This is a genomic window from Pseudomonas sp. Leaf129, from assembly GCF_001423465.1.
GTDB lineage: Bacteria > Pseudomonadota > Gammaproteobacteria > Pseudomonadales > Pseudomonadaceae > Aquipseudomonas > Aquipseudomonas coleopterorum.
In genome coordinates, this window is sequence record NZ_LMOC01000001.1 from 740,929 (window position 1) to 970,010 (window position 229,082).

The following is a 229,082-nucleotide window of genomic DNA, read 5'->3' on the forward strand; positions in this document are numbered from 1 at the left end:
TGATAAAGTCTCGACGCGATTCCCGGGTGAAGGTTACGACGCTTAGGCTGTCGAGTTCGAATCCCAGGTAGTGGTGCAGGACCAGTACTCTGAGCACCAGCGACGTGGACTTGCCAGCACCGGCGCCGGCGACTACGCAGGTGGCGGGCGTGGTGCTGAAGATCATCTTCCACTGGGCGGCGCTTGGTTGAGCGTGTTCGGGAAGCCGTGCAGCGACGTCGGCCTTGATGGTCTTTTTCAGGGCTGGGGTGAGTTCCAGTTGCCAGGGGGCGAACAGCAAAGGCTGTGGCGCCGGTAGCGTGGCGGGCTTCTTTGGCACACGGGCGGGCCGCTTCGACTCTGATGCGGGAGAGGGTTCGCGGGAGGGTTCGGGCGCAGGTGATTCGATCAGTGGCGTATGGAACCAGGCATCACGTTGCTGCGAGCGCAGCCAACGCCAGCCCCGGGCAATCAGGCCCTGAGCCTGACGGTCTTTGTCGGTGGGTTGCGATGACACGAAAACTCCTGGGCATGTCGCGAGAGCCGCAATATACCAAAGATCCTTATCGCTGACGCTGAGCGGGTCAGGCGGTTTGCCTGGTGCTCCGTGGTGCCTGCCGACGCGGCTTGCGCCGCTGCTACAGGGGCCGTGTTTCCCATCGGTCCGCGCGTCGGCGGCGCACGCGATGCACCTGGAAGACCACGTCAAGGCCGGACACGGTGCTTCTGTAGCAGCGGCGCGAGCCGCGTCGGCGGCGCATGCGGTGCATCTGGAGGACCGCGTTGAGGCCGGACGCGGCTTGCGCCGCTGCTACAGGGATCGCGGTGATTCTGTAGCAGCGGCGCACGCGGTTTATCCAGGAGGACGCACGAAATCAACCGATGGCGGAATCCACCAACACCTGCGCTTCGGCCACCAGACGCTGCAGGTGCGCTTCGTCGATGAAGCTTTCGGCGTAGATCTTGTAGATGTCCTCGGTGCCCGATGGGCGCGCGGCGAACCAGCCGTTGGCGGTGATGACCTTCAGGCCGCCGATGGCCTGGCCGTTACCAGGCGCATGGCTGAGGATCTGTTCGATCGGCTCGCCGGCCAGCTCGGTCGACTTGACCTGCTCGGGCGACAATTTGCTCAAGGCCGCCTTCTGCTGCGGATTGGCCTTGGCTTCCACACGGGTGGAGAACGGCTCGCCCAGGGTTTGCGTCAGTGCGTCATAGGCCTGGCTTGGATCGCGACCGGTACGAGCGGTCATTTCAGCCGCCAGCAACGCAGGGATGAGACCGTCCTTGTCGGTGGTCCAGACACTGCCATCCATGCGCAGGAACGACGCGCCGGCGCTCTCCTCTCCACCGAAACCCAGCGAACCATCGAACAGCCCATCGGCGAAATACTTGAAGCCCACCGGGACTTCATGCAAACGGCGACCCAGGCGTGCAGTGACACGGTCGATCAGGCCACTGCTGACCACGGTCTTGCCCACGGCCGCGTCGTTGCGCCATTGCGGACGGTTCTGGAACAGGTAGTCGATGGCCACGGCCAGGTAGTTGTTCGGCGCCAGCAAGCCACCGGTTGGCGTCACGATACCGTGGCGGTCGTGGTCTGGGTCGCAGGCGAAGGCCACATCGAAGCGATCCTTGAGGCCGATCAGCCCCTGCATGGCATGGCTGGAGGACGGATCCATCCGAATCTGTCCATCCCAATCCACGCACATGAAACGGAACGTGGAATCGACTTCGGTGTTCACCACCTCCAGATCCAGCTGATAGTGCTCGGCAATCGCCGACCAATAGTGCACGCCTGCCCCGCCCAGCGGGTCCACGCCCAAGCGCAGACCGGCTTTGCGGATCACATCGAAGTCGATCACGTTGACCAGGTCGGCCACGTAGTGATGGATGTAATCGTGACGATGGGTGGTCGCCGCTTTCAGCGCTTGCTCGTGGGGCATGCGCTTGACGTCGCGCAGGCCGTCGGCGAGCAATTCATTGGCTTTTGCTTCGATCCACTTGGTCACGTCGCCGTCGGCAGGTCCGCCATTGGGCGGGTTGTACTTGAATCCACCACTTTGCGGCGGATTGTGGGACGGCGTGATCACCACGCCATCCGCCAGGCCGCTGCTGCGCCCGCGGTTGTAGCAGATGATCGCGTGGGAGACGGCTGGAGTCGGCGTGTACTCGTCGTCCTTGGACAGCATGACCTGCACGCCATTGGCCGCGAACACTTCCAGCGCGCTGGCGCCGGCAGGTGTCGACAGCGCGTGGGTGTCGATGCCGACGAACAGCGGGCCGTCGATGCCTTTGCTGGTGCGGTAGAGGCAGATCGCCTGGCTGATGGCCAGAACGTGGTTTTCGTTGAAGCTCAAGTCGAATGAGCTGCCACGGTGGCCCGAAGTGCCGAACGCCACACGTTGGGTAGGCTCGCTCGCGTCCGGTTGGCCGGTGTAATAAGCCGTGACCAGACGCGGGATGTCGATCAGCAGCTGGGCTGGGGCAGGTTTGCCCGCAAACGGACTGAGCTTCATGCAAAAACCTCTAATGTAGGTACCGAAACGAAGAATGACAGTTTAGTGGCACTTCGACACTGGAGGTAGGGATTTGATTCCCTTTTTTGACGCTTATTTATCTAGCCGACCGGCAGCGGATTGCCCGCTGCCCGTCGCAGCGCCTGATCAGGTGATCGGCGCAGGGTTGAACAAGGTGATGTCGTTGTGCAGGCGATAGCGCTCGGCCCACGTCTGCTTTTCCCCGCTGGCCACGGCCAGGTAGTAGTGGAACAACTCCCAGCCCAACTCCTCGATAGTGGCGCGCCCGGTCGCAATGCGCCCGGCATCGATGTCGATCAGATCAGGCCAGCGCTCCGCCAGCTCGGTACGGGTGGAGACCTTGACCACAGGTGTCATCGCCAAGCCGTAAGGCGTGCCACGGCCGGTGGTGAATACATGCAGGTTCATGCCCGCGGCCAGTTGCAAAGTGCCGCATACGAAATCGCTGGCGGGCGTTGCGCAGTAGATCAGCCCCTTGCGATTGACCCGTTCCCCCGGGCCGAGCACGCCATTGATCGCGCTGCTGCCGGATTTGACGATCGAGCCCAGAGATTTCTCGACGATGTTGGACAACCCGCCTTTCTTGTTGCCCGGCGTGGTATTGGCACTGCGGTCCGCGGCGCCGCGCTCCAGGTAGTTGTCGTACCAGTCCATCTCGCGGACCAGCTCGGTCGCCACTTCGTGGGTTTCGGCCCGCGAGGTCAGCATGTAGATGGCATCACGCACTTCGGTGACCTCGGAGAACATCACCGTGGCACCGGCCCGAATCAACAGGTCCGAGGCGAATCCCAACGCCGGATTGGCGGTGATGCCGGAGAAGGCGTCGCTGCCGCCACACTGCATGCCCAGAATCAGCTCGCTGGCGGGCACGGTTTCGCGGCGACGCAGATCGAGCTTGGCCAGGCGGGTCTCGGCCAGGGCCATGATCTGCTCGACCATTTCCCCGAAGCCATGACCCGAATCCTGCAGGCGGTACAGCCACGGCTCGCTCAGGTCCACCGAGGGATCGTCCTCGTGCATCACCTGCCCGGCCTGCAATTTCTCGCAACCCAGACCGATCACCAGCGCCTCGCCACCCAGGTTGGGGTTGCGTGCCAGATTGCGTACGGTGCGAATCGGAATGTAGGCGTCGCGCGCATTGATCGCCACGCCACAGCCATAACTGTGGGTCAGGGCTACCACGTCATCGACGTGGGGATACTTGGGCAACAGCTCTTCACGGATACGTTTCACGGCATGGTCCAGCACACCGGTCACGCACTGCACCGTGGTGGTGATCCCGAGAATGTTGCGGGTACCGACGGTACCGTCGGCGTTGCGATAACCCTGGAAGGTGAAACCTTCGAGCGGTGGCAGCGCAGCCGGCACCGCGTCGGACATCGGCAGGCTGTCCAGCGGCGGTGCCGACGGCATCGCCAGTTGGCTTTCCTTGACCCAACTGCCTTGGCGAATGGGTTCCAGCGCGTAGCCGATGATCTGCCCGTAGCGCACCACCGTGCCGCCTTCGGCGATGTCGACGGTTGCGACCTTGTGGCTTTGCGGCACGCCTTCGACGACGGTCAGGCCATCGGGAAAGCGACTGCCTTCGGCCACGCCCTGATCGTTGACCACGACCACGACGTTGTCGTCTGCGTGCAGGCGCACGTAGCGGGGAGAATCGGAATGTTCGATCAATTGCATGGCTTGGCCCTTCCAATCAACTCAGGCTGAATCGAGAGCCGCGTGCCGGCACTGCCGGCCGCGGTCTTGTCGTTGGCTACAGACGCTTCAGGGACGCGCGCCGGTCAGCTGCGGTGCATCGTCGACGATCGGATCGCCGTTCTCTTCGCGCAAGACCACACGCTTGATCGGGCCGACGATCACCAGGTAGCTGAACACCGCGACCAGGGCGTTGGCGCCGACATATACCAGCGCGTACTTGAACGAGCCGGTGGCGCTGATGATGTAGCCGATCACGATCGGCGTGGTGATGGAGGCCACGTTGCCGAACATGTTGAACAGCCCGCCGCTGATCCCGGCGATCTGCTTGGGCGAGGTGTCGGACACCACGGCCCAGCCCAGCGCGCCCACGCCCTTGCCGAAGAACGCCAGGGCCATGAACCCCACCACCATCCATTCGGCCTGCACATAGTTGCAGATGACCATGGTGGTCGACAGCATCAAGCCGCACACGATTGGCGTCTTGCGAGCGAAAGTCAGCGAATGACCGCGACGCAGCAGGCTGTCCGAGATCACCCCGCCCAACACGCCGCCAATGAAGCCGCAGATGGCTGGCAGCGAGGCGATGAAGCCTGCCTTGAGAATGGTCATGCCGCGTTCCTGAACCAGGTACACCGGGAACCAGGTCAGGAAGAAGTAGGTGATGCCGTTGATGCAGAACTGACCCAGGTACACGCCCAGCATCATGCGGGTGGTCAGCAGTTGGCGAATGTAGTTCCACTTGGGCTTGGACTTGCCGCCCTTGGCCTGGTCCATGTCGACCAGCCCGCCGTTCTTCTCGATGAAGTCCAGCTCTTCGGCGCTGATGCTCGGGTGTTCCTTGGGGTTGTGGATGTACTTGAGCCACACCGCCGAGAACAGGATGCCCAGGCCGCCCATGACCACGAAGACGTGCTCCCAGCCCCAGGAATGGACGATCCAGCCCATCAGCGGAGCGAACAGCACGGTCGCGAAGTACTGCGCCGAGTTGAAGATCGCCGACGCCGTGCCGCGCTCGGCGGTCGGGAACCAGGCGGCAACGATGCGCGCGTTGCCGGGGAAGGACGGCGCCTCGGCCGCACCCACCAGAAAGCGCAGCATGAACAGCGCGATCACCGCGTTGGCCATCGGCAGGTAGCCGACGAAACCCTGCAGCACGGTGAACAGCGACCAGGTGAAGATGCTCCAGGCATAGACCTTCTTCGAGCCGAAGCGGTCGAGCAGCCAACCACCGGGGATCTGCAACAGGACGTAAGCCCAACCGAACGCGGAAAAGATGTAGCCAAGGGTCACGGCGTCGATGCCCAGGTCTTTCTGCAGACTGGCACCGGCGATGGAAATGGTGGCGCGATCCGCGTAGTTCAGGGTGGTCACCACGAACAACAGAAACAGGATCATGTAGCGCACGTGCGTCTTCTTCGTCGCTGGCATGCGAAGGTACTCCCACGAGTTATTTTTATGAGGGTAGAAGGTAGGTAGCCGGGTGGTTCAGATCTTGCGCAGTCAGCTGAAGACTGTACTGGGCGTCTGAAAAACGGAAGAAGTCGGACAACAGCGGAAGGACATCGCGCGGATAATCATGGTTGCAGCACCCTGGACGTTGGAATTATTAGGGGACACCGGTCTGTGCCGGTACTGCAGTTACGTTATCGTACAACGCTGCGGATATCTATACCTCGAAGATGAATTATTTCCAAAGATGTAGCGATATCGCTGGGAAGTCATCGTACTACTGTGAGAGAACTGTCAGATCGACAGCTCTTCGTGAGCCTTGACCACCCGCGCGCGGCTGTTGGCCAGGTGAATGCGCATGGCTGCACGGGCCGCGTCATAGTCGCCACGAGCGACTGCATCGAAGATATGCGCGTGCTCGCGCACGAGTCGCTCGTGCTTCTGCTGCCGATCCAGCCGGGCGATGGCCACCGTATCCAGGCGCGCCCGGGGGAACATGCTGGTGCCGAAGTGGGTGATGATGTCGACGAAGTAACGATTGTTGGACGCTTGCGCGATCTGCAAGTGGAACTGGAAGTCGGCGACGATGGAACCGCTGGTGTCGCAGGCCCGCTCGAAACGCTTGACTGCTTCTTCGATGCTCGCCAGCTGTGCATCAGTGCGACGCAACGCCGCCAGCCCCGCCGCTTCGATCTCGAAGCTGATGCGCACATCGAGAATGGCGATGACGTCCTGCAAGGTGACGATGGTGGCAGGGTCCAGCCGCGACACGGTCGAACCGGGCACGTTGAGCACGAAGGTGCCGATCCCGCGCCGGGTTTCGACGATGCCCGACACCTGCAGCCGCGACAGCGCCTCACGCACCGTGGCCCGGCTGACCCCACCCACCGCCATCAATTCCAGCTCGGTGGGCAGCTTGTCACCGGGCTTGACCACGCCCTGGCTGATCATCCTGCAGACATCGTCCACCAGGCTCTGGGCCAGGTTGCCTGGCCTGCGGCGAGTGATGTCGGCGGTGACGGTGTCGTTGCTCATGGAGGGGCAATCGTGGCGGCAAATGGAAAACCGATCATATATCAGGGTGTTGTGTGATGACAGCGCGAACACGTCGTCCCTTTGGTGCATTCCCAGGCTCCGCAGCGCCCGTGAAATATACCTCGCAGACCCCCTTCACAAAGGCCGCGGCAGCACTAGAATGGCGGCGTGGTCGCGGTCCCCAATAACGCTGTCGCCTCCCCTCCCGAGCCAACATGTCCAGAGTCAATCCCTGCCTTGAGTGCGGCGCCTGCTGCGCGCATTTCCGTGTGTCCTTCTATTGGGGCGAATGCCAGTCCGCGGGCGGCCCGGTGCCCGACGAGCGCGTCATTCAGGTCACCCACAACCGAGTAGCGATGCTCGGCACGGACATCAAGCCTTCGCGTTGCACCGCTCTCGTCGGTGAAGTGGGCAAACCCGGCGTCAGCTGTTCGATGTACGCCCAGCGCTCCAGCACCTGCCGCGAGTTCGAGGCTTCGTGGGAGCACGGCGAACACAACCCGGCCTGCGATACGGCGCGCGCGGCCTATGGTCTGCCGCCACTCCCCGCGCCCGTGATCATCTCGCTGGCCAGCTAGGCGCCCCTCTTTCGTTGCGGGCCAGAGCGACACGCTTCGGTGCGTGGCGATGGTCATCGACGGGGTCTGGCGTTTAGCCGATAATCCGCCATCATTACGCTATCTTGCCCCATCTCTGTACAGGAGTTCCTGCATGGCCGCGCTGAACACGCAAACCGTTGACGCTTTCAAATCCCAACAAAACGCCATCGTCGAGCAATGGCTCGCAGGCCTCGAAGCCAGCGGTGCGACGCGCAACATAAAGGAAGCCGACCTTCAACAACAGAGCAGCGAACTGCTGAGCCAGTTGATCATTGCCCTGGAAACCAGCCAGACCCACAACATTGCTGGCAGCCAATGGGCCGACGTGCGTCAGGTGCTGGAAAAGCTGTCCCACAGCCGGGCCTTGCTGGGCCACGATTCGCACCAGACCGCGCATTTCATCTTTGCTCTCAAGCGTCCGCTGTTCGCCGTGCTGCAAACGACGTACGCCAACCAGCCGACAGAACTGGCCGAGCAGGTGCTGCTGGTTTCCGACCTGCTGGACGGCCTGGGCATGCACACCATCCGCACCTTCCAGAAGTCGCGCGAGATGGTCATCAAGCGTCAGCAGGAAGAACTGCTCGAGCTTTCCACCCCGGTGGTGAAGCTGTGGGAAGGTGTACTGGCGCTGCCGATGATCGGCACGCTCGATTCGCAACGTACCCAGGTGGTGATGGAGTCGCTGCTGCAGCGCATCGTCGACACCGGTTCGGAAATCGCCATCATCGACATCACCGGTGTGCCGACCGTGGACACCCTGGTGGCCCAGCATCTGCTCAAGACAGTCACTGCCATTCGCCTGATGGGCGCCGATTGCATCATCAGCGGCGTGCGTCCGCAGATCGCACAGACCATCGTTCATCTGGGCCTGGACCTGCAAGGTGTGGTCACCAAGGCCAATCTCGCCGATGCGCTGGCCTTGGCTTTGCGCCGTCTGAACCTGACCGTCAGCAAGGCAGACTGACCCCATGGAACGCATCCCTATATTGCAGATGGGCCCTTACCTGCTGGTGACCATCCAGGTCGACATGCACGATCAACTGGCGATGACCTTGCAGGATGACCTTGCGCAGAAGATCAGCAAGACCTCAGCCCGTGGCGTGTTGATCGATATCTCGGCGCTGGACATGGTCGACTCGTTCATCGGCCGCATGATCGGCACCATCTCCGGTCTGTCGCGAATCATGGACGCCGAGACTGTCCTGGTCGGCATGCAGCCCGCCGTGGCCATCACCCTGGTCGAGCTGGGTATGAACCTGCCCGGCGTCAGCACTGCGCTCAACGTGGAGCGCGGCATGCGCCTGCTGCAGGCCCGAGTGAACGGCTCATGAACGTCGAAAGCAGCGGCAGCCAACCGGTTCGCCTGGAACAGGACGTGGTGCTGGCTCGCCAGACCGCGCGCAAGCTGGCCCAGGACTGCGGCATGCGTCTGATCGACCTGACCAAGCTGGTGACCGCGGTCAGCGAGCTGGCACGCAACACCGTGGTCTATGGCGGTGGTGGCGACATGGAGTGGCAGATTCTCGACGACGGCGTACGCAAAGGCCTGCGCCTGACCTTCCGTGACGAAGGCCCGGGCATTCCCGACCTCAAGCTGGCCCTGACCGACGGCTGGACCTCCGGCAATGGCCTGGGTCTGGGTCTGACCGGCGCACGGCGGCTGGTGGAAGAATTCGAACTGGACACCGCGCCCGGCCAAGGCACTCGCGTGACGATTACCCGATGGACCTGACCTTGCGCAGCGCCATCACTCAGGTGATCGCGCTGCAGGACTCCAGCCAGGTCGGCGAAGCCCGCCGCGCCGCGCAGCAGATGGCGCAGGCCCAGGGCTTGGATGAAACCGACTGCGGCCGCGTGGCGCTGGTCGCGACCGAGCTGGCCAGCAATGTCCTCAAGCATGCAGGCCATGGCGAGTTGCACCTGCGTGCCCTGCCCCATCCCACCTCGCCGGGCGTGGAACTGCTGGCGCTGGATCGCGGTACAGGCTTCGAGCTGCAGGAATGCCTGGCCGACGGCTACTCCACACGCGGTACCCAAGGCATCGGCCTCGGTGCTCTGGCGCGGCAATCGGAAATCTTCGACGTCTACAGCGACGCGCGCGGTTCGGTGGTGCTGGCACGACTGTACCGCAAGCGCGACACCCAAGCCGACCTGCGTCTGGGCGTGACCCAACGCTCGCTGCACGATGATCCGGCCTGCGGCGACGCCTGGCAGGTGGCCTTCGCCGGCGAAGGCATCAGCGCACTGGTGGTGGATGGCCTGGGGCATGGCGAGGAAGCCGAAAAGGCCGCCCGTGCAGGGTGCCAGGCATTCGCGCAGGCGCCGTTCGCGCGGCCCGAACAGGTGCTCGATGAGTTGCATCAGGCCATGAACGGCACCCGTGGTGGGGCGGCGGCCGTGGCCCAGTTCGACTACGACTCGGCTCAGTTGCGTTTCGCCGGCATCGGCAACATCGGCGCTACGCTGGTCGCGCCCGGCAAGAGCCGAGGGCTGGCTTCCCATCCAGGGATCGTCGGCGCGCAGTTCCGGCGCGCGCAGACCTTCACCTTCGATGACGCCAGCCAGCAGGTGCTGATCCTGTACAGCGACGGCCTGCAGTCACGCTGGAACATGGCTGACTACCCCGGCCTGATCCACCTGCATCCCGCCATCATCGCGTCAGTGCTGTACCGCGACTTCTGTCGCGGTCGTGACGACATCACCGTATTGGTTATCGCTCTGGAGCCCGCCCATGTCTGAACCCCTCGAGCTGGACGCCCAGGCCAGCGCGGCCCTGATCGCCCAGTTGCGTGCCGAAGCACAAGCCCTGCGTGAAGAACTGGATGAGACCAACCAGGGCGTGCTGGCGCTGTACGGCGAACTCGACGGCCAAGCCGAAGAACTGCGCCAGGCTTCGGACCTCAAGAGCCGCTTCCTGTCGTACATGAGCCACGAGTTCCGCACGCCGCTGGGTTCGATCCTGAGCATCACCGGTCTGCTCGCCGATGAGCTGGACGGCCCCCTGGCGCCGGAACAGCAGAAACAGGTGAGTTTCATCACCAACGCTGCGCAGGAACTCAGCGACATGGTCGATGACCTGCTCGATCTGGCCAAGATCGAGGCCGGGCGGATCACCATCTCGCCCGCCTGGTTCGACATGTTCGATCTGTTCTCGGCGTTGCGCGGCATGTTCCGGCCGATCGTCAATGCCAGCGCCGTGGACCTGATTTTCGAAGAGCCCGCCGGGCTGCCAAGGCTGTACACCGATGACAAGAAGCTGGCGCAGATCCTGCGCAACTTCATTTCCAACTCGCTGAAGTTCACCCTCGCGGGCGAAGTGCGGGTGTCGGCCAAGCTGGAATCGCCATCGCAGATCCGCTTCGCCGTGACCGATACCGGTATCGGCATTCCCGCAGAACTGCATGGCACCCTGTTCGAGGACTTCGCCCAGATCGATTCGCCGGTGCAGAAGCGCCTGCGCGGTACGGGCCTGGGCCTTTCGCTGTGCAAGCGCTTTGCCGAGCTGTTGGGTGGCACGGTGGGCGTGGAGAGCAGTCCCGGCGTGGGTTCGACATTCTTTGTGATCATTCCGTTGGCCATCGCGCCGGAGCCTGGCCATGACACCTGAAGTGCGCGTCCTCATCGTCGACGACAACAGCGCCACGCGCTACGCCTTGCGGCGCCGATTGGAGCAGCACGACATCACCATCCTGGAAGCCGGCACCGGTGGCGATGGCCTGGCACTCATCGCCAGCAAGCCGCTGGATGCGCTGATCCTGGACGTCAACCTGCCGGACATGAGCGGTTTCGACATCGTCCGCCTGCTGCGCGCCAAGCCGGCCACGGCCTTGCTGCCGATCATCCATGTCTCGGCGGCGTCGATCCAGACCGGCGACATCATCACCGGGCTGGAAGCCGGCGCCGACGCGTACCTGATACATCCGGTCGATGCCGATGTGCTGCTGGCGACGTTGCGCACGCTGTTGCGCGTGCGCGATACGGAAAACGCGCTGCGCGAGAGCGAGGCACGTTTTCGCGAAATTTTCGCCAACATCGCCGCGCCCATCGCGGTGATCGACGAGCAATTGCAGGTGATCGAGTGCAACCATGCGTTCTCCCAGCTCCTGCCTACGCCGGTCTCCCTGACCAGCCTGCAGGCGCAATTGGCTGCGGGCCAGGAATCGGTGCTGGACGATCTGCAGGTGCGCTTGAGCAAGGGCGAACGCTGGCGCGGTAACCTGACCCTCAAGGTCGACGAACAGCTGCGTGAAACCGAATGGCAGGTTTCGCCCTACCGTGCCCCTGGCCATAGCCTGGTGTTCATCGAGGACGTGACCGAGCATCGCCAGCGCGAGCGCCAACAACAGATCCAGTTGGCCGACGCCCAGACCTTGCTGGCCCAAGAAGTGGCAGAGCGGGCACGCACCGAAACGCAGCTGCTGCAGGTGCAGAAGATGGACGCCCTGGGCAAGCTCACCGGGGGCATCGCCCACGATTTCAACAACCTGCTGACCGGTATCATCACGGCGCTGGAACTGATCAAGAAGCGTGTGGAGCCAGCCGGTGCCGCAGCCAGCGTCGACAAGACCGTGTCCCGCTACGCCGACGCGGCGCTGCAGTCGGCCACCAACGCCGCCGCCCTCACCCACCGCATGCTTGCCTTCGCCCGACAGCAGCCGCTGGACACCCGGCCGATCGCGATCAATCAGCACGTGCATTCATTGGAAGACCTGCTGCGCCGCACCATCGGCGAGCGGATCACCTTGAGCCTGGACCTGACCGACAGCGCGGCGATTGCCATGGTGGATCCGATCCAGTTCGAAAACGCCGTGCTGAACCTGGTGATCAACGCCCGCGATGCGCTGCCGGAAGGTGGCAACATCCGCCTGTCGACCTTCGCTGCCTATTCGCGAGGCGACACGCGCCTGGCCGACGGCGACTACGTGGTGTTGTCGGTGCGTGACGACGGTACGGGGATCGATCACAGCATCATCGACAAGGTCTTCGATCCGTTTTTCACCACCAAGGCGGTCGGCAAGGGCACGGGGTTGGGTCTGTCGACGATCTACGGCTTTGCCCGGCAGTCTGGCGGTGATGTGAGGATTCGCAGTCTGCTCGGTCATGGCACCGAGGTCACTTTGATGCTCCCGGCCGGCCTTGCGCTGCTGCCGCTGCCCAGCGAACCGGTGCAGTTGGAGAATCGCGGCAAGGGTGAGCACCTGTTGATCGTGGAAGACATGGCGTCGGTACGGATGTTCGTGGTCGAGGCGCTGACCGATGCGGGCTACCGCTGCACCGAGGTGGACAGCGCGCTGGATGCATTGGGAGCCCTGCGCACCGACCCGTCGATCCAGCTGCTGCTGACCGATGTGGGCTTGCCGCAAATGAACGGCCGCGTCCTCGCCGACGCCGCCCGCGACATGCGCCCCGAGCTGCCGGTGCTGTTCATGACCGGCTACGCCGAAAACGCCCTGGACCTGCAGACTTTCCTCGCCGAGGGCATGGACCTGGTCATCAAGCCGTTCCGCATGGGCGACCTGGTCGGCCGCATCGCCTACCTCCTCGAACGCGATCCCCTGTAGCGGTATACGCATTTCACCTAATCCACCACACCACCCCCGGACGCGGCTCGCGCCGCTGCTACACACCGCGATCCCCTGTAGCAGCGGCGCAAGCCGCGTCGGCGGTACCTGCATTCCTCCTGACCCAACACGCCGCCCCCGGACGCGGCTCGCGCCGCTGCTACAGGGGGGGTACACCTGTCGGCGGTACATGCGATATCTCTGACACAACGCATCGGCGGTAAATAGGCTTGCCGATCAAAGCCAGATCGCATCCCACAGCGGATAATCACCGACCTTCTCGACCAGGCCAGCGCGAACGGGGTTCATGATGATGTAGCGGGCTGCCGCTCGCAGGTCGTCTTCGCGGCGCATCGCTCTGTCGTAGTAGCCTTTCTGCCAAAGCCGGCCGCAAGTCGCGTTGCGGCGATTGATGGCCAGGCTGCTGCGCGCTTTCATGCGGCAGATGACCGTGGCAAGGTCGCCCTTGCGCAGTTGGAACAACCAATGCACATGATCCGGCATCACCACCCATGCCAGGGATTCGACATCCCCCGACTCATGCATGGTCCGCAACTGAGCTACCAACAACCGAGCACTTCGCCAACAGGCAAACACCGATTCCCGGTCTGCCGTCATACAGGTGATCGAATACACCTGACCCACTTCGCTCGCGCGCCCCTTGCGCAACCCACAGGCTCTCCTGCACGCCGACATTTCCTGGTCTCCGGAAAAGCCGTCAAGGTAGGAAACCGGTGAAACGTGAGCAAGCCGGCAATCGTTGCCGAATCGGACGAAGGCTTCAGAACCCCGAGCCCGCACGATCCAGGCAGGCATCGACTTCCGCATGGGTCGGATGGCGCAGAATCTGCAACGATTGCGCAGACCAGCTCACCAGACCCAGCTCGACGAACTCGCCAAGCCAGCCCTCCATGGGCCACTCCTGCCAGCGTTGATGGAAGCGCTGCGCATTGGCCACGATCGCGGAGAAATGGTTGAGTGGCGGACGCCAGGTGGGATGGTATTGGTGGAAAGCCTGTGCCGCCGCCGTTCTCAACTCCACACCCTGCCGACGCGCACTGAAAGCGAAATCGGTGTCTTCAGCACCATAGCCCAGATACCCCTCGTCAAAGCCACCGACGCGCTCGAACACCTCGCGCGTACAGGCAAAATTCAGCGACCAGAACAGATGATGGGGCAGCAGCGATCCTGGTTCGCCCCGGTATTGGCTCAACGGGTGGGCCACCCCATCGCGGGCCAGCGTGGCATGGGTCCAGCCCTCCATCTGCGCGGTGCTGGGCAGATAGCGCACCTCGCCCAGATGCAAGGATTCAGGCATCTCGCGCAACGCAACCGCGTAATCGGAAAGCAGGCTTTCGCCAGGAATGCAGTCCACGTCGAGAAACACCCACCGCTCGCCTTCGCACTGGCGCACTGCATTGCGCGCTTTGGCCAGCGGCAGACCGTGGGAAGCATCGTCGACCACCAAGCAGTGAATCGGAAAACACTCACTGTGCAGATCGCGCGCAGGCTGGTTCATGAACACCACCCAGAACGCCTCCGGCATCAGGCTACCCCGCTCCAGTCCGCGGATGACGTTGTCCAGCTGCCGCTCGCGGCCATGCACCAGCGTGATCACATTCAACATTTCAGAACCCACTGACTTTGCTCAATGCCGGAAGCCGCGCCGGCTCGCCATAACCACTGCCAACCGGTGTACCGCGCCTCACACGCACCGAACCACTCCAGGCGATACGCCGACCACTGGATTCTATCTGGCGAACCAGCTGCACCTCATCCTGCCCCGCCTTGAGCCCACCGGCCTCCGTATACGCCGCAGAACTGATGCCCAGGTTTGCACCATGAACACTGGGCCGCGGCTCGTCAAAGGCAATGGACCGTCGGCGACGCTGGCCGGCAACTGCCTTCAGCATGCCCGGTTCGAGGTCCACGCGACCACAGACCGCATCCACCCGGTACGCCAACTGAGCCGCCAGCCAGTCATCGGGAACGCGAGCGTCGGCCTCGGTCCAGGCCAGCCAACGCGCTCCAGCCTGAACCAGATGAGCAGCGCCCGCCGCCCGGGCAGTGACTTTGCTGCCAGCGCCGATATCGATCAACCGCACCGGGTAGCGCTGGGCAATGTCCCGCGACCGATCGCTGCAGTTATCCAGCACCACAACGATACGGACCAGCTCGGTGCACAAGGTGCCATGCTCGGCGGCCAGCATGACCGATTGCAGGCATCGGTCGAGGCTGGCCTGCTCGTTGTGCACGGGTATGATGACGCCGATCATGCTGAACCTCTTGAGACCATGGAATCGCCAGGACCCTGCAAGTCGTTGACCAGCAATCGACTCGAAGATGGCCCAGAGGTTTCACGGCGTCGATCAAATGGGCCGATTCATTCCAGGCCGATCTTGAGCAATTCACCGTCGTCGTCATCGGTCAGCACGTAGAGATAGCCGTCGGGGCCCTGACGCACGTCGCGGATACGCTCGCCGCGCTCGCCCAGCAGACGCTCTTCGTGCACCACCTTGTCGTCTTCGAACTGCAGGCGGATCAGGTCTTCGGACGCCAGCCCACCGATGAACAGGTTGTGATTCCAGCGCTTGAACTTGTCGTTGTCATAAAACGCCATACCGCTGATGGCCGGCGATTTTTCCCAGACATGGTAGGGATCGGTGATGCCCGGACCGGTTTTCCCTTTCGCTTCGGGAATCGGCTCGCCGGAATAGTTGATGCCGTGGGTGTAGAGTGGCCAGCCATAATTGGCCCCCTTCTCGATGATGTTCAGCTCATCGCCACCTTTGGCGCCGTGCTCATGGGTCCACAGGGTGCCTGTCCACGGGTTCAAGGCCGCACCCTGCTGATTGCGGTGGCCGAACGACCAGATTTCCGGGCGCACGTTTTTCTGTCCTACGAATGGGTTGTCCTTGGGCACCTTGCCGTCGGGGAAGATACGCACAACCTTGCCCTGCAGCTTGTCCAGATCCTGAGAAGTCGAGCGCTGATTGTTTTCGCCCAAGGCGATGAACAGGTAGCCGTCGCGGTCGAACACCAGCCGCGAACCGAAATGGTTGCCAACCGACAGCTTGGGCTCCTGACGGAAGATCGTGGTGAAGTTTTCCAGGTGAGTCAGGTCCTCGGACAACCGGCCGCGCCCCACCGCCGTACCTCCCTTGCCGTCCTCACCCTGCTCGGCATACGACAGATAAACCATGCGGTCAGCCTTGAAGTCGGGCGACAGCACCACGTCGAGCAGCCCGCCCTGGTTCTTCGCCCAGACCTGCGGCACGCCGCTGATGGGCGACGAAATCTTGCCTTCGGCGCTGACCACGCGCAGATCACCTGGTTTTTCGGTCACCAGCATGCCCTTGTTGTCCGGCAAGAACGCCAGAGCCCATGGGTATTTGAGGCCTTCGGCAACGGTAGTGACCGTCACCTGGCCCAGTTCGCTCTGATAGGTTTTCACCGTGGCGGCCGAAGCGGCCATTCCATACAGGGCAAGGCCGGCGAAGGCTGAGGCGAAAAGGGTTTTCTGCAACATAGGGCTTATCCTTCAGCGGAAAAAAAGAGGAATCACCGCGTGCCAGGGGCAGTGCGGGGTTGCTGGGTGCCGTTGGCCGGCCGGCGCAGGTTATCGCCGTTGCCAATGCCGCGATTTTCCAGCGTCGGCGGCCGCGGGTTATCGGTGCGCTGTGTTGGCTGGCGCAGCTGCGGATTGGGCGCGGTGGTGCCCTGCCGACTGTTGGGGTTAATCCGTCGAATCGGGCTGTTGTAGGGGTTGGAGGTGTCGTTTGCAGCCAGGCTGATGGGCTGGCGTGTCGGCTCGGGTGCAGCGGCCACGTCGGCCAAGGCCGAATGGGACAGCATCGCGCCAAGAAGCACGGTCGCCAATAGGGACAACTTCATGAAGGGCGTGTCCTCGATCACGGTGGGTTCAGGCCTTTGAGGCTGAATCGTCCTCGGCGTTCGCCGCGCCATGGTCTGACGATACCCCCGAGATGATTCACCATGTTTCCGAACGGCCAGCAGGCTCAGTCCTGAGTCAAGCCGAGCCGCTCGTGCCATTGAGCCAACGATTCGTCAGGGTACTGCTGGAATTGCCGGTCATTCTTGCCGGCTTCCACCTCAACCCACCCTGCCTTGGAGTCCAGCAGCAGGTGAGTGTGCTCCGGCGGCACGGGCAGCTCGCTGTCGATGGCGCTGGCAAAGGGATGCACCAGCTCCGGCCAGGCCGGATCGAACAGCCACAGGGCACTGCCGCACAGATGACAGAAATGCCGTTCGGCGGTGCTGGCGTGGGTGCCAGTGCCGTCTTCGTCGGGCATCCGGGCGTGGTAGACGGTGATGTGGCTGCGGCCCTGCACATTGAGGCTCGCGGCCTCGCCCCCCAGGTTGATCGCGTAGCCACCGCCGCCCTGGGTCTTGCGGCAGATCGAACAGTAGCAACGCTGATAAGGATAAGGGTGGGCGCTGTGCAGGCTGAAGGTGACGGCACCGCAGTGACAGGATCCGTACAATTGCATGGCTGAACTCCGTATCGAATGACCATGAAGGGTCGGCTGGACCCCGTTCAGCGTAGACCCTGCACGGTCGCTTCAGTTTCGCAGGTAGCGCCCGCTGGCGGCGACGAACAGCAGCAGCACGATCAGCACGCCCAGCGCGATCGACAGGCTGCTGCCGTGGGCGACGAAGCCGATGAACGCCGGCCCTACCAGAATCCCCGCATACCCCAGCGAGGTCATAGCCGGGATGGCCGCGCTCTGCGGCATGGTGGTCTGCCGGCCGACAGCGGTGAACAGCACCGGGACGATGTTGGAGCAACCGGCGCCGATCAGCGCATAACCCAGCAACGCGGCAGGCCAGGCCGGGATGGCAAGCGACAGGGCCAGTCCAGCAGCGGCGCACAGCCCACCGAACAAGGTGACCCGCGCTCCACCGAAGCGAGCGACGATCCTGTCGCCGGTCAGACGGCCGATGGTCATGGCAGTGGCGAACGCCGCATAGCCAAGTCCGGCATAGGCCGGTTGCATGTCCCGCTCGGAGACCAGGAATACTGCGCTCCAGTCGAGCATCGCGCCCTCGGTGAGAAAGACGATGAAGCACAGCGCGCCGAGAAACAGCACGATGCCGCGCGGCATGGCGAACAACGGGCCGTCGCTTTCGTTGCCATAGGGCAGCAGGTGGGGTGCGGCCTTGAATACCGCCAGCAGGGTCACTGCCACCACACAGGCCACTGCCAGCAGCGGCGTCAGGCCCAGCGCGAGCAGTGCGGTCATGCCGCCGGCCCCGAGTATGCCGCCAACGCTGAACAGGCCATGGAAGCCCGACATCATCGGTCGACCACTGGCCTTCTCGACCAGCACTGCCTGGATATTCATGGCGCAGTCGATGGCCCCCATCCCAGCACCGAACAGCAACACCGCACCGATCAGCAGCGGCAGGGTCCCGGCCGTGGCCAGCAGCGGCAACATCAGGCAGATCAGCACGCCGGCACCGACGATGACACGTCGGCAACCCCAGCGGGCGCACAGATAACCGGACAACGGCATGGCCAGAATCGAACCGGCCCCCAGGCCCAGCAACAGCAATCCCAGGCTGCCATCGCTGAGTTCGGCCCGCGCCTTGGCCAAGGGCACCAGCGGGGCCCAGGCGGCCATGGCGAAGCCGGCGATGAAGAAAGCGATACGGGTGGAAAACTGCTCTCGCCGCCCGGGTGCGGCGGTGGCGTAGGTGCTGCTCGACGACATGATCAAAGCCTTGGATGAGAAACGTATGAACGGTAGCAGACCCGCCCTGAACAGAGGGCAGATGCCCCAAACGCAAGATGAACAATCCCGACAAATGCCGCCAATCGGCGAACTTGCCCGGCAAAATTCAATCAGTGACTGGTGTACCGACCAATAGAGCGACCCGCATTGTGTTCAGTTCCCGCGCCAGATTCACCCTCTTCCTGCTGTCTGTGCTGCTGAGTTTCAGTCTGCAGGCCGCCGAGGCACCCGCAGCCGATGCACCCACCGAAGACCCCGCGCCGCTGGTGCAGGGAGGTCTGCTGGGCGCCCTGAGCAACGGCATCGACGATGTGCAGAAAAAGCTCGACTTGGACGAGCACGTGCTAGACACCTGGCGCTTGCGCACCGATCGCGCCGCCAGCGAGGTCGACACGCTGATCAATCGGCATTCACGCTCCGCGCTGGACCTGACGACCGATTTCATCCTGCTGTCGGTGTGCTGGATGGCCACGTTTCTGGCCGTGCATTTCCTTGGGCGCTTCATCGTCGCGCGCAGCGCACGCCGCCGATTCGTCCGGGAACGCCCCCGGCTGCACAACCTGCTGGGCTATATCCTGCCCTTTACCCTTGCGGCCCTCGTCGCGCTGCCGGTGACGCTGTACGCCAGTCATTTACTGGACATGTCCATCGCCCGCGCCATCGGCATGTCGCTGGCCTACGCTACCAGCAGCGGCATTTTCTCAACGTCGGTAATCATGTGCGTGATCACCCTGTTCGACAGCGGGCACAAGCGCGCTGCCGTCGGCGCCTTGCGACGCTATGCGCCACGGCCGCTGTTCATGATCGGCTTTCTTGCCGCGCTCAGCGATGCGCTGACCAGCCCGCAGATCGCCCGGCAACTGGGGACCAATTTCACTGCCAGCCTGGCGGTGGTCGCGGGTCTGTTCGCCACTCTCTCGTTCGCCGTATTGGTGGTACGCATGCGCAGGCCGGTGGCCCACCTGATCCGCAACCGGCCACTGCCGCAGCGTCTGCAGCATCGTGCGGTGCAGGAATCGCTGCGGCTGTTCTCATCCCTGTGGTACCTGCCTATCCTGCTGATGATCCTGGTGTCGGCGGTGCATCTGATCGGTGCGGGCGAGGAAAGCCAGAAAGCCTTGCAGAATGCGTTGCTGACCACGGTCCTGCTGATCGCCACGGTGTTTCTCAGCACGGTCATGCAGCACCTATTCAAGCCTCCTGCCACGGCCACGCCGCGTCTGCGTCCCTATAAAGAGCTGCTGCGCAGCCTGGGGCATGCGGTGGCACGCATCGCCATGGCCATCGCCTTCATCGAGCTGCTGGGGCGCATCTGGGGCGTGTCGATGCTGGAATTCGCCGCGCGCAACAGCATGGGCCGCGCCATTAGTGATTCGCTGAGCAGCATCGGCTTGATCCTGTTGGTCACCTGGCTGCTCTGGGTGGTGCTGGACACCGCCATCCAGGAGGCACTGAAGCCCTCGGTGGGCAAGCGCGCCACGCGTCAGCCGAGCACGCGGGTGTTGACCATCCTGCCGATGCTGCGCAACGCGATCAAAATCATCCTGCTGGTGATCTGCACCATCACCACCATGGCCAACCTGGGCATCAACGTCGCGCCGCTGCTGGCCGGTGCCGGGGTGGTCGGCCTGGCCATCGGCTTCGGCTCGCAACAGCTGGTGCAGGATGTCATCACCGGGCTGTTCATTCTCATCGAAGACACCATCGCCATCGGCGACTGGGTGGTGCTCGATTCCGGGCATGCGGGCACCGTGGAGAGCCTGACCATCCGCACCCTGCGCCTGCGCGACGGCAAGGGCTTCGTGCATTCGGTGCCGTTCGGCCAGATCAAGGCAGTGACCAACCAGTCCCGGCAGTTCGCCTATGCGTTCTTTTCGGTGCAGTTCACCTACGACAGCGACATCGATACAGCCCTGGATCTGATCAAGCAGGCGGGCCAATCGATCGTCGACGACGTGATGCTCAAGCACAACCTGCAGGGGCCGCTGCAGGTGTTCGGGGTGGACAAGATGGACCTCAACGGCATCGTGCTCACTGCACAGTTCCGCACGGTGTCCGGCGGGCAGTACGGTGTCGGGCGGGCGTTTAACGAGCGGCTGAAGAAGCTCGTCGACCAGCACGACAACGTGCGTTTCGCCCAGTACTACCCTGCCCTGGGCCTGCCCGCACCCGCCGCCGTCTGAAACGCAAGACGCCGACGCTCACAGGGCATGTGAGCGTCGGCGTCGATGCTTTCAAAGCAATGATCAGCTGCCGTCGCCGCCGTGCGCTTCTTCGAAGAAGTAGTCCTTCCAGCTCTGCGCCTTGTTCTTCAGCACGCCCAGCTCATGCAGGCGTTCGGCGTAGATGAAGGTGCGTTGCGGGACCACGGTGAAGTCGATCTCCGGGTCCTTCACGATCTTCTCGACGAACGCCTCGCTCAGGGTGGATTTCTCGACACGGATGTAGGTCTTGGCGGCGGCTACCTTGTCCGCTTTGACGATCTGCGCCGCTTCCACCAGCGCGTCATAGAACGCCTTGTAGGTCTTGGGGTTTTCGTCGTGGAATTTCTGCGTGGTGTACAACACGTTGAAGGTCGCCGGGCCACCGAGGATGTCGTAGCTGCTGAGCACCTTGTGCACCTTGGGGTTTTCCAGGGCCTGGTACTGGAACGGCGGGCTGGAGAAATGCGCGCTGATTTCCGAACCGCCAGCGATCAGTGCCGAGGTCGCATCCGGATGGGGAATGCTCACCGAAATGTTGTCGAACTTCTTGAATTCCTTGTCGCCGTACAGCTTGGCCGTTTCCAGCTGCAGGGTCCGCGACTGGAAGCCCACGCCAGCGGCGGGCACCGCGATGCGATCCTTGTCGGTGAAGTCTTTCAAGGTCTTCACGTCTGGATTGTTGCTGAGCAGGTAGTTGGGCATGGAGCCCAGCGACGCAATGGCCTTGACGTTCTGCCGGCCCTTGGTCCGATCCCACACGGTGAGCATCGGCGGCACTCCGGCCGAGACCACGTCCAACGCACCGGCGAGCAACGCCTCGTTCATTGCGGTGGCGCCGGAAATGCTGTTCCAGTCCACCTCGATGTCGATGCCCTGCTGCTTGCCGTGCTTCTCGATCAGGTGCTGGTCACGCACCACATCGAGAATGAGGTAGCCGATGCCGAACTGCTGGGCGATGCTGATCTTGCCTTCGGCGCTGGCCCCACCGGCCAGCAGTGCAGCGGCGAGGCCGCAGGCCAGGGAAAGCTTGTTTGCAAATACCATGTTGAATGCTCTGGACAGGGATTGAGGGATCAGCGCTGCATGCCCCAGCGCTTGATGGTCAGACGTTCGAAGGTGTTGAACAGCAGGTTTTCCACCAGCAGGCCGATCAGGATCACCGCGGCCAGGCCGGCGAACACCTTGTCGGTGTACAGCTCGTTGCGGTTCTGGAAGATGTACCAGCCCAGACCGCCCTTGCCGGACGACGCACCGAACACCAGTTCGGCGGCGATCAAGGTGCGCCAGGCGAACGCCCAGCCGATCTTGAGGCCCGCCAGGATCGACGGCAGCGCCGCCGGTATCAGGATGTACCAGACGAAGCGCAAGCCACGCAGCCCATAGTTGCGCCCGGCCATGCGCTGGGTTTCAGAAACGCCGAGGAAACCGGCGTAGGTGTTCAGGGCAAGCGCCCACAACACCGAATGCACCAGCACGAAGATCAGGCTGTTCTCGCCCAGGCCGAACCACAACAACGACAGCGGCAACAAGGCAATGGCCGGCAGCGGGTTGAACATGGCGGTCAGCGTGCTGAGCAGGTCGCGCCCAAGCTGGGTCGAGACCGCCAGGGTAGTCAAACCGAACGCCAGGACGATACCGATCAGGTAGCCCTTGATCAGCACGGTCAGCGAAATCCATACCTTGCTCAGCAGCTCACCACTGGCAATGCCATCGATGAAGGCGTTGGCGGTCTGCAGGAAACTGGGCAGCAGCAGATCATTGTTCTGCCAGCGGGCCGCCAGTTCCCAGATCACGGCCAGGGCGAGCAGGATCACACCCTTGCGCACCCACGCCTGTTGCCAGATACGCCGAGGCAGGGAGATATCCCGAACGAGTTCGGATTGAGTGAACGGCTCAAGAGTAACTTCGTACTCTTGACGCACGGGTGGGGAAAGGCTCATGGATGTGCTCCGAATGCGGCGAGGTCAGTGCAGCGATATCAATAGGCGATGCGCAAATGCTGGAAATCCACCGGACGGTCCATCACCGGCTCCTCACCTTCATCGAACAGCAGCCGGTGAATGCGCTGGGCACTGGCCTGGAAGTCCACGCCGCCCAGGCTGCCCAGGTCGAACTGGTGGCTGTTGATCTCGGCCCGCACCCGGCCCGGATGAGGCGACAGCAGCAGAATGCGATTGCCCACCACCAAGGCTTCCTCGATGGAGTGGGTGACGAACAGCAAGGTGAAGCGCACTTCCTGCCACAGCTCCAGCAGCTCTTCCTGCATCTTGCGTCGCGTCAGCGCATCGAGTGCGGCGAACGGCTCGTCCATGAGCAGGATCTTCGGCTGCATGGCCAACGCCCGGGCGATCGCCACCCGCGCCTTCATGCCGCCGGAAAGGGTGTGCGGGTAGGCATCGGCAAAGGCACTCAGGCCGACCTTTTCCAGGTAGTAGCGGGCCCGCTCGTTGGCCTCGGCACGCTTGAGCGTCCGCGACGCCAATAGCGGAAACATCACGTTCTCGATCACGGTTTTCCAGGCCGGCAGCTGGTCGAACTCCTGAAACACCACGATCCGGTCGGGGCCCGGCTCTTCGATCCGCTCACCCGCGAGGCGGATCTGACCTTCACTGGGCTTGATGAAACCGGCCACGGCCTTGAGCAAGGTGGATTTGCCGCACCCGGACGGGCCCAGCAAGACGAAGCGATCGGCCCGATCGACTTCGAAGCTGACCTGGTGAGTCGCACGCACCACCCGCTCGGAGGTGCGGTACTCGAGGCTAACGTTTTCAACCTGCAACAGGGTTTCGGGAGTCGCCCGTTGTCCGGTTGCCGAATCGGTTCCAGCGCTGGCCGTGTGGCCTGGCAGTGCAGCGTTCATGCAAGACTCCCTATCAAAACGGCGCATCGCCCTGGATGGTGGTGCGGTACAGCTTGCGCCGCAGGTGGTCCGGGCAGCCGGCCGCGAGGTGAATCAACGAGCGGTTGTCCCAGAAGACCATGTCGTGGGCTTGCCATTGATGCCGATAGACGTTGTCTTCGCGCACGCTGTGGGCATAGAGCTGCTGCAGCAGATCACGGCTTTCGTCTTCCGGAAGGCCGACGATGTGGGTGGTGAACCCTTCACTGACGAACAGGGCCTTGCGGCCGTTTTCCGGATGGGTACGGACCACCGGATGGGTCACGGTCACCACTTGGGCCAGCTGCTCTGCCGTCAAGGTCGGCCGCCAGTTGGCCGCATTCTTGCCCTCGCTGTAGCGCGCGGTGTACGAGTGCACGGCCTGCTTGCCTTCGACCGCCTTGCGCAAGGCTGACGGAAGAGTGTCCCAGGCTCGATGCATGTCGGCGAACAAGGTGTCGCCGCCCTCGCTGGGCAACTCCTGCGCATGCAGCATCGAGCCCAGGCTCGGCAGCTCTTTGTACGACAGGTCCGAGTGCCAATACTTGCCCGCGTCACCCAGCCCTACCGGCTGGCCGTTCTCGACGATGTTGGAAACGATGAGAATCTCTGGATGCCCGGCCAGCAGAAACTGCTTGAGCACATGGATCTGCAGCACACCGAAACGGCGGCTGAAGTCGATTTGCTGCTGGGGCGTGATGCGCTGGTCGCAAAAGACCACGACGTGATGATCGAGGTGGGCACGGTGGATGCTGGCGAAATCCTGGTCGTTGAGCGGCAGGCGCAAATCCAGACCGATGATTTCGGCCCCGACATGGCCGGCCAACGGACGGATCTCGAATAACTGACGAGGAATTTCTGAAAGGGCGACGGCCATGTTGTGCTCCGACTCTGGCTATTGAGTACGAGTGAATGGCCGAACTGTAGAGGTATAAGAACGGAATTTTAAATATCGTTATCGCATAACCATATCTCCGTCGGGACTTTCAATTCGACGCGTCGTGTCGGATGTCTCTGATCGGACTGAGTTTTTTTCGTCGACGCGGAAGAAAAATCGCGAATCCGCTGTCAGAAACCCGCTATTTACCCCGGGCTATTGCGAAACGTCTTACAGTCAAATACTGTACGCACGTACAGCCCATCAAGGAAACGCGTCGTGACCACTGCCACCCCCGCCGCGCCGAGCGCCTATGAACGTCTAGGCGTGCGCATCCAGAAGATCATCAACTCACCCACCGCGCAGAAATCCCGTGCGGCTCTCATCTTTCGGCTCGAACACGAGAGCGAAGATGACTGGGCGCAAATGCTCGAGGAAATCGCCGAGAACGACAACGTCACCCTTGCCCACCGCGACGACGGTGGCGTGCAGATTTTCTGGGTTGTACCGAAGGAAGATTGATTCAATGATGGTTCGCAGTCTGTTCGTCAGTTTGATGCTGTTCAGTTTCACCGCCCACGCCGATGCCCCGCGTACCTTCAGCGAAGCCAAGAAGATCGCCTGGAAGCTGTACGCACCACAATCCACGGAGTTCTATTGCGGCTGCAAGTACAGTGGCAACCGCGTGGACCTTGCCGCCTGCGGTTATGTCCCGCGCAAGAATGCCAACCGCGCCGCGCGTATCGAATGGGAACACATCGTGCCCGCCTGGCAGATCGGCCATCAGCGCCAATGCTGGCAGAACGGTGGGCGCAAGAACTGCACCCGCAACGACAAGGTCTACCAGACCGCCGAGGCCGATTTGCACAACCTGGTGCCGAGCATTGGCGAAGTGAACGGCGACCGGAACAATTTCAGCTTCGGCTGGCTGCCCGAACAGCGCGGGCAATACGGTTCGTGCCTGACCCAGGTCGACTTCAAGGCGAAAAAGGTCATGCCTCGACCGTCGATCCGCGGCATGATCGCGCGCACCTATCTGTACATGAGCAAGCAGTACGGGCTGCGTCTTTCACGCCAGGACACCCAGCTGTACCAGGCGTGGGACAAGACCTATCCGGTGCAGGTCTGGGAGCGTCAGCGCAACCAGCAGGTGGCCTGTGTGATGGGGCATGGCAATGCGTTCGTCGGACCGGTGGACCTCAAGGCCTGCGGCTGACACCGGGGCCCTGAAGTGCACCCTCGCTTCAGGGCGTGTCCGCCTTGCTGAACGGCATCACCACGGACTCGATTCCGCGCGAACCCATCAGACGTGCCCGCTCCTTTTCAGCTTCGGCTTTGCTGTCGAATGGCCCCAGATAGACGATGGTTTCGCCGTCATGCTGGACGAAGCTGGCGACGAAGCCATTTTCCACCAGCCGGGCGGCCATGTCGGTCACCGAGCCCATGTTGCGGCCTGAAACGATACGCACTTCCCATTGCTGCCCCTGCTGCTCGGCGACATCCACTGGCGGCAACAGCTCCTCGGCACTGCCGCACACCTCGCGCACGCGCGGATCGTTGCCGTCATTGTCGATGACGACCTCGAACTGGTCGCCATGGGGAATCGCCGCGTAGCTGCGGTAAGGTCCGTAGACGCCTTGGGCGTCCTTGCCCTTCACCTGGCCACAGTAGTTGCCCTGGTCGGTGGTGCGCACATTGGTGAAACGCGCCGTCTTGGGGTTCTCCAGCAACTGCGAGACCGCCTCGTGGGCTTTTTCGAACGCCGTGCCGCATCCGGCCAACGTCAGCACTGCCATCACCATCATCAACTTGCGCACGCGTCTACCTCCAGAATTCGAGGCGCGGATTTTATCACCATCCGCCCTCCCCGCGCCCGCCCACCCGTTGACCGTCGCTGACGGGCCGGCGGCGCCATGGCATCATGTCTCTTTATTTCCAACAATCAGCAGGGCCTAGACATGATTGCCAAAGAAGACCGCAACCAAGCCGCATTGGCGATATTTCTCGATGCACATCCCCAATTGCGTGAAGAGATTCAGGTGCTGAACGCCCGCGAGCAGGCAGAACAGGTGCAGTGGGCGTTCGAGGACGAAGCTCAGGCGCAGGGGCTGGAACCCTGGGAGCTGGCGCTGCAGTTGATTGCTGAAAGTCCGGAAGAACTCAAGGCCATGCGTCTGGAGGTGCATCAGGAAGTGGCCGATGCACTCGGCCTGAGCTGGGAGGATTACTGCGAATTCAACGAAGTCGAACCCTGACATGACCGACGGTCACGGATCGAACAGAACCTGCCGTGTCGCGCACGCCTCGAATGCATGAACCCACCGTCAACGTGCGAGGCATGCCATGAATACCGATATCGACCCAATCCCGCTGATCGGCCAGGCCGAGGCCGATCCGCTGGCAGATGACCTGACCAGCGATGGCGCCGCGCTCAACGATGCCGATGACGGCGAGCCCGAAGTGCTTCCGGACGATCCGGACATCGATGGCGCCGATGCCTCCACCCAGCCCAGCTGAACGCTTACCGACGATCCGGTAATTCGCCATGGCGGCTGTAGGTCAACCCTTCCAGGTCGATCACCATGGCGAACCAGCCGGCAGTGGCCAACAGCACTACCAGCGCCATGCATGCGATCCATCTGTTCATCATTCTCAAGCATCCTTGCCCAGCTCGAACCGCACTGCGTTCGACGTCCTGTCCATCGTCTCCATCGCCTTCCCGATAACCCGGTCTGATCGATAGTAGTTTTTTGCCATCATGACGGAACTGGCCAATGGCCTGCATGTCTGATGCCCGGTAAAGCGGGAGCATTATATGACAAGCCGGTTCACGGATTACGAGATTCGCTATGTACTCAACGGTGAGTCCCGGCGCTTTCAACAGCGAGACACGCACATGAGCGACGCCGATGCCTGGTATTACGCGGCCTTGCACTCGGGAATCGGGCTGGTCTATGGCGGCACCAATGCGGGGGAACACGCCGAGCAGCTGCGCCGCCACGTCGAACGTCGAGGACTGCGCGATGTGCAATGGCGGCCGTTGAATTGAATCCGCGACATGCAGGGCCGCGCATTGGTAGGCTGCCGTAACACTGCAAGAAGGTGGCCGCGATGTTCCAGCATGATCTATTGGCGTTGCACCTGATGCGCCTTCACCAGCATCAGCAGGCGTACACCGGCGCCCTGGCCGATGTCCGGCGCTGCCTGGATCGACCAGAAACAAACGCGGAGCTTGACGACTTGCTCGCCGAGATTGAAATGCGCGGCGCTCAACTCGAAGCCTTGGTGGAACGCCTCCGGCAACTTTCCAATCGTTGAGCACAAAAAAGGGCGACCCTTTCGGATCGCCCTTTCATACCGCCCAGCAGAGCGGATTTTGTTTGGTAGGCGCGATTGGACTCGAACCAACGACCCCCACCATGTCAAGGTGGTGCTCTAACCAACTGAGCTACGTGCCTGCTGTGAGGCGGCATTCTACGGAATCGACGCTGCCTGTCAACTCCTTTCTCACGCTAAGCCTATGAAATGCGGAATTATTTTCAGCTCCGGCGGATCCAGTGCGCTGGTGAGCGGCTGGCAACTGCGCTAGCATCCAGACACAGGCGAATTCCACCGAGCCGAGGTTGCCGGATGTCCAGCATGCAGTATCCACCGTCCTTCTATGCCGCTTCCGCCAACGCGGCGCCGCCCCGCCCTGCCCTTCAAGGTGAAGTCGAAGCGGATGTGTGCATCATCGGCGCGGGCTACACCGGATTGTCCAGTGCGCTGTTTCTGCTCGAGCGGGGTTTCAGCGTTTGCGTGCTGGAAGCGGCCAAGGTCGGTTTCGGCGCTTCGGGACGCAACGGCGGCCAGATCGTCAACAGTTACAGCCGGGATCTGGATGTGATCGAGCGCAGCGTCGGCGCGGACCAGGCGCGGTTGCTGGGCGACATGGCCTTCGAGGGTGCTCGGATCATCCGTGAACGGGTGACCCGCTACGGTATCAACTGCGATCTGAAGAATGGCGGTGTGTTCGCGGCGCTTACCGCCAAGCAGCTCAAGCACCTGGAGGCGCAGCAGCGTTTGTGGGAGCGCTACGGCCACACCCAGCTGGAACTGCTGGGCGAGAAGCGCATCCGCCAAGTCGTGGATTGCGAACAGTACGTAGGCGGTCTGCTCGATGTCAGTGGCGGTCATATCCATCCGCTGAACCTGGCCTTGGGCGAAGCGGCGGCAGTCGAGTCGCTGGGCGGCCGCATTCATGAGCAATCGCCCGCCATACGCATCGAGCGCGGCCCCAGCCCGGTGGTCCATACTGCTCGAGGCAAGGTGCGGGCCAAGTTCGTTATCGTCGCCGGCAACGCCTATCTGGGCGACCTGGTGCCGGAGCTGGCGGCCAAGTCCATGCCTTGCGGTACCCAGGTCATTGCAACCGAGCCCCTGGGCGAGGAGCTGGCGCGCAGTCTGCTGCCGCAGGACTACTGCGTGGAGGACTGCAACTACCTGCTCGACTACTATCGCCTGACAGCCGACAAGCGTCTGATCTTCGGCGGTGGCGTGGTGTATGGCGCGCGAGATCCGGCCAACATCGAGGCGATCATTCGGCCGAAGATGCTCAAGGCGTTCCCGCAGCTGGCGCAGGTGAAGATCGACTACGCCTGGACAGGCAACTTTCTGCTGACCTTGTCGCGCCTGCCGCAGATGGGTCGCCTGGGCGACAATATCTATTACTCCCAAGGCTGTAGCGGGCATGGTGTGACATACACCCATCTGGCGGGCAAGGTGCTCGCCGAGGCCCTGAGCGGCCAGGCCGAGCGCTTCGACGCGTTTGCCGACCTGCCCCATTACCCCTTCCCCGGCGGCCGCGCCCTGGGCGCACCCTTGACCCAGCTGGGCGCCTGGTATTACAGCCTGCGCGACCGCCTGGGGTTCTGACCCGGACGCGTTCATCCAGGCGCACCGCGAGTGCCGCCGACGCAGCTTGCGCAGCTGCTACAGGATTGCAGTTGATTCCCCTGTAGCAGCGGCGCGAGCCGCGTCGGGGTTCGACGCGTTCATCCAGGTACACCGCGAGTGCCGCCGACGCAGCGTCCGAACTCACCGGATTCCCTGTAGCAGCGGTGCGAGCCGCGTCCGGGTGCATGCGATCTTTCGGTATGACTGCCCAGACCTCCAACGCGGTATGTGGTTATGAGCCAATGGCCTTGCGAGCGCGGGCGGCGGCGGGTTCCTGGCCGGCTGCGGCGGTTTCGCGGGCGGCGTCGAGCCAGCGCTGGCGGTCGACCTGTGCCGGCAACTGGTTGGGCTGCTGAATCAGGATGGCCCAAGATCCTGCACTCTTCCACGCGGACGCAAAGCTGTCGAAATCCATCGGCAGACGCCGGCTCATCCCCGAGCGCAGCAGCACGTGCCGCTTGAACCGGTCGTAGCCCACCAGCAAGGCGTAGCGAGGTTGGGACCACAGGAACGAGCCTTCGCTGTAGCGCAGCAACACGGGATTGCCTGCGGCCACTTGAGCCAGCAGTGCGTTCAGCTGTGGATCGAGCGGATAGACCAACAAGCCATATTCACGGGCCACCTGGGTAATGTTCTGTTGCAGGCGATCCGTTTCGCCGGGCAGTTTCAACGCCGGGTCGAGCAGCCCGGGTGTAATGGTAATGCCTTGTTGCGAGAGCATGCTGGCCAGCACCATCGAACCGCTCTGGTTGGCGTTACCGCGATAGAACGGTACGCCGTTGAGCTCCACCCGGTCCGCCAGACCCGGCAATGCCGGTCCATTGTTGGTGGCACAGCCAGCCATGCCTGCCATCAGGCTGCTGGCCAACAGCAGCCTGAGCAGGACGTTCGATTTGCGCAACATCGTGTTCCTCGGGACGGGGCGGCGCACAACGTGCCGCGCGAACGGCCATCATAGGTTTCCCGCGGCCCGCGGTATAGCAGCCCGCTGATCCATTGCTTGGGAGCAAGATCGATTCACGCAAATGACCTTTCGTCAATAGGTTGAAACGCTCGCAAACCCTCAGGGTCATCTATTACGTGACCGAGAAGACGCGAAAGCAATGGAGGTAGTGATGAGCCTTGCAATGATAATCTTCAGCCTGATCGCCGGCTGGATGGCCGTGGCGGCTGCCATGCTCTGGGGCGTACTGCGCATCGCGCGTCGCCATCAGCACCACGAGCCCCAGGCCCGGCAACCAGTCAAGCCAAAAGCCGCTGTAACGCTGCGCCGCACCAGCACCCCGCAACACATCTGAATCAACCCGCACAAAGTACCAGGCGAAAAAAAAGGGGGCATCCATGCCCCCTCGCTTTGTCCACCTCGCTTACACCTCTCGATTGGCCGCCAGCTTGCGCTGCTTGGCCCTGCGCGACAGCATGTTCAAGCCTTCGATGGTGGCCGAGAACGCCATGGCTGCGTAGATGTAGCCCTTGGGTACGTGGGCACCGAAGCCTTCTGCAATCAGCGTCATGCCGATCATGATCAGGAAGCCCAGGGCCAGCATGACGACCGTAGGGTTGTCATTGATGAACTTGGCCAAAGGTTCGGCAGCCAGCAACATAACCACGACGGCGCTGACCACGGCGATGATCATGATCGGCAAGTGCTCGGTCATGCCCACAGCGGTGATGATGCTGTCGATGGAGAACACCAGGTCCAGCACCAGGATCTGACCGATCGCCGAAGCGAAGCTCAGGCTGACCTTGTCGCCGATCTTGGCTTCTTCCTGCTCGACAGGATCCACGGTGTGGTGGATTTCCTTGGTCGCTTTCCACAACAGGAACAGACCACCGGCGATCAGGATCACATCTTTCCACGAGAACCAGTGATCGAACACGGAAAACACCGGCTCGGTCAGTTGGACGATATAGGCCACGGTGCTCAACAGACCCAGGCGCAGGATCAACGCCATGCTGATACCGATACGACGGGCCTTGGCCTGTATTTCCTTGGGCAGCTTGTTGGTCAGGATGGAGATGAAGATCAGGTTGTCGATACCGAGCACGACTTCCATGATCACCAGGGTTATCAACGCCACCCAGGCGGTGGGGCTTGAAGCCAGTTCCAGTAGGTATTCCATGTATCGTTCCTGCCCTTATCACGGTTTGCTGAATGTCTGGAGAGGCTCGGCCGGTGCCGCGCACAGTAGCGAGCCCCAAATACTGGCTCTTTGCTAGCGAGGCATTCTAGAGAGATGGACAGTTCTGGAAAATTCGTATTTTTACCAGCTACACTTCGGTTTTTACGAAGTGGAGGTGCCCGTGCTCAACTATCGTCAGCTTCACTATTTCTGGGTTGTCGCGCGCACCGGAAGCATCGTGCGCGCCAGTGAGCAACTCAACCTCACCGCACAAACCATTAGCGGTCAGATCAGCCTGCTCGAAGAAACGTTCTGCGTGAAATTGTTTCGGCGTGTTGGCAGACATCTTGAGCTGACCGAGGCCGGTCGTCAGGCCCTGCCCTATGCCGAACGCATGTTCCAGATGGCCGGAGAACTGGAAGCGGTACTGCGCACTCAGCCCGATGAAGAGCAGATCCCCTTCCGTGTGGGCGTGGCCGACGTGGTGCCCAAGTCGATCGTCTACCGGCTGATCGCACCGACCATGGAACTGAGCGAACCCCTGCGCATCACCTGCCGCGAAGACAAACTGGAACGTTTGTTGGCCGACTTGGCCATCCAGCGCCTGGACATGGTCATCTCCGACAGCCCCATGCCATCGCACCTGGACATCAAGGGCTACAGCCAGAAGCTGGGCGAGTGCGGCATCAGTTTCTTCGCCACCGAGCAGTTGGCTGCTCGCCATGGTGAGGATTTCCCGCAATGCCTGCATGGGGCGCCACTGCTCATTCCCGGTCAGGAAAGCGTGTTGCGCAGCCGCCTGATGCGCTGGTTCGGCGACCAGGGCCTGCTGCCGCGAGTGGTCGGGGAATTCGACGACAGCGCCTTGATGCAGGCCTTCGGCCAATCCGGCAGCGGGATCTTCATTGCGCCCAGCGTCATTGCCGATGAAATCATGACGCAGTATCGCGTCCGCTTGATCGGGCAGACCGAAGCAGTCACCGAGTCGTTCTACGTGATTTCGGTGGAGCGCAAGGTCAAGCATCCTGGCATCGTGGCGATCACCGAGGGCGCGCGCCGGGAGTTGTTCACCCCGCCCGCCTGAAGGTTTTCCAAGCGCCGCAGACAAATATGGCAACATGGCCCCTTGGCACCCAGAGAGAAGGATTCCCCATGAAGATCATCAACGCCCGGTTGCGCAAGACCGATGGATTGCACACTGTCACCTGCGAGGGCGCCGTCATTGCCTCGATCCAGGCGCAAGGGGACACGGTGACAGCCCAAGGGGATGACATCGATGCGCAGGGAAATCTGCTGATCGCTCCATTGGTCGAGCCGCACATTCATCTGGACGCCACCCTCACCGCCGGTGATCCGCAGTGGAACATGAGCGGCACGCTGTTCGAAGGCATCGAGCGCTGGGGCCAGCGCAAAGCCAGCATCACCCACGAAGACACCAAGCAGCGCGCCTTGACTACCATCGGCATGCTCGCCGAGCACGGCATCCAGCATGTGCGCACGCACATCGACGTCACCGACCCTACCCTGGGCGCGCTCAAGGCCATGCTCGAAGTACGCGAGGAAGCGCGCCACCTGATCGATCTGCAGATCGTGGCCTTTCCTCAGGAAGGCATCGAATCCTACCCCGACGGCCGCGAACTGATGGAGCGCGCGGTGGCCATGGGCGCCGATGTGGTCGGCGGCATTCCGCACTTCGAAAACACCCAAGAGCAAGGCGTGAGCTCCATCGGTTTTCTCATGGATCTGGCCGAGCGCACCGGCTGCCTGGTGGACGTGCATTGCGACGAGACCGATGATCCGCATTCGCGGTTTCTCGAAGTGCTCGCCGAGCAGGCCCGGGTGCGCGGCATGGGTAGCCGCGTCACTGCCAGCCACACCACCGCGATGGGCTCCTATGACAACGCCTATTGCTCGAAACTGTTCCGCCTCCTCAAGCAGTCGGGCATCAGCTTCGTGTCGTGCCCGACCGAGAGCATTCACTTGCAGGGTCGCTTCGATACGTTTCCCAAGCGCCGCGGCGTGACCCGCGTGGCCGAGCTGGACCGGGCCGGCATGAACGTGTGCTTCGGTCAGGACTCCATCAAGGATCCCTGGTACCCGCTGGGCAACGGCAACATCCTGCGGGTGCTGGATGCCGGTCTGCACATTTGTCACATGATGGGTTTCGAGGACCTGCAACGTTCACTCGACCTGGTCACCGACAACAGCGCCCGCGCGCTGAACCTGGGCGAGCGCTACGGCATTGCCGTCGGACGTCCGGCGAATCTGGTGATTCTGGGTGCGGAGAATGACTACGAAGCGGTACGCCAGCAGGCCAAGGCGCGGGTATCGATTCGCGCTGGTCGGGTATTGATGAAGCGCATACCCGAGCGGGTCGAGTTCAGCCTCAGTTGACTGAGGACGCCATACCGTCTTGACCGCTATTGTTGCCTTGAAGACAGGTAAGACAGCCCTCTGAGATCGCGCCTGACAGATACGTCCTACACTACAAGAATCGTTCCTACACTCATTGCCATGCCTCACACCTCTCTAGAGTGGTCTGCGGCGGATTTGTCCATCCGCCCTGCCAACTCATAGCCCCCAGAGAGGAGCATCATCGTGCAACAAGCAGCTTTTTCTACCCAATCCTTCACTCGACACGGACTCGGGCTCGCCGTCTCGGCGGTCCTGCTGACTACCCTCGGCTCGGCCTCGGCCAGCGAGCTGATTGCAGCTGATGGCCCAATGGGCATGGCCATTCTCGGCAGCCAGGCCGGCGTACCGGTCGTCGATATCGTCGCGCCCAACACGCAAGGTCTTTCCCACAACCGCTGGCAGGACTACAACGTCGGCACAGCCGGTCTGGTACTGAACAACAGCCTGGCGGCTGGGCAAGTACAGCTCGACGGTGTCGCCCTGGATATTGGCGCCAATCGGCAGTTCGCTGACGTCGCCGCCAGCACCATCCTCAATGAGGTGGTGGGCACCCGCGGCTCCACCATTGCCGGCTCGCAGGTCATCTTCGGTCAGGCGGCGGACTACGTCTTGAGCAACCCCAACGGCATCGAGTTCAATGGCGCACGCATGACGCTGGACTCGGCCCACACGGCAACCTATGTGGTCGGAACGCCCGCGTTCAGCGATGGCGTGATCAGCCAGTACGATACACGTTCGCAGTCCCCCGCCGAACACCGCCTGGTGGTTGGCCAGAACGGCATGGATGTCGGGACCGGATCGGTGCGTCTGATCGCTCCTACCGTGCAGAAAACCGGAGCCATCACTGCGGGCGGCGACTTGACCTTGCTGCTGGGTAATCACCTGGTCGACGCACGTTCTCTGTCCACCGAAGCCGTTGCTCGGTCATCCGCGGCGGTGGATGCCAGCCTGCTGGGCGCCATGCACGCCAGGCGCATCAAGATCGTCAGCACCGACCAGGGTGTCGGCTTGAACATGGGCATCACGCGACTGCGCGGTGACAAAGGTATCGAGATCAGTTCGGCCGGGGCATTGTCCATCGGTTCCAGTGTGGTCAACCAAGGACAGTATGGGCAGGCGGCGATCGACGCCGGCGAACAGGACCTCGTGCTCTCATCTGGTGGTGACATGACACTCACGTCCTTGGCGATCGATGCACAGAACATTGACGCACGGTCCCGCGGGCTGCTGAAGCTGGATGCATTGAGCAACCAGACCGAAACGCAGCGCCAGGCCAGCGCCGATGAACATTGGTTCACCCTCGCAGCGGGTGAATCGGACGCACAGATCACCGAACGCAGCTTGACCCATATCGGTAACCGGTTGACCGCAACGCGCAACGTACGCCTGGACGGCCGCAGCGGTATCGAGATGGCAGCTACCCGCATCGACGGGCCGGAAAATGTCGGACTCTACACCGTTCGGGGCGGCGTGCAGCTCGGGGCCAAGATGGACCAGTCGTGGCGCACGGTGCGGGTGCCTTCCCTCGATGGCTCCGATGACAGCGCCTCCACCTACACTGAAACCGCTCAGGCTACGCACATTGAGGGTGGTACGGTCAGCTTGCCTACGGCCAGATTGCTGGGCGCCACGATCAAGGCGACCCACTCGATCGATATAGGCGGCGCGGGGGCTACCCACATCGGCAGTCTGGATTTCAAACGTACGCTCACCCAGGGAACCGGCGCCCGCCGGGTCAGCCCGAAGGACACGCTCGCCCACGAGGCGCTGCAGGAGCGCCGGTATCAGCGACCATCGCAGCTGCAGGCCCCCAACGCCAGCCTGTCGCTGCAGGGCACGGAAATCCGCATCGTCGGCAGTCAGCTTTCGGCGAAAGACGTTCGTTTGCAATTCGACGGCACCGTGGCCATCGAAGGTGGCAGCGAAGACGCTCGCATCGAAGGGGCAAGACCGGCAGCACAGCAGTTTCAGCGCAGTTTTGATCGTAGCGCGCAAAGCAACGTCGCCAGTTTCGTTCAGGCTACGGACACGCTGGTAATACGGGCACGCCGCTCGACCTTCCGCGAGGGTAGCGTATCGGTCAGCGGCTCACATCTGCTGGGCGACAAGGCTGTCATCGTCGATGCCGAGGACAATGTGTGGATCAGCAGCGCCGACGAAAAGCAGAGTTTCAACCTGAGCGGACCGCAGTGGGGACCGGTACCGGGTGAACTGCCGCAAACGGGTGCCTGGAGCCGCAAGGGCTTCCGGGAGTCTCAGGCACGCAGCACGCTCGGTGGCGCGGGTTCCCTGCACGTTTCTGCCGGTGGCATGCTCGACGTGGCCGGTTCGTACCTGGATGCCGGAGGGGATATCAAGTTGGCGGCCGCCGACATCCAGTTGACCGGTAGCCTGCCGCCGACCGGCCCGCGCAATGAAACCATATGGTTGGACAACGACCTGCCTGGGTACTATTTCGCGCCAGTTGCCGGTGGAACCGATGCGCGGGTGACCGACCGAATCAATAATGGCTTCGCGATGAAGGCCGGAGGCAGTATCGATATCACGGCGAAGCGCCTGGCTACCCATGCCGCTTCGGTGAATGCGGCAGGTCAATTGACCCTGTCGAGCGGTCTGGCGCTGTTCAAGGACACCCCAGTGGAAAACGCCGATGCGATTCGCAGCAACTACCATGGCTACGTGGCGCCGCGGCCGTCGAACTGGCAGAGCCTGGCAGGCCTGCCCTTGGCAGCGTTGGATGTAGCCGTGCCATCCAGCAATGGCACGACCCGCGAGTCGACATTCGTGGCCGGGGAAGTCAGCGCCGATACCGCTCAGCGCATCCAGGCGTTGAACATTCCCCTGACCCTGCGTTGACCGGTGTATCCGCCATCCGAGACCGCGTGGACCGCCGACGCGGCTCGCGCCGCTGCTACAGGAGCGCGGAGTGGCGGATATCGGGTGTGAATCACCGGGCGAGGAAGCCGAACCCAGGAGCGTATCGCGGATACCGGGCGTGGGCCCCCGGGCGAGGAAGCCGAACCCAAGAGCGTATCGCGGATATCGGGCGTGGGCCCCCGGGCCAAGACGCCGCATCTGCGCGTGGATCACGGCTCCTGTAGCAGCGGCGCGAGCCGCGTCCGGTGACACTGCGGTGGTTCTGGATCAAGAGCAGTCGCTGTTCTGTACCAGCAACATGATCGCGTCCCGCTTCTCCAGCAGGTGCTGGCGCAGGATGGCGCTCAGGCGCTTGCCATCGCGGGCCTGCAGGGCCTCGATCATCTGTTCGTGGTCATGCAAGGCGCGGTCCCACTTGGGCGCCTGCTGATTGGACAGGAATCGCAACGCCTGCAGGCGGCGGTTCACCGTGAGGTACATCTGACGCAGTGCGGAATTGCGCGAAGCCAAGCTGATCAGGTCATGGATCGCGCGATTGCGCTGGTAGTACCCGACCATATCCTGCTGGCTCTTGCTCACCACCATGGCGTTGTGCAGCGCCTTGATCTCGTCGAGCTCCGCGTCGGTCATGCGCTCGCACGCCAGCTCGCCGGCAAACGCCTCCAGGCCGCTCATCAACTCGAACGCTTCGCGAATTTCCAGCTCGCTCATGCGCGCCACACTCGCCCCTCGGTTTGGATTGATTTCGATCAAGCCCTCACCGGCCAGCACTTTCAGCGCCTCGCGCAGCGGCGTGCGGGAAATGCCCAGGGTTTCACACAACTCACGCTCGTTCAGCTTGGTCCCGGGCGGCAGCACGCCTTCCGTGATAAAGCCACGCAAGTGCTCTACCACGGTGTCGTGCAGGCGTTGACGTTCTACCCGTGGCAACTGCAACGCAGGCGCGGGCGCTGAAGCCATTGAAGAAGACTGCATGCAAACTCCTTGTATCGACAGGTCAACCAGCGCTCTTCTTATTCTTAAAAGCACGAATTCGACTCGATATTAGCGCAAACGAGCCGTTTGACACAGGGTGACCAACTGCTAATGTAATTTTGCATTCAAAATACAACAACAAAAGGATTACCCCATGCTCAAGCTCGATTTCCATCCTGCCGGCCGTCACTTCCTGCAGATCCCCGGGCCCAGCCCGGTGCCCGATCGCATCCTTCGTGCCATGAGCTACCCGACCATCGATCACCGCGGGCCCGAGTTCGGCCAGCTCGGCCTCAAGGTGCTCGCGGGCATCCAGCAGATCTTCAAGACCCGTCACCCAGTGATCATCTACCCCGCCTCCGGCACCGGCGCCTGGGAGGCCGCACTGTGCAATACGCTGAGCGCGGGTGATCAGGTGTTGATGTTCGAGACCGGTCATTTCGCCAGCCTCTGGCAGAAGATGGCCGTCAGCTTGGGGCTCGAGCCAGAGTTCATCGGCCTGCCAGGCATCGAAGGCTGGCGTGGTGGCGTACGCGCCGACATGATCCAGGCCCGCCTGGAACAGGACAGCGAGCACCAGATCAAGGCGGTGTGCGTGGTCCACAATGAAACCAGCACCGGCGTGACTTCCGATATTCCCGCCGTGCGCCAGGCCATCGATGCCGCCGGCCATCCGGCGCTGCTGCTCGTGGACACCATCTCCGGTCTGGCTTCGGCCGACTATCGCCACGACGAATGGGGCGTCGACGTGACCATTTCCGGCTCGCAGAAAGGTCTCATGCTGCCACCGGGCATCAGTTTCAACGCCCTATCGCCTAAAGCCATCGAAGCCAGCCAGCGCGGTGGATTGCCCCGCAGCTTCTGGGCCTGGGACGAAATCATCGAGATGAACAAGACCGGTTACTGGCCCTACACCCCTAACACCAACCTGCTCTATGGATTGTCCGAAGCGCTGGACATGATCCTCGGCGAGGGCCTGGACAATGTCTTCGCCCGGCACCAACGCCTCGCCCACGCCTGCCGCACCGCCGTGCAGGCCTGGGGCCTGCCCATTCAGTGCGCCGACACCAGCGTCTACAGTCCGGTGCTCACCGGGGTCATGACGCCTGAAGGCGTCGACGCAGACCAGGTGCGCAAGACCATCTATGAGCGCTTCGACATGTCCCTGGGTACCGGCCTGGGCAAACTCAAGGGGCGCATGTTCCGCATCGGCCACTTGGGCGACTGCAACGACCTGACCCTGATGGCAACCCTGAGCGGGTGCGAGATGGGCCTGCAGATGGCCGGGGTGAAGCTTGAGGCCAGCGGCGTACTGGCGGCAATGGATTATCTGGCCGGGCAACACGTGCCGCTGCGCCGCGAATGACATCAACGGCGCCGCCGCTCAGGCTGGCGCTCATGCGACTGACTATCCCGACTCAACGCCTGCGGGCGTAAACAATAAGAAACTGGAGATAGAACATGAAGCGGTTATATCTGCGCCCTACTACTGTGGTGCTCGTCATGCTGTGCGCCATGTATTTCATCACCTACCTGGACCGGGTCAACGTCAGCACCGCGGCGGTCGGTTTCGGCAAGGAATTCAACCTCAGCAAGACCGAAATCGGCATCGTCTTCTCGGCCTTCGCCTACCCGTATCTGGTGTTCCAGATCATCGGCGGCTGGGTCAGCGACCGTTTCGGCGCCAAGCGCACCCTGGTGGTGTGCGGGCTGATCTGGGCCAGCGCGACGGTGCTCACCGGCATGGCAGGCGGCTTCGTCTCGCTGCTGGTGGCGCGGGTCCTGCTGGGGTTGGGCGAAGGCGCGACCTTCCCTGCCGCCACTGCAGCGATGTCACGCTGGGTCGGCAAGGAGAACCGCGGTTTCGCCCAGGGCATCACCCACGCCTTCGCCCGCCTGGGCAATGCGTTGGCACCTGCAGCGATGGTCGCCGTGATGGCGGCGTATGGCTGGCGCGAATCGTTCTACGTCTGCGCCGGCATCAGTTTTGTCTGGGTGGTGCTGTGGGCACTGGTGTTCACCGAACAACCCAAGGATCACCCGCGCATGACCCAGGTGGAACTCGCCGCCCTGCCCCCGCCCAAGCCCAAGAACACCCGCAAGTTGCCCTGGGGACGGCTGTTCCGGCGCATGGCGCCGGTCACCATCGTCTACTTCTGCTACGGCTGGACCCTGTGGCTGCTGCTGAGCTGGGTGCCGATGTACTTCATGAACATGGGCCTGGACCTGAAGAACACCGCCATCTTCGCCTCCACCGTGTTCTTCGGCGGCGTGGTGGGCGATACCCTGGGCGGCATCGTCAGCGACCGCATCTACAAGCGCACCGGCAACCTCAACCGGGCCCGCAGCCTGATGGTCGCCATCTGCCTGTCCCTGACCCTGGTGGCACTGCTGCCGCTGATGTTCACCCATGACATGTACGTGTCCCTGGCCTGCCTTGCCATTGCGTTCTTCTTTTCCGAGATGACCATCGGCCCGATGTGGGCCATCCCCATGGACATCGCGCCGGACCACTGCGGCACCGCCAGCGGCATGATGAACACCGGCTCGGCCATGGCCGCGATCATCAGCCCGGTGGCCGCCGGACTGCTGATCGACAAGTTCGGCAATTGGCAGCTGCCGTTCATGGTCAGCATCGTGCTGTTGGCCATCGGTGTGGTGCTGTCGTTCCGCATGCGCCCGCAGAACCGGTTCGTCTACGACCTGCCGGCCAATCCCGTCACCACCGCCGTGGCGATGCCCAAATGACCCGCTGACGCCCTGGTAGGCGTAGGATGGCACGGATGTGCGCGGTGACACGCCAGGACGGTCACTGCGCTCCCTGACAGAAGGAGCCTGCCATGCCGCGCCTGTGTGCCAACCTTTCCATGCTGTTCACCGAACATGCCTTTCTCGACCGTTTCGCCCTCGCTGCACGGGCGGGCTTTCGCGGGGTGGAGTTCCTGTTTCCGTACGCATTCGACAGTACTGAGATCAAAGCGCGGTTGCAGCACCATGGCCTGACCCAGGTGCTGTTCAACCTGCCACCTGGCGACTGGGACAATGGCGAGCGCGGCATTGCCTGTTTGCCCGATCGCCGCGAGGAGTTTCGCGCTGGCGTGGCCACGGCCATCGAGTACGCCAAGGTGCTGGGCAATACCCGAATCAATTGTCTGGCCGGTATCGCGCCGTCAGGCAGCGATCCGCAACAGGTGCAGCAGACCCTGGTCGACAATCTGCGCTATGCCAGCGAGGCACTGGCGGCTCACGGTATTCGCTTGGTCATGGAAATGATCAACACCCGCGACATGCCAGGTTTCTATCTGAGTGGCACCCAGCAAGCGCTGGCGATTCGGGAACAGGTGGGCCACGAGAATCTGTTTCTGCAATACGACATCTATCACATGCAGGTGATGGAGGGAGATCTGGCGCGCACGCTGCAGGCGCACCTGCCTGCCATCGGCCACGTACAACTGGCGGACAACCCCGGCCGGCACGAACCGGGCACCGGGGAAATCAACTTTCGATTCCTGTTCCAGCACCTGGACCGGATCGGCTACCAGGGCTGGGTCGGTTGCGAGTACAAACCGTTGAGCGGCACCGAGGCCGGGTTGGGCTGGATGAAGAGCCACAACCTGGCCTGAGTCTGGCGGTTACAACGGCTGGCGTTCGTAGGCGCGGTATTCCGGCTTCCAGAAATGCACCTCGATCGCTTCGCGCAGTGCGGCTTCATCCATCGGCGCTGCCACACCATCCTTCTGTGCGGCCAGGCCTACGGCCAGGGCGATGCGCTTGCTGACCGACTGCACGTCGCGCAGCGGTGGCAGCATCTGCCCTGGCGCTGCGCTGTCGGCCAGCGCCTGGGCCGAAGCCATGAGCATGCCGTCGGTGATGCGCGTGGCCCGACTGGCAATGGCGCCCAACCCGACACCGGGGAAGATGTAGGAGTTGTTGCACTGGGCGATGGGAAATGTACGACCCAGCACCTCGATCGGCAGGAACGGACTGCCAGTGGCCACCAGTGCATTGCCCTCGGTCCACTGCAGGATGTCCTTGGGGTGGGCTTCGATCTGCGAGGTCGGGTTGGACAACGGCATGACGATCGGCTTGGAGCAATGCTGGTAAAGTGTCTTCACCACTTCTTCGGTGAACAGCCCGGCCTTGCCGGAGACGCCGATCAGCACGCTCGGCTTGGCGTTGCTGACCACTTCCAGCAGGGTTGGCCACTGTCCGGCGAACGACCAGGACGTCAGGCTCTCGCTGCCGTGGGCCAGGCGCTGCTGAAAGTCGTAGAGGTCGGGCTGGCGATCGGTCAGCAGCCCCTTGCTGTTGAGCAGATAGACCCGGCTGCGGGCCTCGCTGTCGCTCAAGCCTTCCAGCTGCATGGCGGTGATGATCTGCTCGGCGATGCCACAGCCAGCAGAGCCGGCGCCGACGAAGGCCACGGTCTGCTCGGAGAGTTTCTGGCCTTTGACCTTGCACGCGGCCAGCAAGGTGCCCACGGTGACCGCGGCGGTGCCTTGGATGTCATCGTTGAAGCAGCACAGCTGATCGCGAAAACGCTCCAGCAGGGGCATGGCATTGCTCAGGGCGAAATCCTCGAATTGCAGGATCGCCTCCGGCCAGCGGCGCTGCACGCCCTCGACAAAGGCCTGCACGAACGCTTCGTAGCGCTCGCCGCGCACACGTTCCTCGCGACGTCCGAAATACAGCGGATCGGCCAGCCGCTCGGGGTTGTTGGTGCCCACGTCCAGCACCACCGGCAAGGTATAGGCCGGGCTGATACCACCGCACGCGGTGTACAGCGACAGCTTGCCGATGGGGATGCCCATCCCGCCCACGCCCTGGTCGCCCAGACCAAGGATGCGCTCGCAGTCGCTGACGACGATGACCTTGACATTGTCCTTGGTCACGTTGTTGAGAATCTCGTCCATGCGTTCGACGTCGTCGATGCTGATGAACAAACCGCGATGGCTGCGGTAGATGCGTGAAAATTCCTGGCAGGCCTTGCCGACGGTCGGGGTATAGATAATCGGCAGCATCTCGTCGATGTGGTCATCGACCAGGCGGTAGAACAGGGTTTCGTTGGAATCCTGGATCGAGCGCAGCAGCACGTGGCGTTCCAGATCGGTCGAGCAGGCCTGGAACTGGTGATAGGCGCGCTCGCATTGCTGGTCGATGGTTTCGATCTGTTGCGGCAGCAGGCCTTGCAGATGCAGGACATCGCGTTCCTGAGCGGTGAAGGCAGTGCCCTTGTTGAGCAACGGCGTGGCAAGCAGTGCCGGGCCGGTGAACGGGACCTTTATAGGGCGTTTGGCGGAGCTGGTCATGCTGTTTCTCCCTTGCTTATTGTATTTTGCATTCAAAATAGACGCCTTTGCCAAAGGGTGCCATCGGTTTTAGCGCAATCGCCGCCCTGACGCCAGCCATACGCGCGCTTCCCTATCTTTTGCGCTAGCCGCGGGAAGGCCGGCACACCGCCGGGAATAAAGCGCTTCGAACCTTTGCCAATCCTGCACCGTCGTAAATGCAGGCCCCTCGTCACGGGGCTTCCATAGCCAAGGACCACGACCATGCAGATCATTCATCCCAAAGCCCGCTACCAACCCTATAGCTCGTCCTCTGGAGGCTGGGGATCGGCGTTTTCGGTGATGAACATCCTCTGGCGTCAACAGGCGCTGGGCAAGGGTCCCTTGGCATTGCTCAAGCAGAACAAGCCCGACGGCTTCGCCTGTGTCAGTTGCGCCTGGGCCAAGCCGGGCAATCCCCACGCCCTGGAATTCTGCGAGAACGGCGCGAAGGCGACCGCCTGGGAGCTGACTGCATTGCGCACCGGTCCCGAACTGTTTGCCAAGCACAGCCTGACCGAGCTGCGGACCTGGAGCGATTACGAACTCGAACGCCACGGCCGTCTGACCCACCCGATGCGCTATGACGCAACCAGCGACCGCTACGTGACCACCACCTGGGAAGAGGCGTACCGCGGGATCGGTGAGCAACTGCGTGGGCTGGAACCCGACAGCGTGATCTTCTACGCCTCGGGGCGTGCCTCGCTGGAAACCTCGTTCATGTACCAGCTGCTGGCGCGCGCCTACGGCACCAACAACCTGCCCGACAGTTCGAACATGTGCCACGAAAGCACCTCGGTCGGCTTGCAAGAAAGCATCGGCGTGCCGGTCGGCACGGTGTCCCTGAATGATTTCGAGCGCACCGACTGTATCTTTTTCTTCGGTCAGAACGTGGGCAGTAACAGCCCGCGCATGCTTCACCCGTTGCAGGAAGCACGCAAGCGTCAGGTGCCGATCATCAGTTTCAACCCGCTGCGCGAGCGTGGCCTGGAGCGTTTCGTCAATCCGCAATCGCCCGTGGAAATGCTCGGTCCCGATTCCACGGTGATCAGCACGCAATATCACCAAGTGGCAATCGGCGGCGACACCGCGGCGGTGATGGGCATTGCCAAGGCGCTGCTGGCCATGGATCGGGCGGCACAGGCCGAGGGTCGGCCAGCGGTGATCGATCACGCTTTCATCGCCGAACATACCGAAGGCGTGGACGCGTTCCTGGCTCAGGTAGACCAGCATGAGTGGATCACCCTGGAGGAACGCAGCGGCCTCAAACGCGCGGCATTGGAAGCCGCCGCCACCGTCTATGCCCGCAGCGAGCGGGTGATGATCATCTACGGCATGGGCCTGACCCAGCACCGGCATGGCGTGCAGAACGTGCAGATGCTGGTCAACCTGCTGCTGTTGCGCGGCAACATCGGCAAGCCCGGCGCTGGCATCTGCCCTGTGCGCGGGCATTCCAATGTGCAGGGCCAACGGACCGTAGGCATCACCGAGGACCCGGCGAAAGTCCCCGCAGACAAGATCGAATCGCTGTTCGGCATCCAGGTGCCGAAGAAGAAAGGCATGGCCACGGTGGACGCCTGCGAGGGCATCGTCGCTGGGACGGTGAAGGGCTTCATCGGCCTGGGCGGCAACTTCCTGCGCGCCGTACCCGACACCGATCGCATCGAGCCGGCGTGGGCCGACCTTACGCTGAACGTGCAGATCGCCACCAAACTCAACCGCACCCACCTGTTCCCGGGCCAGCATGGCTGGCTGCTGCCTTGCCTGGGTCGGATCGAAAGCGACGTGCAGGACGGTCGCCGTCAGGTCTACACCACCGAGGACAGCACCGGTTGCATCCGCGCCTGGGAAGGTCGTGCGGAACCGGCCAGCGAGCACTTGCGCGCGGAGCTGGCGATCATCGCCGGCCTGGCTCAGGCGACCCTCAGTGGTCGCGAGCAGATTCCGTGGGAGCTGTGGCGTCAGGACTATGCCCGCGTGCGCGAGGCCATCGCTCAGACCTACCCGGAGATTTTCCATGACATGGAGAAACGAATGTGGGAACCAGGTGGCTTCCACCGCCCCTTGGGTGCCTGCGAGCGCAAGTGGACCACGCCCTCGGGCAAGGCTCAGTTCGTCACGGCCAAGACCCTGGACGAAGACGATGACATCTCGCAGAACAGTGATCAGCGCGATGTATTGCAGCTGATGACCCTGCGCAGCAACGATCAATTCAACACCACGGTGTATGGCTACGAAGACCGCTTCCGCGGGGTCAAGGGCACGCGCAGCGTGATCTTCCTGAATCGCAATGACGTCGTTCGGTTGGGCTTCCATCCCGGTGACTGGGTCTCCATCCGCACCGCCATCGAGCCTGGAGTGCGGCGCGAGGTGGGGCCGATGCAGATCATCGCTTACGACATTCCGATCAATTGTGCGGGCGCCTACTACCCCGAATGCAACGCGTTGATTCCCTTGTGGCATTACGCGAGCAAGAGCAAGGTACCGGCCGCCAAATCGATCCCGGTTACCTTGCACAAGGCCCAGGCCCGGGCCGAAGACATGGCCCACGCCGTTCCGTTGTCCGACCAGGTGATGTAACGCCCCTTCTTCCTGTAGCAGCGGCGCAAGCCGCGTCGGCGTCACATGCGGTGTGTCTGAAAAAACGCAGGGCCCGGACGCGGCTCGCGCCGCTGCTACAGGGGGTCGGTCCATGCCGATGCGGCGGCGCGTTAGAAGGATTTCGTCAATTGGCGAAAATACGCCTTCAAGGTGTCGATGAAATCCTCGGCCAGCAGGGTACGGTTCTCCGTGTGCGGCCATATTACGTAGGTGGGCAGAAGAATGTCCGGGCGAAATGGCCGAACCACGATCTCCCTGTGCAGGTAATCCCTGGCCACCAACGGGTGTACCAAGGTGATGCCCATGCCATGGGCGACCATTTCGCAGTTGATTGCGCCGTACTGAGCTTCCACCGCCATCACTCGCTCGACGCCGGCCTGCTCGAACAACCTGTCGACCAAGGCCCGAGTGCCATCACCGTGGCACAACGACACGAACGGCTGCTGGTGCAGATCGCCGAAGGTGATGCTCTCGCGCTGGGCCAGTGGATGGGCCGCTGGTAATACGCAGACCGCGGGAACCTCGGCCAACAACTCGACCTGATGGTTCACCACATCGCCCGGATGCACCACGATGCCGATCTCGCAGAATTGCGATTTCACCCATTGCTCGACGGTCTGCGACGAGTTGACGTGCAGCGACACCGTCAATTCCGGACGGGTCGAGGTGAAGGTCTTGAGTACCTCCGGAATCACGCTCATGCCCATGGAAGGCACCGCCGCGACGCGCAGCCGTCCAGTGCCCAGGTTGCGAATGTTCTTGGCCGAGTGCTTGAGGCTGTCGAGCCCGACGAACGCCCGCTCCACCTCCTGAAAGAACGCCCTTCCCTCCTGGGTAGGGATCAGTCGCACCCCGGCACGCTTGAACAGGGTCAGTCCGGTACTCAACTCCAATTGCGCGATCAGTCGGCTGACATTGGGTTGCGAGGTGTACAGCACATCGGCTGCCGCTGTCATCGAGCCCATGCGCATCACGCTGCGAAACGCTTCGATCTGCCTCAGGTTCACTGACGCCTCCATATCAAATATGCATGACTAGGCCAGATATCCGTATTTGACCATATACCGCCGCCCTCGCAATACTCAAGCCCAGCAGCACCTAGCGCACACCAAGATGCGTTACCCCGGCGAGGCTTACGGCCGGGAGCATGCACAGCGCATGCGTGGCCCCGGTTCGCCGGAGCGACCGACGCATTGTTCGATCTGCCCCCTGCACTTCGGAGATAGTCTGTGAATAGCCAACAACCGTCCTTTCGCGTCACCGTCCTGCGCGTCGCCCTCGCTGTCGCGGCGCTGACCAGCACCGGCGCCCACGCCGCCCCTACCCTCTATGTCGCCGGTGTCGGCGGCTCGACCGAACAGATGTACAAGAGCAAGATCATTCCGGCGTTCGAAAAGCTGCACGACGTCAAGGTGGTCTACGTGGCCGGAAACTCCACGGAAACCCTGGCCAAGTTGCAAGCGCAGAAAGGCCGCCAGCAGATCAACGTCGCCATGATGGACGACGGCCCCATGTACCAGGCGCTGCAGCAGGGCCTGTGTGGCGAACTCAGCGAGGCGCCCGTGTACCAGGAGCTATACCCGCTGGCCCGCCTCAGTTCGCAAGCCACCGGCATCGGCATGGTCGCCACCGGGATCGGCTACAACGAGGAAGCCTTCAAGAAGCGCGGCTGGGAGGCACCCGATTCCTGGGAAGACCTCGCTGACCCTCGCTACAAGCAATTGCTCGGCATGCCGCCGGTGACCAATACCTACGGCCTGCACACCCTGGTGGAAATGGCCCGCCTGCGCGGTGGCGGCGAGAACAACATCGACCCCGGGTTCAAGGCCCTCAAGGACGAGATCGGCCCAAACGTTCTGGCTTGGGTGTCGGCACCCGGGGAAATGGACGGCATGATGCAGAACGGCGACGTGGTCATGGCCGTCTATGGCAGCGGCCGCGCCGTGGCCCTGCAGGGCACCGGCTTCCCACTCAAGTTCATCTATCCCAAGGAAGGCGGCGTGGCCTTGCTGCTCGCCGCCTGCGGCGTGACACCCAATGCCGAGCCGGCGTTGTCGCAGGCCTTCATCCAGTACGTGCTGTCGCCCGAGGTTCAGGCCATTCAGGCCCGCGAGAACGGTTTCGCGCCGGTCAACAAGACCGTTCAGTTGAGCCCCGAACTTGCCGCGCGCATGCCCTACGGTCCGGACAAGGTCAGCGCCTTGATCAAGGTCGATTGGGAGACGATCAACCAGCAGCGCAGCGAATGGACCACGCGCTGGAACCGTACCGTCGAACGCTGATACACCCGCGCCGTTCGATTTCTCCCGATCCTCTCTTGGAGCCGCAGGCGCACGCCTGCGTGGCAACGCCATGGCATTTTTGACACTGGAAGGCCTCGTCAAGAACTACGGTACGTTCAAGGCCATCGACGGTTTGAGCCTGGAAGTGCAGCACGGCGAGTTCGTCGCCCTGCTCGGCCCTTCCGGGTGTGGCAAGACCACGACCCTGCAATCGATCGCTGGATTCGTGCAGCCCACTCAAGGCCGCATTGTCCTCGACGGCCGCGACATCACCCACGTCCGCCCGGAAGATCGCGGCCTGGGCATCGTTTTCCAGAGCTACGCGCTGTTCCCGCACATGACGGTGGCGCAGAACATCAGCTTCGGCCTGGAAATGCGTGGCATGGCCAGGGCCGAGCGCGCCAGGCGCGTGGCCGAGGCACTGGAACTGGTGCGGCTCGGCGGGCTGGGTGAGCGCTACCCCAAGGCCCTGTCCGGTGGCCAGCGTCAGCGGGTGGCGATTGCCCGTGCTCTGGCGATCCGCCCCAACCTGCTGTTGCTCGACGAACCGATGTCCAACCTGGATGCCAAGCTGCGCGAAGAAATGCACATCGAGCTGCGGGCGATCCAGCGCGAGCTGGGTATCACCACCATTCTGGTGACCCATGATCAGGTCGAGGCGATGACCATGAGCGACCGCATCGCTGTCATGCAGCGCGGCCGCATCGTGCAGATCGATACGCCCTTCGAGGCCTATGAACGACCTCATTCGCCGTTCGCGTCGGCCTTCCTCGGCAAGACCAACGCCTTCGCCGGTGCCGTGCAGCTGCGCAACGAGCGCTGCTGCCACGTGCAGGTGCGCGACACCTTGCTGCATGTGCCCCACGAGGACCGCTCCCTGAGTCAGGACGTCAACGTGTACATCCGCCCCGAGAAAATCCGCCTGACCGAACCTGGCCTGGGCCGCATCAACGGTCGGATCGCCCTGCGGGTGTTCCTCGGCAACCTGTGGTTGATTGCCGTGGACAGTCATTTCGGATTAGTCCACATGACCCAGCCGAACCTGGGCCACGTGCCGCCGGCCGAAGGCAGCGAAGTCGGCCTGGACTGGTCGGACGATGACCTGCGGCTGCTCGATCGGGAGGCTGCCCATGGCCAGGTATGACGCCGAACACGTTGGCGCAGCGCCCTGGCTGCTCAGCGGCCCTGCCCTGCTGGTGTTCATCGCCCTGTTGCTGGCGCCGTTGCTGCTGACCGCACTGCTTTCGTTGAACCTGTTCAGCGACACCGAGGGCGTGCTTCCGGTGTACAGCCTGGCCAACTACATCGAGGTGTTCAAGGACGACTATTTCCTCGAGATTTTCCTGCGCACCGGGGCCATGGCCTTGGCGGTCACACTGCTGTGCGTCGTGCTTGGCGTCCCGGAAACCATCATCATCGCGCGCATGGCGCCGCGCTGGCGTTCGACCTTCCTGCTGGTGGTGCTGGGTCCGTTGCTGATTTCAGTGGTGGTACGGACCTTGGGCTGGGCGATTCTGCTGGGCAACAACGGTTTGATCAACGATGCCTTGCAGGCCCTGGGCATCACCGACCAACCGGTGAAGATCCTGTTCACCCAGGTGGGCGTGATCATCGCCCTGACCCACGTGCTGGTGCCGTTCATGGTGATCGCGGTATGGGCCACCTTGCAGCGTCTGGACCTGCAAGTCGAATGGGCCGGTCTGTCCCTGGGCGCATCGCGCCTGACCGTGTTCCGGCGCATCATCGTGCCGCAGATCATGCCGGGCATTCTCTCCGGCTCGATCATTGTCTTCGCCCTGGCCGCCTCGGCCTTCGCCACCCCGGCGATCATCGGCGGACGGCGCCTCAAAGTCGTCGCCACCGCCGCCTACGACGAGTTCCTCGGCACCCTCAACTGGCCCCTGGGCGCGGCGATCGCCGTGCTGCTGCTGGTGGCCAATCTGATCATCATCCTGGGTTGCAGCAAGCTGGCCGAGCGCCGCTTCAAGCAAGTCTTCGAGTAGGCCGCCATGCACAAGAACGGTTTTTTCTCGCTGCTGTTCCATATCCTGTTCATCGCCTTCATCGTCGCCCCGTTGCTGGTCGTGATGGCCATGGCGTTCACCGACAAGGGGTACCTGTCCCTGCCCACCGATGGCCTGTCGCTGCGCTGGTTCAGAGCCTTGCTGGACAACCAGGAAATGCTCGACGCGTTCGTGCTGTCGATCAAGCTGGGTCTGGCCTCGGCCACCATCGCCACGTTGCTGGCCATCCCGGCAGCCTTGGCCATCAGCCGCTACGACTTTCCCGGCCGGGGCACGCTCACGGGCTTTCTGCTGTCGCCCCTGATGATTCCCTCGGTGGTGTTGGGGATCGCCTTCCTGCGCTTCTTCTCCCTCGCCCAGATCGGCGGTTCGTTCTGGGCGCTGTGCCTGACCCACGTCATCGTCGTGCTGCCCTATGCCCTGCGCCTGACTCTGGCGTCCACCATCGGCCTGGAGAAAGACATCGAGCAGGCCGCGCTGTCGCTGGGGGCCAAACGCTGGACTGCATTTCGCCGAGTCATTTTGCCGCGCATCCGCACCGGTGTGGTGGGCGGCTGGATGCTGGCGTTCATCCAGAGCTTCGATGAACTGACCATGACCGTCTTCGTCGCCACCCCCGGCACCACCACCTTGCCGGTAGCGATGTACAACCAGATTTCCCAAACCATCGATCCCTTGATCACGGCGGTATCGACCGTGCTCATCGTCGGCACGTTGATCCTGATGCTGGTGCTCGATCGCCTGGTGGGTCTGGACCGCGTGCTCATAGGAGAAGGCAAATGAAGCGCTCGACGGCAGCGATCAATGCCGACGTCATCGTCGTCGGTGGCGGGCTGGTAGGCACCGCCGTGGCCTACGGCCTGGCGCGCGAAGGGGCCGACACAGTGGTGCTCGATCAGGGTGACGATGCGTTTCGTGCCTCGCGCGGCAATTTCGGCCTGGTCTGGGTACAGGGCAAGGGCTACAACCTGCCCGACTATGCGCGCTGGACCCGGTCTTCAGCGCAGCGCTGGGCCGGCCTGCGCGATGCACTGCTGGCCGACAGCGGCGTGGACGTCAGCCTCAAGCAGCCAGGCGGTTTTCACATGTGTTTCAGCGATGAAGACTTGCTGGAGCGCGAGGCCCGGCTGCGGCAGTTGCAGGTCGCAGTTGGTGACTATCCCTTCGAGATGCTCGACGCCACCGAGCTCAAGGCGCGCCTGCCGCTGATCGGCAAGGCCGTGGTCGGCGCCAGCTACACGCCCCAGGACGGCCACGTGAACCCGCTGAAACTTCTGCGCGCCCTACATGCTTCGGCGCAGCGCCATGGCGCGCGTTTCGTCAGTGGCCAGCACATCGGGCGCATCGAAGGCAGCGCCGGCGACTTCCGCGTCTGGGCGGGCGAACAGGCCTATTGTGCGCCCCGCGTAGTCTTGGCCGCCGGGCTGGGCAACCCAGGGCTCGCCGCGCAGGTCGGGCTGCATGCGCCAGTTGCGCCCAACCGTGGGCAGGTCCTGGTCAGCGAGCGGGTCCAGCCGTTTCTCGACTACCCCACCATCAATGTTCGCCAGACCGACGAAGGCACGGTGCAACTGGGCGATTCCATGGAGGAAGTCGGCTTCGACGACAGCACTTCCACCGGCGTGCTCTCGGCGATTGCCCAGCGCGGCGTGGCGACCTTTCCGCTGCTGCGCGATGTGCGCCTGATCCGCGCCTGGGGAGCATTGCGGGTGATGAGCCCGGACGGTTTCCCGATCTATCAGCAGTCGACAACTCATCCCGGCGCTTACGTGATCACCTGCCACAGCGGCGTGACCCTGGCCGCCGCCCATGCCCTGCGCATCGCGCCGTGGGTGATGGGCGGTGCGCAACCCGACGAATTGGCCGTGTTCAACGGCGACCGCTTCCTCAGCGACAAGGTGCTTGCCCATGCCCACTGAAGCCCCCCGCCGCGCCCCGCTGTTCCAGGCGCTGGCCAGCGAAACCCGCAGTAGCCGCCGCGTGACTTTGAGCTTCAATGGCGAGCCCCTCAGTGTCCCGGCCGGCATCAGTGTCGCTGCGGCCCTCTTGCTGTCCGGCATCGAGCGCTTTCGCGCCACGCCGGTGAGCGAATCGCCGCGCGCGCCCTACTGCATGATGGGCGTGTGTTTCGAGTGTCTGGTCACCATCGATGGTGTGCCCAACCGGCAGAGCTGCCTGATCGATGTGGCCGAGGGCATGCAGGTGCGCTCCCAAGAGGGCGCTCGCGATCTGCCCTTCGACATGCCAGTGGTCCCCGGTCTGGAGGTGCAGCCATGACAGTGGAATCGGTCGACGTCGTCGTCGTGGGTGCGGGCCCGGCGGGCATGGCCGGAGCCAGCGAACTGGCCGGACTGGGCCTGAGCGTGGTGCTGCTGGACGAGCAAGGCAGCCCTGGCGGGCAGATCTACCGCGGCATCACGCTGGCCCCGCTGAGCCGCCGCGACCTGCTAGGACCGGACTACACCCATGGCAACGTGCTGGCCAAGGCGCTGGCGGACACGTCGGTGCGGTACGTCAAGGAAGCCGCGGTATGGCAGGTGAGTCGCGATCATCAGGTGAGTTATCTGCACGGCGGGCGCATGCACACCCTGCAAGCCCGGGCGGTGCTGTTGGCCACCGGCGCCATGGAGCGGCCCTTCCCCATCCCCGGCTGGACATTGCCAGGCGTGATGACTGCGGGCGCTGCACAGATCCTGCTCAAGAGCGCGGGCGCCGCGCCAACCGAACCGGTGGTGCTGGCCGGCTGCGGGCCGTTGCTGTACCTGCTGGGCTGGCAGTACCTGCGCGCAGGCGTGCCGATCAAGGCGTTGGTCGACACCACCCACCGCGACGACTATTGGCGCGCGCGGCGGCACCTGGTCTCGGCACTGCGCGCGTGGCCCTACCTGCGCAAGGGTCTGCAACTGATGCGCAGCCTGCGCCAGGCGCGCATCCCCCATTTCACAGGTGCCACGGCCCTTGCGGTCGAAGGCAATGATTCAGCCCAGGCGCTGAGTTTCAGCGTTCAGGGCAAGACCGAGCGCATCGCTACCCGGTGCGTCCTGCTGCATCAAGGTGTGGTGCCCAACATTCAGTTCAGCCAGTCGTTGCGGGCCACCCATGCCTGGGATCCGCAACAGTTGTGCTTCAGCCCGCTGCAGGACAGTTGGGGTGAACTGGACGTGCCGGGGGTCTTCGTCGCCGGTGATGGCGGCGGCATCGGCGGGGCCCAGGCGGCGGCCCTCCAGGGTCGGCTGGCAGCCTTGGGCATTGCAGCGCGACTGGGCACCCTCGGGGCGCCGCAACGCGACCGGAGCGGGGCGGGTCTGCGCCAGGAATTGAACGACAACCTGCGCATCAGGCCGTTTCTCGACGTGCTTTACCGCCCCCGCGACGAGCATCGCATCCCGGCGGACGAGGTCATCGTCTGCCGCTGCGAGGAAGTCACTGCCGGCCAACTGCGCGAATTCGTCGCCCTGGGCTGCGCCGGGCCGAACCAGGCCAAGTCGTTCGGACGTTGCGGCATGGGGCCGTGCCAGGGACGGCTGTGTGGCCTGACGGTGACCGAAGTGATCGCCGATGCCCGCGCGGTACCGGCCGGCGAGGTGGGCTACTACCGGATTCGGCCGCCGATCAAGCCCATCACGTTGGGAGAGCTGGCCGGTGACTGAGTCTCTGCGCAAAGGCGCTGACGTGCTGGTCATAGGCGGTGGTGTTCACGGCCTGAGCACCGCCCTGCACCTGGCTCGCGCCGGCGTTCGGGTGACCGTACTTGAGGCCGAATACTGCGGGCGGCATGCCTCCGGGGTCAACGCCGGTGGCGTGCGCACCCTGGGTCGCCACGTGGAGGAAATTCCCTTGGCACTGGCTTCGCGAACGCTTTGGCACGGCCTGCAGGACGTGCTCGGCGAAGACGGCGGCTTCGTCGCCAGCGGCCAGCTGAAACTCGCCGAGAACGAAGCGGAGTTGCAGGAGTGCCAACGGCGCGTGGAGCAGTTACGGGCCTTGGGTTTTACCCATGAGGTGTTGATCGATCGGCAACAGGTACTGGAGCTGGTACCTACGGTGGCGCCCCATGTGGTGGGCGGTATCTGGGTCAGCGGCGACGGCTACGCGGTGCCCTACCGCACTGTTACCGCCTTCCGTTTGGCAGCGCAAAGGCTGGGTGTGCAGATCTTGGAGCAGACGCCGGCGCAGCGCATCGAGCGTTCCGCCAACCACTGGCGCGTGGACACGCCTACGGGTGGATATCAATCCGAGCATCTGGTGGTCACGGCTGGTGCCTGGGCCGGGCAACTGGCGGCGCAGGTCGGCGAGCCGGTGCCGGTGCACCCCGAGGGCCTGATGCTCATGGTCACCCACCGCGTGGCACCGTTCTGCGCACCTGTGCTGGGAGCCACGGGCCGAGCGCTGTCGTTCAAACAGTTCGCCAATGGCACGGTGGTGATCGGCGGCAAGCTGGTGGGGTCGGTGGAATTTGCCGCCCGTCATGGCGAGGTGCAGATGGACCGCCTGAGCACCAGCGCACGCACCGTAACCGACCTGTTTCCGCACTTGCGTCATCTGGGTGTCAACCGCGTCTGGGCCGGCGTGGAGGCGTTCACCACCGATGATATTCCGGTGATCGGCGCCAGCGGCAAGGCCGACCGGTTGAGCTATTCCTTCGGCTTCTGCGGCAGTGGTTTCCAGATGGGCCCCGGTACCGGCCATCGCCTGGCCCAGCAGATTCTTGGCGAGCACTCGCCGATCAGCCTCGAACCCTTTTCCATCGGACGCTTCGCCCGGCAGGCGATGACGCTCGAACAACCTGCAACAGCCCTTATCCACTCGTGAGGAAATACACCATGCTGGACATCAAACGCATCGAGACCAATCAGCGCATGAGCCGTGTCGTGCAGTGCAACGGCTTCACCTTTTTGGGCGGTCAGACCGCCACCGACCGCAGCCTGGACATCAAGGGGCAAACCGCGCAGGTGCTGGCCAAGATCGATAGCTTTCTGGAACAGGCAGGTCTGGACAAGACGCGTATCGTCACCGCGCAGGTGTGGCTGTCGGATATTCAGGCCAATTTCGCCGGCATGAACGAGGTGTGGGACGCCTGGGCCCCCGAGGGCCACGCCCCAGCCCGCGCCACTGTGGAATCGCGCCTGGCCGCCCCGGACCTGCTGGTAGAAATCACCGTGGTCGCAGCCGGCTGAACCGCGCTGCCTGATTCGCGGGCAGAGGGCTCGCCGCCCGCCCCGCTCCCACATGAGTATGCAGATCCCCTGTGGGAGCGGGCTCTGCCCGCGAAGGGTGCGCTGCGGTCCCAGACTTGAAACGCACACCCCGCACGGCCTCATCGCCTATGCAAATATCCCTCGTCCACAGTTGACGACCTCGTCGATTTGGTGTTTCCTGAAACCGGTTTCAAACTATCGATCGCCTGCCCATAACATCCATAAAAGGACCCAGGCCCGTGACACGTCTCTCCCTCACTGCGCGCCCTCGCGTGACCATGCTCGACGTTGCCGAGCGCGCCGGTGTGTCCAAAGCCAGCGTCTCGCGCTTCATCGGCGAAGACCGTGGCCTGCTGTCCGATGCCATCGCCGGGCGCATCGCTCACGCCATCGATGAGCTGGGCTACCGTCCCAACCAGATGGCCCGCGGCCTCAAGCGTGGACGCACGCGTCTGATCGGCATGCTCATGGCCGACATCCGCAATCCCTACTCGGTGGCGGTGATGCACGGTGTGCAAACCGCCTGCCGCCGCCACGGCTACAGCCTGGTGGTGTGCAACACCGATCGCGATCCGGAACAGGAACATCAGCAGCTGCAGGCGCTGCGAGCCTACAACATCGAAGGCTTGATCGTGAACACCCTGGGCCACCATCAGGAGGAGTTGCGCGAACTGCAACAGGAACTGCCGATGGTGCTGGTCGACCGCAAGGTCGCGCACCTGCCCAGCGATCTGGTAGGTCTGGACAACCAGCTGGCCGTCGACATGGCCCTGGACCACCTCCTTGAGCGCGGTTATCGCCACATCGCGCTGGTCAGCGAACCAGCGGACGGCACCAGTTCACGGGTCGAGCGCATCGATGCGTTCAAGCGGCGCGCCGGTGGTCCGGTTTTCTTCACCGAGGCCGACCTCGGCGAGCGCCTGCGGGACTTTCTCGCCGACGCCCATTCTGGACCCAAAGCGCTGTTCTGCGCCAACGGTGTCGCGGCCCTGGCCTGCACCTTGGCGCTGCGCGCGCTGGACTCATACCGCTGCGAAGACGTCGGGCTGATCGCCCTCGACGACCTCGACTGGTACCCCCTGGTCGGTGATGGCATCACCGCCCTCGCCCAACCCACTCACGCCATCGGCGTGCAAGCCCTGGAGTGTCTGCTGGAGCGACTGGACGGCTCGCAGGCCCCGGCCCAGACGTTTCATTTCACCCCAGAGCTGATCATCCGAGGTTCGACACCGCCGCGCTGAGCCGATTCGGCTGCGTACTGCTTACGTATACCTAAAATTGAAACCGGTTTCAGAGGACAATAACAATGCATCTCTATCCCGTCTCCATCAGCCTTTCCAGCTTCGGCGCGGACTATGTCCGTGCGCAGAGTCAGGCCAGTCTGGCGCCGTTGGTTGCCCAGAGCGGCGCCAGCCACCTGGAACTGCGCGAAGAATTGTTCGACCACTTCGATGCACCTGCCCTGCGCAGCGCAATCGCCGACCAGGGGCTGACCTGCGTCTATTCCTCGCCGCTCGAGCTGTGGCAGCCCGGCCAGGCCGCACCCAATCCACAGCTGCAAGAGGCGCTCGCCCGAGCCGTTGCCTGCGATGCAGTGTGGCTCAAGGTGTCGCTGGGCTTCTATTCAGCCATCAGCGACCTGAATCTGCTGCACCAGCAACTGCGCGGCCAGCCCGTGCGCCTGCTGATCGAAAACGACCAGACCGCCCAAGGCGGGCGCATCGATCCCTTGGTCAAGTTCTTCACCGCGATCGCCGAACAGGGGCTGCCCGTGGGCATGACCTTCGACATCGGCAACTGGCAGTGGCAGCAGCAATCGGTGTCGAGTGCGGCACTGCAACTGGGCCGTTTCGTCGAGTACATCCACTGCAAGGCGGTACAACGCACGGCGACCGGCAAACTGGTCGCCACACCGCCCGAGCTGACCGACCTGCACCAGTGGTCGCGCCTGCTGCGCCACATGGCGCCGGGCCTGGTACGGGCCATAGAATACCCACTGCAGGGCGCCGATCTGCTGGCTGTCAGCCAGGTACAAGTGGCAACCCTGGCAGCGCTCGGCCAGGCCGCCCAGGAGGTGGCCCATGGCTGAGTTCGACGTACTGAGCTTCGGCGAAACCATGGCCATGTTCGTCGCCGAGCAGACCGGCGACCTGGCCGATGTCACCCGCTTTCACAAACGCATCGCCGGGGCCGACAATAACGTCGCCATCGGCCTGTCGCGCCTGGGTTTCAACGTCGCGTGGCTCAGCCGCGTGGGCGATGACTCTCTGGGCCGTTTCATCGTTGCGGCCCTGCAGCGCGAGGGTCTGGATTGCAGCCACGTCGCCGTGGATCCGCAACACCCTACCGGCTTCCAGTTCAAGTCGTTGCAGGACGATGGCCGCGACCCCTGCGTGGAATATTTCCGCCGCGGCTCGGCCGCCAGCCACATGGGCATTGCCGACGTGCCCCCGCGCTTGCTCGATGCCAGGCACCTGCATGCCACTGGCATCCCCCCGGCACTGTCGCCGAGCATGAACGCCTTGACCCGAGGCTTGATGACCGCGATGCGTTCCGCAGGCCGCAGCGTCTCGTTCGACCCCAACCTGCGCCCGTCACTGTGGCCCAGCCAGGCCAAAATGATCGAGCAGATCAACAGCCTCGCTGCCCTTGCCGACTGGGTGCTGCCGGGGCTGGCCGAAGGGCAGCTGCTGACCGGGCAAGAGCGCTGCGAAGACATCGCCCGCTTCTACCTGGACCTGGGCGTGCAAGCCGTGGTGATCAAGCTGGGCGCGGACGGTGCCTTTTATTGCAGCGCCCAGCAGCAAGGCTATGTGGCCGGGCGCCCAGTGAACAAGGTCGTCGACACGGTCGGTGCCGGTGACGGTTTCGCCGTCGGTGTCATCAGTGCCTTGCTCGAAGGCCGCGACTTGCCTCGGGCCGCCGCCCGCGGCAACTGGATCGGCAGCCTGGCGGTGCAGAGCCCCGGCGACATGGAAGGCCTGCCGACCCGCGCCGCGCTGACGGCGGACGAGCACCGATGACCTGAACACACACCACGCCAGACCGTTGATTCAGCACCCTCTACCTGTTGCGACAATTACAAAATGCTCAGGAGTCAGACCATGCAGAGCCAGACCGCGAAACTCGCCAGCCGTCGCTGGTGGTACATCATGCCGATCGTTTTCATCACCTACAGCCTGGCCTATCTGGACCGGGCCAACTATGGTTTCGCCGCCGCCTCGGGCATGGCCGCCGACCTGAACATCACGCCGGGGCTGTCCTCACTGCTCGGTGCCCTGTTCTTCCTGGGTTACTTCTTCTTCCAGGTACCCGGCGCCATCTACGCGCAACGACACAGCGTCAAGCAACTGATCTTCGTCAGCCTGATCCTCTGGGGCAGCCTGGCGACCCTGACCGGCGTGGTGTCCAGCGCCTACTGGCTGATCGTGATCCGTTTCATGCTCGGGGTGGTCGAAGCCGTGGTCATGCCAGCGATGCTGGTCTACCTGTGCCACTGGTTCACCCGTGCGGAACGCTCGCGGGCCAACACCTTCCTGATCCTCGGCAACCCGGTGACGATGCTATGGATGTCGGTGGTGTCCGGCTATCTGATCCAGCATTACAGCTGGCGCTGGATGTTCATCATCGAAGGGCTGCCAGCGGTGATCTGGGCGTTCATCTGGTGGCGCCTGGCCGACGACCGCCCGGCGCAGGCCAAATGGCTCAGCCAACAGGAAAAAGATGACCTGCAAGCCGCCCTGGCCGCCGAACAGGTGGGCCTCAAGCCGGTGAAGAACTATGCCGAAGCCTTCCGCTCGGGCAAGGTGATCACGCTGTCGCTGCAGTTTTTTCTGTGGAGCGTGGGCGTCTACGGCTTCGTGCTGTGGCTGCCCTCGATTCTCAAGCAGGGCGCGCAGATGGACATGATCGAAGCTGGCTGGCTGTCGTCCCTGCCCTACCTGGCAGCGGTGATCGGCATGTTGGTGGTGAGCTGGTTTTCCGACCGCCTGCAGAAACGCAAACGCTTCGTCTGGCCACCACTGCTGCTGGCCGCGCTGGCCTTCTACGGTTCTTACGCGCTGGGCAGCGAACACTTCTGGTGGTCCTATGCGCTGCTGGTGATCGCCGGGGCCTGCATGTATGCGCCCTACGGGCCCTTCTTCGCCATCGTGCCGGAAATCCTCCCGGCCAACGTGGCTGGCGGTGCCATGGCGCTGATCAACAGCATGGGCGCTTTGGGCTCGTTCGCCGGTTCCTACCTGGTCGGCTATCTGAATGCCAGCACGGGCAACCCCGGCGCGTCGTACCTGTTGATGAGCGGCGCCTTGCTGCTTTCGGCCCTGTTGACCCTGCTGCTCAAGCCCAGTGGCTGTGATCTGGAGGTAAAACAATCGACGACGGCAAGCCTGAAACCCTGCAAACACTGACCCAGATCATGAAACTCGATGAAATCATTCTGGAATCGCGGCAAACCACACAGCTGTCATCCAAGGGATGCTACGTTTAATACTTCAAACGCAGCACTCGACAGGCCATCGGTCCGGATGGCCTGTCCCACGGCAGGCGACATGCGACAGGTGGGCGCGATGAACAAGATGACATTCCCCAATGCGTGCCAAGTGATGCGCTGGCACTTTCACCCCATGGGTTTCGAGGGCAGCATGGATGCGCCCAGCAGCATGGTCGCCCGGCTGTTCGATCGCAGCAGCGGCGAAACGCTGCTGACCATCGCCGGTCTGCCCTGCGCGGCCGTCATGAACGCCGCCGACGTCGAGCGCATCATCGAGGCGGTGGAAGCTGAACTCGAGGCCTTCATTCCGCCCCAGGCGCTCAAGGCGGGCTAAGGGCTGCGCCGAAATGACCGCGCACAGTGGCCTGAATGATCCCGGCGGCGTCCTGCGCGGCCTGGTCATTGAGCAGCGCCTGCCAGGCGCTGGGCCCGGGCAGATGCCGGGCTCGCTCCAGCAGGGCCGGCCACTCCTGCACAGGCGGCACGCCGTCCACTCCCAAAGCCACTCCCAACCGCTGCAGTTGCATGGCCTGCAGACGTTGCTCGTCGAACGGACGCTGCTCGGCAATCGCGATCAGGCGCCCACCCAGGTGGGCCACTTCGGCAACGACGTTATCGCCCGCACTGCCCACCACGATCTCGGCACGCAGCAACTCGGGCAATGGATCGGCCAGCTGCCCCAACAGCGTCAGGTTGACGGGTAATGACAGGTCACTGCTGGGGAGCGGCCCGGCCACGCGGAATCGATACTGTGGACAGCAATCAGCAATGGCTACCAGCGAATCCACGGTAAACGCAGTGCCGCCCTGCCCCGTGATCACCAGGACGCTGCCCTGCTCGGCCTCCACGTGTCCGCGGCCCTGCCCACTGTATCGGGACACCCAGCCGCAGTGATCGGTCTTGCTCGACACCCAGTCGGGCATCTGGCTGCACTCCATGGCCGCCGGATAAGGCGCCAACAGACGCGATGCCGAAGCGTAGGCCTGGAAGTGGGCGGTGTCGGTGCGTTCGCCGTGCTGACGCATGTACACGCACGGCACGCCGAACAGACGCGCCAGCATCGCCACTTCGACCGATACGTCCACCACCAGCAGGCATGGCCACGCGTTGCGCATCCAATCGGCCAGAATCCCCATGCGCTCACGCAGCCCGTCCACGGCCAGAGGTGCGTAATGCAGCGCGGGAAAGCTTTCGACGTGCATGCCCGGCGCCGTGTCGCCGGGCAAGAGCAGGCCTTTGACGTTGGCCGGATACGGACCCTCAGGCAAACGCGAACCGATCAACGTAACATCGCAGTTCAGGTGGCGGGCGATGGCCAACGCGCGCATGCCATGGCCCGAACCGTGGTGGTGAACGTAGTAGCCGACCTGCGGACGTTCAGGCACCGGCTTGGGCCACCTGCCGCAGCAGCGCATCGTAGCGATCGAGCATGACCTCGTGGCTCCACTGGGTTTCGGCATGCAGGCGACAAGCCAGGCGCGACTTGCGCCGAGCCAGGCGCAGCGCCTGGGCCAGGCCCTCGACATCGCCGCCCGCAGCCAGCGCACCGGTGGCATCGGTCAGCAGATCGCCCACAGCACCACGGGCAAAGGCGGCCACCGGCGTGCCGCAGGCCAGGGCTTCTGCCACTACCAGACCGAAGGGTTCTTCCCAGCAAGGTGTGACCAGCGCCGCGGAGGCACTGGCCAATTCGATGGCCAGCTCTTCGCGCCCCAGATGGCCAAGGTACTGGCACTGGTCACTCAAGCGCGGCTGGATCTGTTCCTTGAAGTAGCGAGGATCGACCGCCTGACCGGCCAGGCGCAAAGGCACACCCGCCAGCTTCGCGGCGTCCATGGCCAAGTGGGCGCCCTTGTCGGGTACCAGTCTTCCGAACCAGATGGCGTGTTCCAGCGGTGCAGCGCGCGGTGACCAGGTCTGCAGGTCGATACCGTTGGGGATGATGTGGCACTCGGGAATGACGTCCTTCCACTGCCGTGCATTAGCCTCGGAAATGGTCGCGAAATGCCCCGCACGGCGTTCGCCACTGTAGGCATTGATCAGCTCGAAGAACGGTGGTGTGTGCAATACCGTCAGCATCGGCGTGCGAATCATCGATGCCATGGTCGCGGGCACGTAGTGCAGGCTGTTGTTGAAGATGACGTCGAAGCGACGGTCGTCGATGTTCTGCATGGCCTTGAGGTAGGCGTGGTGCTCCTCGATGTACTCGGAACTCAGGCACGCACGGCGACCATCTTTATAGGTGGCGTCGTCCCACACCGGCGCGATATTGAGGGCTGGGTCACTGGATGAGCTGGCGAACAGGGTGACGTCGTGACCACGTTGCATCAGCCCGGACGTCACATCGTGGGTGAACGCTTCCAGACCGCCGGCGAACGGCTGGCGAATGGGATGTTTGATGTGCGTCAGCACACCGATGCGCAACGGGCGAGCGGAAGATGAAGACATCGAGGACGTTCCTGGCACGGATTGCAGCTTTGAGGCTGCGGCACAGGAATGGTTGCATCTAAAGCGCCCCTCGGCCCCTGTAGCAGCGGCGCAAGCCGCGTCCCGGTCAATGCGGTCACCTAGACACACCGCATTGGCCGTCGACGCGGCTCGCGCCGCTGCTACAGGGCAAGGTCGACCAGACCGTGTCAGGCCTTGAGGCTGGCCATGTCGATCACGAAGCGGTACTTCACATCACCGGCGTGCATGCGCTCGAAGGCTTCGTTGATGTTCTTGATGTCCAGCATTTCGATATCACAGGTGATGTTGTGTTCGGCGCAGAAATCCAGTACTTCCTGGGTTTCCTTGATGCCACCGATCAACGAGCCGGCCAGCACACGGCGCTTGAGCACCAGGTTGGCTGCGTGCAGCGCAGGGTCCACCGGCTGGATCAGCCCGACGAGAATGTGCACGCCGTCGAAACGCAGGGTTTCCAGGTAGGGGTTCAGGTCGTGAGGCACCGGAATGGTGTCGAGCAGGAAGTCGAAGGTTTCGGCAGCGGCTTTCATCTGCTCGGCATCGGTCGACACGATGACATGGTCGGCGCCCTGGCGGCGGCCTTCGGCAGCCTTGCTCGCCGAACGGGTGAACAGCGTGACTTCGGCGCCCAGCGCCTTGGCGAACTTGATACCCATGTGGCCCAGACCCCCCATGCCCAGAATGCCGACCTTGTCACCCGGCTTGACGCCGTAGTGCTTGAGCGGCGAATAGGTGGTGATACCTGCACAGAGGATCGGCGCAGCGTTGGCCGCATCGAGGCCGTCGGGAATACGCACCACGAAGTTCTCGCTGACCACGATGCTGTCCGAGTAGCCGCCCATGGTGTTGGTGCCATCGATACGGTCGGGCGTGGCGTAGGTCATGGTCGGACCTTCCAGGCAGTATTGCTCGAGGTCGGCGTGACAGGCATCGCAGTGCTGGCACGAGTCGACCATGCAGCCCACGCCCACGCGGTCACCGACGGCGTACTTCTGCACCTGGTCTCCGACGGCGACCACGCGGCCAACGATCTCGTGGCCCGGTACCAGCGGATACACGGCGATGCCCCAGTCGTTGCGAGCCTGGTGCAGGTCGGAGTGGCAGACGCCGCAGAATTCAATGGCGATGCTGACGTCGTCGGGGCGCAGGGCACGACGTTCGAAGCTCAGGGGAGCCAGTGGCGTGGTGGGCGAAAGCGCGGCGTAGCCGAGTGCCTTGGACATGTTGAAACCTCTCGAAACGAAGATGATCAGGCGCCGATTGTGGCCCTCACGCGCGCTCGCGGCCATGTCCGATCCTGCGCGATGCATGCCCATTCCTCCGAGCACCCCGCAAACGGGGCCCGAACGTGCGATCATGGACGACTGATTTCATGCCTGATCCGTGGTATCCCATGAGCCTGACCAAACACCTAGACGCCAACGCCCGCCTGGTAGAACTGATCCGTCCGCTAGCCGTTGCCGATGACTGGATCCCTACCTCCATCGACGGCTTGCGGGTGGTTTCGTGCCGCAGCCATATCGCGCGCACCGCGCAGATCTACGAACCCAGCCTGATGGTGATCGCCCAGGGCAGCAAGCTGGCGTACCTGGGCGAGCGCACCCTGGAATATGGCGCCGGGCATTACCTGATCCAGGCCCTGCCGGTGCCGTTCGAGTGCGAGACCTTCGCCAGTGAACAGCTGCCTCTGCTCGGCGTGTCGATACCGATCGATCGAACGTTGCTGGGTGAATTGGTCCTGGCCATGGAGCCCGGGCCGAGCCAGGCGCAGACCACGGAGTCGATGACCGCCGTGCCGCTGGACGACCCCATGCGCGGCGCCGTAGAGCGGCTGCTGCAGTGTCTGCACGATCCCCAGGACCGCTTGGCCATGGGCCAGGCTCGCCTGCGCGAAGTCCTCTATACCGCTTTGCGCGGGCCCAACGGCCATGTCCTGCGCGCCTTGGTGGAGCAACAGGGCCAATTCGCCCGCATCGCTGGCGCGTTGTCCTGGCTGCATGCGCATTACGAAGAGCCTTTGCAGGTCGATGACCTTGCCCGTCGCGCGAACATGAGTGCCTCGACCTTCCACGAGCATTTCAAGCGCAACACCTTGGCCTCGCCAGTGCAGTACATCAAACGCCTACGCCTGCTCAAGGCCCGCGCGCTGCTGGTGGCCGACGGCATGAACGTCAGCCAGGTCGCGTTGAGGGTGGGCTACCAGAGCAGTTCGCAGTTCAGCCGCGAGTACAAGCGCCTCTTCAACCACAGCCCCGGCCAGGAACGCGACCTGCGCTGAATTCCAGCGTAACGTCAGGTACAGCACCGCCCCTGTAGCAGCGGTGCAAGCCGCGTCCGGTCTCACCGCGTGGCATCAGACACACCGCACCCACCGCCGACGCGGCTCGCGCCGCTGCTACAGAAGCACCGCGATCCCCTGTGGGAACGGGGCGGGCGGCGAGCCCTCTGCCCGCGAAGGGCGCACTGCGGTACAACAGGCACACCGCACCCACCGCCGACGCGGCTCGCGCCGCTGCTACACAAGCGCCGCGATCCCCTGTAGCAGCGGTGCAAGCCGCGTCCGGCCTCACCGCGTGGCATCAGACACACCGCACCCACCGCCGACGCGGCTCGCGCCGCTGCTACCCAAGCGCCGCGATCCCCTGTAGCAGCGGCGCAAGCCGCGTCCGGCTTCACCACGTGGCATCAGGCGTTCCGCCGTCAGGTTTCGCGCACGACCAATTCGAAGCCCAGATCGATCGCCTGGGCGCAATGACGCTTGCCATCCATGCTGTCGAGCAGCATCTGCGCCGCCTTGCGGCCGATCTGCGCGCGCGGGGTGCGGATCGAGGTCAAGCGCGGTACCAGGTGGGCCGACCCCGGCAGATCATTGAACCCCACCATGCCGACCCGATCCGGAACGGCAATGCCCTGGCGCTGCGCTTCGTAGATCGCGCCCTGGGCCAGGTCGTCGTTGCAGAAGAACACGCCGTCCACGTCCGGATGCCGACGCATCAGGTCGGCGAACAACTCGCCACCCAGGCCGATCGACGAAGGCTGCGGGCACAGCACTTCAAGTTGCGGATCGTGCACCCCTGCCGTCTCGAGCGCCGCCCTGAACCCCTCGGCCCGCTGCATCACGCGTGGATCGAGCTGCGCTGCCACGTACCCCAGGCGCCGGCGCCCGGCATCCAGCAGATGCCGCGCCGCCACACTTCCGGCCTGCTCCTGGGAAAAGCCAACGCAGGCGCCTTGGCCCTCAGCACCCAACTCCATCATGTGCACGCATGGCACACCGCTGTTGTGCAACATGACCTGGGAGCGTTCGCTGCGGCTCATGCCGGTCAGCAGCATCCCACCCGGCTTGTAGGCCAGGTAGTTGCGAATGAGGTTTTCCTCTTCGTCGACATCGTAGTGGTAGTTGCCGATCAGCACTTCCAGCCCACGCGGACGCATCACTTCATGGATGGCTTCCAGTGTGTCGATGAACAATTGGTTGGAGAGAGAAGGAATGAGCACCACCACCGACTGACTCTGCGCCGACGCCAGCGCCCGTGCCGCCGGATTGACCACGTAACCCAGTGCCTGCGCGGCTTCCAGCACTTTGCTGGCCAGTTGTGGAGCAACCGTGGACACCCCGCGCAATGCGCGCGAAGCGGTAATGGGAGAAACACCTGAAAGTTTGGCAACTTCGGCCAGGGTCGGCAGGCCGGTTGCGCGTGAGCCGATTCGCGCCATGATTCTTGTTGTTATCTACTTGCAATGAAAAAGAGTTGAGGTAAGGTAGCGCTGTCTCGAATCCAGAGCAATAATGATTTGTGCCTTGCTATTACTGCAGGCTGCACCAGACTGCTTTGACAAGATCAATAAGATGAGGGCGCCGTATCCGTACCCGGTGCGCCCCAGCAGGAGTGACTTGATGAATGCCCCTCTGAACGCTTTGGTGGTGATGGGAGTATCCGGCTGCGGCAAGAGCAGCGTCGGTGCCGCCATCGTCGGTCGCAGCGGCGGCCGCCTGATCGAAGGCGACAGCTTTCATCCCGAAGCCAACATCGCCAAGATGAGCGCTGGCACTCCCCTCGACGACCAGGACCGTGCCGGCTGGCTGCTGCGTCTGGGCGAAGAAATGCGCGCCTGTATCGAATCCGGGCAGCGCCCGGTACTGACCTGCTCCGCCCTCAAGCTCAAGTATCGCGAAACCCTGCGCAATGCCGTGCCCGGCCTGGGCTTCGTGTTTCTCGAACTGACCCGCGAAGAAGCCGCCAATCGCGTTGCCCACCGGCCCGGTCATTTCATGCCGGCCAGCCTCATCGACAGCCAGTTCGCTACCCTGGAACCGCCTATCGGTGAAGCACTGACCCTGCCCCTGGATGCCACAGTCCCCATCGTGGAGCTGGCGCAGCAGGTGGAAAACTGGCTGGTCGAGCATGGCGCTTCCACGCTGGCTTGAACGGCTTTTGAAGACAGCGCTGTCTGAGCTTTCCGCCCGGCAGCGCCCGATGTTCCCAACCACAACCGTTGCGCCCACAACAACGACAACACGAGGCAGACCTTTATGTTTGGCTTAGCTCACGACACCTACTTGCTGCTTGATGCACTGGTCACCATCATTGGTCTGATCGTGCTCATCACCCAGTTCAAGGTTCACCCCTTCGTCGCCTTGACCATCGCGGCAATCTTCCTGGGCCTGACATCCGGTCTGCCGGTGGTCAAGGTCATGAAGTCGTTCCAGGATGGCTTCGGTGGGGTCCTTGGCTTCGTCGGCATCATCCTCGCGCTGGGCACCATGCTCGGCAAACTGATGGCCGACTCGGGCGGCGCCGACCAGATCGCGCAGACCCTGATCCGCAAGTTCGGGGTCAAGCGCATCCACTGGGCGATGATGTTCTCCGCTTTCCTGGTAGGCATTCCGCTGTTCTTCGAAATCGGCTTCGTACTGCTGATCCCGCTGGTGTTCATCGTCGCCCGCCGTTCCGGCGTGTCGCTGGTGAAGATCGGCATCCCGCTGCTTGCCGGCCTGTCGGTGGTGCACGGCCTGGTGCCGCCGCATCCGGGCCCGCTGTTGGCCATCGGCATCTTCAACGCTGACATCGGCAAGACCATTCTTTACGGGCTGATCGTCGGCCTGCCCACCGCGATGATCGCCGGCCCGATCTTCGGTTCGTTCATTTCCAAATACATTCCGGGCAATCCTTCCAAGGAACTGATGGATCAGATCGCCAAGGAGTCGGACAACCAGAACCTGCCCAGCTTCGCGGTGACCCTGATCACCATCCTGCTGCCCGTGTTCCTGATGATGCTCAAGACCTTCGCCGACGTGGCGCTGCCGGCGGAAAACCTGTTCCGCCAGTGGATGGACTTCATCGGTCACCCGATCACTGCCCTGCTCGCCGCCCTGCTGCTGGCCTTCTACACCTTCGGCGTGGCGCGCGGTTTCGACCGGGCGAAGATCATGAAGCTGCTGGACCAGAGCCTGGCGCCCACTGCGGCCATCGTGCTGATCGTCGGTGCCGGCGGTGGCTTCAAGCAGATGCTGGTCGACACCGGCGTGGGCAACATCATCGGGCAGATGGCCGTGCAGGCCGAGGTCAACCCGATCCTGCTGGCCTGGCTGGTGGCTGCGGTGATTCGCGTCGCGACCGGTTCGGCGACGGTGGCGACCATCACCGGCGCGGGCATCGTTGCCCCGGTCATCGGCATGATGCCAGGCGTCAACCGTGAGCTGCTGGTGCTGGCCACCGGCGCCGGCTCGGTGATCCTGTCTCACGTGAACGACGCCGGTTTCTGGCTGGTCAAGCAGTACTTCAACATGACCGTCACCGAAACCCTGAAGACCTGGACCGTGATGGAAACCATCCTGTCGGTGGTAGGCCTGATCTTCATCCTGCTGCTGTCGCTGGTGGTCTGATCCCCAGCCCGCTCCCACACGAGACAGTTCATTTCACTCTGTGGGAGCGGGTCTCTGCCCGCGAAAGCCGCTCCGCAAATCAACGCCGCTTCAAACGATCGATGATCACCGCGATCAACAGGATCGTCCCGCGAATCACGTACTGATAAAACGTGTCGATGTTCTTCAGGTTCATCGCGTTCTCGATGATCGCCAGAATCAGCACCCCGGCGATCACATGGCGGATCATGCCGATCCCCCCTGCCAGCGACACCCCGCCCAGCACACACGCCGAAATCACCGTCAATTCGAAGCCCTGGCCGATCATCGGCTGGCCCGAGGTCATGCGCGACGCCAGCACCACACCGGCCAGCGCACCGATCACGCCATGTACGGCGAAGATGATGATTTTGGTGCGGTCCACATGCACGCCGGCCAGCAAGGCAGCTTCCTGGTTGCCGCCGATGGCCATGGTGTTGCGGCCATAGGTGGTGTAGTTGAGCAGCCAACCGAAGAAGATGAAGCAGACGATGGTGATCAGAATCGGCACCGGCACGCCCAGCAACTGGCCGTTGCCGAAGACGAAGAAATCCTCCTGCATCACGCCGACCGCTTTGCCGTTGGAAAAGATATAGGCCAGCCCGCGCACGATCTGCATGGTGGCCAGGGTCGCGATCAGCGCATTGATGCGCAGCTTGGCGATGACAATGCCGTTGATCAGACCGACTATCAGCCCCATCAACAGAGCCGCGCCAACGCCCAGCAGCACGCTGTCGGTGTCGCGCATGACCACCGCCGCAATGACCCCTGCGCAGGCGATCACCGAACCCACGGACAGGTCGAAGTGCCCCGACGCCAGGCAATAGAGCATGGTGCAGGCGGCGATGCCGGTGGTGGAAATGGCCAGCCCGAGCCCGCGCATGTTCAGCGGCGAGAGAAAATTGTCGATGAACATCGTGCACAGCACGAAAATCGCCAGCGCCGCGAGCAGCATGACCCACTCGTCCAGAAAGCGGCGCAGGTTGAGCCCTTGGCGGGGCGCCGGCAGCGTGTTTTGCGTAGACATATGCACCTCTATTGTTATTGTTCAGCCGCGAGTGCGCGGCAGTGCCAATTGCAGCAACCTGGATTCCTGCGCTTCTTCGCGCAGGACTTCACCGGTCAGCGCACCTTCGCTCATCACCAGGATGCGATCGCTGATGCCGATCACTTCCATCAGGTCGCTGGACACCACGATCACCGCGATGCCGTCGGCGGCCAGCCCATGAATGATCTGGTAGATCTCGGCCTTGGCGCCAATGTCGATGCCGCGCGTGGGCTCGTCGAGCAGCAACACTTTCATCGGCATCGACAGCCATCGGCCGAGAATGGCCTTCTGCTGATTGCCGCCTGAGAGGTACATGATCGGCTGCTCGGCAGACGGGGTCTTGATGTTCAGCGCCTTGATCTGGCGCGCGGCGTTTTCCTTCTCCCACGGTCCCTGCACCAGGCAGCCAAGTGTGAGATGGCGGTCGCGGGCACCGATATTGATGTTTTCCGCAACGCTGGCCAGCGGCACGATGCCTTCCTTCTTGCGGTCTTCGGGACACAGCAGAATGCCCGCGGCGATGGCGTCCCGTGGGTTGGCCAGGGTCAGCGCGCGGCCGTCAAGGGTCAGGCTGCCGGCCTTGCTCGTCGCCAATCCGGACAGCAGCCGCAGAAGCTCGGTGCGGCCCGCCCCCACCAGACCGAAGAAACCCAGCACCTCGCCTTTGGCGACACCGAAGCTGATCGGCTCCTGCAACCCTGGGCCCAGCAAGCCCTCGACACGCAGTGCCTCGCCCTGGTGAGGACGGGCACGGTAGTTATAGATGTCCTGGATATCGCGGCCGACCATGCAGGTCACCAACTGGTCATGGGTCAGCTGGGCCATGTCGTCGAAGGTGCGCACGTAGCGCCCGTCCTTGAATACCGTCACCGCGTCGCAGATGCGGAATATCTCTTCCATGCGATGGGACACGTACAGCACCACCCTGCCCTCGTCGCGCAGCTTGGCGATGATCGCCATCAGCCGATCGATCTCTCGCGCCGAAAGGCTACTGGTCGGTTCGTCGAAGGCAATCACATGGGCATTGCGCGACATGGCCTTGGCGATTTCCACCAACTGCCGTTGCCCCAGCGACAGACTGCCGAGCCGCTGACGCGGATCGATTTCGTCGGCCAGGCCCGCCAGCAGCTCACTTGCGCGGCGGACCATGGCACCGCGATCGATCAAACCAAATCGCGAGGGCATATGCCCCAGCAACAGGTTCTCGGCCACGCTCATTTCGGGCACCAGGTGCAGCTCCTGGTGAATCACCGCCACGCCGCTGCCGATGCTCTCGGCGGCCGACTTGAAGGCCATGGTCTGGCTGCCGATCTGCAGGCTACCAACACTGGGCTGATAGGCGCCGCCAAGAATCTTCAGCAAAGTGGACTTGCCGGCACCGTTCTCGCCCATCAGGGCATGCACACTGCCGGGGCGAACTTCGAAGCTGATGTCCGACAGGGCGCGCACGCCTGGAAAATTCTTGCCGATACCGTTGAAACGCAATGACTCTACACGCATGGATACCACTCCAGAGCAGGCATCACGGCAGGCCGTGAGGAAGCGGCCTCTGCCGGGGCAGAGGCCATGGGTCAGATCAGTTCCACAAACCGATCTTTTCCAGTTCCTGCTTGAAGTTCTCCCGCGTGATCAGGGTCACGTCATCCATGGCGGTGTATTTGGGCGGTTCTTTGCCGGTGGTGACCCACTCGAACATCATGCTCGCCGTGTTGTAGCCCTCGGTATGGGGGCTGGGCAGCATCGAGCCGAAGAAGCCGCTGTTGGCCTTCTTCAGTTCACCGATGGCATCGGTGCCATTGATGCCGATACCGATCACGTTGGCAGCGGCGAACCCGGCGCTTTCGGTGGCGCGCACGCCGCCCAGCACGGTGTTGTCGTTCATGCCGCCGATGATCAGGTTCTTGGCGCCAGCCGGCAGCTTGACCAGGGTCGAATTGGTGGCGTCCATGCTGCCCGGCACGTCGAGGGTCTTCTGCGGGGCGAAAAGAATATGGTCGGTCGGCAGACCAGCAGCCTGCAAGGCCTTCACCGAACCGTCGGTGCGCTTCTTGCCGGTGTCCAATTCGTTGTAGGTGTTGATGATCGCGTAGGTGTCTTTCCAGTCCCAGCCGCGCTTCTTGGCTTCGCCGGCCATGGCCATGCCTTGTTTCTCGCCCACCTCGAAGGCCGCCATGCCCAAGTAAGGCACATCTTCCATGAACTGACCCTTGGCATCGACGAAGCGATCGTCGACGGCCATTACCTTCATGTCGTTGAGCTTGGCCTTGGCGACGATGGCAGGGCCCAGCGCCACATCCGGCGGGCAGATGACGAAGCCCTTGACGCCGTTGGCGGCCAGGCTGTCGATAGCGGAAAGGGTTTTCTCGCCGTCGGGCACGGCGATCTTGATGACCTTGAAGCCTTTGTCCTTGCCGGCTTTTTCGGCGAAGGCCCACTCGGTCTGGAACCAGGGCTCTTCAGCCTGCTTGACCAGGAAACCGATCTTGACCTCTTCGGCCCAGGAAGCCGCTGAGCCTGCGAACATCGCGGCGGTCAGGGCGGCACAGCACAGGGAACGGATCCCGTGACGACTCAACATAGCTAACTCCTTATTTTTATTGAATAGCTACAGCGTCCAGCAACATCAACGAATAGTCATACCATATATCAGGATGTGCATTTGTAACGTAACGTCACGTTTATGCCGTCGACGGCGGTGTGTCGTCGATCCTGTCAGAAATGACACCACGATCGATCTGCCAAATAGTATTACCATTTATTTTTACGGCCGTCGAATTTCAGCTATACCTGCCAGTGCAGCCATCGCCGGAACCCGGTTGTCCAACTCCGGGATCCAGCCATTTCCTATAAAAAACTACGGAACGCCTTACATGCCTATTCATCAAAAACTGCTCAGCGCCATTGGATTGACCCTCATGACTGCTTCCATTTCTGCCCACGCGGCAGGCTTGACTTCGACCCGCGAAAGCTTCGGCGCGCTGCCCGACGGCACGCCGCTGGAAAAGATCACCCTGAGCAACAGCCATGGTATGAAGGCCAGCATCATCACCTATGGCGCGACCCTGCAGGCGCTGCAAGTGCCGGACAAGAAAGGCGCGGTTGCGGATGTGGTACTGGGCTTCGATGACATTCAGGGCTACCAGGCCAACCCCACCGTGTACTTCGGCGCCACCATCGGCCGCTTCGGCAACCGGCTGGCCGAAGGCAAGTTCAGCCTGGATGGGCAGACCTATTCAGTGCAGCTCAATGACAAGAGCAATGCACTGCACGGCGGCACACGCGGATTCGACAAGCACGTCTGGGCCGTCGAAGCCAAACAGGATGCCGACCGTGTCGCTGCGACCTTCACCTACCGCTCGCCCGACGGCGACATGGGCTTCCCCGGCACGCTGGCGACCGAAGTCACCTACAGCCTGAACGAGCGCAACGAGCTACGCGTGGAGTACAAGGCCACGACCGACAAGCCGACCGTGCTCAACCTGACCAACCACAGCTATTTCAACCTGGCCGGCGCCGGCAGCGGCGATGTGCTCAAGCAGGTTGCAACCCTGCATGCGAGCCGCTACACACCGGTCACGGCGAAGTTGATCCCCACCGGCGAGCTGGCGCCGGTGAAAGGCACGCCGATGGATTTCCTGGCACCCACTGCCATTGGCAAGAACATCCAGGCCAAGCATGAGCAATTGACCTTCGCCGAGCCCAAACAGGGTGGCTTCGATTTCAACTGGGTACTGGACACCGAAGGCGACCTGAAGCGCGAAGCGGCGAAGGTGACCGACCCGGCATCGGGCCGTACCCTGACCCTGTACACCACTGAACCGGGTGTGCAGTTCTACACCAGCAACTTCCTCGACGGCACGGTTCGCGGCAAAGGCGGCAAGCTGTACCCGCACTGGGGCGCTTTCACCCTGGAAACGCAACACTTCCCCGATGCGCCCAACCAGCCCAACTTTGCCAGCACCCGCCTGAATCCCGGCCAGACCTACACCCAGACCACGGTGTTTGCGTTTTCAGCGGAATGAGTGCCCGTTCGCGGCCGCGGATCGTGGCCGCGTTTTCGCTGGGCAAAAAAAAACCACCGCACTGACGTGAGGTGGCTGAAAATTAACCAAAGAGAGTCGAAGCAGAGCACTTGGCCAGTCGCCATGCGGGGGGAAGAATCAGCGCCTGGCCCTGTATTCATCTTCGACAGCAAAGATACCAGCGCAAACAACCCGCCACTATTGCGTTCGTCAATAGTCATTATCGACATATCGAGCGCACCTTTTGTAATCACCATCGCGACTGCACCTGCACACCCCCGACATCATCACGTACACTCAATCACGTTAACATCTTGAAACGTATGCGCTCATTGCGTGACCCATTGACTGGCACAAGAACGTCGACTTTGAAACGCACCTCTACCGCTATCTTTTCCCAGCCCGGTTTCCGCGCTTTCCTCATGGTGCGCCTTGCGGCCATGTTCGCCATGCAGATCCAGGCGATCGTCGTCGCCTGGCACATGTACGACATGACCCGCCACCCGTTGACCCTGGCCTATGTCGGCCTGGCTCAGTTCATCCCCATGGTGCTGTTGCTGCTGCCAGCGGGCGATCTGCTGGACCGCTTCGATCGACGCCGGATTCTGCAGATAAGTTGGGGGGTGTCCGTACTCTCCTCGGCCGCCTTGCTGTGGTTGGCCCTGACTGAAACCGTCGACACCTGGCCGTACTACGTCGCGCTGTTCGTGTTCGGCTGCACCCGTGCCTTCACCGGGCCGGCGGTGCAGAGCCTGTTGCCGCAGATCGTTGCCCGCGAACACCTGGCTCAGGCCATCGCCACCAACAGCATGATCATGAAAGTGGCGGTGATCGCCGGCCCACTGCTGGGCGGGCTGTTGTACGCCGCCATCGGCGGCTGGACGTTCGGCGTCTGCCTGCTGGGCTTCGCGATCGGTGTGTTCCTGCTGCAGTGGGTACCCAGCGTGCGCATCGTTCGCCCGGTCGACGATCAGACCACTGCAGTAAGCCGCTTCACCGCCGGTATCCGCTTCATCACCTCACGCCCCATCATTCTGGGCGCGATCTCTCTGGACCTGTTCGCAGTGCTGCTGGGTGGCGTCGTCGCCCTGCTGCCAATCTATGCCGCCGAGATCCTGCATGTGGGCCCCGCCGGGCTTGGCCTGCTGCGCAGCGCCATCGCACTGGGCGAGTTGGGCATGGGCTTCTATTTGAGCATCCGGCCGCTCAACGCGCGCATGGGCCAGCGCATGTTCCTGGCGGTGGCGGTGTTTGGCGTGGCCAACCTGGTGTTCGCCTTGTCGACCTGGTTCTGGGTGTCCTGCGCGGCACTGTTCGTCGCAGGTGCGGCGGACATGATCAGTGTGTACATCCGCTCTTCGTTGATCCAGTTCGCCACGCCCGATGACATGCGCGGACGGGTCAGCGCGGTCAATATGCTGTTCATCGGTTCTTCGAACGAGTTGGGCGAGTTTCGCGCCGGCGTCAGTGCTACCGCGCTGGGCACCGTACCGGCGGCGCTGTTCGGCGCCATCAGTACCTTGGTGATCGTGGGGCTGTGGACGCGCTTGTTCAGGCCGCTCTGGACCATCGAGAACAACGAGCAGGCCCTGCCGGAACGTCAGAAGCAGCCAGGCTGATCAAGGCCTGGCGGCACCGCGCGGGGCGTTGCTGCGGAACCACTCTTGATTGGCTTTGAGCTCGGCACGCAGTTGGGCGACGAGTTCCGCGATGGCGCGGCTGTTGGACAGCGGCTGGGTATTCACGCCTACCATCAGCAGGTCGACCTGCCCACTGGCCGGGTCCGATACCTCGACTGTCATGGTGCCGCCGGGATTCAACGTGCAATGACAGCACAGCGGGGCAAAGCTGGCTTCGACAATGCGGCGCATTTCGTTGGTGGGAATCATGTCGCGGTTCTCCTGGCAATGTCATGACTGGAGACTTGTCGCAGCGGGTGTGCGCCGTCACGGGACTTGGAAGGCGCAGACACGCTTTACGCGTGGTCACGGCAGGCACACGGCGAGCGCTGCCTGCACAGGCTAACAGAGTCAGTCCTTGGTGCCATAGGGCGGATACGCGTCTGTGTCACCCGTCTCGTCGGATTGCTCGCTTTCAGGCTTCTTAGCAGGCTTGGGCGGATCGATCTGCGGATCGGCCAGATCGGGTGAGTCCGGGTCGAAACCCAGGTCGTCGTCGGGCTTGGTGTCGTTGCTCATAAATGCTCCTGTCGTTGGTGTACCACTCGGTGGGATGCCTCGGTGCAGCATCAGGCCACCCCTGGTGGAATCCCGTCCTTGTTGAAGTCCTTGAGCCGCTCCTTTTCTTCCGGTGTGGAATGGGCAGGCGTCTGGTCCTCGGTGTCCTCGGCGGGCGGTTGCTTGTCATCGGCCATGATCGGTTCCTGTCGGTGAGGGCTTCAAGACTGTGAGCCTGCCGACCGAGGCAGGGTTCCGTCCAATGTCACAACGGTCCCTGTAGGAGCGGTCAGTGGCCGCGAAAAGGGCACAGCGGTACGTCAGGCAGACCGCACAAACCCTTCGCGGCCGATGACCGCTCCTGCAGACGGCCATACACGTTGTGACGACGTCATCGTGAAACTTTCATCGAGGTCCGGGACTCAATGTGCAGCCGCGCTGATGCTGGGGCCGGTACCGTCCGACTTGCACTCCCGAGGAATACACGATGATCGCTCGCTGGCGCTGGGCCCTGGGTCAGATGACCAAACGCTTGTGGTTTCGCGCAAGTCTGTTTTCTCTGGCGGGCATCGCCACGGCGCTGATCGCCATCGTCTTCAAGGATTTCGTTCCCGCCGACCTGCCGACGCGGATCGGCGCCGATTCGGTCGACAAGATCCTGGCAATCATCGCCTCCAGCATGCTCGCAGTGACCACCTTTTCGCTCAGTACCATGGTCAGTGCCTACAGTGCCGCCAGCAGCGGCGTGACGCCTCGGGCGACCTCACTGGTCATGGAGGACACCACCACCCAGAACGCCCTGGCGACCTTCATCGGTTCCTTCCTGTTCAGCCTGGTCGGCATCATCGCCTTGAGCACCGGCGCCTATGGCGCGCAAGGGCGGGTGGTGCTGTTCGCCGTCACCATCGTCATGATCATCCTGATCGTCTACACCCTGCTGCGCTGGATCGATCACCTGTCGAAGCTCGGTCGCGTCGGCGAGACCATCGACCGTGTCGAAGCTGCGGCGCTGCAATCACTGAAGAACCGTGCGCAGTGGCCGTACATGGGCGCTGCGCCCTACCCTGTCGACCGGGCCCTGACGACGGCCGGTCACAGCGTGCACAGTGATCAGACCGGCTACGTCCAGCACATCGACGTCGCCGCGCTCGGTGTCCTGGCCGAGAAGCACGGGCTGCGCATCTATATGGAAGTGCTGCCCGGCGCATTCCTGCATCTGGGGGCGCCAATCGCCCGTCTCGTCAACGACGAGGAGGCCCAAACCGGGACCTCCGAAGCGCTCGCACCGGCCATCCGCGACGCCGTGACCGTCGGCCTGCGCCGCAGTTTCGAGCAAGACCCGCGCTTCGGCATTTCGGTACTGGCAGAGATCGCTTCACGCGCCCTGTCGCCGGCCACCAACGACTCGGGCACGGTGATCGACGTGATCGGCCGCGGAGTCAGGTGCCTGACCGCCTGGCACGTTCACGGCACAGTTGAGCACCAACCATCCGAGATCGACGCCAGTTGCCAACGCGTCTATGTACACGGCCTGCTGATGGCCGACCTGTTCGATGACTTTTTCACATTGGTGGCGCGCGACGGCGCAGGGCTTCTGGAAGTCGATATTCGCATGATCAAGGCGCTGATCAGCCTGAACGACATCAGCCCCGACGTGTTCGGCGCGCAATGCCGCCTGCACGCTCAGTGGCTGCTGAAGCGAGCAGAACTCGCCCTCACGCTGGATGAAGAAAAACAGCGATTGCATACCCTGGCCAAGCCGTTGCTTGACTGAACATGCCGCCGTCATCCCCCGTGCAATCCGCTGGACCCATGCCCCTGAACTTGTCCCCCACATCAGGGGCCTTAGTTGACACTGCACCTGCAGACAACGGCTGTTCAAACAGGAATCGATGATGAAGATAGCTTGCCTGGCGTGGGGATCACTCGTCTGGAAGCCCGGGGTATTACCGGTCTGCAGTCCGTGGCATGAAGATGGTCCGTCTTTTCCCATCGAGCTTTGCAGAGTGGGAGATGGCGGTGAGCTGGCCACGGCAATCTGCCTGAATTCACCCACCCGCCCTGCGCTCTGGGCCCTGCTGGACAGCGGCAGCCTCGAGCACGCGTGCGAGGCGCTGCGTGAACGTGAGCAGATCCCGCGCAGCCGCGACGACGGAATCGGCACTTTCATCCGCAGCGAAACGGATATAGGTGTGATTGCCAGATGGGCTCAAGTAAAAGAAGTGGACGCAGTGATCTGGACCGCCCTTCCTCCCCGCTTCGCTGGAATCGAGGCACGGGTGCCCAGCGTCGATAACGTGATCGATTATCTAACGGGATTGACAGGGGAAGTCAGGGAACACGCGAGAGAATACATAGAGCGACTGCCGCAACAAATCAATACGCCTTATCGAGAGGCAATCGAGAACTCGCTGGGCTGGAAAAGACAGATATAAGAGGAATAACATAGCCGCATTATTGCGGCACTTCCCGACCGTTCGACCGGCACCGAGCCTGGCGTCGAACGATCTGGAAGGAGCAGTGCTACACGACAGATCAGCGACGCAGGAAGCGGCTAACCAGTACGAACACCGCAGCGCCGATCGCCAACGAAGCGCCTGGCTTCTCCTTGACGAAAGCGGACACATTGTTCAAAGCGTCGCCATAGGTCTTGGTCAGTTGGCCAGCCGCTTCGCGACCTGCGCCTTCGGCTTGCAGGGAATGGTCACCGACCAGTTTGCCAACGACGCCTTGAGCCTTGCCAGCAATCTTCTCTGCTACGCCTTCGATCTGTTCGCTTTTCATGTGAGTCCCACCTTGATCAATATTGAGTGACAGTATTTAAAGTATGTAAGCGGAAAAGCTACGTACTTATTGCATCATCTTAGGGCGTTGCGTCCTGCAAATAGTTCCAACGTTATTTTCAACTTTCATCCTTGAAAGATTCCTGCGGACACTCCTCGGGTCAGGGACTCACGGCTTCGAGTGGCGCGCTGATCGACAGCGATCGCAGGTAATCGCCGAATCCTTCGCGGCAGCGGCAATCCAGACGTGCGCTGGTGGTTACGCAGTTCATGGAAGTCCACGTGATCGAAGCACCCGCCTCGTTCAGGTCCGCTACCAGATGGACGTCTTCGTGGGCTTTCAAAGGTTTGAAACCGCCCACCTGACGGTACGCCCGAGCGCTGACACCCATGTTGGCGCCGTGCACGTGCTTGTGGCCTTCGACAGGGGTATAGAGCGCGTCGTAGCGGGTGCGAACTTCTTCGGCGTGCAGCGACCAGTCATCGATCCGGACCGTGCCGCACACCGCGTCGGTCCGAAAGCGCAGCTGATCCACCAACCAGGTGGCGGGCACCACGGTATCCGCGTCGGTGAACGCGAGCCAGCGCGCGCCCTGCCCCAGCATCAGCTCGGCGCCCGCAGCGCGGGTACGACCGACATTGCAGTGGGATACGTCCAGGCTTTGCACCGGATAGCGGCTGACCACCCGTTGAGTCCCGTCGGTGCATTGATCCAACACGATGACTACGCAGACCTCTTCACCTGCCAAAGCCGGATGCTCACCCGCAATCAGCAACGACTCGATGCATTGGGCAACCACTGCTTCTTCATTATGGGCTGGGACAATGATTCCGATCATGGACAGTACCTGTCGTGGGGAGGCCGGCATCCGGCGGCTGTAAGTCTCTTGACCTATCTATCGCGCGTTCGTTGCAGATAGATACGACGGGTGGTAGTACGCTAAATGTTCATTCTTTTTTATCACTCGAACGCTTCCAGCCTATTCCCGTTGGTTGCCGGTCACAGGCAGTCACAAGACCGAGCGAATTAATGGCAGGCCACGGGATCAACCGAATCAGTAACCTTGATGAGGCAGGCAGCGATGAACACTCGAACGACCGGCGTGGGCTACCTGCACTGCATTGTGCTGCTGGCCCTGATCGTCTCGGGCTGGCAGCCAGTGGACCGGCAGACCTGGTTGATCGAAAACATCCTGGTACTGGTGGGGGCCGTGGCGGTATGGACCACTCGCAAGCAGTTTTACTGGAGCCGTCGATCGTGGATCATGGTGATCGGCTTCTTGTGCCTGCATGAGGTGGGTACGCACTTCACCTATCCCGAGGTGCCCTACAACTCAGCGATCTATCTGATCAGCGGTATGGACGTGAATGCGGCATTCGGCTGGGAGCGCAATCAATATGATCGCTTCGTCCACCTGGCCTATGGGCTGCTGCTGAGCTTGCCGTTACGGGAAATCGTCATCGAAAAATGTCATTTGAAGGGTGCGTGGGCGTCGCTGATCGCCTGGTCGCTGGTGCTCTCGACCTCGATGCTCTACGAACTGATGGAGTGGGCTGGGGCTGCGTACGCAGGCGGTGGAGACTCGGCCTTCGTCGGTGCTCAAGGCGACTTCTGGGATGCTCAGAAAGACATGGCCGTGGCCGCCGCGGGCTCGCTGGTGATATTGATCTGCCGCGGCCACGCCCTGCGCGACAAGGTTTCGGCACTGCGCGGCCGCCTGACGCCGAACTGATCCGGCGCGACGGTCAGTGCATCAGCACGTAACCCAGCATCTGCTTGGCCAGACGCCACGGCTGCCAGGCCGAGAAGTGGTCGAAGATCCTGCCGGAGTTGCCCATCACCCCCATGACGGTCACGTAGACGACGCCCTTCCTGATCAATCTCGATAGCTTCTTCTTGCTGTAGCGCAACAATCAGGACACCTGCACAAGTGGGGTTCACAACGTGGCATTTCTGCAGGAGCAGAAACGAAAAAGCCCCGCCAATGCGGGGCTTCACGATGTTTGGCGGGAAACCAGGGATTCGAACCCTGGAGACGCTATTAACGTCCGCCGGTTTTCAAGACCGGTGCATTCAACCACTCTGCCAATTTCCCGATGTCTTGCTGGTTGCTTTGCGGGCGCCATAATACCGTAATGAAACACGCTGTCAAACTCTGGATAGAGCGGCTGCACAGGGGTCTGATATGATCTTTGCATCTGAACGTTTCAGACGTGTTCAATCAAAGGAGTCTCGCCATGCGCGAACAGGATTATGCAGTTAATCAAGGCTCGCAGGTGCAGCAGCTAGAAGTTAGCCGCGTCCTGCGCAACACCTACGGCTTGCTGGCCCTCACCCTGGCTTTCAGTGGTGTGATGGCCTACGTCGCGCAGCAGATGCGCGTCGGCTACCCGAACATCTTCGTCGTGCTGATCGGCTTCTACGGGCTGTTCTTCCTGACCAACAAGCTGCGTGATTCGGCCTGGGGCCTGGTGTCCACCTTCGCCCTTACCGGCTTCATGGGCTTCCTGCTCGGCCCGATCCTCAATCGTTACCTGGGCATGCAGGGCGGCGCCGAAGTGGTCAGCTCGGCGTTCGCGATGACGGCGCTGGTGTTCGGCGGCCTGTCGGCCTACGTGCTGATCACCCGCAAGGACATGAGCTTCCTGGGCGGCTTCATCACCGCAGGCTTCTTCGTGCTGCTGGGTGCGGTGCTGGCGAGCTTCTTCTTCCAGATCGCCGGCCTGCAACTGGCGATCAGCGCCGGCTTCGTGCTGTTCTCGTCGGTGTGCATCCTGTTCCAGACCAGCGCGATCATCCACGGTGGCGAGCGCAACTACATCATGGCTACCATCAGCCTGTACGTGTCGATCTACAACCTCTTCGTGAGCCTGCTGCAGCTGTTCGGCATCATGGGTCGCGACGACTGATCCACGGCTTTGAAGTCGAAGCCCGCCTCGTGCGGGCTTTTTCTTGTCTGCAGCTCACAGAGTCTGCGCAAAAAACCGTTTTGCCGCGTCGACGACGCGCCGTAGAATCGCGCTCTTTTTCCAAGAGCCATCGCGCGCTCGTTTTTCGGAGCCCTTGCCATGACCGCCCCATTGCCGCCCAGCGACGAATTGATCCTGGGCCTGGAAGACCGTCCCCGGCCATTGCTGGGCCTGCTTGCCGCCCTGCAGCATCTGCTGGCGATCATCGTGCCGATCGTCACGCCGGGTCTGTTGATCTGCCAGGCGCTCGGCGTCAGTGCCCGTGACACCAACATGATCGTCTCGATGTCGCTGGTCATCTCGGGTATCGCCACGTTCGTGCAGTGCCGTCGCATCGGCCCATTCGGCGCGGGCCTGCTGATCGTGCAAGGCACCAGCTTCAACTTCGTCGGGCCGCTGATTGCCGGTGGTGCATTGATGGTTCAACAGGGCACACCGGTAGAGGCGGTGATGGCGGCCATCTTCGGCGTGGTCATTGCCGGCTCGTTCGTGGAAATCGGCATTTCGCGGATTCTGCCCTTCGTCAAACGACTGATCACTCCCTTGGTCACCGGCATCGTGGTGTTGATGATCGGCCTGACCTTGATCAAGGTCGGCCTGATCAGCATGGGCGGCGGTTTCGGCGCCATGGCCAACGGCACCTTCGCCAACGGCGAAAACCTGATGCTGTCTGGCCTGGTACTGGCGATCATCGTAGTGCTCAATCGGATTCCGGTGACGTGGATGCGCAGTGCGGCCATCGTCATCGCATTGGCCATGGGATACGCGCTCGCCGGTTACCTGGGTCGATTGGACTTCACCGGCATGCATCAGGCCGCGCTGTTCCAGGTGCCGACGCCTCTGCATTTCGGGCTGGGCTTCTCATGGGCATTGTTCATTCCGATGCTGGTGATCTACCTGGTGACGTCTTTGGAAGCCATCGGTGACGTAACGGCTACCAGCAAGGTGTCGCGCCAACCTGTCGAAGGTCCACTGTGGATGCAGCGCATCAAGGGCGGCGTCCTGGTCAACGGTGTCAACTCGATGCTGGCCGGGTTGTTCAATACCTTCCCCAGCTCCATCTTCGCCCAGAACAACGGCGTGATTCAGCTCACCGGCATCGCCAGCCGACACATCGGCGTGTGGATCGCGGCGATGCTGATTCTGCTTGGCCTGTTCCCCACCGTCGCCGGAGTGATCCAGGCGGTGCCCGAGCCGGTGCTCGGTGGTGCGGCCATGGTGATGTTCGGCGCGGTGGCTGCGTCGGGTATCAATATCCTCGCCAGCGTCGACCTCGATCGCCGGGCACTGTTGATCATCGCGGTGTCGCTGGCGCTGGGCCTGGGTGTGGCCCAGGTGCCGGAATTCCTGGCGCACATGCCGGGCGCGCTGCGCAACGTGCTGGAATCGGGCGTGGCCACCGGGGGTATCTGCGCGCTGGTGTTGAACTGGTTCCTGCCGGCCGCGCCTGCGGCTCGCCAGTAAACCGCGCTCGCTTAGAGGTCGAAGCGGTCCACGGCACGCCGACGTTCGTTGTCGTCGCGCATGTCGTAGGCCGCCGTGGTCTGGATATTGGTGTGGTGCGCCAGTTTCTGGGCGATCGACAGGTCGTGCTCCTCGATCACCCGGGTGATGAACGAGCGGCGGAAATCGTGGGGCATGATCTTCACGCCGACCTGAGCACCGCGCTGCCGGGCGATGTAATAGATGGCGTGTTTGGTGATGCGCTCGCGCGTGATGTGCGCGCCGCGGCGGATTCGGTTGAAGAGGAAGTCGTCGTCCGCCTGACCGGCCGGCAGTTGGCTGCGGCGGAACGCCAGCCAGGTCTGCAAGTGGGTAAAGGCCCAGCTGGGCGCGTACTTGATCAGCTCCTTGTTGCCCTTGCCCACGACCCGCAGGCTGCGCTCGGCGAAGTCGACCTGGGTCAGGTCCAGGTTGACCGACTCCGACTTGCGCATGCCCGAGCCGTACAGAATGGCGATCACAGCCGCATCGCGCAGGCCCTGGGGCCGCGGATCGCTGGCGCAGACTTCCATCAGGTCGCGGATCAGACTGCGCTTGAGGTTGCGACCATTGCCCAGGCGCGTGCCCTGCATGGGCTTGACCGAGCGGATCTTGAGCAGGTGATCCTGGTCGATTAGGCTCAGCCGCCAGGCTTCGTTCATGACACCGCGCACGGCATTGACGTAGAGCGAGGTGGTGTTGGGCGCATAACCGTCTTCGCGCAGCGCGGCCACCAGCGAGGTGACATGCCCCGGCTCGAGCAGATGCCAAGGGACCTCGCGGATATCGGCGTCCTCGAAGCCGAGGCGGTCGGCGGCGTCCTGCAATACGTATTGCATGGTCGTACGGCTGGACGGCATCAGCCGGGCGAGGTATTGCAACAGAGGGTTTTGCAGATCAGACAAACCGTGGGGATCCTTTAGAGCGTCGAGGTGAACGCCGAACATTCTAACACCCGCATCCCTGCCTGACCTGCCCGCCGTCACCCGGTCGGGTGTGATCAGAAGTTGTCGCGCAGTGCCTGCAGGCCGCCTTGATAGACGCCGTCGAAGATTTCCACGGCCTCGGCGTCGGAGATACCTGCCGGGGTGAATCGACCGCCCCACTCCACGCGACTGTTGCCGGCGTCCACTTCGATCACCTTGAGGGTGGCGAGGTAGTCGGTCACCGGGAACGGACCTTCGATGATCGAATAACTGTAGGTACGCGCGGCATTGTCGTAGCTTTCCAGGCACTCGACGATGACCGTGCCATCCACTGTGGTCAGGTGACGCAACCGGCCGTGTTCCTGGGCCTCGCTGTGCTGGATCATCGGCAGCCACTGGGCCAGGGAATTGAATCCGGCCACCAGGTTCCAGACCTGATCGGCCGATGCCGGAATGTCGATGCTCGCTTGCGTGCTTGCCATGTCATGGCTCCTGTCGATGAGGTGGGGTACAACGGTAGCGAGGGTTCGAGTGCGCAGCAAGCCGATAGTGCATTCGTTCTTGCCTTCGATGGTGCCGCCAGCGCGGCCGGGGCAGCGCACCGGGCTGGGGCGCGAGCAACGGAAACATGGCGTCGAAGCGTTGTCCCATACAAGCCAACCCGGCCGGAACCCGTTCGTCGAAGGGGCGTTTGCAGCGTCATGAGAATCATCGAAAAGACCGGCGCCCAAGTGCGCACCCTCTCCCCTGCGGAGCAGCAGTTGGTGACCGAGTTCGCCGAAGGCCGCAGCGAAGGTCCGAAGCTGCTGCAGGCCAACCAGTGGCTGATGAAGGTCCGCACCCAGGGCCAGTGGCTGGCGTGCGATTGCCGGCCCGGCACGCTGCCGGTGATGAACGTGACCCTCAACAGCAGTACCGGCACCCTGTTCCTGAAGAACAACCCTGGTACGGCCGAGCACGCACCAGGCTGCCCGTTCATCCATGACGAGCGCGAAAACCCGTCGGTGCGTGGGGACGACGCGCCACTGCCTGCCGCCTGGCTGCCGCCTGACGTACCGCTCAAGCTGATAGGTGATTTTCGCGCACCTGCTGCGCCGGGCGCTCCGGCGAACGCGCTGGCAGCGAGCCAGCGTCGGGAACAGCATCGGTTGCTGTCGTTGCTGCTGACCTTCATCGAAGCCTCCGGGCTCAACGTGTATGCCACGCACTTGAAGAAGGATCTGAGCCGCCAGTTCTCCGATCTGCGCGCCGTGGCCACGCGTTACCCGCTGATCGATCGGGTACCGGCGAGCAATTATCTGGAAACCCGCATCGACATGAAGCACATGATGATGCTCAAGTCGCGCCTGAAGGATTCCACCGCGTTCATCGGGCAGCGTCGCTACGGGCTGTTGCTCGATTGCGTGGCAGATGTGGTGGGTCGTAAGGTGATCACCGACCGCAGCAGCGCCGGGTTCGACTTTCAGGGTCATCATCTTTTGTGGGGCGGGGCTCGCAGCAGCGGGCCGTTGTTGGCACTGGCGCTGTACTCGCCGGCCACCGCTGGCAGCCAGTTCTACGAGATGGTCCATGTGGCCACGGTGCCGGTACTGACCCGCGGGCATCTGTTCCCGGTGTTCCGCGACGAGGAGCGGGAGCCATTGAAGATGCTGGTGTCGCTGATCGACTGGATGGCCAGCAAGGGCGTCAAGGTGGTGATGCGCCGACCGGTGATCGGCGCCATGGTGATGGATGAGCTGGTGCTCAGTTCGGACCTGGACCGCGTGCTGTCGGTCTCGCTGATGAAGGAGCCGCTGGGCCCGGAGCCCAGCTCCGAGACCTTCAAGCGTCTGGCCGACTTCAAGAGTCTGGACACCTTCCGCAAGTACGTGGCCGGTTTCTTCATGCGCGAGCGGGATTGACCGTCGGTAGCGGATTCGCTGCTAGCGGCGCAGTTGCCAGAGCAAGGCGATATCTCGGGCGCGAGCGCTGAGCAGCTCACCTGCATCGCTGCAGGCCTGCTCCAGGGTCATCGGCCCGGAGGCCAGGGAAAAGGCGGCGCCGATCCCGTGGTTGTAAAGCTCTTGATAGCCCTCGCCCAGCGTGCCGGCCAACACCACCACCGGGACGCCTGCGTCGCGCGCGAGGCGCGCGACACCGAAGGGCGTTTTTCCGCGCAGGGTCTGCGCATCGAAGCGCCCTTCCCCCGTGATCACCAGATCGGCACCTTCCACAGCCTGGGCGAGGCCTACCAATTGCGCCACGACTTCGACGCCTGGGCGGAACGAGGCGTCGAGAAACGCCTTGGCCGCGAAGCCCATGCCGCCGGCCGCTCCGCATCCCGGCAGGTTGCGGTGATCGTGGCCCAGAAGTGGTGCGCAGTGATCGGCAAAGTGGTCCAAGGCCTTGTCCAGGGCCACTACCTGTTCCGGCGTGGCGCCCTTCTGTGGGCCGAAAATATGGGAGGCGCCGTGTGGGCCGCACAAGGGGTTGTCGACATCGGCTGCGACTTCGAACTGCACCTCGGCCAGGCGCGGATCGAGACCGCTGATATCGAGCGCGCTCAGGTTCGCCAATGCCAGCCCACCACGGGGCAAGTCGGCGCCTTGGGCGTCGGTCATACGCAAACCCAGCGCGCAGAGCATGCCGGTACCCGCGTCATTGGTGGCGCTGCCGCCAATGGCGAGAATGACGCGCCGCGCGCCGGCTTCCAGCGCGGCAGCAATCAGCTGCCCGGTGCCATAGGTGCTGCTGGTGCAGGCATCGCGCTGCTGCCGTTCGAGCAACTGCAATCCGCTGGATTCGGCCATCTCGATGATTGCGGTACGTTCGGCCGACAGCCAGCCCCAATGCGCTTCGGTGGGCTGTCCCAGGGGGCCTTCCACGGTGAGGCTGCGCAGCTCGCCCTGACAGGCGGCCATGATGGCCTGCATGGTGCCTTCGCCGCCATCGGCCATGGGCCGTTCGACGAGTTGCGCATCGGGGAGCGCCTGGCGCAGTCCGCGGGCAATGGCCGAAGCCACATCGGCGGCGCTGAGGCTGTCCTTGAATGAGTCAGGTGCGATAACGATCTTCATGGCCGTTCTCCAGTTCTTGTACGTCCATGCTGCCAGTTTCACCGCGCCGGCGCGACTCCCGCAGGAGCGGTCATCGGCCGCGAAAGGCGTGATGCGGTGTGGCTGGTACACGGCGGTGCCCTTTTCGCGGCCGCTGACCGCTCCTACGCAGAGTGGTGTCGGGCTTGACCTTCCCATGATGGGAAGGGTCAAAGTCGAGGCTTGGAATGGAAGAAGGAAGTGGGCATGGCGGCGAATGAAGGAGCGATCGAGCTGGGCATTCAGGGGATGACCTGTGCGTCCTGCGTGGGTCGGGTCGAGCGGACACTGAGCAAGGTGGCCGGGGTGACGGCGGTGGCGGTCAACCTGGCCACCGAGCGCGGCCGGGTGGAAGGCGATAGCGCGCTGGACGTGCAGGCACTCATCGCCGCCATCGACAAGGCTGGCTACAGCGCCAGACTGATCGAACACACCGGCGAGGAGCTTGATCGAGCCAGCCAGGAACACCTGGACGACGCCACCCGCCTGCGGCGCGACCTGCGCGGGTCGGTAGCGCTGTCGCTGCCGGTAGTGATACTGGAAATGGGCACGCACCTGATACCCGGTTTTCACGCCTGGCTCGACCAGCACCTCGCTCAGCAGAGTAACTGGCTGCTGCAGTTCGCCCTGACCACCTTGGTGCTGCTCATCTGTGCCAAACGCTTCTACGTCAAAGGCGTCCAGACGTTGCTGCGCGGTGCGCCGGACATGAACTCGCTGGTCGCGGTGGGCACCCTCGCCGCCTACGGCTTTTCCCTGGTATCGACGTTCGCGGCCCACGTGCTGCCCCCTGGCACGGCAACGGTCTACTATGAAGCGGTGTGCGTGATCATCTGCCTGATCCTGCTGGGTCGCACCTTGGAAGCCCGCGCCCGTGGCCGTACTTCCCAGGCGATCAAGCGCCTGCTGAACCTCCAGCCACAGACCGCCTGGGTGCAACGCCAAACCGGGCTGATGGAAGTCCCGCTGGCGCAGTTGGTGCAGGGTGACGTGGTGCAAGTGCGCCCCGGCGAGCGGATCGCGGTGGACGGCACCGTCGTAGCAGGCGACAGCTTCGTCGACGAATCGATGCTCACGGGCGAACCCATGCCGGTCCGCAAGGTGCGCAACGACAACGTCGTCGGTGGCACGCTGAACCAGAACGGCACGCTGCAGATACAGGCGACCGCGTTGGGCAGCGCCAGCCTGCTCGCCCGTATCGTCGCCATGGTCGAACAGGCTCAGGGTAGCAAGTTGCCGATCCAGGCGCTGGTTGACCGGGTGACGCTGTGGTTCGTGCCGGTGGTCATGGCTCTGGCGCTGGCCACTTTCGTTGGTTGGTACTGGCTGGGCCCTCAGCCCGCGCTGGGCATGGCGCTGGTGCATGCCGTGGCAGTGCTGATCATCGCCTGTCCCTGTGCGATGGGCCTGGCAACGCCCACCTCGATCATGGTCGGCACCGGTCGCGGTGCCGAACTGGGCATTCTGTTTCGCAAGGGCGAGGCGCTACAGCGGCTCAAGGAGGCCCGCGTGGTCGCACTGGACAAGACCGGCACGCTAACCGAAGGCCAGCCGCGCCTGACCGACCTGCAGCTTGCACCTGGCTTCACCCGCGATCGGTTGCTGCCCCTGCTGGCAGCGGTCGAGGTTTTTTCCGAGCATCCGCTGGCCCTGGCCATCGTGGCGGCGGCACAGGAGGAACAGCTGACCTGGCCTCAAGCGCGGGACTTCCAGGCGCACACCGGCTACGGCGTAAGCGCCACGGTGGATGAGCAAAACGTGGCAATCGGTGCCGAGCGCTACATGGCGCAACTGGGTGTGGATACCGCGCCGTTCGCCAGCGCCGCACACGCGCTGGCCGAACACGGCAAGACCCCACTGTATGCCGCAGTGGATGGCCACCTGGCTGCAGTCATCGCCGTGGCAGACACCCTTAAGCCCTCTACCCAGGCTGCGATTCAGACGCTGCATGCCCTGGGCCTGAAAGTCGCGATGATCTCAGGGGATGACCGCCGCACCGCCCAGGCCATCGCCGCCCAATTGGGCATCGATCAGGTGGTGGCCGAGGTGCTGCCCAAGGGCAAGGTGGACGCCGTTCAGGCCCTGCAGCGCGAGTATGGCCTGACGGTCTACGTAGGCGACGGCATCAACGATGCGCCGGCGCTGGCCCAGGCCGATGTCGGCATTGCCGTGGGCAGTGGCACGGACATCGCCATCGAGGCGGCGGATGTGGTGCTGATGTCGGATAATCTGGGCTCGGTGGCCACCGCCATCGCGCTGTCGACGGCGACGCTGAACAACATTCGTCAGAACCTGTTCTGGGCCTTCGTCTACAACGCTGCCCTGATCCCCGTGGCTGCGGGGCTGCTCTACCCGATCAACGGGCTGACCCTGTCGCCGCAATTCGCGGCGGGGGCCATGGCCTTGTCGTCGGTTTTCGTGCTGGTCAATGCGCTGCGTCTCAAAGGCTTTCAGCCGCCCGCCGCGCGGTCATAGGTGCTGCCGGTCGATGCCATTGGCCGCACGCAGGATATCCGCCATGACCGCAAGGGCGATTTCGGCGGGTGTCTTGCTGCCCAGGTTCAGACCGATGGGTGCATGGATACGCTGCTGTGCATCGGCGTCCAGACCGCCGATGCGCTGAAGGCGCTCGAAACGCTTTTCACTGGTGCGCATCGAGCCCATGGCACCGATGTAGAAGGCTGGTGTGCGTACCGCTTCGAGCAGGGTCAGGTCGTCGAGTCGAGGGTCGTGGGTCAACGCCACCACGGCTGTCGCCGAATGGCAGCCGCCTTCGGCGATGAACACCGCGGGCAAGACTTCATGGACCTGCACGCCTGGCAGGTCGAGACGGGCCAGGACTTCGGGGCGTGGTTCGCAGAGGATCACTTCGTAGCCCAGGCTCAAGGCGAACCCGGCACAGAACTCGGCCACCGGCGACAGGCCGGCCAGGATCAGGCGCTGTACGGCGCCGATGCGGATGCGGATTTCTTCATCGCTCACCAGCACCCGCGCATCGCCCATGCTCCCGGGGCTAATGCTGCGTTGATCGCTTCCGGGTACGACCTGGCGAGCCACCAGCTGGCCGCCGGCGAAGGCGTGTTCCACCTGCTGCAGGTGCTCCCGCGTCGCGTCGCCGGGCGAGAGGTATTCCACCAGCACATCCAGAACGCCGCCGCAGGGCAGCGCCATGGTCGGCGCCAGGCCGCCGTCGCCGTAGCGCACCACCTGATTGACCGGCGTGAAAAATCCGGCGGCGACGCGCTCGAGAAAATCGTCTTCCACACAGCCACCCGACAACGAGCCGCAATGTTCGCCATTATCCAGAGCGACCAGCATCGCCCCCGGCCCGCGTGGCGCCGAACCGAAGGTCGACAATACCGTGCACAGCCATACGCCCCGGCCCTGGCCAAGCCAGGCCTGGGCCTGTTGTATGACTTGCAGATCAAGCTGCTTCATCGATGGACACCCGTCATGATCCTGCGCAATTCCCCGGCGCCCTGCCCTGCGGCGCTGCTCTGGTGCAACAGACCGCAGGCAGGGGGCAATAGTTTTCCGGGTATGGCGAAAGCACGGCGGCCATCCTTGCAGGCGCCTGACCGCAGCCGGGCACTTGCATCACTGCCCGTACGACTAGGAACCGCGATAGGTGCTGAAGCCGTAGGGGCTGAGCAGCAACGGGATGTGGTAGTGCTGCTCGGTGTTCTTGACCTCGAAGATCACCGGAATTTCCGGGAAGAACGTGTCATGGCCAACCTTGCGGTAATAGTCGCCGGTCTTGAACACCACGCGGTATTCGCCCGCAGCGAACGGGCGCTGCTCTGGGAACAGCTCGGCGATGCGCCCTTGCTCGTTGGTAACGCCCTTGCCCAGTGCTTGCCACTGGTTGCCCTGATGCTGCTCCAGGGTCACTTCGATACCGGCCGAGGGTACGCCGGTTTCCAGGTTCAGTACGTGGACGCTCAGGGGATTGGCAGCCATCGCCAGGCCGGACAGCGAGGCCAGGCTGATGGCCAGAAGAGTCTTTTTCAACATGGTGCAGCGCTCCTTCAAGGGTGAGTGGCCAGACCGACGGATTCGGTGGCCTTGATTGCACAGGCTTCGTCCTGCTCGGCGCCGCCGGCGCCGGCAATGCCAACGGCGCCAACCAACTGCGTGCCCTCGTAGACCGGCACGCCGCCGCCAAGCAACAGCAACTGCCCCAGGGAAGTCAGGTTGGCGGCTTCGGGGTTGTTGCGGGCGCGCTCGGCAAAGGCCCGGGTCGAGGTCTTGGTCGAGAGTGCGGTGTAGGCTTTCAACCGCGCCGCTTCGGTGTTGTGCGGGCCCACCGCGTCGCCGCGCTGCTGGACGATGACGTTGCCGCCACGGTCCAGGACCGCCACCGCGGCCACGCAGCCACTGCCGTTGGCCAGTCGCTGGGCGGTTGCCAGGTCCAGGTCCGGATGCTGGGCCAGCGCAGCATGGGCTTGCGTGGCCAGCAGGCAGCTCAGGGTGAATGTCATGCAAAGGGCTTTCATCGGGCTTCTCCGTGATCAGTGGCAACCACGTTAACAAGCCCGCCCCGACAGAACCCCGTCGCAGGGATTACAACTTTGTAATAGGCAATCGGGCGGCGGAGGCCTAGCCTATGCGCGGGTACAGGAGCTGAACGATGCGTGTGTTGCTGGTTGAAGATGAAGCGAAAACGGCGAACTTTCTCGCCAAGGGGCTGGGTGAATCCGGCTTTTCGGTAGACGTGGCGCTCAATGGGCTGGATGGACGCTATCTGATCGAACAACAGGCTTATGACCTGGTGATTCTCGATGTGATGCTGCCCGGCCTGAACGGCTGGCAACTGCTCAAGCTAATCCGTCAGCGAGGCGCGACACCGGTGCTGTTCCTGACCGCCAAGGACGCCATCGAAGACCGCGTGCGCGGGCTGGAGCTGGGCGCCGACGACTACCTGGTGAAGCCGTTCGCCTTCGCCGAGCTGCTGGCGCGGGTGCGCACGCTGTTGCGTCGGGGCGCGGTACGCGAGGTCGAGCACTACCAGGTGGCCGATCTGGAAGTGGACGTGCTGCGCCGTCGAGTCAGCCGCGGTGGACAGCGCATCAGCCTAACCAACAAGGAGTTCGCCTTGCTGCACATGCTGATCAGCCGGCCCGGCGAGGCGCTCTCGCGCACATTGATCGCGTCCCAGGTGTGGAACCTGAATTTCGACAGCGACACCAACATGGTCGAGGTAGCGATACGCCGCCTGCGCGCCAAGGTCGACGACCCATTCATCCCCAAGCTGATCCATACCGTGCGCGGCGTCGGGTATCGGCTGGAGCACCAGGATGAGTGAACGCCGCCATTCCCTGGCCTGGCGGCTGGCGCTGGCCGTGGCGGTGGTCTGCACGCTGGCGATGAGTGCGGTCGCGGTGTTTCTGTACCGTTCGCTGGCGGCTGAAATTGCCTACCGCGACGACCTCGCCCTGCTGGGTCGGCTCGAGCAGGTCCGCACTCTGCTCCACGACAGCGACAGCCTGGGCGCCCTGCAGCAGCGCCCTCAGTTGTATCAGAACATGCTTGGCAATCAGGAGAGCGTGCTGCGCGTGCGCCGCGCCGATGGCAGCCTTGTGTTCGAAATCAACCCCCATGGCGAAACACTGCGCGATCCGCCGCGCATCGCTGTGGGTCAGCAACCAAGCCGGGCCGACATTCGTCAGGACCGTAACGCCTTGTTGCTGGCCGGTGACGCGGTCGGTCCGGCAGGCGAAGCGCTGACGGTGATGGTCGGCAAACGCCTGCACGAGCGCGAAGCGATCCTGGCCAGTTATCGGCTGCGTCTGTACCTGGCCGTGGCGGCGGGGGCATTGCTGGCCTGGATCATCGGTCTGCTGCTGGTACGGCGGGCCCTGACGCCCCTGCGCGATATGGCCGACGCGCTGGCCCTCATCGACCTGCGCAATCTGCATCGACGGCTCGCCGATACCGCCGCGCCCCTGGAATTGCAGGCGCCCATCCAGGCGCTCAACGGCATGCTGGCGCGGCTCGAACAGGGTTTCGAACGGCTCTCACAATTCTCGGCCGATCTGGCCCACGAAATTCGTACCCCGCTGCACACGCTGCTGGCCAGCACGGGTCAGGCCCTCAACCAGCCTCGTAGTCCGGATGAATACCGTGAATTGCTGGGTTCCAACATCGAGGAGTACGAGCGTCTGAACCGCATGGTGGAAAACCTGCTGTTCCTGGCCCGTGCCGACCACGGGCAGCGCCCGGTGCACCTGCAGGCCATCGACCTTGCTCATCTGGGCGAAGAACTGTGCGACTACTTCCAGCTGCTGGCCGATGAGCGCGGAGCATGCCTGGAGCATTCGCTGCACGGGACGTTGAACACCGACCTGCAACTGCTGCAACGGGCCTTGGGCAATCTGCTCGCCAACGCGGTGCGCCACGCCCGCACCGGCACGACTGTGCGGTTGAGCCGACACGATGACGGGGCGTTCGTGCGCCTGTGCGTACGCAACGAAGGTGACACCATCGCGCCTGAGCATTTGCCGAGGTTGTTCGATCGCTTTTTCCGCATCGACCCAGCGCGCACCGAGCCCGGCGACTCAGGTGGCCTGGGGTTGGCCATCGTGCAATCGATCATGACGTTGGTGAATGGCAAGGTGAGTGCGTCCAGTAGTGACGGCGTGACGACTTTTACTTTGAGCTTCCTGAATGCAGGCGCTGTACGGCTTGATTCCAACCCTGATAGCGACCCTTCATCGGTGTGATTGAAAAAATCTCTGAGCAATCCGGTTCGCAGCGCGGTCGATTGAATTAGTGGTTACAAACCCTATCCCGCAACCTGTACCAGGAGATTTCAAATGGCCGTTGCCAATGTGAAACAGGAACTCAAGACCGTATCGTCCGTCAAGGCCAAGGCCGAAAAAGGCGAAGGCGCTCGCTTGCAGAACCAAGCCGAGGTTGGTCAGGAACTGGCAGTGCTGCTGTCTGACGTCTTTGCGCTGTACTTCAAAACCAAAAACTACCACTGGCACATGAAAGGCTCGCATTTCCGCGATTACCACCTGCTGCTGGAAGAGCAAGCCACTCAGATCTACGCCATCACTGACCTGATCGCCGAGCGCGCCCGCAAGATCGGCGAGCCGACTGTCCGCTCGATGGAGCAGATGGTGCAACTCAAGCGTCTGGCCAGCAGCGAAGCTGCCGACCTGTCGCCGGAAGACATGCTGACCGAGCTGCATCACGACAACCAGTCCCTGGCTGCCTACATGCGCACTACCCACGGCGTCACTGACGAAGCCAACGACCTGTCCACCACCAGCCTGCTGGAAGAGTGGATCGACCAGGCGGAAGAGCGCGCCTGGTTCCTGGGTCAAACCGTCGGCAAGTGATTGCGACGATGCAACTGTGAGGCCGGCAGCGCCCTGTTGCCGGTCATTCAGTGAGCGTGAGCGTGGTCGGGTGCATTCAGTGCCCTGGCCACGGCGTTTACCTCCAGCGTTTCTTCCTCTCCCTGTGCATTCTTGATCTTCAGGGTCAATGGCACCGTATCACCCTCTTTCACCTGCTTGACCAAGCCCATCAACATCACGTGATAGCCGTTGGCATCGAACACGACCGGTTCGCCGGCGGGCAGACTGACTTCGTCCACCGGCAACATGCTCATCACGTCGCCTTTCATGGTCGACTGGTGGATCTGCGTGTCCTTGGCAGCCGGTGACTGCACGCTGAGCAAGGTGCTGTCCGAATCCGCCGTCAGCGTCATGAATGCGCCGGTAGCCGGCTGGCCTGGAACCGTGGCACGCGCCCAGGCATCTTCCACGGTGGTTTGGGCCATGGCATAGCCGGAGAGGCTCAGGGCGACTGCCAGGAAGGTGGATTGGCGCAGGGCTTTCAATGTGGCAGCAGGTTTCATCAGCAGACTTCCATTACGGTGAGCAGATCCTCGGCGCACTCTTGTGCGGTGAGGGAATGGGACAGACCCAGGCGCAGCACGCCTCGGGAGTCGTAGACGTAACTGGTCGAGGTATGGGAGATGGTGTAGGTATCCCCTACCGGGACCTTTTCGTAGAACACCTTGAACTCCTTCGCCACCTCGGCGGTTTGTTCAAGCGTACCGCGCAGGGCCACGAAGGTGGGGTCGAAGAGTTTGACGTAGGCGTCGAGCACTTCCGGCGTGTCGCGTTCGGGGTCCAGGGTGATGAAGATCACCTGCAGGCGGTCACCGTCGCGGCCCATGAGTTTCTTGGCCTGGACCGCACGCGCCAAGGTGGTCGGGCAGACGGCCGGGCACTGGGTGAAACCGAAGAACACCATGGGCATCATGCCGCGGAAGCTGGACAGGGTCTTTTCGTTGCCCTGCGGGTCCTTGAGCCGGAAGGTGCGGCCAAGGATCTCGTTGCTCAGGTCCTTGCCGTACTTGAACGACAGCGTATTGCTGTCGCCACATCCGGCCAGCACACCGAGACCGAGAATGCCCATGCCGGCGAGTACTCGGCGGCGGGTCGGGAAATCGTTCATGCCATATCGCCCTCTGAAGAGGGCCGCAGTTTAAGGTCCACAGCGGCGCTTGGGCACTGCAACCTGTCACATTTTGTTTAATCGCGGACGGTCAGGCCTACCGTGCCATGCCCTTCACGGCCGATGACCGCTCCTACGGATGCACGCTGATCGTGTAGGAGCGGTCCGTGGCCGCGAAAAGCCCCCTCGGTCGCTCTGGCCTCTACCTAGAAAACCGACCAGCCGATCCGCTCGCTGAGCAGCTCCAATGCAGCCATGCCGGCCAGCGAGTTGCCGGCAGGGTTGAGTTCCGGGGACCAGACGCACACCGTGAACTGCCCCGGCACCACCGCGACGATGCCGCCGCCTACCCCGCTCTTGCCGGGCAACCCGACGCGGTAGGCGAAGTTGCCCGCCTCGTCGTACAGCCCACTGGTGGCCATGATCGAGTTGACCTGCTGGGTCTGGCGCCGGGTCAGTACCTGCTCGCCACTGTGTTTGCAGTAGCCGTCGTTGGCCAGGAAACAGAAAGCCCGGGCCAGATCGACGCAGTCCATGCGCAACGCGCAGTGGCTGAAATAGCTGCGCAGCACCGCCTCGACGTCGTTGTGGAAGTTGTCGAACGACTTCATCAGGTAAGCCATGGCCGCATTGCGCGCCCGGTGCTGGTATTCCGATTCCGCCACCCGGCCATCGACGATCACCTGAGGGTTGCCCGACAACCGCCGCGCCAGGTCGCGCATCGACAGCGCAGGAGCGGCGAAGCGCGACTGGTTGATGTCGCAGATCACCAGCGCACCGGCGTTGATGAACGGGTTGCGCGGCCGACCCCGTTCGAACTCCAGCTGCACCAGGGAATTGAACGGCTGCCCGGACGGCTCGTGACCCAGTCGCTGCCAGATGTCTTCACCCGAGTGGCCGATCGCCTGGACCAGGCTGAACACCTTGGAAATACTCTGAATGGAAAACGGCGTGTGGGCATCGCCGGCGCTGAACACTTCACCATCGTTGCCGTACACGGCAATACCCAGTTGCGCGGCGGGTACATCGGCCAACGCCGGAATGTAATCGGCCACCTTGCCTTGTCCGATCAGAGGGCGGACGGCATCCAGTATTTCAACCAAAAGCGCTTGCATCGGGCTACTCGCATCAAGGGATCAAGCCGTAGACGGCGGCACTTGCAAACGCATCACAGATCCGCTGTGCATGAGAGTGGCGGTATATCCGCCGGACCGCAGTGCACCCTTCGCGGGCAGAGGGCTCGCCGCCCGCCCCGCTCCCACAAGGTGCGGTGGCGATCCTGTGGGAGCGGGCTCTGCCCGCGAAGAAGTCAACGCGGTGCATCTGCTGATCCGCGGTGCGCCCTTCGCGGGTAGAACCCGCTCCCACAGGGTCCACATTGCACTCACGTTCACCACCACACCTTGTGGGAGCTGGGCGGGCGGCGAGCCCTCTGCCCGCGAAGAAGTCAATGCGGTGCATCTGCTGGACCTCTCAGCGATAACCCCGCGCCTGCAGGTCGAACAGTTCGGCATAACGCCCCGCCTGGGCCATCAGTTGTTCATGGTTGCCGCGCTCCAGCACCCGGCCCTGTTCCAGGACCACAATATGGTCGGCATTGCGCACACTCGAGAAGCGGTGCGAAATCAACAGGGTCATGCGGCCCTTGGCGTACTCGCGGAAATGCTCGAACACCGCCGCTTCGGCGCTGGCGTCCAGTGCTGCGGTGGGCTCATCGAGAATCAGAATGTCGGCATCGCGCCGCATGTACGCCCGGGACAGCGCCAGCTTCTGCCATTGCCCACCGGACAGCTCCTGCCCACCCGCAAACCAGCGCCCCAACTGAGTGGCATAGCCGTGCTCCAGACGCTCGATAAACGGCTCGGCCGTACCCTGCACCGCCGCCTCGCGCCAGCGCTGGGGGTTATCGAACGCACGGGTGTCACCCACCCCGAGGTTTTCCCCGACGCTGAACTGATAGCGGATGAAATCCTGGAAGATCACGCCGATACGCTGACGCAGCGCCTCTTCCTGCCAGTCCTGCAGATCGCTGCCATCGAGCAGGATGCGTCCCTCGTCCGGCCGGTACAAACGCGTCAGCAGCTTGATCAAGGTGGTCTTGCCTGAACCGTTCTCGCCCACCAGCGCCAGGCTCTTGCCCGGCATCAGGTGCAGGTCGATACCCTGCAAGGTGGCGCGGTTGGCGCCTGGATAGCGAAAGCCCAGCCCTTCACAGCGCAGACCGTCGCCCGGCTTCACGCCCTGAGTGAGATCGCCCCGAGTGGCCTGCACCGGGTAGGCCAGATAGTCATAGAGGTCCGCCAGGTACAAGCCGTCTTCGTACAAGCCGCCGATCGCCGTAAGGCTGCTGCTGACCGCGCTCTGCCCCTGCTTGAACAACACCAGGTACATGGTCATCTGCCCCAGGGTGATGTGTCCGTTCACCGTGTCGATGACGATCCAGCCATACGCCAGATAGAACGCCGTCGTCCCCAGCAGACCCAGCACGAAACCCCAGCCGTCCCGGCGCAAGGTCAGACGGCGGTCCTCGGCATACAGCTTGGTGAAGGTGTCGCGATAGCGCTGCAGCAAGAGCGGCGCGAAGCCGAACAGCTTCACCTCCTTGATGTAGCCCTCGTGGGAAAGCAGCGTTTCGATGTAGTTCTGTCGACGGGTTTCCGGTGCGCGGCGGCTGAACAGGCGGAAGGCATCGCCGGAAAAATGCGCTTCGGCAAAGAACACCGGCAATGCGCCAATCACCAGGATCACCAATGCCCACGGCGAGAAATGCACCAGCAACACACCGAAGCTGACCAGGGAAATCAGGTTCTGCACCAACCCCAGCGACTTGCTCACCAGCGCCAGCGGTCGCGTGGACGCTTCACGGCGCACGCGCACCAGCTTGTCGTAGAACTCCGAGTCCTCGAACTGCATCAACGAAAGCGTCTGGGCTTTCTCCAGAATCAGTGTATTGACCTTCTGTCCCAGCTGGACACGCAGCAGCGCCTGTTGCACCGAGAGGCCGCGCTGCGCTGCGGCCAGCAGTGCCAGCACACCGGCTTCCATCAGGACATAGCGCAGCACCGGCCACAGTGGCGCAGCGCCGGTCTGCTGATGCAGCTGCATGGCAGCCACCACTGCATCGACGATGCGCTGGCCCAGCCAGGCTGCCAATGCTGGCAGGATCCCTGCGGCCAGCGTGGCCAGTACCAGTCCCAGCAGCAGGCCGGGTGAAGTTGCCCAAACCAGTTGCAAGGCACGTCGGGCCTGGCCCATAAAATTCTTCAAGCGAGAGAAGTCGAGCATCGACAAAAGCGTTCCTTGAACAAGATATATGGCCGCAGCCATGACACAATTTACCTTCCAGCCCAGAGTCGACAGCTGTGTGGCGGACTTATTCCAGGTACCCATGGTCATTTAACGGATGAATGCATTCAAATCCATTGCTCTACCCTTCTGGTTGCGCCGCGTGCTGCGGCCGTTGCTTGATCCCTACCGTCGTTACCGGCACGCGCGCCTGATCCACGCCGCACGCATCGTCGCCGCCTTGCTGGTGTCCATCCTGCTGACCAGTGGCTTCAACCTGCCTCACGGCGAGTGGGCATCGGTCACCCTGCTGATCGTCATCGGCGGCCTCCAGCACCATGGCAATATCGGCAAGAAATCGGTGGAACGTGCCTACGGCACCCTCATCGGCGCCGCGCTCGGGCTGGCCGTGGTGGCCCAACAGAACTACTTTGAACTGCCCATCGTCACTTACCTGCTGATGTCGGTGGCCTGTGGGTTCTTCGCCTACCATGCGATCGGCAAGGGTGGCTACACGGCGCTGTTGTCGGCCATCACGTTGTTCATCGTCGCCGGTCATGGCGACAATCCGATCACCGACGGCCTGTGGCGCACCGTCGACATCCTCATCGGCATCGCCCTGGCCTTGGCGTTCTCGTTCGCCCTCCCGCTTTACGCCGTGTATTCCTGGCGCTACAACCTCGCCACCGGATTGCGCGGTTGCGCGACCATCCACAGTCGGATCGTCAGTGGCCAACCGGTGTCGGCCGATGAACACCTCAAGTTGATGGCCAAGCTCAACGCGAACATGGTCCAGCTACGCTCGCTGCTGCCGTCGGTGTCCAAGGAAGTGAAGATCTCCATGACCGAGCTGGACGCGATCCAGGGTCATTTCCGCATGTGCCTGAGCACTCTTGAAATCCTCGCCAACCTGCGCCCCAGCGGGACCGACCGCAACGCCATGGCGCAATTGCAGCAGTGCCTGAGCGGTGAGCACCGGCACATTCGTCGGCAACTGGTGGGCATGGCCCGCGCCTTGCGCGATGGTTCCACCGAACGGCTGGAGCGCAACTACGCCAGCGCCGATGCGGACGCGCCCAACGTGGTGCCCGGTGAGCTGATCGGGTATCGCCTGCTGACGCTGCAATTGGTCAATAACCTCGACGGGCTGCAGCAACGATTGGCCAAGACCGCGAGCCGCTGGAAGATCTGATGCGGCGCGCGCGAGGTGCCGCGCGATGGAACTCCCTCAGCGTGGCCAGCCTCAAACCTTGCATGGGGCAAGAGCGATGGCCACTCCGGTCCATCCCGCCATTTCGAGGTCGCGCATGAACATCGATAAATTGAGTAGCCACGTCAATAATGGCGAAATCCACGAAGTGAACCTGGTCTCCATGGAAGGCGGCTCCTACGTGCTGCACGCCATCCTAGAGGGTGTTTCCCAGCCGGTGGCCAGTGACAATGGCGCGACCATTCACGTCGCCTCGGTCGAGGAAGCACGCAAGGTGCTGGCCGGTGTCGCCGACATCAAGTTGTTCCTTGTGCAGGGCAACGCTCATGACGAGATGATCGGCAACCCCGAGGAAGGCAACCACATCATGCGCGAAGAAATTCCCCTGCGTTCCAGCCTGTAATCATCACCTTTGTAGCAGCGGCGCCAGCCGCGTCAGGCCACACCGCGTTCACACTGACCTGTCGCGGAGGCGGCCGACGCGGCTTGCGCCGCCGCTACACACGGTAGGGTCCTTTACTTCGTTGCAGTGCACTCATAGGATGACTGATCACAACAACAAAACCGAGGATCATTCATGCGTAAACATTTGCTTCTTGCCGCTGCCATTGGTTGCGCGGGCGGTATGGCTCAGGCCAACACCTTTGCCTATATCTCTAGCCCCGACGACGGCATGATCTCTCAATACCGCCTGGACGAAACCACCGGCTCCCTGACTCTGCTGCACCAGACCCCTGCTGGCGACAAGGTCAACCCCATGGCAATCAGCCCGGATAACTCGACTTTGTATGCCGCGCTGCGGGTCGAGCCCTTTCGAGTGATCGCCTACCGTATCGACCCAGTCACTGGCCAACTGACCGCCGCCGCCGAAGCACCGCTGGCTGCCAGCCTGGCCTACCTGAGCACTGATCGCAGCGGCCGCTATTTGATGGGCGCCTCTTACGGGGGCAACGTGCTCACCGTACAAGCCATCGATTCAGAGCATCGTCCGGCCAAGGAAAGCAAGGTCTACCCTACCGGCCCTTATGCCCACTCGGTGCGCAGCGACCCCAGCAACCATTTCGTCTACGCCACCTCGCTTGGGGATGAGAAGGTGATGCAGTTCTCCTTCGACCAGGAGAGCGGCGCACTGGAGCCCATCGGCCCTGCCCATGCGACGGTGACAGCCGGTAGCGGCCCGCGGCACATCGCATTCGCGCCAGGAGGCAAGTTTCTCTACGTAGTGGGTGAGCTGAGCGGTACGGTCGACAGTTTTTCCATCGACTCACAGACAGGCGCTCTGACCAAAGTGGCCCATGCCGAAGGCGTGCCCAAATCTCTGAATCTGGTACAGGGCGAAATCCGCAACGCGGCCAACAACGACCTCAAGGACGACCCTACGCCGAGGATCTGGGCTGCGGACATTCGCGTTTCGCCGGATGGTCAGTTGATCTACATCACCGAGCGCACCACCAGCTCCGTCTCGGCATTCAAGGCCGATCCTAACAGCGGTACCTTGAGCTTCCAGGGCAATTACCCCTTGCAGGAAAAACAACCGCGCAATATCGCCTTCTCACCCAGTGGACGCTGGTTGCTGGTGACCGGCGAGAAAGCCGACAAGGTGGGAAGTTATGCGGTGGGTGCGCAGGGTGCATTGACCCGCACCGCGGAGGCGCCTTCAGGCAAAGGCGCCCTGTGGATCGAGATGCTCAACCTGCCCGGCGCTTGAATCCAGGCATCAAGCGCGCAGGCGGCCGAGCCATTCGACCACTGTGCGCCAGACGCAGATGCCCAGGAAATAAGCCGACATCAGGCTCCACAGCCCCATCGCCACCGGGTTGCTGGCCGGATGATTGAGGATCAGCACGAAGGTGCACAGCAGCCAGATCGAGGTCACGGCGATGTTGATCGCCATGAAGCGACGAACCCGGAACGGGTGCAGGAACTTCATCTTGGTGACGGTCAGCAGAGCCAGACCGATCACGCTGAGCAGCGCCACCCACGGCGACGGCGAAATGATGTACATGCACAGCGCGACCACGTTCCACGCCGCCGGGAATCCAACGAAGTAGTTGTCTTTGCTCTTCATGTTGACGTTGCAGAAACAGAACAGCGACGACACCAGGATGATGCTGACGGTGATCAGCATGGTGAATTCGGGCAAGGGGATGTAGCGGTAGATGAACAGCGCCGGAATGAACACGTAGGTCAGGTAGTCGATCACCAGGTCCAGCGTCGAGCCATCGAAATGCGGCAGTACCGACTGGGTGTTGAGCTTGCGCGCCAGCGAGCCGTCGACGCCGTCGACCACCAGCGCCAGGCCCAGCCACAGCAGGCAGATCTTCGGCTGTCCATCGAAAAGCGCCAGTGTGGCAAGAAAGGCCAGCACCACGCCGGTGGCGGTGAAGCCGTGGGCGCCCCATGCTTTGAGCGTGGCCGAGGGTCTGATCAATATCACGGGTGTTCTCCAGGAAGTAGACGGGCCAAGACAATCGCTGGCAGGTATCCACAGCATTGACCCGAAAGCGGCCTCTGTAAAAGGGTGGGCCGCAGCTATCGACCGGGCGTGTGGGGGTAAGGTTCACGACTCGGTCCCCGTAAGTGTCACAGGTAACGCAGTGTGCTGCCAAGCGATTCACTGCATTGAAGTTTTTATGGCGACGGACGTTGACCGACGCGCAGCGGCCCGGAGTAAGATGAGACCAGTGTCGATCAGCCCCATGCCCAGGAGGAAACGGTTTTTCATCACCAGGACAAGCAGACCCAGCGCCCGGGCCAGACAGCCTGGGGCCGGTGAAGTCGCTCATTATCCAGATGGGGCGGCCCGTGTGGCCGCGCTACAGTGCGTTAAGGGAATATAGAATGGCCCCAAGAAATGTGATCAATGCCTCGGTCAGCCCCAAGGGCAGCCTTGAAACCCTCTCCCAGCGTGAAGTCCAGCAACTCAGCGCCGCCGGTTCCGGCAGTACCTACACCCTCTTTCGCCAGTGCGCCCTGGCCATCCTCAACACCGGCGCCCATGTCGACAACGCCAAGACCATCCTCGATGCCTATCAGGATTTCGAGGTACGCATCCACCAGCAGGACCGCGGTGTTCGCCTGGAACTGCTGAACGCTCCGGCCGACGCCTTCGTCGACGGCGAAATGATCGCCAGCACTCGCGAAATGTTGTTTAGCGCGCTGCGCGATATCGTCTACACCGAAAGCGAGCTGCACAGCCAGCGCATCGACCTGAGCGACTCCCAGGGCATCACCGACTACGTCTTTCATCTATTGCGCAACGCCCGCACCCTGCGAGCCGGCCTAGAGCCCAAGATGGTAGTGTGCTGGGGCGGCCACTCGATCAATTCGGACGAATACAAGTACACCAAGAAAGTCGGCCACGAACTGGGCCTGCGCAAATTGGACATCTGCACCGGCTGCGGCCCCGGCGTGATGAAAGGCCCGATGAAAGGCGCCACCATCGCCCATGCCAAGCAGCGCATGAGCGGCGGACGCTACCTGGGGCTGACCGAACCGGGCATCATCGCGGCGGAAGCGCCGAACCCGATCGTTAACGAGCTGGTCATTCTCCCGGACATCGAGAAGCGTCTGGAAGCGTTCGTGCGCGTCGGTCACGGGATCATCATCTTCCCCGGCGGCGCGGGCACGGCCGAGGAATTCCTGTACCTGCTGGGCATCCTGATGCACCCGGACAATCAAGGGCTGCCGTTCCCGGTGATCCTGACCGGGCCCAAGAGCGCCGAAGCGTATCTGCAGCAACTGGATCATTTCGTCGTGGCGACGTTGGGCGAAGCGGCGCGAGAGCACTACCAGATCATCATCGACAACCCGGCCGACGTGGCGCGGGAGATGACCGAGTCGTTGAAGAAGGTCAAATCGTTCCGCCGCGAGCGTAACGACGCGTTCCACTTCAACTGGCTGCTGAAGATCGAGGAAAGTTTCCAGCGTCCCTTCGACCCGACCCACGCCAACATGGCCAACCTGGAACTGAGCCGCGCCCTGCCCCCGCATCAGCTGGCGGCCAACCTGCGCCGGGCGTTTTCCGGCATCGTGGCGGGCAACGTCAAGGACAAGGGCATTCGCCTGATCGAAGAACACGGGCCGTACCAGATCCGCGGTGATGCCGCAGTGATGGAGCCGCTGGACAAATTGCTGCAGGCGTTCGTCGAGCAGCACCGCATGAAACTGCCGGGTGGCGCAGCCTATGTGCCCTGCTACCGCGTTGTGACCTGATCCCTCCCTCTCCATGATCCGCTCCCACACCCCTGCGTGGGAGCGGCCATCGGCCGCGAAAATCTCACCGCATAACACCTGACACACCGCACCGCCCTTTTCGCGGCCACTGACCGCTGCCACCGTGTGCGCGTCGATCTGAGTGCGGTGGCCTCCTCTGTCGTGCGCGCTTTGCCAATAATCCACACAAACCTGTTGCGCATCCAGCGGGATAATTCTATCGTTATTCCACATCAACTATCGCATTGAGATAAATATGTCAGACATCGCGCTAGAAATCAAAGGCCCAGTCGCTGTCATCACCCTCAATCGTCCGGCAGTACTCAATGCCTGGACCACGCCGATGCGTAACGAAATCATCGAAGCCCTGAACGGATACAACACCGACCCCGCCATCAAGGCCGTGATCATGACCGGCGCTGGCGACCGGGCGTTTTCCGCAGGTCAGGACCTTTCCGAAGCCCATGATTTCGACGGCGATCGCGCAGTGGAATGGGTGGGTGAATGGGAGCGCTACTACGCCACGCTGCGCGGACTCTCCAAGCCTTTGATCATCGCGCTCAACGGCACGGCCGCAGGTTCGGCGTTCCAGGTCGCGCTGCTGGGCGACATCCGCATCGGCCACCCCGGCGTGCGCATGGGCCAGCCAGAGATCAACTCGGGCATTCCCAGCACTACAGGTCCCTGGATCATGAACAGCATGCTGGGCATGTCGCGCACCATCGAGCTGACACTGACCGGCCGCTTGATGAATGCCGATGAATGCAAGCAGATCGGCTTGATTCACCATCTGGTGCCGGCCGATCAGGTGATGAGCAAGGCGCTTGAAATCGCCGAAGAACTGGCCGCCAAGCCACCTATCGCCATGCGCCTGGACAAGCAGCGATTCCGCGAAATGAGTGAGCCGGGCTTCAAGGACTGCATCGAAGCAGGCCGACGCCTGCAGAAGGAAGCGTACGACTCGGGCGAGCCGGCACGCATGATGGAAGCCTTCTTCAAGGCGCGGGCCAAGTAAAACCTGGCCTACCTTCTGAAAGCAGATTAACAGTGGGAGCGCGCCAATTGTGGGAGCGGGCTCTACCCGCGAAGGCGGCGATGCGGAGGCACTGATACACCGTGGAGTCCCGTTCGCGGGCAGAGACCCGCACTCACAGGGTTCACCCCCACACTGTGGGAGCGGGCTCTGCCCGCAAAGGCGGCGATGCGGAGGCACTGATACACCGTGGAGTCCCGTTCGCGGGCAGAGACCCGCTCCCACAGGGTTCGCTCTCACACTGTGGGAGCGGGCTCTGCCCGCGAAGGCGGCGATGCGGAGGCACTGATACACCGTGGAGGCCCGTTCGCGGGCAGAGACCCGCTCCCAAAGGGCTCGCTCCCACACTGTGGGAGCGGGCGCTGCCGGCGAAGGCGGCGATGAGGAGGCACTGATACACCGCGGAGGCCCGTTCGCGGGCAGAGACCCGCTCCCACAGGGTTCGCTCCCACACTGTGGGAGCGGGCGCTGCCGGCGAAGGCGGCGATGAGGAGGCACTGATACACCGTGGAGGCCCGTTCGCGGGCAAAGACCCGCTCTCACAGGGTTCGCCCCCACATTGTGGGAGCGGGCTCTGCCCGCGAAGGCRGCGATGCGGAGGCACTGATACACCGTGGAGKCCCGTTCGCGGGCARAGACCCGCTCCCACAGGGTCCTCTCCCACAGATCGCACTACGCACGGCGGCCATGTACCTACCCCGGCTTTATGCAACACCTTTACTGCCGACGTCCTGACTACCCAACGATCCATTCGTTTTTTGTAGGAGACTGTCATGCACACACCTTCCAACCCCGGACGCCGTCAGTTGCTCAAGGCCGGTGCCACCGTCGCTCTGGTCTGCGGTCTGCCCAGCGTAGTCCGCGCCGCCGACAAGCAGATCATCGTTTCCGATCCCGGTGGCCCCTACACCGAGGCCTACCGCAAGGCCTTCTACGACCCTTTCGAAAAAGCCACCGGCATCAAGGTCATCAGCGTCGCCCGCGAATCACAACCCGTGGCGCAGTTTTCGGCCATGGTGAAAACCCGCAACTATGTTTGGGACGTCACCACCCTGACCATCTCCGCCGACATCCCCTACCTCGAGGCCCAAGGTTTTCTCGAACCCATCGGTCTGTCGGCCAGTGAATACCCCGACCTGTTGCCCGAAGCGATCACTCCCAACTTCCTGGGCGTCGATGTGTACTCCACCGTGCTGGCCTACCGCACGGACACCTTCAAGAATGGCAAGGGCCCGCAGAGCTGGGCTGACTTCTGGAACGTCGAGCAGTTTCCCGGCCGTCGATGCCTGCGCCGCAGCCCCTTGGACACGTTGGAACAGGCACTGCTAGCCGACGGCGTCGGCCTCGACGAGCTGTACCCGATGGACGTTGACCGCGCTTTCAAGAGCCTGGACAAGATCAAACCGCACATCGACCTGTGGTGGACCTCCGGTGCGCAGGCGATGCAGGCCATCCAGAGCGGCGAAGTCGACATGATCTCGGCCTGGAACGGCCGCGCCCAGGCGGCCATCGATAATGGCGCTCCGGTGCAGATCGTCTGGAATCAGGGGCTGTACTCCATCGAAGGCTGGGCGATTCCCAAGGGCACGCCACACGCCGACATGGCCAAGCAGTTCGTACGCTTCTGCGCCGATGCCAAGCGCCAGTCCGATTTCACCGACACGCTGGCCTACGGCCCCACCAACCGCAAGTCGTTCGAGTTCATCGCCCCCGAGCGCGCAGCGTTGTTGCCCACTGCGCCGCAGAACCTGGAACACATGCGCCTGCCCAGCCCGGCCTGGTGGGCGGAGCACCGCACCGCCGTGACCGAGCGGTTCAACGCCTGGATCTTGTCGTAAGGGAGTCGATGCATGAGCGTGAAACTTGAAACCCGTGGCTTGGGCAAGACCTATGGTCAGTTCGTCGCCCTGCAGCCCACCGATGTGCAGGTGCGCGAGGGCGAGTTCCTGACCCTGCTCGGGCCTTCGGGCTCGGGCAAGACCACCTTGCTGCAGATGATTTCCGGATTGGTCCCGCCCGACAGCGGTCAGTTGCTGATCGATGGCCAGGACGCCACCCACATCGCCCCCGGCAAGCGTGGCATCGGCCTGGTGTTCCAGAGCTACGCGCTGTTCCCGCACATGAGCGTGCGCGACAACGTGGCCTACGGCTTGCGCATGCGCAAGTACCCCAAGGCCGAGGTCAGCCAGGCAGTCGACGATGCCCTGTCCATGGTGCGCATGGAGGACTTCGCGCATCGCTATCCGAACGAACTGTCCGGTGGCCAGCAGCAGCGCATCGCCCTGGCGCGCTGCTTCGCCTATCGACCCTCGATCATTCTGCTCGATGAACCGCTCGGCGCGCTGGACAAGAACCTGCGTGAGCACATGCAGCTGGAAATCCGCCGCATGCACAAGGAGCTGGGAGCCACGTTCATTTATGTCACCCACGATCAGGAAGAGGCGCTGACTCTGTCCGACCGCATCTGCCTGATGAACAGGGCGCGGATCGAGCAGTTGGCAACGCCAGAAGAACTGTACGATCGCCCGGCCACACGCTTTGCAGCCGAATTCATCGGCCATTCGAACCTGTTGCAGGGCCAGCGCGACGGTGCTGGCCACCTGCAGGTCGAAGGGCGACGGCTGGACTTGACCGGATGCGCCGGACACCAGGCACCCAGCGCAGGGACCGAGGCGTTTCTGCTGATTCGACCCGAAGCCGCGCGCCTCACCGACTCCGCCGCTGGCCTGCTGCAAGGGACCGTGGATGAATGCGTGTTCCTGGGCAGTGACACCCGCGCCTTAGTCCGACTGCCCTCGGGCAACCGCTTCAGCGTGCGCTGTTCGCGCGACCTCAGCCCCCGCATCGGCGACCCGGTGGGCATCGTCTGGGACCCGACCCGGGCTACCCTGCTGCCTGCGCAGGCCGTGTCATGAGCTGGCGCAAGGGCCTGATTCCAGCCATCCCCGCCCTGCTGTTCCTAGCGCTGTTCTTTCTGTTGCCGGTTGCGGAAATGCTCATGGGCAGTTTTCAGAACGCCAGTGGCGAGCTGAGCCTGGGCAACTTCGAACGAATCGCATCGACCCCAGTGTATGCACGCGTTTTGGGTATCACCTTCTGGATCTCGGCGCTGACGGCATTGTTGTCGGTACTGCTGGCCTACCCGGTGGCGTACCTGCTGACCCGCCTCTCGCCCATGGGCCGCGAGCGCTGGTTGCTGTGGATCATGCTGCCGTTCTGGACCAGCTACCTGGTCAAGACCTACGCGTGGATGTTGCTGCTGTCGCGCAAAGGGTTGCTGACCACTCTGGCCGCCGATGTGCTGGACAATCCATCCGGATTGGTACCAGCACTTTCCGGGGTGCTGATCGGCATGGTTCATTCGATGCTGCCGCTGGCGGTGATCACCCTGCTGCCGATCATGCGCAGCATCGACCAACGCCTAGCGCCCGCCGCGCAGACCCTCGGCGCCAGCGGATCGATGAGTTTCTTCAGCATTTTCCTGCCGCTGTCGGCGCCGGGCATTGCCGCCGCTGGGCTGTTGGTGTTCATCACCAGCCTGGGCTTCTTCATCGTGCCTGCGCTGCTGGGTTCGCCACGGGAAATGATGGTGGCGCAACTGGTGATTTCCTCGGTGCTCGACCTGTTCGACATGAACTTTGCCGGCGCCCTCTCGGTGGTGCTCCTGGCCTGCTCGCTGGTGGTGTTCGTCATCTACGATCGCATCGCCGGGCTGTCGTCGCTGGGCGGCGAGGCGCCCAGGGAGCGCCAGTCCGGACGCGGCCTGCAGATGCTGATCTGGCTCGGGCATCTGTTTTCGGGCAAGGGCAGCGCCCCCCGGCGCAGTGGGGACGGTGTGCTGCTCACGGGCTACAGCGTGTTGTTGGTCATGCTGTTGATCCTGCCAGTGCTGGTTGTCATCCCGCTGGCCTTCACCAGCAGCCCGTTCATTGCCTTTCCACCCAAGCTGTTCAGCTTGAAGTGGTTCGAAGAATTCTTCACTTCCGCGGTATGGCAGGCCGCGCTGTTGCGTTCGCTGGGCGTCGGTGTGGCCACGGCTTTGTTGGCCCTGGTGCTGGGCTTCGGCGCGACCCTGGCACTGACACGGGTCAGCGCAGGTTGGCGCAAAGGCCTGTTCGCCCTGTTCATCGCACCGCTGATCGTACCGCGCATCGTCATCGCCCTCGGCCTGCTCTACCTGTTCTCCCGGCTGGGGCTGGCCGGCAAGGACATCGGCCTGGTATTGGGCCATACCGTACTGGCACTGCCCTATGTGGTGGTGACCCTGTCCGCGGCCTTCAAGCAATACGACTGGCGTCTGGATGATGCCGCGCGAATCCTGGGTGCCGGCGCATTCACTCGCCTGCGCACGGTCACCCTGCCGCTGATGTCGGCGAGCCTTGTCTCGGCCTTCCTGCTGGCCTTCATCACCTCGTTCGACGACCTGACCATCGCCATCTTCGTCAGTGGCGGCATCAATACCACCTTGCCCAAGCAGATGTGGGACAGCATCCAACTGGCGCTGACGCCGACCCTGGCTGCGGTTTCCACCACCTTGCTGGTGTTCATCGTGCTGTTTGCCGTGGTCGCCCAATGGGTCTCACGGCGCTCCAATTCCAAACGTCAAGGGCTCTGAACGATGCATCCATACACTCAATTCTTCCCGCATCGCATCAGTCAGGATCAACTGACCACCGCACCGCTTATCCATGCTGGCCTGATGATCGATGACGACGCTGTACGCGTCACTTTCGAAGGTCGTTCCCTGACTACACGGGAATTGCGCCAGCGGGTCGCCGCGCTGCAACAGGTACTGGCCGATCGTGGTCTGCATGCCGGGCACCGGGTTGCGGTCATGCTGGGCAACAGCGACGACCAGATCGTGTTGATCTATGCGTTGATCCTCAGCGGCCTGGTGTGGATCCCCATCAACACCAAGCTGCGCGGGCCGGGGCTGGACTACCCGTTCGAACATGCGCGTCCGGACCTTGTGGTTGGCGACGTCGAGTTTGCCGAGCGCCTGGCGGGCAGTGCCGCAGCCCACCTTCACTGTGTCCACATCAACACGCTGCACGAGCAGGCGCTGGCCTGCCCGGCCGCAACACTGCGCCTGGAAGACAGCGCGGCCGATGCCACGCTCTGCGTGATCTACACCTCCGGCACCACCGGGGCGCCTAAGGGCGTGGTGTTTACCCACCGCATGTTGCGCATCGCCAGTGAGGCGGTATTGCAGGTCGCCGACGTCAAGGCCGGCGATCGTCTGCTGTTATGGGAACCGCTGTGCCATATCGGCGGTGCGCAGATGCTGCTGATGCCCTTTCTGGCCGAGGTCAGCCTGAACGTGGTGCAGCGGTTTTCCGCAAGCAAGTTCTGGGCGCAGTGCGTGCAAGTTCAGGCCACGCAATTGCACTACCTTGGCGGGATCATCGATATCCTCATGCAGCAACCCGAACAGCAGTGGCCTGCCCACCACGCTCTGCGCACCTTGTGGGGCGCGGGTGTCAGCCTGGCCAACTGGGCGGCGATCGAGCAGCGTTTCGGCTGCAAGCTGCGCGAATGCTATGGCATGACCGAATGTTCCAGCTTCGCTACCTTGAACCGCACCGGCAAGCCCGGCTCGATCGGCCGCGCCTTGCCATGGCTGAGCCTGGAACTGCTGGACCCCTACGGCAAGCCCGTCGAAGTCGGGCAATTGGGGGAAATCGTACTCGCCAGCGAAGTCGACGGCGTCTTTCTGCCCGGCTATCTGGACAACCCGGAAGCGACGGCCAGCGCCTTGCGCGACGGCCGCCTGTTCACCGGAGACATGGCTCGCATGGATGCCGACGGCGACCTGTTCTTCGTCGGCCGTCGCACCGACAGCATGCGCGTGCGTGGCGAGAACGTGTCTGCCTGGGAGGTAGAGCGGGTGTTCAGTGGGCATCCAGCGGTGCAGGCCTGCGCCGCGATCGGGGTCGAGTCGACGGTCGGCGAGCAGGAAATCCTGCTGTACGTGCAACTGCAGACCGATACCCCCCCGGACTGGCCAGCCATGCTCGAATGGGCCGCTCGCCGGTGCGCCTCCTATCAATTGCCACGCTACTACCGGCAAGTGGAGGGGTTCGAGTTGACCCCCAGCGAACGCATCAAGAAACACCTGCTGCCCAAGGACGCCAGCCTGGCCTGGGACAGCCGCAGTTGAATGCAGGACCAGGCCCGACCTGCGCAGTAACGTTCTAGTGAATAGCGATAGAAAGTGCCGGGCATCTGCCGGATAATCGGTTTTTTCACCACTGTGTTGCGTTCATGGCCCGTACCCCGAAGACCCCACCTGCCGACCCCACGGCTTCCTCGCTCTACGTGCAGTCCGTCGACAAGGCCATGAAAGTGCTCATGGCCTTCGACGGCAGCCAGCGCCAGTTGTCGTTGTCCGATATCGCCGCACTGACCGGCATGGACCTCAGCGCTGCCCAGCGCTTCACCCACACCCTGGCGACCTTGGGTTACCTGAACAAGGACAGCAGCAAGAAGTACGAGCTGTCGCCGCGGCTGCTGGATTTCACCTATCACTACCTGACGTCCAGCGAACTGGTGACCCGCGCCGCACCCTATCTGCAACAATTGAGCGCGGACACCGAAGAGGCGACCAACCTGACGGTGCTCGACGGCACCGACATCGTCTACGTGCAACGCATCGTCAGCCGGCACGTGTTCAACGCCAGCGTCATCATCGGCACCCGTCTGCCGGCCTGGTGCACCGCGCCCGGTCAGGCGTTGCTGGCGACCTACAGTGACGATGAAGTGAACGATATCTTCGACCGCAGCCAGTTCGTCCAGCACACACCCGCCACCATCACCGATCGCGGGCAGATCTGGGCCAGCATCGAGCAGATCCGCCAGCGTCGCTATGCGCACACCGAAGACCAGTTCTTCTACGGCGATGTTTCCACCGCGGCGGCCATCGTCGATGGCAACGGCCGCGGGATCGGCGCGGTGAACCTGGCGGTCTCTCGCTCGCGCTGGGTCCCGGAGCGCGATACCAAGCGCTATGCCGATCTGGTGATCAGCGCGGCATCGTCGATTTCGGTCAAGCGCAAGGTGTGAGTCAGATGCTTCTGTAGGAGCGGTCATCGGCCGCGAACCACGCGCACAGCAATAGCAGCCGTCATCGCTCTGCAACATGACTGACTTAATCTGCGAGGCTTCCCGACCCGGTAGTCCGCCATGCGCCGTCTGTTTTTCATGCTGTGCATCCTGAGCCTGTGCAGCGGCGCCCTCGCCGGCCCGGATACGCTGCGCATCCAGGGCTCCAATACCCTCGGTGCGGCGCTGCTCCCGGCCTTGGTGCGCGGCCTGCTCGAAGACCGCGGCCTGCAGGATATCCAGACGTTCACCCTTGCTTCGGGCGAGCAACTCATCACCGCGCGCGAGCCGAATGGCTCACCGCTGCGCTTTGCCATCGCCGCCCACGGTTCCAGCACCGGCTTCGACGGCCTGCTGGGCGGCCAGGCAGATCTGGCCGCTTCATCCAGACCGATCAGTGACCTGGAACGTGCCCGACTGGCGCCTCTCGGTGATCTGACCAGTTTCGCCGCCGAACACGTGATCGCCATCGATGGCGTGGTGGTCATCGTTCATCCGGACAATCCCCTTCGACAACTGACAACGCAGCAGCTTGCCCAGGTGTTCAGTGGTGAGATCGACGACTGGCGCGTGCTCGGTGGCCGTGGACCGATCCATGTACTGGCACGGGACGACCGCTCGGGCACGTGGGAAACTTTCCGCGACCAAGTGTTGAGCCCTTATGGCAGCCGACTGAGCAGCCACGCGCTGAGGCTGGAATCCAGCGAGCAGCTGTCGGATCGGGTCAGTGCCGATCGCCAAGCCATCGGTTTCATCGGCCTGGCCTCGGTGCGCAAGGCCCGAGCGCTGGCGATCGTCGACGGCGCCAGCCAGCCCATGGCGCCTACGGTCAGCTTGATCGCAACCCAGGACTATCCGCTGAGTCGACGGCTCTACCTGTACAGCGTGCCCACACGCCCTTCGCCCTGGGCCAACGCGCTGATCGCCTTCGCCCAGAGCGAAGCGGGCCAAGCCATCGTCGCCAGCCAGGGCTTCGTGGCGCAAACGGTAAAGGCCATGAGCGTCCCGACTTCGCCCGACATGCCCCTGCTCTACCGGCAACTGGCCCGTGACGGCCTGCGCCTGTCAGTCAGCTTTCGCTTCGCCGAGGGCAGCGCCACGCTGGATAACAAAGCATTGGCCGATGTGGTTCGGGTGCAGGACTACCTTGGCCGTCATGGTTTGCTGCAGAAAAAAACCACGCTGGTGGGTTTTGGCGATGCGAAGGACGATCCCGCCCGCGCCGTGTTGCTGTCTCGGCTCAGAGCCATGGCGGTGCGCCGGGAGCTGGTCAAGGCCGGCGTGGTGTTGCGCGACATCCAGGGCCTGGGTGCGCAACTGCCGGTGGCGACCAATGAGGTCGATGAGGGGCGAATCAAGAATCGTCGGGTGGAAGTGTGGATCTACCCATAGCCGTCAGGGTGTCACCTGTGCGCGATCCAGACACAAAGTGTTACCGGTCCTGCCGATGGGGAACGCGAAGCGGGTAACATGGGAACAAATCTGCGTCACTCTGTCGCACCACGCTTGCGCAGAAATCCTAAGCCTCTGATTATAAAGGAATTTAAAAAGTTGGCACGCACCCTGCTATAACTTACGTACAACAATAACAACAACGCGACAAACCAATAACAACAAGACGAAACGACTCTGACATAACAAGAACAAACGCGACAGAGACGTAGCTAACAGATTTTTTTGAAGAAGATGGGCTTTTCAGGGGCTTGCCCCGCAGCCAGGTAGAGAACAATAAAACTACGTTCAGTAGCTACCCACTGGTTGGATCGATGATGAAAGCAGATCAGCGCTCAAAAAAATACGTTTGCTCTTGATCCCGCATGGGAATCGCACAACACGCGGTACGGGTCACGACCGACAACTACAACAACAGGTCGCCCCTCAATAATAAAAACAGAGCATGCAGAAAAAACCTTGAGGGGAGCCTAGGCTCCCCTCAGTGCTTTCCGAGATTTGCTTTCCGGACGCCGATGCGGTGTACGCATCGGCGCCTGCAAACCATCAGATTGGCGAGGCACTCACCACACGCAGGGCCAGGCCCTCATACGGGTCCAGAGTGATGGTGAATTCACCGTCTTCGGTCAGATCGCCCTCGACCCGCTCGTTGATGATGTCCACCACCGGACCTGCCGCGATGCCTGGCAGATGCAAGGTCTCAATGATCGGCTCGTTGCTGAAGTTCAGCGCAGTGATCTGCGTGCCCTTGCCCGCTGGCAGTTCATGCACCATCAGCAACAGCCCGGGATGCTGCACGTCCGGGATCAGAATCTGCTTGCTGGCTGCAATGTCGTAGGCACGTCGCACCGCCAGAATCTTCTTCAACTGCGAGGCAAAGCTGTCTGGACGCTGCAACTGGTCGACCAGATTGCCGTACAAGGTCTTCGGACGCGGCATGTTTCCGGCGGAGAACTCTGCGGTTGGATCAAGGCCTACCAGGTCGTACGCGCCACGATGGATCCAGCGCGTGTCACCGTCTTCCATCAGATGCGCCACTTCTTCGGCCGGCAGAGTCAGTGCGCCGACCAGGTCCCAGCCCGACAGGGCGAACACGCCAGGCTGCATGGCGTTGTACATCACCAGCAGCAAGTGAATGTGCTGGATCTGCTTGATGTCCTGCTCGGTGATCGCTTCCAGGTCACGAATGCCCAGCGCCGCCGTGATGATGCTGGCAGTGGTGCAGGAAACCCCGTTGGTCACGAACTTGAGGTTGTAAGGCGCGTGCTCACCGGCCAGGCGCTCGTACATCTCTTCGCGAATGTGCTCGCGCAGGATGTTGCCGGGGAAGGTCTGGCCTTGGTACAGGTAGGTATCATGAGCGTGCAGGGTCCAGAAATGCACCAGCTCCAGGGTCAACTCGTCGTGATTCTGCAAGGCGTGAATCAGCGAAGCCGGGTCGATGCCGAACGCGTGCACTTGCCGCAGCATCAGCCGCAGGAACTCGGTGTTGCCCAGCAGCAGCGCGTGTTGATAGGCCGGACGAGTGATGAAATCGTAGGACAGGTCTGCGCCGCCGTGGGACATGGAGGCGATATCGTCGATGGTCAGGTTCAGCTCCTGAAAGCTGAAACCCCCGGCCTTGCGAATGGCACCGCCGAGCAATTGGTTGCCATTGACCGACAGCGGATGACTTTCGGACCAGGCCGGGCCTTCGGCACGCCGCTCGACGCCCAGGAAACCGTTGGCGTCCAGGCGCAGGATGCGCGCGCCCATCACGTCGATGGAATGCAGGGCATCGCCAATGATCATCTGCTGCGCGGCGAAAGTCGGGTCCAGCCAGTTGAGTGAGGGCTGACCTTCCTTGAAGTAGTGCAGGTACACCCAACGCCGCGGCTTGCCGTCCACGCCGACCACCACTGGGGTGGCGCTCCAGTCGGTTTCCTTGACACCCGGCTCGAAGAAGATCACCCGCTGCAACTGGCCAACGATGTAGTGCTTGTCCTTGAGGATGTCGCAGACTTCCGGGGTCAGGTTGACCGCATCGCGACCGGCCGGCACTTCAGGCAACAGCCCCCAGTCCTCCTCCTTGATCTCGACCATGTGATAGAGACCCGGATAGTCCGCATGGGCCATTTCGGCCAGACGAAAATCCGCGCCTTTACCCGTGTGCGACGGGATCGCATCGTCGATGACCACGGCATTGTGCGCGGCGGCCATGCGGCTGAGCTGGATCATGTCGGCTTCGGTGCCCAGTTCAGGGTCGATGTCGAAGCTCATGCGGTCGAAATTGCCGTCCACGCTGGGCGTGCGTTCACGTCCGCGCAGGCCACCGGACAGCTTCAACGGGCCGTTGTGAATGCCCTGAATACCGATCTCGGACAGCGCATGCCACAAGGTTTCGTCACCCAGGGCCTGCAACACCGAGCCCTCTTCGCGCGTCACGATGGAAGCTGGGTAGGCAGTGAACCACACCGAAGCAATGGCAGAGGCGTCCCGAGGTCTGGCCTGGGCGTAGGGTCGCTGCCACAGCCGTGCCTGTCCGGCGTACAGCTTGGCGCGCTGTTTGGCCGTGTGCAGCATGGACTGGTCGACCAGCCATTGGATGTAGTCCTTGTCCGGCGTCGTCATCGTTACTTGCCCTCGAAAAGTGTCCTACATTGAGAGTACGACGGAAGGTTATCGTTGCATCCGTCGCGGATTTCCCTGAAGGCGCCCGCTGACCTGATCCGACATTCGGTATAAAGCATTGTGCCATCAGGCCGATATAGGATTGGCAGGGGATTCTCCCTGCGCGGGCGATCAACAGGAGAGACCCATGATTACCTTTCTGCTGGGCTGGTGCGCACTGTCCGTTCTCGCGGCTATCGTCTTTGTCGGACTGATACGGGCAGACAAGCGACGCGAAGTACAGGCCATGGAAAAAGCGCGTACAGAGTACGAGCGCGTTCCGTTCCAAACACGTCTGTTGGGATGAATCCAGGATTGTGACCGCATCGATGCGGGTGGATAGAGAAGCCGTTGCCGCTCGAGCGAGCGGCGGCGGGATCAAGGGCAAGCCGGCCACCCACTGCCGGCTTGCCCTGAAGGTTCAGACCTTGACGATCCAACCCTCGGGTGCTTCCACGTCGCCGGCCTGAATGCCGGTCAATTCCTTGTACAGGCGCTGGGTGAACGGCCCCACTTCTTCCTGGCTGTAGAACACGTGCAGCTTGTCCTTGTATTCGATACCCCCGATCGGGGTGATCACCGCCGCGGTGCCGCAAGCACCGGCTTCCTTGAACTGGTCGAGCTGATCGATCAGGACATCACCTTCGATGACTTTCAGGCCCAGGCGCGATTGCGCCAGTTCGATCAGCGACAGACGGGTGATGCCGGGCAGTACCGACGGCGATTTCGGGGTCACGAACTCGTCGTTCTGGGTGATCGCGAAGAAGTTTGCCGAGCCCACCTCCTCGATCTTGGTATGGGTCTGTGGATCCAGGTAGATGCAGTCGGCGAAGTTGGCTTTCTTTGCGTTGGAGCCCGGCATCAGGCTGGCAGCGTAGTTGCCACCGACCTTGGCGGCACCAGTGCCATTGGGCGCAGCGCGGTCGTAGCCGGAGATGACGAAATTATGCGGCTTCATGCCACCCTTGAAGTAAGGGCCGACCGGAATACAGAAGATCGAGAAGATGAACTCGGGTGCGGTGCGCACGCCGATGTTGTCACCCACGCCGATCACGAAAGGACGCAGGTACAGGGCGCCGCCGGAACCATAGGGCGGAATGAAGCGCTCGTTGGCCGCGACCACTTTGCGGCAGGCTTCGATGAACACCTCGGTGGGGACTTGCGGCATCAACAGGCGACCACAGCTGCGCTGCATGCGCAGAGCGTTCTGGTCGGGGCGGAACAGGTTGATCGAACCATCCTTGCAACGGTAGGCCTTGAGGCCCTCGAAGCACTGCTGCCCATAGTGAAGTGCGGTGGAGCCTTCGCTGATGTGCAACACATTGTCTTCGGTCAGGTTACCCTGATCCCATTCACCGTCGCGCCAGTGCGACAGGTAGCGCAGATCGGTCTTGATGTAGTCGAAACCCAGTTTGTCCCAGTTGATGCTTTCGTGACCCATGACACCCTCTACCCTTTGGCGATCGCCTGAACAGCACAGGCTTTTACGAATGGACACAACAATACTGCATTTGCCTGCCCCGCGCAGCCTGGCTAGCGGAAATCTCGGCTGCGGATATCCAGCCCGTGGAGCATGGCACTGACATCGGCCATGTGGCCGGCAATGACATGGCGCACGCCGTCCTTGTGCTCGAAGCGACCCTTGACCTGCATCATCTGCGACCCCACCAGCACGCGCCGCTGACGCTCGGCCAGGTCACGCCAGACCACCACGTTGATCATGCCGAACTCGTCTTCCAGGGTAACGAAGGTCACCCCGGTAGCGGTCGACGGTCGCTGGCGGCCCGTGACCAACCCCGCCACGGTGACCGGACGACCGTGGGCCAGGCTCTGCAGATCCTGGGAGCTGCGGCAACGCAACCCCTGCAGGCGCTCGCGGAGCATGGCCAGCGGGTGTGGGCCCAGGGTGGTGCCGAGGCTGGCGTAGTCGGCATACAGATCTTCGCCGACACTGGGCACTGGCAAGGCCACGCTGGCCTCGCGAGCAGTCGGTACATCGGCAAACAGGGGCAACTGCTGCTCGACACTGGCCACGTCCCAGCGCGCCTGGTGGCGGTGACCCACCAGGCCAAGCAAGGCGTTGGCGTCGGCCAGCTGTTCCAGGGCGCGGTTGTCCAGCCCACAGCGACGGGCCAGATCGGTCACGTCCAGAAACGGCCCGGCCAGGCGAGCCTGCTGCACCGCACGCCCGGCCTCTTCGCGCAGACCCTTGACCATGCGCAACCCCAGGCGCACAGCGGGTTGTCCGGCGGCGCGGGGTTGCAGGCTGCAGTCCCAGTCGCTGTGGCAGACGTCCACGGCCAGGATCTGCAGATGATGGCGACGTGCATCCTGCAGGATCTGGTCGGGACTGTAGAAGCCCATTGGCCAGCTGTTGATCAAGGCGCAGGCAAAGGCCGCAGGTTCATGGCATTTGAGCCAGCAACTGGCATAGGTCAACAGGGCGAAGCTGGCCGCATGGGATTCGGGAAAGCCGTAGCTGCCAAAGCCCTTGATCTGCTCGAAGATGCGTTCGGCGAACTCACGGGTGTAACCGTTTTTCAGCATGCCTTCGGTGAGCCGGATCTGGTGGGGTTCCAACCCGCCATGGCGTTTCCAGGCGGCCATGGAGCGCCGCAGTTGGTCGGCCTCGCCGGGGGTGTAGCCCGCCGCGACGATGGCCAGTTCCATTACCTGTTCCTGGAACAGGGGCACGCCCAATGTCCGCTCGAAAACCTTTTTGAGGGCTTCAGAGGGGTAACTGACCTTCTCCTGACCATTGCGCCGACGCAGGTACGGGTGAACCATGTCGCCGACGATGGGCCCCGGTCGGACGATGGCCACCTCGATGACCAGATCGTAGAACGTGCGCGGTTGCAGGCGCGGGAGCATCGCCATCTGGGCGCGTGATTCGATCTGGAAGACGCCGATGGTGTCGGCCCGGCTGATCATGGCGTAGGTCTGCGGGCACTCCTTGGGCAAGGTCGAAAGGGTCAGATCGCGGCCCCGGTAGCCGCGCACCAGATCGAAACAGCGGCGAATCGCGCTGAGCATGCCCAGCGCCAGGATGTCGACCTTCAACAGGCCCACGGCATCCAGGTCATCCTTGTCCCACTGGATCACCGTACGCTCGGCCATGGCGGCGTTCTCGACCGGCACCAGGGTGTGCAAAGGGTGCTCGGAAATCACGAAGCCGCCGGGATGCTGGGACAGGTGACGAGGGAAACCGATCAGTTGTTCGGTCAGTGCCATGACCCGCTTGAGCACCGGGCTGTCGATGTCGAATCCGGCCTCGACCAACCGCTCGACCGGGGGCAGGTGGTCGCTCCAGCGGCCGAAGCAATCGGCCAGTGCGGTGATCTGGTCCGGTGGCAGGCCCAGCGCCCGGGCAACGTCGCGTACCGCGCCGGGGCCACGGTAACTGCTGGCGACGGCGGTCAGCGCGGCGCGGTCGCGACCGTAGCGACGAAAAACGTACTGCAGGACTTCCTCGCGCCGCTCGTGCTCGAAATCGACGTCGATGTCCGGCGGCTCGTTGCGTTCCTCGGAGATGAAGCGCTCGAAGAGCATGTGCGTGTCGCGCGGGTCCAGCTCGGTGATGCCCAGGGCGAAACAGACCACCGAGTTGGCCGCCGAGCCGCGCCCCTGGCAAAGGATGTGCCGCTCGCGAGCAAACCGCACGATGTCATGCACAGTCAGGAAGTAGCTTTCATAGCCCAGTTCGATGATCAGTTGCAGTTCCTTGTCGAGCAGGGCCTGAACCTCGGCGGTCACCCCCGATGGCCAACGCCAGCGCGCACCCTCGGCGCTCAGATGGCGCAGCCAGGAGCCTGCGTCATGGCCCTGGGGCACCAATTCATGGGGATACTGATACCGCAACTGGCCCAGATCGAAATGGCAGCGCCGGGCTATGTGCAGGGTTTCCTCGAGGAGCGCTGCCGGATAGAGATCGATCAGTTGCGGCAACCCGCGCAGATGCCGCTCGCCGTTGGCGAACAACACATGCCCGGCCTCGGCCACGGGTACGTGATGGCGGATCGCGGTCATCGTGTCCTGCAAGGCGCGCCGCCCACGGGCGTGCATGTGCACGTCGCCGCAGGCCACCGCTGGCAGGCCCAGCGTCGCTGCCAGATGGAGCAAGCCGCGCAGGCGTCGCTGATCATCCGCGCCGCAGTGCAATTGCACGGCCAGCCACAGGCGGCCGGCAAAACGTCCCTTGAGCCAATGACCGTGAGCCAGTTCATGAGGCTCATCGGCTATCCACAACGCCAGCAGTCCTTCGCGTTCGACCTCGTCGAGGTCCTCGCGCAGCAGACGATACCGGCCTTTGTCGGCACGTCGGCGGGCCAGGGTAATCAAGCGACACAGGGCTTGATAACCGCCCAGATCCTGCGCCAGCAACACCAGCTTGGGCCCGTTTTCGATGCGCATCTCACTGCCCACGATCAGCGTCATCCCGTGAGCCTGGGCTGCTTGCCAGGCACGCACGATACCGGCCAGGGTGCACTCGTCAGTGATCGCCAACGCTTCATAACCCAAGGCCGCCGCCTTGGCGAACAGCTCCTGGGCACTGGAAGCGCCGCGCTGGAAGCTGAAGTTGGAGAGGCAGTGCAACTCGGCGTAGCCCTGGCTCATGCGAACCAGCCTTGCAACAGCAGCGCCGTGTCATCGCCCACCGAGCGGTAGGCCCAACCGCGCCGGCCTGTCGAGGTTTCGACCAGATAGTAATCACGGCGCACATCGCCACCGTCCCACCAACCCGATTCGATGCGCTCAGGCCCGGCCAGCACGCGCAAGCCATGGGCAGGCAAGGGTTCGGCCTGTTCCAGCAACCATCCGGGTCGCTGTGCACTGAGGTCCAGTGAGGCCGGCAGCCAAGGACCATCGTTGCGCCAGGCCCGCTCGGGACGATGGTCGGCATGAGCGCGCAGATCCTGCAGGGCATCGTCGCCCAGGCGTGCGCGCAAGCGTTCGCGCAACTGCTCCCAGGGCTGCGTCTGTTGCGGCCGCTGATCGAACAGCTCCTTGCAGGCGGGCACGAAGCGCGGCAGGTCGAGCGCGCTCAACCGTACGACCTGCACGGGCCGTGGCACCTGCAGATGCTCGAAGCGACCGCGGGCCAGCTCGAACAGGAGGGCCGCGTCCCGCTCGGCGGCGAGCAGGCCCACCTCGACCCGGGTGTCTTCGCCGTCCGCATGCTTGAGGTGCAGGGTAAAGCGCTGCACCCCCACGTCCCGCCCCGCCAGGTACACCGCCAGGTCGTTGATCAGCCGTCGCAGGGGAAACAGCAGGGCCTGGTTCGACTCCACATCGAAATTGAGCTCGATGCGTTGGTCGAATACGTCCGCAGGAATGAAGAATTCCAGCGCCAGGGGGCGATGCCCCAGGAGTGTGTCGAGATGGCTGAGCACCTGGGCTGGGAATCGCCTGGCCAGTTGTGCCCTGGGCAAGGACAAGACCTCACCCAGGTGACGCATGCCCATGCGCTTGAGCGCCGTGGCGTCGTCGGCAGCCAGCCCCACCCGTTCCACCGGCAGGCGCTGAAGGGCATCGACCAAGGCATCCGGGTCTTCGACGCCGAAACCGTCATAAGCATTGGCCAGCATCCGTGCCGCGGCCGGATTGGGCGCCAGGGTGATGCGATGGCGGAAACCCAGGGCGTTCAGTTCATCGCGCAAGCGCGCTTGGAATTGCGGCCATGGCCCGAACAGGCCCATGGTCGATTGCACTTCCAGTAGCAACACACGTGGATAGTGCACGCTGACCTGGGAGCTGAACCGATAGGCCCACGCCGCCAGAAAACCTTGCCAGTGCTCGATCTGTGCCGGGTCGTAGGGCGCGGTGGCAAAATCGCGGCTGAGCATGTAGGCGGCGGTCAGCGACTGCCCCGGTTTGAGACCCAGGGCCCGCGCCGCCGGGTTCACCGCCTGCAGCACTCGCCGCTGCACCGGGCCGGTGACCAGGACTAGCGGCTGCTGCGGATCGTCGCGCTGGCGCAGCACGGCATCGAGGGCCAGTTGCGGCAGCAGAATGCAGGCCCACAGCATGGCAATCTCAAGCGTAACTGACGAAGGTGACGGGCATCGCAGGGGGTATCCCGCCGCGACATTTGAGAATCTGCACTTGCCCGGCAGCCCCCTGCAGCGACAGCCGCAGGGCAGCAGGCGACGGGTTGTGCGCCGCCTGCTGCCCGCGCAAGGCAAAGGCCAGGGTTTCGCCGGTTTCGGCGGCTACCTGCAGGCGTCGCAAGGCCTTGTCGTCGGGGTTCTGCGGCCAGCAGAGCACGGCTGCGCAACTGCCGGAACGCAAACACTGCTCGGCAGCCCACAAGGCATCCCGACCTTGGGCTTGCAGCACGCTCAGGTGTTGCAGGCGCACACCGGCCGCCATCCAGGCATGTGGGTAGGGAATGAACGGGGGCGCTATCAACACGATTCGTTCACCGGCCTGGCTCAAACGCGCCAAGGTCGGCCAGAGCAACTGCAATTCGCCACAGCCGTTGGCGGCCAGCAGGATTTCACTGAGCGCTGCCGGTGGCCAACCCCCGCTGGGCAGCACGGCGTCGAGGCCGGCATGCCCGGTCGGCTGCACGCCGCTGGGGCTGGACTCCTGGCGACCGCGCCAGATGCGGCGTTGGTCGATCAGCCCTTCCAGGCTGACCACGGCGCCCATCACTGCCCTGCCCTCATGGTCAGGCAGCGTGGGGAAAAAACTTCGGTGAGTGGGAGTGATCTGTTCATGGGTGCATTTTTACTACTGTATGCATGAACAGTAAAGCGTCTATTTTCACTTCATGCCATCGAGGGTGCGAACGGTCTCGATCACTCCGGCGTGGGCACCAGCAATTTGCGCAATGGAAATCGCGAAGCGCCGCTCCAGCCCAGGAATTCCTGTTCGACCATGGGCCGGGCGAAATAGAAGCCCTGGGCTTCATCGCAGCCCAAGGCACGGATCACCTGCATGCACTTGAAGGTTTCGACCCCCTCGGCAACCGTTCGGTAGCCCAGTTTGCGGGCCAGTTCCAGCACTGCCTGGACGATCAGTTGATGCCGAGGGCTGTGTTCCAGGCCGGTGATCATCGACTTGTCCAGCTTCACCACGTTGGCCGGGATTTCGTGCAAGTAGGAAAAATTGCTGTAGCCGGTACCGAAATCATCGATCGCCACATCCACCCCCAGGTCACGGATGGCCGACAGCTGGCTGAGTACCTGTGGATTGGTACGCAACCACTCACCTTCAGTGATCTCGACCTCCAGACGTTCCGGGTCGATGCCGTGGGTACGACAGGCATTGCTGATGACCTGGGTGATGTCGTGGCCGTCGAAATCCAGCGCCGACAGGTTCACCGAAAGCCGGGTCAGAAGGGTAACCGGCCACTGGGCGAGCTTGGCCAATGCTGCGTCGATCACCCAGCGCGTCACGCTGTGAATCAGGGCGTTCCTTTCCAGCACGGGAATGAATTCGTCGGGCAAGACCAGGCCCAGCCTTGGATGCTCCCACCGCAGCAGAGCTTCGGCGCTGACCTGCTCACCCTCGTGCAGCGCGAAGCGTGGCTGGAACACCAGGCGCAACTGACCTTCACGCATCGCCTGGGTAACGTCGGAAGCCAATTTGAAAGACCGGCGATAAGCGTTGTCCCGCACCGGGTCGTACCAAGCCCACGGCTGACCTGCGAGCAGGGCCAGTTCAGCGGCGTACATGGCCTTGCGCAGGGCATCGCGGACTGCTTCGAAGTTGATCAAGAAGGGCGCGACGCCCGCGCGGACGCTGGGGCGAACCGGCATGCCTTCGATCTGGGTGGTGCAACGCAAGGCGTGCACGAGAATGTCGAGGTAGCCACTAACGTCACTTTGCTGCGCGTCCAGCACAAAGGCAAAGCGCTTGCGACCGATGTGATACACCCTCCCCTGACCTGCCCGCAGGCGCACAAGACGGCGTGCAATGCAGCACAGCAGGTTCTCGAATGGGACCATGCCCAAGGCCAAGGTCATGTCGTGGGCCCAGGCGGTGTCCATGGCATCGATCAGCACCAGGTAGCGCGACTCATCCGGGTGCTGGAGCAACAGGTGCCCCAGGTCAGTGAGGAACTGCCGGCGATCAGGCAACAAGGTAAGCCGATCGCTCGAGACGAACGCCTGAGCAGCGGCATGGACACTATCCGACATCACACTTTCCCGCGAATGACAGGCTCGAGCTTCCTGCGAGAGACTGGCCAGTTGTTCAGAGGGTATTTACTGAGGGAGTAGCCATCAAAAAGCGGCTCTTTAGGTGGTGGCAAAATAACATCGCACTAAATAATTGCCAAGCCCCATTCGCCCAGTAACACGCGGTTAGCATCGGAATGCCGGACGACGCTGCTACACTGCGGTAAACCCTGGGATGGAATGGACGATTCATGCTTGAAGCCCTGCTGTTCGACCTCGATGGCACTCTGACCGAAACCGACGCCCTGCACCTGCTTGCCGTCCAGCAATTGCTGGCCGAGGAAGGCCGCGACTTCACCCATGAAGAGTTCCAGTTGCACGCCAGTGGCCGGGCCAACGCCGACATGTGCCAGTACCTGTTCCCGGATCGCTCGGTGGCCGAGCATGAAGCCTTTGCCGATCGCAAGGAAGCACGCTTTCGCGACCTCGCCCCGCAACTGACGCCCATCGCCGGGCTGCTGCGCCTGCTCGACCACGCCGAGCGCGAAGGCCTGGGCATGGTCGTGGTGACCAACGCTCCGCGCGCCAATGCCGAGCACATGCTCGACGCCCTGGGCCTGGCCGAGCGCCTGCCGCAGGTGGTGGTCGCCGAAGAGCTGGAGCGCGCCAAACCCGATCCACTGCCCTACCTGACCGGTTTGCAACGTTTGGGTGCCCGGGCCGAGGCTGGCATCGCTTTCGAGGACTCGGTGCCAGGGGTGACGGCCGCAGTGGCCGCCGGTCTGTTCACCGTCGCGTTGTCGACCAGCCAATCGCCGCAGACTTTGAGATCCGCCGGCGCCAACTTGGTGATCGAATCCTACGAGGATGAAAACCTCTGGATTCATATCGACAAAATGCGCCAGGGCCAATAACCAGCTGCGCCCCCCCCCGTAGCAGCGGCGCAAGCCGCGTCGGCGGTCTATGCGGTATTTCTGATACAACCCGGTCTTGTCCATCTACCGCGCCGAACCATTCGCGGGTAGAACCCGCTCCCACAGGCATCACGAGTGCGTTCTGCGGTATTTCTGATACAACCCACTCCCACAGGGGGTGCTGCTACGCGGGATCGTGGAGCAGGAAATTGCCGGGGCGCTGGGGGGTGTCGTTGTCGATTTCAGGTACCAGCGCTTCATCCTTCAGATGTACACCCGACAGCTGGCGCTTGTGTGCTTCGCGCATCAGGTAGTGCAACTTGTGCGCGGCCGTGGCGTAGCTCAGGCCTTCGAGACGCACATTGGAAATGCAATTGCGCGCAGCATCGTTCAACCCCACCCGCGGTGCATAGGTGAAATACAGCCCCAGGCTGTCGGGCGAGCTCAGGCCCGGGCGCTCACCAATCAGCAACACCACCATGCGCGCGCGCAACGCCTGAGCCACTTCATCGGCCACCGCCACCCGGCCTTGCTGCACCAGGCAGATCGGCGCCAGGCTCCAGCCCTCGTCAGCGGCAATCCGCTCGATGCGCTCGAGCATGGGTAGCGCATGCCGATGCACCGCCAACGCGGAGAGACCATCGGCGATCACCATTGCCAGGTCGAAACCGGTCGCATGCTCGTCGGCATAAGTACGCAAGGTGTGCAGCGACGCCTCGTCCAGGCGCCGCCCCAGGTCCGGCCGCTGCAGATAGACATGTCGATCACCCGCCGCGCTGTGCAGGCTCAGGCTCTCGGGACGGGCCTGTACCAGCGCGGCCTGGTCGAACGGCAGGTGAACCGCATCGCGGGCTTGTGCGTGGGCGTACTGAAAGTCCAATTGGGCACTGCTGGGCAGGCTGGTGCCAGCTCGCCCCAGGGCGATGCGCGCCGGTGTCAGTGCACGCAACGCATGCCAGGGATCACCTTGTGTCAGCGTCTTATCGTTCATGAGCTACTTTTCACCTCATCACTATGGCCAGAGAAAACGGGCGCTTCAACCCAGCCGCCCCAGTGCTTTGCCGAACAACGGCGGCACGCCGCTGCCCAGACGCAGCTGGCCATCCTTCTGTTGCAGAATGTCCATGCGTGCCAGCCATTCCTCGAATTCGGGTGCTGGGCGCAGGCCCAGGGTCTTGCGCGCGTACAAGGCGTCGTGAAAGGACGTGGTCTGGTAGTTGAGCATGACGTCATCGGAGCCCGGAATGCCCATGATGAAATTGATCCCCGCAACACCCAGCAGGGTCAGCAACATGTCCATGTCATCCTGATCGGCCTCGGCATGATTGGTGTAGCAGATGTCGCAGCCCATCGGCACACCCATCAGCTTGCCGCAGAAATGATCCTCGAGACCGGCGCGGATGATCTGTTTGCCGTTGTACAGATATTCCGGCCCGATGAACCCCACTACCGTATTGACCAGAAAAGGGTCGAACCGGCGCGCCACGGCATAGGCCCGCGCTTCACAGGTCTGCTGGTCGACGCCATGGTGGGCATTGGCCGACAACGCGCTGCCCTGGCCTGTCTCGAAGTACATCAGGTTGTTGCCGACTGTCCCGCGACGCAAGCTGAGACCCGCTTCGTAGCCTTCCTGCAATACCGCCAGGCTGACGCCGAAACTGCTGTTCGCCGCCTGCGTACCGGCTATGGACTGGAACACCAGGTCCAGAGGCACGCCACGTTCGATCGCCGCGATCGAGGACGTGACATGGGTCAGCACGCACGACTGGGTCGGGATTCCGTAGTGCTCGATAACGCCATCGAGCATCTTCAACAGCTCGCTGATGGCGCTCAAGCTGTCGCTGGCCGGATTGATGCCGATCATGGCATCGCCGTTGCCGTACAGCAGGCCATCCAGCACGCTGGCGGCAATGCCGGCCGGATCGTCGGTGGGGTGGTTGGGCTGCAACCGTGTAGACATGCGCCCGCGCAGCCCGACCGTGTTGCGAAAGCGCGTGACCACGCGGATCTTCTGCGCCACCAGGACCAGGTCCTGCACGCGCATGATCTTCGAGACGGCTGCGGCCATCTCCGGCGTGATGCCTGGCGCCAAGGCGCGCAGGCTGGTTTCGCTGGCTGCGTCGCCAAGCAGCCAATCGCGGAAGCCGCCCACGGTCAAATGGCTGACCGCAGCGAAAGCCTGGGCATCATGGGTGTCGACGATCAGCCGAGTGACTTCGTCCTCTTCATAGGGGATCAACGCCTCGTCCAGAAAGCGCTTGAGCGGCACCTCGGCCAGCGCCATCTGCGCGGCCGCCCGCTCGGCATCACTGCTGGCGGCGATCTCGGCCAGGTAATCGCCGGAGCGTGCCGGACTGGCCTTGGCCATCAACTGCCGGAGGCTGTCGAAACGCCAGGTTTGCCCGCCGATGCTGTGCACGAAACTCATGCTGCCCTCCTCACTCGCTGGCCAGTACGGGTTGGCGGTCGCCACGGCTGCGCACGAAGACGCAGAACAGCGAGCCGAGGGCCATCAGGCCGATGAAGATCCCGCAGATCATGGCATTGAACCACACCATCGCCACCAGACACACCAGCGCCAGCAGCAAGGCAATGGCCGGCACCAGCGGATAGCCGGGGGCGCGGAAGGACCGCTCCAGTTGGGGCTCGCTGCGACGCAGTTTGAACAGGCTGAGCATGCTCATGATGTACATGACGATGGCGCCGAACACGGCCATGGTGATCATCGCTGCGGTCAGCGTCAGGCCTTGGAGATTGACCAGGCCATCGCTGAAGATCGCTGCGATGCCCACCACGCCACCGGCGAGGATGGCGCGATGCGGCGTCTGGAAACGCGACAGCTTGGCCAGGCTTGCGGGCAAAAAGCCGGCCCGTGCCAGCGCGAAGAACTGCCGCGAATAGCCCAGGATGATGCCGTGGAAACTGGCGACCAGCCCGAACAGGCCGATCCACACCAGCATGTGCATCCAGTTGGAGTTCTCGCCTACTACCCCTTTCATGGCCTGCGGCAGCGGGTCGTTGATGTTGGCCAAGGCGCGCCAGTCACCCACGCCACCGGCGAAGATCATCACGCTGATGGCCAAGGTCACCAGGGTCAGGATACCGGCGATGTAGGCCCGTGGAATGGTGCGCTTGGGATCCTTGGCTTCCTCGGCGGCCATGGCCGCGCCTTCGATGGCCAAGAAGAACCAGATGGCGAAGGGAATCGCCGCGAACATGCCGCTCAAGGCACCCAGGCTGAACGTGTCCGATCCGGCCCACCCGCCCAGGGCGAAATTGCTGAAACTGAATGCTGGCGCCACCACCCCCATGAACACCAACAGTTCCAACACGGCGAGGATGGTCACCACCAGTTCGAACGTGGCGGCAATGCTCACGCCCACGATGTTCAGGCTCATGAACACACAATAGGCCCCCACTGCCGCCCACTTGGGGTCGAGCCCTGGAAACTGCACATTGAGGTAGGCGCCGATGGCCATGGCGATGGCAGGCGGGGCAAACACGAATTCGATCAGCGTGGCCAGCCCGGCGATCATTCCACCGGTAGGGCCGAACGCACGCAGGCTATAGGCAAAGGGTCCGCCCGCGTTGGGGATGGCGGTGGTCAGTTCGGTAAAGCTGAAAATGAAGCAGGTGTACATCACGGCGACCATCAGCGTCGTGCAGAGGAAACCCAAGGTGCCAGCACTGCCCCAGCCATAGCTCCAGCCAAAATACTCACCGGAGATCACCAGGCCAACGGCGATGCCCCACAGGTGCAGTGTGCCCAGCGTGGGTTTGAGTTGCGAAACGGTCATGGGTGTGCCCTCGAAGGTGGAGATGAGCAAAGAAGCGTTCCTGAAAGTAACCATAGGCGCCCACTGGCGATCTGGCGCCGTGAATATGAAAGCTGCCTTGCCATCGACTTCGCCGATGGCGCGCCAGGTTGAAGCACGCCTTTTCGTACGATGCCCCAATCACGGGCACTCGATGGCAGCACTTTTTCACGGTGTATGGCTGACTACACAGGAACGCCGTTTCCTTGAACCCTGTGCTTGAACGATTCTCGGAAACAGGTCTTTGAAACATCTGCACACATCAAGCCAGCTCATGGCAGAGCGTGTTCAACTCTGCCCCGCATTGCGCGTGAGCGGCGAACCGATAGCCACGATGATGGTCGCAGACAGGGAGCGACGTGCTCGGCCGGTGGGTTGCAGAACCATGTTTCGCTTATTGCGCAGTTGTCTGACCGTAGCGTTCCTGGCCAGCGTGGTGGGCTGTTCGCTGTTGCCCCAGCGTGATCCGGTGTCGATCAGCGTGGTGGGTATCGAGCCTTTGCCGGCGCAGGAACTGGAACTGCGCTTCGCCATCAAGCTGCGACTGCAGAACCCCAACGAAACGCCGATCGAGTACGACGGCGTGGCAGTGAATCTGGACGTCAACGGCCGTCCGCTGGCCAGCGGCGTCAGCAGTCAGCACGGCCGTATAGAGCGGTATTCGGAGGACGTGCTGGTAGTGCCGGTCAGCGTCTCTGCACTGACCGCATTGCGCCAGGCGGTGGGCCTGAACCCGGCGCAGAGCTTGAACGGCTTGCCCTACCGCCTGCACGGCAAGCTTGCCGGGGGGCTGTTCGGGACGGTGCGCTTCAGCGACAGCGGTACCTTGAGTCTGCCGTCCGCAACAGGCTACTGAGTGCGTATGGGGTCGCGGACCGATCAACCCTGGGGCTGTAACGCACTGGGTGAGTCAACGTGCCGCCGCCATCAGCTTGTTCACTTCAGCGCGGACCATGTTGGCGTATTCGGGCGGTGACATGCCATCCAGCTCGCCCCGTACCCATTCTGCCCAGCGTCCCTTGCGCTTGGCCTTTTCGCCGATGAGACGCGCGGCTTCGGCTTTGGCCTTGCCCAGGTTGGCTTGCCACAGCTCGTAGAGACGGGCTTTTTCATCCTCGATCATGGCGCGCTCGGCCAGCGAGCGATTGGCGAGATTGAAGCTCATTGCAGGTACCTGTCAGCAGAAAAAACAGGCGACATCTTACACGCCTATACATGAAAATCTGTAGGAACAGACGCCGCGCCCAAGCCCTTCATGCAACTTTCCAGGGCGCTGGGACTCCATCTTGCACTGCCTTAATAAACACCAGGAGTTAGTGAAATGGCCCGTAAATCAGGTGCTCAATCGGCCGAGGATCAAATCAAGGATCAAGTCTTCAGCGAGCTGTTGGCGCTGATCGAAGAGTCGGAAAAAATGCTCAGGGACAGCGCCTCTCTGGGAAGCAACGAGGCCGACACCGTGCGCGCGCAGGTCAACTCCAAACTCGAACATGTGTCCTATTCCCTCGCCGGACTGCGTGAACGCGCCAAACCGGTGGTCGAAGCCACGCAGACCTACATCGGTGGCCATCCGTGGCAGACCGTGGCCGCATCGGCGACCTGTGGCTTGCTGCTCGGCCTGCTGCTGGGCCGTCGTAACTGATTCACCTCCGCTCCGGGCCGCCGATCACTGCGGCCCTCTTGTGTCCTGCCTTCACTCCCCCGCCAATGCCCGCAGTTTTTCCAGCTCTTGCACCGGCATCGAAATACCCTGAGTGTGCGATAACGCCCGCTGACGATAGCGCCTGTCACCCGACAACCGTGTCTGCCCTGCCTCGTGCATGCGCTCGACCAACTCGCGGCTACGCACGGCAAAATCATGACCGGCGCTCTTGCTGGGGTCGATGACGATGATCAATTGCCCGGTCCAGGGCGTTTGCGCACCGGGGTGTCGCTTCCAGTCGAACTCGAAGGAAAAATTCCCGCCAGTGAGCGCTGCCGCGAGCAGCTCGACCATCATCGACAAGGCCGAGCCCTTGTGTCCGCCAAAAGGCAGCAGCGCACCACCCTCAAGAATCTCCGCCGGATCGGTCGTGGCCTGCCCATGCTTGTCGACACCGGTACCCACGGGCACCGAATGGCCCGCCCGCGCGGCGATCTGCACGTCACCGTGGGCCAGCGCACTGGTGGCCATGTCGAAGACCAAGGGATCCTTGCCCGCGCAAGGCGCCGCGAACGCTATGGGATTGGTGCCGAACAACGGCTTGTTACCCCCATGGGGGACGACGCAGGTCATGCTGTTGACCACGCTCAGAGCGACCAGGCCTTCGGCGGCGAAGGGTTCGACATCCGGCCAGAGCGCGGCGAAATGGTGGGAGTTGCGGATAGCGAGGACAGCGATGCCCGCTTCGCGCGCCTTGGTCACCAAGAGCCCTCGCGCAACGGCCAACGCCGGCTGGGCAAAGCCTCCAGCGGCATCCACCGCGACGTAACCGCTCGCCACATCCTCGACAGCGGGGCGCGCCTTGCCGTCCACCCAGCCGCTGGCCAAGGTAGAGAGGTAACCGGGTATGCGAAATGTGCCATGACTGTGAGCGCCGTCGCGTTGGGCGGTGGCACAGTTGTGGGCGAGAATGTCGGCGACCTCGACCGAGGTGCCATGACGCAGAAAGATCTGACGCAGCAGCTGCGTCAGATCGGAGAAGGACAACGATTGGGAGGCGTCGCTGGCAGGCATCATGGGCTTCCTCGCGGGAACGGAACAGAGCCCTAGTACGCCATACCCACCTGCCTCAAGACAAGCCTGCTCGGATCAGTCCTTCTGGTCGCGCAGCACGTTGCCCGATACGCCGTCGATGCGGAACTCGTAAGTCACACCATCAGCCTTCAGACCTTCGCCTTCCCAGTAGCCATCGTTGTCGGCTTCGATCTTGGTGACCTGGGTATAGCCTTTGGACTTGGCGGTTTCGATGGCTTTCTCGACGGTGATCCAACCCGCACCGGGCTTGTCGGCCAAGGCCAGGCCGGCAGTCATCAAGGCGGAAGTTGCAACTACGGCAGTCAAAGTCTTCTTGAACATGGGGCACTCCATAACAGTGATTGGTGTGTGCTGCACTGTCTTGGAGCGTCACACTGAAAAATTAGTTCACGGACGCTTGACCTTGCGCCGCATCACGCCGTTGATCACAACCACGAGCACAGCAATGCCCATGGCGATGTATTGAAAGAGTTTCTCAGTGATCACGCCTTGGGTCTGCAGGTAGGACAGGCCGAGCATTGCCAGTAGTACCAGCAAGGCGATCAGCAAGGAATATTTGATGCGTTGAGCTTGAGTCATCTAAAGGTCCTGACAGGGGTGTGGCCGGTTTGGTTATCCGGGTTATGACTTTTTGCTTGGAGTGCGCATGAGCCGAAGTCAAATCAGCGCGAGGAAAAATCGCATTTTACAATGTTAAGGTCCAACAAGGGGAGGTGAACCGCCCCGAGTATTGCAAAGACTCAACTTTTTGAGAAAGTAGAACCACTATATCAAAGCCATCAGAATTTCTCCTGGAGTCTGCGAGCGAGCTGTGGCTATGGTCCGCGAGTCCCGATTCTCAGCGGTAGACATTGGGGCCGCGTCCAGCATGGTCGGTTGCACTGCTCGGTACGAGCGATCAGTGACGAAACTTGCTCTGCAGATTCGCCGTGTCTGGCAGAAAAAATACGATGACTATGAGGCCAGTAAAGTCTGGCGACAGACACATCGCCAACGCCAGAAGGTGGCGCGCTGCACTGAGGAGCGATTGGGGATAAGATGGGGCTATGGGTGCTGCAATTGGCAATTCGGTAAAGACCCGCAAGCAGATCTAGGTAATGCCAACTCCAGAGAATCAATGAAGCGCCAGTCAACGGCTGAGTACCCCAATCTGTTGTACATAGCTGGCTTACGGGCTTACGTTCATTTCAACTTGGGAGGATTTGCCTAAGTTGCGCTCATCGCGGGCATCTATTTGCGGTTCATAGTTGGATGACGTGTCGGTTGGCACATGCGCACCCAGTGCTTTCTGGATGGGCTTGAGCGGGTTTTCACGGTCGTCACGTCAGCCAGCCCCCCACCGGCTGATCCATCTCAGTGGCCGGGGCTCGCAATATCCTTCGATCCGCTAAAGCGAACGGCTGAGTGGGGCCGGCATCGAGCCACCGCTTGGCAACGCTGGTGACCGCTTCGACAACGCGCTGGCAGAGACCATCAACGGCCTCTTTAAGACAGAACTAAACCACAAGCGGGGGCAATGGAAAAGCTTCGAAAGCGTGGAATACAAAGCGCTGAAATAGCTGACCTGGTTCAACCATCAGCACCTGCTGGAGCCGATAAAGAATAGGCAGCGAGGGGGGTTAGGCACTATGCGAAAAAGCTCAAGCAGCAACCCCAATGACCGCCTTACCGAAATACTGTGTAAGCTCTCCATAAACCCCACCAGCCTCATGATGGTTGGTGCGCTTAGCTAGGTGATACCGGCGAGCAGTTCCACGGGAGCAGCGCTTCGTAGTCTTCAACTGATGAGGCTGCCGGCAGGCGTTCCAGTGCGTGGCGCAGCCACGCATAAGGCTCTTGGCCGTTGGCTTTGGCAGTCTCGACCAAGCTGTAAAGTTGAGCACTGGCCGTTGCGCCCTTGGGCGTGTCGCTAAACAGCCAGTTCTTTCTTCCGATCACGAAGGGGCGGATCGCGCGTTCAGCGGCGTTGTTGTCGAGCGGCAGGTAGCCTTCCTCGACGTATCGCTCCAGCTTGCTCCAGTTACTTGCGAGGTAACTGATGGCTTTCCCCAGAGCATTCTGAGCGGTGACCTGTGGCCGCGTCTTTTCGATCCAACTTTTCAACTGAGCCAGTATCGGTAGGCTTTTTTCGTAACGACCGGTCTTGCGTTCATCGTCGCAGCAAGCCTTTAGGTCGCGTTCGATGCCGTAAAGCTTGTTGATCAGATTCAGTGCGATATCCGCGCGCCCCGTTTTACCTTTGGGCTGCACTTTCTGTGCTTCAACGAACTTGCGACGCGCATGGGCCCAGCACCCTAAACGCTCAACGCAAGCTTGGGCGCCCAGTGCGTTGTAACCGGCATAATCATCGGTCATGACGTAGCCACGATAGCCATCGAGCAGGCGCGTAGGCACCTCCTGCGCTCGGCTGGTGGAGTAGTCAAAAAGGATCACCGGCTTATCCGGGGGGCCGCCGGTTTGCACCCACATCCATGACTGGCTGCCTGGCTCGCGGTCAGGCTCTTTCAACACCTGCACCCGCGTTTCATCGCAATGGATGACCCGGCTGGCCAATAGGCTGTCGCGCATTAAATTCAGCAGCGGCTGGAAGTGCTTGCCGCACTGGATAACCCAGCGTGCCAAGGTCTGGCGAGGGATATCGATACCGTGGCGACTCAGTACTTTTTCAAAGCGGTGAAGCGGCAAGCCGTCTACATATTTAGTGGTCAGCAGCATCGCCAGAACGCTCGGGCTGGCCATGCTTTTTTCAATCACCTGAGCCGGCTCGGCCGCAGTCACCGGTGCAGTCTCGCAGTCGCGGCAACCGTAGATTTTACGAACGTGTTTGATCACCCGTATCTGCATTGGGACGATCTCAAGTTGCTCGCTGATTTCCTAGCCAATGGCGTGTTTGCGGCAACCGCAGGTGCAAGTCAGCTCATGTTCGGGCAGTTCGTGGATGACCTCGATGCGCGGAAGGTCAGCAGGCAGCGGCTTGCGCTTGCGACGACGCTTGGCGGGTGGGACGACCTCTTCTTCAGTGGTCTCGCACGCCAACTCGACCTCGTGCTCCGCTTCATTGAACAACGCCATTTGAGGCGTTGCCGGATCGACGGCCTGCTCTGATTTTCGGCCAAACAGGCGCTGCCTCAGCAGTGCAACTTGTTCTTCGAGCACACCCATCCTGGACTGCATCTTCGCAAGCATCTGCTTGAGCAATTCAGGATCATCAGGAAGGTTGTCGGGCACGAAATTCATGCCCTGGATTATACCGAATCAGGCCACGAATCGCGGCGTCAAAACTTGATGGGGACGGTTACGCCAGAGGTCAAAACCGTCAAGCAACCAGTTGAGTTCCTGAACGGTCAGGACAATTGCTTCGTCGGTCACATCGGGCGATGTTTTGAAACGCTCAGACTCCAGGCGCTTGAGCCAAAGGCAGAAGCCGTTGCGCTCCCAGTACAAGATCTTCACGCGGTTGCGCGGCTTGTTGAGGAAGACGAAAAGCACGGGGTCGAACACGGCGACCTTGATGTCCAACTCGACCAGGGCAGCGAGGCCGTCGATGGACTTTCGGAAGTCGACGGGCCTGGGGTACAGATATACTTTTTCGATTTTTGCGTCGGGACGCAGCATGGCGGCGGGCTCCAGAATGAAATCGGGAGCACAGCATCCGGTATCAAGCGGCAACTTTGAATGTGGGGTTCATGGAGCGCTTACAATACTGTGGCCTCCACGATACCTGGAGCGGTACAGCGTAAAGACATCCAGAATTTTAAGCAAACGTCGAACACCCTTATGCTTATGAGATCTTGATTAAGCAATTGCCGTATTATTTTTTTTACCCAGGCTTTGCAGTGCTGGTTTTATCCCTCGACCATACTAGGAGGAAAGAGATGCTAAAAAGGAAGATTAGCGCAACAGCAGATAGGACCAATGAGACAGCAGGCAGCCTGTAAAAGTCGGTAGCAAAAGCTATTAACAACCCCGCAATAGTTAGCCCTCCAAAAGAAAATCCATAGAATAGCCCCATTACTGACGCGACCCGATGCGTGGGACAGGCGGCTAGTACGCCGTTCATAGAAACCATCAAGCTAATCTCAAACAAAACCATATAGAAAAAATAAAAAAATAGGGATATAACGGAATTACTGCTCACAAAAGGCGCACTTAAAAATGAGGACGTGAGAAGTATTGAAAAAAAAGCCAGGCTTTTATTATTTTTATTTGATGGCACGAAGGAATTTACAATCAGCAATCCGATAACAATTCCCACACAACCTACCATCTCTCCAATTATGCCCTTCCCTAATCCCAAATCGAGCCATGCCAGGGGAATCCAGGTCCGCGCAATCTGATTGTAAGACTGAAAAACAATCACACTAAGAGATAAATATATAAAGTTAAGCTTAAGACTTTCGTTTTTTTTAATTTCCACAAGCCCTGCCAAACTAGAGTTGAGACCCGATGGCATGGTTTCTCTGACGACGTCAGCAGAAGCCATTCTGGCACAGCATAGAGCAGAGATTAAATAAGTGAATCCGTTTATAATGGCTATCTGCAGAAGAGTGACTTCAGATACTAAAATAAATCCAGCAAGAGCGCCTAAAGCCTGTCCAACGAAGCTGCCACCCATTACAATGTTATTAGCCCTTCCAAGACTTGAAGGGCCTGTGAACTTTTTAACACCTACACTCCTAAAGGTTTTAGTTACGAGCTCTAAAAACCCGCGAACAAATAAAATAAAATAAAGCAAGATCAGCCAATCTGCGTCAACACAGAGGCCCATACACACCGCACAAATAGCCGACAGAATCTCAATTAGAACAAGACCTCCACGCACTGTATAGCTATCACATATCTTCACTGCCAAAGGCAAGAGAAAAATCACAGGCAAAAACTGTGCTATATAAACGCCTGAAGCCTTGACCGCAGACGAATCCAAACTAAACAAGCTTAAAGCCAAAGCCGAAACAAAAAGCGTAGCGCCAGTAGAACTAATTAATGCAGATAAAGATAAATAAAATACTGAGACGTTCATAGCGAAGAGCTCCGCTGCTCTCTCCCTTATTGGGAAAGAGCACAAAGTTTAATTAATATATGATAACAACTCGCCTCGCCTGCGTACATCGCATGTCACACAATGGAAAGCTCCTCCGAATCTCATAACATTGCGAAATGGCACCGTTACTACTTCAAAACCCCACTCGGCCAACATGTCAATAAGCGAAGTCTCCTGCTCTTCAACAACGACAGTTTTTGGGTCGAGCATTAGTACATTCATATTCGTCCAGGTACTAGACATGTACATAGTATGACTACTAGGAATGGTCGATTTAGGGGCATACCTAACATCCCAGCCTTTAAGAACTCGAGGTAAGATAGGCATGCGTTCTGGATTGAGAAGAATTTTTCCCGGAGCCAGGGGCATGAATGTAGCGTCTATATGCATTGGTGCGCAGTCTGTCGACTCGAGCAAATGGATATTGTACTTTTTGTCAATATGGCGCCTTACCCACTCAATACCCATGGAATTTGTAACATGGCTAAGCTGAGCGAAAATATCATAGCCACATTTAATAAAGTCGGCCGCGTCAAATACAGGCTCGAAATTATTAATAACAAACTTATCACTTCTTAGCGGATCTACTTTATCATAGTCTGACTGATATAACTCATCCAAAAGCTGAGGCTTTGGAGCGCTAATCCACTTTGCACCACTTCTAAAATACTCTTTAAGCAAGGGACGATAAGCATCAATCTCAAAGTATCTTGATCGCCAAGACATAGGAGACTCAATTATAGTATCCCCCAGGATTAGCAAAATATCTCTAGGCATAGCGGCGTATAGCCCGCTTGGGGCGCTCCAGCTGGGCGTGCTAAAGGATTTCGCCTGCTCAAGTTTATCTGGACGTGTAACTATAATCCCGCGACTTGCGATTACTTCTGCTAACTGGTCGAGTTCTTTACAGGCAGCCTCATACTGGGACTGCGGCAATCTATTGCCAACTTCTCTGATAAAGAAGTCCTTGCTATCCTCTGGCATAGTAGCCTCCAGCATGATGTCCCACTCGGGAACTGCGGCACCTTGCATAACGCCAACGATTACTTCCTCAAGAGGATCCCACTCGTTATGAGAGCTTACCCGAATTTCGCTACTTCCGTTCATAACTAGCTCCTTGGCCGGTTGCCTTGAAGGTTTACTGGATCGTTTTCCTTGGAGAAATCACCACTTACTAGGTAGTTAAAAAATCGCTCTCCGGTGGATTGCGGTGTAAAGAAAAACTCTTTTCTATACTGGCGTCCCATTAGCGAATAGACGAACATATCTCTCAAGGTTCGAGCTATATACTTCGGCCCTAATCGCACAAGCATTTTGCAGTAAGTACCCCCAGGAACTGGGTAGCCAAACCAATGATTCACTGATATAGAGGGAGTGCTAGATTTAAGATAATGCCACCATCCTTTGGGAATAAACATCATATCCCCTGGAGACACCATTCCTTTATACACTCTTGCTTTCTTGAACTTAGGAAACAATTCAGGCGAATAGCTCTCGCAATCTATACGGCTATTTACGATATTATCAATATAGGGATATACATACGGAGTGTCTTCAAATGGCACCAGGTAGACTGTTTTAAATCCATACACCTGAAGAAAAATATTATCTTTTAAGTCCGAATGAAGCCCTGAGCAGGTACCCTTCGATCCTATCCAAAGTCTTGTATCGCAATCACCTGGATAACTATTGGTTATGCTTTCAAATAAGAAATCCTTATCAAAATCATCGAGAAATTCATTTGATCGTATGTACCCTAAATAACATGGCCTAGCCGCTTCGTCATGAGCCAAATCAATGAAGTTTTGAAAGCGCATAATTTTCTCATAGCGCTCGTGACCACCATCTAATTCCCCGCCAGTGGTTGGTAAATCTATTAATGCCTTGACTTCTTTGTGGCCTATTTTTTTTCTAAGAACATCAAAATTCCACCTGGCTCCTGGCCAGCATGATGCAAGACCATTAACAATTATTGGAACGCCTTGCTCTATGGACTTGGTCAAGTCGGATTTGTGCGAGGTATGCAGCACCTCCAAGTCTATTATATTCATGCGCTGGCTAGCCCCCCAACTGTTTCTCCACCATCAATCACAAAGTTATGCCCAGTAGCAAATTTTGCATTCGAGGATGAAAGAAATAACGCTAGATCAGCAACCTCTTGCGGGTCACCCAGCCGCTTTAGCGGAATTTTGTCAGCGCATTCAATAACCTCATCTTCTGTATATTCTGACAACTGCATTGGCGTTAAAATGTATCCTGGGCTTATTGAATTAACCCTGATTAGCGGAGCCAACTCTAGAGCAAGGCACTTAGTCATCTCTATAACACCTGCCTTGCTTATATTATAACTTATGTAGTTGGGCATAGCAATCATTCCGCTAACTGACGCTATATTAACTATCACAGAATCAGAGCCCTGTCGCTGCATAATTAATGCTGCTTCTTGAGCCATAAAAAAGGCAGCTTTGATATTAACATCCATCACCATATCCCAGCTATCAGGGGTAACGTCCAATACGGGCTCGCGGAGGCTGACCCCTGCGTTGTTCAACAGCACATCTATGCCATGGAAAACTTTGACAATCTCCGCTATCGCCGACTTACGCGCAGCATCTATGGTAATGTCCGCAGATATAAAAATCTCAATAGCTGCAAAATCGGTTTGTCTCAAGACTTCAGGCATCGGAACTTTATCAATAATCGCTACCCTATATCCTGCCTCGGCGAATGTTTTGGACATCGCCAGTCCGATACCCGAAGCCCCTCCGGTTACCACAACTCTTTTGGTGCACTCTATTTTTTTCACGCTAGTACCTTCAATTTAGTCATTCTCATGGTTCATGAAAGATCGCCATGTTTTTTGAAAGTGCTTGACTCCTAATTCGTGCTCACCGGCCATAGCATTAATTGAAAAATGACTTGATTGAGTGTTTAGCTGTAAACCCCTACAAACTACAAAGTCTTCTTCCATGTCGGTGCAGATGTCATTTTTTAAAACTGCTGGATCGATTGGAAAATCTCTCTGTTGCTGCTCCGTCTGGAAAACAGGAATCTCGATAACTGTACGAGCAGCATTAATCGGCTTGAAGATGAACAGTGACATATGGTTTACGGACGGCTGAACTGTAAGAAGTGGAAAAATATAGCCTTGACGTGAAATACCACCGGATTCCCATAAATATTTAGAATGCTCGCTAGGAGGAGTATCTCGGTATGGCATAGGGATCTGGATGTGGGGTCCACACGGAATCGTTCTAACACCACCAAAATCGAATGCCCCTAGGGTTTTGGGATGAACATACGCAAAGTGATAGTCTTCTACGTAATTTTCCACAAGTATTTTCCAGTTCACATTTTCATCAAATACAAATCGGGCAACTTCTTTCATCTCTTCGTAAGGAAATTCATAATCATCCAGGTAGTCAATATAGCCCTTGAGCCATTGCTTGAGGGGTTGTGCATTTTCGACCGGATTCGCAAACACGAGTCCCCGCCATACATCTACAGAAGCGGGTTTCAAATGGAGCCCTTCAATGTCTAGGCTCTCGAACCAATGTTTCTTAGGGATATGATTAATTGCACCGTTTTCCGTAAAACTCCAAAAGTGATAAGGACAAATTATTCCCTTACAAATACCATTTCCGCTTAGCATTCGAGCGCCACGATGTGGGCAGACATTATGAAAAGAGCGCAATGCTCCATCGGAAGCTTTTAAAACAAGAATTGGCTCAGCACCTATTACCCTAGTGATATAGCTTCCAGATACCGGCAACTCACTTTCATGGCAAACATACTGCCAGGTTTTATTAAAGATATTTTTGGTCTCATTATCAAAAGTACTTTGGTCGCTGTAGTCTGAGCCAGAAATTTGCCTCTCGAAAAAATCCATTTTATCACCCATTAGTCAAGAACGATTAGTTCGCCCGAAGCTTCCCACTCACGAATCTTTCGATAATCAATATCAAGCTGGGATAGGCTGTCATGCATCAGATATATGTGCCCAACTTTAGAGGGCAAGTCCACGGTTTTTCTGACCAGTTCGCCTATACTAGGTGTTCGTGCGATCATATAGAATGATGGCAGGGTAGCCAGGAGCTTTGCGCAGTTGTTCTCTTTCACGACACCTCCTTCCGTCATAATAAGATTTACAACTCTCGATATTTTCGTCATTACATATGGCGTACTTATATTTTCTAAAAAGCTTACTGGATCTAAGTATCTCCTCAAGGTCATAGTCATATGACTATCACCAATCGCTTTAATAATCGGGTCCGAAATAATTCCACCCTGCATTCGTGCGCCGGTTTCCACCAACACGGGGCCTCGATCCGTAAAAATTATTTCCGTATGACTAGCCCCCTCTTCAACCCCCAAAGCCGTCAACACTTTTTTCGTATAACTAATGAGCTTCTGTTGAACATTTCCTTCATAAGGGATCATTGTCTCATAATCGTATATATTTCCCACCCCTCGGATATTTAGTCTTTTCTCGTGCCAAACTTCACTAACCTTATGATTCCCGTGAATACTAACTGCGTTTACCACATACTGTTCACCCTTTAAAAACTCTTGAATAAGAACTGTGTCGTTTAGCAGCCCGACAACATTTTTTTTCCTGATAATTGTTTTGAACGCATCTAAAGCTTCATATTCATCGAAACAAATTCTAACATCCTCGCTTCCCATGGCATCAACTGGCTTGAGCACAATAGGTCGCGAGCCTATATCTTTGATTCGATCCAGCAACTCCTGCCTCGTAGATACTAGATATTGCTTTGCGCAATCCAATCCTTGTTCGGAAATTGCCTGCGCCATCAGATATTTATTTCGACGCCTTGAACTGGTTTTTGGATCATTTCCCTTCAGTCCCAATGACGCTGATAGCAGGTCTGCTAGCTCCACGCCTGGCTCACTTCCTGCCAGCACGAATTCGGGATGGTATTTCCGCAGCGCCTCCACTAAACCTGAATGATTCTGTTCAGATAATTTAAGCAATACATCGAATATTGCAGGATTAAAGCCTTTTTTGTAGCTACTTGGTATTTCCTCTCTTGATTGCACGTGCACTAAAAACCAACCCAGTTCCTTCAGCGCTTTTGCCAGCTCAGCACCAGTACTGTGGCCGTCTACAATACAGACTACGCGTTTGTTGAGCATCTTTTAACACCTAGAATTTAAACTAATATTCCGAATAAGATAAATTATGATATTCGACCGCATATTTGATGTCGACCAAATACAATTCAACTTCGGGGTAGTACTTCGCTTTTTCGATGTCATCGCCGACATAGATTTTTTTCTCACCGAATGAGCTCCAGAATGTCATCACGGTAAAAAAGGCATATTCCTCCTCTTCACTGCGTAAAAGCTCTACGCCTTTATTTCCTTGTAGTGTTTCATATCCTGTAATGCCAGTATCCATTAAATGTTGCTTATAGACTTCTGCGTTACGCAATCATACTTGTCCACTCCAGATTCGTACGATCATTTTGACTCCAAAATATTCCATATGATTGGTAGCTGAGACGATGTCTACCGCGAATAAATACCCGAGCTCGATCAAGTCCTCGAGAACATACAACTATCGAAGGTAAAGCATTTGCTTCTTGAATTATCAAATGCGTAGTCGAAATTCTATCATGAGACAAACGTGCACTTCCTTAGTGCGGGGTTTGGCACCGTGCCAATCACTTGTCACTTAGATAGAATCACACGATTTTTTTGTCGTCAATGAAAACCCTTTAACTAAGACGTTTCTTTTTATGTCGTGTCTTATTCTCAGCATAAATGAGGTGAATTATCAATTCATGCTAAATGACTTTGTACTTTTCATAACCTCCTGCAGAAGAGGCCAAATTAAATGTGTAACCACCTCGTTACAAAATTAGGTCCGAAAAACCTATGTGAATCAACAGTATAAACAGCACTTCGTTCACCGCGCTCGGTAAATATCTCGGCGACTGGGGTTGGGAGCGTAACATTCGCAAAGCTATTATCAGTCAATCAGAGGTGACTACTGACCGGTTAGCGGTGTTGATTTTTTCGAACGCGGTATGCTTGGAAAGCTACACTGAACTAACCTCAAAAATACTATTAGGGAAACTCGGAAGGAGCTCTTCCCGATCGAGCTGGATAGGTCGTGCCCTGGAAGGGATTGATCAATCTGATCGAGCCTCATGACCCTAAGGGCGAAGGTGGCCATCCCGCATCCTTTAACGGCGGTGCTGCGCTTTCATTTGATGCAAAACTAGGCTCTGTACGAAATCCCCAGAAACCCAATCGGCCTCCCTCGGAAGCTGAAATCTTGTAGAGTTTCCAGCCATCTACGGAAAGGAATCCTGTGATGGCAAAGCGTTACGAACGCTCGGAAGAGGCCTGGGCTTTGGTTGCTGATCTTTTCACCGAAACCCATGGGCGCGGGCGGCCCCATCTGAGCGACCGTCTGATGCTCGGTGGCGTGCTCTGGGTGCTCTGCTCAGGTGCTGCGTGGCGAGATATACCGGAACGCTTCGGCCCGTGGTCAACGGTGTATCAACGGTTTCGAGGCTGGCGAAACAAGTGCACATTCGATCAGATGCTCAAACGCTTGCACCTGAGATTGAATGAGCAAGGATTGAGCGATTTGCAAACCTGGATGATCGACTCAACCGCAGTACGCGCAACCCGAGCCTCTTCTGGCGCCGGGAAAAAAGGGGGCCCAACGAGCCTGCCGATCATGCTCTAGGCCGCAGCCGCGGTGGCCTGACGACCAAAATCCACATGCTATGCGACGCTAACGGGACACCGTTGCGCTTCCTCCTCTCTGGCGGTCATGCCAGTGACATCAGCTACGCTCAACCCCTTCTGGACGAGGTCAGTATTCCATCGAGCCAACGTGGCCGTCCGCGTAAACGCTGTAGATGGTCACTTGCCGACAAGGGCTACGACGCCGAAGCGCTAAGCCGCTATTACGACCAATATCGAATGCAGCCGGTCATCCCGCTGCGTTCAATGAAGCGCAAACCCAAGCCTGGCTTACCATGACTATTTGATCGGCCTAAGTACCAACAGCGCAATATCATCGAGCGCATGTTTAGCTGGCTGAAAGAGAATCGCCGGATCGTGACACGCTTCGACAAGCTCGCGAAAAGCTATGCCGCTATGGTCTCGCTGGCTTGTTCCATGCGGTGTTTGCGACATCTCTTTTCGTACAAAACCTAGGTCGGCTGCAGCGATCCGGCGATGGAGGAAACGCTGTACGAAACAATGATCCTTCGTCAGTTTGCCGGGTTGAGTCTGGATCGGATTCCCGATGAAACCACCCTCCTCAACTTCCGGTGCATGTTGGAAAAACACGCGTCGGCAGGCGGTACTTTGTAGGTCATCAATGGGTATCTGGGTGATCGTGGTTTGATGCTGCGCCAAGGTCGGTGGTTGATGCGACGATTGTTCATGCGCCCAGCTCGACCAAGAGCAAGGACGACATACGAGATCCTGAAAAGCACCAAACGAAGAAAGGAAACCAGTGTTTTTCCGGTATGACAGCGCATCTCGGTGTCTATACCGAGTCGGGCTTAGTTCATAGCATGGTGGGTACCGCGGCGAATGTGGCGGGCGTAACTAATGTCGATCGATTGCTGCACGTTGAGGAAACCTATGTCAATAGTGATGCGGGCTACACTGGCGTGGAAAAGCGTGCTGAGCATCAGGATCGCCAAATGATCCGGTCAATTGCGGCACGCCCCAGCCGTTGCAAAAAACATGGCAAGACCAGTTTGATCACAAGGGTATACCGCAAGATCGAGCTCGCGAAAACCCGGGTACGAACGAGGGTTGAACATCCATTTCGCCTAGTCAAGCGCCAGGTTGGCTATACGAAAGTCCGGTTTCGCGGGCTGGCTAAAAATTCAGCGCAACAGCCCCCTCTATTCGTCTTGTCGAAGGTTTGGATGGTGCGAAAACAGCTGCTGGAGATAGGAGAGGTGCGCCGTAATCCGGGAAAACGCCTTAAAAAGGTGCTGTTCGAAGGGTCGCCATCAGTTAAAAGCGGGAAAATTCTACATATCTGATCGGGCGTGGGTCTTTTGGACATCAAGCCGAGAGGACATCAAAAATTGATGCCTTTCTTAGATCTTCCCTAGGAGATTGATCTAATAGGCTATCTCTATTGAGAAGGTCTAAGCGGTGCACTATTAGCCCGCTGGTATTCTTTGGATATCAAAGTTATTCTCAAGCCAAGCATGAGCCCGCCCTTCGGGTAGATAGTGAGTCAAGTGCCTGAATCTGGATCAGTGATAGAGCCTCTCTACTCGGCGCTTGCCCCCAAGATTAGCCACTATACGAAAAGATTCAGACTGCGAGCTCATTTGCCGTTTGAATCAAACACAATATCCTCTGTGAAATCCGGGGCGGTTTAATGGTGTTTAATGAGTGGATGTTTGGCGATAACTACGTGGACTCCTGATAGATATTTCCGACGTACCTGTCGGAACCTGCCCACACCCAGAGACCCCTTGACTCCTAGAGCCTCAAAGGCGCCTGGACAAGAATGACTGCCGGCCGGATGGGCCATTTGCTGCCACAAGGAAGTCACCATGAACACCCAACAGCTTCAGCAGATCGACGTCGAGCAACTCCCCCACTCATTGCAGGTACTGATCGACTGCATTGGCGTCGAGCAAGCCTATCGCCTGACGCAACTGTATGGCGGGCGCCCACGCTACATCCCCAAGCACCCGCAACGCACCAGCCTTAGCGAACAGCTCGAAGCCGAAGCGGTGGCCGCGTTGATCCAGCGCTTCGCCGGCATGGCGTTGGAAATCCCCAAGGCCGATCATTTTCTGCGGCAGTGGCGCAACCAGCAGATTCACCACGAAACGCTCAACGGCACCTCACGCAGTGCCTTGGCGCACAAGTACGGCTTGAGCCAGCGCCAGATCGGCAATATCCGCCGTACGCTTGGCTAGGGTCTGCGTGAAAAGTCTTGAGACGAAGGTCAGGCAAGGCGAAAACAGCCGAGGAAGCGGAGTTTACGGCTTGTAAATGAGCATTCCGAGGCTGTTTTCAACGCAGCATCACCGAGTATCAAGGCTTTTCACACAGAGCCTGGTGAACCGTTCCCCCAGGCCCATTCACGGGCCTGGGTTCACTCCTCAGAAATCGCGCTTGTAGAACAGATCCAGTGAGCTGGCCACGCCACTGGCCACTTCCAGATACAGACGCTTGCTGAGCAGATAGCGCAAGGCAATGGTATTGGCCGGCTCGAATACCCCCACGCCATAACGCAAACTGAGTTTCTCCGACAGGTTTCCGCTGGCCACTACGCTCGTAGCATCGCCACTGCCCTGGGTGTCGAGCTGAAAATCCTCGATACCCAGGTCGGTCGCCAATTTGCTGGTCACCCCCGAACTGCCCATGAGGCCCAAGCCGAGCGCCGCCTGGGCCAGCATGTTGTTGTCCTCGCCGCTGTTGCCTAGCGGGCGACCCAGCACCAGATACGACAGCGCCTGCTCCTGGCTCATGGTCGGTTCCGAAAACACCTCACTGGTAGGCTGCTCGGCGTTGCCGGTCAGGCGGATGCCAGCAATCACATCGCCGGTGGTACGGATCGCTTCGATGTCCAGGTATGGCTGGCTGATGGGCCCGGCAAACAACAGCCGCGCGCGACGTATGGTCAGGCGTTGGCCATAGGCGTTGTAGCGCCCGTCGTTGAGCGCCAGTTCACCCCGAGTGTCGAGGTTGTCGCCGATGTGCACGTGACCGGCCAGGTTGGCACTCAGGCCAAAGCCGTTGAAGGTGAGTTTTTCCTGGCCCACTTCCACATCGATATCGATCGCCATGGGCAAGGGTGTCTTGCCCTGCTCGGTCTGATTGCCGACGATCACCACGTCATCGGAGAGTTTGACGGTGGACGGTGGCAACTGGCGGACGACGATGGCCCCTTTGGGAATGAACACCTTGCCGGCCACGGCGAGCCTTTCGCCATTCATCTGGATGCTCAGATCCGGTGCCGCTTCGAGCGTCGCATAGGGTTCGACGTTGATCGGCAGGCGCGTGCCCTTGAGCTGCACGTCCACGTCCAGAGCGTTGGCCCAGGCGACCATGCCACCCAACGTTCCCTGGCCCGTCTTGCCGCTTTTCCAGCTGCCCTGCAGGCGCACGCTTTCACCTGCGATCAATGCCTGCAGTTGCAAGTCCTCAAGCGTGGTGGGCAGTTCCGGGCCGGCGATCTGACCGCCGCTGAGGGTGACATTGCCGTTCACTTGAGGCGCCACCAGGGAACCGGCGATCTGCCCGCTGCCATCGAGTTGGCCCTTGAGGGTTTCCACCATGGGCATGAATGGCCGGGCGATGGAAAGATCGAGGCCGGACAGGCGGAAGCTGCCGCTGATCGGCTTGTTCTGCGCAACGGGATCGATCTGGGTGATGACCTGCAATTGTCCGAGGCGATCGCCGCGAAAGTTGAGTTCGGTATCGATCCGTTTGGGGTTCAAGCGACTGGTCAGACGCAGTGTCTGATACGGGAAATCGACCCATTGCTCTTTATTGCGCACACGCAGGGTGCCGTTGCCGGCGTCCACTGTGACCTCACCGGCCGGTCCGCTGGCAGGGACGTCGATTGCAACATCGGCGTTGAGCATGCCCTTCCAGGCGAAATCTTTCGGCAGCCATTGGGCCAGGCTGTCCAACGGAAACTGCTTGAGGTGGTAACGCAGTCGCGGCTGCGGCGCCAGGCGCTGGTCCTCGCCGCACAGGCTGGCAGATCCCGAGCGCCAGCAGTGGGCGCCGAAATTGACCTGGCCACCGGTCAGATATTCAAGACGTGCCGGTGCCTGCAGACGCCAATCCTGGCCACCGGCCTGGACCGAACCGCTGGACAGCCGTCCGCGCCAACTGCTTTGCGCGGTGAAGCCCTTGTCCAGCGTGCCGTCCAGAGCGGTGGCCAAAGCCAGTTGCGGCCCCTTGAGCGCCAATTGCAGCTGCTGCCGCTTGATATCGCCCGAGGCCTTACCGGTCAGGGTGCCCAGGTCGGTGTCACCGGCGCGAATACCGGCGGCGGTCAAATCAAGATTGCCACGCTGGGCCTTGTCGAGGGCGGCGTCCAGCGTCAGGTTCTGCAGACGGTTGCTGTCCAGTGCCAACTGACGCCCCTGCAGCGAGAGCTTGCCTTGGGGCGCCTGCAAGGTACCGGCTGCGTCGAGCTGGCCCTTGAGTTGCCCTTGCAGCCCGGGCCACAACTGGCCCAGACGGGCCAGATCGATGTTGAGTCGCGCCTGAATCCGCTGCTGCAGACTGCCTTGACCCTGGATACGATTGTCGCCCAGGCGTACGTCGAGGTTGCCCAGCGTCCAGCGCTCGCCGGCGCCCTGTGCCTTGGCCTGGAGCAGCGCAGGCTGCCCGCGCAGGCGTCCCTTGAGGTCCAGGTCGGCATCCAGCTTGAGCTGTTCGTTCTTGAATTCACCGGTGCTGCGCAGCGGACCGGCGAGGCTGCCGGGCATCTGCGCAACCCAGTAGGCAGGATCGATGGCGCTCAGGTCCAGAGCCGTGTCCCAGGCAACGCCATCGGCGAACTTGACGTTCAGGTGCCCTGCTGCCTTGCCCTGCCCCGCGACCAGTTCCAGTTGCGGCAGGAACACCTGCTGCAGATCGCCGCTAAATGGCGTCACCAGGGTAAACGCACCGGCTGGGCCATCGAAGGCACCGTTCAGGTTGCCCAGGTACTTGCCGTCGCGATAGTCGACCTCGCCTTTGAAACGCCGAACTTTCACGTCCGGCTCGGCAATGACGGGGTACAGGCGGTGCCACGGAAAGTCCTGCCAATCGATAGTGGCCTTCGCCGCCAGACCTTGTTGCCAATCCACGCTGCCAGCCAGCCGCACCTGCTCCCGCGCCGCTGAAGAAATGTCCAGGGTCTGCACCACTGCGGCCTTGGCGTCGACCCGCGCGCTCAGCACCAACGTCATCGGCGATTGTTCGGCTGGCAGACTGGCGTGGCCATCGATGGCATAGCCAGCCTGCAGGTCGCCTTTGGCGAGCAGTTCCAGTTGATTGAATGCCAAGGTGTCGGGCAGCCCGGCGCTGGGTTTGAACGCCTCGCTGACAATGCGCAGCTGGGCCGGCAAGTGTTCGGCCAGCGGCTTCAGGGTGCCCGTTATGGCGGCCGGCAGGTAGCCGGAGCTTTGCCCGTTCAGGGTCAGCGTGTCGAGCAGATCACCTGTGGCGTTCAGGGTGACTTGCCAAGGCTTGTCGTCAACCTTGGGCAACTGTACCTGGGCATTGAGGTTCAGCGGCCATTGGCCGCCGGGGCGCAGCGTGCCGTCCAGATCCAGCACCAGGTCATCGCGCTGCAGGTGCCCGCGATCGATCTTCAGGCCATTAGCGGTCCAGTGTGCCGCCAGCTCCAGACCACTGAGCTGCTGTACGCCAGCGAGTTGCAGGCTGCCGATACGCACGTCGCCCAGTTCTATGGCGACGGGCAACTGCAGGTCAGGCAGTGTGATCGGCCCGTCGCTGGCCGGGTCCTGGCTGGCGGGCAGTTGCACAAGAATGGCGTCGGTGTGCAGGGTGTCGATGCACAGCGTCATACGCCACAGGCAACTGGGTGACCAGGCCAGCTCGGGCGCCCGCACTTCGACGCGGGTCGCGCCTTGCTGCCAGATCAGCGAGTCTGCCTGCCAGTGGCTACCCAACGTGCCCTTGAAGTTTTCCAGGGTCAGTCCGGGCACACGGGCCAGCGCCCAACGACTGCCGGCCTGGGTTCCCAGCACCAGCGAAAGGGTCACCAGAACGATCAGCAACAGGCCAACGACCGCAGCCAGGGTGATCAGCGCACCGCGCTTCACCGCCGGCCTCACAGTTCCGGCCCCATGGAAAAGTGCAGCCGCACGCCGCCATCGTCATCCATCGCGTGAGCCAGGTCGAGCCGAATAGGGCCCACCGGCGACACCCAGCGCACGCCGACGCCGATGCCCGTCTTGAGGTCGGCGAATTTGAGATCGTTGAACGAATTGCCCTTGTCGATGAAGGTTGCCACGCGCCACTTTTCGGCAATCGAATATTGGTATTCGACACTGCCGGCGACCATGTAGCGTCCGCCGATGCGATCGCCATCGGAGTTCTCCGGCGAGAGGGTCTGGTAGTCGTAGCCACGCACGCTCTGGTCGCCACCGGCGAAGAAACGCAACGAAGGCGGAACGGATTTGTAACCGTTGGTGGCATTGCCGCCCAACTGCACCCGGCCAAGCAAGCGGTGATTCTGTGCCACAGTGGTCAAGCCCTTGAGCATTACGTTGCCATGCAACAGGTTGGTGTCCGACAGCACCCCTTCCTTAGCCACCTGAGCATCGAACTGCACGCGGTAGCCGTTATGGGGGTCGACCTTGTTGTCGCTCTTGAGGTAGGTGTAGCTGATGCCGGGCATCAGCAAGGTACTCAGGCCGGTGTCGTCGCCGAGCCGGTATTCTTCGCGTTGCCACTTCAAAGAGATAACCCGCTGCCAACCGCCGGGGAGTTTGCTGTGCCATTCCGGGCCGAACGTGAGCAGTTTGCTCAGGCTGTCGGTGTCGGCCAGCTCTTCGTATTGGTACCCACCGGCCCATCGCAGCTTGTCGGTCAGAGGAGGATCGAGGGGAATGTCGTACCAAAGCCCGACATTCTGCCGAGGTGCCGAAAGTTCCAGTTCCGCACCATAACTGTGGCCTTGGGGATTGACCCAATGGCGGGTCCAGTTGGCTTTGCCGCGCGGGCCGACGTCGGTCGAATACCCCAGACCCAAGCCCATGGTCCGCGGCTTGCGGGTCGTCAGCTGGACATCGACGGGAATGACTCGCTCGCTGGCGGCAGTGGGCGCAGCATCGACCCGCACGCCTTCGAAGTAGCCGCTCGATTGCAACGCCTGGTTGAGTTCGGCGATCAGTTCGGAATCGTAGGCCGTGTCTTCCTTGAACGGCACCATGCGTTGCAGGAGTTCTTCGTCGAACGGCGTGTCGCCCTGGAAGCTGACTTTACCCAGCTTGAAACGCGGGCCGCTGTTGTAGACCAGCTCGACATCCGCGACGCCGGCCCGTGGGTCGACCGCCAGACGCTGCTTGCTGAAGGTGCCGCTGAAGAACCCATAGCGCGAGGCCTGGTTCTGGATCAGCTGCTTGGCATTTTCGTACTGACCGTGGTTGAGCACGGCACCGGGCGCCAGCTCGCTGCTGCGCGGGACGCGAAAGGCCTTCAAGTCGGCCGCCGGGCCTTCGACGCGCACCATGACGTTGCGCAGATGTACAGGCTCACCCGGTTCGATACGCAGCAGCAAACGCGGGGTTTCGCCCGGCTGCACTTCGCTGGTCACGCGTGCCTGATAATAGCCCAATGCCTGGGCTGCCTTTTGCGCCTGCTCCTCGGCTCCACGACTGAAGCGCAGCAGCGCCTCACCGTCACGGTCACCCAAGCTGCCGATGTAGCCTTCGACGTTGCTCTTGAGTGCCGGGTTGGCAGGATTGACGCGTACGTCGAGTACGCTTTGGGCCTGGGCCGCCATGCTTGCGACCAGCAGCGCCAGGCTGCCGGCCAATCGTCCTGAATAATTCATAGGCGAATGCTATCACGACCCGTACGTCGATTTGGACCCTGCCAGGCGTTGCCAAGGGCTCTGGATCAGCCCTGTGCGTAACCGACTGTTTCAGGACTGGGGTGGAAGAACACATGCTCGACCACAGGCCCCAGGTTCACTTCCCCAATCTGGGTATAGCCCTGGCGCTCGAAGAACGCCAGGTAGCGCGGGTTGCCGGTGTCCAACACCACGCCTTCTGAGGTTGGATCCTGAGCACACCAGTTGTGCACCGCCGTCAGCAGTTGCTCCCCGAGTTCAGGGCCCTGAAACTCTAAATGCAGCCCCATCAACGGCAACACATGGACGGCATCCGAGGGGATGCATTCCTGGACGGCATGATGGTATTCGAGATAGCGGCGCGTGCCTTCCACACCCGTACCGAGCATCATTCGCCACTGCCAGGCCCAGCTTTCGGTGATGCCCAGGCGACGCTGCGGTGGCGCTACCAGCGCAACACCCGCCAGGCGGTCGTCGAAGAACAAGCCCAAGGCCGGCAGGTCCTGGAGAAAATGCTGATTGACCAATTGCCGCACGGTGGAACGCACACGCCGTTCGAAGCCTGGGCGATCGGCTTCGAACAGGTAGGCGAAGGTCGGGTCGACGAGATAGGTCTGGTACAGCAGCGCACGGGTTTCACGGGCGTAACCACCATCGAGCTGACGTACTTCTGCAGCGGTGGTCGAAGTCTGGGGCATCGGGTGTGTCCTTGAGGAGTGCAACGAGTAGTCAATGGACGGTCCGCGACCCTAGGGGTTCCGTACCCTGGCCAGGCAAATCGTGCGCCGGTGCCGGACGCCACGCTGGTGGGCTGCGCCGCAGTCCGTTAGCATCGCCGATTTGCCAGGATCCGCGACCATGAAAATCGTCTCGTTCAACATCAACGGCTTGCGTGCCCGCCCCCATCAGTTGGCCGCCTTGATCGACAAGCACCAGCCGGATGTGATCGGTCTGCAGGAAACCAAGGTGTCGGATGAACAGTTCCCCCAGGCCGAGATTGAGGCGCTGGGGTATCACGTGCACTTTCACGGGCAGAAAGGCCATTACGGAGTGGCATTGCTGTCGCGCGGCGCGCCGCTGAGTATCGATAAAGGGTTTGCCAGCGACGAGGAGGACGCACAGCGCCGCTTCATCCGCGGTACCTTTGCCGATGCCCAAGGCCAGGTCGTGACGATCATGAATGGTTATTTTCCACAGGGTGAAAGTCGCGACCACCCCACCAAATTCCCTGCCAAGCGCCGTTTCTACAGCGACCTGCAAACCCTGCTGGATACAGGGTTCAGCAACGATCAAGCGCTGGTGGTGATGGGTGACGTGAACATCTCTCCACAGGATTGCGATATCGGGATCGGTGCGGACAACGCCAAGCGCTGGCTGAAGACCGGCAAGTGCAGTTTCCTGCCCGAAGAGCGCGAGTGGATGCAGCGATTGCAACAGTGGGGGCTGGTGGACAGTTTCCGTCATTTGCATCCGGAAGTGGCGGACCGGTTCAGCTGGTTCGACTACCGCAGCCGCGGCTTCGAGGATGAGCCCAAGCGGGGGTTGCGAATCGACGTGATTCTGGCCTCCCACGGATTGCTGCCCAGCGTTCGGGCAGCGGGTATCGATTACGATTTGCGGGCGATGGAAAAACCTTCGGACCATGCGCCGATCTGGGTGGAGCTGGGGCCTTTGTGACCCTCCTGTAGGGATTAGCGGTGTGGCTGGACGCGGCTTGCGCCGCTGCTACAGGGATTGTGGGGCGTTTGTGGGATTGGCGGTGTGGGCGGACGCGGCTTGCGCCGCTGCTACAGGGATTGTGGGCGTTTGGTGGGTTGCGATGGTGCAACCTGGGCCGGGGCGCGGAGATGCTCTGTAGCAGCGGCGCGAGCCACGTCGGCGGTGCATGGGGTTGGCCTGCAGCATCGCCGTACGGCTTTTAAGGTGGACTTATTGCGCCTGGGCTTGCTGATCAAGCTGGGCGCGCAATTCCGGCGCCAGGTTGAGGGCAGCGGCCAATTGGTCAAGCCAAGCGCGCTCGCCGGCATCCTGCTGACCCATCAACATCACACTGGCAAGGTACATCTCCGCCGCCATCGCCGGGCCATCGGCCGCGCTGGCCAACTCCTGCGCGTCCAGCGGCCGTGCCAGTTCCGCGTCCAGCCACTGTTGCAACTGCGCATCCTCGGCATGCTCGGTCAACTCGGCGCGGATCGCCGCTTCCTCCTGCGCATCCACCCGGCCATCAGCCTTGGCAGCGGCAATCAGAGCGCGCAGGATTGCATGACTGTGCCCTTCCGCTTCCGGCTCGGACAACTGATCAACGGTGCGTAACGCCTGCTGTGGGGCGTTGGCCTGCTGTTGCTGCCAGGCCTGATAGGCCTTGTAAGCCATCATCCCCAACGATGCCAGCGCGGCGTACTTGCCGGAACCGGATCGATTACCGCCACGCCCACCCAACAGGCCGCCCAGCAAACCACCCAGACCGCCCAAACCACCGACCCCGCCGCCTGATGCACCCCGGCTGCCGCCGAGCAGGCTGCCGAGTACATCCCCCAGACCACCCTGCCCGCTCGTGGCACCAGGTTGATTGGCTGAGGATTGGCCGCCGCGCCCGCGCAGCAGTTGTTCAAGTAGGTCAGTGGTGTTCATGGCAAAGCTCTCTGTGTAGTGATGAGGAGTGCAAGACCATAGATCACCCAGCGACTCGGCGGGTTCAGCACAAACTGTAGGCGTAACCCTCAGAACCAGCGGTCGTTACGCTTGCGGCCACGGGTCATCATCGGCAGGATCAGGCCTGCGAGCAGACCGGCACCGGCGATGCTGCCGCCGTAGACCATGTAGCTCATCATCACGTGCTTGTTTTCGTCACCCAACTTCGCCTGGGTGCTGCGCAACTCGGACTGCGCATCGCTGAGCTCGGCATTCAGTGCCTTGCTGCGCGCTTCCAGCTCGTCGATCAGCGCCTTGCGCGCGTCCAGGGTTTCCTGCATGCCCTGTACGCGGTTCTTCCAACTGTCGTCGATGGTTTGCAGCTTGCCGCTCAGATCGGCGACCTGTTGGGTCAACAGGGGAACGTGCTCGGCGGGACCTGGCGTCTGTTGCAGGTCACTGCTGGGGATCCAGACACTGGAACCACCTTCACCGCGCACTTGGCTGTAGTCACCCTGGGTAGACAGCAACTCGACCTTCTGGCCGGACTTCAAACTGCCGACGATGCGATAGCCGTCGGTAGGACCACTGCGAACGAAGGTGCTCAGGTTGTCACTGACCCAGCGGCTGTTGCCAGGAGCCTCTTCGCCATGCGCCGGGCCGACAGTGAAGAGCAGGCCAGTGAATACGCCGGTGGCCACCAGGCGGGTGCGGCTGAATACGGTAGAGAAACGTTGGAATGAGGGCATGGCGATCTTCACATGAATAAGAAAAAAGGCCCCGATGAACGGACCATTCGAGAGCGGGACAGCAATGTCCCAAGAGGCTGGGCCTGCACCGGAGGGCCTGTCGCTACTACCGCTACGGGTGGCTACTACTTGCGAAGGGAGGCGATGAAAAGCTCCCAAAGGGCCTATTGCCCGGCATGCCGTCGGTTCAAGCCGCCAGCTGAAAGACCACAAAATCGTGTCAAGGTTCACAAAAAAAGAGTGACTGGCCGCACGCTATGGGTGAGTGGAAGCTAGGCGTCGCCCAGCTTCACACTGAAAAGGCAGCCGTGGGGTTCACGGCTGCTCAGGCTGACGTTCCAGCCCTGGTTGACGCAGATGCGCTGCACCAGTGACAAGCCAAGACCCAGGCCTTCGCCCCGCTGCTCGTCACCCCGCACAAAGGGCTGAAACATCGCGTTGCGTTTTTCCTCGGGAATGCCGATGCCGCTGTCTTCGACGTGGAAGCCGGTTTCCGTCAGGGTCAGGCGGACGAAACCGGTGTCGGTGTAGTGCCAGGCATTGCGCAGCAGGTTGCCCATCACCGAGTGAAGGAAGGCCTGGTTATAGACTTCGCTCGAATGGTTATCCACGACATAGATGAATTCCAGGCCCTTGGCTTCGATCTGCCGCCCCCAGATCTCCACCAGTTCATCGGCCGTACGCCTGAGCGTCGCGGTGGGGTTGCCGTGGCTGGCCGCCTCGCGATCCCGAGCGAGCAGCAGGAAGGTCTCGACCAACTGACTCATGCCGTCCGTGGCCCGGGCAATGCGGGTCACCTGTCGTTGCGAGCGTTCATCCAGCTCGCTGCCGAGCAGCAGATCGCAGGAGCTCGCCAGGATCATCAACGGCGTACGCAGCTCGTGACTGACGTCGCTGGTGAACATCTGCTCGCGGTTGAGTGCGGCGCGCAATTTGCTCAGGGTTTCATCGAACGAGCGCGCCAGTTCGCCGACCTCGTCGTCGGTGTAGTCCGGCGACAACGGCGGCGCCAGGCCGAGCATCTTGTCTCGATGACGCACCTGCCTCGCCAGACGCACCACCGGCGCCATCACCCGGCGTGCCAGCAGCCCGCCCAGCAGGATCGCCATGGCGATGCTCAACAGAAAGCCGGCGCCCACCACGATGAACAGCACATGGGCGCGTTGCTCCATGCCCTCCTGGTCGCGCAAGAGCACGTATTGACGCCCGTCGACCTGAGCAACCATGGCGTAGTAGGTGCGCGGGCCGAGGGTGAGCTCCTGGAACCCGACCGGCAGGGTCTTGAGTTCATCAGGCATGCTCAGGTCGCCGTCGCCGCCATCAATGTAGAACAGCTCGTCTTTCTCGGGGCGATGGCGCCAGTCGTCCGCATTGTCCACCAGCAACAGGCGGTGCATGTTGCCGCTCAGGCTCATTGTCGTCAGCTTGCGCTCCACCAGATGCACGGTGGCCACGATGCCTACCGCGAATACCCCGGCGACGAACGCGCTCATCAAGGCAAACACGATGACGATGCGGCGACTCAGACTCTGTTTGAACTCCATACTGCTCCAGTGGGTGCTTGCACGGGACGACCCGACCGTGCCCGGGCCGAGCATGATTATAGGAGCGATCGGAACAATCAACCCTTGCCGTGACTTTCTCGGGATTGCGGGTCGCTATCAAGGATTTCCCTTGCCAACGCACCGTGACCAAGGGGTCATAATTAAAATATGTAGTGCCGATATAAAAGCACTACATATCCATTGACGCGCCCCTTCAAGCCTTGCATGATGAGGCCGTCTCCCTGATCGGGAACAGAGCAGAGCCCGAACAAGCCCTGCTCGATGAGCCATCGAGCCACTCCGATGACCTCCGCGTACCAGGCGGGCCGCTGGAACCTTAACGACATGAGTTTCATGTAGTCAGGGTCACCGGCACTACACATCGAGCTCGAGCCAGTACTGACCTAGACGGACAACACCTGATGCGTACCGGCGGATGCGTGTTGAAGACGACAACCTGACAGATCACACAGAGCTCAAGGAGCGTAATCATGAACTTGAATCACCAACCTACCGTCGACCAACTTGCTCGTATTCTGGCCGCCGGACGTGACACGCTGGACGATCATATCCTTTGGGTCTGCAAGCGTGGCGACGTGCATATAGATGCCCTGGCCAACGACGCCGACGGCGAAGCATTCGAGCGCAATCACCCCGAACTGCGTGCGCGCATGCCTATCTACCGGCGTGGCAAAGGCTACGTTGGCAAGAAAGCTGCGGCTGACCGACAATTCGTCAACGATGTATTCCAGACACTCAACCGGGAATGGAGCCTGAGCCAGGGCCAAGGCCAGGTTCGACGGATCGCGAGCTATTGCTGAACTCGATCGCGGTGAACCTGGACCACTGCGTCAACCCGAACGCGGCTCGCGCCGCTGCTACAGGGAGTGGTGCCATCCTGTAGCAGCGGCGCGAGCCGCGTCGGCGGACACAATCAGGACGCGGATTGCAACCTTCTGTAGCAGCGGCGCGAGCCGCGTCGGCAGACACCGCGGTGTGTCTGGATCACCGCACAGATTTGACGTCGAGTGTGGGTTTATCCAAAGTAGCCGCCTCTCCCCGCTATCAGGATGCGTTGCGTGACCCATTTCCGTTTTCCCTGGCGGCGCCTGCTCATCGGCGTCGTGCCAGCGCTGGCGTTGTTGTCCGCCTGCGACAACGACAACAAGCCTGTCGCCCCCCCCCACCCCGTCGCCACCTACGCACCCGCCTCCTGGAGTGACCTGCCAAAGGTCAGCGACGGCGATCTGCAAGCCGGTTTTGCGGCGTGGCGTTCTGCCTGTCAGCGCCTGGCCAAGGACGCTATCTGGGGAGCCACTTGCGCCGCCGCGCAGACAGTCGACACGTCGCCTGCCGCGATTCGTACCTTTCTTGAGGCCCAGTTGCAGGTCTATGGCCTGCGCTCAGCCGAAAAAGGCGAACACGGCCTGATCACCGGCTACTACGAACCCGTCTATTCGGGCAGCCTCAAGGCCGACGCGCAGCATCCGGTCCCCGTCTACGGCGTGCCGACCGACATGATCAGCGTGCAATTGGACAGCCTCTACCCCGAACTCAAAGGCAAACGTCTTCGCGGTCGGCTCGATGGTCAGGTACTGCGCCCTTATGACGACGCCGCCACGATCCAGCGCCAAGGCATCAATGCCCCCGTGGTCGCCTGGATGCGCGACCCCATGGACCTGCAGTTCCTGCAGATTCAGGGCTCGGGCCGCCTGCAGCTGGACAGCGGCCGCCAACTGCGGGTGGGCTACGCCGACCAGAACGGCCACCCGTACCGTCCGGTCGGCCGTTGGCTGGTCGAGCAAGGCCTGCTCAAGAAAGAAGAAGTCAGCATGGGCCGCATCCGCGAGTGGGCTGTGGCCAATCCGCAGCGGGTGCCGGAACTGCTCGCCAGCAATCCCAGCTACGTGTTCTTCAGCCTGCGCCCAGACAGCAACGAAGGCCCCCGCGGCTCACTCAACGTGCCGCTGACCGCTGGCTACAGTGTTGCAATCGATCGCAAAGTGATACCGCTGGGCAGTCTTTTGTGGCTGTCCACCACACGCCCTGACGGCAGCCCAGTGGTGCGCCCGGTCGCGGCCCAGGACACCGGTGGCGCCATTGCCGGCGAAGTGCGTGCGGATCTGTTCTGGGGTACGGGAGACGAAGCCGGGGAACTGGCCGGCAACATGAAGCAGGAAGGTCAAGTGTGGCTGCTCTGGCCCAAAGGTGCCGCGCTGCCCACGCCCTGAAGCCGATAGCGCCTGGATAAACAGGGTGCCTGACCGTCAGGCACCCTGCTCTCTTACGCCAGTAATTTCTCGATCTGTTGGTGCAGCGTGTCCAGATCGAATGGCTTGGCCAGGATCGGTGCCTTGCGCGCGATTGGGCTGTTGGTCTCTTCAATTTCTGCCGGATAGCCGCTGATGAAGATAACTTTGAGATCCGGGCGCAACAGCACTGCGGGTTCAGCGATCTTCACGCCGGAGATGCCGCCGGGCAAACGAAAGTCTGTCACCATAAGATCCAGGTGCGGCTTTGTCGCAAGAATCTCCAACGCCTGCTCGCCGTTCTCGGCCTGCAAAACGCGATAGCCCTGACCAGACAAATAGTCCGCCAGCACCATCAATATCAACGGCTCGTCCTCGACGATGAGAACGACATCTTGTGCATCTTCACTCATGGGGAAGCCTATGTACGTGTGTGTTTCGCTGCCATTACGACCATGACCTGCGACAGAGGTTGCGTGTGATTGCGCTTATTCCTACAGCGGGAGGCTGACCCGGAACGTCGCACCGTCGCCCAGCGCACTCTCGACTTCGATACGTCCTCCATGAGCGGCCACGATCTGCTCGGAAATGAACAACCCCAAGCCCAGCCCGGCCACCACATTGCTACCGGAAACGCGCTCGAACTGCTGAAAGATCCGTAGCTGGTTTTCCTTGCTGATGCCGATGCCATGGTCGCGCACTTCCACGCGCGCCCAGCCGTTGTGTCCATAAACCGTGACTTCGACCGGACCTTTGCCACCGTAGCGCAGTGCATTGGAAATCAGGTTGCTGACCACCTGTTCGATGCGGAACTCGTCCCAGATGCCCAGCACGGGCTCGTCGGCGCGCAAACTGATGGTGCAATCGGCCGCGTCCACTTGGGGCGCGAAACTGTCGACCAGGTTGCGTACCAATTGCGCGAGGTCGAACTGGGCAGGTCGGATGGACAACTTGCCGGTACGGATCCGCGACACATCGAGCATGTCTTCGATCAGACGAATCAGGCTCTGGATCTGGCGCTCGTCGCGCTCGACCATGGCGCGCATCTTGTCGAGGGTGAAGGCGTCGGCGTTATCGCGTGCCAGGTGCAACTTGCGCAGTTGGGTTTCCAGGATCAGGCCGTTGAGCGGCGTGCGCACCTCGTGGGAGACGATCGACATGAAGTCGTCACGCATGCGCACCGCATGTTCCAGCTCGCTTTGGGTCACCTGCAGACGCTTGAGCAGGACCTCCTGCTCCTGGCGCGAGCGCTCCAGCGCATCGAGCTGCTCTTTGAGGGTCTTGCGCTGACGGTACAGGTCGACGAACACGCTGACCTTGCTCTTCACCGCCTGCATGTCGAGCGGCTTGTGCAGAAAGTCGACCGCGCCGCTCTCGTAGCCCTTGAAGGCATAGTTGAGCTCGCGCCCGGCGGCGCTGACGAAGACGATCGGGATGTTCTTGGTCTTCTCGGTGCTGCGCATCAGTTCTGCCAGCTCGAAACCGTTCATGCCTGGCATCTGCACGTCGAGAATGGCCATGGCGAATTCGTGCTGCAGCAACAATGAAAGGGCTTCATCGGCCGACAACGCCTTGTGCACCTCACGGCCGGGGCTAGCGATCAATGCCTCCAGGGCCAGCAGGTTTTCCGGCAGGTCATCGACGATCAACAGTTTTGCTTGGACGTTGCTTAGCATGTGCTTCGTTCCAGCTCGGCAAGCAGACAGCCAATGCCGTGGAGTGAAAGAATATGGTCAGGCGTCTGCAGGCGGATGGCCGCCTGCGGCATGACCGCAACCCGCGCCTCGGCGGGGTCTTGGACGATGGTCAAGCCACCTTTGCGTTTAATGCTGGCCAGGCCACGCGCACCGTCCTCGTTGGCCCCGGTCAGCAGCACGCCGATCAGGCTGGCGCCATAGGCATCGGCTGCCGAATCGAAGAGAAAGTCGATCGCTGGCCGTGAATAATGAACCCGCTCCTCCTGACTCAATGACAGACTGAAGTCGCGCTCTACCGACAAGTGATAGCTGGGCCCGGCGAAGTAGAACATGCCTGCCTCGATCGGCTCCTTGTCGCGGGCCTGGCGCACCGGCCGATTCAAGCGCCGCTCAAACACTTCCGCCAGCTGGCTGTGACGCTCGTCGGGCAGGTGCAGTACCGTCAGCACCGGTAGCTTGAAGTTCGTCGGTAGCTGGCCGTAGATGCCCAGCAACGCTTCCACGCCGCCGGCCGAAGCCCCCACCACCACCGCTTGAAAACGACTCATGACTTGCGATAGATCCGTTCCGGGCGCGTCAGGGTTTCGAAGCGCGAACTGTAGGCCGAGAAATCCAGGGTTTCCTTGCTGCCCAGCATGAGAAAGCCACGCCGGCTCAACGACTCGTGGAACAGTCCGAAAGCACGGTCCTGCAACCCCTTGTTGAAATAGATGAGCACATTGCGACACGACACCAACTGCGTCTCGGAAAACACGCTGTCGGTGGCCAGGCTATGGTCGGCGAAAGTCACGTTGGCGCGCAGGCTGCTGTCGAAGATCGCGTTGCCGTAGGCCGCCGTATAATAGTCGGAGAACGAGCGAGTGCCACCGGCGCGCTGGTAGTTCTGCGTATAGGCGCGCACGCTTTCCATGGAATAGATGCCTTGCTTGGCCTTCTCCAGGGAGACTGGGTTGATGTCGGTCGCGTAGATGATGGTACGTTCGAGCAGACCTTCTTCGCGCAACAGGATGGCCATCGAATAGACCTCCTCCCCGGTGCTGCAGCCGGCGATCCAGACTTTCACCGACGGGTAGGTCTTGAGCAACGGCACCACTTCGCGGCGCAAGGCCAGAAAGTGCTCAGGATCACGAAACATCTCGCTGACCGGGATCGTCAGGTACTGCAGCAGCTCCATGAACGCCGTGGGCTCGTGCAGCACCCGCGCCTGCAGCGACGAGACGCTGCCGCACTCCATCTGCCGCAGCGCGTGCAGAATGCGGCGCTTCACCGAAGCGCCGGAATAGTCACGGAAATCGTAGCTGTAGGTGAGGTAGATCGCCTCGATCAACAGCCGGATCTCGATATCGATATGGCGTTCGGCAGCCGGTTGCGGCGACTGATCAGCCAGGGAATCACTCACTACATGCGCTCCAGTTGCGGCAACCAGACGCGGATCAAGGAGAACAGGCGGTCCAGGTCGATGGGCTTGGCCAGGTAGTCGTTGGAACCGGCCTGCAGGCAGCGCTCCTGATCGTCCTTCATGGCCTTTGCGGTCACCGCGATGATCGGTAGCTTGCGCCAGCGTGGATCCTTGCGAATTTCACGGGTCGCTTCGTAGCCGTCCATCTCGGGCATCATCACATCCATCAACACCAGATCGATGTCCTCGACCTGATTCAGCTTGTCGATCGCCTCACGGCCGTTACGGCCCACTTCAACGATGGCGCCCTTGTGTTCCAGGGCGCTGGTCAAGGCAAAGATATTGCGCACGTCGTCGTCGACCACGAGGATCTTGCGGCCCTCGAAGACCTTGTCGCGACTGCGGGCGGTTTTCAGCATCTTCTGCCGCTCATGGGACAACTGCGATTCGACTTTGTGCAGAAACAGGGTCACTTCGTCGAGCAGACGCTCGGGCGAGCGCGCACCCTTGATGATGATCGAGCGCGAGTACTTGAGCAGCTCGGTTTCTTCATCGCGGGTCAGGTTGCGACCGGTGTAGACGATCACCGGCGGGAACGAACGGATCTCCTCGTTGGACATGCGCTTGAGCAGGTCGCCGCCGAGCATGTCGGGCAACTTGAGGTCGATGATCATGCAGTCGTAGATGTTGTCACGCAGCAGGTCGAGCGCTTCCTGGGCAAAGCCCACGGCGGTGATCTCGACATCGTCGTCGCCGATCAGCAGGGAAATGCTTTCGCGCTGCAGGTCGTCGTCTTCCACCAGCAGAATGCGCTTGAGCTTCTGGGTGAGCTTGGCTTCCAGGCGGCCGAAGACCTCCTTGAGTTCGTCGCGCGTGGTCGGCTTGACCGCATAGCCGATCGCACCCATGTGCATGGCCGCCTCGACCCGATCCTCGACCGAAATCACGTGCACCGGAATGTGCCGGGTGGTGGCCAGCTCCTTGAGGCGTTGCAGTACGGTCAGACCGGAATGGTCGGGCAAACGCATGTCGAGCAGCACCGCATCGGGCACGAAGGTCGCTGCCAGATCGAAGCCCTCGTCGGCACCGTGTGCTACCAGACAGTGGTAGTCCAGCTCGTGGGCCAGGTCGTAGAGAATGCGGGCGAAATTGGGTTCGTCTTCGACGACCAGAATGCAGCGCTTGGTGAACGGCCCCTTGTCACGGTCGTCGGCGAAGCGAGCCACGGTCAGCGGTGCTTCGATCACCGCCGGGGTGTTGGATACCGGCTGCGGCGCGATGACCATGGGCTGCGGTGCGTGTCGCGGTGCCTCGATGATCTCTTCGTAACGCTGCGGCAGGACCAGGGTGAAGATGCTGCCCTTGCCCAGCTCGCTGGTGACGGTGATGTAGCCACCGAGCATGTTGGCCAGATCGCGGGAAATCGACAGACCCAGGCCGGTGCCGCCGTAACGACGGTTGGTGGTGCCGTCGGCCTGGCGGAACGCTTCGAAAATGGCCTGTTGCTGGTCGACGGCGATGCCGATGCCGGTGTCGCGAATCTGGAAGGCAATGCCGTCATTGGCGTGGCCGGAAACCAGCAGCTCGACCATGCCGTGTTCGGTGAACTTGAGCGCATTGGCCAACAGGTTCTTGAGAATCTGCTCCACGCGCTGGCGATCGGTATAGAGCATCGCCGGGGCATCGGGAAGAATCTGTACCGACAGCTCGAGATGCTTCTGCCCGGCCAGCGGCTCGAAGGTCATGCGCAGACTGTCCACCAGCCGCGGCACGCTGCTGTTTTCCGGGCGCAGGTCGAGCTTGCCGGCCTCGACCTTGGAGATGTCCAGAATGTCGTTGATCAGGTTGAGCAGGTCGTTGCCCGCCGAATAGATCGACTCGGCGAACTTGACCTGATCGGCCGTGAGGTTTTCCTGGGGGTTTTCCGCCAGCAATTTGGCCAGGATCAACGAGCTGTTGAGCGGCGTGCGCAGCTCGTGGGACATGTTGGCGAGGAACTCGGACTTGTAGCGGCTCGAACGCTGCAGCTCGTCGGCGCGCTCTTCGAGCTGCACCTGGGCCTGGTTCAACTCAAGGTTCTTGCGATCCAGCGCGTCGCGCTGCTCGCCCAGCGCTTCGGTACGTTCGGCCAGTTGCTCGTTGGTCTGCTCGAGCTCGGCCTGCTGGGTTTCAAGGTACGCCTGAGACTCCTTGAGCACCCGCGACTGCTCTTCAAGCTCTTCGTTGGCGGTCTTGAGCTCTTCCTGCTGCACTTGCAGTTCTTCATTGAGCTGCTGGGTTTCGGCGAGCACCTCCTGCAGACGCTGACGATAGCGCGCCGCTTCGATGGCGGTGCCGATGTTGTCGGCCAGCAACTCCACGATTTCCAGGTCACGGTCGGTCAAGGGCCGCAGGAAGCCCAACTCGACCACGGCATTGATGTGGTCGTTGTCGTTGGTCGGTATCACCAGCACGCTGCGCGCCGCGCCCTCGCCCAGGCCGGAGCTCAGGCGCAGGTAATTGGCCGGCACGTCGTCCAGACGAATGACCCGGTTGCGCTGCACGGCCTGGCCCGCGATGCCCTCGCCGTTGAGCAGCACCTGATCCATGACTTCACGCTCGCGGGAAAACCCGTACGACGCGATGCGGCGCAGGTTGCCGTGCTCTTCGCGGATGTACACCGCGGCCACAACCGTACCCAGATACTGGGCAAAGAACTGCAGCATGTTGCGGCCCAGCATCTGCAATGTTTGCTGGCCCAGCAACTGCTCGGCCAGTTGCGTCTGACCAGTGCGCAGCCAGGCCTGGTCCTGCAGGCGCTTGGCACCCTTCTGCAGGGCGGCCAGGTTGCCACCGTAGGAGGTCGACAGTTCGGTCATGTCGCGTCGGCCGAAGTACGCCAGCAATGCACTGACCACGAAAACGAACAGCACATAGAGGCTGACCGAGGTCCAGATGGTGCGCGAGACGTTCTCGCTGCGTTCCACCCGCAACTGCTGCTCCATGGCGATGAAGCCTTCATATTCCTTGCGGATCGCGTCGGTCAGACGCTTGCCGCGACCGGTCTGGACAACGCTGGAATAGTCGCCGGTGGTGCGTTTGAGCGCGATCAACTGCTCGCCGTAGTCGAGCCAGTCCTTTTGCAGCGCCATGATCCGCGTCAGCCGATCGACCTGGCGCGGGTTGTCGCTGACCAGCGCCTGCAACGCCGGCAGTTCGGCGGCCAGACGCGGTTTGGCCAGCTCATAGGGATCCAGGTAGCCTTCGGCGCCCGACAACAGGTAACCGCGCATGCCGGTTTCCATGTCGATGGACAGCTTGGTCGCTTCGTTGGCGTTGTTGATCACGCGGTCGGTGTGCTCGACCCAGTCGATCACGGACAGCAGGTAGACGATGATGCCGATGAACACGGCGGCGCTGAGCACGCCGACGCCCAGCGGCAAGCCGACGTTGCGACTGAGCAGCCGACGGAAGCTTTGTTCGTCGATCGAAGAGGGTTTGTTCATGTCCTTGGACCCGGATCCTGTAATCGAGGCGGGGGATTTTGCCGCAATTCGATCAAAGAGTTAGGTTTTTTCCGTACGTCTTGTAAGAATTTTCATATCTAAACGTGGGAACCGTCTCGTTTAATGGCTCCGCAGGCATGGTCTGGCTCCGACCCATGCTTTATGATGGCGCCCTGCCTCCCAGGTGCTTTTCGCCTCGAGGCGCATCGATATCAGCGAAATGACGGCTCGGCGCCGTCTGCGCCCTTTGCCGACCAGGATCCGAACGATGTCCGATACCGCCAAAACCATTCTTGTCGTCGAAGACGACGCGATCGTCCGCATGTTGATCGTGGACGTGCTGGAGGAATTCGAGTTCGAGGTACTGGAAGCCGAGGACGGACCGGGCGCCCTGAAATTTCTCGAAGATGCTGCCAAGACCATCGACCTGATGATGACGGACATGGGCTTGCCCGGCATGGATGGCAAGGAATTGGCCCAAAAGGCGCGCGTTTTGCGCCCGGTACTGCCAGTGCTGTTTGCCAGCGGCTACGCCGAAGCCCTCGACGTGCCTGCGGGCATGAGCAGTATCGGCAAACCGTTTTCCATCGACCAGCTGCGCGACAAGGTCAAGAGCATGCTGGTGGCGTAAAGCCCTGCCTGTGGCTACAACCCCGCGCGTAATCATGGCCTAATACGCGCCCGGTTTTTTCCCAGAGTCTTTTCATGTCTCCTCAGCGCGTCCTGGTCATCGGCTATGTATGGCCCGAGCCCACCTCATCGGCAGCCGGTGGACACATGATGCAGCTGCTGCACTGCTTCGTGGCCCGGGGATGGCAAGTCACCTTCGCCAGCCCCGCCAGGGTCGGCGAGCACAAGGCCGATCTGGCAGCGCTGGGCATCGGCGAACAGGCCATCGAGCTCAACAACGAAAGCTTTGACCATTTCATCGGCGACTTGCAGCCAGATGTGGTGCTGTTCGACCGCTTCATGATGGAGGAGCAATTCGGTTGGCGCGTGGAGCTGCACTGTCCGCAGGCACTGCGGGTGCTCGAAACCTGTGACCTGCAAAGTCTGCGCGACGCCCGCCAGGCGCTGTTGAAGGAACGTTTGCGCGGCAGTGACGATGAAAACGATTTCACCGCATTGTTCGACGTATCGCCTGACCGTCTCTACCGGCACATGAGCGAGGCCGACATTACCCAGCGCGAAGTCGCCGCGATCTTCCGCTGCGACCTGAGCCTGATGATTTCGCCATTCGAATCGCAGTTGCTGATCGAGCGCTTCGGTGTCCCACCCAGTCTGCTTCATGACTGCCCTTTGATGGTGGAGCCGCTGGCCACACCTCCCCTTGATTTCCAGCAACGCGCGAACTTCGTCTGCATTGGCAACTTTCGTCACGCACCCAATTGGGACGCCGTGCTGTGGCTGAAAAATCAAGTGTGGCCGCGCATTCGCAAGCGACTGCCCAAAGCCGAGCTGCACCTGTACGGCGCCTACACCCCTCCCAAGGCCACAGCCCTGCACAACCCCGCACACGGGTTTCTGATCAAGGGCTGGGCGCCCGACGCGCTGGAGGTAGTGGGTCAGGCGCGGGTCGCACTGGCGCCTTTGCGCTTTGGCGCCGGTATCAAGGGCAAGTTGCTCGATGCCATGCTCTGCGGGACGCCGAGTGTGACCACGCCTTGCGGGGTCGAGGGCATGCGCACGGGTGACCACTGGCCAGGCGGCGTCGCTGGCAGTGCAGAAGCGCTCGCGGAAGCCGCCGTGCTGTTGTACGACGACGAATCACAGTGGAACACAGCTCAGAAAAGGTCCAAGGAGCTCTTGCTCGCAGAGTATGCAATGGAGCACCACTCCCGAACATTGATGCTGAGACTGGAGCAAGTTAAAGGAAACCTTGCGCAGCATCGCCAAGACAATTTCATCGGCGCAATGCTCCGTCATCATCTGCACAAAAGCACGAAGTATTTCTCGCAATGGATCCAATCCAAGAACCAATCGATCTAAGCAGCCTCTGGACGTACGTAGTCGGACAACTAAACTCAAGAGCTCTACGCAGCATCCAATGTTCCTTCAGGACGAACGACAATGGCGCCGACCACTAACTCCAAGGTGTACGACTCCGATCTGATGCTCAAGCTGCGCACCCGACACGAAAAGCTAGGGCCGGCGCTGCAAAAAGTCTCCGGGTTTCTGTTGGCCAACCCCTACCGAAGCGCGACGCTCAATATAGAAGAACTGGCTGTCGTGACCGGCACTTCCACAGCCGCCGTCAACCGCATGGCCAATGCGATAGGATTGAACGGTTTCACGGGATTGCGCTTCGCCCTGATGGAAAATCTGCTGGCCGTCGTGTCTGCGGCCGACATCATCCACGAGAGACTCCAACACTCATCCGACAAAAGTTTCTATCTGAATCATCAGATCAGTCTGAGCAAGCACCACCTGGACAACGTCGCCCGGATGAACGACAACCAGACCTTCGAGGACATGGCTCGGCAGTTGGTGCGCTCACAGAATGTATTCGTGGTCGGTTTGGGCAACAGTTTTCACATCGCCCAGATGGCGGCAGCAGGGCTTAACCCTTTCTGCGTCGGCGCGCACTGCGTGACGCTGGATGGTGGCATGGAAGGTTCAGCCTACAGGCTGAGCAACATCACCAGCAACGATGCACTCCTCGCCATTGCCCTACCCGCCTACACCGGAGAAACCATCGAAATGGCCAAGTTTGCTCAATCCCGCGGTGCCTGCGTGATGAGCATCACCGATTGCCCAGCGTCGCCCTTGGTAGCGCTGTCCAGCAGGAGTCTGTTCATCCCTACCGCTCATCCGCTGCTGCCTCATTCCAAAGTAGGGCTGATGGCCGCCGTCGAGGCTTTGTTGGCGCAGGTCCAGCTCTTGAAGCCAATGAGCCGTGAAAACCAACCTCAACCTGCTGGCTGGAAACCGGATCGCCCCAGCGTGCGACCTTCGTGGCCCAGCCTGTTGCGTCCCGGTACGCCACGCAAGCACGACGATCCGCAGTGATTTCGGTCATCTCAGCCTTGGACGTGTAGCCCCGAACGCCGCTATGCTTGAGTGCGCATTCCCGATCGGCACAATCACAATAGCAGCCACGGCATGACCCGACCTATACGAATAACAGACCCTTCCTATGAGTTGATGGACGACCACGAAGGTCGCTCCATCATCTATCGCCAGCACGGCTTCCCGTGTCCGCTGGTGCGCTGGCATTTTCACAAGGAATACGAACTGCACCTGCTGGTCGCGACGTCGGGCAAGGTGTTCGTGGGTGATTACATCGGCAATTTCAATCCAGGCAGCCTGTTTCTGACCGGGCCCAATCTGCCGCACAACTGGATCAGCCAGATGCAGAGTGGTCAATCGGTGAACAAGCGCGACATGCTGGTCAATTTCACCGACGAGCTGTTCGACCAAGGCCATCAGGTCTTCAGCGAACTGCGCAGCCTCGCCCCGCTGCTCGACCGTGCGCGCTATGGCATCGAATTTCGCTGCGCGAAGACCATCGCCCAAGCCAGCGTGTCGATGCAGCGTATTGCCGACAGCCAGGGCATCAGTCGCCTCGGCCATTTCCTGATTCTCATGGAGTCGCTGGCCGCCTGCGAGGATTACCACCTGCTCTCGGGGACCGCCGCAGCCCAGGACGCCGACGAACATGCCGTAGAACGGACCAACCGCGCCGTCGACTACATCTTCGCTCACTACGCCCGTGAGCTGTCCCTGGAAGAGGTCGCAGCCTATCTGGGCATGAAGCCCACCTACTTCTCCAGGGTGTTCAAGCAAGCCACCGGCCGTTGTTTCGTCGAATTCGTCAACCGGCTGCGCATCAGCAAGTCCTGCGAGCTGCTGGCCGATGGCGATCGCCCGGTGACAGACGTCTGCTTCGAATCGGGCTTCAACAATATCTCCAATTTCAACCGTCGCTTTCAACAGCTCAAAGGCATGACGCCGTCGCACTATCGTCGTCTGGCCATGCAACGGCTGAGTTCCTGAAACCTGTACGAAACCTCACAGCGCCTGCCGGGATCCCTCTGGCACGCAGCGCGTATGGCGCGTCCAGTGCAAATTAGTATCAGTGCAGGTGCACCCAGGGATTTGTCAGATCGGCTGCGGGGGTCTGTAATCACAGCCAGTGCTTCACCTCTACGAAGACACAAGAATAATAACCAAGGCCGCCTCCCGGCGTGCCGAAGAGGAATGCGAGATGACGATCGACCGCAAACATCTGCTCGTTGCCGGCGCCCTGTGCGGTGCACTGTCCCTCAGCGGCTACAGCTACGCTGACACCACCCTGACCATCGCCACCGTCAACAACAGCGACATGATTCGCATGCAGCGCCTGGCCAAGACCTTCGAGACCGAGCATCCCGACATCAAGCTCAATTGGGTGGTGTTGGAAGAAAACGTGCTGCGCCAACGCCTGACCACCGATATCGCGACCCAGGGCGGCCAGTTCGACGTGCTGACCATCGGCATGTACGAAGCCTCGCTGTGGGGCGCCAAGGGCTGGCTGTCACCGATGAAGGATCTGCCAGCCAGCTACGACATCGACGATGTCTTTCCTTCGGTACGCGACGGCCTGTCGGTAAAGGGTCAGCTCTATGCCCTGCCGTTCTACGCCGAAAGCTCGATGACCTACTACCGCACCGACCTGTTCAAGGCGGCCGGGCTGGAAATGCCGGAGAAACCCACCTGGACACAGATCGCCGACTTCGCCGGCAAACTCACTGACAAGAGCAAGGACCAATACGGCCTGTGCCTGCGCGGCAAGGCCGGCTGGGGCGAGAACATGGCCTTGATCACCACCGTGGCCAACAGCTTCGGCGGCAGCTGGTTCAACAACGAGTGGAAGCCGCAGTTCGACACCGAGGCGTGGAAGAAAGCCCTCAACTTCTACGTCGACAACATGAAGAAATCCGGCCCGCCGGGCGCATCGAGCAACGGCTTCAACGAGAACCTGGCCTTGTTCAACAGCGGCAAGTGCGCCATCTGGGTCGACGCCAGCGTGGCCGGCTCCTTCACCATGGACAAGACCCAAAGCAAGGTCGCCGACAGCGTCGGCTTCACTTTCGCCCCCCACGAGACCACCGACAAGGGCTCCGCCTGGCTGTACTCCTGGGCCCTGGCCATTCCGACCAGCTCGAAGAACCAGCAGGCCGCACAGCAATTCTCGGCCTGGGCGACCTCCAAGGAGTACGCCGCGCTGGTGGCCAAGACCGACGGCGTGGCCAACGTGCCGCCGGGTACGCGCAAATCCACCTACACCGATGAGTACCTGAAGGCAGCACCGTTCGCCCATATCACCCTCGAATCGCTGAAGGTCGCCGATCCCAAGCAGACCGATACCAAACCGTATGTGGGTATCCAACTGGTGACGATCCCCGAGTTCCAGGCCATCGGCACCGAGGTCGGCAAGGCATTTTCCGCCGCGCTGACCGGCCAGAGCACGGCCGACCAGGCCTTGGTCGTCGCGCAGACAGCCACCGAGCGGGCCATGAAGCGCGCCGGCTACCCCAAGCAGTAACACGTCTGCCCTGCTGCCCGCCAATTGCAGCGGGCAGCGCTGCTCACCAGGTGCGCACTCATGAATACTACGACTGCCAAGCCCCAGCCCGACACGGCTGAGGTGACGGGCAAGCGCCGCTTGTCCAACCCCGGCTGGTTTCTGGTCACCCCTTCGGTCGCCTTGCTGCTGCTGTGGATGATCGTGCCGCTGGGCATGACCGTGTACTTCTCGCTGATCCGCTACAACCTGCTGTACCCCGGCGAAAACGAATTCGTGGGGCTCGAGAATTTCAGCTTCTTTCTCACCGACGCAGGCTTCATGCCGGGCGCCACCAACACCTTGCTGCTGGTGGGCAGCGTGCTGCTGATCAGCGTGGTGTTCGGCGTATTGATCGCCGCGCTGCTGGAAGCCAGTGAGTTTCTCGGCCGCGGGATCGTGCGGGTGATGCTGATCTCGCCGTTCTTCATCATGCCCACGGTGGGCGCACTGATCTTCAAGAACCTGATCTTCCACCCGGTCTCGGGCATTCTCGCGGCCGTGTGGAAGTTCTTCGGCGCCGAACCGGTCGACTGGCTCGCCCACTACCCGCTGTTCTCGATCATCGTCATCGTCAGCTGGCAATGGCTGCCATTCGCGATCCTGTTGTTGATGACCGCCATGCAGTCTCTGGACCAGGAGCAGAAGGAAGCCGCGCGGCTGGACGGCGCCGGTGCCTTGGCGATCTTCTGGCACCTGACCCTACCGCACCTGGCGCGGCCCATCGCAGTGGTGGTGATGATCGAAACGATCTTCCTGCTCTCGGTGTTCGCTGAAATCTTCACCACGACCAACGGCGGACCGGGCTTTGCGTCCACCAACCTCGCCTACCTGATCTACAACCAGGCGCTGGTGCAGTTCGACGTGGGCATGGCCTCGGCCGGTGGCTTAATCGCCGTGGTCATCGCCAACATCGCCGCGATCATCCTGGTGCGGATGATCGGCAAAAACCTCACCGACAAGAACTGAAGGCCTGCGCCATGACACTTCAACAATCGCGTCGCCTGCAAAGTCTGGTCCTGGGCTGCCTGGCCTGGGCTATAGCCATCGTGGTGTTCTTTCCGATCTTCTGGATGGTGCTGACCAGCTTCAAGACCGAGATCGACGCTTTCGCCACACCGCCGCAGTTCATTTTCACGCCCACGCTGGAAAACTATCTGCACATCCAGGAACGCAGCGACTACCTGCATTTCGCCTGGAACTCGGTGCTGATTTCGTTCAGCGCCACTGCCTTGTGCATGTTGATCGCCGTCCCGGCTGCCTACTCGATGGCGTTCTACGAGACCAAACGGACCAAGCAGACCCTGCTGTGGATGCTCTCCACCAAGATGCTGCCACCGGTGGGCGTGCTGATGCCCATCTACCTGCTGGCCAAGGGCGCCGGCCTGCTCGATTCGCGCATCGCCTTGATCGTCATCTACACCCTGATCAACCTGCCGATCGTGGTCTGGATGGTGTACACCTACTTCAAGGACATTCCGCGGGAAATCCTCGAAGCGGCGCGACTGGACGGTGCCACTTTGGGTCAGGAAATGCTCCGGGTGCTGTTGCCGATCAGCAAAGGCGGCCTGGCGTCGACCGTGCTGCTGTCACTGATTCTGTGCTGGAACGAAGCGTTCTGGTCGCTGAATCTGACGAGTTCCGGAGCCGCTCCCCTGACCGCACTGATTGCCTCGTATTCCAGCCCTGAAGGGTTGTTCTGGGCCAAATTGTCGGCCGTCTCGACCCTCGCCTGCGCGCCGATTCTCATATTCGGCTGGATCAGCCAGAAGCAGCTGGTGCGCGGCCTCTCCTTCGGGGCAGTCAAGTGAGCCAGTCACGTTTGCTTCACGCAACCCTGTGGGAGCGGGTTCTACCCGCGAAGACGCCCGCCCGAACACCACCTCCTTCCAAAGGACCCAACCCATGGCCACTCTGAAAATAAAAAACCTGAAAAAGGGCTTCGAAGGTCTGCAAATCATCAAGGGCATCGACCTGGAAGTGCACGACCGCGAATTCGTGGTGTTCGTCGGCCCGTCGGGCTGCGGCAAGTCGACCCTGCTGCGCCTGATCGCCGGGCTCGAAGAAGTGAGCAGCGGCACCATCGAGCTGGACGGCCGCGACATCACCGAAGTGACGCCGGCCAAACGCGACCTGGCCATGGTGTTCCAAACCTACGCCTTGTATCCGCACATGACCGTGCGCAAGAACCTGTCGTTCGCCCTGGACCTGGCCGGCAAACCCAAGGCCGAGGTCGAAAGCAAGGTGGCGGAAGCGGCGCGCATCCTCGAACTCGGCGCCCTGCTCGATCGCAAGCCCAAGCAGCTGTCCGGTGGCCAGCGCCAGCGGGTGGCGATCGGCCGGGCCATCGTGCGCCATCCGAAGATCTTCCTGTTCGACGAGCCGCTGTCTAACCTCGACGCCGCCCTGCGCGTGCAGACCCGCCTGGAACTGTCGCGCCTGCACAAGGAGCTGCAGGCCACCATGATCTACGTGACCCATGACCAGGTCGAGGCGATGACCCTGGCCGACAAGGTGGTGGTACTCAACGGCGGCCGTGTCGAACAGGTCGGTTCGCCACTGGAGCTTTATCACCATCCGGCCAACTTGTTCGTCGCCGGTTTCCTGGGGACGCCGAAGATGGGCTTCCTCAAGGGCAAGCTCAGCCGCGTCGACGGTCAGGGCTGCGAAGTCGCCCTGGACGCCGGCACCCATATCTACCTGCCCCGCGTCAGCCAAACGTTGAACGTGGGCGATTCGGTCACCCTGGGCATCCGCCCCGAGCATCTCGACCTTGCCCAACCCGGGCAATGCCAACTGGCGGTGACCGCCGACGTCAGCGAGCGCCTGGGCAGCGATACCTTCTGCCATGTCGTCACCGACTCGCAAGAACCGCTGACCCTACGCATTCGCGGTGACCTGCGCAGCCAGTACGGCGAACGCCTGAGCCTGCTGCTGGATCCCCAGTATTGCCACCTTTTCGACGCCCAGGGCATTGCCGTGGCCAAACCGCTCCAGGCCGCTGCCTGATACAGGACCGATGATGAAACTCAATCGACAGAATTTGCACCAGCTCGCCGAACACATCCAGTTGCCGACCTACGATCCTGCGACCCGTGCACATGGCATCGTCCACATCGGTGTGGGCGGTTTTCATCGCGCACACCAGGCCTTCTATACCGATGCGTTGATGAACACAGGAGAGGCCGAACAGTGGGCGATCTGTGGCGCCGGACTGCGCAGCGAAGACCGCAAGGTCCGCGACGCCCTGGCCGAGCAGGACTTCTATTACACCCTGGTCGAGCTGGGCGATACCCCGGACACCGAAGTGCGCGTGATCGGCGCGATCACCGACATGCTCCTGGCCGAAGATGGCGCTCAGGCGTTGATCGATAAACTGGCCGAGCCTTCCGTGCGCATCGTCTCGCTGACCATTACCGAAGGCGGCTATTGCATCGATGACAGCAACGGCGAGTTCATGGCCCACCTGCCACAGATCCAGCACGACCTGGCTCAGCCGCAGTCACCCGGCACGGTATTCGGCTTTCTCTGCGCAGCGTTGAGGCAACGTCGCGATGCCGGTAGCGAAGCATTCACCGTGATGTCTTGTGACAACCTCCCGCACAACGGCGCGGTCGCCCGTAAGGCCCTGCTGGCGTTCGCCGCGCTGCATGATCCAGCGCTGCATGACTGGATCGCCAGCCATGTGCAGTTCCCCAACGCCATGGTCGACCGCATCACACCGATGACCAGCGATGCCCATCGCGCACAGCTGCACGAGCGCCATGGTGTCGACGACAGCTGGCCGGTGGTCTGCGAGCCGTTCGTACAGTGGGTGCTGGAAGACAAGTTCGGCACAGGTCGGCCCGCGTGGGAAAAGGTCGGCGTGCAGTTCACCGACGATGTCACGCCCTATGAAGAAATGAAGATCAAACTGCTCAACGGCAGTCACCTGGCCCTCACTTACCTGGGCTTCCTCAAGGGCTACCGTTTCGTTCACGAAACCATGAACGATCCACTGTTCGTGCGCTATATCCGCGCCTACATGGACCTGGACGTCACCCCGCAACTGGCGTCCGTTCCCGGTATCGACCTCGAGGGTTACAAGGACACCCTGATCGAGCGCTTTTCCAACCAGGCCATCGCCGATCAACTGGAGCGCGTCTGCTCGGATGGTTCTTCGAAGTTTCCCAAGTTCACCGTACCGACCATCAACCGGCTGATCGCCGATGGGCAGAACACCGAGCGTGCGGCGCTGGTTGTGGCGGCCTGGGCGCTCTACCTGGGCGGCGTCGACGAAAACGGCACGCACTACAGCATTCCTGACCCGCGCGCTGCGTTCTGCCAGGCACTGGTTGCCGACCCGGCCTCGCTCACCGAGCAGCTGCTGGGCGTGGAGGAAATCTTCGGCACCCGGATCCCGCAGTCGGCGGAGTTCGTGGCAGCGTTCGAACGCAATCTGCACAGCCTGCGTACCCAGGGCGTGCAGGCCACCCTGGAACATATGTTGGACGGCAAGGAGTAAGCGGCCATGTTTCTCGGGATCGACTGCGGCACCCAAGGGACCAAGGCGTTGATCCTTGACGCGGACAGCGGCCAGGTCATGGGCCAGGGCTCGGCTTCCCATCACATGATCAGCGGCGAAAACGGCCGTCGCGAACAGGAAACGGGTGATTGGCTCACGGCCTTCGAGCAGGCCACTGCCCAGGCGCTGGCTCAGGCCGGCATCGACGGTCAGCAGATTCTGGGTATCGGCGTGTCCGGGCAGCAGCACGGGCTGGTGTTGCTCGACGCCGATGGTCAGGCGCTGCGGCCGGCGAAGCTGTGGTGCGACACCGAAAGCACGCCGCAGAACGAGCGCCTGCTGGCCGAGCTGGGCGGTGAGCAGGGCTCGCTCGAGCGCCTGGGGCTGGTGATCGCGCCGGGCTATACCGTGTCCAAGCTGCTCTGGACGCGGGAGCACCATCCGGAGATCTTCGAACGGATCGCCCATGTGCTGCTGCCCCACGATTACCTGAATTTCTGGCTCACCGGCCAGGCCCGCGCCGAGTACGGGGATGCTTCGGGCACCGGTTATTTCAACGTACGCGAACGCCAGTGGGATCTGGCCCTGCTGCGGCAGATCGATCCGAGCGGACGTTTGGAAGCCGCGTTGCCGCGGTTGATCGAGGCGCACCAGCCGGTGGGTACGATTCGCCCCGGCATTGCTGCGCGCCTGGGCATCAATCCGTTGGCTGTGGTTGCCAGTGGCGGGGGCGACAACATGATGGGCGCCATCGGCACGGACAACATTCACCCTGGGGTCATCACCATGAGCCTGGGGTCTTCAGGCACGGTGTACGCCTACAGCGACCGCCCTGCCGTTTCGGAGGAACCGGCGGTGGCAAGCTTCTGCTCTTCGTCGGGAGGGTGGTTGCCGCTGATCTGCACCATGAACCTGACCAACGTCACCACAGCGGTGCGCGAGCTGCTTCAACTGAATATCAGCGGATTCAACCAGGCGGTGGCACAGGCGCCGATCGGGGCGGAAGGCATCGTGATGCTGCCGTTCCTGAACGGTGAACGGGTGCCTGCCCTGCCCCACGCCACCGGGTCCGTGCTGGGCTTGACCACCAACAACCTGAACGCTGCGAACCTGTGTCGCGCGGCCGTCGAAGGCACGACCTTCGGCCTGCGCTATGGCCTCGATTTGCTGCGTGCCGGGGGCCTGCAGACTCATGCCATACGCTTGATCGGCGGCGGTTCGAAAAGTCCGGTGTGGCGCCAATTGGTGGCGGACGTCATGGACGCGCCCGTCGTGTGCACCGAACAACCGGAAGCGGCAGCCCTGGGCGCAGCCATTCAGGCCGCCTGGTGCGTCGGTCAGGATCCTCAAGGGTTGGCTGCGTTATGCAAACGCTGCGTGCGGCTGGACGACACCAGCCACACCCAACCCATCCCTGCCAATGTCCTCGCCTACCACGGTGCCTATCAGCGTTACCGCCAGCACATTCCGGTATAACCTGCCCCGCCGCTACACGGTCTTGCGTCACCCCTGTAGCAGCGGCGCGAGCCGCGTCTGAGACACCGCGGTGGGTCATGTTCACCACGCCGTCCCTGACGCGGCTTGCGCCGCTGCTACAGAGGGAGTGGTCTACAGGTCGGGCTGGATGATTTCGACCCAGTAGCCGTCCGGGTCCTTGATGAAGGCGATGCTCTTCATCCGGCCATCGGTCAGACGCTTCTGGAAGTCCACGCCCAACGTTTCGAAGCGCTCACAGGCAGCGTGGATATCCGGCACCGACACACAGATGTGCCCGAAGCCACGGGGATCGCTGTTACCGTCGTGGTACGCGAAATCCGCGTCGTTTTCGGTGCCGTGGTTATGAGTCAGTTCCAGAATGCCCGGCATGGATTTCATCCAGGTGGTACGCGCCTTGTCATCCGCCGGGATGGTCGACTTGTCCACCAGCGCCAGGAAATACAAGCTGAACTGCGCTTCGGCGAAATCACGCTTTTCAACCAGACTGAAACCTAATACGCGAGTATAGAAGTCCAGCGACTTCTCGATGTTCTTGACCCGCAACATGGTGTGGTTGAAGACGAACTGGGATGTGGCGGCTTCAGGTTGCGCGGTAACACCGGGCACATTGTTCAAATGATCGAGGCTCATGAAGGCTCCCTTGAATGAATGGGCAGTAGCTGCAGTTGATGATACGGAACGGTGCGGAAGATGCCAAACCGGTACGGCATCGGACGCGCGACACGGGCACGCGGGGGGATTGAAACAGGAGGAAAGCGTGAAACGCGGGCAATAAGAAGCCCGCCGGAGCGGGCATTTGGGGCGCTGTTCCATCAGCGGATTTCATAGTGGAACAGTGGCTGTGAAAAGGATGTGAAAACATCGAAGAGCATCTGCTGTTTTTTGTGGCGCTGCCGAACGGTCACATCCGACTGTATAAAAGCATGCAACTCCAGTGCGATATAACCGTAGCAACCGTAGTTGCGTAAGTGCTATCCAGGAAGTGTATAAGTCAAAAGCGACGCGGCTCGCGCCGCTGCTACAGGGGGCTTTTCCGTTGTATCAGGCCGGGGCGGACGTGCGGATCAGGTGATCGAATGCCGAGAGCGACGCCTTGGCGCCCTCGCCGACCGCGATGACGATCTGCTTGTAAGGCACGGTGGTCACGTCACCGGCGGCAAAGATACCCGGCAAATCGGTTTCACCGCGGGCGTCGACCATGATCTCGCCACGGTTCGACAGCTCGATGGTGCCCTTGAGCCAGTCGGTGTTGGGCAGCAGGCCGATTTGCACGAAGATACCTTCCAGCGCGATTTCATGATGTTCGCTGCTCTGGCGATCCTTGTAGCGCAGGCCATTGACGCGCTGTCCGTCACCGGTCACTTCAGTGGTCAGCGCACTGGTGATGACCTTGACGTTGGGCAGGCTGTGCAGCTTGCGCTGCAACACGGCGTCGGCACGCAATTGTGTGTCGAACTCGATCAGGGTCACGTGGGCGACGATACCGGCCAGGTCGATGGCCGCTTCCACACCCGAGTTACCACCGCCGATCACTGCCACGCGCTTGCCCTTGAACAGCGGACCGTCACAGTGCGGGCAGTAGGCCACGCCGCGGTTACGGTATTCCTGCTCGCCCGGCACGTTCATTTCACGCCAGCGCGCACCGGTCGCCAGGATCAGCGTCTTGGCCTTGAGCGACGCGCCGCTGGCGAAGATCACCTCGTGAGGCGCACCGTCCTTGCCCGGCACCAGTTTCTCGGCGCGCTGCAGGTTCATGATGTCCACGTCGTACTGCTTGACGTGCTCTTCCAAGGCGACGGCCAGCTTCGGACCTTCGGTTTCCTGCACGGAAATGAAGTTCTCGATGGCCATGGTGTCCAGCACTTGCCCGCCGAAACGCTCAGCCGCAACGCCGGTACGGATACCTTTACGCGCCGCATAGATAGCCGCCGATGCACCGGCAGGGCCGCCGCCGATCACCAGCATGTCGAACGCCTGCTTGGCGTTGAGCTTTTCCGCCTGACGATCACTGGCGCTGGTGTCGATCTTGGCCAGAATCTCTTCCAGACCCATGCGGCCCTGGCCGAAGTTCTTGCCATTGAAGTAAATGCTTGGCACAGCCATCACCTGACGCTCTTCGACTTCGGCCTGGAACAGGGCGCCGTCGATGGCCACGTGACGAATGTTGGGGTTGAGCACCGCCATCAGGTTCAGTGCCTGGACCACGTCCGGGCAGTTCTGGCACGACAGCGAGAAGTAACTTTCGAACAGGAACTCGCCTTTCAGGGCAGCGATCTGTTCGATGACCTCGGCACTGGCCTTGGATGGGTGGCCACCCACCTGCAGCAGCGCCAGTACCAGCGAGGTAAATTCGTGACCCATGGGGATACCGGCGAAACGCAGGCCGATGTCCGCTCCGGGGCGATTGATGGAGAACGACGGCTTGCGCGCATCGTTACCGTTGTCCAGCAGCGTGATCTTGTCCGACAGTGCATCGATGTCACGCAGCAGACCGAGCAATTCTTGGGATTTCGCGCCGTCATCAAGGGACGCGACGATCTCGATCGGTTGGGTGACCCGTTCCAGATAGGCTTTCAACTGGGCTTTAAGATTGGCGTCCAACATGAGGGCGATTTCCGTTTTGAGTGTTTCGAAGACGACAGTTGCCCGCCAGGGCGCTGAGCCCCGCGTGAGCGAGATACTTTTGGAAACGATGATACGAAAGCGGTCCGTTACGGAGGTGTCGCCATCGCGTAACGGATGTCGCGATCCCGCAGGAAGTGACCCGCGGGACACAGCTCGGGAAGCTGCTTAGATCTTGCCAACCAGGTCCAGCGATGGAGCCAGAGTGGCTTCGCCTTCTTTCCACTTGGCTGGGCAGACTTCGCCTGGGTGAGCAGCAACGTACTGGGCAGCTTTGACTTTGCGCAGCAGCTCGGAAGCGTCGCGGCCTACACCACCGTCGTTCAGCTCGACGATCTTGATCTGGCCTTCTGGGTTGATCACGAAGGTGCCACGGTCAGCGATGCCGTCGGCTTCGATCAGCACGTCGAAGTTCTTCGAGATGACGTGGGTCGGATCGCCGATCAGCGGGTACTGGATCTTGCCGATGGTGTCCGAGGTGTCATGCCAGGCTTTGTGGGTGAAGTGGGTGTCAGTCGACACACCGTAGATTTCCACGCCCAGTTGCTTGAACGCTTCGTAGTTGTCGGCCAGGTCGCCCAGTTCGGTTGGGCAGACGAAGGTGAAGTCGGCTGGGTAGAAGAATACGACAGACCACTTGCCTTTCAGATCGGCGTCGCTGACCGGCACGAAAGCGCCGTTGTGGTAAGCGGTAGCGTTGAATGGCTTGACTTGGCTGTTGATGATCGGCATCGGTGACTCTCCTTCAGGGGGTTGAAATCGTGTTTGAATTCGATAGGGAGCATCCTAAACACATGCTCGCCCGATAGCTCATTGGCAAACTGGATGCTGGTGATTGGTTTTGCCTATCGAAGCTACCCATAATAAAGAAGAATTGTGAACGAGGGGCAATGCTGCCGCGTTTTGTCGACTTTTCTCACGTCTGCACACACGTCCTCCTTACAGCCATGCCCTCGCACCACGGCTAGCATGAGGCCCGCTTTCGCAGATGAGATCAACCAGGTGACTATCAAAACCATCGTGGCCGACGACCATTCGGCCGTTCGACTCGGGCTGCGCATCGCCTTGGAGCGTGCACCGCGTTCACGCTTCAGCGTCATCGATGAGGCCGAGAATGCCAGCCGGGTCCTCGAATCGTTGCAGCAGCATGCTTGTGATCTGCTGATCACTGACTACCACATGCCCCAACAGCACGGTGGCGACGGCCTGGCTTTGCTGCGTCAAGTGCGTCAGCGCTACCCACGCCTGCCGGTGCTGGTATTGACCACGCTGGACAACCCCATGGTACTGCGCGCCATTCTCGACAGCGGTGCGCGGGGCCTGTACGACAAGCAGGAATGCCTGAGCAACCTGAGCACGGCGGCTTACACCCTGATGCGCGGCAGCCACTACCTCAGCGCCCGCTTCACCCGGCGCCTGGCCGAATACGAAGTCGAACCCCGGGGCGCCCATGAGCGCCTCTCGACCCGTGAACTGGAAGTGCTGAAATTGCTGGTAGGCGGCATGAGCGGACGTGACGTGGCTGCCCATCTGGATCGCAGCGAGAAGACCATCAGCCGCCAGAAACGCTGCGCCATGGAAAAGCTGGGCATCAGCCACGATGCCGCGCTGCAGGAATACGCCGCCGTGGTTGGCCTGCCGGACTGACCGGCAGGCCCAAGGCTCAAGCGTCTACCGGTGTACGCATGGTGACGAACTCTTCGGCGGCCGTGGGGTGCACGCCGATGGTTTCGTCGAACACCTGCTTGGTCGCGCCCGCCTTCAAGGCGATGGCCAGGCCCTGAACGATCTCGCCGGCATCCGGACCGACCATGTGGCAACCCAGCACCTTGTCGGTATCGGCATCGACCACCAGCTTCATCAGGGTGCGCTCCTGGCTGTGGGTCAGGCTGAACTGCATGGGCCGGAAACGGCTTTCGAAAATCTGCACCGAGTGGCCCTGCCCCCGTGCCTCTTCCTCGGTCAGGCCGACGGTACCGATGTTCGGCAGGCTGAACACCGCGGTTGGAATGTGCCGGTAATCCACGGGGCGATACTGCTCCGGCTTGAACAGCCGACGCGCCACGGCCATACCCTCGGCCAACGCCACGGGCGTCAGTTGCACCCGGCCAATCACATCACCCAGCGCCAGGATCGACGGTTCGGTGGTCTGGAACTGCTCGTCGACCTGGATGAACCCCTTGTCGTCCAGCTTCACACCGGTGTTCTCCAGCCCCAGATTGTCTAGCATCGGCCGACGTCCGGTGGCGTAGAACACGCAATCGGCCGCCAACTCGCGGCCGTCCTTGAGGGTGACCTTGAGGCTGCCGTCATCGAGCTTGTCGATGCGGGCAATGTCGGCGTTGAACTGCAGGTTCATGCCACGCTTGGTCAGCTCCTCACTCAGGTGTTTGCGTACCGATCCGTCGAAGCCACGCAGGAACATCTCGCCGCGGTAGAGCAAGGTGGTTTCACTGCCCAGGCCATTGAAGATGCCGGCGAATTCGACGGCGATGTAGCCGCCCCCTACCACGATCACCCGCTTGGGCAACTGCTCGAGGAAAAACGCCTCATTCGAGGTGATGGCATGCTCGCGCCCCGGCACGTCGGGGATCTGCGGCCAGCCACCGGTTGCCACAAGGATGTGCTCGGCGCTGAAGCGCTGGCCGTCCACTTCGACCGTATGCGGGTCGACCAGGCGCGCATGGCCTTCGATCAGCTTGACGCCGCTGTTCACCAGCAGATTGCGGTAGATGCCATTGAGCCGTTCGATTTCCTTGTTCTTGTTGGCGATCAGGGTCGACCAGTCAAACGAGGGTTTTTCCAGGCTCCAGCCAAAGCCGCTGGCATGGTCGAAGTCGTCGGCAAAGTGCGCGCCGTAAACCAGCAGCTTCTTCGGTACGCAGCCCACGTTGACGCAGGTTCCACCCAGGTAGCGGCTCTCGGCCACTGCCACCTTCGCTCCGAAACCTGCGGCAAAACGCGCTGCGCGCACACCGCCGGAACCGGCGCCAATCACGAATAAATCGAAGTCATAGCTCATGTTGCTCTCCTGGCACCTGCACGACCCGCCAACGGGCCGTAGCCATAAACAAGAACGCCGCTGTCCGAAGAGCAGCGGCGTCGATCATGCAAGCCGGTAAGGCGTCAGATGAACGCCTTGCCGGTTTTGTAGAAGTTTTCGAAACAGAAGTTGGTGGCGTCGATGTAGCCTTCCGCGCCGCCGCAGTCGAAACGCTCGCCCTTGAATTTGTAGGCCAGTACGCAACCGTTCTGGGCCTGCTTCATCAGGGCATCGGTGATCTGGATCTCGCCACTCTTGCCTGGCTCGGTCTGTTCGATCAGGTCGAAGATGTCCGGGGTCAGGATGTAGCGGCCGATGATGGCCAGGTTCGATGGGGCATCTTCGGGCTTTGGCTTTTCAACCATGCTGGTCACGCGATAGATGTCTTCACGAATCATGTCGCCGGCGATCACGCCGTACTTGTTGGTTTCCTGAGGATCGACTTCCTGAATGGCGACGATCGAGCAGCGGAACTGGTTGTACAGCTTGACCATCTGCTGCAGCACGCCGTCGCCTTCCAGATTCACGCACATGTCGTCCGCCAGCACCACGGCGAACGCCTCGTCACCGATCAGTGGACGACCGCTGAGGATGGCGTGGCCCAGGCCCTTCATCTGCACCTGGCGGGTGTAGGAGAAGGTGCACTGGTCGATCAGTTTGCGGATGCCGACCAGGTACTTCTCTTTCTCGGTGCCCTTGATCTGGGTTTCCAGCTCATAGCTGATGTCGAAGTGGTCTTCGATCGCGCGCTTGCCGCGACCGGTGACGATGGAGATCTGGCTCAGGCCAGCTTCCAAGGCTTCTTCGACGCCGTACTGGATCAGTGGCTTGTTGACGATCGGCAGCATTTCCTTGGGCATTGCTTTGGTCGCTGGAAGGAAGCGAGTACCGTAGCCGGCCGCTGGAAACAAGCATTTCTTGATCATGTGAGTCCTTACAAAAGAGCAATGCTGACGAGGTACGGCACAGTCGGTTTCAGGCGTCGACTACTTCACAATGTCTGCCGCTGGCCAATTGATTGGTTGATAGAGAAATCCTGATGCATATAGTTCCACTGCAGGGTAAATATTGCTACATCAGTCGAGCAACGGAATTTTTCCTTGCACAACTACCCTTGCCGCTTGCCAGTGTATAGCATTGGGCCACCGCATAGCGGCCCCCTTGTCTACCTGAAGAATCCCGCCCCATGAACACCCTCCTGCGCACTACCCTGTCTTGCATCGCCGTGCTCGCCGTTTCGGCCTGCGCGAGTACTTCCCCCACCATTTTGAAGAACGGCCAACAGGGCTTGAACATCGACTGTTCGGGTCAGGCCATGTCCTGGGACAAGTGCGACGAGCAGGCAAGACTCGAGTGCCCCAGCGGCTACCAGACAGTAGCGACTCAGGGCGTGCCGCGACGTGCGGACGAGGCTGGGCTGGCGGATGCCGACCTGGGCAACTACCAGACCCGCAGCCTGGTGGTGATCTGCAAGTAGGACCGGCTCAGCCGGAGATGCATTTCTCGGCCGCCTGGCGTACATCGGCCGGGCGCAACGGTACGTTGGACAGGCGCTCGTGCACCTTGATGCTGCTGCCGCCGGAACGATCGTCGACGATCAGCACGGCGGCCGGATCCTTGGAGAGTTTCTGCGGAACGATGATGCGATAGCCGTCGTGTTTCTGTTCGATCACCGACGGTCCGCGGCTGTCGCTCAACTGGGCGACCACACAGGTGGAATATTCCTTGGGGGTCTTGCCGGAAATCACACTCATGGTCTCGGGGCTTTTCTCGATGTCCGTCACGGTGGCACAACCACCGAGCATTACCACTGCCGTCAACCAGGCCCACTTCATGATGCATCTCCGTCATTAAATACCCTGTGACCGCAAGGTCATGAATTTGCTCCATGCATCGGTAGAATTTATCCGCGCTGCGATGCACATGATATCGTTGCGCTTTTTCGCGCACCTGTAACTGTGGAGAGCCCATGAAATTCGTTCACCAGCGCGAGCACCTCAATGAAGACGATCTAGTTGTCATCGAGTGCTCCCAGCGCTGCAACATCCGCCTGATGAGCGACGCCAACTTCCGCAGCTTCAAGAACGGTGGGCGACATACCTATCATGGCGGCGCGTTCGACACCTTCCCGGCCAAGATCACGGCGCCCAGTACCGGTTTCTGGAACATCACCATCGATACCGCCGGCACCAAGCTGTCGAGCGTCACGCGCAAGAGCACGTTCACCCACAAGATCAAGATCGTGCGCCGCACGGCTTCGAAATTCACCTGATACAGGGGCACCCATGATCAAGTACGTGATCCGCTACAACCTCGACGGCCAGCGTCGCTGGGACTTCGCGCAACTGGAAACGGGCTCGCTGGAAGAAGCGAAGGCCGCGTTGGTCGCCCTGCATGGCGACGACGCCGCGAACATCAGCGACATCCATATCAGCAAGGCTCTCTGATAGACCTGGATCCATAGTGTGCTCCTTCGCGGGCAGAGGGCCCGCCCCCCACAAGGCTATCGTTAACCCTGTGGGAGCGGGCTCTGCCCGCGAAAAGGTCACTGCAGCTCCGCAGGCATTCCGCGGTGTGCTTTTCGCGGGCAGAGGGCTCGCCGCCCGCCCCGCCCCCACAAGGCCTGCCCCGCCAACGCGTCAATGTCCTGAAGACATGAAAACGCGCCGTTGTTATGCATTCTGGTTCGGTGCATATACTCAAACGTCACTTTTACGTCTATTTACAAACTGTTATCTTCCGTCGGCTCTGCTAAGAGTGCGCGACCGTGCGCGTGCTTTTTCTGATGATGCGAAAGACAGCCTGAGAACAGGATCACCATGTACGTTTATGACGAGTACGATCAACGGATCATCGAGGACCGCGTCAAGCAGTTCCGGGATCAGACCCGCCGCTACCTGGCTGGCGAACTGAGCGAAGAAGAATTTCGCCCGCTGCGCCTGCAGAACGGCCTGTACATCCAGCGTTTTGCCCCGATGCTGCGCGTCGCCGTGCCCTACGGCCAGCTGACATCGCGCCAGACGCGCATGATGGCCAAGATCGCTCGCGATTACGACAAAGGCTACGCCCACATCAGCACCCGGCAGAACGTGCAGTTCAACTGGCCGGCCGTGGAAGACATTCCGGACATTCTCGCTGAACTGGCCACCGTGCAGATGCACGCGATCCAGACCAGCGGCAACTGCCTGCGCAATGTCACCACCGACCAGTTCGCCGGCGTTGCCGCCGACGAGGTGATCGACCCGCGCCCCTGGTGCGAGATCGTTCGTCAGTGGACCACCTTCCACCCCGAATTCGCCTACCTGCCGCGCAAGTTCAAGATTGCCGTCAACGGCGCCAGCACCGACCGCGCAGCGATCGAGGTGCACGACATCGGTCTTGAACCCGTGCACAACGCCGCCGGCGAGCTGGGCTTCCGGGTCCTGGTCGGTGGCGGCCTGGGCCGCACGCCGGTAGTGGGCGCGTTCATCAACGAGTTCCTGCCGTGGCAGGACCTGCTCAGCTACCTGGACGCCATCCTGCGCGTGTACAACCGCTATGGCCGTCGTGACAACAAGTACAAGGCGCGCATCAAGATCCTGGTCAAGGCCCTCACGCCAGAAGTCTTCGCCCAGAAAGTCGACGCCGAGATGGAGCACCTGCGTGGCGGCAGCACGACCCTGACCGAGGCCGAGCTGCACCGCGTGGCCAAGCACTTCGTTGACCCGGACTACAAGGCATTGCCTGATTCTGCGGCTGACCTGGCCCAGCTCGACAGCGAGCACCCCGGCTTCGCCCGCTGGCGTTCGCGCAACACCCTGGCGCACAAAAAACCCGGCTACGTGGCGGTAACCCTGTCGCTCAAGCCGACCGGCGTCGCCCCCGGCGACCTGACCGACAAGCAGCTCGACGCCGTCGCCGATCTGGCCGACAAGTACAGCTTCGGCCAGCTGCGCACCTCCCATGAGCAGAACATCATTCTGGCCGACGTCGAACAGGCCCAGCTGTTCAGCCTGTGGAACGAGCTGCGTGAAGGCGGTTTCGCCACGCCGAACATCGGTCTGCTGACCGACATCATCTGCTGCCCAGGGGGGGATTTCTGCTCCCTGGCCAACGCCAAGTCGATTCCGATCGCTGAATCCATCCAGCGTCGTTTCGACGATCTGGACTACCTGTTCGACATCGGCGAGCTGGATCTGAACATCTCCGGTTGCATGAACGCCTGTGGTCACCACCACGTCGGCCATATCGGCATCTTGGGCGTGGACAAGAAAGGCGAAGAGTTCTACCAGGTGTCCCTGGGTGGCAGCGCCAGCCGTGATGCCAGCCTGGGCAAGATCCTTGGTCCTTCCTTCGCCCAGGAAGCCATGCCCGATGTCATTTCCAAGCTGATCGACGTGTACGTGGAAAAACGCACCGAAGATGAGCGTTTCATCGATACCTACCAGCGGATCGGCATCGACCCCTTCAAGGAGCGCGTCTATGCAGCGAATCATTAAGAACAACGAAGTCGTCGACGAAACCTGGCACCTGCTGCCCAAGGACACCCCGTTCGACGGCATCAGCAACTGCGATGACCTGATCGTACCGCTGGCCCTGTGGCGCGAACACGGTCCGGCGCTCCAGGCCCGCGATGGCGGCCTGGGCGTGTGGCTGGACAGTGACGAAGAAGCCGAAGAGATCGGCGAGGTGGCCAACCAGTTCCAGGTCATTGCCCTGAACTTCCCGGCATTCACCGACGGCCGCAACTACTCGAACGCACGCCTGTTGCGCGATCGTTATGGCTTCAAGGGTGAACTGCGCGCCATCGGCGACGTGCTGCGTGACCAACTGTTCTACCTGCACCGTTGCGGCTTCGATGCCTTCGCCTTGCGCGCCGACAAAGATCCGTACGAAGCACTGGAAAGCCTCAAGGATTTCTCCGTGACCTACCAGGCGGCCACCGACGAACCGCTGCCCCTGTTCCGTCGTCGCTGAACGCAAAAAGGCTGGCGGGGCTCTCGCCGCGCCAGCCTTTTGCTCCTTCTTCCTGGATGTCCTTTACTGGACGTTCGCTGCAGTCACCTCTTCAGACAGGGTTCTGATCAACCCTCGGGTTGCCTTGGTACGACCCGTACTGATCGAGGCGTACATCTCCAAGGCCGCCTGATCCGTCATCACCACGCGCAGTGGCTCTCCTTGCGGCCCGGTCCACAGGGTTTCCGGGGCCAGATCGCCGAGTGCCTTGAGCACAGCGCCCAGGTTCTCCGGCTCCACACTGAACAGATCCAGCGTCTTCGCCTCTTCGAAATGAATCAGCACGTTCCCCCACAAGGTCTCGACCGCTTCGAAGCGCTGCGGATACACCCGACGCAGGTACAGGCTCCAGAACGGCTGTTCGGCAAGCCAGTCCAACAGCCCGCTGGCGGTTTCATCCGTAAGCACCGCATTACCCACTTGCCGGGTTGTCTCGGTGGAGAGAATTTCGCTGTACAGCATCGATGGCTGCGCACGCAGTGCCAAACGCGCCTGCAGACGGTTACGCAGCAGCAAACGGATCTCGACCTCGTCCGGGGTGCCATCAAGCAGTTGCGCGTCCGTGATCTGATCCATCGCGTGCAGCGCGGGTGTTTCCGGGCCGTTCTGAATCAGGGCGGCACGTCGATTCAAGCGTCCCTGAGTGATGGCCGCGGCATACTCATCCACCAGTGCCGCCCGGTACAGCTGGCGTCCCAAGCCCAACAACGGCTGCAGCATCGCCTCGCCACCGGCCACGGCCGAGGACGCCGCCTGCCAGGCCAGGGTTCGGGTCTCGAAATAATCCAGCACAACGCTCATGCCGTCCCCGCAACTGCCGTCCACCAGCGTCGCATGCTCGAACAGCTGCTCGCGCAAGTCACCTGTCCCCAGCCCATCGCCCGCTGCCTGGGCATCGGCAACCACCGCGCGCATCACCGACCACATGCGCGCCTTGAACGGCTCGGGGTGGCGTTTGTAAGCGTCGGTGGAGGTCAGTCGGGCCATCACTCGATAGAAGGCAGCCGCTTCCGGGGTGCTTTGGTCCGCCTCGATACTGGCACGCAAATCGGCGGGGCAGTCGGCTAGCCAGGCATTGCTGGCCTGCTCGTGTCCGCTGCCTGTCGCGTTGCGCTCGCCCCATTCGAAACTGATCCGCGCCCGTCGCAAGCGCCGCCGCGAGAGCTCCGAAAGCGGGTTGCGGTCGAGGGTGAAGTGGAACTGCTCACGCAGTATGAAGGAGCGCATCATGCTGACGTAGGTGGTTCCGCCGATGTCGGGCAGCTCGGTGAGGTTGTTGTCGCTCAGGATGATCCAGCGCAATGGCGTAGCATGACGATTCATCAGGTAGCTCAGACCCTCTGGCCACTCGGTGATACCGGTGGAGCGCAGGATCAGCTTCTCCAGCATGCGCATGCGGGTAACGTCCGGCGCCTGCCCCAGCTCGGTAAAGCTCAGGTTCAGGGACTTGAGGCGTGTCAGCCGGCTGATTGCCTGACGACCCTGATCCGTCAACGTCTGGAACGTGTTTTTCAACGACAGCTCTTCCAGTTGATTCATGCGACCCAGGATCGTCATGCCCCGGTCGTCGATGGTGAACGCATTGTTGGCCAGAATCAGAGAACGCAGTTGCTTGAGTCGCGCAAGGCTGGTCATCGCCTGCTCGCCGATGAGTATCGCCTGCTCGTGGCCGTCTACCAGGCTCGACACATAGGCGCGATCCAGATTCAACACCCGCAGGGGGCTGTTGCCATCCGCGGTCAGCTCGGCGAACACATCCGCTGCCGGCTCCAGCACATTGAGCTGCAGGTCCAGATGTTTCAGCGCCTTGAGCGCTTTGATCTGCGCGGGGATGGCGCGTAGAAAGTTCTGCGCCAGGGACAGCTTTTCAAGCATCGGGAAGCGCGAGAGAAAGAAGGAAGGGTCTTCGGCCAGGCTCATGCGCTCCAGCTTCAGTTCGACGATATGGCTGAAATCCGCGGTGATCAAAGGCAGCGGGCCAATGCTCCTTCCGCTGAGGTTGATTCGAAAGGTTTCGCCACGCCACGCCCTGAGCAGGCGCGTACGTGCCTCGGCTCGCGCCACGGCATACTCCGGCAGCTCCTTGCTCCACAGCTCCAGCGAACTGTCCAGCACCTTGTAATCCTGCTCCAGTCGCTGAATCGCCAGCTCGAAACTCTCACCCGGCCTGCGCAGCACTTGACGCAGCTCGGCCATGTCTCGGTAACTGAGGCTGGGGTACAGCGCTCGCAGGCGTCGACGCTGGCCCCACGAGGCATCCCCTCGCCCACTGAGCGGGTAACCCGCCCCGTGTTCGGTGAGCAAGGGCAGCTTGAACCAGGGCTGCAGAACCCTTTGCCCGAGCAATTGACCGGCCCGCGTTCGATCGGCCGCGGCCAGCGCGGCCAAGCGCGTGCGCAGCCCCTGGCTGTCGTAGCGCGAAAGCGACAACGCCGTAAGCTCGGTATCCGGCAGGGCACTGCACAGCGCCGCGAACACATCCTGCTTGCCGGCCAGCGCCTGCTCCCGTGCATCGAACGCCTGGTATTGGCCATCCTGACTGACCAGGTACTTCACCTCGGTGGCCGACTCAGCGCCCACCGAGGCCAGCCCACGGCCCTGGACGTAGCCGGCACGGAGCTCGATCCGAGTGTTTCCCGTCCAGCCCGGGAGGTGCGCGAGCAGGCCGAGCGCCAGGCTATCGCGATCCTCGGATGTACGGGACGGGTCGATCAGCCCCTCGCAGGCCTCATTCAGACGCTGTTCGCGCAAGTACAGGCGCGCCTGTTCGGCCAGGCGCACCGACAGTCGTCCGCTGCCCTGTAACTGACTTACCTCCCAGTCCTGCGCCTTTGCCGCCAGGTCATTGGCCGCACGTCCGGACAGACCCGGGAACAGGCGCTTGACCGGCGCCGCCTCGGTGGTCAGCGTGGGCTCCTGTTGGGCGTATAGCCCGGCGGCAATGTCAGCGCTGGCCGCCTGCACTTCATCGGCCAGGGCTTGCGACAGTGCCGAGGATTGACCTTGCACGGTGTTCTCCACGCTGTCCGCAAACAGACGCTGTTTGCGGGTCGTATCGAGTTGCTTAACGATACGCTCGCACAGGTTGCCCGCCAGCCAGTCGCGGCGCTGGACCACAATCGGCTCGGCCTCGTTCGGGCCGTACTGCACGAAATGACCATCGTCCGCGACCACACGCACTGCCCAGCTTTCCTGCCAGCCGGGTATGCGCTGCAGCAGCGGCAGGCAGTAGGCGGCGCCCTCCCCTGGAGGCTGTGCCTGGCGAACGTTCGCCACCAGGCGCTCGACATCGCGCCGGGCGCGGTAACGCAGCAGCGCGTCCTGCAACAGCGCAGGAGCAGGCTGTCGATTCACATGGATGTCGCGCAACTGTTCGGGAGTAAACCCGCAAGCATCGCTGACCTGCTGCAGTTGCGCATCGCTCAACCGATCGGCGATAGCGCCGAACCGACGCAGCAGTCGAGCACCTTGCCATTGCAGTGGCTGCTCGTGAATGTGCTGCCAGGCCCCGGCCTCGTTGTGGGTCAGCACCGGACGATAGCTGTCGCGCAGCTTGGGGTGTTCGATCACCCAGTTTCCGCTCGCCTCATCCAGCACTTGCTGGTAGTAGTGCTCATCGATGCGTACGTAGGTGCGTTCATCGAGCTCATATTGGCCTAGCGCGTTGGGCGTAACCTCGGCAGGCAGGTTGATGTCAGCGGCATACGCCGTCAGATCCGGATGCAGCAAACGTAGCGTGCCGGCACTGTCGGTGACCGGGACGAGCGCTTCCATGAACGGCGAGTGGGCCAGGGCGATACCTGCAGCCGCTCCGCTGGCCAACAAGGCTACGTTCTGCGCCACCGCGCTGAATTGGCTGATCGCTTCCACCGTCTGTCCGTGCTTCCAGTCATCGACCCCCAGGCACAGGTTCTTGACCAGTTCCACCGCACCCACGGCCAACCCCAGTTCGCCCGCGCCAGGTATCACGAACGTGGCGACATCGAAGGCGCTCGCCAACAGACCTTCCCACCACGCCAGGCGCTGTTCACGGGCCAATTGATCCTCGTCATCGGTCGGCACCACCACCAGCCGCGCACTCTCACCCAGCTTGATCAGTTGCTGGCTATACAACAGGTGCACAAGCTTGCCCTCGACGGGGTACGCGCGCAGGCCGATGTCCGCCGCAGGGTCGGGGACCGGCGGCTTGGCGAACTCGCCTGGCCGGATCCAGGGTATCGGCGACAAGGTATTGACCAGCCGATCGGTAAAGGCCGCCTGACTGCGCTGGGCGACGAAGCGCGCGAAGTGGTCACGGTAAGGCACCGCGCGCAATTTCTCGCGCAACGTATCGGCAAAGGCCTGGCGCGAAGCATATTCCTTGAGTGCATGGTCCGGCTCGCCGGGCAGGTAAGCCAGGCAAGCCGGCCCGCCCACCTGCTCGATCAGCACCATGCCCAGCAGGCTGTAGCCGGTGCTCAGCGGTGTGTGCAGCAAGCCCAGCTGGCAGAACTGCAAGGCCTTGCCCTCCCAACGCGGGAGCTGCAAGTCCGCCGGCTGCGTGATCTGCTTGAGCGCCTGGTAGGCCGCTTCGCTGATGTCTCCGCGAATACGCGCGGTGACGGCCGCTGCATCCAGATTGTCGGCAATGGCCAGGCTGAAGGTAGTGGCGGTGTCGGCCTGCTCGGGGTCTGCACTGGGTGTCTGCCCGAGCGGGCGAAACACCGACTTGAAGTGCTCCTGGTACTGACGGCCCAGATCCAGCGTGCGCACCAACGCTGCAAAATCATGCACGTCAAGCTTGACACGGGCACTGTCCGGGTAGCGATACAGCAGGCTGCCGTCGTCGTTGAGGGTAAAACCGAACGCGCCTACGGGCAGAATGACCGAACCGGCTTCCAGCCCACCCGGCTTCGCTTCGCTTGGCAGGAAGTTCTGCAATGCCGCTTCAAGCAGGGTCTGGTGCCTGGGGGTCAGCTGGGTGGTGAACCCGTGGCGAGTACGCACCATGCGAATCAATTCGTGCTTGTCGACGTCCAGCCCCAGGGTTGGATAGGCCTTCTGCAACGCTGCCTGCAGCAGCGGCGCGCAGAACGCCGCAGGCGTCTGGAGGCGCGCGCGCAACTGCGCGGCATCCGCACTGGAACGCGCACTGAGCAGGGAACTTGCGAAATAGGCCTCGCGTAATTCCGGTACTGCTGTCGTCAACCACGGCGGCAGTACCGTTTCGATCAATGACTGATGGGACGCGATTTCGCCGGTTACGGCAGGATCAAGGGTCATGGCTGTGCTCCATGGCAATGCCCGCTACGGGGTTGTAGCGGGCGAAGCACCAGTGGAACAAAGCCCCAGGCTGGGTTTGCGGTAGATAGGTGTGCCCGCTCAGCCGCCCATGGCCTGCTCGGTCAGCGCCCGCAACAGGCTCGCTTCGGCGGCGTGTTGCTCGACCTGCAGCGCCACCAGTTGCTCGTCGTACCCTTCAGCGTACGGTGCCGCTTCCAGCGCCTGCTGCCGCGCAACGAATGGCGCCAGGGTCTGTTCCAGGCGATCGGCGAACGTGCGGCGCAGGTAGCCCAACCAGTAGTCCTGCAGCATATGCCACTCCAGCAAAGCCTCCCTGGTCTCAGCCTGATGAACCTGTTGCGCGGCGGCTTCGAGCTGCTGTGCCGTAACCGGTTCGATGTTGGCGAACAACATGCCATGGGGCTGATTGGGCAATTCCAGGCGTTGCGCCAGGCCAATTCGGTACGCCAGCAGCACCTCGACCTCCTCGAACTCGTCCGGCTCGATCTGGCGTTCGCGTACCCGTCGCTGCGCCTCGGCCCGCGCCAGCGATTCGACCCGGCTCAGGCGAAACAGGCCGCGCGAGGTGGCGAGCAGCTCAGTGGCCCATTGCGGACCGTCCAAGGTGGCATCGTTGGCCCTGGCAAACAGCAGCTGTGCCTCAAGATCATTGAACAGCGCGATGACTTGATCGCCACAGGTATCCGGGCGCTGCGCAAGCGAGAACAACTCGTCGCGCAACGCCGATGATTGGGCAGCGCCGTCGATCACAGCCCAGGCGCGACTGGCCAGGTTGTCCGGCGCAAGCGTCCGGTCCGCAGTTTCGCCCAAGCGGTCGAGCAATTGGATGAAACGTGTCGATCGAGGGTGGGCGCGAAGCTCACGGAGCCGCTGTAGCCCTTCAGGGCTGGCAGTGGCGGCCAATACGTCGAGGTACTTGAAGGACACGCCCACGGCTTGCAGCCGGCGGACACTGAGCTCGCTCAGCCCGGCATAGGAGAGGGTCAATGGGGTCGTCACCTGCGGTTCTTCCCGGAAGAATGCCAGCTCGGCCAGCGACGGCACCTCGGTAATGGCATTGGCGTCGAGCGCGACACGGCGCAACGTCAGCGGATCGCGCGACATCAGCTCAGTCAGCCCTCGAGGCCACTGGGTCAAACCGCATTCACGCAAGTTGAGGGCACCGATGACCGGCAGTTCCGCCAGGTCCAGGTGCTCGCCCAGCGGATTGCCCGACAGGTCGAGGTAGTCCAGCAATGGCATCGAGCGCAGCGCTTGCATGGCAGTTGGCGTGAGCTGTAAATCATTGTCGCTCAGCCAGAGGTTTTCCAGGTTGGGCAGCCGGGCCAACGTCGGCAGGTGCTCGGCCATGGCGACAGTGTCGGTGCCGCTGAGCCCCAGGTAGCGCAGAGGCGTCAAACTGCTCAATGTCTGCACGGCGGCAGCAGGCAGACGCATCGGGTTGTTGCGCAGGACCAGCGCCTGAAGTCGGTCGAGCCTGCGCAGGGCATCGAACATCGTCGGTGAAGCGGTGAGCCGGTTGTTCTCCAGCGCCAAGGACTCCAGATACGGCAAGGCGGCCACGTCGGCTGGAATCTCGGTGAGCAGGTTGCCTTGCAGATCGAGCACGGTGAGGTTGGGAAAATTCAGCAGAAAGCCTGCCGGCAGGCTTGCATGCCCCGCTCCTTCCAGGGTGATGTAGGACACATGGCTGAAATCGGCGGTCAATGTCGGCAAGGTCCCCACACGTAGTTCCGACAAGTCGAGCAAATACTGCGGTGGGCCGCCCGCCATGCCTTCCACTCGTGGAGCGACGCGGTGCCAGGCAGCGCGCAGGCGTTGTGCGGCCAGGCTGCGGTCTGCTGCTTCCACGGCTACCGGATTACCGTCTTCATCCGCCACGGTGGCCGGCTCGACAGCCCACTGGTCCAAGACGGCCTCCAGTCGTGCGCCCTCCGCCTCGCGGCGCGCTTGCATCAAGTCTGCAGCCATATGAGGCAGATCCGGTGCCTGCACTGGGCGCCCACGACCGCTGAGGCGATAGCCGATCCTCCCGTCATCCAGTCGCTCTGGCCCATTGAAGGCGGGCGTCCGACGCTGGCCTATCAGGCGAGCGGCGCGGTCACGATCGGCCACGGCAAGGCGGACAATGCGCTCGGCAGAGGCGGCAGCACGTTCGCTTTCAGGCAGCAGATCGAGCAGCCCCTGGCGCAGCTTGACGCTGCCGGGGTGGGCCATGGACGGCAACACCAACCCGCTGATGGCACGGTTCAAGCGCACCTCGCGAATGCCTTCATGGGCCATCAGCGCCAGACGCAACGGTACTCGCTGCTGCATCAGTTGCTGGCGCTCCTGGGCGTTGGCCTGGCGATACAGCGCTTCGCCCAATTCCCGCGGCAGGCCCGGAAAATCTCGGTGCAGGGCGTGAACGGCGGACTGCTCGGGCCAGTCATGGGGCAGCGGCTTGAGGCCTTGGGCGGCGCGAAAGTCTGCGGCAGCCAGGCGCAAGGTGGCCGGAAGCGGCAGGCCTCGGCCGTGGATCTGGCGGATCTGCGCAGCAGTGATTCCCGTGACGTGGCGAATGCGCTGCAACGTGCCCGCCGAGAAGTCTTCGAACAGCGGGCCCAAGCGCCTCATGGCCTGCTCTACGCCCCAGCGTGCCGGGTCTTCATGGGCCACCCGCCACGCACCTTCGCCATTGTGCTCGAGTGCCAGGCGCAGATCGTTTTGCGGGTCGGGATGCTCCAGGTACCAGCGGCCGAGTTTGGCATCCTCGCTCAGCCGGTACGCAACGCCGTCCAGCTTGATATAGCGGTCAGCGCCATACCGATACTGGCCGGCACGGTCTGGGTCCAGGTGCGGGGGCAGGACCTGCGGGTCGGCAAAATCGGTCAGTTTCAGATTGCTCAACCGTGTGGTGCCGTGGCGGTCGATGACCGGTAGCATCCCTTCGACGAAAGGCGAGCGCGCCAAGGTGATTTCGGCGGCCGAAGTGGCGGCAATCAGTGCCGCGTTCTCGGCCACATCGAACAGGTGATCCAGCGCTTGCTGAGTCTGTCCGTGCTCCCAATCATCGATGCCCACGAACACTTCGCCGAGCAGTTGAGCGACGCCGACAGCCGCCACCACTGCACCGACGCCGGGCACGAAGAACGCAGAGGCGTTGAGCAAGGTGGTGCCCACTTCCAGGTACTTGAGCAACCGCGCCTCGCGGGCGGCCTGGTCGATATCGGCCGTAGGCACGATAAAGGCACGTGCGTTGGCTGCAACCAGGCTCAGGGTGTCTTCGTACAGTCGCTCGACCAAAGCGCCGGTGCGGGGTTCGAGGCGTAGGCCAATATCGGCGTTGGGGTCATCGACGCGGCCTTTGGGGGTCCACAGGGAAAGCGCTTCGGGCCGTAACGTGTCGTTCAAACGCTCGAAGAAACCGTGACGGTCTGCCTCGCCAATGAACCGCGCGAAATAATCGGCATAACCCGGACGGCGCAGTTTGTCGCGCAGGGCATCGGCGAATGCCTGCAGGCTGGCGTATTGCTTGAGTGGAGACTCGGGATCACCCGGCAGGTAGACCACGCAAGGCGCCTGCGCGCTGGCAGAGGCCTGAACGACAAACATGCCCGACAGCACAGTACCCCCTCTGAACCAGGTGACCAGGGCGCGGAGGCCGGAAACCACGACAGGAGTGCCGTTCCAACTGACATTGCTGGCAGACCCATCCAACAGCTGCTGCAGCACCTGCTCACACTGGGCAGTGATGTCACCGCGCAGCACTGACCTCAGGATCTGCACCTGCAGATCGCTGCGAAAGCCGGCTTCCAGCAATTCGCGTGCATCACCGGATTCCGGCTCGAGCGTTTGGAACACCTGCTGCACATGATCTTGGTAGGCCTGGCCCATATCGATTTCTCGACAGGCAAGCGCAAACTGATCAGGTGTGATGGGCAGCACCTGGCTGCGGTCCAGACGCCAGGCGAACTGGGGAGCGACCAGCAACTCCAGGGCACGGGGCTGCAACAACATCGTGTCGCTGTCATAGGCTCCCTTGTCGCTTTCCTCAGGCCCGAAGTTGGCCATGGCCACTTCGAGCAGTGTCTGGCGCCGCACTGACGTCACGCGCCGGTCGATACCATAGCTGCGCTCGAACCGGACCCATTGCATGCTGCTCAGGTCGACGTCCAGATTGAAGCGCGAGCGCAAGGCCGGGCCCAAACGCTCGGCGGCAAATACGGCAGGCGCCATGAGGGTGTTCATCAGACGTTGCACCTTGGCGTCAGCGGCGTGACTCACGGTCAGCGCTTGCTGATACTCGGCGCGGCGTTGGGCACTGGCGCCGGTCAGCCAACTGGGCAGCAGACGAGCGACAAGATCATGATGCGCAGGCGAAGCGCCTGGGCTAGGGGAAGGGATTTGCAGGGTCACGGCACGGCTCCAGAGAGATTACCCGGCAGCGAAAGACTCCCGGGCAATCAGTGGAGCAAGGTTTACATCGGGCTCTGCACTACATAAGGCTGACCGCTACCAGAAGCGCTGCTGGGTGAGCTTGCCCCACGCCTTGCTCGCCACGTGCTCGAGCGAACTGCTGGCCGCCAGCCCCACACGCTCCTGCAGGCTTTTGCTCTTGGCGTAATGCAGGTGAAAGACTTCGGCCTGCTTGGCGCGCTCGGCCAGGTACTCGTCACTGGTCTTGAGCTCATCCACCAGTTGCTTGTCGAGCGCTGCCACGCCCAGCCAGACTTCCCCGGTGGCGACGTCGTCGATGGACAACTGCGGCCGGTAATGGGCCACGAAGCTCTTGAACAGCTTGTGGGTGACGTCCAGGTCTTCCTGGAATTTCTCCCGGCCCTTCTCGGTGTTCTCGCCGAACACGGTCAAGGTGCGCTTGTATTCGCCGGCCGTCAGCACCTCGAAATCGATGTCATGCTTCTTCAGCAGCTTGTTGACATTGGGCAGTTGCGCGACCACGCCGATGGAGCCGAGGATCGCGAACGGAGCGCTGATGATCTTTTCACCGATGCAGGCCATCATGTAGCCGCCGCTGGCAGCGACTTTGTCGATGCACACCGTGAGCGGCACCCCAGCCTGGCGGATGCGCGCCAGTTGCGAAGACGCCAGGCCATAGCTGTGGACCATGCCCCCGCCGCTCTCCAGGCGCAGCACCACTTCGTCATTGGGCGTCGCGAGGGTCAGCACGGCAGTGATTTCATGACGCAGGTTCTCGGTGGCCGAGGCCTTGATGTCACCATCGAAATCGAGGACGAACACCCGATGCTTGCTATCGGGCTTTTTCTTCTTGGCTTTCTTGTCGGTCTTGGCCTGCTCCTTGCGCAAGGCCTTGAGCTTGTCCTTGTCGAACAGTCCGGCTTCGAGCCGTTCGCGCAGGCCCTTGTAGAAGTCATTGAGCTTGCTGACCTGCAACTGACCGGCCGGTTTGCGCCGGCCTTTGGCACGCAGCGAGGCAATCGCGGCCAGCACCACCAGGATGGCAACGACCAGGGTGACGGTTCGGATCAGAAAACCGGCGTAATCGGCGAGAAACTCCACGGTGACTCCTTACATGCATGACGCCCGCTAAACCAGGGGACGATTGAATGGGCCCAGCATACCGGGGGGCAAAGCCTTGGGCCAGCCGTGAAACGATCGGCATCAAACAAGCCTTTCAAACGCACGTATGATTTTTCGTTGACAGCTGTCGATGCCCCCCCTAACCTCGCAGGACGTTCACTGTCACATCGAGCCTTGGCCCCCCCAAGACTGCGCGCTTGCCGCATGCTTCCAGCAGGCACACTTCCAAAAAAAGGACCGTACCATGACCTCCGTAGCCGACGCCGTACAAGCCATGAAAGCCAAGTTCAATCCAGCCGCCGCTCAAGGCCTGGATCTGGTGTTTGGTTTCAACATCACCGACGAAGACAAGCACTACGCGCTGCACGTGAAGGACGGCACCTGCGAACTGGAGGAAGGTGAAAACCCGGACGCCAACGTCACCCTGGTGATGGACAGTGAAACCCTCAAGGGTATCGTCAGCGGTGAAACCGACGGCATGCAAGCTTTCATGGGCGGCAAGCTGCGCGCCGAAGGCGACATGATGCTGGCCATGAAGCTGAGCGAGCTGTTTCCGGTCTGATCGTTTGCCGTATCACCAGACGCCTCGGCCCGTGCCGGGGCGTTTTTGTATCCAGCCAAAGCCTCAGGCGACACATATCTACAGCTTTCAAGAATCGCGCAGGTCCTAGCGTAGGCGCTCCGCGAGCTGGCAATGACCGGCTTGCCCCACAAGGAGTCTGCCTCGATGTCCAACACCCTGCCCTGGTTCCATGCTCGCTCACTGGCGCAGCGCATGTCCCGCCACTTGCTGCAAGCCTTGGAAGAGGAACGCTTGAGCGTGATCGAGCACGACTGGCTGCGGCAACTGCCCGAACAGCCCAGTCTGCCCAACGGCATGCGCATCAGCCTGTTGACCAACGCGGCGCCAGGTATTTTCAGCGGTCTGATGATTGCCCATGCCGACATCACCAAACCGGCAGTGTACTTCTACTCGCCGATGGCCGGGATATTGCCCTTTTTCGATCGCGACGAGCTCGAAGCGGCCCTGCTCGAGCCCGGTATCGGATTCGAGCTGGAGGGTTCGTATGCGCGCTGGCTCTCGGTGTCCAGGACGCCCTTTCAACGCTGGATGGAAGCGATCATTCAGGCCAATGCCAGGCGTCTGAAGCCTCTGCTGGCGTGCCTGCGAGGCCTGCCGGCATTACGTACCGTGCTGGACCAGCAGTTGACCGGTGCCCTGCGCACTGCCCTGCCCGCCAGCGATCCTATCGTTCCGGCGTTGCACCGCGTGCAGCGCCGAGTGGGCACGCCCGGCGCCGTCGAAACCACCCAGAACCTGATCGAGGTCGGTCTGGATGTTCTGACCGGCCGCGCCGGGCCGTCCGAGGAGCATGTCTTCACGGGTGTGTATGGCCAGGCTTTAAGCGTCGCCGAAGCAGCCACCTTCACCACCACGATAACGACTACCGTCGCGACACTCCCCCGTGCTTTCGATGACGCGCTGGTCGGTTTCTGGGCGTCCACGCCGCCTGCGGCAGCGTCCAGCTACCGCACGCTGATGAGCCAACATCTGAAGCACAGCTACCTGAACGCGGTGCTCGAGATCCAGGCACATCTGGGCTACAGACCGGCGCAGCGAACATTGCTGATGGACGCGGCCCAGGCCAAGCCCGGCGCGAACATCGTGCTGCAAGGCCTGAGCTTTGCCGCTGACCCGGCCAAAGCCGACCGCGCAGTGCCGTGGCCAGGCGTACTGGTGATCAGCGACAGAAGCGACACTTCGCTGGGCTATTGCGTGTACAGCTGCGACCAGGGCTTCACCCTGTGCAACGACTTTGCGGCGTTGAATCAGCACTTCGATACCTTGATCGCGCAAGCCCCGACCAGCCCACGAATCATCGCCAGCCAACGTGCGCTATTCAACGCCACCATTGTGCCGAGACCGCAGCTGATCCCCTTCCTCGGCAGCCCTTGGGAGGCCCTTGCCAACGGATTCATCGACCTGCAGCGCCGTCGCGCTCAGGACTGTTTCGCCACCCCTGCCCAGCTGCACGCCAACCCACTGGCCGCCCTGGCTCAAGCCACTTCGCTTCTCGATTTGCTCGAGCCGAACCTGGGCTGGCTGGGCGAGGCAGGCAAGCACGCCAGCCCAGCCAGCACGACGGGCAAGGAGCCAGGCTACGTGCACGGCCAGACCTGGCTGCGCGAACTGCAATCAATGCAGCATCAACTGGATGGACAACGCAAACGTTCGCTGAGCCTGGTAGAAGGGGTGCAACGGTTGCTGGCACCCGGGCTACTGGCGATCCAGTCGACCCTGGGGGTCGACGAACTGCACCTGCGTATCGCGGGCGCCCCGCAATTGTCGTCGATCAGGCTGGTCGACTACTTTCTGGAGCGCTGCAGCGGGGCTATCGTCCAACCTCTGTCCAGCGTCGACGACGTGCTGGACGGGCGTGGCAATACGCTTCGATGGCCCGACACCCTGCAGATAGAAAGGCTGATCGGCGAACGAAGCCGTCGCCTGCCCCGCGCATTTGCGGGCTTGGCCGCTCGCCATGACCAAGCGCCCCACGCGCACTACCGCGGCACCTACGACCTGCAGGGGCAGCGACGAGCCATCACCGAGCGCTGCCTGCGCATCACACTGGGGTCGGCGCGGCGTGAAGGTCGAATCGACGAGAACATGCTCGGATGGTTGGACATTGTGCTGAATCGACCGACGGCGGCCTTGCGCAACGCATTGGACGTGGAGGTACAAAGCCTTTGCCTGCGCGCGCGTAGCGATCGCAGCGAGGTCGTGCTGAGCAATCTGTTCCTCGTCCATCGGCGTTCGCAACCCGAAGGCCCGGTACTGATGTGGTCAACCCAGGATGGCCTGCGGGCTTTCAGTTCTGCCCAGCAGATGAAAGAGACCGTTGCCACTGTCGTGACCCATCCTCAAACGTCCCGACATCCGGCAAGCGGTCGCTACTTCAGGGACCGCTCAGGCCCTATTCAAGACAATGCCACGCTGGGGGGTGCGTCCGACCTGACGACCCACATCCTGCGCGGTGATTTCATCGATGAACTGTGCGCACTTGAATTCAATCGACGCCTGTATTACCTGAAAAGCAATCTGGAGCTTGGCATCGACTGCCACTTCTCCACCCAACTGATGCAGGGCAATACCGATTTCGGACGCAGCGACGACACGTTGGCGGCGGCCCTTGAATGGCTGGGTACGGAAATCGCCAACAACCAACTGGTGGAACTGCTGCCCAATTGGCTGAAGCAGGCCTCGAAAGCACAGATCACTCGCTACACCGAAATCCTGAGGCGTTGTGTGTGGACCACTGACGTTCAAGGCAACTACCTGGCCAACATCCCCTATATCCTGGATTTCTCCCGAGACCGGTTGAAAGAGGCGATGCGCAAGGCGTGGCCCCAGGGGCCCTACAACCCTGATCGGGTGCAGATCACGCTGACCGACACCAGTGGAGGGGGCGTGAACGCCGGTGGCGGTATTGCGCTGGGCAACACTGCCAGCGTGACTAGGTCGCTGACGGAATGGGCCGTCGACCAGTTCGGTGGCTCGCTGAGCAGCGCAATGACCATCGCGCTGGACCCACCCAGCCAAACCATCACACCGCCGAGCACCTATCAGATTCGTACCTTGGTAGACCAGGCCGATATCGGCGGCGCCTATCGCACAATGCTCGCCGAACGGCTCGCACCTACGGCGTCTGACTATGCCGAACGTCGCCGCCTGTTCGCCCGCGGTGTGCCGCCGCAGATGCTGCGCTACGCCGCTGAACGGCAAATGCAGGGCAAGCTGAGCAATGAGGCCGTCAACCTGCTCGAGCAGGTCATGGAAATGCCCGACGGTCTGGCGCGCGAACCGCTTCACCATCACAACATCATCATCGCGCCGTTCGGCCTGGTAGCGGACACCGACGTTGCTGCCGATCGGGCCTGCGCGATGTTCCTCATAGCACCTGACGACAACACCGCCGGGCCGGTGGTGCTGTACAGCGCCTATGGTGGCGAACAGACGCTACTCGAATTCGCGGACCGCGCCAGCCTGCTGGCTCAGGTGAAGACCGATAACGGTCTGCAGGCGCTGATCATGTCGCGGCTGCCTGAGCAGGCCAAGCCGCGCTACCAACACGGCGGCTTCAAGGAACCCCATATCCCATGGACCACGGAAGTCAGCGATGGCCAGCGGCCAGGTCGTCCGCCTGCGATCACCCTGTCGGACGAAGCCTACACTGGGAACGCGCTGTTTCTGATTTTCGAAGACACCCTGAAGCTGATCCAGCTGGCAGCCAAGGAGCAGACCCTGTCCGCCGGCGAGGCCACCTGGAACGCATTCTGTCACTTGCTGGAGCTGGGCCTGCAACAGGGCTCGGTGATGTTGCCCAGCGCTGTGGCCTCCCTGGTGGCGCTGTATCAGGGCGTTGTGCTGGTACGTGATTCGGTAGAGGCCGCCAAGGAACAGAAATGGGGTGAGGCGGTAGCCGACCTGGTGGCTGCCCTGGCATCCGTCGTCGGGTCGCGCCAGGCGCTGGATGACCTGGAATGGCGCGACTCGTCCAAGCGTCGGCCCGGTGCTGAAGTGGCGGCCTCTGAGCAAGGCTCATTGGGGACATCCGGGCTGACCGCGTTGAAAAACGCTCAAGCCACCGATGTGGTGCTCTCGCAGCTGCACTTCGATCCGCTGCTCAACCTCTACAAAAGCGTCGACGGTAGCCATCGGTATGCCGTTGTAGGGGGCCGCGTGTTCGAGGTGGCGGACGCCGACGTGGGCTTGAAGATCATCAGCGCGCAAGGCGATGGCCCGACCATCGAGCTGGATGAACAGCAAAAGTGGCGGGTGGATGCAGAAGTGCTGCGCATGGGCGGGGGTTATTCCATCGCCGAGCACTATGACATCTGGGTCGCCGAGCAAAACCTGGTGGATCTGTTCATGACCCAGGCCGAGGGCGCCCTACAGATGCGCCAGCAATACCCTCGTCGTCATCGACAACTGGTGGACGCCCATGCCCACAGCGTGGATTGCCTGCGCAACACCTTGGCCAACCTGAATCAAGCAGCACCCCATATGCCGCTCGCTGCCGAAACCAACGCCGTGCTCACCGACATCTTCGAGGTCGATGTCACACCCGCCATACTCCATCAGATCCGCAGCAGTTGCCTGCGCCTGCTCAGCGAGTTCACCGCTCCCGGTTTGGACCCGCAGACATCGCCCCGCTATTGGATGGGCATGAACAAGCAAGGGCACGCTGGCACTCACGCGTTCGTCTGGGAAACCGATCCACTGCAGCGCATCTTCCTGACGGAGCAGTTTTACGTGCTTCCGCCGGAAACCGTCATGTACTCCAATCTGCATCGCAGCCAGAACGACATGTTCGTCCATCATCAGGCGTCTTCACTGCTGCATGAAGTCAGCCACCAGGTGCTCAAGACGGTGGATATCGCCTACATGGACAGCTTCAGACCGCTGCTCGAGCAATACGACAACCTGGGTGGGCCTTACAGCCAGGCACAGTTGTATGCCCATAGCCTGAACCGCGTACGGCACGAGGCGCTGTCTTTGAGTACGCCGGACAAGACCCTGTTCACCCGTCGCGGTACCAATGGCCGGCGTGACTTCCGCAACTACGATGGGCGGCAGCGCGAAATGATCCTCAAGTTGTCAGGGCAATCGACGCTGGCTGAAGCCAGGGTGGCCTTTCGCGGCAATTCTGAGGTGCGTGCGAAGATCATCCTGGCGAATGCCGATTCGTTGACACTGCTGGTGCTTCGCCTGGGTCAGGAGGTGTTCGGCACCACGGGTTGATGCCTTGGGATCGATGCCCCTGTTGGGGCGGCAACGGCGCAGCGCGCAGTCCCGCCCCTTCCTGAAGATTTGTTCAGCTTCCGCTCGGCGCAAAGATCAAGCGCTCTGTTCAATAATGAGTATCATTATGTTACAAGTTAGCATCCTTATTACTCCTCGAACGGTGCGAAGTGCTGGTTCCATTCTTGATCATGCTGCGCGAAGGGATTGAAGCCGCGCTTATCGTTGGCATCATCGCCAGCTACCTGCAACAGACCGGCCGTGGTCAATGGATGCCAGCGGTCTGGATCGGTGTCTTCCTGGCCGCAGCCGTGGCCCTGTTGGTCGGCGGTGGTCTGGAATTGATGAGCGCGGAATTTCCGCAGAAACAACAGGAATTGTTCGAAGCGCTCATCGGCCTGGTGGCCGTGGTTATCCTCACCTCCATGGTGTTCTGGATGCGCAAGGTCGCCCGTTCCGTGAAGCATTCGTTGCAGGCTGCGCTGGACCAGGCCCTGACCGGCTCCCGCCACCAGGTCACTGCGCTCATTGCCATGGTGTTCTTTGCGGTTGCCCGTGAAGGCCTGGAAACCGTGTTTTTCCTGCTCGCCGTTTTTCAACAGAGCGCGGGGCCTGGCGCGCCCATTGGCGCCCTGCTCGGCCTGCTGGTCGCCGTGGCGGTCGGCTTTGCCATCTACTCGGGCAGCATGCGCCTTAACCTGTCGCTGTTCTTTCGCTGGACCGGTCTGTTCATCTTGGTGGTAGCGGCCGGGATTCTCGCCAATTCCGTGATGGCCCTGCACGAAGCCGGGGTCTGGAACAGCTTGCAGACCGTGGTCTTCGACATCAGCGCCACGCTGCCCATGGACGGTCCGACCGGATCGGTGCTGGCCGGCATGTTCGGCTATCAGGATGCGCCCACCGTCAGCACATTGGGCGCGTACCTGATCTATCTGGTCGTGGCACTGGTGGCGTTCTTCATGCCCCATGCCGCGCCGACGCCGGTTCCCTCCTCCCCTGCCACTCATCAGTAAGGCCTCCATGTCCAATCCAGTCAATGGCGCGCCACCGCGCCTGATGCGTCTGGCGCTCGCCGGATCGGTGGTCGTGATGATCGCCGCCGGCGGCCTGTTCTACTACGCCTCGCAAGTCGCTTCGAACAAACGTCAGGCCAGTGCCCAGAACGAAATCGTGGTGAACATTCATCCGCACAACTGCGAACCTGCTGCACTGACCGTGCCTGCCGGACGCACCAGCTTTCGCATCGTCAACCGTTCCGAGCGCGCCGTGGAATGGGAAATCCTCGACGGCGTGCTGGTGGTCGAGGAGCGCGAGAACATCGCGCCCGGCCTGAGCCAGGTGATCAACGCCAACCTGCAGCCGGGTGACTATCAGATCACCTGCGGCTTGTTGAGCAACCCTCGTGGCACGTTGAAGGTGACGCCGACGGCCGAGTCCGATGCGGCCGCCAAAGCGCGACCGTCGATGGTGGCATTCGTCGGACCGCTGTCGGAATACCGGGTGTACCTGGCGACCCAGGGCAGCGGCCTGATCCGCGCCGTGGATGCGTTGAACCAGGCCATTGTTGCCGGTGATCTGGCACAGGCGCGCCATCTGTATGCACCGGCGCGCGCAGCCTATCAACGCATCGCGCCCGCTGCTCAGCGTCTGGCCGAGCTGGACAATGCCATCAACGCCCGCGCGGACTACTACGAGAAGCGGGAGCAGGACCCGGCCTTCGGCGGCTTCCATCGCCTGGAATACGGCCTGTTCAAGCAGAACACCTTGGAGGGCCTGGCGCCGGTGGCGAAGAAACTGGCAGCCGACGTCACCGAGTTGAAACGCCAATTGCTGGCGCAACCGCTACCGCCTGAACAACTGGTGAACATTGTCTCGCGCAACCTGCGTGGGCTGGCGGACATTCGCAGCAACGGTGAGGAAGAGCGCTACAGCCATACCGACCTGAATGGCTTCGCTGCCAACCTGGAAGGTGCACGCAAGGTCATCGATCTGCTGCGGCCGCTGTTGGCCAAGTCGGCCGCCGAGTTGCTTCCGGGCATCGATGCCGCCGCCGACGAGCTGGCCATGCAGTTGGCGAGCTTGCGCAGCGGTGACGGTTACCAGAGCTACGAAACGGTCAGCGCCGAACAGCGCCAGCAGATTGCCGCGCAAGCCAAGGCCCTGGCCGATGCCCTCGACGGCATCGATCCGGCCCTGGGCCTCTCCACCCTGTAGCAGCGGCGCGAGCCGCGTTGGCGGCCTCCGCGGTGTGATGGAGTGGTTGCAGTGAAGCCCGACGCGGCTCGCGCCGCTGCTACAGGGGCTATGGCGAGCCGCGTCGGCGGCCTCCGCGGTGTGATGGAGTGGTCGCAGTGAAGCCCGACGCGGCGTGCGCCGCCGCCACAGGTGCGGTGAATGGAAAAGATACGAGGTCAACGATCATGAGCAACACCGACAACCCGAATTCACCGGTCGACGCCCAGCGTCGGCGCGTGCTGCTGGGCCTGGGCGCTGCCGGCGCGGCACTGGCAGGCGCGGGGCTCAGCTGTCCGGCGATGGCGACCCCCGCCGCCAAGGTCACCGAAGCACCGAAAAGTGAAAAGACCCAGGACCGCCACGACTACGAAGGTCAGCACCAGGCCGGAATCGTCACGCCACGACCGGCCGCCGGCATGATGGTCGCGTTCGATGTCCTGGCCAGCGACCGCGCAGACCTGGAGCGCCTGTTCCGCACCCTGGACGAGCGCATCCGCTTTCTGATGACCGGCGGCCCCGTCGCCCAGGTCGACCCCAAGCTGCCTCCCCTGGATTCGGGCATCCTTGGCCCGGTGGTGGTGCCGGACAACCTGACCATCACCGTGTCGGTGGGCGAGTCGCTGTTCGACGAGCGCTTCGGTCTTGCCCAAGCCAAGCCCAAGCGCCTGTCGCGCATGGTCGGCTTCCCCAACGACGCACTGGAAGCCGATCAGTGCCACGGCGACCTGACCCTGCAGTTCTGCGCCAACACGCCGGACAGCAACATTCACGCCCTGCGCGACATCGTCAAGAACCTGCCCGACCTGCTGTTCGTGCGCTGGAAGCAGGAAGGCACCGTGCCGCCGCAAGCGCCCGCCAAACCGGGCGAACCCGAGCAGAGTGCACGTAATTTCCTGGGCTTTCGTGACGGCTCTGCCAACCCGGATTCCAACGACAATCGGCTGATGAATGCGCTGGTGTGGGTGCAGCCTGACAGCGACGAACCTGCGTGGGCCGCCCATGGTAGCTATCAGGCGGTGCGCATCATCCGCAACTTCGTCGAACGCTGGGACCGCACCCCGCTGCAGGAGCAGGAAAACATCTTTGGCCGGGTGAAGACCACCGGCGCACCCATGGATGGCCGGCTCGAAAGCGATGTGCCGGACTACGCCAAGGACCCCGAAGGCAAGATCACCAAGCTGGACGCACACATCCGCCTGGCCAACCCGCGCACGGTTGCGTCGCAGCAGAACCTGATCCTGCGCCGCCCGTTCAACTACTCGAACGGGGTGAACAAGAACGGCCAGCTGGACATGGGGCTGCTGTTCATCTGCTACCAGGCGGATCTGGAAAAAGGCTTCATCACCGTGCAGACCCGTCTCAACGGCGAGCCGCTCGAGGAGTACCTCAAGCCCGTCGGCGGCGGCTATTTCTTCACTCTGCCGGGGGTGACCGGCGCCCAGGACTTCATTGGCCGCAGCCTGCTCGACGCGACCAGAACCACCACGACCAACGCTTGACCACTTGAGACCACCGGGGAACCCCTCATGACAAAGACGCCACTCGCTCTGCTGCTGACCCTAGGCCTGTTGAACGCGCCGCTCTCGGCCTTCGCCGCGACCCAGTCGCCCCTGGACCTGGTGGGCCCGGTTTCGGACTACAAGATCTACGTGACCGAAAAGGTCGACCAACTGGCCGAGGAAACCGCCAAGTTCACCGACGCGATCAAGAAGGGCGACCTGGCCACCGCCAAGAAGCTGTACGCGCCAACCCGCGTTCACTACGAAGCGATCGAGCCGATCGCCGAGCTGTTCAGCGATCTGGATGCGTCGATCGACTCCCGGGTCGACGATCATGAAGCCGGTGTGAAGGCAGAAGATTTCACCGGGTTCCATCGCCTGGAATACAGCCTGTACTCGGAAAACACCACCAAGGGTCTGGATGCCCTGGCCGATGGCCTGCTCAAGGATGTGAAGGACCTGCAAACCCGCATTGCAGAGCTGACCTTCCCTCCGGAAAAAGTGGTCGGCGGTGCTGCCGCGCTGCTCGAAGAAGTGGCGGCGACCAAGGTGTCGGGCGAGGAAGATCGCTACAGCCACACCGACTTGTATGACTTCCAGGGCAACATCGACGGCGCGAAGAAGATCGTCGACCTGTTCCGCCCGCAGATCGAAAGCCAGGACAAGGCGTTCGCCGCCAAAGTCGACAAGAACTTCGCCACCGTGGACAAGATCCTGGCCAAGTACAAGACCAAGGACGGCGGCTTCGAAACCTACGACAAGGTCAAGGAAAACGACCGCAAAGCCCTGATCGGCCCGGTCAACACCCTCGCCGAAGACCTCTCCACCCTGCGCGGCAAACTCGGCCTGAACTGATCGCCCGCGCTTTCCCGCATGCCCTCATGAGGCCCCTCTTGCCAGGGGCCTTTTTTGTGGGAACGGCTCTGCCCGCGAAGGTCATACCGCTGCACATCAAAAACACCGCAGGAGCGGTCATCGGCCGCGAAAAGATCAACGCGCTCTTCCTGACCCACCGCGGCGTTCCCTTCGCGGCCACGGACCGCTCCTACAAGCCGTATACACTGAACTGCTTGGCCGCCATTTTGATCTCCGTGACCGACATATACCGTCACCAATACGCCCTACCCAACTCATCACTGCACTCTACATTCAAACCTCCCGCCATGGAGGCCGTCATGCCACTCTACAAACATTGCAGGTTACGCACGGGCCGCTTTTCGCAGCGCGGCGGCATCTATCTCTTGACCGCTGTAGTTAAACATCGCACGCCGTATTCCGGGATTTTGTATCAGGTCGCTGTGTAGTCAAAGAGATGATGAATGCCCAGCACTGGAACCAGGCCCAATCGCTGGCATGGGTGGTGATGCCTGATCATCTTCACTGGCTGATGCAACTTGAGGATGCATCGCTGGAAAGCCTGATGCGCCAGGTCATATCGCGGTCGAGCAAGGCAGTCAACGAACGGAGCGCAAGGACCGGTCAATTATGGCAGGCCGGTTTCCACGACCGAGCACTGCGCAAGGAGGAGGATCTACTTGCCAGTGCCAGGTACATTGTGGCCAACCCGGTACGCGCTGGCTTGGTGAAAAGAGTCGGGGATTATCCGCTTTGGGATGGGGTCTGGTTACACAACCATCAACCACCCAGCTCCCCGCCCCTATGAGCGGTCCGTAACCTGTAGGAGCGGTCCGTGGCCGCGAAGGGAACGCTGCGGTGGGTCAGAAAGAGTGCGTTGGTCTTTTCGCGGCCGATGACCGCTCCTACAGGGTAAGCGTCCGGCGAAGTCACTCAGTAAATATCATCCGAGAGTTGGATCTCTGACGCTTGCTCTCCGGACTGGCACGTTGGTATTCAGTAACTACTTTTGGCCTGATCTGAGTCGTTCATAAGTCAAGCGCATGTCAGAAGCCCAACCGTCCACCACTGGCTTGACGTCTTCAAGCGTGAGCTGTGTTTGATCATTTTCTAACGGTTTACCGCTGCCTTTGCGTACTACCTGTGCCAGCACTTGGTTGCTATCTGCATCCAGGAAAGCCGCCTCCGTTGCGATTTCCACTGTCTGGTCGCGCCCGCCTGCAGCGGTGTTTACTGCAGCGGCGACTAACGCGATAGGGATTACTTCATACGGCTTGAGGCCTTCCGGGCGCGTCGAAACTGCAGTGATTGCAGGTCGAACTACGATGGTGTGAGGGCCTGGCGCGTCGGCCAACACAAGGTCTTTACCGAGCTCCCGTTTCAGGGCCACATCGAAGTAACGAGTGATGGATTGCAACGCCTGTGCTGAGATCGCCGCCGTTGGCTGTGGCTTCGGATAAAATTGGCTAGGTTCAACGTAAACGTGGGTGTACTTGCCAAGCTGTGCATCGTCGTTGAGCCACCGCATAACAGGTGCGCCACTTGCACTTTCAGCCTTTTCAAGCCGACTGTAATCTTTGAGAAACCCCGAGTAATGGCTGGGATCAACCTGTGAGCTTGTGCAACCAATAAGCCCCAGGACGACACTGGACAAGCAAGCCTTGAACACGGACATTTTCATCAGTTGCTTCCCTTCGGTTGTTCAGCAGATTTGTGAATGAGCTATGGCAACAGGCGTAGCCGTGTGACCTATCTGCCCAGCTTGACGATTGCCCCGGTCGGAGAAGTTAGGCTGGACATGTTGGCCATCGCATCTCTGGTAGATCCCTCACCAAGCGTACTGTAGGCGTAGCGTCCACGTGTTCACGTCAGGCGATCCAGTTCTTTCAGACACTGTGTCGGAGTACGCGATCAGACCACCGAACTGAGGGGACAGCATGAAGCCCACACTGGCTCCAAGCAGCGCGTTTTCCTGTTTGTTGTCCTGCCAGGCGCCGTCGATCTTGGTCTCGCCACCTCGGTTGTAGGTAGCATTGAGAGAGGCCCATAGCGCTCGATTGATGGTGTAGCTGTAATGGCCCTCAATGCCGTACAGCGGCTTCTGCTCCAGCGTACTGTTGCCTTGGTAGTCTTTGTTGTCGCCATACAGCGATACATAGGTGTTGAATTCAAGCCAGGTCGGCCCCAATGGCGTGCCGAAGGCAATCTCAGGTTTGAAAGCCCATCGGTTCGAGCCAATGTTGATAATGCGATCCTTATCGTAGTCACCGGTTGGAGCCGTGATCCATAGCGCTCCTGTCAGAAAGGTCTCTGGCGTCCAGTTGGCAAACTCCTTCTTGGTGAGTGCGGGCCCGCCAAACAGGTTGTGGACGAGCACCACCTGGGTATCCGCCATCCCGCCGTTGTGCTTTGTACCGTCGAAGAATCGCGCATTGTCGAACGATGCCGAAATGTCCGCATAAGGCTGCAGGATCTGGATAGCGCTGTTACGCCCGTCAACTGCAAAGGAACGGGCATACCGGGCGATATAAAGGTTGGCGTTCAGCGAGAGGCCATCGATGGGCAGCGAAGTGTCGATGGGCGTATTGGTATCAATGCGGTTGTAGTAGCCGAACACCATGTTCAGGTCGGTTGGAAGGTTTTGCCAATCTCGGGCGTTGTCAGCGCTGGCGAGCATGGGTGCCATGGCCAGCGTTGCAGCACCCACCATGGTAAGTCTAGGAAATCCAAGCATTGCGTCGTTCCTTGTCACGAGTACCCAGTTTCAGCATGAGTTCGAATCAGAGATCAACTGGCGTCAGCAGCGGGAGTTTCCACTGACCATTGGCGACCTCAGGCTTGGGCAGGTAGATACGCAACACTCCATAAAAGGGCCCTTTTGGGGCGGGTAGCCAGTTGCTTTCCTTGTCCTTGCCCGGCGAAGCATTCTGCACGTACAGCGTTAGGCCACCATCGGCATCAAGCTTGAGTTGCGGCAGCATTCGCGAATTGATCAAGTAGCGGTTGAGCGGGTTATCGACGAGTAGCTTGGTCGCACCGTCGTACATAGTGAGCGACCAGAATGCATTGGCGGGCGGGAGCGCACCCTTGTTGAAGTGCAAGGTGTAGTCGTGTTTCGAAGCATCCGCAGGCCGGCCCTGGTTGTCGACGAAGTAGCCGAGATAGGCAGCTTCGTCTGCAGAGTTGCCAAAGATCCCCATGTTGGCGCCAGCGTACCGATACAGATAGTTGTTTTTGAGGTGCTGGCGAGTGCCAAACAAGTCCCCACTACTGACCTTGTGGGTATCCACTTTTGTTTTCTTGAACTCGGCGAACTCCGCTTTTCCATCAGCGATCCCGGCTTCCAGTGCTTGACGTTGCTCGGTATTAAGGGCGTTCGGATCGAAAGGCTGGCCGGCCTCTATGCCGATAGTTGCGAAGCGCTTGAGCACATCCTTCTCCGATCCTTGCGCAGGGGCGAAGGCCAGCATGAAATTCAGGTAGCGAAAAAGATCCGGCGTCTCACTCATCTGTGGCTCGGGCTTTGGCCATTCGATGGGGGAAGCCTGCTTGACTGAAGAATCTCCCAGGAACTTGCTCAGCGGCGTAACCGAATAGCCTTGCTGAATCTTCTTCACCGCTGACAGGTCTTCGGTACTGAAAAGCTGGGTGCGATATAGCGCGTAGGCGATATCACTTTCGCTGCGTACCACGCGATCAATCTTCGCTGGCGTTTTCCCGCTCCAGTGTGGGCCGGCGATGAGGAAATTTCCGCCTTTGTTACCGGTGGTTCGCGTGCCCAGGTAATCGAAATTCTGCGTATAGAGGTCTATCAGCTGCACCGAGTAATATCTATTGCTTTCAACGGGCGGCAGCGTCAGAACAACAGGCTCGGCGCGTAGATCCAGCCAGACAAACGAATACGGAGTGTCGGAGTTCGGGGTAACGAACGCGGTATCCTTGGGCGTGAACACCATGGCGGTGTTGCCGATCTGGTTGAAAGGCGCCTTGAAATTCGGCCCACTCTTATCCACTGCTTGGGTGTAAAGCGTCTTGTACATTTCCACGATTGGGAAACCGTACAGGTAGGCCTCTTTGGCGATAGCTCTAGCCTCGGTAGGGGTGGCGGTGAAATCCGCCAGTGCCGAGTGACATATCAGTGCTGAAAGGCCGATAAGCGCGTAACGCATGGGTCGTTGAATCTTCATATCCGTTCCTTGTGGGGAAACCTTGGCGTTCCAACCGTTTATTTCACTTGGGTAATGTCATCGAGCTTCCAGCTTTTATCGAAGTACGCCTCTGTCGGGGCATACAGCCGGAAGTAGCTGAACCAGTGCTTGCCGGGCACCGTCTGCACCCAGTTGGCTTCGAAACCTGGCGGAGCTTTTGGCCCAAAGTAGAGATCCACGGAGCCGTCGGGATTGGTCTTCAAACTCTGCCGAGACGAGAGATCGGCCTTGCGCTGAGGATTGTCGATCAGGCAGCGGCTGTCGGTGTCGTAGACGGTCATCGACCAGAACTGCTTGGCTGGAGGATTGGCGCCGACATGAAGGCGATAGTTTTTGCCGCCATCGAGCCACTGACCCTCCTTGTCGGTATAGGCACCAAGGTAGGTCTGTCCGAGGCCAGGCGTTTTGGAAACCATACCCTTGGTGTTGGTAACGGCTTCGTAGAACCAGGCGCTGCGCTCCCATAGCTGGTCGTAGAATGTGACGCGTTGGGATGGCTCGGCGATGTTAAGTACGGTATCCCACTGCCGGTCAGGCCAGAACTGCGTGCCAGGGAAGCGTTTGGCAAACGTATTAGCCTTGGCAACCAGTTCGCCCATCTGCGCTCCTTCCTCCAAGGCCTTTCGTTGCGCCGCAGAAGGTTTGAACGGCTTATCCTTCTCGATACCAAGGCTTGCCAGCATGGCCATGTAGAAACGGTCACGCTCGTTGACTGGCTCTTTCTGGATAATCTGATGCAGGCGCTCCCAGTAGGCCATGCCTCTGGGTTGGGTGCCCGACCACTGCTTGCCGCCAGGGCTCAACAGTCTGGTTTTGCCTGGCTCGGCGCGCTTGGCGTAGGGGTACATATTGAACTGCTCTACCAGCGCCTTACCTTTGGCGGGGTCTGGGTCAAGTACGCGAAAGCCCACCAGAACGTTCATGGTTTCCGAATGCGCGACATAGTATTTATCGGCGTCTGCGGGCGGCTGAGCGCCCGGTGGCAGCACCAGATACTTGCCACCTTTACCCTTGTCGGGGCCGGTCTCTCCCATATCGATGATCGCGCGCTGCCAGAAGTCCCCGACGCCGCCGGCAGTCGGGCCAGGCGGCAGCTCTATCACCAGCGGGCCTGTCTCGTTCAAATCGACAAAGCCGAGAATGTAAGGCGTGGTTGCGTTGGCAGTGATGACACCTAGCTTGTCCTCGTAGCTCGTCAGTACCATCAGGTCGCCGCTCTTCGCGCCAAGTTTGCTCTGGAACTCTTCTTGCCATTGGGCGTATGACACCAACGGCAATGCCCACAGATAGCTTTGCGTCGCTTGCTGATAGTCCAGTTCGGCGTAGAGCTTGGGAATCGATTCGTGCGCGGGAAGCTCACCCTCCATGGCGACGGGGCCGATGTGCGTATCGAGTGTCTGCGCATGAGCAGCTACCGAGCAACTGACGGCAAGCGCTATAAGGGTACGTCCAGTGAAGCGAATGAACTCATCCATTTGTAGCGCTATCTCCCGAATGTGACGTTGATTCCAGCAAACAATGTGAATTGCGGTAAGCCGTCTCCCTTGCGCTCAACAGTCCACTGCGGCTCGACAAAGGCATTAAGAATGTTGCGTCCGGACTTCCAGGCTTTGCCGACACCCAGGCCAATGGGTATGTAGTGGGTATCGTTCTTGAGATCGAACGTCCACGTGCCTGTGGAGCGCAGGTACCAACCCTTGGGCAGGTTATGAATGATGAAAGGTTGGAAAGTGGCCGTCTCGACGTGCTGACGATCACTGTCGCCAGCGAAGGAGCTTTGATACTGCACAAGACCGCCTAACAGGCCACTCGGTGACGAGTCGATTGCCACCGCCGCCAAGCCAGCCTGCCATTTGCCAGTGCCGAGTTCGTCCTGTGCTGCAGTCGGCGCCGTGATCTGCGGCCCGATCCCTAATTGAATGCCTTCAGTCTTGAGAAGAAAGATGTCAAACAGGTTTAAGTCGCCCATACCGGTGCTGTAACCCCCATGAGGGTCAGGGCGCGTACTGATGGGTAAGGTAGCCCTAAGAATTTGTGGCACGCCAAAGAACTCACCTGGCGCGATGGGCAGCGTTCCCCTTACCAGAGCATCATTGGTATGAGCGTTCGAGTCGTATAGGTTGGGTGAGTAGTAGTCCTGAAGATTGGCGCCCGGTGCCAGGTTCAGCGGGTTGTTACTCTTATTGGCCGTGTCCGCGTTATCCGCGTACCCGTGCATGGCAAATGAGCACATGCTGATCATGAGGACGGCCTGCCCCATATGCTGTCTGTTCATGAACGCTATCCCTGATCATCAATCCCAACGCCCTTTTCTCGCCTGAGCGGTTATGCCTCCCATAAAACGTAGCAGAGCCTGCCGTTAGCGCCAGAAGCCCTCCTCAATGCGTTGCATATGGTTCAGCCATTGGATTATCAGGGGAGTCGCTCGCCACAATCATGTCCGTCCGGCAGCAATCGTTCGGAAGGACAGGATCAGTAGCCATAATTCGCAGGCGAGCACCACAGCGAAGCCGTGGGTGATCGGCAACTGTCACCGCACAGCCGTCGATCGGTCGTGTCTTACCTTTCGTAACCGAAGCCTATGGTCAGCAAGCCTCAAATTGGTTTCCGCGTTTAGGTTAAAGCGGTGGACGTTGAAGCGTCACCCATGCGTTCACGCTGGGGCGCTGCCACTGGCGTTGCGCATATTCCACGAGAACCGGGGGCACTTCATCGCCGTTGAGTATCAATCGGTTCAGCATCAGCGCTAGATCAACATCGGCTATTGACCATTGACCGAACAGATACTCCGCATCGTTCTGGAGGAGTGCCTTGGCGGACTGAAACAACTTTTTTGCTGCCGAAGTGGCTGCAGGTGACAAGGGCCCTGCCTGCTCGCCATAGAATACGACGAGGGTGGAGCGCTCTTGCCGAATGGGCAGCAGGTCGCTGCGGATCCACGCCTGAACCTGCCGCGCCTTTGCGAGCAACCGGAGATCGTCTGGATAGATCGGCACTTTAGGATAAGCGTTTTCCAGATACTCCGTGATCGCAGACGACTCAGATAAGGCAAATCCACCATCCAGTAGGGTGGGTACCCTTTGGGTCTGCGATAGAGCCGCGTAGGCCTCGGTCTGATTTTCAAGCGCTTGAAGATCCACGGTACTCATCTTGAAGTCGATACCCTTTTCGACAAGTGCGACAAACGCGGACAAAGCGTAGGGGCTGGTAAATTGCGAATCGACGAATAAATGCAGGGGGTTCATAGATTTTTTTCTCCTTCTTCAGAAGGGAGCAAGCTACGAGAGTGTAATGAAATAGTGAAATGGACGATTTTTATAGGGGTATTCCTAGTCGGAATGCGACGGGTCGCAATTTCAATGCTCACGAGTGTGAAAGCGTTGTAAGCGGACAACGAATATCCCTTGCATAGATCAGGCAGGCATCCACTGATGCGGCAGCAGTCGCTCGATTTCACTGGCCCGCTGCGTTGGTAGCCGCGTCAGCACATCTTTGAGATAAGCATACGGATCATGCCCGTTGATGCGCGCCGACTGGATCAGGCTCATGGCCGCCGCCGACCGCTTGCCGCTGCGCAGCGATCCGGCAAACAACCAGTTAGACCGCCCAAGTGCCCACGGCCGGATCAAATTCTCGATCTGATTATTGTCGATGGGCACAGCACCATCTTCCAGGTAACGCGTCAGCGCTACCCAGCGTTTGAGGCTGTAATCCAGAGCTTTAGCCGTGGCCGAACCCTCGGGCACAAGTTCACGCTGAGCCAGCATCCACTCATGCAGCTTTTCAGCGATGGGCACTGCTGTTTCCTGGCGTAATCGCCAACGGTCTTCGTCGCTCATTTCCTTGGCGTGTCGCTCGACTTCGTAAAGCCCGCCAATCGAGTGAAGCGCTTGCTCCGCCAATTGGCTTTTATTGGCTACATGCAAGTCAAAGAACTTACGACGTGCATGGGCCATGCAGCCGATCTCGGTAATGCCCAGCTCAAAGCTGGCTTTGTAGCCGGCAAAGTCATCACAGACCAGCTTCCCGTTCCAGGTGCCCAAGAAGTTACGCGCATGTTCACCGGCACGGCTGGGGCTGAAGTCGTAGACCACGGCCTTGAGGGCCGAGAATGGCGTAGTGCTGTAGGCCCAGACATAAGCGCGGTGGGTTTTCTTCTCGCCGGGCGCCAGCATTTGTACCGGCTTTTCATCGGCGTGAACCACGCGCTGGGCCAGCACCACTTCGCTCAGCGCATCGACAAGGGGCTGAAGCTGTACGCCGGTTTGACCCACCCACTGCGCCAGTGTCGAGCGCGGGATGGCCAGGCCGGCACGGCCGAAGATCTTTTCCTGTCGATACAGCGGCAGGTGGTCGGCGAACTTCGCCACCATCACATGCGCCAGCAGGCCGGCAGTGGGGATGCCCTTGTCGATCACCTGCGCCGGCACCTGGGCCTGGATCAGTGTTTCGCACTGCCGACAGGCCCATTTCCCACGCACATGCTGTTCGACGGTGAACACGCCCGGCGTGTAGTCCAGCTTTTCGCTGACATCTTCACCGACGCGCTGAAGCTGGCAGCCGCACGCGCACTGGGTGTTGTCCGGCTCGTGATGGATCACAGTGCGTGGGAACTGCGGTGGCAATAGCGCACGCCTGGGTTGCTGACGTGGTTGTGCCTGTGAGGGAGCGGGATGAAGTGCTTTTAACTCGGCCTCGATGGCTTCGAGGTCGGTATTGAGCAGGTCATCGAGCAAGCTGCCTTGCGCCGGGCTGATCTGCTCGCTGCGCTTGGCAAACTTGTGGCGTTTGAGAATGGCGATTTCGTGAGTGAGTTGCTCGATGATCGTCTCATCACGATGAATCTTTCTGTCCTGGGTGTCGATCTTGGACATCAACTGCGCAGCCAGTGCGCGCAGTTGTTCAGGAGTCATTTGGTTGAGATCGGGCAAGGAAGTCATGCCGTGGATTTTACCAAAGCAGCCCGACTGCTTCAGCTAAAAGGCAACATTTAAAGCAATGTAATTACGCCGCCCGCACCGACTCGCTGCCAGGGTAATCCAAGTACCAGCGCCTGAAGTTGTTCGGGGTCGAGTTCGACCTCCGTCCCACGATGGACGCCTGGCCAATGAAACTTACCTTGGTTCAAGCGCCGTGCCGCCAGCCAGATACCGACGCCGTCGTGCACCAGGACTTTCATGCGGTTCGCCTTACGGTTAGCAAAGAGGTAAGCGCAGTGCGGCTTCGCCGCACGGAACACCGCGACCACTCGGGCCAACGCAGTCTCAGTGCCGGCGCGCATGTCCATAGGCTCGGTGGCGAGCCAGATGGCATCAACGCGAATCATTGGGCCAGGCCACGAATGAAACACGCGCAGCGGTCCGGATTCGAGGCTGGCCATTTTACCGTGATAGATTTATCACCCAGAGGCAGGGAGATGATCACCATCTCTTCTGTTGCTCGCCTTGGTACTGTTTTTACCGGAACGAAAGCCGGCAAGGTTGCTGGCGATTGATCCCGGTAAGTCGGTAGCCACTTGCGGATCACGTTGGCGTTGATGCCGTGATGGATGGCTACGCTGGAAATTGTCGCTCCGGGTTGCAGGCATTCCTGGACGACCTGGGCTTTGAATGGTTTGGGATAAGAGCTTCGTTGGCGCATGGAAATCCTGGCGATAAGGGCAATCGCGTCCGCTTAGAATGATCTGACCCCGCAAAGTCGGACGCCATTTCTGGCCTACCAAGCGGATCTTCCATGCCCCCTTAGCGCCGCACCTACAGCAAATCCTTCCAAGCCAAGTCATCTAGGAGTGTTCTGCAACCGGTTCCTCCAAGCGTATCGTCGGCGAGGCTGATGATCGACTGCCCAAACTCCACGTGAGCCTCTTAAAGCTGTCGACCGCCGGGCCGGCCAATAGAGCTAGGAAAGTGAGTAACTTGAGCAGCAGGATCTGATGCACAAGCTAATCTGACATCAGCGCTCCGAAGCGGTGATTGTGACCGGAGTTGCTGGCAAGAATAAGAATCCGCTGAAGGGGCGAAGCTATGGATCTAAATCTTTCTTGGGGCTATTACCTGCTCTTGTCAGGACTGCTAGCGGGGTGTGCAGGATCCCAAAACGAGATGCAAGTTAGCCCTGACCACATTAGGATCAGCGCGGGCACCACCTCAGGCTTCCGGGTGTTTCATGGCGAATGCCTAAACACCGACGCCGATAAAGTTAACCTATTGCTGCTTCCGTTTCTGACCAATGTGATTTCCGGGGGCCTTAAAGCTGTCGGCACCGGCTTGAAGGCGTACGGTGAAGACTCCGATGCAAAATTTGCCTCGACGCTGAATTTCAACAAAGGCGAGGACGTGAGAGGTTGCCTCCATGTGGTTTATGGCAAAGTTTTTACCGATTCAGCTGACTTCCTAGATTCTTCAGTGAAGCTGGATAGTATCCTGCCGTTACCATGGCTGGCCGTGGCGCGCGCGAACGGTGAATCTGAGGAGTCTGTGGATGACTGGGTCGCAGAGTTGCCGCAAGTGCTTGCCGATGCAAAGGCGAAACTGGCCAGCAGCGGGGCAATGCTTGCCGAAAAGCCGCTTTTCTTCGCCGAAATGAAAATTATCCGATCTCCTGACGGCTCTAAAGTAGCCTTCCGCTTACGGGCTTTCTATTACGGCGAACGCTTGGACAAAAGCTGGTCGCTAAGATCAAGGTCTAAAGCAATTGTTCTCACTGTTTCTGGATTCGATGCATCTAAAGCGTTAGTCGAAAATCTAAAAAATGGGTATTCCGTGCTCCAATCGGACGTGCCCCTCGGCCAGGCTTGGGTTAGCTCGGACTTACTCTCTCCGAAAGGCGAAGGGGGGGGCCGAAATGCTTGGGATAGCCCTTGGTATGCCCTGCCGCCAGACAAAAGTACGCCCACAACCTTGGTGGCCGGACTTCTTGAGACCACTGCGGGTAGCAAGTTCTTGGGCGTGCTGGGCGCAGCGCTCGAGGGAGCCGCTGACACCACGGCACAAAAGTATGTTGACTCACTCGACCCCGCTAAACGAGCTACTGCTGAGGAAGCAGAAAGAACCGCTGAAAATACTGCGCGAGCCAACGCTGCTACCGCGGTTGTAACTGCCATATCCGACGTTAATGCAGCACAGGCTGCTCATGATGCATGTATCAACACGATGGAATCGAAAGCTAGCGACAGTAGTGCTAAGAGAGCTGCTGTAGTCGCTTTCGCTTCAGCGAGGGTCACAGCGGCCGCATCGGTTGCTTCCGCAGAACCATTGTTTTCACAGATGGGCGTTCCAGTCTCATTCCTGAATAAGCCAGAAAATGCGAGGTGCCGAAATGAATATCCTCCATTGGATAGCCCTCGGCACGTTGGGGGTGATACTGACTGCCGATGGCCAGGAGAATATTATGGGTTGGGTGTCGGTCGACAGGGGCGCTGACATTCTGGTTAAAGGCGGCATCAAGGCCAGCGTAAACGATTTTACTGAAACTGTTGTGGTTGAATTCGAAAGCGCATCAGAACAGGGATACTGTACGGGTGTGCTTATCGCCACAGATGCGGTACTGACAGCAGCCCACTGCGGTTACCGGAAGTTGGTGCCGGTGAGGGTTACTGCTGCAACGAGCTTGAGCCAGGCCCTTAAACTCGGGACTGAAGGTTACGCGAAGACGCCGCCAACCGGCCTGCCACAAGTTCAATCAGCTGCGGTTGCTTCTTTTGCGGTAATGGATGTGGGCGCCGTCTCGCAAGGTAGAAATTTGGGCGGCCGTGACTTGATGGTGATCAAGGTGAGAACTGGATTCGTCTCTCCCGCTAGTCCTGTTGCAATTTCGTCACTGAGTGGCCTTAACGACGCGAGGTATGTAAGAATCGTTGGCTTCGGGGATGACGGACAAGCGAACGCTGGCCGAAAACTGTTCGCCGATGTGCCGATAGCGTCATCAAGGTGCACCCCGGTTCCTGTACCGGGGGCGGCAAGTTGCAAGGCCGGTCGCGAATTGTTTGCAAGAGATCCACAAGGTGCATTCGATGCCTGCCCAGGTGACAGTGGTGGCCCAGTCTATGTGAGGAGCCAGCTCGGCCGGTACCGTTTAGTTGGGATCGCTTCTCGGGCATCAGGTTTCTCTTCTCAATGCGGTGGGGGGACGATAGTGACGCTGCTCGATGCAGAGCGCTTAAGTTGGATTACCTCGCAAGTAGGGGTGCAGGTCAACGCGCAACCGTTGAAGCCGGAACTCCCGGTGGCCAAGCCATGCGAGCCACCGGCTTGCTATTCCAAATAGCCGTCGCAGTAGGATATCGAACAAAAACGCCTTAAGCGTCCGCCCAACTCGCCTTGCGCAAGTCAGGCCGGCACCCACTTATGCGGCAGCAATTGCCCGATATCACTGACCCGTTGTGACCTTGGGTTCTTACTCTGAGGCAGGCCAAAGAATCCTCCAAGAATGCCATTCGTAAGCGCCCGGACATCACACCTTACGTGATGAAACCGGTTGCCATCTATGCCGCAGCAACAGATCGATTTCACTCGCCCGCTGCGTCGGCAGGCGCTTGAGTAGTAACCGTCCGGGCAACACACCTTCCTGATGCCATCGCTTAAGGCGATGGTGTCCACCTAAATTTAAGTGGACACCATTTTTAGCCTTTTTAAGCGGACGCCCATGCCACAAGAACGCCGTTCCTATTCCAAGTCTTTTAGGGCCCAGGTCATCGCCGAGTGCGCGCAGGCTGACACCTCGATTGCCAATGTCGCCTTGACCCACAACCTCAATGCAAACCTTGTCCATAAATGGATACGGGTGCATGCGCAGAAAAACCTGGCACTGCAAACTGCCTTTATTCCGGTCAAGGCATTGTCTTCGACAGCGGCCCCTCAAGTTCTTCCGGCCACGATTCGAATCGAAGTGCTTCATTCAAAAGGTGTAGTCGTGGTGAGTTGGCCGGCAGAAAATGCGGCGGCATGTTCCGCTTTCCTGCGAGACCTGCTGCGATGATTCGCATCGACACCATCTGGCTCGCCATCGAGCCCATGGACATGCGAGCTAGCACTGAAACCGCGCTGGCACGAGTTGTCGCGGTGTTCGGTGCGGCGAAGCCGCACTGTGCTTATCTGTTCGCCAACCGCCGTGCCAATCGTATTAAAGTGTTGGTGCATGATGGCGTGGGAATTTGGCTTGCAGCCCGTCGCTTGAATCAAGGACGTTTCTTTTGGCCTAGCGTGCGGCACGGCTCTGAAGTCGAGCTGGATGCAGAGCAACTTCAAGCCTTGGTGCGCGGCTTACCTTGGCAACGCGTCGGGTCCGGAGGAGCCATCACGGTGCTCTAACTTGTCTGCCATGGCGCGCTTTGCAGCGCAATTGGCCCATCAGTCTATCGCCGCCACTAGCCCTCTCTGGCAAAATCGGCGGCATGACTTCGCATCCGAATCTCGATCAATTAAACCCTGAAGAACTGCGTGCCTTGGCGGCGCAGTTGATCCAGCGCGTCGAGACGATGGACAAGCAAATCACTCATCACAAGTCGGTCAACGAGAAGTTGGCCCACGAGATCGCGCTGCTCAAACGCTTCAAGTTTGCCAAGCGCAGCGAGCAGTTGAGCCCTGATCAAGCCAGCCTGCTTGACGACTTGATCGATACGGATATCGCCGCTATCGAAGCCGAACTTGAGGCGCTGCAACCGGCACCTGTCGAAGCCAAAGTGCGCCAGCAACCCAAGCGCGCACCGCTGCCACCGCAGTTCCCTCGCACACTGATCCATCACGAACCGGACAGCAGCTACTGCCAGTGCGGCTGCGCCCTCAAGCGCATCGGCGAAGATGCCAGCGAAAAGCTCGACTACACGCCAGGCGTGTTCACCGTCGAGCGCCACATCCGTGGAAAGTGGGCCTGCGAACAGTGCGAAACGCTGATCCAGGCGCCGGTACCGGCGCACGTCATCGACAAAGGCATACCGACAGCGGGCCTGCTGGCCCACGTCATGGTGGCTAAGTTTGCCGATCATCTGCCGCTGTATCGGCAGGAGAAAATCTTCGGCCGCGCTGGACTGCCCATCGCCCGTTCGACCTTGGCGCAGTGGGTGGGCAACTGCGGCGTGCAACTTCAACCGCTGGTTGATGCGCTGCGCGAAGCCGCGCTGATGCACGGCGTCGTCCACGCTGACGAAACGCCGGTACAAATGCTGACGCCTGGCGCGAAGAAAACTCATCGCGCTTACGTCTGGGCCGATGCCACCAGTCAGTTCTCCAATCTGGCGGCGGTCGTTTACGACTTCAGCCCGAGCCGTGCCGGCGAACATGCTCGAAATTTCCTCGGCCCCTGGAACGGGAAGCTGGTCTGCGATGACTTCGCTGGCTACAAGGCAGGCTTTGAACTGGGCGTTACAGAAATCGGCTACATGGCCCATGCACGCCGAAAGTTCTTCGACTTGCACGCGACCAACAAGAGCCAGATCGCCGAAAAAGCGCTGCACTACGTCGCGGCCTTGTACGAAGTTGAACGAGAAGTCCGCGAGCTGGAACCGGGTGATCGACAGCGAATACGGCACGAAAAAGCAGCGCCGCTCATCGACGCACTTCATCCCTGGATGATCGCCCAAAGACAGCTTGTGCCTGAGGGATCGGCCATCGCGAAAGCCTTGGATTACAGCCTAAAACGCTGGATAGCGCTGACGCGCTATCTCGATGACGGTGCTGTGCCCATCGATAATAACTGGTGCGAGAATCAAATCCGGCCATGGGCTCTTGGGCGCTCAAACTGGCTGTTCGCTGGCTCGTTACGCAGCGGTAAACGTGCGGCGGCGATTATGAGTTTGATCCAGTCGGCGCGGCTCAACGGACATGATCCGTACGCTTACTTGAAGGATGTTCTTACTCGCCTACCAACGCACCGGGCGAACGAGATCGATCTACTTTTGCCTCATAACTGGACTCATCTTCATTCAAGGAGGCCCCGTATTGTCTAAGATCGCTCTCGTTGCCCGAAAGCATCAATCCAGAGGGTTGAACGAGCGGTTCATGGCTACAACCTCGCTATGACTGGCGTTGGCCCCGAGCTTTGCAAAGTGCTTGGGCAACTCATCTCGCTTCGCTGCTGCCTGCCCTTTAACAGCCATCAAAAGCGCTTTCTGCATAGTCGCCGCGTCATAGTCGCAGCAGTAGCTTGGTGCGCATGGTTGTTGCCTCCAGGACACATCAAGTGAACCTCCATCGACCGGGTCGAAGCCAACTTCACTCACCAGAGACATTACCGTTTGTTTCGCTTTGGGATCGTCACCTGCCACCGCTGCTGCCAAGCGTCCAGGGCTACCTTCTGGAAGGCCTAGCTCTGCCAAAGTATAAGCCAGCACGTTGTTGAAGCCCTTGATCACAGGCCGTCCAATCTGTTTGGCAACCCAGACGCTTTCTGTCATCCCTTCATCAAGTTCTGCAATGCGAGGGTCGCGCAACCCAGGGTAATAATTGCTGGTATCTACCACTGGGACGCTGTCAGATACGGCGCTGAACAGATTAGAAGGAAGCGCGCTCAAAGCAGGTAGCGGTATGGACAGTACGATCAGATCGACCCCGTCGACCGCGCCCCGAACATCTACAGGTTCGGCGCCTATCTCTTCGGCAAACGCGCGAACGCCGCTGACGCCCCCCGAATTTGCTACGCGAATTTCATGGCCAGCAGCTTTAAGCTTACGGGCGAGGGTGGCGCCGATGTTACCAGTTCCAATGATGACGATTTTCATGAACTAAGCCTCAATAATCGTATGTCTTGCACCGATTCTAGAGCGCTGATGCGATAATGGTAAGTACCTACCAAAAGGTGGGTAACACACTGTTGAGTAAGAAATGGAACGGGACTGGAATTGCGGTGATCCGCAAAATCGTCGGAATTGGGCTGAGGCAACGACCGAGACTCTTCGCGTGCTGGAGGGTAAGTGGAAGATTATCATCCTGTGCCAGCTTTTCGCGGCGAAGGGGGCACTTCGGTTCTCGGATATAGAGAAGTTGATTGAAGGGATCAATCAGAAAATGCTGATTCAACAGCTCAAGCAGCTAGAAAGGGACGGCATCGTGCTGCGGACGGTGTACCCGCAGGTGCCTCCTAAAGTGGAGTACCGGCTCACGGATATCGGCCACGCACTCGGGCCCTCAATACAGGCATTGATAGAATGGGCGGAAATGAGGCGCAACCACGCCTGAGCGCAACCGTGCATTGGAGCACTCACATGCCTCAGCATGCGGCGCTCCTCGACTGTCGAGGCGAGAGCGCCGGACGCTTACCCTGTAGGAGCGGTCCATGGCCGCGAAGGGAACGCCGCAGTGGGTCAGGAAGAGTGCGTTGCCTTTACGTCCGGGCGCCCAGCTCGGCGCAGACGGCCTGGGCGGCTTTTTGGACGGTAGGGACCAAGGACTGCATCTTTTCCAGCGGCATATACGGCACCGTGCTGGCGACACTGATTGCAGCCACGATCTGTCCGCTGGCGTCGCGGATCGGCGCGGCGACACAGCGGATCGAGGGTTCGTTGTCTTCCAGGTCGAATGCATAGCGTCCTGCGACGTACGTTTGCATGCGGGCCTGAAACTGTGACCAGGTCAATTGCGGATGGTCGGGCCATAGCGCCGACTTCGCCGCCACCGCCTCTCCCTGCTCGAACAACCGCTGCCATTCGGCTTCGCTGGCATCGAGCATCAACGCCTTGCCGATGCCGGTGCGTGCCAGCGGCATGCGATGCCCGACCCGCGAACGCATCTCCGGGCCATTGCGCCCCGGGGTCTTGTGCAGGTACAGCACCTCATCACCGTCGCGAATCGCCAGGTGAATGGTGTCGCCGGTCAGCGCCGACAGCTCATCGAGCCAAGGTGTCGCCAGCATCACCAGCGGCACCTCCTCCCGCGCCTGGAAACCCAGCTCGATCAGGCGCGGGCCCAACAGATACCCCACCTGAGGCAACACCCGCAGGTAGCGCTCGTCCACCAAGCAACTGGCCAGTCGGTGGGTGGTGCTGCGGGTAGTGCCGATGCGCCGCGCAATCTCCTTGAGATCGCGGGCGCCGCCAGCCACGGCCTGGATCACCGCCAGGCCGCGCAGCAAGGTCTGTGTGCCGGTCGGTACGGCGGGGGGCATGTCGTCCTGCATGGTCAACCTTCGCGTCGAGAAAAAGCAGGCGCATTATGTTCGCCTGCTTGCAAAGCGGTCAAAGCTCGATCCGCTCGACCTTGCCCACCAGCAGGATATAAGACAACGCCCCAACCAACGCCGTGACCGCGATGTAAGTGATCGCTGGCGCGAACGAGTCGCCGGTCGCCAGGAAACCGATGGCGATCGGCGTGGTGATTGCCGACAGGTTGCCGATGAAGTTGAACACCCCACCCGTAAGGCCCAGCAAACGCGCTGGCGCCAAGGTCGAGACCAGGGACCAGGTGATCGAGGCCAACCCGTTGCCGAAAAATGCCAGCGCCAGGCAAGCGATCACCAAGGCTGTGGAATCCACATAGTTGGCGCCGATGATGCAGGTCGAGATCAGCAGTCCACCGATGATCGGCAACTTGCGCGCCAAGCCGATGCTCGCGCCGCGACGGATCAGCCAGTCGGAAAAGAACCCGGAACACAACACGCCGACGAAGGCCGCCAGGAACGGCAGCGAGGCGAGCATGCCCGACTTGATGAAGTCCATCCCGCGGTACTTCACCAGATAGGTCGGAAACCAGGTCAGGAAGAACCACAGGGTCGAGTTCAGGCAATACTGGCCCAGGTAGATGCCCCAGAGCTTGCGCTTGCTCAGCACGATACCCAGGTCGGTCCAGCTGAAACCGGCCTTGGCCTGACGTGCCGATTTCTGCATGTCGACCAGGCCGCCGCCGTCGCTGATGAGCTGGATTTCGGCAGCGTTGGCGCCTTTGAAATCACGCGGCTCGCGGTACACGGCGTACCAGATCACCGCCCACACGATACCCACCAGACCGGTACTGACGAACACCATGTGCCAACCGAATTCGTGTTGCAGCCAGGCCAGCACCGGGGTCAGGAAGGCCAGGCCGACAAACTGGCCCGACGTGTAGAAACCGATGGCGGTGGCGCGTTCGCGCTCAGGGAACCAGGTCGTCACCACGCGGCTGTTGATGGGATACGCCGGGGCTTCCAGCGCACCCACCGCCATGCGCAGTACGAACAGGGCGATGAAGCTGCCGGCGAAACCGAGCATGACCGTGGCGATGGACCACAGGGCCAGGGCCACACTGTAGAGAATGCGCGGCGGCACGCGGTCCACCAGCCAGCCACCGGGGATCTGCATGGCCGCGTAGGTCCAGCCGAAGGCCGAGAAGATCAGGCCGACGTGAACCGGATCGATACCCAGATCGCTGGTCAGCGCCGGTGCGGCGATGGACAGGTTGCTGCGGTCCAGGTAATTGATGACCACGGTGATGAACAGCAGCACCATGATGAAGAAACGCTTGCGGCTGGGCGTCGCCAGCGCCGGAGCGGTGGTTGCGGTTTGCGTGTGCATGGGGTGCCTCTTATTGTAGTTGTAGAGGGTGATGCGGCGCCTTGGCGGACGCTTTCGCAGGCAGATGGCTCACCGCCTGCCCCGCTCTCACAAAGGTGTCGATATCCGTGTGGGAGCGGGCTCTGCCCGCGAAGGCCGCGCCGCAATATCAGCGTCTTCTCACCACTCGGCAAAGCTGCCATCGGCGTGGCGCCAGATCGGGTTGCGCCAGCGATGGCCGATTTCGGCCCGCTCCCGCACGTACTCCTCGTTGATCTCGATGCCCAGCCCCGGCCCATTGGGGATCTTCACGAACCCGTTGTCGTAGTCGAACACCTCGGGATGGGCAACGTAATCGAGCAGGTCGTTGCTCTCGTTGTAGTGAATGCCCAGGCTCTGCTCTTGAATGAACGCGTTGTAGCAAACCGCATCCAGCTGCAGACAAGCGGCCAGTGCGATCGGACCCAGCGGACAATGCAGCGCCAGTGCCACATCATAGGCTTCGGCCATGTTGGCGATCTTGCGGGTCTCGGTGATCCCCCCGGCGTGCGACGCGTCGGGCTGAATGATGTCCACATAGCCTTCACTGAGGATCCGCTTGAAGTCCCAGCGCGAATACAGACGCTCACCCAACGCGATCGGCGTGCTGGTCAGCGGCGCCAGTTCCTTGAGCGCTTCATAGTTCTCGCTCAGTACCGGCTCTTCGATGAACATCAGCTTGAACTGATCCAGTTCCTTCATCAGCACCTTGGCCATGGGCTTGTGCACCCGGCCATGAAAATCGACGCCGATGCCCACGTTCGGCCCGACCGCATCACGCACGGCCGCCACACTGGCCAGGGCGCGATCGACCTTGTCGAAGGTATCGAGAAACTGCAGCTCTTCGGTGCCGTTCATCTTCACCGCCGTGAAGCCACGCGCGACCGCTTCGCTGGCCGCCCGCGCCGTATCGGCCGGCCGATCCCCGCCGATCCACGAGTACACACGGATCCGATCACGCACCTGACCGCCCAGCAGGTCGCTGACCGAAACACCCAGGGCCTTGCCCTTGATGTCCCACAGCGCCTGATCGATACCGGCCAGCGCACTCATGTGGATTGCACCACCGCGGTAGAAGCCGCCGCGGTACAGCACTGTCCAGATGTCTTCAATGTTGCGTGGGTCCTTGCCGATCAGGTAGTCCGACAATTCGTCGACCGCGGCAGCCACGGTATGCGCGCGGCCTTCCACCACCGGTTCGCCCCAGCCGACCACGCCTTCGTCGGTTTCGACTTTCAGGAAGCACCAGCGCGGCGGAACAATGAATGTAGTGAGTTTGGTGATTTTCATCCGTTGTCTCTCTTGTTCGATGGACGCTCAAGCGCCTGGAAATTTTACCGTTGCCGCCCGTACCGATTGCGTAGGAGCGGTCTTTGGCCGCGAACCGAGCGGCGTGGTGGATCAGTCACTGCGCTGTGCCCTCTTCGCGGCCGATGACCGCTCCTACAGGGGCGCGCAGCGTGTCAACCTTTCAGCGACTGCCACGCCTGCACATACGCCTTGGCGTTATCGGCGACCTGCTGCACCGTCATGCCCGGCTTGAACAGGCCCGAGCCCAGGCCGAAGCCCGCCACGCCCGCGTCGAGAAACGGCTGCATGTTGTCCGGGCTGATCCCGCCTACCGGCACCAGCGACGTGCCCTTGGGCAACACCGCCAACAACGCCTTGACCACCGCAGGTGTCAACGACTCGGCCGGGAACAGTTTCAACACATCGGCGCCCGCAGCGAGGGCGGCGAAGGCTTCGGTTGGCGTCACCACGCCCGGCGCCAGATACAGGTCGGCCTCCTTGGCCGCCTTGAGCACCACAGGGTCACTGTGGGGCATGACGATCAACTGCCCGCCTGCGGCTTTCACCTGCTGCACCTGTTCGGCCGACAGCACTGTTCCGGCGCCGATCAG

General features: G+C 61.2%; 201 protein-coding genes, 2 tRNA genes and 5 pseudogenes (2 of these 208 only partly in view). 103 read left to right on the forward strand and 105 right to left on the reverse strand.

Annotated features, from left to right (window positions below):
- From ASF66_RS03260 to ASF66_RS03280, 5 genes are all read right to left on the reverse strand, one after another.
- Positions 1-496, reverse strand: partial view of a UvrD-helicase domain-containing protein gene (locus ASF66_RS03260; RefSeq protein WP_056842708.1) — the 5' portion only. It extends 1,889 nt beyond the left edge of the window; 496 of the gene's 2,385 nt are visible here — the first part of the coding sequence; its start codon is at positions 494-496; its stop codon lies beyond the left edge, outside the window.
- 358 nt (positions 497-854) lie between these two features.
- Entirely contained in the window at positions 855-2,495 is a 1,641-nt protein-coding gene (gene pgm / locus ASF66_RS03265; RefSeq protein WP_056842709.1) for a phosphoglucomutase (alpha-D-glucose-1,6-bisphosphate-dependent), read from the reverse strand.
- Between the two features lie 147 nt (positions 2,496-2,642).
- On the reverse strand, positions 2,643-4,196 hold the full coding sequence (gene garD, locus ASF66_RS03270; protein WP_056842710.1) for a galactarate dehydratase: 1,554 nt from the start codon (positions 4,194-4,196) through the stop codon (positions 2,643-2,645).
- An 87-nt stretch (positions 4,197-4,283) separates the two neighbouring features.
- On the reverse strand, positions 4,284-5,645 hold the full coding sequence (locus ASF66_RS03275) for an MFS transporter (RefSeq protein WP_056842711.1): 1,362 nt from the start codon (positions 5,643-5,645) through the stop codon (positions 4,284-4,286).
- 315 nt (positions 5,646-5,960) lie between these two features.
- Positions 5,961-6,701 (reverse strand): FadR/GntR family transcriptional regulator, encoded by a 741-nt coding sequence (locus ASF66_RS03280; protein WP_056842712.1) that lies wholly within the window; start codon positions 6,699-6,701, stop codon positions 5,961-5,963.
- 215 nt (positions 6,702-6,916) lie between these two features.
- Between ASF66_RS03280 and ASF66_RS03285 the strand changes: the two genes are divergently transcribed.
- The 7 genes from ASF66_RS03285 to ASF66_RS03315 all read left to right on the forward strand — a co-directional run bounded on the left by ASF66_RS03285 (position 6,917) and on the right by ASF66_RS03315 (position 12,861).
- Positions 6,917-7,279: a YkgJ family cysteine cluster protein gene (locus tag ASF66_RS03285; protein ID WP_056842713.1), complete on the forward strand. Its 363-nt coding sequence runs from the start codon at positions 6,917-6,919 to the stop codon at positions 7,277-7,279.
- A 133-nt stretch (positions 7,280-7,412) separates the two neighbouring features.
- Positions 7,413-8,264 carry an STAS domain-containing protein gene (locus ASF66_RS03290; protein ID WP_056842714.1) on the forward strand — a complete coding sequence of 284 codons (852 nt, stop codon included), beginning with the start codon at positions 7,413-7,415 and terminating at the stop codon, positions 8,262-8,264.
- A gap of 4 nt (positions 8,265-8,268) precedes the next feature.
- Positions 8,269-8,631 carry an STAS domain-containing protein gene (locus ASF66_RS03295; protein ID WP_056842715.1) on the forward strand — a complete coding sequence of 121 codons (363 nt, stop codon included), beginning with the start codon at positions 8,269-8,271 and terminating at the stop codon, positions 8,629-8,631.
- The gene (locus ASF66_RS03300) at positions 8,628-9,032 is read left to right on the forward strand and encodes an anti-sigma regulatory factor (RefSeq protein ID WP_056842716.1); all 405 of its coding nucleotides are present in this window, start codon (positions 8,628-8,630) and stop codon (positions 9,030-9,032) included. Before ASF66_RS03295 ends, ASF66_RS03300 begins: the two co-directional genes overlap by 4 nt.
- On the forward strand, positions 9,029-10,039 hold the full coding sequence (locus ASF66_RS03305) for a SpoIIE family protein phosphatase (RefSeq protein WP_056843413.1): 1,011 nt from the start codon (positions 9,029-9,031) through the stop codon (positions 10,037-10,039). Before ASF66_RS03300 ends, ASF66_RS03305 begins: the two co-directional genes overlap by 4 nt.
- Positions 10,032-10,907 carry a sensor histidine kinase gene (locus ASF66_RS03310; protein ID WP_056842717.1) on the forward strand — a complete coding sequence of 292 codons (876 nt, stop codon included), beginning with the start codon at positions 10,032-10,034 and terminating at the stop codon, positions 10,905-10,907. Before ASF66_RS03305 ends, ASF66_RS03310 begins: the two co-directional genes overlap by 8 nt.
- Positions 10,897-12,861, forward strand: coding sequence for a response regulator (locus ASF66_RS03315; RefSeq protein ID WP_056842718.1), 1,965 nt, complete (start codon positions 10,897-10,899; stop codon positions 12,859-12,861). The genes ASF66_RS03310 and ASF66_RS03315 overlap by 11 nt, the downstream gene beginning before the upstream one ends.
- 237 nt (positions 12,862-13,098) lie before the next feature.
- On the opposite strand, the gene ASF66_RS03320 is transcribed toward ASF66_RS03315, so the two are convergent.
- From ASF66_RS03320 to ASF66_RS03350, 7 genes are all read right to left on the reverse strand, one after another.
- On the reverse strand, positions 13,099-13,557 hold the full coding sequence (locus ASF66_RS03320; protein ID WP_056842719.1) for an REP-associated tyrosine transposase: 459 nt from the start codon (positions 13,555-13,557) through the stop codon (positions 13,099-13,101).
- Positions 13,558-13,642: 85 nt separating this feature from the next.
- Positions 13,643-14,488 carry a glycosyltransferase family 2 protein gene (locus ASF66_RS03325; protein ID WP_236707042.1) on the reverse strand — a complete coding sequence of 282 codons (846 nt, stop codon included), beginning with the start codon at positions 14,486-14,488 and terminating at the stop codon, positions 13,643-13,645.
- Position 14,489: 1 nt separating this feature from the next.
- Complete coding sequence (locus ASF66_RS03330; protein ID WP_049859581.1) at positions 14,490-15,137, reverse strand: glycosyltransferase; 648 nt, start codon at positions 15,135-15,137, stop codon at positions 14,490-14,492.
- Between the two features lie 107 nt (positions 15,138-15,244).
- Positions 15,245-16,390 (reverse strand): PQQ-dependent sugar dehydrogenase, encoded by a 1,146-nt coding sequence (locus ASF66_RS03335; protein ID WP_056842720.1) that lies wholly within the window; start codon positions 16,388-16,390, stop codon positions 15,245-15,247.
- Between the two features lie 32 nt (positions 16,391-16,422).
- Positions 16,423-16,716 carry a hypothetical protein gene (locus ASF66_RS03340; protein ID WP_156463152.1) on the reverse strand — a complete coding sequence of 98 codons (294 nt, stop codon included), beginning with the start codon at positions 16,714-16,716 and terminating at the stop codon, positions 16,423-16,425.
- A gap of 164 nt (positions 16,717-16,880) precedes the next feature.
- A complete protein-coding gene (locus tag ASF66_RS03345; RefSeq protein WP_056842721.1) occupies positions 16,881-17,372 on the reverse strand; it encodes a GFA family protein in 492 nt (163 codons plus the stop codon).
- 72 nt (positions 17,373-17,444) lie between these two features.
- Positions 17,445-18,596, reverse strand: coding sequence for an MFS transporter (locus ASF66_RS03350; RefSeq protein ID WP_056842722.1), 1,152 nt, complete (start codon positions 18,594-18,596; stop codon positions 17,445-17,447).
- Positions 18,597-18,766: 170 nt separating this feature from the next.
- On the opposite strand from ASF66_RS03350, the gene ASF66_RS03355 reads away from it, so the two are divergent.
- Positions 18,767-20,800, forward strand: coding sequence for a mechanosensitive ion channel family protein (locus ASF66_RS03355; RefSeq protein ID WP_056842723.1), 2,034 nt, complete (start codon positions 18,767-18,769; stop codon positions 20,798-20,800).
- Between the two features lie 63 nt (positions 20,801-20,863).
- Here the strand turns inward: ASF66_RS03355 and ASF66_RS03360 are convergent, their stop codons facing one another.
- The 4 genes from ASF66_RS03360 to ASF66_RS03375 are packed head-to-tail and all read right to left on the reverse strand — an operon-like array spanning position 20,864 to position 24,576.
- Positions 20,864-21,865 (reverse strand): ABC transporter substrate-binding protein, encoded by a 1,002-nt coding sequence (locus ASF66_RS03360; protein ID WP_049859575.1) that lies wholly within the window; start codon positions 21,863-21,865, stop codon positions 20,864-20,866.
- A 29-nt stretch (positions 21,866-21,894) separates the two neighbouring features.
- On the reverse strand, positions 21,895-22,761 hold the full coding sequence (locus ASF66_RS03365) for an ABC transporter permease (protein WP_049859574.1): 867 nt from the start codon (positions 22,759-22,761) through the stop codon (positions 21,895-21,897).
- Positions 22,762-22,799: 38 nt separating this feature from the next.
- Positions 22,800-23,681 carry an ABC transporter ATP-binding protein gene (locus ASF66_RS03370; RefSeq protein WP_049859573.1) on the reverse strand — a complete coding sequence of 294 codons (882 nt, stop codon included), beginning with the start codon at positions 23,679-23,681 and terminating at the stop codon, positions 22,800-22,802.
- Between the two features lie 13 nt (positions 23,682-23,694).
- On the reverse strand, positions 23,695-24,576 hold the full coding sequence (locus tag ASF66_RS03375; RefSeq protein ID WP_056842724.1) for a TauD/TfdA dioxygenase family protein: 882 nt from the start codon (positions 24,574-24,576) through the stop codon (positions 23,695-23,697).
- A gap of 279 nt (positions 24,577-24,855) precedes the next feature.
- On the opposite strand from ASF66_RS03375, the gene ASF66_RS03380 reads away from it, so the two are divergent.
- Both ASF66_RS03380 and ASF66_RS03385 read left to right on the forward strand, forming a co-directional pair.
- Positions 24,856-25,098: a DUF1654 domain-containing protein gene (locus ASF66_RS03380; RefSeq protein ID WP_049859571.1), complete on the forward strand. Its 243-nt coding sequence runs from the start codon at positions 24,856-24,858 to the stop codon at positions 25,096-25,098.
- Positions 25,099-25,102: 4 nt separating this feature from the next.
- The gene (locus ASF66_RS03385) at positions 25,103-25,792 is read left to right on the forward strand and encodes an endonuclease (protein WP_056842725.1); all 690 of its coding nucleotides are present in this window, start codon (positions 25,103-25,105) and stop codon (positions 25,790-25,792) included.
- A gap of 28 nt (positions 25,793-25,820) precedes the next feature.
- Here ASF66_RS03385 and ASF66_RS03390 read toward each other — a convergent pair whose 3' ends face one another.
- Positions 25,821-26,393 (reverse strand): SPOR domain-containing protein, encoded by a 573-nt coding sequence (locus ASF66_RS03390; protein ID WP_056842726.1) that lies wholly within the window; start codon positions 26,391-26,393, stop codon positions 25,821-25,823.
- 141 nt (positions 26,394-26,534) lie between these two features.
- Here ASF66_RS03390 and ASF66_RS03395 point away from each other — a divergent pair, with 141 nt between their 5' ends.
- Positions 26,535-26,831 carry a DUF6388 family protein gene (locus tag ASF66_RS03395; protein ID WP_056842727.1) on the forward strand — a complete coding sequence of 99 codons (297 nt, stop codon included), beginning with the start codon at positions 26,535-26,537 and terminating at the stop codon, positions 26,829-26,831.
- 88 nt (positions 26,832-26,919) lie between these two features.
- Complete coding sequence (locus ASF66_RS22395) at positions 26,920-27,093, forward strand: hypothetical protein (protein WP_156463116.1); 174 nt, start codon at positions 26,920-26,922, stop codon at positions 27,091-27,093.
- A gap of 4 nt (positions 27,094-27,097) precedes the next feature.
- Here the strand turns inward: ASF66_RS22395 and ASF66_RS23030 are convergent, their stop codons facing one another.
- Positions 27,098-27,223 carry a hypothetical protein gene (locus ASF66_RS23030; RefSeq protein ID WP_269083336.1) on the reverse strand — a complete coding sequence of 42 codons (126 nt, stop codon included), beginning with the start codon at positions 27,221-27,223 and terminating at the stop codon, positions 27,098-27,100.
- 168 nt (positions 27,224-27,391) lie between these two features.
- Here ASF66_RS23030 and ASF66_RS03400 point away from each other — a divergent pair, with 168 nt between their 5' ends.
- Together ASF66_RS03400 and ASF66_RS22400 are read left to right on the forward strand one after the other, a co-directional pair.
- Entirely contained in the window at positions 27,392-27,625 is a 234-nt protein-coding gene (locus tag ASF66_RS03400) for a DUF6555 family protein (protein WP_056842728.1), read from the forward strand.
- Positions 27,626-27,687: 62 nt separating this feature from the next.
- Positions 27,688-27,894, forward strand: a complete 207-nt coding sequence (locus ASF66_RS22400; protein ID WP_156463117.1) for a hypothetical protein — start codon at positions 27,688-27,690, stop codon at positions 27,892-27,894.
- A gap of 63 nt (positions 27,895-27,957) precedes the next feature.
- Here the strand turns inward: ASF66_RS22400 and ASF66_RS03405 are convergent.
- Positions 27,958-28,034, reverse strand: a tRNA-Val gene (locus ASF66_RS03405).
- A 172-nt stretch (positions 28,035-28,206) separates the two neighbouring features.
- On the opposite strand from ASF66_RS03405, the gene ASF66_RS03410 reads away from it, so the two are divergent.
- Entirely contained in the window at positions 28,207-29,490 is a 1,284-nt protein-coding gene (locus ASF66_RS03410; protein ID WP_056842729.1) for an NAD(P)/FAD-dependent oxidoreductase, read from the forward strand.
- Positions 29,491-29,743: 253 nt separating this feature from the next.
- On the opposite strand, the gene ASF66_RS03415 is transcribed toward ASF66_RS03410, so the two are convergent.
- Complete coding sequence (locus tag ASF66_RS03415; RefSeq protein ID WP_056842730.1) at positions 29,744-30,415, reverse strand: hypothetical protein; 672 nt, start codon at positions 30,413-30,415, stop codon at positions 29,744-29,746.
- Between the two features lie 199 nt (positions 30,416-30,614).
- On the opposite strand from ASF66_RS03415, the gene ASF66_RS03420 reads away from it, so the two are divergent.
- Positions 30,615-30,809, forward strand: a complete 195-nt coding sequence (locus ASF66_RS03420; RefSeq protein WP_442962737.1) for a hypothetical protein — start codon at positions 30,615-30,617, stop codon at positions 30,807-30,809.
- Between the two features lie 69 nt (positions 30,810-30,878).
- Here ASF66_RS03420 and ASF66_RS03425 read toward each other — a convergent pair whose 3' ends face one another.
- A complete protein-coding gene (locus tag ASF66_RS03425) occupies positions 30,879-31,634 on the reverse strand; it encodes a TerC family protein (protein WP_049859564.1) in 756 nt (251 codons plus the stop codon).
- 181 nt (positions 31,635-31,815) lie between these two features.
- On the opposite strand from ASF66_RS03425, the gene nhaR reads away from it, so the two are divergent.
- The 3 genes from nhaR to ASF66_RS03440 all read left to right on the forward strand — a co-directional run bounded on the left by nhaR (position 31,816) and on the right by ASF66_RS03440 (position 36,905).
- Entirely contained in the window at positions 31,816-32,718 is a 903-nt protein-coding gene (gene nhaR / locus ASF66_RS03430) for a transcriptional activator NhaR (RefSeq protein ID WP_056842732.1), read from the forward strand.
- A 68-nt stretch (positions 32,719-32,786) separates the two neighbouring features.
- Positions 32,787-34,028: a cytosine deaminase gene (codA, locus tag ASF66_RS03435; RefSeq protein ID WP_056842733.1), complete on the forward strand. Its 1,242-nt coding sequence runs from the start codon at positions 32,787-32,789 to the stop codon at positions 34,026-34,028.
- Positions 34,029-34,232: 204 nt separating this feature from the next.
- Complete coding sequence (locus ASF66_RS03440) at positions 34,233-36,905, forward strand: two-partner secretion domain-containing protein (RefSeq protein ID WP_156463118.1); 2,673 nt, start codon at positions 34,233-34,235, stop codon at positions 36,903-36,905.
- A 288-nt stretch (positions 36,906-37,193) separates the two neighbouring features.
- On the opposite strand, the gene ASF66_RS03445 is transcribed toward ASF66_RS03440, so the two are convergent.
- On the reverse strand, positions 37,194-37,901 hold the full coding sequence (locus tag ASF66_RS03445; RefSeq protein WP_056842735.1) for a GntR family transcriptional regulator: 708 nt from the start codon (positions 37,899-37,901) through the stop codon (positions 37,194-37,196).
- A gap of 154 nt (positions 37,902-38,055) precedes the next feature.
- Here ASF66_RS03445 and ASF66_RS03450 point away from each other — a divergent pair, with 154 nt between their 5' ends.
- From ASF66_RS03450 to hyi, 3 genes are all read left to right on the forward strand, one after another.
- The gene (locus tag ASF66_RS03450) at positions 38,056-39,267 is read left to right on the forward strand and encodes a pyridoxal-phosphate-dependent aminotransferase family protein (RefSeq protein ID WP_056842736.1); all 1,212 of its coding nucleotides are present in this window, start codon (positions 38,056-38,058) and stop codon (positions 39,265-39,267) included.
- Positions 39,268-39,362: 95 nt separating this feature from the next.
- Positions 39,363-40,649, forward strand: a complete 1,287-nt coding sequence (locus tag ASF66_RS03455) for an MFS transporter (protein WP_056842737.1) — start codon at positions 39,363-39,365, stop codon at positions 40,647-40,649.
- A gap of 92 nt (positions 40,650-40,741) precedes the next feature.
- Positions 40,742-41,524 (forward strand): hydroxypyruvate isomerase, encoded by a 783-nt coding sequence (gene hyi / locus ASF66_RS03460; protein ID WP_056842738.1) that lies wholly within the window; start codon positions 40,742-40,744, stop codon positions 41,522-41,524.
- A 9-nt stretch (positions 41,525-41,533) separates the two neighbouring features.
- Here the strand turns inward: hyi and ASF66_RS03465 are convergent, their stop codons facing one another.
- On the reverse strand, positions 41,534-43,210 hold the full coding sequence (locus tag ASF66_RS03465) for an NAD-dependent malic enzyme (RefSeq protein ID WP_056842739.1): 1,677 nt from the start codon (positions 43,208-43,210) through the stop codon (positions 41,534-41,536).
- A 243-nt stretch (positions 43,211-43,453) separates the two neighbouring features.
- Between ASF66_RS03465 and ASF66_RS03470 the strand changes: the two genes are divergently transcribed.
- Positions 43,454-45,808 (forward strand): FdhF/YdeP family oxidoreductase, encoded by a 2,355-nt coding sequence (locus ASF66_RS03470; RefSeq protein ID WP_056842740.1) that lies wholly within the window; start codon positions 43,454-43,456, stop codon positions 45,806-45,808.
- A 131-nt stretch (positions 45,809-45,939) separates the two neighbouring features.
- Here ASF66_RS03470 and ASF66_RS03475 read toward each other — a convergent pair whose 3' ends face one another.
- Positions 45,940-46,836, reverse strand: coding sequence for a LysR substrate-binding domain-containing protein (locus ASF66_RS03475; RefSeq protein ID WP_049859555.1), 897 nt, complete (start codon positions 46,834-46,836; stop codon positions 45,940-45,942).
- 222 nt (positions 46,837-47,058) lie between these two features.
- Between ASF66_RS03475 and ASF66_RS03480 the strand changes: the two genes are divergently transcribed.
- From ASF66_RS03480 to ASF66_RS03545, 14 genes are all read left to right on the forward strand, one after another.
- On the forward strand, positions 47,059-48,111 hold the full coding sequence (locus ASF66_RS03480; RefSeq protein ID WP_056842741.1) for an ABC transporter substrate-binding protein: 1,053 nt from the start codon (positions 47,059-47,061) through the stop codon (positions 48,109-48,111).
- A gap of 70 nt (positions 48,112-48,181) precedes the next feature.
- Positions 48,182-49,255: an ABC transporter ATP-binding protein gene (locus tag ASF66_RS03485; protein WP_056842742.1), complete on the forward strand. Its 1,074-nt coding sequence runs from the start codon at positions 48,182-48,184 to the stop codon at positions 49,253-49,255.
- Positions 49,242-50,114 (forward strand): ABC transporter permease, encoded by an 873-nt coding sequence (locus ASF66_RS03490; RefSeq protein WP_056842743.1) that lies wholly within the window; start codon positions 49,242-49,244, stop codon positions 50,112-50,114. Before ASF66_RS03485 ends, ASF66_RS03490 begins: the two co-directional genes overlap by 14 nt.
- A 6-nt stretch (positions 50,115-50,120) precedes the next feature.
- Complete coding sequence (locus ASF66_RS03495) at positions 50,121-50,918, forward strand: ABC transporter permease (protein ID WP_056842744.1); 798 nt, start codon at positions 50,121-50,123, stop codon at positions 50,916-50,918.
- Positions 50,915-52,054 carry an NAD(P)/FAD-dependent oxidoreductase gene (locus ASF66_RS03500; RefSeq protein WP_056842745.1) on the forward strand — a complete coding sequence of 380 codons (1,140 nt, stop codon included), beginning with the start codon at positions 50,915-50,917 and terminating at the stop codon, positions 52,052-52,054. The genes ASF66_RS03495 and ASF66_RS03500 overlap by 4 nt, the downstream gene beginning before the upstream one ends.
- Complete coding sequence (locus tag ASF66_RS03505) at positions 52,044-52,412, forward strand: (2Fe-2S)-binding protein (RefSeq protein ID WP_056842746.1); 369 nt, start codon at positions 52,044-52,046, stop codon at positions 52,410-52,412. The genes ASF66_RS03500 and ASF66_RS03505 overlap by 11 nt, the downstream gene beginning before the upstream one ends.
- Positions 52,409-53,785, forward strand: a complete 1,377-nt coding sequence (locus ASF66_RS03510) for an FAD/NAD(P)-dependent oxidoreductase (protein WP_056842747.1) — start codon at positions 52,409-52,411, stop codon at positions 53,783-53,785. The genes ASF66_RS03505 and ASF66_RS03510 overlap by 4 nt, the downstream gene beginning before the upstream one ends.
- Positions 53,778-54,947, forward strand: a complete 1,170-nt coding sequence (locus ASF66_RS03515; RefSeq protein ID WP_056842748.1) for an NAD(P)/FAD-dependent oxidoreductase — start codon at positions 53,778-53,780, stop codon at positions 54,945-54,947. The genes ASF66_RS03510 and ASF66_RS03515 overlap by 8 nt, the downstream gene beginning before the upstream one ends.
- An 11-nt stretch (positions 54,948-54,958) precedes the next feature.
- Positions 54,959-55,312 carry a RidA family protein gene (locus ASF66_RS03520; protein ID WP_049859546.1) on the forward strand — a complete coding sequence of 118 codons (354 nt, stop codon included), beginning with the start codon at positions 54,959-54,961 and terminating at the stop codon, positions 55,310-55,312.
- Between the two features lie 299 nt (positions 55,313-55,611).
- A complete protein-coding gene (locus ASF66_RS03525) occupies positions 55,612-56,574 on the forward strand; it encodes a LacI family DNA-binding transcriptional regulator (RefSeq protein WP_056842749.1) in 963 nt (320 codons plus the stop codon).
- Positions 56,575-56,639: 65 nt separating this feature from the next.
- A complete protein-coding gene (locus ASF66_RS03530) occupies positions 56,640-57,422 on the forward strand; it encodes a sugar phosphate isomerase/epimerase family protein (RefSeq protein WP_056842750.1) in 783 nt (260 codons plus the stop codon).
- Positions 57,415-58,356, forward strand: coding sequence for a sugar kinase (locus tag ASF66_RS03535; RefSeq protein WP_056842751.1), 942 nt, complete (start codon positions 57,415-57,417; stop codon positions 58,354-58,356). The genes ASF66_RS03530 and ASF66_RS03535 overlap by 8 nt, the downstream gene beginning before the upstream one ends.
- A gap of 81 nt (positions 58,357-58,437) precedes the next feature.
- Positions 58,438-59,742 carry an MFS transporter gene (locus ASF66_RS03540; protein WP_056842752.1) on the forward strand — a complete coding sequence of 435 codons (1,305 nt, stop codon included), beginning with the start codon at positions 58,438-58,440 and terminating at the stop codon, positions 59,740-59,742.
- 141 nt (positions 59,743-59,883) lie between these two features.
- Entirely contained in the window at positions 59,884-60,159 is a 276-nt protein-coding gene (locus tag ASF66_RS03545; RefSeq protein ID WP_049859541.1) for a DUF1652 domain-containing protein, read from the forward strand.
- On the opposite strand, the gene ASF66_RS03550 is transcribed toward ASF66_RS03545, so the two are convergent.
- The 3 genes from ASF66_RS03550 to ASF66_RS03560 form a co-directional block, all read right to left on the reverse strand.
- Positions 60,146-61,210 carry a hypothetical protein gene (locus ASF66_RS03550; protein WP_236707043.1) on the reverse strand — a complete coding sequence of 355 codons (1,065 nt, stop codon included), beginning with the start codon at positions 61,208-61,210 and terminating at the stop codon, positions 60,146-60,148. The genes ASF66_RS03545 and ASF66_RS03550 overlap by 14 nt on opposite strands.
- Positions 61,203-62,273 (reverse strand): glycosyltransferase family 4 protein, encoded by a 1,071-nt coding sequence (locus ASF66_RS03555; RefSeq protein ID WP_236707044.1) that lies wholly within the window; start codon positions 62,271-62,273, stop codon positions 61,203-61,205. Before ASF66_RS03555 ends, ASF66_RS03550 begins: the two co-directional genes overlap by 8 nt.
- 188 nt (positions 62,274-62,461) lie before the next feature.
- Positions 62,462-63,514, reverse strand: a complete 1,053-nt coding sequence (locus ASF66_RS03560; protein ID WP_049859820.1) for an NAD(P)-dependent alcohol dehydrogenase — start codon at positions 63,512-63,514, stop codon at positions 62,462-62,464.
- A 170-nt stretch (positions 63,515-63,684) separates the two neighbouring features.
- On the opposite strand from ASF66_RS03560, the gene ASF66_RS03565 reads away from it, so the two are divergent.
- A complete protein-coding gene (locus ASF66_RS03565) occupies positions 63,685-64,569 on the forward strand; it encodes an AraC family transcriptional regulator (protein WP_056842755.1) in 885 nt (294 codons plus the stop codon).
- Between the two features lie 422 nt (positions 64,570-64,991).
- On the opposite strand, the gene ASF66_RS03570 is transcribed toward ASF66_RS03565, so the two are convergent.
- Positions 64,992-66,008, reverse strand: coding sequence for a LacI family DNA-binding transcriptional regulator (locus ASF66_RS03570; RefSeq protein ID WP_049859537.1), 1,017 nt, complete (start codon positions 66,006-66,008; stop codon positions 64,992-64,994).
- Positions 66,009-66,189: 181 nt separating this feature from the next.
- On the opposite strand from ASF66_RS03570, the gene ASF66_RS03575 reads away from it, so the two are divergent.
- Together ASF66_RS03575 and ASF66_RS03580 are read left to right on the forward strand one after the other, a co-directional pair.
- Positions 66,190-66,720, forward strand: a complete 531-nt coding sequence (locus ASF66_RS03575) for a gluconokinase (protein ID WP_056842756.1) — start codon at positions 66,190-66,192, stop codon at positions 66,718-66,720.
- A 105-nt stretch (positions 66,721-66,825) separates the two neighbouring features.
- Complete coding sequence (locus ASF66_RS03580) at positions 66,826-68,178, forward strand: GntP family permease (RefSeq protein WP_056842757.1); 1,353 nt, start codon at positions 66,826-66,828, stop codon at positions 68,176-68,178.
- A 79-nt stretch (positions 68,179-68,257) separates the two neighbouring features.
- Here the strand turns inward: ASF66_RS03580 and araH are convergent, their stop codons facing one another.
- The 3 genes from araH to ASF66_RS03595 all read right to left on the reverse strand — a co-directional run bounded on the left by araH (position 68,258) and on the right by ASF66_RS03595 (position 71,822).
- Positions 68,258-69,223: an L-arabinose ABC transporter permease AraH gene (gene araH / locus ASF66_RS03585; protein WP_043189427.1), complete on the reverse strand. Its 966-nt coding sequence runs from the start codon at positions 69,221-69,223 to the stop codon at positions 68,258-68,260.
- Positions 69,224-69,244: 21 nt separating this feature from the next.
- The gene (gene araG / locus ASF66_RS03590; protein ID WP_056842758.1) at positions 69,245-70,744 is read right to left on the reverse strand and encodes an L-arabinose ABC transporter ATP-binding protein AraG; all 1,500 of its coding nucleotides are present in this window, start codon (positions 70,742-70,744) and stop codon (positions 69,245-69,247) included.
- Positions 70,745-70,820: 76 nt separating this feature from the next.
- Entirely contained in the window at positions 70,821-71,822 is a 1,002-nt protein-coding gene (locus ASF66_RS03595; RefSeq protein ID WP_056842759.1) for a substrate-binding domain-containing protein, read from the reverse strand.
- 292 nt (positions 71,823-72,114) lie between these two features.
- Between ASF66_RS03595 and ASF66_RS03600 the strand changes: the two genes are divergently transcribed.
- Both ASF66_RS03600 and ASF66_RS03605 read left to right on the forward strand, forming a co-directional pair.
- Positions 72,115-73,266, forward strand: a complete 1,152-nt coding sequence (locus ASF66_RS03600; RefSeq protein WP_056842760.1) for an aldose epimerase family protein — start codon at positions 72,115-72,117, stop codon at positions 73,264-73,266.
- 323 nt (positions 73,267-73,589) lie between these two features.
- Positions 73,590-74,885 carry an MFS transporter gene (locus ASF66_RS03605; protein ID WP_056842761.1) on the forward strand — a complete coding sequence of 432 codons (1,296 nt, stop codon included), beginning with the start codon at positions 73,590-73,592 and terminating at the stop codon, positions 74,883-74,885.
- On the opposite strand, the gene ASF66_RS03610 is transcribed toward ASF66_RS03605, so the two are convergent.
- From ASF66_RS03610 to ASF66_RS23035, 3 genes are all read right to left on the reverse strand, one after another.
- Entirely contained in the window at positions 74,886-75,155 is a 270-nt protein-coding gene (locus ASF66_RS03610; RefSeq protein ID WP_049859530.1) for a DUF1652 domain-containing protein, read from the reverse strand.
- Between the two features lie 141 nt (positions 75,156-75,296).
- On the reverse strand, positions 75,297-75,464 hold the full coding sequence (locus ASF66_RS22720; protein WP_167375933.1) for a DUF6021 family protein: 168 nt from the start codon (positions 75,462-75,464) through the stop codon (positions 75,297-75,299).
- A 50-nt stretch (positions 75,465-75,514) separates the two neighbouring features.
- The gene (locus ASF66_RS23035; protein WP_090358366.1) at positions 75,515-75,640 is read right to left on the reverse strand and encodes a hypothetical protein; all 126 of its coding nucleotides are present in this window, start codon (positions 75,638-75,640) and stop codon (positions 75,515-75,517) included.
- Positions 75,641-75,930: 290 nt separating this feature from the next.
- On the opposite strand from ASF66_RS23035, the gene ASF66_RS03615 reads away from it, so the two are divergent.
- Complete coding sequence (locus ASF66_RS03615; protein WP_056842762.1) at positions 75,931-77,217, forward strand: DUF2254 domain-containing protein; 1,287 nt, start codon at positions 75,931-75,933, stop codon at positions 77,215-77,217.
- A gap of 121 nt (positions 77,218-77,338) precedes the next feature.
- Positions 77,339-77,878 carry a hypothetical protein gene (locus ASF66_RS03620; RefSeq protein ID WP_056842763.1) on the forward strand — a complete coding sequence of 180 codons (540 nt, stop codon included), beginning with the start codon at positions 77,339-77,341 and terminating at the stop codon, positions 77,876-77,878.
- A gap of 100 nt (positions 77,879-77,978) precedes the next feature.
- On the opposite strand, the gene ASF66_RS03625 is transcribed toward ASF66_RS03620, so the two are convergent.
- Together ASF66_RS03625 and ASF66_RS03630 are read right to left on the reverse strand one after the other, a co-directional pair.
- The gene (locus ASF66_RS03625; RefSeq protein WP_043189409.1) at positions 77,979-78,227 is read right to left on the reverse strand and encodes a CsbD family protein; all 249 of its coding nucleotides are present in this window, start codon (positions 78,225-78,227) and stop codon (positions 77,979-77,981) included.
- Positions 78,228-78,387: 160 nt separating this feature from the next.
- Positions 78,388-79,065, reverse strand: a complete 678-nt coding sequence (locus ASF66_RS03630) for a glycosyltransferase (RefSeq protein WP_049859527.1) — start codon at positions 79,063-79,065, stop codon at positions 78,388-78,390.
- A gap of 243 nt (positions 79,066-79,308) precedes the next feature.
- Between ASF66_RS03630 and ASF66_RS03635 the strand changes: the two genes are divergently transcribed.
- Positions 79,309-79,959: a DUF2238 domain-containing protein gene (locus ASF66_RS03635; protein WP_056842764.1), complete on the forward strand. Its 651-nt coding sequence runs from the start codon at positions 79,309-79,311 to the stop codon at positions 79,957-79,959.
- Between the two features lie 13 nt (positions 79,960-79,972).
- Here the strand turns inward: ASF66_RS03635 and ASF66_RS22405 are convergent, their stop codons facing one another.
- Both ASF66_RS22405 and ASF66_RS03640 read right to left on the reverse strand, forming a co-directional pair.
- On the reverse strand, positions 79,973-80,140 hold the full coding sequence (locus ASF66_RS22405) for a hypothetical protein (RefSeq protein WP_156463119.1): 168 nt from the start codon (positions 80,138-80,140) through the stop codon (positions 79,973-79,975).
- Positions 80,141-80,231: 91 nt separating this feature from the next.
- A tRNA-Ser gene (locus tag ASF66_RS03640) sits at positions 80,232-80,322 on the reverse strand.
- 142 nt (positions 80,323-80,464) lie between these two features.
- Between ASF66_RS03640 and ASF66_RS03645 the strand changes: the two genes are divergently transcribed.
- A complete protein-coding gene (locus ASF66_RS03645) occupies positions 80,465-81,136 on the forward strand; it encodes a Bax inhibitor-1/YccA family protein (protein ID WP_043189407.1) in 672 nt (223 codons plus the stop codon).
- A gap of 159 nt (positions 81,137-81,295) precedes the next feature.
- Positions 81,296-82,660 carry a nucleobase:cation symporter-2 family protein gene (locus ASF66_RS03650; protein ID WP_056842765.1) on the forward strand — a complete coding sequence of 455 codons (1,365 nt, stop codon included), beginning with the start codon at positions 81,296-81,298 and terminating at the stop codon, positions 82,658-82,660.
- Between the two features lie 11 nt (positions 82,661-82,671).
- On the opposite strand, the gene ASF66_RS03655 is transcribed toward ASF66_RS03650, so the two are convergent.
- Entirely contained in the window at positions 82,672-83,538 is an 867-nt protein-coding gene (locus tag ASF66_RS03655; protein WP_236707060.1) for a site-specific integrase, read from the reverse strand.
- A 140-nt stretch (positions 83,539-83,678) separates the two neighbouring features.
- Positions 83,679-84,086, reverse strand: a complete 408-nt coding sequence (locus ASF66_RS03660) for an SRPBCC family protein (protein ID WP_056842767.1) — start codon at positions 84,084-84,086, stop codon at positions 83,679-83,681.
- 219 nt (positions 84,087-84,305) lie between these two features.
- Here ASF66_RS03660 and ASF66_RS03665 point away from each other — a divergent pair, with 219 nt between their 5' ends.
- Positions 84,306-85,505 (forward strand): hypothetical protein, encoded by a 1,200-nt coding sequence (locus ASF66_RS03665; protein ID WP_056842768.1) that lies wholly within the window; start codon positions 84,306-84,308, stop codon positions 85,503-85,505.
- 21 nt (positions 85,506-85,526) lie between these two features.
- Here the strand turns inward: ASF66_RS03665 and ASF66_RS03670 are convergent, their stop codons facing one another.
- Positions 85,527-86,660 carry a glycerate kinase gene (locus ASF66_RS03670; RefSeq protein WP_056842769.1) on the reverse strand — a complete coding sequence of 378 codons (1,134 nt, stop codon included), beginning with the start codon at positions 86,658-86,660 and terminating at the stop codon, positions 85,527-85,529.
- 225 nt (positions 86,661-86,885) lie between these two features.
- Here ASF66_RS03670 and ASF66_RS03675 point away from each other — a divergent pair, with 225 nt between their 5' ends.
- Positions 86,886-89,153, forward strand: coding sequence for a heavy metal translocating P-type ATPase (locus tag ASF66_RS03675; RefSeq protein ID WP_056842770.1), 2,268 nt, complete (start codon positions 86,886-86,888; stop codon positions 89,151-89,153).
- Here ASF66_RS03675 and ASF66_RS03680 read toward each other — a convergent pair.
- The 3 genes from ASF66_RS03680 to ASF66_RS03690 form a co-directional block, all read right to left on the reverse strand.
- Positions 89,148-90,116, reverse strand: a complete 969-nt coding sequence (locus ASF66_RS03680) for an XdhC family protein (protein ID WP_056842771.1) — start codon at positions 90,114-90,116, stop codon at positions 89,148-89,150. The genes ASF66_RS03675 and ASF66_RS03680 overlap by 6 nt on opposite strands.
- Positions 90,117-90,290: 174 nt before the next feature.
- Positions 90,291-90,692, reverse strand: a complete 402-nt coding sequence (gene uraH / locus ASF66_RS03685) for a hydroxyisourate hydrolase (protein ID WP_049859518.1) — start codon at positions 90,690-90,692, stop codon at positions 90,291-90,293.
- Between the two features lie 14 nt (positions 90,693-90,706).
- Positions 90,707-91,174 carry a GlcG/HbpS family heme-binding protein gene (locus ASF66_RS03690; RefSeq protein ID WP_056842772.1) on the reverse strand — a complete coding sequence of 156 codons (468 nt, stop codon included), beginning with the start codon at positions 91,172-91,174 and terminating at the stop codon, positions 90,707-90,709.
- A 134-nt stretch (positions 91,175-91,308) separates the two neighbouring features.
- On the opposite strand from ASF66_RS03690, the gene ASF66_RS03695 reads away from it, so the two are divergent.
- The 3 genes from ASF66_RS03695 to ASF66_RS03705 all read left to right on the forward strand — a co-directional run bounded on the left by ASF66_RS03695 (position 91,309) and on the right by ASF66_RS03705 (position 94,024).
- Positions 91,309-91,983 (forward strand): heavy metal response regulator transcription factor, encoded by a 675-nt coding sequence (locus tag ASF66_RS03695; RefSeq protein ID WP_056842773.1) that lies wholly within the window; start codon positions 91,309-91,311, stop codon positions 91,981-91,983.
- Positions 91,976-93,400, forward strand: a complete 1,425-nt coding sequence (locus ASF66_RS03700) for a heavy metal sensor histidine kinase (protein WP_056842774.1) — start codon at positions 91,976-91,978, stop codon at positions 93,398-93,400. The genes ASF66_RS03695 and ASF66_RS03700 overlap by 8 nt, the downstream gene beginning before the upstream one ends.
- Before the next feature lie 93 nt (positions 93,401-93,493).
- Entirely contained in the window at positions 93,494-94,024 is a 531-nt protein-coding gene (locus tag ASF66_RS03705; protein WP_056842775.1) for a Dps family protein, read from the forward strand.
- Between the two features lie 47 nt (positions 94,025-94,071).
- Here the strand turns inward: ASF66_RS03705 and ASF66_RS03710 are convergent, their stop codons facing one another.
- The 4 genes from ASF66_RS03710 to ASF66_RS03725 all read right to left on the reverse strand — a co-directional run bounded on the left by ASF66_RS03710 (position 94,072) and on the right by ASF66_RS03725 (position 98,438).
- Positions 94,072-94,548, reverse strand: a complete 477-nt coding sequence (locus tag ASF66_RS03710) for a copper chaperone PCu(A)C (RefSeq protein ID WP_056842776.1) — start codon at positions 94,546-94,548, stop codon at positions 94,072-94,074.
- Entirely contained in the window at positions 94,548-95,153 is a 606-nt protein-coding gene (locus ASF66_RS03715; protein ID WP_056842777.1) for an SCO family protein, read from the reverse strand. The genes ASF66_RS03710 and ASF66_RS03715 overlap by 1 nt, the downstream gene beginning before the upstream one ends.
- Before the next feature lie 206 nt (positions 95,154-95,359).
- The gene (gene glsB, locus ASF66_RS03720) at positions 95,360-96,268 is read right to left on the reverse strand and encodes a glutaminase B (RefSeq protein WP_049859512.1); all 909 of its coding nucleotides are present in this window, start codon (positions 96,266-96,268) and stop codon (positions 95,360-95,362) included.
- Between the two features lie 358 nt (positions 96,269-96,626).
- Positions 96,627-98,438 carry an ABC transporter ATP-binding protein gene (locus tag ASF66_RS03725; RefSeq protein ID WP_056842778.1) on the reverse strand — a complete coding sequence of 604 codons (1,812 nt, stop codon included), beginning with the start codon at positions 98,436-98,438 and terminating at the stop codon, positions 96,627-96,629.
- A 118-nt stretch (positions 98,439-98,556) separates the two neighbouring features.
- Between ASF66_RS03725 and ASF66_RS03730 the strand changes: the two genes are divergently transcribed.
- The 3 genes from ASF66_RS03730 (at position 98,557) to ASF66_RS03740 (ending at position 101,356) form a co-directional block, all read left to right on the forward strand.
- A complete protein-coding gene (locus tag ASF66_RS03730; protein ID WP_056842779.1) occupies positions 98,557-99,630 on the forward strand; it encodes an FUSC family protein in 1,074 nt (357 codons plus the stop codon).
- Between the two features lie 115 nt (positions 99,631-99,745).
- On the forward strand, positions 99,746-100,051 hold the full coding sequence (locus tag ASF66_RS03735) for a DUF6482 family protein (RefSeq protein WP_049859509.1): 306 nt from the start codon (positions 99,746-99,748) through the stop codon (positions 100,049-100,051).
- A 174-nt stretch (positions 100,052-100,225) separates the two neighbouring features.
- Entirely contained in the window at positions 100,226-101,356 is a 1,131-nt protein-coding gene (locus ASF66_RS03740) for a lactonase family protein (RefSeq protein ID WP_056842780.1), read from the forward strand.
- A 9-nt stretch (positions 101,357-101,365) separates the two neighbouring features.
- Here the strand turns inward: ASF66_RS03740 and pcsA are convergent, their stop codons facing one another.
- On the reverse strand, positions 101,366-102,085 hold the full coding sequence (gene pcsA, locus ASF66_RS03745) for a phosphatidylcholine synthase (RefSeq protein ID WP_049859507.1): 720 nt from the start codon (positions 102,083-102,085) through the stop codon (positions 101,366-101,368).
- A 404-nt stretch (positions 102,086-102,489) separates the two neighbouring features.
- Here pcsA and ppnN point away from each other — a divergent pair, with 404 nt between their 5' ends.
- From ppnN to ASF66_RS03785, 8 genes are all read left to right on the forward strand, one after another.
- On the forward strand, positions 102,490-103,863 hold the full coding sequence (gene ppnN / locus ASF66_RS03750) for a nucleotide 5'-monophosphate nucleosidase PpnN (protein ID WP_056842781.1): 1,374 nt from the start codon (positions 102,490-102,492) through the stop codon (positions 103,861-103,863).
- Positions 103,864-104,119: 256 nt separating this feature from the next.
- Positions 104,120-104,878 (forward strand): enoyl-CoA hydratase/isomerase family protein, encoded by a 759-nt coding sequence (locus ASF66_RS03755; protein WP_056842782.1) that lies wholly within the window; start codon positions 104,120-104,122, stop codon positions 104,876-104,878.
- Between the two features lie 791 nt (positions 104,879-105,669).
- Positions 105,670-106,734, forward strand: coding sequence for an ABC transporter substrate-binding protein (locus ASF66_RS03760; protein WP_056842783.1), 1,065 nt, complete (start codon positions 105,670-105,672; stop codon positions 106,732-106,734).
- A gap of 12 nt (positions 106,735-106,746) precedes the next feature.
- Positions 106,747-107,811: an ABC transporter ATP-binding protein gene (locus ASF66_RS03765; protein ID WP_056842784.1), complete on the forward strand. Its 1,065-nt coding sequence runs from the start codon at positions 106,747-106,749 to the stop codon at positions 107,809-107,811.
- Positions 107,808-109,511 (forward strand): ABC transporter permease subunit, encoded by a 1,704-nt coding sequence (locus ASF66_RS03770; RefSeq protein WP_056842785.1) that lies wholly within the window; start codon positions 107,808-107,810, stop codon positions 109,509-109,511. The genes ASF66_RS03765 and ASF66_RS03770 overlap by 4 nt, the downstream gene beginning before the upstream one ends.
- Positions 109,512-109,514: 3 nt before the next feature.
- Positions 109,515-111,056, forward strand: a complete 1,542-nt coding sequence (locus ASF66_RS03775; protein WP_056842786.1) for an AMP-binding protein — start codon at positions 109,515-109,517, stop codon at positions 111,054-111,056.
- Positions 111,057-111,160: 104 nt separating this feature from the next.
- The gene (locus tag ASF66_RS03780; RefSeq protein ID WP_201782759.1) at positions 111,161-111,958 is read left to right on the forward strand and encodes an IclR family transcriptional regulator; all 798 of its coding nucleotides are present in this window, start codon (positions 111,161-111,163) and stop codon (positions 111,956-111,958) included.
- A 120-nt stretch (positions 111,959-112,078) separates the two neighbouring features.
- Positions 112,079-113,389: a substrate-binding domain-containing protein gene (locus tag ASF66_RS03785; RefSeq protein ID WP_056842787.1), complete on the forward strand. Its 1,311-nt coding sequence runs from the start codon at positions 112,079-112,081 to the stop codon at positions 113,387-113,389.
- 606 nt (positions 113,390-113,995) lie between these two features.
- Here ASF66_RS03785 and treS read toward each other — a convergent pair.
- Positions 113,996-116,059 carry a maltose alpha-D-glucosyltransferase gene (gene treS / locus ASF66_RS03790; protein ID WP_056842788.1) on the reverse strand — a complete coding sequence of 688 codons (2,064 nt, stop codon included), beginning with the start codon at positions 116,057-116,059 and terminating at the stop codon, positions 113,996-113,998.
- A gap of 187 nt (positions 116,060-116,246) precedes the next feature.
- On the opposite strand from treS, the gene ASF66_RS22410 reads away from it, so the two are divergent.
- Positions 116,247-116,405 (forward strand): hypothetical protein, encoded by a 159-nt coding sequence (locus ASF66_RS22410; protein WP_156463121.1) that lies wholly within the window; start codon positions 116,247-116,249, stop codon positions 116,403-116,405.
- 114 nt (positions 116,406-116,519) lie between these two features.
- Here ASF66_RS22410 and ASF66_RS03795 read toward each other — a convergent pair whose 3' ends face one another.
- The 5 genes from ASF66_RS03795 to ASF66_RS03815 form a co-directional block, all read right to left on the reverse strand.
- Positions 116,520-117,539, reverse strand: a complete 1,020-nt coding sequence (locus ASF66_RS03795; protein ID WP_056842789.1) for a branched-chain amino acid aminotransferase — start codon at positions 117,537-117,539, stop codon at positions 116,520-116,522.
- Between the two features lie 92 nt (positions 117,540-117,631).
- Positions 117,632-120,712 (reverse strand): error-prone DNA polymerase, encoded by a 3,081-nt coding sequence (locus ASF66_RS03800; protein WP_056842790.1) that lies wholly within the window; start codon positions 120,710-120,712, stop codon positions 117,632-117,634.
- Positions 120,709-122,124, reverse strand: coding sequence for a Y-family DNA polymerase (locus ASF66_RS03805; protein ID WP_056842791.1), 1,416 nt, complete (start codon positions 122,122-122,124; stop codon positions 120,709-120,711). Before ASF66_RS03805 ends, ASF66_RS03800 begins: the two co-directional genes overlap by 4 nt.
- A gap of 7 nt (positions 122,125-122,131) precedes the next feature.
- Positions 122,132-122,749, reverse strand: coding sequence for a translesion DNA synthesis-associated protein ImuA (gene imuA, locus ASF66_RS03810; protein ID WP_056842792.1), 618 nt, complete (start codon positions 122,747-122,749; stop codon positions 122,132-122,134).
- A 149-nt stretch (positions 122,750-122,898) separates the two neighbouring features.
- Positions 122,899-124,242: a putative bifunctional diguanylate cyclase/phosphodiesterase gene (locus ASF66_RS03815; RefSeq protein WP_056842793.1), complete on the reverse strand. Its 1,344-nt coding sequence runs from the start codon at positions 124,240-124,242 to the stop codon at positions 122,899-122,901.
- Positions 124,243-124,472: 230 nt separating this feature from the next.
- Between ASF66_RS03815 and ASF66_RS03820 the strand changes: the two genes are divergently transcribed.
- A complete protein-coding gene (locus ASF66_RS03820; protein ID WP_056842794.1) occupies positions 124,473-125,135 on the forward strand; it encodes an HAD family hydrolase in 663 nt (220 codons plus the stop codon).
- A 184-nt stretch (positions 125,136-125,319) separates the two neighbouring features.
- On the opposite strand, the gene eutC is transcribed toward ASF66_RS03820, so the two are convergent.
- The 3 genes from eutC to eat are packed head-to-tail and all read right to left on the reverse strand — an operon-like array spanning position 125,320 to position 128,932.
- Positions 125,320-126,126: an ethanolamine ammonia-lyase subunit EutC gene (eutC, locus tag ASF66_RS03825; RefSeq protein ID WP_056842795.1), complete on the reverse strand. Its 807-nt coding sequence runs from the start codon at positions 126,124-126,126 to the stop codon at positions 125,320-125,322.
- Positions 126,127-126,171: 45 nt separating this feature from the next.
- Positions 126,172-127,563, reverse strand: coding sequence for an ethanolamine ammonia-lyase subunit EutB (locus tag ASF66_RS03830; protein ID WP_056842796.1), 1,392 nt, complete (start codon positions 127,561-127,563; stop codon positions 126,172-126,174).
- 10 nt (positions 127,564-127,573) lie between these two features.
- Positions 127,574-128,932 carry an ethanolamine permease gene (gene eat, locus ASF66_RS03835; RefSeq protein WP_056843417.1) on the reverse strand — a complete coding sequence of 453 codons (1,359 nt, stop codon included), beginning with the start codon at positions 128,930-128,932 and terminating at the stop codon, positions 127,574-127,576.
- 403 nt (positions 128,933-129,335) lie between these two features.
- On the opposite strand from eat, the gene ASF66_RS03840 reads away from it, so the two are divergent.
- Entirely contained in the window at positions 129,336-129,806 is a 471-nt protein-coding gene (locus tag ASF66_RS03840) for an LEA type 2 family protein (RefSeq protein WP_049859488.1), read from the forward strand.
- A 54-nt stretch (positions 129,807-129,860) separates the two neighbouring features.
- Here ASF66_RS03840 and ASF66_RS03845 read toward each other — a convergent pair whose 3' ends face one another.
- A complete protein-coding gene (locus ASF66_RS03845; protein WP_049859487.1) occupies positions 129,861-130,115 on the reverse strand; it encodes a hypothetical protein in 255 nt (84 codons plus the stop codon).
- 156 nt (positions 130,116-130,271) lie between these two features.
- Between ASF66_RS03845 and ASF66_RS03850 the strand changes: the two genes are divergently transcribed.
- Positions 130,272-130,592, forward strand: coding sequence for a DUF883 family protein (locus tag ASF66_RS03850; RefSeq protein WP_049859486.1), 321 nt, complete (start codon positions 130,272-130,274; stop codon positions 130,590-130,592).
- A 51-nt stretch (positions 130,593-130,643) separates the two neighbouring features.
- Here ASF66_RS03850 and ASF66_RS03855 read toward each other — a convergent pair whose 3' ends face one another.
- The 12 genes and pseudogenes from ASF66_RS03855 to ASF66_RS22420 form a co-directional block, all read right to left on the reverse strand.
- The gene (locus ASF66_RS03855; RefSeq protein WP_056842797.1) at positions 130,644-131,669 is read right to left on the reverse strand and encodes an Ldh family oxidoreductase; all 1,026 of its coding nucleotides are present in this window, start codon (positions 131,667-131,669) and stop codon (positions 130,644-130,646) included.
- Positions 131,670-131,741: 72 nt separating this feature from the next.
- A complete protein-coding gene (locus tag ASF66_RS03860; RefSeq protein ID WP_056842798.1) occupies positions 131,742-132,008 on the reverse strand; it encodes a PepSY domain-containing protein in 267 nt (88 codons plus the stop codon).
- A 66-nt stretch (positions 132,009-132,074) separates the two neighbouring features.
- Entirely contained in the window at positions 132,075-132,266 is a 192-nt protein-coding gene (locus ASF66_RS03865; protein ID WP_049859483.1) for a hypothetical protein, read from the reverse strand.
- Positions 132,267-133,412: 1,146 nt separating this feature from the next.
- Positions 133,413-134,924: pseudogene (tnpC, locus tag ASF66_RS03870) on the reverse strand (IS66 family transposase).
- A gap of 18 nt (positions 134,925-134,942) precedes the next feature.
- Positions 134,943-135,302, reverse strand: a complete 360-nt coding sequence (tnpB, locus tag ASF66_RS03880; RefSeq protein WP_056842801.1) for an IS66 family insertion sequence element accessory protein TnpB — start codon at positions 135,300-135,302, stop codon at positions 134,943-134,945.
- 205 nt (positions 135,303-135,507) lie between these two features.
- A complete protein-coding gene (locus ASF66_RS22415; protein WP_156463122.1) occupies positions 135,508-136,707 on the reverse strand; it encodes an MFS transporter in 1,200 nt (399 codons plus the stop codon).
- 48 nt (positions 136,708-136,755) lie between these two features.
- Complete coding sequence (locus ASF66_RS03885) at positions 136,756-137,835, reverse strand: arginine deiminase family protein (RefSeq protein WP_056842802.1); 1,080 nt, start codon at positions 137,833-137,835, stop codon at positions 136,756-136,758.
- A 2-nt stretch (positions 137,836-137,837) separates the two neighbouring features.
- Positions 137,838-138,779: a cupin-like domain-containing protein gene (locus tag ASF66_RS21870; protein WP_082484417.1), complete on the reverse strand. Its 942-nt coding sequence runs from the start codon at positions 138,777-138,779 to the stop codon at positions 137,838-137,840.
- Positions 138,776-139,534: an SDR family NAD(P)-dependent oxidoreductase gene (locus ASF66_RS03890; RefSeq protein WP_156463123.1), complete on the reverse strand. Its 759-nt coding sequence runs from the start codon at positions 139,532-139,534 to the stop codon at positions 138,776-138,778. Before ASF66_RS03890 ends, ASF66_RS21870 begins: the two co-directional genes overlap by 4 nt.
- 15 nt (positions 139,535-139,549) lie before the next feature.
- The gene (locus ASF66_RS21875; RefSeq protein ID WP_162240068.1) at positions 139,550-140,617 is read right to left on the reverse strand and encodes an aromatic ring-hydroxylating oxygenase subunit alpha; all 1,068 of its coding nucleotides are present in this window, start codon (positions 140,615-140,617) and stop codon (positions 139,550-139,552) included.
- 11 nt (positions 140,618-140,628) lie between these two features.
- The gene (locus tag ASF66_RS03900) at positions 140,629-141,885 is read right to left on the reverse strand and encodes an ATP-grasp domain-containing protein (protein ID WP_082484422.1); all 1,257 of its coding nucleotides are present in this window, start codon (positions 141,883-141,885) and stop codon (positions 140,629-140,631) included.
- Positions 141,886-141,907: 22 nt separating this feature from the next.
- On the reverse strand, positions 141,908-142,150 hold the full coding sequence (locus ASF66_RS22420; RefSeq protein ID WP_156463124.1) for a hypothetical protein: 243 nt from the start codon (positions 142,148-142,150) through the stop codon (positions 141,908-141,910).
- A gap of 670 nt (positions 142,151-142,820) precedes the next feature.
- Between ASF66_RS22420 and ASF66_RS22425 the strand changes: the two are divergent.
- The 4 genes and pseudogenes from ASF66_RS22425 to ASF66_RS03915 all read left to right on the forward strand — a co-directional run.
- Positions 142,821-142,976: pseudogene (locus tag ASF66_RS22425) on the forward strand (IS5/IS1182 family transposase); the annotation flags it as partial.
- Positions 142,977-143,071: 95 nt separating this feature from the next.
- Positions 143,072-143,928: pseudogene (locus ASF66_RS21880) on the forward strand (IS5 family transposase).
- A gap of 3 nt (positions 143,929-143,931) precedes the next feature.
- Positions 143,932-144,695 (forward strand): annotated as a pseudogene (locus tag ASF66_RS03910) (IS5 family transposase); the annotation flags it as partial.
- Positions 144,696-145,301: 606 nt separating this feature from the next.
- Entirely contained in the window at positions 145,302-145,673 is a 372-nt protein-coding gene (locus ASF66_RS03915; protein WP_056842807.1) for a Mor transcription activator family protein, read from the forward strand.
- Positions 145,674-145,859: 186 nt separating this feature from the next.
- On the opposite strand, the gene ASF66_RS03920 is transcribed toward ASF66_RS03915, so the two are convergent.
- From ASF66_RS03920 to ASF66_RS03930, 3 genes are all read right to left on the reverse strand, one after another.
- Entirely contained in the window at positions 145,860-149,549 is a 3,690-nt protein-coding gene (locus tag ASF66_RS03920; protein ID WP_056842808.1) for a translocation/assembly module TamB domain-containing protein, read from the reverse strand.
- Between the two features lie 8 nt (positions 149,550-149,557).
- Positions 149,558-151,285: an autotransporter assembly complex protein TamA gene (locus ASF66_RS03925; RefSeq protein ID WP_056842809.1), complete on the reverse strand. Its 1,728-nt coding sequence runs from the start codon at positions 151,283-151,285 to the stop codon at positions 149,558-149,560.
- A gap of 65 nt (positions 151,286-151,350) precedes the next feature.
- Positions 151,351-152,001 (reverse strand): hypothetical protein, encoded by a 651-nt coding sequence (locus ASF66_RS03930; protein WP_056842810.1) that lies wholly within the window; start codon positions 151,999-152,001, stop codon positions 151,351-151,353.
- A 160-nt stretch (positions 152,002-152,161) separates the two neighbouring features.
- On the opposite strand from ASF66_RS03930, the gene xthA reads away from it, so the two are divergent.
- Entirely contained in the window at positions 152,162-152,980 is an 819-nt protein-coding gene (xthA, locus tag ASF66_RS03935) for an exodeoxyribonuclease III (protein WP_056842811.1), read from the forward strand.
- A 252-nt stretch (positions 152,981-153,232) separates the two neighbouring features.
- Here the strand turns inward: xthA and ASF66_RS03940 are convergent, their stop codons facing one another.
- The 3 genes from ASF66_RS03940 to ASF66_RS03950 all read right to left on the reverse strand — a co-directional run bounded on the left by ASF66_RS03940 (position 153,233) and on the right by ASF66_RS03950 (position 156,227).
- A complete protein-coding gene (locus tag ASF66_RS03940; RefSeq protein ID WP_056842812.1) occupies positions 153,233-153,934 on the reverse strand; it encodes a DUF533 domain-containing protein in 702 nt (233 codons plus the stop codon).
- Between the two features lie 89 nt (positions 153,935-154,023).
- Positions 154,024-154,683 (reverse strand): TIGR04211 family SH3 domain-containing protein, encoded by a 660-nt coding sequence (locus tag ASF66_RS03945; protein WP_082223591.1) that lies wholly within the window; start codon positions 154,681-154,683, stop codon positions 154,024-154,026.
- A 272-nt stretch (positions 154,684-154,955) separates the two neighbouring features.
- On the reverse strand, positions 154,956-156,227 hold the full coding sequence (locus ASF66_RS03950) for a sensor histidine kinase (RefSeq protein ID WP_056842813.1): 1,272 nt from the start codon (positions 156,225-156,227) through the stop codon (positions 154,956-154,958).
- A gap of 491 nt (positions 156,228-156,718) precedes the next feature.
- Here ASF66_RS03950 and ASF66_RS03960 point away from each other — a divergent pair, with 491 nt between their 5' ends.
- Together ASF66_RS03960 and mltA are read left to right on the forward strand one after the other, a co-directional pair.
- On the forward strand, positions 156,719-157,048 hold the full coding sequence (locus ASF66_RS03960; protein WP_049859473.1) for a hypothetical protein: 330 nt from the start codon (positions 156,719-156,721) through the stop codon (positions 157,046-157,048).
- Between the two features lie 258 nt (positions 157,049-157,306).
- Positions 157,307-158,458 (forward strand): murein transglycosylase A, encoded by a 1,152-nt coding sequence (mltA, locus tag ASF66_RS03965; RefSeq protein WP_442962739.1) that lies wholly within the window; start codon positions 157,307-157,309, stop codon positions 158,456-158,458.
- A 53-nt stretch (positions 158,459-158,511) separates the two neighbouring features.
- On the opposite strand, the gene ASF66_RS03970 is transcribed toward mltA, so the two are convergent.
- From ASF66_RS03970 to ASF66_RS03990, 5 genes are all read right to left on the reverse strand, one after another.
- Positions 158,512-158,889, reverse strand: coding sequence for a response regulator (locus tag ASF66_RS03970; protein ID WP_049859471.1), 378 nt, complete (start codon positions 158,887-158,889; stop codon positions 158,512-158,514).
- A gap of 81 nt (positions 158,890-158,970) precedes the next feature.
- Positions 158,971-160,152: a hybrid sensor histidine kinase/response regulator gene (locus ASF66_RS03975; RefSeq protein WP_049859470.1), complete on the reverse strand. Its 1,182-nt coding sequence runs from the start codon at positions 160,150-160,152 to the stop codon at positions 158,971-158,973.
- Positions 160,146-160,721 carry a chemotaxis protein CheB gene (locus tag ASF66_RS03980; RefSeq protein ID WP_049859469.1) on the reverse strand — a complete coding sequence of 192 codons (576 nt, stop codon included), beginning with the start codon at positions 160,719-160,721 and terminating at the stop codon, positions 160,146-160,148. The genes ASF66_RS03975 and ASF66_RS03980 overlap by 7 nt, the downstream gene beginning before the upstream one ends.
- Complete coding sequence (locus ASF66_RS03985) at positions 160,718-161,572, reverse strand: CheR family methyltransferase (RefSeq protein WP_236707045.1); 855 nt, start codon at positions 161,570-161,572, stop codon at positions 160,718-160,720. Before ASF66_RS03985 ends, ASF66_RS03980 begins: the two co-directional genes overlap by 4 nt.
- Positions 161,572-165,057, reverse strand: coding sequence for a response regulator (locus ASF66_RS03990; protein WP_056842816.1), 3,486 nt, complete (start codon positions 165,055-165,057; stop codon positions 161,572-161,574). The genes ASF66_RS03985 and ASF66_RS03990 overlap by 1 nt, the downstream gene beginning before the upstream one ends.
- Before the next feature lie 268 nt (positions 165,058-165,325).
- Between ASF66_RS03990 and ASF66_RS03995 the strand changes: the two genes are divergently transcribed.
- The 10 genes from ASF66_RS03995 (at position 165,326) to xylB (ending at position 176,582) form a co-directional block, all read left to right on the forward strand.
- Positions 165,326-165,688 (forward strand): response regulator, encoded by a 363-nt coding sequence (locus ASF66_RS03995; RefSeq protein WP_049859467.1) that lies wholly within the window; start codon positions 165,326-165,328, stop codon positions 165,686-165,688.
- Between the two features lie 74 nt (positions 165,689-165,762).
- Complete coding sequence (locus tag ASF66_RS04000) at positions 165,763-167,046, forward strand: glycosyltransferase (protein ID WP_056842817.1); 1,284 nt, start codon at positions 165,763-165,765, stop codon at positions 167,044-167,046.
- An 81-nt stretch (positions 167,047-167,127) separates the two neighbouring features.
- Positions 167,128-168,066, forward strand: a complete 939-nt coding sequence (locus ASF66_RS04005; protein WP_056842818.1) for a MurR/RpiR family transcriptional regulator — start codon at positions 167,128-167,130, stop codon at positions 168,064-168,066.
- Positions 168,067-168,159: 93 nt separating this feature from the next.
- Positions 168,160-169,053, forward strand: a complete 894-nt coding sequence (locus tag ASF66_RS04010; protein ID WP_049859464.1) for an AraC family transcriptional regulator — start codon at positions 168,160-168,162, stop codon at positions 169,051-169,053.
- A 211-nt stretch (positions 169,054-169,264) separates the two neighbouring features.
- A complete protein-coding gene (locus ASF66_RS04015) occupies positions 169,265-170,584 on the forward strand; it encodes an ABC transporter substrate-binding protein (protein ID WP_056842819.1) in 1,320 nt (439 codons plus the stop codon).
- Between the two features lie 60 nt (positions 170,585-170,644).
- A complete protein-coding gene (locus tag ASF66_RS04020; protein ID WP_043189238.1) occupies positions 170,645-171,571 on the forward strand; it encodes a carbohydrate ABC transporter permease in 927 nt (308 codons plus the stop codon).
- A gap of 11 nt (positions 171,572-171,582) precedes the next feature.
- Positions 171,583-172,413 carry a carbohydrate ABC transporter permease gene (locus tag ASF66_RS04025; RefSeq protein ID WP_049859462.1) on the forward strand — a complete coding sequence of 277 codons (831 nt, stop codon included), beginning with the start codon at positions 171,583-171,585 and terminating at the stop codon, positions 172,411-172,413.
- Between the two features lie 94 nt (positions 172,414-172,507).
- Positions 172,508-173,611: an ABC transporter ATP-binding protein gene (locus ASF66_RS04030; RefSeq protein WP_049859461.1), complete on the forward strand. Its 1,104-nt coding sequence runs from the start codon at positions 172,508-172,510 to the stop codon at positions 173,609-173,611.
- Positions 173,612-173,624: 13 nt separating this feature from the next.
- Positions 173,625-175,106 (forward strand): mannitol dehydrogenase family protein, encoded by a 1,482-nt coding sequence (locus tag ASF66_RS04035; protein ID WP_056842820.1) that lies wholly within the window; start codon positions 173,625-173,627, stop codon positions 175,104-175,106.
- Positions 175,107-175,112: 6 nt separating this feature from the next.
- Entirely contained in the window at positions 175,113-176,582 is a 1,470-nt protein-coding gene (xylB, locus tag ASF66_RS04040) for a xylulokinase (RefSeq protein ID WP_056842821.1), read from the forward strand.
- 132 nt (positions 176,583-176,714) lie between these two features.
- Here xylB and gloA read toward each other — a convergent pair whose 3' ends face one another.
- The 3 genes from gloA to ahpC form a co-directional block, all read right to left on the reverse strand.
- A complete protein-coding gene (gene gloA / locus ASF66_RS04045; RefSeq protein ID WP_056842822.1) occupies positions 176,715-177,233 on the reverse strand; it encodes a lactoylglutathione lyase in 519 nt (172 codons plus the stop codon).
- Between the two features lie 411 nt (positions 177,234-177,644).
- Positions 177,645-179,207 (reverse strand): alkyl hydroperoxide reductase subunit F, encoded by a 1,563-nt coding sequence (gene ahpF, locus ASF66_RS04050; protein ID WP_056842823.1) that lies wholly within the window; start codon positions 179,205-179,207, stop codon positions 177,645-177,647.
- 186 nt (positions 179,208-179,393) lie between these two features.
- A complete protein-coding gene (ahpC, locus tag ASF66_RS04055) occupies positions 179,394-179,957 on the reverse strand; it encodes an alkyl hydroperoxide reductase subunit C (protein ID WP_043189224.1) in 564 nt (187 codons plus the stop codon).
- A 270-nt stretch (positions 179,958-180,227) separates the two neighbouring features.
- Between ahpC and ASF66_RS04060 the strand changes: the two genes are divergently transcribed.
- Positions 180,228-180,872, forward strand: a complete 645-nt coding sequence (locus ASF66_RS04060) for a response regulator (protein ID WP_162240069.1) — start codon at positions 180,228-180,230, stop codon at positions 180,870-180,872.
- A gap of 16 nt (positions 180,873-180,888) precedes the next feature.
- Here the strand turns inward: ASF66_RS04060 and gorA are convergent, their stop codons facing one another.
- Both gorA and galU read right to left on the reverse strand, forming a co-directional pair.
- Entirely contained in the window at positions 180,889-182,247 is a 1,359-nt protein-coding gene (gorA, locus tag ASF66_RS04065; protein WP_056842825.1) for a glutathione-disulfide reductase, read from the reverse strand.
- Positions 182,248-182,351: 104 nt separating this feature from the next.
- Entirely contained in the window at positions 182,352-183,194 is an 843-nt protein-coding gene (gene galU, locus ASF66_RS04070; protein ID WP_049859454.1) for a UTP--glucose-1-phosphate uridylyltransferase GalU, read from the reverse strand.
- Positions 183,195-183,454: 260 nt separating this feature from the next.
- Between galU and ASF66_RS04075 the strand changes: the two genes are divergently transcribed.
- Positions 183,455-183,745 (forward strand): hypothetical protein, encoded by a 291-nt coding sequence (locus tag ASF66_RS04075; RefSeq protein WP_056842826.1) that lies wholly within the window; start codon positions 183,455-183,457, stop codon positions 183,743-183,745.
- Between the two features lie 7 nt (positions 183,746-183,752).
- Here ASF66_RS04075 and ASF66_RS04080 read toward each other — a convergent pair whose 3' ends face one another.
- Positions 183,753-184,103, reverse strand: a complete 351-nt coding sequence (locus ASF66_RS04080) for a hypothetical protein (RefSeq protein WP_049859452.1) — start codon at positions 184,101-184,103, stop codon at positions 183,753-183,755.
- 134 nt (positions 184,104-184,237) lie between these two features.
- On the opposite strand from ASF66_RS04080, the gene ASF66_RS04085 reads away from it, so the two are divergent.
- From ASF66_RS04085 to ASF66_RS04095, 4 genes are all read left to right on the forward strand, one after another.
- Complete coding sequence (locus tag ASF66_RS04085) at positions 184,238-184,540, forward strand: DUF1883 domain-containing protein (RefSeq protein ID WP_049859451.1); 303 nt, start codon at positions 184,238-184,240, stop codon at positions 184,538-184,540.
- 13 nt (positions 184,541-184,553) lie between these two features.
- Complete coding sequence (locus tag ASF66_RS22725; RefSeq protein WP_177331284.1) at positions 184,554-184,715, forward strand: hypothetical protein; 162 nt, start codon at positions 184,554-184,556, stop codon at positions 184,713-184,715.
- A 372-nt stretch (positions 184,716-185,087) separates the two neighbouring features.
- Complete coding sequence (locus tag ASF66_RS04090) at positions 185,088-186,746, forward strand: nitrite/sulfite reductase (RefSeq protein ID WP_056842827.1); 1,659 nt, start codon at positions 185,088-185,090, stop codon at positions 186,744-186,746.
- Complete coding sequence (locus ASF66_RS04095) at positions 186,730-187,224, forward strand: DUF934 domain-containing protein (protein WP_049859449.1); 495 nt, start codon at positions 186,730-186,732, stop codon at positions 187,222-187,224. The genes ASF66_RS04090 and ASF66_RS04095 overlap by 17 nt, the downstream gene beginning before the upstream one ends.
- Before the next feature lie 63 nt (positions 187,225-187,287).
- Here the strand turns inward: ASF66_RS04095 and ASF66_RS04100 are convergent, their stop codons facing one another.
- From ASF66_RS04100 to sohB, 3 genes are all read right to left on the reverse strand, one after another.
- On the reverse strand, positions 187,288-192,525 hold the full coding sequence (locus ASF66_RS04100) for a dermonecrotic toxin domain-containing protein (protein WP_056842828.1): 5,238 nt from the start codon (positions 192,523-192,525) through the stop codon (positions 187,288-187,290).
- A gap of 99 nt (positions 192,526-192,624) precedes the next feature.
- The gene (locus tag ASF66_RS04105; RefSeq protein ID WP_056842829.1) at positions 192,625-196,944 is read right to left on the reverse strand and encodes an NEL-type E3 ubiquitin ligase domain-containing protein; all 4,320 of its coding nucleotides are present in this window, start codon (positions 196,942-196,944) and stop codon (positions 192,625-192,627) included.
- A 96-nt stretch (positions 196,945-197,040) separates the two neighbouring features.
- Positions 197,041-198,066 carry a protease SohB gene (gene sohB / locus ASF66_RS04110; protein WP_049859446.1) on the reverse strand — a complete coding sequence of 342 codons (1,026 nt, stop codon included), beginning with the start codon at positions 198,064-198,066 and terminating at the stop codon, positions 197,041-197,043.
- Positions 198,067-198,331: 265 nt separating this feature from the next.
- Here sohB and ASF66_RS04115 point away from each other — a divergent pair, with 265 nt between their 5' ends.
- From ASF66_RS04115 to ASF66_RS04145, 7 genes and pseudogenes are all read left to right on the forward strand, one after another.
- Positions 198,332-198,649: an SCP2 sterol-binding domain-containing protein gene (locus tag ASF66_RS04115; protein ID WP_049859445.1), complete on the forward strand. Its 318-nt coding sequence runs from the start codon at positions 198,332-198,334 to the stop codon at positions 198,647-198,649.
- A 165-nt stretch (positions 198,650-198,814) separates the two neighbouring features.
- Complete coding sequence (locus ASF66_RS04120; RefSeq protein WP_056842830.1) at positions 198,815-203,890, forward strand: dermonecrotic toxin domain-containing protein; 5,076 nt, start codon at positions 198,815-198,817, stop codon at positions 203,888-203,890.
- A 170-nt stretch (positions 203,891-204,060) separates the two neighbouring features.
- On the forward strand, positions 204,061-204,903 hold the full coding sequence (gene efeU / locus ASF66_RS04125; RefSeq protein ID WP_056842831.1) for an iron uptake transporter permease EfeU: 843 nt from the start codon (positions 204,061-204,063) through the stop codon (positions 204,901-204,903).
- Positions 204,904-204,910: 7 nt separating this feature from the next.
- Positions 204,911-206,104 carry an iron uptake system protein EfeO gene (gene efeO / locus ASF66_RS04130; protein ID WP_056842832.1) on the forward strand — a complete coding sequence of 398 codons (1,194 nt, stop codon included), beginning with the start codon at positions 204,911-204,913 and terminating at the stop codon, positions 206,102-206,104.
- A 206-nt stretch (positions 206,105-206,310) separates the two neighbouring features.
- Complete coding sequence (gene efeB, locus ASF66_RS04135; protein WP_056842833.1) at positions 206,311-207,624, forward strand: iron uptake transporter deferrochelatase/peroxidase subunit; 1,314 nt, start codon at positions 206,311-206,313, stop codon at positions 207,622-207,624.
- Between the two features lie 27 nt (positions 207,625-207,651).
- On the forward strand, positions 207,652-208,479 hold the full coding sequence (gene efeO / locus ASF66_RS04140) for an iron uptake system protein EfeO (RefSeq protein ID WP_049859440.1): 828 nt from the start codon (positions 207,652-207,654) through the stop codon (positions 208,477-208,479).
- A 320-nt stretch (positions 208,480-208,799) separates the two neighbouring features.
- Positions 208,800-209,287 (forward strand): annotated as a pseudogene (locus ASF66_RS04145) (REP-associated tyrosine transposase).
- A gap of 195 nt (positions 209,288-209,482) precedes the next feature.
- Here ASF66_RS04145 and ASF66_RS04150 read toward each other — a convergent pair.
- From ASF66_RS04150 to tnpA (ASF66_RS21885), 9 genes are all read right to left on the reverse strand, one after another.
- Entirely contained in the window at positions 209,483-210,160 is a 678-nt protein-coding gene (locus ASF66_RS04150) for a DUF3313 domain-containing protein (RefSeq protein ID WP_056842834.1), read from the reverse strand.
- Positions 210,161-210,307: 147 nt separating this feature from the next.
- Positions 210,308-211,189: a transporter gene (locus tag ASF66_RS04155; protein WP_236707064.1), complete on the reverse strand. Its 882-nt coding sequence runs from the start codon at positions 211,187-211,189 to the stop codon at positions 210,308-210,310.
- 70 nt (positions 211,190-211,259) lie between these two features.
- Positions 211,260-212,666, reverse strand: a complete 1,407-nt coding sequence (locus ASF66_RS04160) for a DUF1254 domain-containing protein (RefSeq protein ID WP_056842836.1) — start codon at positions 212,664-212,666, stop codon at positions 211,260-211,262.
- Between the two features lie 38 nt (positions 212,667-212,704).
- A complete protein-coding gene (locus tag ASF66_RS04165) occupies positions 212,705-214,162 on the reverse strand; it encodes a DUF1254 domain-containing protein (protein ID WP_056842837.1) in 1,458 nt (485 codons plus the stop codon).
- 8 nt (positions 214,163-214,170) lie between these two features.
- The gene (locus tag ASF66_RS04170; RefSeq protein WP_236707066.1) at positions 214,171-214,947 is read right to left on the reverse strand and encodes a hypothetical protein; all 777 of its coding nucleotides are present in this window, start codon (positions 214,945-214,947) and stop codon (positions 214,171-214,173) included.
- Between the two features lie 358 nt (positions 214,948-215,305).
- Positions 215,306-215,932, reverse strand: a complete 627-nt coding sequence (gene yfcF / locus ASF66_RS04175; protein ID WP_056842839.1) for a glutathione transferase — start codon at positions 215,930-215,932, stop codon at positions 215,306-215,308.
- 168 nt (positions 215,933-216,100) lie between these two features.
- Positions 216,101-217,627: an IS66 family transposase gene (tnpC, locus tag ASF66_RS04180; protein ID WP_056842840.1), complete on the reverse strand. Its 1,527-nt coding sequence runs from the start codon at positions 217,625-217,627 to the stop codon at positions 216,101-216,103.
- Between the two features lie 50 nt (positions 217,628-217,677).
- Positions 217,678-218,013, reverse strand: coding sequence for an IS66 family insertion sequence element accessory protein TnpB (gene tnpB / locus ASF66_RS04185; RefSeq protein ID WP_056842841.1), 336 nt, complete (start codon positions 218,011-218,013; stop codon positions 217,678-217,680).
- Entirely contained in the window at positions 218,010-218,327 is a 318-nt protein-coding gene (gene tnpA / locus ASF66_RS21885; protein ID WP_082484424.1) for an IS66-like element accessory protein TnpA, read from the reverse strand. The genes tnpB (ASF66_RS04185) and tnpA (ASF66_RS21885) overlap by 4 nt, the downstream gene beginning before the upstream one ends.
- Before the next feature lie 383 nt (positions 218,328-218,710).
- Here tnpA (ASF66_RS21885) and ASF66_RS22430 point away from each other — a divergent pair, with 383 nt between their 5' ends.
- The 5 genes from ASF66_RS22430 (at position 218,711) to tnpC (ASF66_RS04200) (ending at position 223,629) form a co-directional block, all read left to right on the forward strand.
- Positions 218,711-220,108 (forward strand): hypothetical protein, encoded by a 1,398-nt coding sequence (locus ASF66_RS22430; protein WP_156463126.1) that lies wholly within the window; start codon positions 218,711-218,713, stop codon positions 220,106-220,108.
- Entirely contained in the window at positions 220,077-220,952 is an 876-nt protein-coding gene (locus ASF66_RS21890) for a S1 family peptidase (RefSeq protein WP_162240070.1), read from the forward strand. The genes ASF66_RS22430 and ASF66_RS21890 overlap by 32 nt, the downstream gene beginning before the upstream one ends.
- Positions 220,953-221,330: 378 nt before the next feature.
- Positions 221,331-221,663 carry an IS66-like element accessory protein TnpA gene (gene tnpA, locus ASF66_RS21900; protein WP_082484427.1) on the forward strand — a complete coding sequence of 111 codons (333 nt, stop codon included), beginning with the start codon at positions 221,331-221,333 and terminating at the stop codon, positions 221,661-221,663.
- Positions 221,660-221,995, forward strand: a complete 336-nt coding sequence (tnpB, locus tag ASF66_RS22840) for an IS66 family insertion sequence element accessory protein TnpB (RefSeq protein ID WP_056843419.1) — start codon at positions 221,660-221,662, stop codon at positions 221,993-221,995. The genes tnpA (ASF66_RS21900) and tnpB (ASF66_RS22840) overlap by 4 nt, the downstream gene beginning before the upstream one ends.
- An 83-nt stretch (positions 221,996-222,078) precedes the next feature.
- Entirely contained in the window at positions 222,079-223,629 is a 1,551-nt protein-coding gene (gene tnpC / locus ASF66_RS04200) for an IS66 family transposase (protein ID WP_056842843.1), read from the forward strand.
- A gap of 24 nt (positions 223,630-223,653) precedes the next feature.
- Here tnpC (ASF66_RS04200) and ASF66_RS04205 read toward each other — a convergent pair whose 3' ends face one another.
- Positions 223,654-224,400, reverse strand: a complete 747-nt coding sequence (locus ASF66_RS04205; protein WP_056842844.1) for an NADPH-dependent F420 reductase — start codon at positions 224,398-224,400, stop codon at positions 223,654-223,656.
- Positions 224,401-224,503: 103 nt separating this feature from the next.
- Here ASF66_RS04205 and ASF66_RS04210 point away from each other — a divergent pair, with 103 nt between their 5' ends.
- Positions 224,504-224,857 (forward strand): winged helix-turn-helix transcriptional regulator, encoded by a 354-nt coding sequence (locus tag ASF66_RS04210; RefSeq protein WP_003436536.1) that lies wholly within the window; start codon positions 224,504-224,506, stop codon positions 224,855-224,857.
- Positions 224,858-225,002: 145 nt separating this feature from the next.
- Here the strand turns inward: ASF66_RS04210 and ASF66_RS04215 are convergent, their stop codons facing one another.
- The 4 genes from ASF66_RS04215 to ASF66_RS04230 form a co-directional block, all read right to left on the reverse strand.
- Positions 225,003-225,794, reverse strand: coding sequence for an IclR family transcriptional regulator (locus ASF66_RS04215; protein ID WP_056842845.1), 792 nt, complete (start codon positions 225,792-225,794; stop codon positions 225,003-225,005).
- Between the two features lie 58 nt (positions 225,795-225,852).
- Positions 225,853-227,163, reverse strand: coding sequence for an MFS transporter (locus ASF66_RS04220; RefSeq protein ID WP_056842846.1), 1,311 nt, complete (start codon positions 227,161-227,163; stop codon positions 225,853-225,855).
- A 159-nt stretch (positions 227,164-227,322) separates the two neighbouring features.
- Entirely contained in the window at positions 227,323-228,471 is a 1,149-nt protein-coding gene (gene dgoD / locus ASF66_RS04225) for a galactonate dehydratase (RefSeq protein WP_049859437.1), read from the reverse strand.
- A 173-nt stretch (positions 228,472-228,644) separates the two neighbouring features.
- Positions 228,645-229,082, reverse strand: the 3' portion of a protein-coding gene (locus tag ASF66_RS04230; RefSeq protein WP_049859436.1) for a 2-dehydro-3-deoxy-6-phosphogalactonate aldolase. Its footprint extends 186 nt past the window's final position; the window shows 438 of its 624 coding nt (coding positions 187-624); its start codon lies off the right edge, out of view; it ends in the stop codon at positions 228,645-228,647.

What these genes read in the sequence shown, in the direction of transcription:
- ASF66_RS03420 (WP_442962737.1), top strand. Translation starts at nt 30,615, where the DNA reads ATGGAGGTAGTGATGAGCCTTGCAATGATAATCTTCAGCCTGATCGCC.
- ASF66_RS03740 (WP_056842780.1), top strand. Translation starts at nt 100,226, where the DNA reads ATGCGTAAACATTTGCTTCTTGCCGCTGCCATTGGTTGCGCGGGCGGT.
- ASF66_RS04115 (WP_049859445.1), top strand. Translation starts at nt 198,332, where the DNA reads ATGACCTCCGTAGCCGACGCCGTACAAGCCATGAAAGCCAAGTTCAAT.
- ASF66_RS04080 (WP_049859452.1), bottom strand. Translation starts at nt 184,103, where the DNA reads ATGAAGTGGGCCTGGTTGACGGCAGTGGTAATGCTCGGTGGTTGTGCC.
- ASF66_RS03680 (WP_056842771.1), bottom strand. Translation starts at nt 90,116, where the DNA reads ATGAAGCAGCTTGATCTGCAAGTCATACAACAGGCCCAGGCCTGGCTT.
- ASF66_RS03900 (WP_082484422.1), bottom strand. Translation starts at nt 141,885, where the DNA reads ATGCTCAACAAACGCGTAGTCTGTATTGTAGACGGCCACAGTACTGGT.
- ASF66_RS03690 (WP_056842772.1), bottom strand. Translation starts at nt 91,174, where the DNA reads ATGAAAGCCCTTTGCATGACATTCACCCTGAGCTGCCTGCTGGCCACG.
- ASF66_RS03635 (WP_056842764.1), top strand. Translation starts at nt 79,309, where the DNA reads ATGAACACTCGAACGACCGGCGTGGGCTACCTGCACTGCATTGTGCTG.
- ASF66_RS03730 (WP_056842779.1), top strand. Translation starts at nt 98,557, where the DNA reads ATGAATGCATTCAAATCCATTGCTCTACCCTTCTGGTTGCGCCGCGTG.
- ASF66_RS03465 (WP_056842739.1), bottom strand. Translation starts at nt 43,210, where the DNA reads ATGACCAGCTCCGCCAAACGCCCTATAAAGGTCCCGTTCACCGGCCCG.
- ASF66_RS03490 (WP_056842743.1), top strand. Translation starts at nt 49,242, where the DNA reads ATGGCCAGGTATGACGCCGAACACGTTGGCGCAGCGCCCTGGCTGCTC.
- ASF66_RS03770 (WP_056842785.1), top strand. Translation starts at nt 107,808, where the DNA reads ATGAGCTGGCGCAAGGGCCTGATTCCAGCCATCCCCGCCCTGCTGTTC.
- garD (WP_056842710.1), bottom strand. Translation starts at nt 4,196, where the DNA reads ATGCAATTGATCGAACATTCCGATTCTCCCCGCTACGTGCGCCTGCAC.
- ASF66_RS04000 (WP_056842817.1), top strand. Translation starts at nt 165,763, where the DNA reads ATGTCTCCTCAGCGCGTCCTGGTCATCGGCTATGTATGGCCCGAGCCC.
- ASF66_RS03525 (WP_056842749.1), top strand. Translation starts at nt 55,612, where the DNA reads ATGCTCGACGTTGCCGAGCGCGCCGGTGTGTCCAAAGCCAGCGTCTCG.
- ASF66_RS03735 (WP_049859509.1), top strand. Translation starts at nt 99,746, where the DNA reads ATGAACATCGATAAATTGAGTAGCCACGTCAATAATGGCGAAATCCAC.
- ASF66_RS03960 (WP_049859473.1), top strand. Translation starts at nt 156,719, where the DNA reads ATGAACTTGAATCACCAACCTACCGTCGACCAACTTGCTCGTATTCTG.
- ASF66_RS03755 (WP_056842782.1), top strand. Translation starts at nt 104,120, where the DNA reads ATGTCAGACATCGCGCTAGAAATCAAAGGCCCAGTCGCTGTCATCACC.
- efeO (WP_049859440.1), top strand. Translation starts at nt 207,652, where the DNA reads ATGACAAAGACGCCACTCGCTCTGCTGCTGACCCTAGGCCTGTTGAAC.
- ASF66_RS03375 (WP_056842724.1), bottom strand. Translation starts at nt 24,576, where the DNA reads ATGGCCGTCGCCCTTTCAGAAATTCCTCGTCAGTTATTCGAGATCCGT.
- ASF66_RS03655 (WP_236707060.1), bottom strand. Translation starts at nt 83,538, where the DNA reads ATGCCGTCCAGCCGTACGACCATGCAATACGTATTGCAGGACGCCGCC.
- ASF66_RS03630 (WP_049859527.1), bottom strand. Translation starts at nt 79,065, where the DNA reads ATGATCGGAATCATTGTCCCAGCCCATAATGAAGAAGCAGTGGTTGCC.
- ASF66_RS03710 (WP_056842776.1), bottom strand. Translation starts at nt 94,548, where the DNA reads ATGAAACCTGCTGCCACATTGAAAGCCCTGCGCCAATCCACCTTCCTG.
- ASF66_RS03660 (WP_056842767.1), bottom strand. Translation starts at nt 84,086, where the DNA reads ATGGCAAGCACGCAAGCGAGCATCGACATTCCGGCATCGGCCGATCAG.
- ASF66_RS03415 (WP_056842730.1), bottom strand. Translation starts at nt 30,415, where the DNA reads ATGTTGCGCAAATCGAACGTCCTGCTCAGGCTGCTGTTGGCCAGCAGC.
- ASF66_RS03500 (WP_056842745.1), top strand. Translation starts at nt 50,915, where the DNA reads ATGAAGCGCTCGACGGCAGCGATCAATGCCGACGTCATCGTCGTCGGT.
- uraH (WP_049859518.1), bottom strand. Translation starts at nt 90,692, where the DNA reads ATGTTGAAAAAGACTCTTCTGGCCATCAGCCTGGCCTCGCTGTCCGGC.
- ASF66_RS03760 (WP_056842783.1), top strand. Translation starts at nt 105,670, where the DNA reads ATGCACACACCTTCCAACCCCGGACGCCGTCAGTTGCTCAAGGCCGGT.
- ASF66_RS04030 (WP_049859461.1), top strand. Translation starts at nt 172,508, where the DNA reads ATGGCCACTCTGAAAATAAAAAACCTGAAAAAGGGCTTCGAAGGTCTG.
- ASF66_RS03940 (WP_056842812.1), bottom strand. Translation starts at nt 153,934, where the DNA reads ATGAACACCACTGACCTACTTGAACAACTGCTGCGCGGGCGCGGCGGC.
- ASF66_RS03395 (WP_056842727.1), top strand. Translation starts at nt 26,535, where the DNA reads ATGATTGCCAAAGAAGACCGCAACCAAGCCGCATTGGCGATATTTCTC.
- ASF66_RS04165 (WP_056842837.1), bottom strand. Translation starts at nt 214,162, where the DNA reads ATGGATGAGTTCATTCGCTTCACTGGACGTACCCTTATAGCGCTTGCC.
- ASF66_RS04095 (WP_049859449.1), top strand. Translation starts at nt 186,730, where the DNA reads ATGCAGCGAATCATTAAGAACAACGAAGTCGTCGACGAAACCTGGCAC.
- ASF66_RS03400 (WP_056842728.1), top strand. Translation starts at nt 27,392, where the DNA reads ATGACAAGCCGGTTCACGGATTACGAGATTCGCTATGTACTCAACGGT.
- ASF66_RS03575 (WP_056842756.1), top strand. Translation starts at nt 66,190, where the DNA reads ATGAATGCCCCTCTGAACGCTTTGGTGGTGATGGGAGTATCCGGCTGC.
- pgm (WP_056842709.1), bottom strand. Translation starts at nt 2,495, where the DNA reads ATGAAGCTCAGTCCGTTTGCGGGCAAACCTGCCCCAGCCCAGCTGCTG.
- ASF66_RS04100 (WP_056842828.1), bottom strand. Translation starts at nt 192,525, where the DNA reads ATGACCCTTGATCCTGCCGTAACCGGCGAAATCGCGTCCCATCAGTCA.
- ASF66_RS03715 (WP_056842777.1), bottom strand. Translation starts at nt 95,153, where the DNA reads ATGAACGATTTCCCGACCCGCCGCCGAGTACTCGCCGGCATGGGCATT.
- ASF66_RS22430 (WP_156463126.1), top strand. Translation starts at nt 218,711, where the DNA reads ATGGATCTAAATCTTTCTTGGGGCTATTACCTGCTCTTGTCAGGACTG.
- ASF66_RS03725 (WP_056842778.1), bottom strand. Translation starts at nt 98,438, where the DNA reads ATGCTCGACTTCTCTCGCTTGAAGAATTTTATGGGCCAGGCCCGACGT.
- ASF66_RS23030 (WP_269083336.1), bottom strand. Translation starts at nt 27,223, where the DNA reads ATGAACAGATGGATCGCATGCATGGCGCTGGTAGTGCTGTTGGCCACT.
- ASF66_RS03775 (WP_056842786.1), top strand. Translation starts at nt 109,515, where the DNA reads ATGCATCCATACACTCAATTCTTCCCGCATCGCATCAGTCAGGATCAA.
- ASF66_RS03600 (WP_056842760.1), top strand. Translation starts at nt 72,115, where the DNA reads ATGCCTATTCATCAAAAACTGCTCAGCGCCATTGGATTGACCCTCATG.
- ASF66_RS23035 (WP_090358366.1), bottom strand. Translation starts at nt 75,640, where the DNA reads ATGGCCGATGACAAGCAACCGCCCGCCGAGGACACCGAGGACCAGACG.
- ASF66_RS03510 (WP_056842747.1), top strand. Translation starts at nt 52,409, where the DNA reads ATGACAGTGGAATCGGTCGACGTCGTCGTCGTGGGTGCGGGCCCGGCG.
- ASF66_RS03565 (WP_056842755.1), top strand. Translation starts at nt 63,685, where the DNA reads ATGAGCCTGACCAAACACCTAGACGCCAACGCCCGCCTGGTAGAACTG.
- ASF66_RS03345 (WP_056842721.1), bottom strand. Translation starts at nt 17,372, where the DNA reads ATGCAATTGTACGGATCCTGTCACTGCGGTGCCGTCACCTTCAGCCTG.
- ASF66_RS04015 (WP_056842819.1), top strand. Translation starts at nt 169,265, where the DNA reads ATGACGATCGACCGCAAACATCTGCTCGTTGCCGGCGCCCTGTGCGGT.
- ASF66_RS03570 (WP_049859537.1), bottom strand. Translation starts at nt 66,008, where the DNA reads ATGGCGCGAATCGGCTCACGCGCAACCGGCCTGCCGACCCTGGCCGAA.
- ASF66_RS04090 (WP_056842827.1), top strand. Translation starts at nt 185,088, where the DNA reads ATGTACGTTTATGACGAGTACGATCAACGGATCATCGAGGACCGCGTC.
- ASF66_RS03915 (WP_056842807.1), top strand. Translation starts at nt 145,302, where the DNA reads ATGAACACCCAACAGCTTCAGCAGATCGACGTCGAGCAACTCCCCCAC.
- ASF66_RS03360 (WP_049859575.1), bottom strand. Translation starts at nt 21,865, where the DNA reads ATGGTATTTGCAAACAAGCTTTCCCTGGCCTGCGGCCTCGCCGCTGCA.
- ppnN (WP_056842781.1), top strand. Translation starts at nt 102,490, where the DNA reads ATGGCCCCAAGAAATGTGATCAATGCCTCGGTCAGCCCCAAGGGCAGC.
- ASF66_RS03650 (WP_056842765.1), top strand. Translation starts at nt 81,296, where the DNA reads ATGACCGCCCCATTGCCGCCCAGCGACGAATTGATCCTGGGCCTGGAA.
- ASF66_RS03860 (WP_056842798.1), bottom strand. Translation starts at nt 132,008, where the DNA reads ATGTTCAAGAAGACTTTGACTGCCGTAGTTGCAACTTCCGCCTTGATG.
- gloA (WP_056842822.1), bottom strand. Translation starts at nt 177,233, where the DNA reads ATGAGCCTCGATCATTTGAACAATGTGCCCGGTGTTACCGCGCAACCT.
- ASF66_RS03970 (WP_049859471.1), bottom strand. Translation starts at nt 158,889, where the DNA reads ATGAGTGAAGATGCACAAGATGTCGTTCTCATCGTCGAGGACGAGCCG.
- ASF66_RS22395 (WP_156463116.1), top strand. Translation starts at nt 26,920, where the DNA reads ATGAATACCGATATCGACCCAATCCCGCTGATCGGCCAGGCCGAGGCC.
- ASF66_RS04150 (WP_056842834.1), bottom strand. Translation starts at nt 210,160, where the DNA reads ATGAAAATGTCCGTGTTCAAGGCTTGCTTGTCCAGTGTCGTCCTGGGG.
- codA (WP_056842733.1), top strand. Translation starts at nt 32,787, where the DNA reads ATGAAGATCATCAACGCCCGGTTGCGCAAGACCGATGGATTGCACACT.
- ASF66_RS04085 (WP_049859451.1), top strand. Translation starts at nt 184,238, where the DNA reads ATGAAATTCGTTCACCAGCGCGAGCACCTCAATGAAGACGATCTAGTT.
- ASF66_RS03370 (WP_049859573.1), bottom strand. Translation starts at nt 23,681, where the DNA reads ATGAACGCTGCACTGCCAGGCCACACGGCCAGCGCTGGAACCGATTCG.
- ASF66_RS21890 (WP_162240070.1), top strand. Translation starts at nt 220,077, where the DNA reads ATGGGTTGGGTGTCGGTCGACAGGGGCGCTGACATTCTGGTTAAAGGC.
- ASF66_RS03295 (WP_056842715.1), top strand. Translation starts at nt 8,269, where the DNA reads ATGGAACGCATCCCTATATTGCAGATGGGCCCTTACCTGCTGGTGACC.
- ASF66_RS03595 (WP_056842759.1), bottom strand. Translation starts at nt 71,822, where the DNA reads ATGTTGAGTCGTCACGGGATCCGTTCCCTGTGCTGTGCCGCCCTGACC.
- ASF66_RS03340 (WP_156463152.1), bottom strand. Translation starts at nt 16,716, where the DNA reads ATGCTGTCCCATTCGGCCTTGGCCGACGTGGCCGCTGCACCCGAGCCG.
- glsB (WP_049859512.1), bottom strand. Translation starts at nt 96,268, where the DNA reads ATGCAAGCGCTTTTGGTTGAAATACTGGATGCCGTCCGCCCTCTGATC.
- ASF66_RS22400 (WP_156463117.1), top strand. Translation starts at nt 27,688, where the DNA reads ATGTTCCAGCATGATCTATTGGCGTTGCACCTGATGCGCCTTCACCAG.
- yfcF (WP_056842839.1), bottom strand. Translation starts at nt 215,932, where the DNA reads ATGAACCCCCTGCATTTATTCGTCGATTCGCAATTTACCAGCCCCTAC.
- ASF66_RS03545 (WP_049859541.1), top strand. Translation starts at nt 59,884, where the DNA reads ATGCGACAGGTGGGCGCGATGAACAAGATGACATTCCCCAATGCGTGC.
- ASF66_RS03290 (WP_056842714.1), top strand. Translation starts at nt 7,413, where the DNA reads ATGGCCGCGCTGAACACGCAAACCGTTGACGCTTTCAAATCCCAACAA.
- ASF66_RS04020 (WP_043189238.1), top strand. Translation starts at nt 170,645, where the DNA reads ATGAATACTACGACTGCCAAGCCCCAGCCCGACACGGCTGAGGTGACG.
- araH (WP_043189427.1), bottom strand. Translation starts at nt 69,223, where the DNA reads ATGTCTACGCAAAACACGCTGCCGGCGCCCCGCCAAGGGCTCAACCTG.
- ASF66_RS22410 (WP_156463121.1), top strand. Translation starts at nt 116,247, where the DNA reads ATGATTACCTTTCTGCTGGGCTGGTGCGCACTGTCCGTTCTCGCGGCT.
- ASF66_RS03705 (WP_056842775.1), top strand. Translation starts at nt 93,494, where the DNA reads ATGGCCGTTGCCAATGTGAAACAGGAACTCAAGACCGTATCGTCCGTC.
- ASF66_RS03645 (WP_043189407.1), top strand. Translation starts at nt 80,465, where the DNA reads ATGCGCGAACAGGATTATGCAGTTAATCAAGGCTCGCAGGTGCAGCAG.
- ASF66_RS03620 (WP_056842763.1), top strand. Translation starts at nt 77,339, where the DNA reads ATGAAGATAGCTTGCCTGGCGTGGGGATCACTCGTCTGGAAGCCCGGG.
- tnpA (WP_082484424.1), bottom strand. Translation starts at nt 218,327, where the DNA reads ATGCGCCAACGAAGCTCTTATCCCAAACCATTCAAAGCCCAGGTCGTC.
- ASF66_RS03540 (WP_056842752.1), top strand. Translation starts at nt 58,438, where the DNA reads ATGCAGAGCCAGACCGCGAAACTCGCCAGCCGTCGCTGGTGGTACATC.
- tnpB (WP_056842801.1), bottom strand. Translation starts at nt 135,302, where the DNA reads ATGCTGCGTCCCGACGCAAAAATCGAAAAAGTATATCTGTACCCCAGG.
- ahpC (WP_043189224.1), bottom strand. Translation starts at nt 179,957, where the DNA reads ATGCCGATCATCAACAGCCAAGTCAAGCCATTCAACGCTACCGCTTAC.
- ASF66_RS03840 (WP_049859488.1), top strand. Translation starts at nt 129,336, where the DNA reads ATGTTTCGCTTATTGCGCAGTTGTCTGACCGTAGCGTTCCTGGCCAGC.
- efeB (WP_056842833.1), top strand. Translation starts at nt 206,311, where the DNA reads ATGAGCAACACCGACAACCCGAATTCACCGGTCGACGCCCAGCGTCGG.
- ASF66_RS04005 (WP_056842818.1), top strand. Translation starts at nt 167,128, where the DNA reads ATGGCGCCGACCACTAACTCCAAGGTGTACGACTCCGATCTGATGCTC.
- ASF66_RS03765 (WP_056842784.1), top strand. Translation starts at nt 106,747, where the DNA reads ATGAGCGTGAAACTTGAAACCCGTGGCTTGGGCAAGACCTATGGTCAG.
- ASF66_RS22420 (WP_156463124.1), bottom strand. Translation starts at nt 142,150, where the DNA reads ATGGATACTGGCATTACAGGATATGAAACACTACAAGGAAATAAAGGC.
- ASF66_RS04220 (WP_056842846.1), bottom strand. Translation starts at nt 227,163, where the DNA reads ATGCACACGCAAACCGCAACCACCGCTCCGGCGCTGGCGACGCCCAGC.
- ASF66_RS03455 (WP_056842737.1), top strand. Translation starts at nt 39,363, where the DNA reads ATGAAGCGGTTATATCTGCGCCCTACTACTGTGGTGCTCGTCATGCTG.
- tnpB (WP_056843419.1), top strand. Translation starts at nt 221,660, where the DNA reads ATGATTCGCATCGACACCATCTGGCTCGCCATCGAGCCCATGGACATG.
- ASF66_RS03830 (WP_056842796.1), bottom strand. Translation starts at nt 127,563, where the DNA reads ATGAGTTTCGTGCACAGCATCGGCGGGCAAACCTGGCGTTTCGACAGC.
- ASF66_RS03865 (WP_049859483.1), bottom strand. Translation starts at nt 132,266, where the DNA reads ATGACTCAAGCTCAACGCATCAAATATTCCTTGCTGATCGCCTTGCTG.
- ASF66_RS03820 (WP_056842794.1), top strand. Translation starts at nt 124,473, where the DNA reads ATGCTTGAAGCCCTGCTGTTCGACCTCGATGGCACTCTGACCGAAACC.
- ASF66_RS03320 (WP_056842719.1), bottom strand. Translation starts at nt 13,557, where the DNA reads ATGTCGGCGTGCAGGAGAGCCTGTGGGTTGCGCAAGGGGCGCGCGAGC.
- ASF66_RS03330 (WP_049859581.1), bottom strand. Translation starts at nt 15,137, where the DNA reads ATGATCGGCGTCATCATACCCGTGCACAACGAGCAGGCCAGCCTCGAC.
- ASF66_RS03845 (WP_049859487.1), bottom strand. Translation starts at nt 130,115, where the DNA reads ATGAGCTTCAATCTCGCCAATCGCTCGCTGGCCGAGCGCGCCATGATC.
- ASF66_RS03885 (WP_056842802.1), bottom strand. Translation starts at nt 137,835, where the DNA reads ATGAACGGAAGTAGCGAAATTCGGGTAAGCTCTCATAACGAGTGGGAT.
- ASF66_RS03980 (WP_049859469.1), bottom strand. Translation starts at nt 160,721, where the DNA reads ATGAGTCGTTTTCAAGCGGTGGTGGTGGGGGCTTCGGCCGGCGGCGTG.
- ASF66_RS03485 (WP_056842742.1), top strand. Translation starts at nt 48,182, where the DNA reads ATGGCATTTTTGACACTGGAAGGCCTCGTCAAGAACTACGGTACGTTC.
- ASF66_RS03285 (WP_056842713.1), top strand. Translation starts at nt 6,917, where the DNA reads ATGTCCAGAGTCAATCCCTGCCTTGAGTGCGGCGCCTGCTGCGCGCAT.
- ASF66_RS03530 (WP_056842750.1), top strand. Translation starts at nt 56,640, where the DNA reads ATGCATCTCTATCCCGTCTCCATCAGCCTTTCCAGCTTCGGCGCGGAC.
- ASF66_RS03945 (WP_082223591.1), bottom strand. Translation starts at nt 154,683, where the DNA reads ATGCCCTCATTCCAACGTTTCTCTACCGTATTCAGCCGCACCCGCCTG.
- ahpF (WP_056842823.1), bottom strand. Translation starts at nt 179,207, where the DNA reads ATGTTGGACGCCAATCTTAAAGCCCAGTTGAAAGCCTATCTGGAACGG.
- ASF66_RS03675 (WP_056842770.1), top strand. Translation starts at nt 86,886, where the DNA reads ATGGCGGCGAATGAAGGAGCGATCGAGCTGGGCATTCAGGGGATGACC.
- ASF66_RS03300 (WP_056842716.1), top strand. Translation starts at nt 8,628, where the DNA reads ATGAACGTCGAAAGCAGCGGCAGCCAACCGGTTCGCCTGGAACAGGAC.
- ASF66_RS03670 (WP_056842769.1), bottom strand. Translation starts at nt 86,660, where the DNA reads ATGAAGATCGTTATCGCACCTGACTCATTCAAGGACAGCCTCAGCGCC.
- ASF66_RS03850 (WP_049859486.1), top strand. Translation starts at nt 130,272, where the DNA reads ATGGCCCGTAAATCAGGTGCTCAATCGGCCGAGGATCAAATCAAGGAT.
- ASF66_RS04010 (WP_049859464.1), top strand. Translation starts at nt 168,160, where the DNA reads ATGACCCGACCTATACGAATAACAGACCCTTCCTATGAGTTGATGGAC.
- xylB (WP_056842821.1), top strand. Translation starts at nt 175,113, where the DNA reads ATGTTTCTCGGGATCGACTGCGGCACCCAAGGGACCAAGGCGTTGATC.
- xthA (WP_056842811.1), top strand. Translation starts at nt 152,162, where the DNA reads ATGAAAATCGTCTCGTTCAACATCAACGGCTTGCGTGCCCGCCCCCAT.
- ASF66_RS03310 (WP_056842717.1), top strand. Translation starts at nt 10,032, where the DNA reads ATGTCTGAACCCCTCGAGCTGGACGCCCAGGCCAGCGCGGCCCTGATC.
- ASF66_RS04035 (WP_056842820.1), top strand. Translation starts at nt 173,625, where the DNA reads ATGAAACTCAATCGACAGAATTTGCACCAGCTCGCCGAACACATCCAG.
- ASF66_RS03800 (WP_056842790.1), bottom strand. Translation starts at nt 120,712, where the DNA reads ATGAGCCAGGGCTACGCCGAGTTGCACTGCCTCTCCAACTTCAGCTTC.
- ASF66_RS03975 (WP_049859470.1), bottom strand. Translation starts at nt 160,152, where the DNA reads ATGCTAAGCAACGTCCAAGCAAAACTGTTGATCGTCGATGACCTGCCG.
- ASF66_RS21875 (WP_162240068.1), bottom strand. Translation starts at nt 140,617, where the DNA reads ATGGATTTTTTCGAGAGGCAAATTTCTGGCTCAGACTACAGCGACCAA.
- ASF66_RS03615 (WP_056842762.1), top strand. Translation starts at nt 75,931, where the DNA reads ATGATCGCTCGCTGGCGCTGGGCCCTGGGTCAGATGACCAAACGCTTG.
- ASF66_RS22725 (WP_177331284.1), top strand. Translation starts at nt 184,554, where the DNA reads ATGATCAAGTACGTGATCCGCTACAACCTCGACGGCCAGCGTCGCTGG.
- ASF66_RS03785 (WP_056842787.1), top strand. Translation starts at nt 112,079, where the DNA reads ATGCGCCGTCTGTTTTTCATGCTGTGCATCCTGAGCCTGTGCAGCGGC.
- ASF66_RS03410 (WP_056842729.1), top strand. Translation starts at nt 28,207, where the DNA reads ATGTCCAGCATGCAGTATCCACCGTCCTTCTATGCCGCTTCCGCCAAC.
- ASF66_RS03385 (WP_056842725.1), top strand. Translation starts at nt 25,103, where the DNA reads ATGATGGTTCGCAGTCTGTTCGTCAGTTTGATGCTGTTCAGTTTCACC.
- ASF66_RS03855 (WP_056842797.1), bottom strand. Translation starts at nt 131,669, where the DNA reads ATGATGCCTGCCAGCGACGCCTCCCAATCGTTGTCCTTCTCCGATCTG.
- ASF66_RS03995 (WP_049859467.1), top strand. Translation starts at nt 165,326, where the DNA reads ATGTCCGATACCGCCAAAACCATTCTTGTCGTCGAAGACGACGCGATC.
- ASF66_RS03925 (WP_056842809.1), bottom strand. Translation starts at nt 151,285, where the DNA reads ATGAATTATTCAGGACGATTGGCCGGCAGCCTGGCGCTGCTGGTCGCA.
- ASF66_RS04025 (WP_049859462.1), top strand. Translation starts at nt 171,583, where the DNA reads ATGACACTTCAACAATCGCGTCGCCTGCAAAGTCTGGTCCTGGGCTGC.
- ASF66_RS04215 (WP_056842845.1), bottom strand. Translation starts at nt 225,794, where the DNA reads ATGCAGGACGACATGCCCCCCGCCGTACCGACCGGCACACAGACCTTG.
- ASF66_RS04205 (WP_056842844.1), bottom strand. Translation starts at nt 224,400, where the DNA reads ATGAAAATCGTCATCATTGGAACTGGTAACATCGGCGCCACCCTCGCC.
- ASF66_RS04160 (WP_056842836.1), bottom strand. Translation starts at nt 212,666, where the DNA reads ATGAAGATTCAACGACCCATGCGTTACGCGCTTATCGGCCTTTCAGCA.
- hyi (WP_056842738.1), top strand. Translation starts at nt 40,742, where the DNA reads ATGCCGCGCCTGTGTGCCAACCTTTCCATGCTGTTCACCGAACATGCC.
- ASF66_RS03325 (WP_236707042.1), bottom strand. Translation starts at nt 14,488, where the DNA reads ATGTTGAATGTGATCACGCTGGTGCATGGCCGCGAGCGGCAGCTGGAC.
- ASF66_RS21870 (WP_082484417.1), bottom strand. Translation starts at nt 138,779, where the DNA reads ATGAATATAATAGACTTGGAGGTGCTGCATACCTCGCACAAATCCGAC.
- ASF66_RS03350 (WP_056842722.1), bottom strand. Translation starts at nt 18,596, where the DNA reads ATGTCGTCGAGCAGCACCTACGCCACCGCCGCACCCGGGCGGCGAGAG.
- ASF66_RS03695 (WP_056842773.1), top strand. Translation starts at nt 91,309, where the DNA reads ATGCGTGTGTTGCTGGTTGAAGATGAAGCGAAAACGGCGAACTTTCTC.
- ASF66_RS03665 (WP_056842768.1), top strand. Translation starts at nt 84,306, where the DNA reads ATGAGAATCATCGAAAAGACCGGCGCCCAAGTGCGCACCCTCTCCCCT.
- ASF66_RS22720 (WP_167375933.1), bottom strand. Translation starts at nt 75,464, where the DNA reads ATGAGCAACGACACCAAGCCCGACGACGACCTGGGTTTCGACCCGGAC.
- ASF66_RS03555 (WP_236707044.1), bottom strand. Translation starts at nt 62,273, where the DNA reads ATGTCTTCATCTTCCGCTCGCCCGTTGCGCATCGGTGTGCTGACGCAC.
- ASF66_RS03700 (WP_056842774.1), top strand. Translation starts at nt 91,976, where the DNA reads ATGAGTGAACGCCGCCATTCCCTGGCCTGGCGGCTGGCGCTGGCCGTG.
- ASF66_RS03315 (WP_056842718.1), top strand. Translation starts at nt 10,897, where the DNA reads ATGACACCTGAAGTGCGCGTCCTCATCGTCGACGACAACAGCGCCACG.
- ASF66_RS03505 (WP_056842746.1), top strand. Translation starts at nt 52,044, where the DNA reads ATGCCCACTGAAGCCCCCCGCCGCGCCCCGCTGTTCCAGGCGCTGGCC.
- ASF66_RS03610 (WP_049859530.1), bottom strand. Translation starts at nt 75,155, where the DNA reads ATGATTCCCACCAACGAAATGCGCCGCATTGTCGAAGCCAGCTTTGCC.
- ASF66_RS03795 (WP_056842789.1), bottom strand. Translation starts at nt 117,539, where the DNA reads ATGGGTCACGAAAGCATCAACTGGGACAAACTGGGTTTCGACTACATC.
- tnpC (WP_056842843.1), top strand. Translation starts at nt 222,079, where the DNA reads ATGACTTCGCATCCGAATCTCGATCAATTAAACCCTGAAGAACTGCGT.
- ASF66_RS04155 (WP_236707064.1), bottom strand. Translation starts at nt 211,189, where the DNA reads ATGGTGGGTGCTGCAACGCTGGCCATGGCACCCATGCTCGCCAGCGCT.
- ASF66_RS04075 (WP_056842826.1), top strand. Translation starts at nt 183,455, where the DNA reads ATGAACACCCTCCTGCGCACTACCCTGTCTTGCATCGCCGTGCTCGCC.
- ASF66_RS03520 (WP_049859546.1), top strand. Translation starts at nt 54,959, where the DNA reads ATGCTGGACATCAAACGCATCGAGACCAATCAGCGCATGAGCCGTGTC.
- tnpB (WP_056842841.1), bottom strand. Translation starts at nt 218,013, where the DNA reads ATGATTCGCGTTGATGCCATCTGGCTCGCCACCGAGCCTATGGACATG.
- ASF66_RS03280 (WP_056842712.1), bottom strand. Translation starts at nt 6,701, where the DNA reads ATGAGCAACGACACCGTCACCGCCGACATCACTCGCCGCAGGCCAGGC.
- imuA (WP_056842792.1), bottom strand. Translation starts at nt 122,749, where the DNA reads ATGGGCGCCGTGGTCAGCCTGGAAGGGCTGATCGACCAACGCCGCATC.
- eutC (WP_056842795.1), bottom strand. Translation starts at nt 126,126, where the DNA reads ATGAACGATAAGACGCTGACACAAGGTGATCCCTGGCATGCGTTGCGT.
- ASF66_RS03560 (WP_049859820.1), bottom strand. Translation starts at nt 63,514, where the DNA reads ATGTCCAAGGCACTCGGCTACGCCGCGCTTTCGCCCACCACGCCACTG.
- ASF66_RS04120 (WP_056842830.1), top strand. Translation starts at nt 198,815, where the DNA reads ATGTCCAACACCCTGCCCTGGTTCCATGCTCGCTCACTGGCGCAGCGC.
- ASF66_RS03495 (WP_056842744.1), top strand. Translation starts at nt 50,121, where the DNA reads ATGCACAAGAACGGTTTTTTCTCGCTGCTGTTCCATATCCTGTTCATC.
- ASF66_RS03445 (WP_056842735.1), bottom strand. Translation starts at nt 37,901, where the DNA reads ATGCAGTCTTCTTCAATGGCTTCAGCGCCCGCGCCTGCGTTGCAGTTG.
- ASF66_RS03815 (WP_056842793.1), bottom strand. Translation starts at nt 124,242, where the DNA reads ATGTCGGATAGTGTCCATGCCGCTGCTCAGGCGTTCGTCTCGAGCGAT.
- ASF66_RS03470 (WP_056842740.1), top strand. Translation starts at nt 43,454, where the DNA reads ATGCAGATCATTCATCCCAAAGCCCGCTACCAACCCTATAGCTCGTCC.
- araG (WP_056842758.1), bottom strand. Translation starts at nt 70,744, where the DNA reads ATGCGTGTAGAGTCATTGCGTTTCAACGGTATCGGCAAGAATTTTCCA.
- gorA (WP_056842825.1), bottom strand. Translation starts at nt 182,247, where the DNA reads ATGAGCTATGACTTCGATTTATTCGTGATTGGCGCCGGTTCCGGCGGT.
- ASF66_RS03780 (WP_201782759.1), top strand. Translation starts at nt 111,161, where the DNA reads ATGGCCCGTACCCCGAAGACCCCACCTGCCGACCCCACGGCTTCCTCG.
- ASF66_RS22415 (WP_156463122.1), bottom strand. Translation starts at nt 136,707, where the DNA reads ATGAACGTCTCAGTATTTTATTTATCTTTATCTGCATTAATTAGTTCT.
- ASF66_RS04170 (WP_236707066.1), bottom strand. Translation starts at nt 214,947, where the DNA reads ATGGGGCAGGCCGTCCTCATGATCAGCATGTGCTCATTTGCCATGCAC.
- efeO (WP_056842832.1), top strand. Translation starts at nt 204,911, where the DNA reads ATGTCCAATCCAGTCAATGGCGCGCCACCGCGCCTGATGCGTCTGGCG.
- ASF66_RS03450 (WP_056842736.1), top strand. Translation starts at nt 38,056, where the DNA reads ATGCTCAAGCTCGATTTCCATCCTGCCGGCCGTCACTTCCTGCAGATC.
- dgoD (WP_049859437.1), bottom strand. Translation starts at nt 228,471, where the DNA reads ATGAAAATCACCAAACTCACTACATTCATTGTTCCGCCGCGCTGGTGC.
- tnpC (WP_056842840.1), bottom strand. Translation starts at nt 217,627, where the DNA reads ATGACTTCCTTGCCCGATCTCAACCAAATGACTCCTGAACAACTGCGC.
- ASF66_RS03950 (WP_056842813.1), bottom strand. Translation starts at nt 156,227, where the DNA reads ATGGAGTTCAAACAGAGTCTGAGTCGCCGCATCGTCATCGTGTTTGCC.
- ASF66_RS04210 (WP_003436536.1), top strand. Translation starts at nt 224,504, where the DNA reads ATGGAACGGGACTGGAATTGCGGTGATCCGCAAAATCGTCGGAATTGG.
- ASF66_RS03805 (WP_056842791.1), bottom strand. Translation starts at nt 122,124, where the DNA reads ATGCTGTGGGCCTGCATTCTGCTGCCGCAACTGGCCCTCGATGCCGTG.
- galU (WP_049859454.1), bottom strand. Translation starts at nt 183,194, where the DNA reads ATGATCAAGAAATGCTTGTTTCCAGCGGCCGGCTACGGTACTCGCTTC.
- ASF66_RS03365 (WP_049859574.1), bottom strand. Translation starts at nt 22,761, where the DNA reads ATGAGCCTTTCCCCACCCGTGCGTCAAGAGTACGAAGTTACTCTTGAG.
- ASF66_RS03425 (WP_049859564.1), bottom strand. Translation starts at nt 31,634, where the DNA reads ATGGAATACCTACTGGAACTGGCTTCAAGCCCCACCGCCTGGGTGGCG.
- ASF66_RS03535 (WP_056842751.1), top strand. Translation starts at nt 57,415, where the DNA reads ATGGCTGAGTTCGACGTACTGAGCTTCGGCGAAACCATGGCCATGTTC.
- ASF66_RS03930 (WP_056842810.1), bottom strand. Translation starts at nt 152,001, where the DNA reads ATGCCCCAGACTTCGACCACCGCTGCAGAAGTACGTCAGCTCGATGGT.
- ASF66_RS03990 (WP_056842816.1), bottom strand. Translation starts at nt 165,057, where the DNA reads ATGAACAAACCCTCTTCGATCGACGAACAAAGCTTCCGTCGGCTGCTC.
- treS (WP_056842788.1), bottom strand. Translation starts at nt 116,059, where the DNA reads ATGACGACGCCGGACAAGGACTACATCCAATGGCTGGTCGACCAGTCC.
- ASF66_RS03605 (WP_056842761.1), top strand. Translation starts at nt 73,590, where the DNA reads ATGCGCTCATTGCGTGACCCATTGACTGGCACAAGAACGTCGACTTTG.
- ASF66_RS03335 (WP_056842720.1), bottom strand. Translation starts at nt 16,390, where the DNA reads ATGTTGCAGAAAACCCTTTTCGCCTCAGCCTTCGCCGGCCTTGCCCTG.
- eat (WP_056843417.1), bottom strand. Translation starts at nt 128,932, where the DNA reads ATGACCGTTTCGCAACTCAAACCCACGCTGGGCACACTGCACCTGTGG.
- ASF66_RS03625 (WP_043189409.1), bottom strand. Translation starts at nt 78,227, where the DNA reads ATGAAAAGCGAACAGATCGAAGGCGTAGCAGAGAAGATTGCTGGCAAG.
- ASF66_RS03580 (WP_056842757.1), top strand. Translation starts at nt 66,826, where the DNA reads ATGTTTGGCTTAGCTCACGACACCTACTTGCTGCTTGATGCACTGGTC.
- tnpA (WP_082484427.1), top strand. Translation starts at nt 221,331, where the DNA reads ATGCCACAAGAACGCCGTTCCTATTCCAAGTCTTTTAGGGCCCAGGTC.
- ASF66_RS03275 (WP_056842711.1), bottom strand. Translation starts at nt 5,645, where the DNA reads ATGCCAGCGACGAAGAAGACGCACGTGCGCTACATGATCCTGTTTCTG.